The 215475-nt window shown below is 67.8% G+C and carries 242 protein-coding genes and 2 pseudogenes (2 of these 244 cut by a window edge); 111 read left to right on the top strand and 133 right to left on the bottom strand.

Going from position 1 to position 215475, the window contains the following annotated elements; all coding sequences use genetic code 11:
• Positions 1-623, bottom strand: the 5' end (the start) of a protein-coding gene (locus QRT08_RS08350; protein ID WP_286045482.1) for a 2-oxoacid:acceptor oxidoreductase subunit alpha. Its footprint begins 1126 nt before the window's first position; only the first 623 of its 1749 coding nucleotides appear in the window; its start codon is at positions 621-623; its stop codon lies beyond the left edge, outside the window.
• 109 nt (positions 624-732) lie between these two features.
• Between QRT08_RS08350 and QRT08_RS08345 the strand changes: the two genes are divergently transcribed.
• On the top strand, positions 733-1353 hold the full coding sequence (locus tag QRT08_RS08345; RefSeq protein WP_286045481.1) for an FAD-dependent oxidoreductase: 621 nt from the start codon (positions 733-735) through the stop codon (positions 1351-1353).
• Between the two features lie 303 nt (positions 1354-1656).
• Here QRT08_RS08345 and QRT08_RS08340 read toward each other — a convergent pair whose 3' ends face one another.
• The 3 genes from QRT08_RS08340 to kdgK1 form a co-directional block, all read right to left on the bottom strand.
• The gene (locus QRT08_RS08340) at positions 1657-2649 is read right to left on the bottom strand and encodes a DUF8159 domain-containing protein (RefSeq protein ID WP_286045480.1); all 993 of its coding nucleotides are present in this window, start codon (positions 2647-2649) and stop codon (positions 1657-1659) included.
• 71 nt (positions 2650-2720) lie between these two features.
• Positions 2721-4115 carry a dihydrolipoyl dehydrogenase family protein gene (locus QRT08_RS08335; RefSeq protein WP_286045479.1) on the bottom strand — a complete coding sequence of 465 codons (1395 nt, stop codon included), beginning with the start codon at positions 4113-4115 and terminating at the stop codon, positions 2721-2723.
• Between the two features lie 55 nt (positions 4116-4170).
• Positions 4171-5124 carry a bifunctional 2-dehydro-3-deoxygluconokinase/2-dehydro-3-deoxygalactonokinase gene (gene kdgK1, locus QRT08_RS08330; RefSeq protein WP_286045478.1) on the bottom strand — a complete coding sequence of 318 codons (954 nt, stop codon included), beginning with the start codon at positions 5122-5124 and terminating at the stop codon, positions 4171-4173.
• 110 nt (positions 5125-5234) lie between these two features.
• On the opposite strand from kdgK1, the gene QRT08_RS08325 reads away from it, so the two are divergent.
• Complete coding sequence (locus tag QRT08_RS08325; RefSeq protein WP_286045477.1) at positions 5235-5498, top strand: hypothetical protein; 264 nt, start codon at positions 5235-5237, stop codon at positions 5496-5498.
• On the opposite strand, the gene mutL is transcribed toward QRT08_RS08325, so the two are convergent.
• From mutL to QRT08_RS08305, 4 genes are read right to left on the bottom strand one after another with little or no spacing between them, the layout of a single operon-like run.
• Positions 5495-7435, bottom strand: coding sequence for a DNA mismatch repair endonuclease MutL (mutL, locus tag QRT08_RS08320; RefSeq protein ID WP_286045476.1), 1941 nt, complete (start codon positions 7433-7435; stop codon positions 5495-5497). The two genes, QRT08_RS08325 and mutL, sit on opposite strands and share 4 nt — an antisense overlap.
• Positions 7432-10074 carry a DNA mismatch repair protein MutS gene (gene mutS, locus QRT08_RS08315; protein WP_286045475.1) on the bottom strand — a complete coding sequence of 881 codons (2643 nt, stop codon included), beginning with the start codon at positions 10072-10074 and terminating at the stop codon, positions 7432-7434. Before mutS ends, mutL begins: the two co-directional genes overlap by 4 nt.
• Positions 10075-10122: 48 nt before the next feature.
• The gene (locus QRT08_RS08310; protein WP_286045474.1) at positions 10123-10326 is read right to left on the bottom strand and encodes a PF20097 family protein; all 204 of its coding nucleotides are present in this window, start codon (positions 10324-10326) and stop codon (positions 10123-10125) included.
• Positions 10327-10328: 2 nt separating this feature from the next.
• On the bottom strand, positions 10329-10703 hold the full coding sequence (locus tag QRT08_RS08305; RefSeq protein WP_286045473.1) for a cupin domain-containing protein: 375 nt from the start codon (positions 10701-10703) through the stop codon (positions 10329-10331).
• 85 nt (positions 10704-10788) lie between these two features.
• Here QRT08_RS08305 and QRT08_RS08300 point away from each other — a divergent pair.
• Positions 10789-11486, top strand: a pseudogene (locus QRT08_RS08300) (5-formyltetrahydrofolate cyclo-ligase).
• On the opposite strand, the gene thiD reads toward QRT08_RS08300, so the two are convergent.
• On the bottom strand, positions 11483-12841 hold the full coding sequence (thiD, locus tag QRT08_RS08295) for a bifunctional hydroxymethylpyrimidine kinase/phosphomethylpyrimidine kinase (RefSeq protein ID WP_286045472.1): 1359 nt from the start codon (positions 12839-12841) through the stop codon (positions 11483-11485). The pseudogene QRT08_RS08300 and the gene thiD overlap by 4 nt on opposite strands.
• Entirely contained in the window at positions 12838-13881 is a 1044-nt protein-coding gene (locus QRT08_RS08290) for an AIR synthase family protein (protein WP_286045471.1), read from the bottom strand. The genes thiD and QRT08_RS08290 overlap by 4 nt, the downstream gene beginning before the upstream one ends.
• An 89-nt stretch (positions 13882-13970) precedes the next feature.
• Between QRT08_RS08290 and QRT08_RS08285 the strand changes: the two genes are divergently transcribed.
• The 3 genes from QRT08_RS08285 to QRT08_RS08275 all read left to right on the top strand — a co-directional run bounded on the left by QRT08_RS08285 (position 13971) and on the right by QRT08_RS08275 (position 14877).
• Complete coding sequence (locus tag QRT08_RS08285) at positions 13971-14111, top strand: hypothetical protein (RefSeq protein WP_286045470.1); 141 nt, start codon at positions 13971-13973, stop codon at positions 14109-14111.
• A gap of 168 nt (positions 14112-14279) precedes the next feature.
• Positions 14280-14423 carry a hypothetical protein gene (locus QRT08_RS08280; protein WP_286045469.1) on the top strand — a complete coding sequence of 48 codons (144 nt, stop codon included), beginning with the start codon at positions 14280-14282 and terminating at the stop codon, positions 14421-14423.
• Between the two features lie 46 nt (positions 14424-14469).
• The gene (locus QRT08_RS08275) at positions 14470-14877 is read left to right on the top strand and encodes a DUF7575 domain-containing protein (protein ID WP_286045468.1); all 408 of its coding nucleotides are present in this window, start codon (positions 14470-14472) and stop codon (positions 14875-14877) included.
• Here the strand turns inward: QRT08_RS08275 and QRT08_RS08270 are convergent.
• Positions 14864-16036 carry a 3-dehydroquinate synthase II gene (locus tag QRT08_RS08270; protein ID WP_286045467.1) on the bottom strand — a complete coding sequence of 391 codons (1173 nt, stop codon included), beginning with the start codon at positions 16034-16036 and terminating at the stop codon, positions 14864-14866. The genes QRT08_RS08275 and QRT08_RS08270 overlap by 14 nt on opposite strands.
• Positions 16037-16123: 87 nt before the next feature.
• Between QRT08_RS08270 and QRT08_RS08265 the strand changes: the two genes are divergently transcribed.
• Complete coding sequence (locus QRT08_RS08265; RefSeq protein ID WP_286045466.1) at positions 16124-17059, top strand: ArsA family ATPase; 936 nt, start codon at positions 16124-16126, stop codon at positions 17057-17059.
• Between the two features lie 153 nt (positions 17060-17212).
• Here QRT08_RS08265 and QRT08_RS08260 read toward each other — a convergent pair whose 3' ends face one another.
• The 7 genes from QRT08_RS08260 to QRT08_RS08230 form a co-directional block, all read right to left on the bottom strand.
• On the bottom strand, positions 17213-18001 hold the full coding sequence (locus QRT08_RS08260) for an SDR family NAD(P)-dependent oxidoreductase (RefSeq protein WP_286045465.1): 789 nt from the start codon (positions 17999-18001) through the stop codon (positions 17213-17215).
• Positions 18002-18060: 59 nt separating this feature from the next.
• Positions 18061-19308: a sulfite oxidase gene (locus QRT08_RS08255; protein ID WP_286045464.1), complete on the bottom strand. Its 1248-nt coding sequence runs from the start codon at positions 19306-19308 to the stop codon at positions 18061-18063.
• A 233-nt stretch (positions 19309-19541) separates the two neighbouring features.
• Positions 19542-20924, bottom strand: a complete 1383-nt coding sequence (locus QRT08_RS08250; RefSeq protein WP_286045463.1) for a multicopper oxidase family protein — start codon at positions 20922-20924, stop codon at positions 19542-19544.
• 56 nt (positions 20925-20980) lie between these two features.
• Complete coding sequence (locus tag QRT08_RS08245) at positions 20981-21367, bottom strand: DUF302 domain-containing protein (protein WP_286045462.1); 387 nt, start codon at positions 21365-21367, stop codon at positions 20981-20983.
• Positions 21368-21449: 82 nt separating this feature from the next.
• Positions 21450-22478 (bottom strand): potassium channel family protein, encoded by a 1029-nt coding sequence (locus QRT08_RS08240; protein ID WP_286045461.1) that lies wholly within the window; start codon positions 22476-22478, stop codon positions 21450-21452.
• 81 nt (positions 22479-22559) lie between these two features.
• Positions 22560-23273 carry a DUF4396 domain-containing protein gene (locus QRT08_RS08235; RefSeq protein ID WP_286045460.1) on the bottom strand — a complete coding sequence of 238 codons (714 nt, stop codon included), beginning with the start codon at positions 23271-23273 and terminating at the stop codon, positions 22560-22562.
• A gap of 66 nt (positions 23274-23339) precedes the next feature.
• Entirely contained in the window at positions 23340-23693 is a 354-nt protein-coding gene (locus QRT08_RS08230; RefSeq protein WP_286045459.1) for a four-helix bundle copper-binding protein, read from the bottom strand.
• Positions 23694-23866: 173 nt separating this feature from the next.
• Between QRT08_RS08230 and QRT08_RS08225 the strand changes: the two genes are divergently transcribed.
• Complete coding sequence (locus QRT08_RS08225) at positions 23867-24628, top strand: hypothetical protein (protein WP_286045458.1); 762 nt, start codon at positions 23867-23869, stop codon at positions 24626-24628.
• A gap of 6 nt (positions 24629-24634) precedes the next feature.
• On the opposite strand, the gene QRT08_RS08220 is transcribed toward QRT08_RS08225, so the two are convergent.
• From QRT08_RS08220 to trpC, 4 genes are read right to left on the bottom strand one after another with little or no spacing between them, the layout of a single operon-like run.
• The gene (locus QRT08_RS08220; RefSeq protein WP_286045457.1) at positions 24635-25429 is read right to left on the bottom strand and encodes a 2-amino-3,7-dideoxy-D-threo-hept-6-ulosonate synthase; all 795 of its coding nucleotides are present in this window, start codon (positions 25427-25429) and stop codon (positions 24635-24637) included.
• A gap of 27 nt (positions 25430-25456) precedes the next feature.
• On the bottom strand, positions 25457-26338 hold the full coding sequence (gene trpA / locus QRT08_RS08215; RefSeq protein WP_286045456.1) for a tryptophan synthase subunit alpha: 882 nt from the start codon (positions 26336-26338) through the stop codon (positions 25457-25459).
• Entirely contained in the window at positions 26335-27567 is a 1233-nt protein-coding gene (gene trpB / locus QRT08_RS08210) for a tryptophan synthase subunit beta (RefSeq protein WP_286045455.1), read from the bottom strand. Before trpB ends, trpA begins: the two co-directional genes overlap by 4 nt.
• Complete coding sequence (gene trpC, locus QRT08_RS08205) at positions 27564-28316, bottom strand: indole-3-glycerol phosphate synthase (protein ID WP_286045454.1); 753 nt, start codon at positions 28314-28316, stop codon at positions 27564-27566. The genes trpB and trpC overlap by 4 nt, the downstream gene beginning before the upstream one ends.
• A gap of 77 nt (positions 28317-28393) precedes the next feature.
• Between trpC and QRT08_RS08200 the strand changes: the two genes are divergently transcribed.
• Together QRT08_RS08200 and QRT08_RS08195 are read left to right on the top strand one after the other, a co-directional pair.
• Complete coding sequence (locus QRT08_RS08200; RefSeq protein WP_286045453.1) at positions 28394-28852, top strand: MGMT family protein; 459 nt, start codon at positions 28394-28396, stop codon at positions 28850-28852.
• 44 nt (positions 28853-28896) lie between these two features.
• Positions 28897-29151: a hypothetical protein gene (locus QRT08_RS08195; RefSeq protein WP_286045452.1), complete on the top strand. Its 255-nt coding sequence runs from the start codon at positions 28897-28899 to the stop codon at positions 29149-29151.
• Between the two features lie 2 nt (positions 29152-29153).
• Here the strand turns inward: QRT08_RS08195 and QRT08_RS08190 are convergent, their stop codons facing one another.
• Together QRT08_RS08190 and lonB are read right to left on the bottom strand one after the other, a co-directional pair.
• Positions 29154-29855 (bottom strand): CPBP family intramembrane glutamic endopeptidase, encoded by a 702-nt coding sequence (locus QRT08_RS08190; protein ID WP_286045451.1) that lies wholly within the window; start codon positions 29853-29855, stop codon positions 29154-29156.
• Between the two features lies 1 nt (position 29856).
• On the bottom strand, positions 29857-31893 hold the full coding sequence (lonB, locus tag QRT08_RS08185; RefSeq protein ID WP_286045450.1) for an ATP-dependent protease LonB: 2037 nt from the start codon (positions 31891-31893) through the stop codon (positions 29857-29859).
• Between the two features lie 111 nt (positions 31894-32004).
• Here lonB and QRT08_RS08180 point away from each other — a divergent pair, with 111 nt between their 5' ends.
• The 5 genes from QRT08_RS08180 to QRT08_RS08160 all read left to right on the top strand — a co-directional run bounded on the left by QRT08_RS08180 (position 32005) and on the right by QRT08_RS08160 (position 35902).
• On the top strand, positions 32005-32523 hold the full coding sequence (locus QRT08_RS08180; protein ID WP_286045449.1) for a nicotinamide-nucleotide adenylyltransferase: 519 nt from the start codon (positions 32005-32007) through the stop codon (positions 32521-32523).
• Positions 32520-33290, top strand: coding sequence for an SAM hydrolase/SAM-dependent halogenase family protein (locus QRT08_RS08175; RefSeq protein ID WP_286045448.1), 771 nt, complete (start codon positions 32520-32522; stop codon positions 33288-33290). Before QRT08_RS08180 ends, QRT08_RS08175 begins: the two co-directional genes overlap by 4 nt.
• A gap of 46 nt (positions 33291-33336) precedes the next feature.
• Positions 33337-34545: an MFS transporter gene (locus QRT08_RS08170; RefSeq protein ID WP_286045447.1), complete on the top strand. Its 1209-nt coding sequence runs from the start codon at positions 33337-33339 to the stop codon at positions 34543-34545.
• Between the two features lie 57 nt (positions 34546-34602).
• On the top strand, positions 34603-35217 hold the full coding sequence (locus QRT08_RS08165; RefSeq protein WP_286045446.1) for a trimeric intracellular cation channel family protein: 615 nt from the start codon (positions 34603-34605) through the stop codon (positions 35215-35217).
• Between the two features lie 73 nt (positions 35218-35290).
• Positions 35291-35902, top strand: a complete 612-nt coding sequence (locus QRT08_RS08160) for a DUF8130 domain-containing protein (protein ID WP_286045445.1) — start codon at positions 35291-35293, stop codon at positions 35900-35902.
• Between the two features lie 47 nt (positions 35903-35949).
• Here QRT08_RS08160 and thsA read toward each other — a convergent pair whose 3' ends face one another.
• The 4 genes from thsA to QRT08_RS08140 all read right to left on the bottom strand — a co-directional run bounded on the left by thsA (position 35950) and on the right by QRT08_RS08140 (position 39833).
• Complete coding sequence (gene thsA, locus QRT08_RS08155) at positions 35950-37509, bottom strand: thermosome subunit alpha (protein WP_286045444.1); 1560 nt, start codon at positions 37507-37509, stop codon at positions 35950-35952.
• Positions 37510-37671: 162 nt separating this feature from the next.
• Positions 37672-38625, bottom strand: coding sequence for a glycosyltransferase family 2 protein (locus tag QRT08_RS08150; protein ID WP_286045443.1), 954 nt, complete (start codon positions 38623-38625; stop codon positions 37672-37674).
• A 61-nt stretch (positions 38626-38686) separates the two neighbouring features.
• Entirely contained in the window at positions 38687-39394 is a 708-nt protein-coding gene (locus tag QRT08_RS08145) for a class I SAM-dependent methyltransferase (RefSeq protein WP_286045442.1), read from the bottom strand.
• A 40-nt stretch (positions 39395-39434) separates the two neighbouring features.
• Positions 39435-39833 carry a PPOX class F420-dependent oxidoreductase gene (locus tag QRT08_RS08140; RefSeq protein WP_286045441.1) on the bottom strand — a complete coding sequence of 133 codons (399 nt, stop codon included), beginning with the start codon at positions 39831-39833 and terminating at the stop codon, positions 39435-39437.
• Between the two features lie 125 nt (positions 39834-39958).
• On the opposite strand from QRT08_RS08140, the gene QRT08_RS08135 reads away from it, so the two are divergent.
• The 6 genes from QRT08_RS08135 to QRT08_RS08110 all read left to right on the top strand — a co-directional run bounded on the left by QRT08_RS08135 (position 39959) and on the right by QRT08_RS08110 (position 44611).
• Complete coding sequence (locus QRT08_RS08135; RefSeq protein ID WP_286045440.1) at positions 39959-40234, top strand: MarR family transcriptional regulator; 276 nt, start codon at positions 39959-39961, stop codon at positions 40232-40234.
• Positions 40235-40264: 30 nt separating this feature from the next.
• The gene (locus QRT08_RS08130) at positions 40265-41005 is read left to right on the top strand and encodes an MBL fold metallo-hydrolase (protein ID WP_286045439.1); all 741 of its coding nucleotides are present in this window, start codon (positions 40265-40267) and stop codon (positions 41003-41005) included.
• Between the two features lie 36 nt (positions 41006-41041).
• Entirely contained in the window at positions 41042-41713 is a 672-nt protein-coding gene (locus tag QRT08_RS08125; RefSeq protein WP_286045438.1) for a YkgJ family cysteine cluster protein, read from the top strand.
• Positions 41714-41726: 13 nt separating this feature from the next.
• On the top strand, positions 41727-42131 hold the full coding sequence (locus tag QRT08_RS08120) for a TRAM domain-containing protein (protein ID WP_286045437.1): 405 nt from the start codon (positions 41727-41729) through the stop codon (positions 42129-42131).
• Positions 42132-42315: 184 nt separating this feature from the next.
• Complete coding sequence (locus QRT08_RS08115; protein WP_286045436.1) at positions 42316-43488, top strand: MFS transporter; 1173 nt, start codon at positions 42316-42318, stop codon at positions 43486-43488.
• Between the two features lie 37 nt (positions 43489-43525).
• Entirely contained in the window at positions 43526-44611 is a 1086-nt protein-coding gene (locus tag QRT08_RS08110; protein WP_286045435.1) for a glycosyltransferase family protein, read from the top strand.
• A gap of 113 nt (positions 44612-44724) precedes the next feature.
• Here the strand turns inward: QRT08_RS08110 and QRT08_RS08105 are convergent, their stop codons facing one another.
• Complete coding sequence (locus tag QRT08_RS08105) at positions 44725-44955, bottom strand: hypothetical protein (RefSeq protein ID WP_286045434.1); 231 nt, start codon at positions 44953-44955, stop codon at positions 44725-44727.
• A 74-nt stretch (positions 44956-45029) separates the two neighbouring features.
• Between QRT08_RS08105 and QRT08_RS08100 the strand changes: the two genes are divergently transcribed.
• From QRT08_RS08100 to QRT08_RS08085, 4 genes are all read left to right on the top strand, one after another.
• On the top strand, positions 45030-45437 hold the full coding sequence (locus QRT08_RS08100; RefSeq protein ID WP_286045433.1) for a DUF7109 family protein: 408 nt from the start codon (positions 45030-45032) through the stop codon (positions 45435-45437).
• Positions 45438-45460: 23 nt separating this feature from the next.
• Positions 45461-46042 (top strand): NUDIX hydrolase, encoded by a 582-nt coding sequence (locus QRT08_RS08095; RefSeq protein ID WP_286045432.1) that lies wholly within the window; start codon positions 45461-45463, stop codon positions 46040-46042.
• Positions 46043-46174: 132 nt separating this feature from the next.
• Positions 46175-46954 (top strand): DUF7388 family protein, encoded by a 780-nt coding sequence (locus tag QRT08_RS08090; RefSeq protein ID WP_286045431.1) that lies wholly within the window; start codon positions 46175-46177, stop codon positions 46952-46954.
• Positions 46955-46995: 41 nt separating this feature from the next.
• Positions 46996-48099 carry an NAD(P)/FAD-dependent oxidoreductase gene (locus QRT08_RS08085; protein WP_286045430.1) on the top strand — a complete coding sequence of 368 codons (1104 nt, stop codon included), beginning with the start codon at positions 46996-46998 and terminating at the stop codon, positions 48097-48099.
• On the opposite strand, the gene QRT08_RS08080 is transcribed toward QRT08_RS08085, so the two are convergent.
• Together QRT08_RS08080 and QRT08_RS08075 are read right to left on the bottom strand one after the other, a co-directional pair.
• A complete protein-coding gene (locus tag QRT08_RS08080; protein WP_286045429.1) occupies positions 48096-48551 on the bottom strand; it encodes an Hsp20/alpha crystallin family protein in 456 nt (151 codons plus the stop codon). The two genes, QRT08_RS08085 and QRT08_RS08080, sit on opposite strands and share 4 nt — an antisense overlap.
• A 2-nt stretch (positions 48552-48553) precedes the next feature.
• Positions 48554-48712 (bottom strand): DUF7559 family protein, encoded by a 159-nt coding sequence (locus QRT08_RS08075; protein ID WP_286045428.1) that lies wholly within the window; start codon positions 48710-48712, stop codon positions 48554-48556.
• A gap of 73 nt (positions 48713-48785) precedes the next feature.
• On the opposite strand from QRT08_RS08075, the gene QRT08_RS08070 reads away from it, so the two are divergent.
• Positions 48786-49277 carry a metallophosphoesterase gene (locus tag QRT08_RS08070; protein ID WP_286045427.1) on the top strand — a complete coding sequence of 164 codons (492 nt, stop codon included), beginning with the start codon at positions 48786-48788 and terminating at the stop codon, positions 49275-49277.
• A 32-nt stretch (positions 49278-49309) separates the two neighbouring features.
• Entirely contained in the window at positions 49310-51010 is a 1701-nt protein-coding gene (locus QRT08_RS08065; RefSeq protein ID WP_286045426.1) for a radical SAM protein, read from the top strand.
• A 10-nt stretch (positions 51011-51020) separates the two neighbouring features.
• Here the strand turns inward: QRT08_RS08065 and QRT08_RS08060 are convergent, their stop codons facing one another.
• The 5 genes from QRT08_RS08060 to QRT08_RS08040 form a co-directional block, all read right to left on the bottom strand.
• Positions 51021-52109: an aldo/keto reductase gene (locus tag QRT08_RS08060; protein WP_286045425.1), complete on the bottom strand. Its 1089-nt coding sequence runs from the start codon at positions 52107-52109 to the stop codon at positions 51021-51023.
• Positions 52110-52148: 39 nt separating this feature from the next.
• Positions 52149-53027, bottom strand: a complete 879-nt coding sequence (locus tag QRT08_RS08055) for an SDR family oxidoreductase (protein WP_286045424.1) — start codon at positions 53025-53027, stop codon at positions 52149-52151.
• Positions 53027-53455: a DUF5791 family protein gene (locus tag QRT08_RS08050; RefSeq protein WP_286045423.1), complete on the bottom strand. Its 429-nt coding sequence runs from the start codon at positions 53453-53455 to the stop codon at positions 53027-53029. Before QRT08_RS08050 ends, QRT08_RS08055 begins: the two co-directional genes overlap by 1 nt.
• A gap of 52 nt (positions 53456-53507) precedes the next feature.
• Positions 53508-54851: an alkaline phosphatase family protein gene (locus QRT08_RS08045; RefSeq protein ID WP_286045422.1), complete on the bottom strand. Its 1344-nt coding sequence runs from the start codon at positions 54849-54851 to the stop codon at positions 53508-53510.
• Positions 54852-55098: 247 nt separating this feature from the next.
• On the bottom strand, positions 55099-55632 hold the full coding sequence (locus QRT08_RS08040) for an inorganic diphosphatase (protein WP_286045421.1): 534 nt from the start codon (positions 55630-55632) through the stop codon (positions 55099-55101).
• 196 nt (positions 55633-55828) lie between these two features.
• Here QRT08_RS08040 and QRT08_RS08035 point away from each other — a divergent pair, with 196 nt between their 5' ends.
• The gene (locus tag QRT08_RS08035; protein WP_286045420.1) at positions 55829-56182 is read left to right on the top strand and encodes a PadR family transcriptional regulator; all 354 of its coding nucleotides are present in this window, start codon (positions 55829-55831) and stop codon (positions 56180-56182) included.
• A gap of 7 nt (positions 56183-56189) precedes the next feature.
• Here the strand turns inward: QRT08_RS08035 and QRT08_RS08030 are convergent, their stop codons facing one another.
• Complete coding sequence (locus QRT08_RS08030; protein WP_286045419.1) at positions 56190-56738, bottom strand: DUF7108 family protein; 549 nt, start codon at positions 56736-56738, stop codon at positions 56190-56192.
• Positions 56731-57324 carry a ribonuclease HI gene (rnhA, locus tag QRT08_RS08025; RefSeq protein WP_286045418.1) on the bottom strand — a complete coding sequence of 198 codons (594 nt, stop codon included), beginning with the start codon at positions 57322-57324 and terminating at the stop codon, positions 56731-56733. The genes QRT08_RS08030 and rnhA overlap by 8 nt, the downstream gene beginning before the upstream one ends.
• A gap of 179 nt (positions 57325-57503) precedes the next feature.
• On the opposite strand from rnhA, the gene QRT08_RS08020 reads away from it, so the two are divergent.
• Positions 57504-58475, top strand: a complete 972-nt coding sequence (locus QRT08_RS08020) for a transcription initiation factor IIB (RefSeq protein WP_286045417.1) — start codon at positions 57504-57506, stop codon at positions 58473-58475.
• Positions 58476-58496: 21 nt separating this feature from the next.
• Here the strand turns inward: QRT08_RS08020 and QRT08_RS08015 are convergent, their stop codons facing one another.
• The 5 genes and pseudogenes from QRT08_RS08015 to QRT08_RS07995 all read right to left on the bottom strand — a co-directional run bounded on the left by QRT08_RS08015 (position 58497) and on the right by QRT08_RS07995 (position 62383).
• Positions 58497-58685, bottom strand: a complete 189-nt coding sequence (locus QRT08_RS08015) for a DUF7333 family protein (RefSeq protein ID WP_286045416.1) — start codon at positions 58683-58685, stop codon at positions 58497-58499.
• Between the two features lie 128 nt (positions 58686-58813).
• A complete protein-coding gene (locus QRT08_RS08010) occupies positions 58814-58963 on the bottom strand; it encodes a zinc-ribbon domain-containing protein (protein WP_286045415.1) in 150 nt (49 codons plus the stop codon).
• A gap of 51 nt (positions 58964-59014) precedes the next feature.
• Positions 59015-59755, bottom strand: coding sequence for a hypothetical protein (locus QRT08_RS08005; RefSeq protein WP_286045414.1), 741 nt, complete (start codon positions 59753-59755; stop codon positions 59015-59017).
• 51 nt (positions 59756-59806) lie between these two features.
• A pseudogene (locus QRT08_RS08000) lies at positions 59807-60590 on the bottom strand (aldo/keto reductase).
• A gap of 110 nt (positions 60591-60700) precedes the next feature.
• A complete protein-coding gene (locus QRT08_RS07995; RefSeq protein WP_286045413.1) occupies positions 60701-62383 on the bottom strand; it encodes an acyl-CoA mutase large subunit family protein in 1683 nt (560 codons plus the stop codon).
• Positions 62384-62455: 72 nt separating this feature from the next.
• Between QRT08_RS07995 and QRT08_RS07990 the strand changes: the two genes are divergently transcribed.
• The gene (locus QRT08_RS07990; RefSeq protein WP_286045412.1) at positions 62456-62707 is read left to right on the top strand and encodes a DUF8142 family protein; all 252 of its coding nucleotides are present in this window, start codon (positions 62456-62458) and stop codon (positions 62705-62707) included.
• Here the strand turns inward: QRT08_RS07990 and QRT08_RS07985 are convergent.
• Entirely contained in the window at positions 62701-63276 is a 576-nt protein-coding gene (locus QRT08_RS07985) for a GNAT family N-acetyltransferase (RefSeq protein ID WP_286045411.1), read from the bottom strand. The genes QRT08_RS07990 and QRT08_RS07985 overlap by 7 nt on opposite strands.
• 80 nt (positions 63277-63356) lie before the next feature.
• Here QRT08_RS07985 and QRT08_RS07980 point away from each other — a divergent pair, with 80 nt between their 5' ends.
• The 3 genes from QRT08_RS07980 to QRT08_RS07970 are packed head-to-tail and all read left to right on the top strand — an operon-like array spanning position 63357 to position 64894.
• Positions 63357-63656 (top strand): DUF5789 family protein, encoded by a 300-nt coding sequence (locus QRT08_RS07980; RefSeq protein WP_286045410.1) that lies wholly within the window; start codon positions 63357-63359, stop codon positions 63654-63656.
• The gene (locus QRT08_RS07975) at positions 63657-64316 is read left to right on the top strand and encodes a CPBP family intramembrane glutamic endopeptidase (protein WP_286045409.1); all 660 of its coding nucleotides are present in this window, start codon (positions 63657-63659) and stop codon (positions 64314-64316) included. It begins immediately after the preceding gene.
• Positions 64317-64357: 41 nt separating this feature from the next.
• Positions 64358-64894, top strand: a complete 537-nt coding sequence (locus QRT08_RS07970; RefSeq protein ID WP_483299935.1) for a DUF302 domain-containing protein — start codon at positions 64358-64360, stop codon at positions 64892-64894.
• A gap of 1 nt (position 64895) precedes the next feature.
• Here the strand turns inward: QRT08_RS07970 and QRT08_RS07965 are convergent, their stop codons facing one another.
• The 10 genes from QRT08_RS07965 to QRT08_RS07920 all read right to left on the bottom strand — a co-directional run bounded on the left by QRT08_RS07965 (position 64896) and on the right by QRT08_RS07920 (position 72262).
• Positions 64896-65117 carry a hypothetical protein gene (locus tag QRT08_RS07965; RefSeq protein WP_286045408.1) on the bottom strand — a complete coding sequence of 74 codons (222 nt, stop codon included), beginning with the start codon at positions 65115-65117 and terminating at the stop codon, positions 64896-64898.
• Between the two features lie 147 nt (positions 65118-65264).
• Entirely contained in the window at positions 65265-65453 is a 189-nt protein-coding gene (locus QRT08_RS07960; protein ID WP_286045407.1) for a hypothetical protein, read from the bottom strand.
• A 61-nt stretch (positions 65454-65514) separates the two neighbouring features.
• Positions 65515-66822: a DNA repair protein NreA gene (gene nreA, locus QRT08_RS07955; protein ID WP_286045406.1), complete on the bottom strand. Its 1308-nt coding sequence runs from the start codon at positions 66820-66822 to the stop codon at positions 65515-65517.
• Positions 66823-66881: 59 nt separating this feature from the next.
• Positions 66882-67835: a phosphoadenosine phosphosulfate reductase family protein gene (locus QRT08_RS07950; RefSeq protein WP_286045405.1), complete on the bottom strand. Its 954-nt coding sequence runs from the start codon at positions 67833-67835 to the stop codon at positions 66882-66884.
• Between the two features lie 136 nt (positions 67836-67971).
• Complete coding sequence (locus QRT08_RS07945; protein WP_286045404.1) at positions 67972-68202, bottom strand: hypothetical protein; 231 nt, start codon at positions 68200-68202, stop codon at positions 67972-67974.
• Between the two features lie 237 nt (positions 68203-68439).
• The gene (locus tag QRT08_RS07940) at positions 68440-69411 is read right to left on the bottom strand and encodes a phosphoadenosine phosphosulfate reductase family protein (RefSeq protein WP_286045403.1); all 972 of its coding nucleotides are present in this window, start codon (positions 69409-69411) and stop codon (positions 68440-68442) included.
• A gap of 78 nt (positions 69412-69489) precedes the next feature.
• Positions 69490-70059: a DUF7110 family protein gene (locus tag QRT08_RS07935; protein ID WP_286045402.1), complete on the bottom strand. Its 570-nt coding sequence runs from the start codon at positions 70057-70059 to the stop codon at positions 69490-69492.
• Between the two features lie 121 nt (positions 70060-70180).
• Positions 70181-70525, bottom strand: coding sequence for a glutaredoxin family protein (locus tag QRT08_RS07930; protein WP_286045401.1), 345 nt, complete (start codon positions 70523-70525; stop codon positions 70181-70183).
• Between the two features lie 38 nt (positions 70526-70563).
• Positions 70564-71199 carry a transcriptional regulator GfcR gene (gfcR, locus tag QRT08_RS07925; RefSeq protein ID WP_286045399.1) on the bottom strand — a complete coding sequence of 212 codons (636 nt, stop codon included), beginning with the start codon at positions 71197-71199 and terminating at the stop codon, positions 70564-70566.
• Positions 71186-72262 carry a glucose 1-dehydrogenase gene (locus QRT08_RS07920; RefSeq protein ID WP_286045398.1) on the bottom strand — a complete coding sequence of 359 codons (1077 nt, stop codon included), beginning with the start codon at positions 72260-72262 and terminating at the stop codon, positions 71186-71188. Before QRT08_RS07920 ends, gfcR begins: the two co-directional genes overlap by 14 nt.
• Positions 72263-72401: 139 nt before the next feature.
• On the opposite strand from QRT08_RS07920, the gene QRT08_RS07915 reads away from it, so the two are divergent.
• Complete coding sequence (locus QRT08_RS07915; protein WP_286045397.1) at positions 72402-73640, top strand: HAD family hydrolase; 1239 nt, start codon at positions 72402-72404, stop codon at positions 73638-73640.
• Here QRT08_RS07915 and QRT08_RS07910 read toward each other — a convergent pair.
• Positions 73637-74779 (bottom strand): MBL fold metallo-hydrolase, encoded by a 1143-nt coding sequence (locus QRT08_RS07910; RefSeq protein ID WP_286045396.1) that lies wholly within the window; start codon positions 74777-74779, stop codon positions 73637-73639. The genes QRT08_RS07915 and QRT08_RS07910 overlap by 4 nt on opposite strands.
• A 283-nt stretch (positions 74780-75062) precedes the next feature.
• On the opposite strand from QRT08_RS07910, the gene QRT08_RS07905 reads away from it, so the two are divergent.
• Both QRT08_RS07905 and QRT08_RS07900 read left to right on the top strand, forming a co-directional pair.
• Positions 75063-76793 carry an asparagine synthetase B family protein gene (locus tag QRT08_RS07905; RefSeq protein WP_286045395.1) on the top strand — a complete coding sequence of 577 codons (1731 nt, stop codon included), beginning with the start codon at positions 75063-75065 and terminating at the stop codon, positions 76791-76793.
• A 24-nt stretch (positions 76794-76817) separates the two neighbouring features.
• Entirely contained in the window at positions 76818-77714 is an 897-nt protein-coding gene (locus QRT08_RS07900; RefSeq protein ID WP_286045394.1) for a dihydrodipicolinate synthase family protein, read from the top strand.
• Here QRT08_RS07900 and QRT08_RS07895 read toward each other — a convergent pair.
• Positions 77709-78161 carry a pyridoxamine 5'-phosphate oxidase family protein gene (locus QRT08_RS07895; protein ID WP_286045393.1) on the bottom strand — a complete coding sequence of 151 codons (453 nt, stop codon included), beginning with the start codon at positions 78159-78161 and terminating at the stop codon, positions 77709-77711. The genes QRT08_RS07900 and QRT08_RS07895 overlap by 6 nt on opposite strands.
• Before the next feature lie 40 nt (positions 78162-78201).
• Complete coding sequence (locus tag QRT08_RS07890; RefSeq protein ID WP_286045392.1) at positions 78202-79353, bottom strand: mandelate racemase/muconate lactonizing enzyme family protein; 1152 nt, start codon at positions 79351-79353, stop codon at positions 78202-78204.
• 77 nt (positions 79354-79430) lie between these two features.
• Between QRT08_RS07890 and QRT08_RS07885 the strand changes: the two genes are divergently transcribed.
• Positions 79431-80669: a mandelate racemase/muconate lactonizing enzyme family protein gene (locus QRT08_RS07885; protein WP_286045391.1), complete on the top strand. Its 1239-nt coding sequence runs from the start codon at positions 79431-79433 to the stop codon at positions 80667-80669.
• Between the two features lie 375 nt (positions 80670-81044).
• The gene (locus QRT08_RS07880) at positions 81045-82004 is read left to right on the top strand and encodes an acetamidase/formamidase family protein (protein ID WP_286045390.1); all 960 of its coding nucleotides are present in this window, start codon (positions 81045-81047) and stop codon (positions 82002-82004) included.
• Here QRT08_RS07880 and QRT08_RS07875 read toward each other — a convergent pair.
• On the bottom strand, positions 82001-82507 hold the full coding sequence (locus QRT08_RS07875; RefSeq protein ID WP_286045389.1) for an MOSC domain-containing protein: 507 nt from the start codon (positions 82505-82507) through the stop codon (positions 82001-82003). The genes QRT08_RS07880 and QRT08_RS07875 overlap by 4 nt on opposite strands.
• 96 nt (positions 82508-82603) lie before the next feature.
• On the opposite strand from QRT08_RS07875, the gene QRT08_RS07870 reads away from it, so the two are divergent.
• The gene (locus QRT08_RS07870; protein WP_286045388.1) at positions 82604-83074 is read left to right on the top strand and encodes a hypothetical protein; all 471 of its coding nucleotides are present in this window, start codon (positions 82604-82606) and stop codon (positions 83072-83074) included.
• Here QRT08_RS07870 and QRT08_RS07865 read toward each other — a convergent pair.
• Complete coding sequence (locus QRT08_RS07865) at positions 83071-83421, bottom strand: 2Fe-2S iron-sulfur cluster-binding protein (RefSeq protein ID WP_286045387.1); 351 nt, start codon at positions 83419-83421, stop codon at positions 83071-83073. The genes QRT08_RS07870 and QRT08_RS07865 overlap by 4 nt on opposite strands.
• A gap of 111 nt (positions 83422-83532) precedes the next feature.
• Here QRT08_RS07865 and QRT08_RS07860 point away from each other — a divergent pair, with 111 nt between their 5' ends.
• Positions 83533-84951 (top strand): geranylgeranyl reductase family protein, encoded by a 1419-nt coding sequence (locus QRT08_RS07860; protein ID WP_286045386.1) that lies wholly within the window; start codon positions 83533-83535, stop codon positions 84949-84951.
• Positions 84952-85092: 141 nt separating this feature from the next.
• Here QRT08_RS07860 and arcD read toward each other — a convergent pair whose 3' ends face one another.
• Positions 85093-86565 (bottom strand): arginine/ornithine antiporter ArcD, encoded by a 1473-nt coding sequence (gene arcD, locus QRT08_RS07855; RefSeq protein WP_286045385.1) that lies wholly within the window; start codon positions 86563-86565, stop codon positions 85093-85095.
• A 157-nt stretch (positions 86566-86722) separates the two neighbouring features.
• Here arcD and QRT08_RS07850 point away from each other — a divergent pair, with 157 nt between their 5' ends.
• Positions 86723-87247: a type 1 glutamine amidotransferase domain-containing protein gene (locus tag QRT08_RS07850; RefSeq protein ID WP_286045384.1), complete on the top strand. Its 525-nt coding sequence runs from the start codon at positions 86723-86725 to the stop codon at positions 87245-87247.
• 47 nt (positions 87248-87294) lie between these two features.
• Here the strand turns inward: QRT08_RS07850 and QRT08_RS07845 are convergent, their stop codons facing one another.
• From QRT08_RS07845 to QRT08_RS07835, 3 genes are read right to left on the bottom strand one after another with little or no spacing between them, the layout of a single operon-like run.
• Positions 87295-88566, bottom strand: a complete 1272-nt coding sequence (locus QRT08_RS07845; protein WP_286045383.1) for an amidohydrolase — start codon at positions 88564-88566, stop codon at positions 87295-87297.
• A gap of 30 nt (positions 88567-88596) precedes the next feature.
• Positions 88597-88923 carry an uS10/mL48 family ribosomal protein gene (locus QRT08_RS07840; protein ID WP_286045382.1) on the bottom strand — a complete coding sequence of 109 codons (327 nt, stop codon included), beginning with the start codon at positions 88921-88923 and terminating at the stop codon, positions 88597-88599.
• A 51-nt stretch (positions 88924-88974) separates the two neighbouring features.
• Entirely contained in the window at positions 88975-90051 is a 1077-nt protein-coding gene (locus QRT08_RS07835) for a sugar-transfer associated ATP-grasp domain-containing protein (RefSeq protein ID WP_286045381.1), read from the bottom strand.
• Positions 90052-90151: 100 nt separating this feature from the next.
• On the opposite strand from QRT08_RS07835, the gene QRT08_RS07830 reads away from it, so the two are divergent.
• The 3 genes from QRT08_RS07830 (at position 90152) to QRT08_RS07820 (ending at position 92320) form a co-directional block, all read left to right on the top strand.
• Positions 90152-90577 (top strand): bis(5'-nucleosyl)-tetraphosphatase, encoded by a 426-nt coding sequence (locus QRT08_RS07830; protein ID WP_286045380.1) that lies wholly within the window; start codon positions 90152-90154, stop codon positions 90575-90577.
• A gap of 110 nt (positions 90578-90687) precedes the next feature.
• A complete protein-coding gene (locus QRT08_RS07825) occupies positions 90688-91218 on the top strand; it encodes a hypothetical protein (RefSeq protein WP_286045379.1) in 531 nt (176 codons plus the stop codon).
• A 46-nt stretch (positions 91219-91264) separates the two neighbouring features.
• Positions 91265-92320 (top strand): DUF5787 family protein, encoded by a 1056-nt coding sequence (locus QRT08_RS07820; protein ID WP_286045378.1) that lies wholly within the window; start codon positions 91265-91267, stop codon positions 92318-92320.
• On the opposite strand, the gene QRT08_RS07815 is transcribed toward QRT08_RS07820, so the two are convergent.
• On the bottom strand, positions 92298-92789 hold the full coding sequence (locus QRT08_RS07815; RefSeq protein WP_286045377.1) for a DUF5797 family protein: 492 nt from the start codon (positions 92787-92789) through the stop codon (positions 92298-92300). The genes QRT08_RS07820 and QRT08_RS07815 overlap by 23 nt on opposite strands.
• A gap of 86 nt (positions 92790-92875) precedes the next feature.
• Here QRT08_RS07815 and QRT08_RS07810 point away from each other — a divergent pair, with 86 nt between their 5' ends.
• The gene (locus QRT08_RS07810; RefSeq protein ID WP_286045376.1) at positions 92876-93640 is read left to right on the top strand and encodes an enoyl-CoA hydratase/isomerase family protein; all 765 of its coding nucleotides are present in this window, start codon (positions 92876-92878) and stop codon (positions 93638-93640) included.
• Here QRT08_RS07810 and QRT08_RS07805 read toward each other — a convergent pair whose 3' ends face one another.
• A complete protein-coding gene (locus QRT08_RS07805; protein ID WP_369684826.1) occupies positions 93641-94861 on the bottom strand; it encodes an MFS transporter in 1221 nt (406 codons plus the stop codon).
• A 299-nt stretch (positions 94862-95160) separates the two neighbouring features.
• On the opposite strand from QRT08_RS07805, the gene QRT08_RS07800 reads away from it, so the two are divergent.
• From QRT08_RS07800 to QRT08_RS07765, 8 genes are all read left to right on the top strand, one after another.
• The gene (locus QRT08_RS07800; protein ID WP_286045374.1) at positions 95161-95418 is read left to right on the top strand and encodes a DUF5789 family protein; all 258 of its coding nucleotides are present in this window, start codon (positions 95161-95163) and stop codon (positions 95416-95418) included.
• A gap of 43 nt (positions 95419-95461) precedes the next feature.
• Positions 95462-95773, top strand: coding sequence for a transcription factor S (locus tag QRT08_RS07795; RefSeq protein WP_286045373.1), 312 nt, complete (start codon positions 95462-95464; stop codon positions 95771-95773).
• A 40-nt stretch (positions 95774-95813) separates the two neighbouring features.
• Positions 95814-97019: a potassium channel family protein gene (locus QRT08_RS07790; protein WP_286045372.1), complete on the top strand. Its 1206-nt coding sequence runs from the start codon at positions 95814-95816 to the stop codon at positions 97017-97019.
• Positions 97020-97191: 172 nt separating this feature from the next.
• Positions 97192-97764, top strand: a complete 573-nt coding sequence (locus QRT08_RS07785) for a magnesium transporter (RefSeq protein WP_286045371.1) — start codon at positions 97192-97194, stop codon at positions 97762-97764.
• Positions 97765-97814: 50 nt separating this feature from the next.
• The gene (locus tag QRT08_RS07780) at positions 97815-98336 is read left to right on the top strand and encodes a magnesium transporter (protein WP_303650267.1); all 522 of its coding nucleotides are present in this window, start codon (positions 97815-97817) and stop codon (positions 98334-98336) included.
• 194 nt (positions 98337-98530) lie between these two features.
• Complete coding sequence (locus QRT08_RS07775) at positions 98531-98809, top strand: HalOD1 output domain-containing protein (protein WP_286045369.1); 279 nt, start codon at positions 98531-98533, stop codon at positions 98807-98809.
• A gap of 94 nt (positions 98810-98903) precedes the next feature.
• On the top strand, positions 98904-99173 hold the full coding sequence (locus QRT08_RS07770; protein WP_286045368.1) for a DUF3311 domain-containing protein: 270 nt from the start codon (positions 98904-98906) through the stop codon (positions 99171-99173).
• Positions 99166-100689 (top strand): sodium:solute symporter family protein, encoded by a 1524-nt coding sequence (locus QRT08_RS07765; RefSeq protein ID WP_286045367.1) that lies wholly within the window; start codon positions 99166-99168, stop codon positions 100687-100689. The genes QRT08_RS07770 and QRT08_RS07765 overlap by 8 nt, the downstream gene beginning before the upstream one ends.
• Here the strand turns inward: QRT08_RS07765 and QRT08_RS07760 are convergent.
• From QRT08_RS07760 to QRT08_RS07750, 3 genes are read right to left on the bottom strand one after another with little or no spacing between them, the layout of a single operon-like run.
• Positions 100686-101399 (bottom strand): methyltransferase domain-containing protein, encoded by a 714-nt coding sequence (locus tag QRT08_RS07760; protein ID WP_286045366.1) that lies wholly within the window; start codon positions 101397-101399, stop codon positions 100686-100688. The two genes, QRT08_RS07765 and QRT08_RS07760, sit on opposite strands and share 4 nt — an antisense overlap.
• Positions 101396-101788 carry a nascent polypeptide-associated complex protein gene (locus tag QRT08_RS07755; protein ID WP_286045365.1) on the bottom strand — a complete coding sequence of 131 codons (393 nt, stop codon included), beginning with the start codon at positions 101786-101788 and terminating at the stop codon, positions 101396-101398. The genes QRT08_RS07760 and QRT08_RS07755 overlap by 4 nt, the downstream gene beginning before the upstream one ends.
• A 37-nt stretch (positions 101789-101825) precedes the next feature.
• Positions 101826-102341, bottom strand: a complete 516-nt coding sequence (locus QRT08_RS07750; RefSeq protein WP_286045364.1) for a PUA domain-containing protein — start codon at positions 102339-102341, stop codon at positions 101826-101828.
• 126 nt (positions 102342-102467) lie between these two features.
• On the opposite strand from QRT08_RS07750, the gene QRT08_RS07745 reads away from it, so the two are divergent.
• Positions 102468-102650 carry a hypothetical protein gene (locus QRT08_RS07745; protein WP_286045363.1) on the top strand — a complete coding sequence of 61 codons (183 nt, stop codon included), beginning with the start codon at positions 102468-102470 and terminating at the stop codon, positions 102648-102650.
• A 5-nt stretch (positions 102651-102655) separates the two neighbouring features.
• Here QRT08_RS07745 and QRT08_RS07740 read toward each other — a convergent pair whose 3' ends face one another.
• Complete coding sequence (locus QRT08_RS07740; protein WP_286045362.1) at positions 102656-103153, bottom strand: LabA-like NYN domain-containing protein; 498 nt, start codon at positions 103151-103153, stop codon at positions 102656-102658.
• Between the two features lie 285 nt (positions 103154-103438).
• Here QRT08_RS07740 and dapA point away from each other — a divergent pair, with 285 nt between their 5' ends.
• The 6 genes from dapA to QRT08_RS07710 are packed head-to-tail and all read left to right on the top strand — an operon-like array spanning position 103439 to position 109073.
• Complete coding sequence (gene dapA / locus QRT08_RS07735; RefSeq protein ID WP_286045361.1) at positions 103439-104350, top strand: 4-hydroxy-tetrahydrodipicolinate synthase; 912 nt, start codon at positions 103439-103441, stop codon at positions 104348-104350.
• Positions 104347-105108, top strand: a complete 762-nt coding sequence (gene dapB / locus QRT08_RS07730; protein ID WP_286045360.1) for a 4-hydroxy-tetrahydrodipicolinate reductase — start codon at positions 104347-104349, stop codon at positions 105106-105108. Before dapA ends, dapB begins: the two co-directional genes overlap by 4 nt.
• Positions 105105-105935 carry a 2,3,4,5-tetrahydropyridine-2,6-dicarboxylate N-succinyltransferase gene (locus QRT08_RS07725; protein ID WP_286045359.1) on the top strand — a complete coding sequence of 277 codons (831 nt, stop codon included), beginning with the start codon at positions 105105-105107 and terminating at the stop codon, positions 105933-105935. Before dapB ends, QRT08_RS07725 begins: the two co-directional genes overlap by 4 nt.
• The gene (gene lysA / locus QRT08_RS07720; RefSeq protein ID WP_286045358.1) at positions 105932-107161 is read left to right on the top strand and encodes a diaminopimelate decarboxylase; all 1230 of its coding nucleotides are present in this window, start codon (positions 105932-105934) and stop codon (positions 107159-107161) included. The genes QRT08_RS07725 and lysA overlap by 4 nt, the downstream gene beginning before the upstream one ends.
• Entirely contained in the window at positions 107152-108024 is an 873-nt protein-coding gene (gene dapF / locus QRT08_RS07715; protein WP_286045357.1) for a diaminopimelate epimerase, read from the top strand. Before lysA ends, dapF begins: the two co-directional genes overlap by 10 nt.
• Positions 108021-109073 (top strand): M20 family metallopeptidase, encoded by a 1053-nt coding sequence (locus QRT08_RS07710; protein ID WP_286045356.1) that lies wholly within the window; start codon positions 108021-108023, stop codon positions 109071-109073. The genes dapF and QRT08_RS07710 overlap by 4 nt, the downstream gene beginning before the upstream one ends.
• Positions 109074-109121: 48 nt before the next feature.
• Here the strand turns inward: QRT08_RS07710 and QRT08_RS07705 are convergent, their stop codons facing one another.
• Together QRT08_RS07705 and purB are read right to left on the bottom strand one after the other, a co-directional pair.
• Entirely contained in the window at positions 109122-110012 is an 891-nt protein-coding gene (locus QRT08_RS07705; protein WP_286045355.1) for an ABC transporter substrate-binding protein, read from the bottom strand.
• A 24-nt stretch (positions 110013-110036) separates the two neighbouring features.
• The gene (gene purB / locus QRT08_RS07700; protein WP_286045354.1) at positions 110037-111431 is read right to left on the bottom strand and encodes an adenylosuccinate lyase; all 1395 of its coding nucleotides are present in this window, start codon (positions 111429-111431) and stop codon (positions 110037-110039) included.
• 166 nt (positions 111432-111597) lie between these two features.
• On the opposite strand from purB, the gene purH reads away from it, so the two are divergent.
• The gene (gene purH, locus QRT08_RS07695) at positions 111598-113175 is read left to right on the top strand and encodes a bifunctional phosphoribosylaminoimidazolecarboxamide formyltransferase/IMP cyclohydrolase (RefSeq protein WP_286045353.1); all 1578 of its coding nucleotides are present in this window, start codon (positions 111598-111600) and stop codon (positions 113173-113175) included.
• Between the two features lie 99 nt (positions 113176-113274).
• On the opposite strand, the gene QRT08_RS07690 is transcribed toward purH, so the two are convergent.
• Complete coding sequence (locus QRT08_RS07690) at positions 113275-113760, bottom strand: pyridoxamine 5'-phosphate oxidase family protein (RefSeq protein WP_286045352.1); 486 nt, start codon at positions 113758-113760, stop codon at positions 113275-113277.
• A gap of 96 nt (positions 113761-113856) precedes the next feature.
• Here QRT08_RS07690 and QRT08_RS07685 point away from each other — a divergent pair, with 96 nt between their 5' ends.
• The 4 genes from QRT08_RS07685 to QRT08_RS07670 all read left to right on the top strand — a co-directional run bounded on the left by QRT08_RS07685 (position 113857) and on the right by QRT08_RS07670 (position 119105).
• Positions 113857-114381 carry a gamma carbonic anhydrase family protein gene (locus QRT08_RS07685; protein WP_286045351.1) on the top strand — a complete coding sequence of 175 codons (525 nt, stop codon included), beginning with the start codon at positions 113857-113859 and terminating at the stop codon, positions 114379-114381.
• 79 nt (positions 114382-114460) lie between these two features.
• Positions 114461-115663, top strand: coding sequence for a hypothetical protein (locus QRT08_RS07680; protein ID WP_286045350.1), 1203 nt, complete (start codon positions 114461-114463; stop codon positions 115661-115663).
• Positions 115664-115706: 43 nt separating this feature from the next.
• Complete coding sequence (folP, locus tag QRT08_RS07675; protein WP_286045349.1) at positions 115707-118130, top strand: dihydropteroate synthase; 2424 nt, start codon at positions 115707-115709, stop codon at positions 118128-118130.
• An 87-nt stretch (positions 118131-118217) separates the two neighbouring features.
• Positions 118218-119105 carry a sulfurtransferase gene (locus QRT08_RS07670; RefSeq protein WP_286045348.1) on the top strand — a complete coding sequence of 296 codons (888 nt, stop codon included), beginning with the start codon at positions 118218-118220 and terminating at the stop codon, positions 119103-119105.
• Between the two features lie 13 nt (positions 119106-119118).
• Here the strand turns inward: QRT08_RS07670 and QRT08_RS07665 are convergent, their stop codons facing one another.
• From QRT08_RS07665 to QRT08_RS07655, 3 genes are all read right to left on the bottom strand, one after another.
• A complete protein-coding gene (locus tag QRT08_RS07665) occupies positions 119119-120354 on the bottom strand; it encodes a YncE family protein (RefSeq protein ID WP_286045347.1) in 1236 nt (411 codons plus the stop codon).
• 58 nt (positions 120355-120412) lie between these two features.
• Positions 120413-122224 (bottom strand): copper resistance CopC/CopD family protein, encoded by a 1812-nt coding sequence (locus QRT08_RS07660; protein WP_286045346.1) that lies wholly within the window; start codon positions 122222-122224, stop codon positions 120413-120415.
• Between the two features lie 87 nt (positions 122225-122311).
• A complete protein-coding gene (locus QRT08_RS07655; RefSeq protein WP_286045345.1) occupies positions 122312-122833 on the bottom strand; it encodes a winged helix-turn-helix transcriptional regulator in 522 nt (173 codons plus the stop codon).
• Between the two features lie 110 nt (positions 122834-122943).
• On the opposite strand from QRT08_RS07655, the gene QRT08_RS07650 reads away from it, so the two are divergent.
• Entirely contained in the window at positions 122944-123285 is a 342-nt protein-coding gene (locus QRT08_RS07650) for a DUF7471 family protein (RefSeq protein WP_286045344.1), read from the top strand.
• Here the strand turns inward: QRT08_RS07650 and QRT08_RS07645 are convergent, their stop codons facing one another.
• Positions 123286-124293 carry a glycosyltransferase gene (locus tag QRT08_RS07645; protein WP_286045343.1) on the bottom strand — a complete coding sequence of 336 codons (1008 nt, stop codon included), beginning with the start codon at positions 124291-124293 and terminating at the stop codon, positions 123286-123288.
• Positions 124294-124464: 171 nt separating this feature from the next.
• On the opposite strand from QRT08_RS07645, the gene QRT08_RS07640 reads away from it, so the two are divergent.
• The gene (locus QRT08_RS07640; protein ID WP_286045342.1) at positions 124465-126255 is read left to right on the top strand and encodes a S9 family peptidase; all 1791 of its coding nucleotides are present in this window, start codon (positions 124465-124467) and stop codon (positions 126253-126255) included.
• Here the strand turns inward: QRT08_RS07640 and QRT08_RS07635 are convergent.
• Entirely contained in the window at positions 126252-126812 is a 561-nt protein-coding gene (locus QRT08_RS07635) for a MaoC family dehydratase (RefSeq protein WP_286045341.1), read from the bottom strand. The two genes, QRT08_RS07640 and QRT08_RS07635, sit on opposite strands and share 4 nt — an antisense overlap.
• A gap of 84 nt (positions 126813-126896) precedes the next feature.
• Here QRT08_RS07635 and QRT08_RS07630 point away from each other — a divergent pair, with 84 nt between their 5' ends.
• Positions 126897-127730, top strand: coding sequence for a YihY/virulence factor BrkB family protein (locus tag QRT08_RS07630; protein ID WP_286045340.1), 834 nt, complete (start codon positions 126897-126899; stop codon positions 127728-127730).
• A gap of 112 nt (positions 127731-127842) precedes the next feature.
• Here QRT08_RS07630 and QRT08_RS07625 read toward each other — a convergent pair whose 3' ends face one another.
• Entirely contained in the window at positions 127843-128901 is a 1059-nt protein-coding gene (locus QRT08_RS07625) for an NAD(P)-dependent glycerol-1-phosphate dehydrogenase (RefSeq protein WP_286045339.1), read from the bottom strand.
• Positions 128902-128996: 95 nt separating this feature from the next.
• Here QRT08_RS07625 and QRT08_RS07620 point away from each other — a divergent pair, with 95 nt between their 5' ends.
• The gene (locus QRT08_RS07620; RefSeq protein WP_286045338.1) at positions 128997-129386 is read left to right on the top strand and encodes a DUF2267 domain-containing protein; all 390 of its coding nucleotides are present in this window, start codon (positions 128997-128999) and stop codon (positions 129384-129386) included.
• Here the strand turns inward: QRT08_RS07620 and QRT08_RS07615 are convergent.
• The 11 genes from QRT08_RS07615 to QRT08_RS07565 all read right to left on the bottom strand — a co-directional run bounded on the left by QRT08_RS07615 (position 129383) and on the right by QRT08_RS07565 (position 143449).
• On the bottom strand, positions 129383-130369 hold the full coding sequence (locus QRT08_RS07615; protein WP_286045337.1) for an NAD-dependent epimerase/dehydratase family protein: 987 nt from the start codon (positions 130367-130369) through the stop codon (positions 129383-129385). The two genes, QRT08_RS07620 and QRT08_RS07615, sit on opposite strands and share 4 nt — an antisense overlap.
• Before the next feature lie 142 nt (positions 130370-130511).
• Positions 130512-130988 (bottom strand): peroxiredoxin family protein, encoded by a 477-nt coding sequence (locus QRT08_RS07610; RefSeq protein ID WP_286045336.1) that lies wholly within the window; start codon positions 130986-130988, stop codon positions 130512-130514.
• A gap of 81 nt (positions 130989-131069) precedes the next feature.
• Positions 131070-132071 (bottom strand): DMT family transporter, encoded by a 1002-nt coding sequence (locus QRT08_RS07605; protein WP_286045335.1) that lies wholly within the window; start codon positions 132069-132071, stop codon positions 131070-131072.
• Between the two features lie 141 nt (positions 132072-132212).
• Positions 132213-132707, bottom strand: a complete 495-nt coding sequence (locus QRT08_RS07600; protein WP_286045334.1) for a hypothetical protein — start codon at positions 132705-132707, stop codon at positions 132213-132215.
• Positions 132691-134397, bottom strand: a complete 1707-nt coding sequence (locus QRT08_RS07595; protein WP_286045333.1) for a sodium/proline symporter — start codon at positions 134395-134397, stop codon at positions 132691-132693. Before QRT08_RS07595 ends, QRT08_RS07600 begins: the two co-directional genes overlap by 17 nt.
• A complete protein-coding gene (locus QRT08_RS07590; protein WP_286045332.1) occupies positions 134387-134530 on the bottom strand; it encodes a hypothetical protein in 144 nt (47 codons plus the stop codon). The genes QRT08_RS07595 and QRT08_RS07590 overlap by 11 nt, the downstream gene beginning before the upstream one ends.
• 72 nt (positions 134531-134602) lie before the next feature.
• Complete coding sequence (gltB, locus tag QRT08_RS07585) at positions 134603-139159, bottom strand: glutamate synthase large subunit (protein WP_286045331.1); 4557 nt, start codon at positions 139157-139159, stop codon at positions 134603-134605.
• Between the two features lie 492 nt (positions 139160-139651).
• The gene (proS, locus tag QRT08_RS07580) at positions 139652-141109 is read right to left on the bottom strand and encodes a proline--tRNA ligase (RefSeq protein WP_286045330.1); all 1458 of its coding nucleotides are present in this window, start codon (positions 141107-141109) and stop codon (positions 139652-139654) included.
• 159 nt (positions 141110-141268) lie between these two features.
• Positions 141269-141478, bottom strand: coding sequence for a hypothetical protein (locus QRT08_RS07575; RefSeq protein WP_286045329.1), 210 nt, complete (start codon positions 141476-141478; stop codon positions 141269-141271).
• A 177-nt stretch (positions 141479-141655) separates the two neighbouring features.
• Positions 141656-142660 (bottom strand): DUF7282 domain-containing protein, encoded by a 1005-nt coding sequence (locus tag QRT08_RS07570; RefSeq protein WP_286045328.1) that lies wholly within the window; start codon positions 142658-142660, stop codon positions 141656-141658.
• Positions 142661-142957: 297 nt separating this feature from the next.
• The gene (locus QRT08_RS07565; protein ID WP_286045327.1) at positions 142958-143449 is read right to left on the bottom strand and encodes a DUF7984 family protein; all 492 of its coding nucleotides are present in this window, start codon (positions 143447-143449) and stop codon (positions 142958-142960) included.
• A 233-nt stretch (positions 143450-143682) separates the two neighbouring features.
• Here QRT08_RS07565 and QRT08_RS07560 point away from each other — a divergent pair, with 233 nt between their 5' ends.
• Positions 143683-145599 carry a beta-CASP ribonuclease aCPSF1 gene (locus QRT08_RS07560; protein ID WP_286045326.1) on the top strand — a complete coding sequence of 639 codons (1917 nt, stop codon included), beginning with the start codon at positions 143683-143685 and terminating at the stop codon, positions 145597-145599.
• Between the two features lie 234 nt (positions 145600-145833).
• Positions 145834-146226: a disulfide bond formation protein B gene (locus tag QRT08_RS07555; RefSeq protein WP_286045325.1), complete on the top strand. Its 393-nt coding sequence runs from the start codon at positions 145834-145836 to the stop codon at positions 146224-146226.
• Positions 146227-146231: 5 nt separating this feature from the next.
• Here QRT08_RS07555 and QRT08_RS07550 read toward each other — a convergent pair whose 3' ends face one another.
• From QRT08_RS07550 to QRT08_RS07540, 3 genes are read right to left on the bottom strand one after another with little or no spacing between them, the layout of a single operon-like run.
• Positions 146232-147041, bottom strand: a complete 810-nt coding sequence (locus tag QRT08_RS07550) for an endonuclease III domain-containing protein (RefSeq protein ID WP_286045324.1) — start codon at positions 147039-147041, stop codon at positions 146232-146234.
• Between the two features lie 37 nt (positions 147042-147078).
• Positions 147079-147501, bottom strand: a complete 423-nt coding sequence (locus QRT08_RS07545) for a DUF371 domain-containing protein (protein ID WP_286045323.1) — start codon at positions 147499-147501, stop codon at positions 147079-147081.
• Positions 147502-147526: 25 nt separating this feature from the next.
• Positions 147527-148336, bottom strand: a complete 810-nt coding sequence (locus QRT08_RS07540; protein ID WP_286045322.1) for a lipoate--protein ligase family protein — start codon at positions 148334-148336, stop codon at positions 147527-147529.
• 114 nt (positions 148337-148450) lie between these two features.
• Between QRT08_RS07540 and QRT08_RS07535 the strand changes: the two genes are divergently transcribed.
• Positions 148451-149230 carry a DUF4350 domain-containing protein gene (locus QRT08_RS07535; RefSeq protein ID WP_286045321.1) on the top strand — a complete coding sequence of 260 codons (780 nt, stop codon included), beginning with the start codon at positions 148451-148453 and terminating at the stop codon, positions 149228-149230.
• 107 nt (positions 149231-149337) lie between these two features.
• Here the strand turns inward: QRT08_RS07535 and ubaA are convergent, their stop codons facing one another.
• The 5 genes from ubaA to QRT08_RS07510 form a co-directional block, all read right to left on the bottom strand.
• On the bottom strand, positions 149338-150159 hold the full coding sequence (ubaA, locus tag QRT08_RS07530) for an SAMP-activating enzyme E1 (RefSeq protein WP_286045320.1): 822 nt from the start codon (positions 150157-150159) through the stop codon (positions 149338-149340).
• Positions 150160-150213: 54 nt separating this feature from the next.
• Positions 150214-150786 (bottom strand): 50S ribosomal protein L15e, encoded by a 573-nt coding sequence (locus QRT08_RS07525; protein ID WP_286045319.1) that lies wholly within the window; start codon positions 150784-150786, stop codon positions 150214-150216.
• 154 nt (positions 150787-150940) lie between these two features.
• The gene (locus QRT08_RS07520) at positions 150941-151699 is read right to left on the bottom strand and encodes a TrmB family transcriptional regulator (RefSeq protein ID WP_286045318.1); all 759 of its coding nucleotides are present in this window, start codon (positions 151697-151699) and stop codon (positions 150941-150943) included.
• A 49-nt stretch (positions 151700-151748) separates the two neighbouring features.
• Positions 151749-152363, bottom strand: a complete 615-nt coding sequence (locus QRT08_RS07515) for a class I SAM-dependent methyltransferase (RefSeq protein WP_286045317.1) — start codon at positions 152361-152363, stop codon at positions 151749-151751.
• A gap of 39 nt (positions 152364-152402) precedes the next feature.
• Entirely contained in the window at positions 152403-153212 is an 810-nt protein-coding gene (locus QRT08_RS07510) for an aldo/keto reductase (protein WP_286045316.1), read from the bottom strand.
• A 257-nt stretch (positions 153213-153469) separates the two neighbouring features.
• Here QRT08_RS07510 and QRT08_RS07505 point away from each other — a divergent pair, with 257 nt between their 5' ends.
• The 3 genes from QRT08_RS07505 to QRT08_RS07495 all read left to right on the top strand — a co-directional run bounded on the left by QRT08_RS07505 (position 153470) and on the right by QRT08_RS07495 (position 157059).
• On the top strand, positions 153470-153961 hold the full coding sequence (locus QRT08_RS07505) for a hypothetical protein (protein ID WP_286045315.1): 492 nt from the start codon (positions 153470-153472) through the stop codon (positions 153959-153961).
• A 292-nt stretch (positions 153962-154253) separates the two neighbouring features.
• Complete coding sequence (locus tag QRT08_RS07500; protein WP_286045314.1) at positions 154254-155897, top strand: transposase; 1644 nt, start codon at positions 154254-154256, stop codon at positions 155895-155897.
• A 256-nt stretch (positions 155898-156153) separates the two neighbouring features.
• Complete coding sequence (locus tag QRT08_RS07495; protein ID WP_286045313.1) at positions 156154-157059, top strand: serine/threonine-protein kinase RIO2; 906 nt, start codon at positions 156154-156156, stop codon at positions 157057-157059.
• Between the two features lie 54 nt (positions 157060-157113).
• Here the strand turns inward: QRT08_RS07495 and QRT08_RS07490 are convergent, their stop codons facing one another.
• Positions 157114-158232: an MFS transporter gene (locus tag QRT08_RS07490; protein ID WP_286045666.1), complete on the bottom strand. Its 1119-nt coding sequence runs from the start codon at positions 158230-158232 to the stop codon at positions 157114-157116.
• Entirely contained in the window at positions 158117-158728 is a 612-nt protein-coding gene (locus tag QRT08_RS07485) for a MarR family winged helix-turn-helix transcriptional regulator (protein ID WP_286045312.1), read from the bottom strand. Before QRT08_RS07485 ends, QRT08_RS07490 begins: the two co-directional genes overlap by 116 nt.
• 142 nt (positions 158729-158870) lie before the next feature.
• On the opposite strand from QRT08_RS07485, the gene uvrA reads away from it, so the two are divergent.
• The 4 genes from uvrA to QRT08_RS07465 all read left to right on the top strand — a co-directional run bounded on the left by uvrA (position 158871) and on the right by QRT08_RS07465 (position 165502).
• On the top strand, positions 158871-161813 hold the full coding sequence (gene uvrA / locus QRT08_RS07480) for an excinuclease ABC subunit UvrA (protein ID WP_286045311.1): 2943 nt from the start codon (positions 158871-158873) through the stop codon (positions 161811-161813).
• A 77-nt stretch (positions 161814-161890) separates the two neighbouring features.
• On the top strand, positions 161891-163087 hold the full coding sequence (locus QRT08_RS07475; RefSeq protein ID WP_286045310.1) for an MFS transporter: 1197 nt from the start codon (positions 161891-161893) through the stop codon (positions 163085-163087).
• Between the two features lie 42 nt (positions 163088-163129).
• A complete protein-coding gene (locus tag QRT08_RS07470; protein ID WP_286045309.1) occupies positions 163130-164116 on the top strand; it encodes a WD40/YVTN/BNR-like repeat-containing protein in 987 nt (328 codons plus the stop codon).
• 291 nt (positions 164117-164407) lie between these two features.
• The gene (locus QRT08_RS07465; protein ID WP_286045308.1) at positions 164408-165502 is read left to right on the top strand and encodes a geranylgeranyl reductase family protein; all 1095 of its coding nucleotides are present in this window, start codon (positions 164408-164410) and stop codon (positions 165500-165502) included.
• 2 nt (positions 165503-165504) lie between these two features.
• On the opposite strand, the gene QRT08_RS07460 is transcribed toward QRT08_RS07465, so the two are convergent.
• From QRT08_RS07460 to QRT08_RS07450, 3 genes are all read right to left on the bottom strand, one after another.
• On the bottom strand, positions 165505-165888 hold the full coding sequence (locus tag QRT08_RS07460) for a hypothetical protein (protein ID WP_286045307.1): 384 nt from the start codon (positions 165886-165888) through the stop codon (positions 165505-165507).
• A 75-nt stretch (positions 165889-165963) separates the two neighbouring features.
• Positions 165964-167043 (bottom strand): CAF17-like 4Fe-4S cluster assembly/insertion protein YgfZ, encoded by a 1080-nt coding sequence (gene ygfZ / locus QRT08_RS07455; protein WP_286045306.1) that lies wholly within the window; start codon positions 167041-167043, stop codon positions 165964-165966.
• Positions 167044-167104: 61 nt separating this feature from the next.
• Complete coding sequence (locus QRT08_RS07450) at positions 167105-167395, bottom strand: DUF6432 family protein (protein WP_286045305.1); 291 nt, start codon at positions 167393-167395, stop codon at positions 167105-167107.
• A 106-nt stretch (positions 167396-167501) separates the two neighbouring features.
• Here QRT08_RS07450 and QRT08_RS07445 point away from each other — a divergent pair, with 106 nt between their 5' ends.
• Positions 167502-168302, top strand: coding sequence for a DUF7093 family protein (locus QRT08_RS07445; RefSeq protein WP_286045304.1), 801 nt, complete (start codon positions 167502-167504; stop codon positions 168300-168302).
• Between the two features lie 39 nt (positions 168303-168341).
• Entirely contained in the window at positions 168342-168734 is a 393-nt protein-coding gene (locus QRT08_RS07440; protein WP_286045303.1) for a DUF5611 family protein, read from the top strand.
• Here QRT08_RS07440 and QRT08_RS07435 read toward each other — a convergent pair.
• Together QRT08_RS07435 and QRT08_RS07430 are read right to left on the bottom strand one after the other, a co-directional pair.
• Positions 168731-170080 (bottom strand): DUF402 domain-containing protein, encoded by a 1350-nt coding sequence (locus tag QRT08_RS07435; protein ID WP_286045302.1) that lies wholly within the window; start codon positions 170078-170080, stop codon positions 168731-168733. The two genes, QRT08_RS07440 and QRT08_RS07435, sit on opposite strands and share 4 nt — an antisense overlap.
• Entirely contained in the window at positions 170077-170451 is a 375-nt protein-coding gene (locus QRT08_RS07430) for a DUF7532 family protein (protein ID WP_286045301.1), read from the bottom strand. Before QRT08_RS07430 ends, QRT08_RS07435 begins: the two co-directional genes overlap by 4 nt.
• A 306-nt stretch (positions 170452-170757) precedes the next feature.
• Between QRT08_RS07430 and QRT08_RS07425 the strand changes: the two genes are divergently transcribed.
• Positions 170758-171777: a PrsW family intramembrane metalloprotease gene (locus QRT08_RS07425; RefSeq protein ID WP_286045300.1), complete on the top strand. Its 1020-nt coding sequence runs from the start codon at positions 170758-170760 to the stop codon at positions 171775-171777.
• Here QRT08_RS07425 and QRT08_RS07420 read toward each other — a convergent pair.
• A complete protein-coding gene (locus QRT08_RS07420; RefSeq protein ID WP_286045299.1) occupies positions 171746-172345 on the bottom strand; it encodes a riboflavin synthase in 600 nt (199 codons plus the stop codon). The genes QRT08_RS07425 and QRT08_RS07420 overlap by 32 nt on opposite strands.
• A 104-nt stretch (positions 172346-172449) precedes the next feature.
• Between QRT08_RS07420 and QRT08_RS07415 the strand changes: the two genes are divergently transcribed.
• From QRT08_RS07415 to QRT08_RS07405, 3 genes are read left to right on the top strand one after another with little or no spacing between them, the layout of a single operon-like run.
• Entirely contained in the window at positions 172450-172713 is a 264-nt protein-coding gene (locus QRT08_RS07415; RefSeq protein ID WP_286045298.1) for a DUF7533 family protein, read from the top strand.
• 57 nt (positions 172714-172770) lie between these two features.
• Positions 172771-173001, top strand: a complete 231-nt coding sequence (locus QRT08_RS07410) for a DUF7533 family protein (RefSeq protein ID WP_286045297.1) — start codon at positions 172771-172773, stop codon at positions 172999-173001.
• Positions 173002-173050: 49 nt separating this feature from the next.
• Positions 173051-173494, top strand: coding sequence for a pyridoxamine 5'-phosphate oxidase family protein (locus tag QRT08_RS07405; RefSeq protein ID WP_286045296.1), 444 nt, complete (start codon positions 173051-173053; stop codon positions 173492-173494).
• Here the strand turns inward: QRT08_RS07405 and QRT08_RS07400 are convergent.
• The 4 genes from QRT08_RS07400 to QRT08_RS07385 are packed head-to-tail and all read right to left on the bottom strand — an operon-like array spanning position 173475 to position 176870.
• Positions 173475-174599, bottom strand: coding sequence for a M24 family metallopeptidase (locus tag QRT08_RS07400; protein WP_286045295.1), 1125 nt, complete (start codon positions 174597-174599; stop codon positions 173475-173477). The two genes, QRT08_RS07405 and QRT08_RS07400, sit on opposite strands and share 20 nt — an antisense overlap.
• Positions 174600-176438, bottom strand: a complete 1839-nt coding sequence (locus QRT08_RS07395; protein WP_286045294.1) for a UvrD-helicase domain-containing protein — start codon at positions 176436-176438, stop codon at positions 174600-174602.
• Positions 176439-176485: 47 nt separating this feature from the next.
• The gene (locus QRT08_RS07390) at positions 176486-176644 is read right to left on the bottom strand and encodes a DUF7563 family protein (RefSeq protein WP_286045293.1); all 159 of its coding nucleotides are present in this window, start codon (positions 176642-176644) and stop codon (positions 176486-176488) included.
• Positions 176645-176693: 49 nt separating this feature from the next.
• On the bottom strand, positions 176694-176870 hold the full coding sequence (locus tag QRT08_RS07385) for an HVO_0416 family zinc finger protein (protein ID WP_286045292.1): 177 nt from the start codon (positions 176868-176870) through the stop codon (positions 176694-176696).
• A 78-nt stretch (positions 176871-176948) separates the two neighbouring features.
• Here QRT08_RS07385 and QRT08_RS07380 point away from each other — a divergent pair, with 78 nt between their 5' ends.
• Positions 176949-177596: an alpha/beta hydrolase gene (locus QRT08_RS07380; RefSeq protein WP_286045291.1), complete on the top strand. Its 648-nt coding sequence runs from the start codon at positions 176949-176951 to the stop codon at positions 177594-177596.
• A gap of 28 nt (positions 177597-177624) precedes the next feature.
• Here the strand turns inward: QRT08_RS07380 and QRT08_RS07375 are convergent, their stop codons facing one another.
• From QRT08_RS07375 to QRT08_RS07355, 5 genes are all read right to left on the bottom strand, one after another.
• On the bottom strand, positions 177625-179130 hold the full coding sequence (locus QRT08_RS07375) for a carboxypeptidase M32 (RefSeq protein ID WP_286045290.1): 1506 nt from the start codon (positions 179128-179130) through the stop codon (positions 177625-177627).
• Between the two features lie 51 nt (positions 179131-179181).
• Positions 179182-180396 carry a putative sodium/potassium/calcium exchanger gene (locus tag QRT08_RS07370; protein ID WP_286045289.1) on the bottom strand — a complete coding sequence of 405 codons (1215 nt, stop codon included), beginning with the start codon at positions 180394-180396 and terminating at the stop codon, positions 179182-179184.
• Positions 180397-180467: 71 nt separating this feature from the next.
• The gene (locus QRT08_RS07365; protein ID WP_286045288.1) at positions 180468-181547 is read right to left on the bottom strand and encodes a M20 family metallopeptidase; all 1080 of its coding nucleotides are present in this window, start codon (positions 181545-181547) and stop codon (positions 180468-180470) included.
• An 82-nt stretch (positions 181548-181629) separates the two neighbouring features.
• Positions 181630-181908: a DUF7553 family protein gene (locus QRT08_RS07360; protein ID WP_286045287.1), complete on the bottom strand. Its 279-nt coding sequence runs from the start codon at positions 181906-181908 to the stop codon at positions 181630-181632.
• Entirely contained in the window at positions 181905-182159 is a 255-nt protein-coding gene (locus QRT08_RS07355; RefSeq protein WP_286045286.1) for a glutathione S-transferase N-terminal domain-containing protein, read from the bottom strand. The genes QRT08_RS07360 and QRT08_RS07355 overlap by 4 nt, the downstream gene beginning before the upstream one ends.
• 96 nt (positions 182160-182255) lie before the next feature.
• Here QRT08_RS07355 and QRT08_RS07350 point away from each other — a divergent pair, with 96 nt between their 5' ends.
• Both QRT08_RS07350 and QRT08_RS07345 read left to right on the top strand, forming a co-directional pair.
• On the top strand, positions 182256-182582 hold the full coding sequence (locus tag QRT08_RS07350) for a hypothetical protein (protein ID WP_286045285.1): 327 nt from the start codon (positions 182256-182258) through the stop codon (positions 182580-182582).
• Positions 182583-182617: 35 nt separating this feature from the next.
• Positions 182618-184459, top strand: coding sequence for a PINc/VapC family ATPase (locus QRT08_RS07345; RefSeq protein WP_286045284.1), 1842 nt, complete (start codon positions 182618-182620; stop codon positions 184457-184459).
• A gap of 50 nt (positions 184460-184509) precedes the next feature.
• On the opposite strand, the gene QRT08_RS07340 is transcribed toward QRT08_RS07345, so the two are convergent.
• On the bottom strand, positions 184510-184788 hold the full coding sequence (locus QRT08_RS07340) for a MarR family transcriptional regulator (RefSeq protein WP_286045283.1): 279 nt from the start codon (positions 184786-184788) through the stop codon (positions 184510-184512).
• A 107-nt stretch (positions 184789-184895) separates the two neighbouring features.
• Here QRT08_RS07340 and QRT08_RS07335 point away from each other — a divergent pair, with 107 nt between their 5' ends.
• The 3 genes from QRT08_RS07335 to QRT08_RS07325 all read left to right on the top strand — a co-directional run bounded on the left by QRT08_RS07335 (position 184896) and on the right by QRT08_RS07325 (position 187929).
• The gene (locus tag QRT08_RS07335) at positions 184896-185195 is read left to right on the top strand and encodes an EMC6-like membrane protein (RefSeq protein ID WP_286045282.1); all 300 of its coding nucleotides are present in this window, start codon (positions 184896-184898) and stop codon (positions 185193-185195) included.
• Positions 185196-185197: 2 nt separating this feature from the next.
• Positions 185198-187012 carry a ribosome biogenesis/translation initiation ATPase RLI gene (locus QRT08_RS07330; RefSeq protein ID WP_286045281.1) on the top strand — a complete coding sequence of 605 codons (1815 nt, stop codon included), beginning with the start codon at positions 185198-185200 and terminating at the stop codon, positions 187010-187012.
• Between the two features lie 155 nt (positions 187013-187167).
• Positions 187168-187929, top strand: a complete 762-nt coding sequence (locus tag QRT08_RS07325) for an SDR family NAD(P)-dependent oxidoreductase (RefSeq protein ID WP_286045280.1) — start codon at positions 187168-187170, stop codon at positions 187927-187929.
• A gap of 5 nt (positions 187930-187934) precedes the next feature.
• Here QRT08_RS07325 and QRT08_RS07320 read toward each other — a convergent pair whose 3' ends face one another.
• The gene (locus QRT08_RS07320) at positions 187935-188825 is read right to left on the bottom strand and encodes a DUF4382 domain-containing protein (protein WP_286045279.1); all 891 of its coding nucleotides are present in this window, start codon (positions 188823-188825) and stop codon (positions 187935-187937) included.
• Positions 188826-188943: 118 nt separating this feature from the next.
• The gene (locus QRT08_RS07315; RefSeq protein WP_286045278.1) at positions 188944-189465 is read right to left on the bottom strand and encodes an archaemetzincin family Zn-dependent metalloprotease; all 522 of its coding nucleotides are present in this window, start codon (positions 189463-189465) and stop codon (positions 188944-188946) included.
• A gap of 40 nt (positions 189466-189505) precedes the next feature.
• Here QRT08_RS07315 and QRT08_RS07310 point away from each other — a divergent pair, with 40 nt between their 5' ends.
• From QRT08_RS07310 to npdG, 3 genes are all read left to right on the top strand, one after another.
• The gene (locus QRT08_RS07310; RefSeq protein WP_286045277.1) at positions 189506-189895 is read left to right on the top strand and encodes a UPF0146 family protein; all 390 of its coding nucleotides are present in this window, start codon (positions 189506-189508) and stop codon (positions 189893-189895) included.
• 31 nt (positions 189896-189926) lie between these two features.
• A complete protein-coding gene (locus QRT08_RS07305) occupies positions 189927-190802 on the top strand; it encodes a TIGR01548 family HAD-type hydrolase (RefSeq protein ID WP_286045276.1) in 876 nt (291 codons plus the stop codon).
• Positions 190803-190869: 67 nt separating this feature from the next.
• Complete coding sequence (npdG, locus tag QRT08_RS07300) at positions 190870-191535, top strand: NADPH-dependent F420 reductase (RefSeq protein ID WP_286045275.1); 666 nt, start codon at positions 190870-190872, stop codon at positions 191533-191535.
• Between the two features lie 8 nt (positions 191536-191543).
• Here npdG and QRT08_RS07295 read toward each other — a convergent pair whose 3' ends face one another.
• Complete coding sequence (locus QRT08_RS07295) at positions 191544-191813, bottom strand: thioredoxin family protein (RefSeq protein ID WP_286045274.1); 270 nt, start codon at positions 191811-191813, stop codon at positions 191544-191546.
• 119 nt (positions 191814-191932) lie between these two features.
• Between QRT08_RS07295 and QRT08_RS07290 the strand changes: the two genes are divergently transcribed.
• Genes QRT08_RS07290 through hisE form a run of 4 tightly spaced genes read left to right on the top strand, consistent with a single transcriptional unit; the run spans position 191933 to position 193512 of the window.
• Positions 191933-192094, top strand: a complete 162-nt coding sequence (locus QRT08_RS07290) for a preprotein translocase subunit Sec61beta (protein WP_286045273.1) — start codon at positions 191933-191935, stop codon at positions 192092-192094.
• 36 nt (positions 192095-192130) lie between these two features.
• Positions 192131-192724 carry a pyridoxal 5'-phosphate synthase glutaminase subunit PdxT gene (gene pdxT / locus QRT08_RS07285; protein ID WP_286045272.1) on the top strand — a complete coding sequence of 198 codons (594 nt, stop codon included), beginning with the start codon at positions 192131-192133 and terminating at the stop codon, positions 192722-192724.
• Positions 192725-192754: 30 nt separating this feature from the next.
• Positions 192755-193219, top strand: a complete 465-nt coding sequence (locus QRT08_RS07280; protein WP_286045271.1) for a bifunctional nuclease family protein — start codon at positions 192755-192757, stop codon at positions 193217-193219.
• Positions 193216-193512: a phosphoribosyl-ATP diphosphatase gene (gene hisE / locus QRT08_RS07275; RefSeq protein ID WP_286045270.1), complete on the top strand. Its 297-nt coding sequence runs from the start codon at positions 193216-193218 to the stop codon at positions 193510-193512. The genes QRT08_RS07280 and hisE overlap by 4 nt, the downstream gene beginning before the upstream one ends.
• Here hisE and QRT08_RS07270 read toward each other — a convergent pair.
• On the bottom strand, positions 193509-193910 hold the full coding sequence (locus QRT08_RS07270; protein WP_286045269.1) for a DUF5518 domain-containing protein: 402 nt from the start codon (positions 193908-193910) through the stop codon (positions 193509-193511). The two genes, hisE and QRT08_RS07270, sit on opposite strands and share 4 nt — an antisense overlap.
• Before the next feature lie 80 nt (positions 193911-193990).
• Between QRT08_RS07270 and QRT08_RS07265 the strand changes: the two genes are divergently transcribed.
• Positions 193991-194947 carry an NOG1 family protein gene (locus QRT08_RS07265; RefSeq protein ID WP_286045268.1) on the top strand — a complete coding sequence of 319 codons (957 nt, stop codon included), beginning with the start codon at positions 193991-193993 and terminating at the stop codon, positions 194945-194947.
• A gap of 2 nt (positions 194948-194949) precedes the next feature.
• On the opposite strand, the gene QRT08_RS07260 is transcribed toward QRT08_RS07265, so the two are convergent.
• Both QRT08_RS07260 and QRT08_RS07255 read right to left on the bottom strand, forming a co-directional pair.
• Positions 194950-196212, bottom strand: a complete 1263-nt coding sequence (locus QRT08_RS07260) for a DUF389 domain-containing protein (RefSeq protein WP_286045267.1) — start codon at positions 196210-196212, stop codon at positions 194950-194952.
• Between the two features lie 233 nt (positions 196213-196445).
• Complete coding sequence (locus QRT08_RS07255) at positions 196446-197765, bottom strand: TIGR00341 family protein (protein WP_286045266.1); 1320 nt, start codon at positions 197763-197765, stop codon at positions 196446-196448.
• A 161-nt stretch (positions 197766-197926) separates the two neighbouring features.
• Between QRT08_RS07255 and engB the strand changes: the two genes are divergently transcribed.
• Together engB and QRT08_RS07245 are read left to right on the top strand one after the other, a co-directional pair.
• Complete coding sequence (gene engB, locus QRT08_RS07250) at positions 197927-198547, top strand: GTP-binding protein EngB (RefSeq protein ID WP_286045265.1); 621 nt, start codon at positions 197927-197929, stop codon at positions 198545-198547.
• A gap of 52 nt (positions 198548-198599) precedes the next feature.
• Positions 198600-198905 (top strand): hypothetical protein, encoded by a 306-nt coding sequence (locus QRT08_RS07245; RefSeq protein ID WP_286045264.1) that lies wholly within the window; start codon positions 198600-198602, stop codon positions 198903-198905.
• A 5-nt stretch (positions 198906-198910) separates the two neighbouring features.
• On the opposite strand, the gene ddh is transcribed toward QRT08_RS07245, so the two are convergent.
• A complete protein-coding gene (ddh, locus tag QRT08_RS07240) occupies positions 198911-199837 on the bottom strand; it encodes a D-2-hydroxyacid dehydrogenase (protein WP_286045263.1) in 927 nt (308 codons plus the stop codon).
• Between the two features lie 133 nt (positions 199838-199970).
• Positions 199971-201140, bottom strand: a complete 1170-nt coding sequence (locus QRT08_RS07235) for an eIF2B alpha/beta/delta subunit family protein (RefSeq protein ID WP_286045262.1) — start codon at positions 201138-201140, stop codon at positions 199971-199973.
• Between the two features lie 109 nt (positions 201141-201249).
• Here QRT08_RS07235 and QRT08_RS07230 point away from each other — a divergent pair, with 109 nt between their 5' ends.
• The 3 genes from QRT08_RS07230 to QRT08_RS07220 all read left to right on the top strand — a co-directional run bounded on the left by QRT08_RS07230 (position 201250) and on the right by QRT08_RS07220 (position 204405).
• Positions 201250-202518: a polysaccharide deacetylase family protein gene (locus tag QRT08_RS07230; RefSeq protein WP_286045261.1), complete on the top strand. Its 1269-nt coding sequence runs from the start codon at positions 201250-201252 to the stop codon at positions 202516-202518.
• An 81-nt stretch (positions 202519-202599) separates the two neighbouring features.
• Complete coding sequence (locus QRT08_RS07225; protein WP_286045260.1) at positions 202600-203346, top strand: coenzyme F420-0:L-glutamate ligase; 747 nt, start codon at positions 202600-202602, stop codon at positions 203344-203346.
• Between the two features lie 51 nt (positions 203347-203397).
• Positions 203398-204405: a 5,10-methylenetetrahydromethanopterin reductase gene (locus QRT08_RS07220; RefSeq protein WP_286045259.1), complete on the top strand. Its 1008-nt coding sequence runs from the start codon at positions 203398-203400 to the stop codon at positions 204403-204405.
• On the opposite strand, the gene QRT08_RS07215 is transcribed toward QRT08_RS07220, so the two are convergent.
• Entirely contained in the window at positions 204356-204565 is a 210-nt protein-coding gene (locus QRT08_RS07215; RefSeq protein ID WP_286045258.1) for a DUF8024 family protein, read from the bottom strand. The two genes, QRT08_RS07220 and QRT08_RS07215, sit on opposite strands and share 50 nt — an antisense overlap.
• 51 nt (positions 204566-204616) lie before the next feature.
• Here QRT08_RS07215 and QRT08_RS07210 point away from each other — a divergent pair, with 51 nt between their 5' ends.
• Both QRT08_RS07210 and yciH read left to right on the top strand, forming a co-directional pair.
• Entirely contained in the window at positions 204617-204826 is a 210-nt protein-coding gene (locus QRT08_RS07210) for a DUF7573 domain-containing protein (protein ID WP_286045257.1), read from the top strand.
• A 67-nt stretch (positions 204827-204893) separates the two neighbouring features.
• Entirely contained in the window at positions 204894-205187 is a 294-nt protein-coding gene (gene yciH / locus QRT08_RS07205) for a stress response translation initiation inhibitor YciH (protein ID WP_286045256.1), read from the top strand.
• 45 nt (positions 205188-205232) lie between these two features.
• Here yciH and QRT08_RS07200 read toward each other — a convergent pair whose 3' ends face one another.
• The 6 genes from QRT08_RS07200 to QRT08_RS07175 form a co-directional block, all read right to left on the bottom strand.
• On the bottom strand, positions 205233-205598 hold the full coding sequence (locus QRT08_RS07200; RefSeq protein WP_286045255.1) for a rhodanese-like domain-containing protein: 366 nt from the start codon (positions 205596-205598) through the stop codon (positions 205233-205235).
• A gap of 32 nt (positions 205599-205630) precedes the next feature.
• Positions 205631-206224: an NUDIX hydrolase gene (locus QRT08_RS07195; RefSeq protein ID WP_286045254.1), complete on the bottom strand. Its 594-nt coding sequence runs from the start codon at positions 206222-206224 to the stop codon at positions 205631-205633.
• Positions 206225-206314: 90 nt separating this feature from the next.
• Positions 206315-206725, bottom strand: a complete 411-nt coding sequence (locus tag QRT08_RS07190; RefSeq protein WP_286045665.1) for a DUF5809 family protein — start codon at positions 206723-206725, stop codon at positions 206315-206317.
• A gap of 25 nt (positions 206726-206750) precedes the next feature.
• Positions 206751-207110 (bottom strand): DUF5810 domain-containing protein, encoded by a 360-nt coding sequence (locus tag QRT08_RS07185; RefSeq protein ID WP_286045253.1) that lies wholly within the window; start codon positions 207108-207110, stop codon positions 206751-206753.
• A 31-nt stretch (positions 207111-207141) separates the two neighbouring features.
• Positions 207142-207639 carry a GNAT family N-acetyltransferase gene (locus QRT08_RS07180; RefSeq protein WP_286045252.1) on the bottom strand — a complete coding sequence of 166 codons (498 nt, stop codon included), beginning with the start codon at positions 207637-207639 and terminating at the stop codon, positions 207142-207144.
• A 92-nt stretch (positions 207640-207731) separates the two neighbouring features.
• Positions 207732-209705, bottom strand: a complete 1974-nt coding sequence (locus tag QRT08_RS07175; protein WP_286045251.1) for an aconitate hydratase — start codon at positions 209703-209705, stop codon at positions 207732-207734.
• Positions 209706-209851: 146 nt separating this feature from the next.
• Here QRT08_RS07175 and QRT08_RS07170 point away from each other — a divergent pair, with 146 nt between their 5' ends.
• On the top strand, positions 209852-210346 hold the full coding sequence (locus QRT08_RS07170; RefSeq protein WP_286045250.1) for a deoxyuridine 5'-triphosphate nucleotidohydrolase: 495 nt from the start codon (positions 209852-209854) through the stop codon (positions 210344-210346).
• Here QRT08_RS07170 and QRT08_RS07165 read toward each other — a convergent pair.
• Positions 210343-211074 (bottom strand): glycosyltransferase family 2 protein, encoded by a 732-nt coding sequence (locus QRT08_RS07165; protein ID WP_286045249.1) that lies wholly within the window; start codon positions 211072-211074, stop codon positions 210343-210345. The two genes, QRT08_RS07170 and QRT08_RS07165, sit on opposite strands and share 4 nt — an antisense overlap.
• A gap of 89 nt (positions 211075-211163) precedes the next feature.
• Here QRT08_RS07165 and QRT08_RS07160 point away from each other — a divergent pair, with 89 nt between their 5' ends.
• The 3 genes from QRT08_RS07160 to corA are packed head-to-tail and all read left to right on the top strand — an operon-like array spanning position 211164 to position 212860.
• Positions 211164-211721: a VTT domain-containing protein gene (locus QRT08_RS07160; RefSeq protein ID WP_286045248.1), complete on the top strand. Its 558-nt coding sequence runs from the start codon at positions 211164-211166 to the stop codon at positions 211719-211721.
• A 33-nt stretch (positions 211722-211754) separates the two neighbouring features.
• Positions 211755-211910 (top strand): hypothetical protein, encoded by a 156-nt coding sequence (locus QRT08_RS07155; RefSeq protein WP_286045247.1) that lies wholly within the window; start codon positions 211755-211757, stop codon positions 211908-211910.
• A complete protein-coding gene (corA, locus tag QRT08_RS07150) occupies positions 211907-212860 on the top strand; it encodes a magnesium/cobalt transporter CorA (RefSeq protein ID WP_286045246.1) in 954 nt (317 codons plus the stop codon). Before QRT08_RS07155 ends, corA begins: the two co-directional genes overlap by 4 nt.
• Positions 212861-212938: 78 nt before the next feature.
• Here corA and QRT08_RS07145 read toward each other — a convergent pair whose 3' ends face one another.
• Entirely contained in the window at positions 212939-214462 is a 1524-nt protein-coding gene (locus QRT08_RS07145; protein ID WP_286045245.1) for a S8 family serine peptidase, read from the bottom strand.
• Between the two features lie 222 nt (positions 214463-214684).
• Between QRT08_RS07145 and QRT08_RS07140 the strand changes: the two genes are divergently transcribed.
• The gene (locus QRT08_RS07140) at positions 214685-215431 is read left to right on the top strand and encodes a CehA/McbA family metallohydrolase (RefSeq protein ID WP_286045244.1); all 747 of its coding nucleotides are present in this window, start codon (positions 214685-214687) and stop codon (positions 215429-215431) included.
• 10 nt (positions 215432-215441) lie between these two features.
• Here QRT08_RS07140 and QRT08_RS07135 read toward each other — a convergent pair whose 3' ends face one another.
• Positions 215442-215475, bottom strand: the 3' end of a protein-coding gene (locus tag QRT08_RS07135) for a carbonic anhydrase (RefSeq protein WP_286045243.1). It continues 662 nt past the right edge of the window; only the last 34 of its 696 coding nucleotides appear in the window; the start codon falls outside the window, past its right edge; its stop codon occupies positions 215442-215444.

Raw genomic sequence — 215475 nt, 5'->3', positions numbered from 1 at the left:
CCCATGCCGATGGCCTCGTCGCCGTTGAGCAGGACGTAGTCCTCGTCGGTGGTGTCGAGGTCGTAGCCGAAGTCGTGGTCGTAGTTCTCGCGGACGTAATCGCGGCCCTTGCGGGCGGCCTCCTGGTTGTTGTCGACGAGTTTCTGGCCCTTGTCGCCGAAGCGCTTCTCGAGGGCGCTGTCGAGGTGCTCGATCGGGAAGCCCGCCACCTCGCAGGCGGCCCCGAGCGCGACGACGTTCTGCATGATCGCGCCGCCGGCGTCCTCCGCGAGCGATTTGAGGGGAACGTCGAGTTCGATCTGCTCGTCGGGGACCTCGGCGTCCCACGAGCGCTCGCCGTCGTAGATGACGACGCTGTCCTCGTGGAGTTCGTCGAGGTTCTCGTCGATGGTGCGCTGGGTCAGCGCGACGAGGATGTCGAGCCGGTCGACGACGCTGTTGAGTTCGTCCACCGACGTGCGGATCTTGTAGGCGGTGTAGCCCCCGCGGATCCGCGAGGCGAAGTCCTTGGATGTGAAGACGTGTCGTCCAGCCCGTGAGAGTGCCTGGGCGAAGATCTTCCCCGTCGAATCGATCCCATCGCCGGCTTCCCCGCCGATGGCCCAGTTTAGGTCCTCAGGCATGTGGTGTCGAGATAGTCCCGCCGCGGACAAAAAGCCTTGCGTAACCGCCCACTGCGGGGAATCCGTCGCCAAGAGCAAGGATTTTTCCTCGCCATCGAGTACCCTCGCTATGGAACCGACCGAAACCACGATCGCCGCCGTCCGCGACGTGGGTACCGACACCGTCGCGGTCGACCTTGAGACGCCCGCCGGGTTCGACGCACAGCCCGGCCAGTTCGTGAAGCTCTCGACCGAGGTCGAGGGCGAGCACGTCTCGCGATTCTACACCCTCTCGTCGCCCGACGTGGACGAGACGATCGAGATCACCATCGGGATCGACCCCGAGGGGACGCTCGGCCCGTGGATCGCCGACGCGGAGGGCGAGACCGTCACCGTCGAGGGACCGTACGGCAGCGCCTACTACGAGGGCGAGGCCGACTCGCTGATACTGGCGGGCGGGCCGGGCGTCGGCCCCGCCGTCGGGATCGGCGAGCGCGCGCTCGCCGAGGGCAACGACGCCACGGTCGTCTACTGCGACGACGACCCCGCCCACACCGAACGCCTCGACGACCTGCGCGAGGCGGGCGCGACCGTCGTCGTCACCGACGAACTCGCCGACCACGTCGAGAGCTACTACGACGGCCAGCAGACCTTCGTCTACGGCTTCCAGGGGTTCGTCAGCGAGGCGCTCGACGCCCTCGAGAAAGCGGGAGGGAATCCCGACGACGCGAAGGTCGAGAACTTCGGCTGAAAAGCCCTCGCTCGGTGCTGGCGCACCTCGCTCGCCCTTTTTATGTCCGCCAGGACCGCTTGCGAGCGATTTCGATCGAAATCGCTCGCTCGGTAGGCCAGCCCTTCCCCGCCCCACTCGCACGGGCGACGAACGTGCCGCCCGCGCTCGTGGCGGCCACCGCACCGCCACGGGGTGTTATAGGGATTCTCGTAGCCACCCGGATATCTCGATCCCCGAGAGCCGACGCCGCGGATCGATCCCCGCGCAGGAAATCTATGGACCTCTACGACAACCCCTATTAGGATCGAAAGAACCGTCCGCTCAGACCTCGACGTCGACCGTCGTCCAGACCGTCTCGGCGTACTCCTCGCTCGGATCGGCCGGCGAGGTCGCCGTGCCGTTCTCGATCGCCTCGACCCGTTCGAGATAGTCGGTCAGCCACGCGCGCTCGATCCGGTAGGTGTAGAGCGTCCGGCCCTCGTCGTCGGTCACGGTCGCCTCGACCGCGCTCGCGTCGTGGCCGGAGTCGACCAGTCCCCAGAACGCCGCCGAGACCGCGCCCATCTCGTCGATCGCGGGCTCCCAGCCGTCCTCGGCGCTCGTCGCGTACTCGACCCTGACGGTTCCGTCGTCCTCGACGGAGCGCACGTCCACGCCCTGCGCCGCGAGTTCGGCCTCGACGTCCTCGGCGTCGGAGACGTCGGGGCTCCCCGCCGAGGGACCCGCGTGACCGGGGAACTCGTGGAGCACCTCCGGCGACGGGTCGCTCCCGAGGAACGCCGGCGGTTCGCTCGTCTCCTCGGCCCCGTCCGAACCGTTCTCGGTGGGCGTTTCGCCGTCGGCGTCGGATTCACCGCCCGATTCGCCCCCCTCGGCGGGCTCCTCGGCGTCGGAGCCGTCGGACCCCTCGTCGCTCGCGTCCTCCGTACCGGAATCGCCGGCGTTCGATCCGTCGTCCGCGGCGGTCGTCTCCCCGCCGTCGGCGTCGCTACCGCCCGACTCGTCCGACGTCTCGTCGGGGTCGTCCGCACTCCCTCCGTCGCTCGCGTCGTTCGCGTCGTTCGCGTCGTCCGAACCCGACCCGTCGGGCCCGGAGTCGTCACCGTCAGCCGTCTCGTCCGCGTCGCTCTCGGTCTCCCTGGTCGTTCCGCCGCCATCGCCGGCCTCCTCGTCGGCGTCGACGCCCGCTTCCGCCGTATCGGGTTCGTCGATCGGCGCCTCGCCGTCCGAACCGGCGTCGGTGCATCCCGCCGTGAGCACCAACAGCGCACAGACGAGTGCTAACAGGTGTCTCCTGCCGAAATAGTCGAACATAGTCGTGCTGTACCGATACGCTACACTACCGGGGTATTGAATATACCTATAAATATACTAAATCATATATTTCATTCATCGATTCGGGCGCTGGCCTCGCGAAAGAGGCCGTCGAGGATCTCCGGGAGCGTCGGGTGGTACGCCCGGTCGGGGAGGTCGCGGACGTCCAGGCCGAGTTCGATCACGATCTGCATCGTCTTGGCCATCGAGTCGGCGTGGTGGTGCAGCGCCTGATAGCCGATCACGGTGCCGTCCCGCGCGACCACGAGCGTCGCCAGCCCCTCGGGCACGTCCTTCACCTCGAACACGCCGTCGTCCGCGGCCTTTCGAGTGACTTCGATGGGGTCGTAGCCGGCCTCGCGGGCGCTCGCCGCGGTGTGGCCCACGCGGACGAACGGGTACACGCCCAGCCCGCTGAAGATCACGTGGTGGTGGACGTTCTCGTAGGGCTCGAGGTCGCGCTCCTCGCTGTGGGCGACGACGTTCTCCGCCGCCCGGAACCCCTGCTCCTTGGCGACGTGCAGGATCGGCTCGCGGCCGTTCGCGTCCCCGACGACGAAGGTTCGAGGATCGTCCCGTGCCTGCATCGTCGCCTCGACCCAGCCCTCCTCGGGCGAGAGGTCCGTGTTCTCGATTCCCAGCCCGTCGAGGTTCGGCTTCCGGCCCGTGAAGGTGAAGAGCTGATCGGCCTCGATCGTCTCGACCTCGCCTGCGCGTTCGACCTCCATGCGGACGCCCCCCTCGGCCGTCGGCTCGACCGAGCGTTCCCTCGCGTTCGTGAGGATCTCGATCCCGAACTCCTCGCGGTAGAGCTCCAGCAGGGCGTCACCGTACTCGGGAGGCGCCTCGTCGATCGGTCGTTCGTCGTGTTCGATGACCGTCAGCTCCATCCCCGCCGCCTCGGAGAGGTAGGGCACGAGTTCGAGCCCGATGTAGCCGAAACCCATGACGATCCCCGACTCCCCGTACTCGGTCGAATCGAGCACCTCCGCGCTCGTCACTGGGTCGACCTCGTCCATCCCGGGGAGGTCGGGGACGTTCACCGTCGAACCGGTCGCGATCACGACGTAGTCGGCCTCGATCTCGCGGTCGCCGACCGCGAGCGTCTGCGAATCGACGAACCGCGCGGTGTCGTGGACGAACTCGACGTTCTCGCGTTCGGCGAGGTCGTGGACCGCCTCGCGGCGGTGTTCGGCGAAGCCAAGCACCTGTTCGTCCTTCCGCTCGACGACGGCCGAGAGGTCGACCTCGGGGATCCCCGAGAGCCGGTCGTCGTGACGCGTTTGGAACCGGTGTGCGCCCGCGGAGAGCACCGCCTTCGAGGGCATACACCCCCTGAGGATGCAGAGGCCGCCGCCAGGGTCGCCGTCGTCGATCAGCGTCAACTCGACGTCCCTATCGGCGAGCGACCGTGCGACGGCGACGCCGGCGCTCCCGTAGGCACCGACGATCGCGACGTGGGTCATACCCCTCCTTCGAGCGCGTTCGTTTTATCCGTTCCCCGTTCGTGTCACTCCCGTCCTACCGCGAGATCCCGCTTCCCGCCGCGTCGATCACCCGCTCGACCTCCGCGGGCGTGACGACGGCGATGTCGCCCGGGATGGTCCGTTTGAGCGCCGCGGTCGCCGCCCCGTACTCGAGCGCCTCCCCGACGTCGCCACCGGCGATCCGCCGCGCGAGGAACGCGCCGACGAAGGCGTCGCCGGTACCGATGGGATCGTGGGTCTCCGTCTCGACGGCGGGCTGTTCGATCACCTCGCCACCGTGGTACGCGAGCGCGCCCTCCGCCCCGAGCGTGAGCACGACCGTCTCGAAGCCCCATTCGTCGGCCAACCCGCGGGCGATCCCCTCGCGGTCGCCCTCGGCCCCGAGGACGTTCCTCGCGTCGCGCTCGGCGGTCACGAGGACGTCGATGCGATCGAACAGTCCCGTCAGCGTCTCGCGGGCCGCCGCGGGCGACCAGAGCTTGCTCCGGTAGTTCAGGTCGAACGCCGTCCGCGTTCCCGCGTCCTGTGCGCTCCACAGGAGCGTCTCGGTGGTTTCTTCGAGGGTGTCGGAAAGCGCGGGCGTGATCCCGCTCGTGTAGAACCACCCCGCATCGCGGATCCGCTCGGTCGGGAGTTCCTCGGCGTGCGCGGTCGTCACTGCGGCGTCCGCCCGGTCGTAGATCACGTCGGTTCCCCGCGGCTCGCCGGCGAACTCGACGTAGTAGGTGCCCTGTCTGCCCCCGTCGCTCCAGACGGGGTCGGTCTCGAGACCGTAGCTCTCGAGTTCGCTCGTGACGCGCCGGCCGAGCGGCGAGTCCGGCAGTTTCGAGGTCCAGACGGCGTCGGCACCTAGCCGGGCGGCGGCGACCGCGACGTTGCTCTCGGCGCCCGCCGCTCGCACGTCGAGTTCGGTCGTCGTCTCGAGGCGTTCGTTGCCCGGCGGCGAGAGGCGCAACATCGTCTCGCCGAAGGTCACGAGGTCGGTCATGGTCGCCCTTCGCGCGCGAGGCCAAAAGTCCCCGCTACTTCCCCGTCGCGCGGTTTTACTTCCGGTCCGCTTGGGGGACCCTCTTAACGCTGGAGCGACTACCCGCACGTATGCAACCGACTCGAGACCCCGACCGCGCTGGGGCCGTCGCCGCGGCCCGTCGGCGGCTGTACGCCGGCGCGGGGCTCTGTGCCGGGAGCGTCCTCGGGACGGCCGGCGCGGCGCTTCTCGACGTTCCAGTCGCGGTGGCGCTGTTCGGCGGGGCCGTCCCCCTGTTGGGCGTGCAGGCCTACCGCGAGTACCGCCTGCTCGACCGTCTCCGGCGTCGCTCGGCCCGCTTCGACGACGCCTACGGCCACGAGGCGCTCTCCTAGTCCTCCCGGCGCTCGGCGTGGCCCGGGTAGTCCCGCTCGAAGCGATCCGAAAGCTCCTCGCGGCCGATCCGGACCACCGTCGGCCGGCCGTGCGGGCAGGCGTAGGGGTTCTCACAGCCGTCGAGCGCCGCCAGTAGGTCGGCGACCGAGCCCTCGGTCAACGAGGTGTTGCCCGTGACCGCGGGGTAGCAGGCGAGATCACCGAGGAGGTCGTCGACGGTCGCCTCGACGGTGTCGCCGGGGTCGCCGCCGATACACGCCGACAGCGCGTCCCGAAGGAGGTCCGGCGGGAGCGTCGCGTCGAAGGCCGCGGGGACGGTTCCGACGCGAACCGTCCGCCCCTCGCGGGTCGCGGAAAAGCCCACGTGGGCGAGCGCCTCCTCGTAGGCGTCGAACAGTTCTGCCTCGCGGGCCGTGAGTTCGAGTTCGACCGGCGAGACGAGTGCCTGCGTGCTCGTCTCGCCCCCGAGTTCCTCGCGCAGGCGCTCGTAGTGGACCCGCTCGTCGGCGGCGTGCTGGTCGACGACGAGGAGCCCTTCGTCGGCCTCACAGACCACGTAGGTGTCCTGTACCTGCCCGAGCACCCGGAGGTCGGGCAGGCGCTCGTAGTCCGGTTCGTCGGGCTCGCCGAACGTCGTCTGTCGCGTCGGGCGCGAAAACCGCCGGTCGCGGTCGGCGTCCCGCCCGCGCGCGTTCGCTCCGTTCCGGCCCGTCGAGCGATCCCCCGCGCCCGATCCGTCGACCCGGTTCGGGGCGGGAACACGGTCGTCCGTCCCCGCCGCTCGATCGCTCGCGCTCGACGATCGGCCGGCCTCCGGTTCGGATCGCCCCCCGGTCGTGCGCTCGGCGTCAGGTTCCGTCGACTCAGGCGCGACCGCCGCCTCCTCCGGGGCCGAACGGCCCCGTGGGGCAGACGACCGGATCAACCCGTGATCGAGCAGCGTCTCCTTCACCGTCTCCTCGATCTGGGATTCGATCGCCGACTGCTCGCCGAAGCGGACCTCCATCTTTCGGGGGTGGACGTTCACGTCGACCGTCTCCGGCGGGAGTTCGAGGTCGAGGATGGCGAACGGGTAGCGACTCGGCGCGAGCTGGGTCCCGTAGGCCTCGACGACCGCCGTCCTGACCGGCTTCGCGCGGACGTACCGTCCGTTGACGAACGTCGAGACGTAGGTCGGACTCGCGCGCGTCGTCTCGGGATCGCTCACGTAGCCCGAGAGCCCCTCCAGGGGTCCCTCCGCGAGCCCCTCGACCGGGACCATCGCGCGGGCGACCTCCCGGCCGTAGACCGAGAGGATCGCCGTGCGCAGGTCGCCCTGGCCCGTGGTCGAGAACACTTCTCTACCGTTGTGTTCGAGGACGAACCGCACGTCGGGGTTGGCGAGCGCGTACCGCGTGACGACGGTGTTGACGTGGTCGAACTCCGTCGACTCGCGCTTGAGGTACTTCTTCCGGGCGGGCGTGTTGTAGAAGAGGTCCGTCACCTCGACGGCGGTCCCCTCGGGACAGCCCGCGGGTTCGCAGGCCTCGACCTCGCCGCCCGCGAGGACGAGTTTCGTCCCCGTCTCCGAACCGCGGGGTTTGGTCGTGATCGCCAGTCGGGAGACCGCGCCGATGGTGTACAGCGCCTCCCCGCGGAATCCCAGGGTGTCGACGCCCCGCTCCAGATCCGAGACGTCCCGGAGCTTGCTCGTGGTGTGCTGTTTGACGGCCTTTCTGACGTCCTCCTCGCTCATCCCGACCCCGTCGTCCGCGACGCGGATCCGGTCGATCCCGCCCGAATCGACCTCGACGGTGATCCCCGTGGCGCCGGCGTCGAGGCCGTTCTCGACCAGTTCCTTCACGACCGAGGCGGGCCGCTCGACCACCTCGCCTGCGGCGATCCTGTCGACCGTCGCGGGGTCGAGCGCGCGGATCTCGGGTCCCTTGGGACTCATTCGCGCAGCCTCCCCTGCCACTCCTGAACCCGCGTCATCAGCTCGATCGGCGAGACGTCCGCGAGCTCCACCCCGGAGAGCTCCGAGAGGACGGCCTCGGTCTCGGGGTCGATCGACCCCCCGGCTTCCTCGTCCGATCCGCCCGCTCCGCCGTCGGCGGAGGCCGTTTTCATCCGGCCCGAACCCACGTCGAAGACGACCTGCTGGGTCGTCTCGCTACCGCCCCTCGCCTCGATTGCCTTCTCCGCGCGGAGGCGATCGAGCACGTCCCGCGACCGCGAGACGACCGGTTCCGGAACGCCCGCCAGATCCGCGACGTGGACCCCGTAGGACCGGTCCGTCGGCCCCCCGCGGATCGTCCGCAGGAAGGTGACGTCCTCTCCCGTGTCATCCACTGCTACGTGGACGTTCTCGACCCGCTCCAAGTGATCGGCGAGCGCCGTCAGTTCGTGGTAGTGGGTCGCGAAGAGCGTCTTCGCGCGGATCTCGTTGTGCAAATATTCGGTCGTCGCCCACGCGATCGAGATGCCGTCGTAGGTCGCCGTCCCGCGGCCGACCTCGTCGAGGATCACGAGCGAGTCCTCCGTGGCCGAGTGCAGGATGTTCGAGAGCTCCTGCATCTCGACCATGAAGGTAGAGCGCCCCTGTGCGAGTTCGTCGAGCGCGCCCACGCGGGTGTAGATCCCGTCGACGAGGCCGATTTTCGCCCGCTCGGCGGGCACGAAGCTCCCGACCTGTGCGAGGAGGACGATCAGCGCGACCTGGCGCATGTAGGTCGATTTCCCGCTCATGTTCGGGCCGGTGACGATCAGGAACTCGCGGTCGCCAGTTAGGGAGAGGTCGTTCGGGACGAACTCCGTCGTCCGCTCGACGACCGGGTGGCGACCCGCCTCGACGTCGAGTTCCTTCGATTCCTCGAGTTCGGGACGAACCCAGCGGTTCTCGACCGCGTGGGTCGAGAGGCTCGCGAGCGAATCGAGTTCGGCGATCGCCCGACCGGCGTCCTGGAGCACGTTCGCACGGTCGGCGACGCGCTCGCGGAGTTCGCAGAACAGTTCGTACTCCAGTTCGCCGCGGGCCTCCTCGAGTCTGAGGATCTCGCGCTCGCGTTCTTCGAGCGCGTCGGTGGTGAACCGAACCGAGTTCTTCAGCGTCTTGACCTGGCGGTACTCCTCCGGAACGTCCTCGGCCTCGCTCTTTCCGACCTGGATGTAATATCCATCGGTTTTGTTGCGGTCGACCTGCAGGTGGGTGATCCCGTGTTCCTCTTTCTCCCGCCTCCCGAGGTTCTCGATCCACTCCAAGGCGGCCTCGTGGCGATCGACCAACTCGTCGAGGTCGGCGTCGTAACCCCGCTCGATCAGCCCGCCCTCGCGCAGCGTCTTGGGCGGATCGTCCGCGAGCGCCGCCGCCAGCGCGTCGTGGAGTTCCCTCGTGGCCTCGCGGTCGGGCCGGTCGACGATCCCCGACAGCGGCGACTCCGCGAGCCGGTCGTCGCCCCCGATCAGGTCGGCGACCTTCGGGAGGACCGCGAGGCTGTCGCGCGCTCTCAGGAGGGCGTGGGCGTCGGCGCTGCCGTGTGTCGCACGGCTCGCCAGTCGTTCGAGGTCGTAGGCCTCTCCGAGGAGGTCACGGAGGTCCTCGCGGGCGAGCGCACGCTCGCAGAGCGCCCCAACGCCGTCTTGCCGCCGGTGAAGCTCGCCGAGCGACCGCCGGGGTCGCCCGAGCCACTCCTTCAGCAGCCGACCGCCCGCGCTCGTAACGGTGTGGTCGACCGTCTCGAACAGCGACTGGCCCGCGCCCGTCATCGTCTCCGTGAGTTCGAGGTTGCGCTGGGTGGTGACGTCACACGAGACGAAGTCGTCGGCGCCGTAGGGCTGGAGTCGCGTCATCGAGGGGAGCACCCCCAGCCCGGTCTCCTCGACGTACGAGAGCACCGCGCCGGCCGCCCTGACCTCCGGGCCCTCCGACTCCAGTCCGAGGCTCGACAGCGTCTCGCGGCCGAACTGCTCCCTCGTCGTGTGGGTCGCCGCCCCGGGCGCGAAGGCGTTTTTCTCGTGGAGCGTCACCTCCGCGTCGGTTCGCTCCGAGAGCGCGTCGAGAAAGTCCTCGTCCTCCCCGAGGTCGGGCCCTGGCAGGATCTCGACGGGATCGTACCGATAGCACTCGGTGATCGCGCGCGCCGTCGCGTCCTCGCCCTCGATCCGCGTGACCAGAAAGCGCCCGGTCGTGACCTCCGCGAACGCCAGTCCGTAACACTCGTCGGCGACGCGGACGATCCCCGCGAGGTAGCGGGCGTCGTCGTCGCTCGTCTCGATGAGGGTGCCCGGCGTCGCCACGCGCGTGATCTCGCGGGCGTGCCCGTCCTCGGTCTCGTACTGATCGGCGACCGCCACCCGGTAGCCCCGCTCGACCAGCGCCTTCAGGTAGGGCGTCAGCTCCGAGAGGGGAACGCCCGCCATCGGGTACGACGAGCCGTGCGAGGACTTCGTCGACACTCGCAGATCGAGTTCTTCCGCCACCAGTTCGGCGTCGTCGGCGAAGAACTCGTAGAAATCCCCACACTGCATCGCCAGCAGATCGGCGTCGGTCCCCTCCTTGAGCGAGAGGAACTCCCCGACGATTCCGCCCTCTGTCATATCCGTGGATCGTCCGTGATCGTCAAAACCGTGTCGGGTTCATCCCGACTACTCCGACTCGGCGTACAGCCGGACCAGCCCGCACTCCGGGCAGGCCCACGCGTCGACCGGGAGCGTTTCCTTCATCCCGAGCTTTCCGAGCACGCCGCCGGCCGACTCGTCGGTCCGGAGCTTCACCGCCTCGCGGTCGACCGAGCTGACGAGCGTTCCGGTGTCCATCGTCACGCCGCAGTCGGGACATCGCCTGTCCATCCTCAGTCCTCCCCGATGACCTCGCCGTCGTTCTCGGCCGGCGGCGCGCCCACGATCAGCCAGCGGTGGTCCTCCTCGGTGTCGTTGAACACCTGCCGCGGCGTTTCGGGCGGGATTCTGATCGCGGTTCCCTCGCTGACGTCGAGACGGTCGTCGCCGATTCGGATCCTGGCGGGTCCGGAGAGCACGTAGTAGAGCTCCTCCTGTTCGCGCTGTCGGTGGTAACTCATCGCGTCGCCCGGTGCGAGGTCCCACACCTTCGGGCGCATCTCCGTACAGCCCAGTTCGGCGGCGAGGTCGACGTGGTCGGTCCCCGACGACGCCGAGGGGGTTCGATCGGCTTCGGTGACGTCGAGGGCGCTGTAGTCCTCGGACATGGGTCCCCGTTTGCGGCCCGACGACAAAACACCCCTCGGTCGCCCGACCAGCGGCGTTTTCCCCTGCCGTCCGCTACCCGCCGCCATGGACAAACAGGAGCTTCGAGAGCGGGTCTGGGACGCGCTCGAACGCGAGGGGATCGCCCGGTTTCCCTACCCGCCCCACGGCCGGATCCCCAACTTCGCCGGGGCAAGCGAGGCCGCAAAGCGACTGGCCGAAACGCCCGAGTGGGAGGCGGCGGAGACGATCAAGGCGAACCCCGACGCGCCACAGCTCCCGGTCCGCAGGCGCGCCCTTCGCGAGGGAAAGACCCTCTACATGGCCCAACCCCGCCTGAAGAGCGAGAAACCGTTTCTCGAACTCGATCCCGACGAGGTGAGCGACATCGACGAGGCGACGACCGTCTCGGGGGTTTCGAACCACGGCGTTCCGGTGGGTCCCGAGGAGATGCCCGAGATCGACCTCGTGGTGTCGGGAAGCGTCGCGGTCACCGAGGCCAGTACCCGTATTGGCAAGGGCGAGGGCTACTCGGATCTGGAGTTCGCCGTTCTACGCGAACTCGATCTGGTGGGCAACGATACCCCGACGGCGACGACCGTCCACGAGGCTCAGGTCGTAGATGACGCTCCCGACCCCGCCGCCCACGACGTACCGATGGACCTGTTGGTCACGCCCGAGCGCGTGGTCCGGACCGAGAGCGGCGAGAAGCCGTCGGGGATCGACCGGTCGCCCTTTCGGAAGAGCGGATCGCGGAGATCCCGGTGCTCGATCGGGTTCGCTAGTCCAGCGCGTCGTGAACGGCGAGCGCGCGCTCGATCAGCGTCTCGGGGTCGGGCGCAACCAACTTGACGATCGCCTCCTTGCCGACCTCGCCCCGGTCGATCACGGCCGCGGGCGTCTCCTCGATGTCGAACGCCTGGCGGGCGCCCCACCCCATCGTGCTGCCCTCCTCTTGCTTTAGCTCCTCCGGTTCCTCGTCCCGGTCGAACTCCGTGATCGGGGCCTCGAGCGCGTCGAGCGCCGCCTCGACGTCGTCGTCGAACCGGCAGTTCACCGCGTACCGGAGGTCGGGCGCGAACTCGCGGGCCGACAGCAGAAACCGGGCGACGTGGCTCGACGCGCCGAAGCGCACGCCCCGATTGGGCGCGATCCCCGACAGCGTTCTCGTAATCCGCCCCTCGACGGCGGCGGTTTCATCCACTCTCTCGGCGTAGGGCGTCGCCCCGACGACGTTCATTCCCACCTCGGGGACGAGCCCTCGAAGGTCCTCCGCGACGAAGCGCTCGACGATTCCGTCCACCCTCTCTGCGGTCGGCTCGCGCTCGGCGCGGTTCCGGAGGCCGACCAGGTGGTGGACCGCACCCGGACCCTGACCCACGTCGAGCGGGTATCTGACGGCGCGCTCCATGAAGTCGAGCGCGTCCTCGACGGCTGCCTCCACCTCCTCGCCGCGCGCGAGTCGGGCGGCGATCGCCGACCCGAGGGTACAGCCCGAGCCGTGGGTCGCGTCGGTGTCGACCCGCGCGTGCTCGAACACCTCGTATCCCTTCTCGGTCACGAGCACGTCCTTCACGTCGTCGGTCGACAGGTGCCCGCCCTTGACGAGCGCGGCCTCGGCGCCCATCCCCACCAACTGCTCGCCGGCCTCGCGGGCGTCGTCTGCGTCCTCGGGGTCGATTCCCGTGAGAACGGCTGCCTCGTCGGCGTTCGGCGTTACCAGAGTGGCCTCCCCGATCAGGTCCTCGTAGGCCGCCTCTGCGTCGGGTTCGAGCAGGCGATCCCCGCTCGTCGCGACCATCACCGGGTCGATCACCGTCGGGCCGTCGTAGTCGGCGAGTTTTTCGACCACTAGCTCGACCACCTCGCTCGTCGCGAGCATGCCGGTCTTGACCGCGCCCACGTCGAAGTCCTCGCGTACGGTCTCGATCTGCGCGCCGATCTCCTCGACGGGCAGGACGTGCGAGCGCTCCACTCCCTGCGTGTTCTGAGCGGTGATCGCCGTCACGGCGCTCGTCGCGAACACTCCATGAGATTCCATCGTCTTGAGATCGGCCTGGATCCCGGCGCCGCCACCCGAGTCGCTGCCGGCGATCGTGAGCGCCACCGACGGGGTGTGGGGGGACGCTCGGCGGGTCATTCCGCACCCTCCAGTCGCGCCATGCCCTCCTCGAACGCCGCCCAGAACGGGTCGCGCTCGGGCCGCTCTACGGGTTCGCCGTCGAAGTACACCCCCTCGCCCTCGCTCGCCTCGCCGACGACCGCCGCCGGGATCCCCTCCGAGTCGAGCGCGTCCAGGACGCCCTCTGCGCCGCCGCTCTCGACGGTCAGGAGCAGGGTCCCCTCGCTGATCGAGATCCACGGGTCGATGTCGAAGGCCGCGCAGGTCTCGCGGACGCCATCCATGACCGGGACGGCCTCGCGCTCGACGTCGATCCGAACGCCGCCCGCGCGGGCGATCTCGTGGAGGCCGCCGTAGATTCCCCCTTCGGTGGCGTCGTGCATCGCCGTGACCGGCCCGGCGGCGGTCGCGACTAGCGCGTCGCGCACGGGGCTCATGTCGTAGAAGCGCTCTTTGGCCGCCGCCATCGCGTCCCCGCCGAGATCGAGGATCTCCTCGAACTGGATCGAGAGCAGGCCCGTCGCCTCGATCGCGGGCCCCTTCGTCACGATGACCGCGTCGCCCGCGCGCGCGCCGTCGGGGCGGACGAGGTCGGCGGAGTCGCCGACCGCGAGCGCGGTGGCGCCCCCGACCATCGGGTAGTTACAGCCCGCATAGCGCCCGGTGTGGCCCGTCACGACCGAGACGCCCAGTTCCTCGGCTTCGGCGTGCATCGTCTCCCAGACCGTTGCGAACTCCTCGTCGGTGATATCGGGAGGGAGGTTCAGGTCGATCGAGAGGTGCGTCGGCCTCAACCCGGAGACCGCGACGTCGCTCATCAGGATGTGGAAGGCGAACCACGCCGCCCGGTCGAACCCCAGCGACGGCATGACGAACACGGGGTCGGTCGCGAGCGCGACGACCCGTTCGTTCCCGCCGTCCGTCCCCGGACCGAGGCCGATCACCCCGAAGTCGACGCCGTGCTGCGGCGCGAGACGGACGTCCTCGCGCTCCGCGCCGAGGTTGGGGTAGATGTACTTCTCGAAGAACTCGCGGTCCACCTTGCCGAGGTCGCTCATGGGTCGTGAGATGACGCTGTAATACTTAGCGGTGGTGATCCCGCAGTCGCCGGGCCAACGCCTTTCGGCCGCCGTCGCGTGTTCCGGGTATGGTCAACGTCTCCACGGTGCTCGTCGCGGTCGGGATCGTCGGCCTGCTGTTCGGGATCGTGCCGCTTCCGGGGACCGGCTTCCTCTTCGGCCTCCTGGTGGTCCTCGCGGGTCTGGCCGCGTGGAAGGCCGGTTACTGATACTGCCCGTCACGGAACCGTCACCGGTACTAGTCGGTGTGAACCGCAATGGCGCAGTATCCGCCCGTCTGTGCCACCGACGATGTGCGTATTCACGACCGACGGCATGAACCCGCCGGGCGCAGTCGCCGGGTCAAGCCCTTTGGGCGTCCCGCGGAACCATCGGGCATGGTCAGGATCTCGACGGTCGTGATGGCCCTCGGCGTCGTCCTCGGAATCGGCCTGCTTCCGGTCCCCATCCCCGGCATCGGGATCGGCCTCGGACTGCTCGTCGTCGGCCTCGGCGTCCTCCTGCGGGTGCTGGGGATCTGAGGCCGGGTCGAACGGGTTAAGTACCAGTGGAACGGACTTTTGCCCCATGAACGAGGGCTCGCACAAACGACCGTGGCTCGCGGCCTTCTTCGCCGTCCTCGTGCCCGGCCTCGGCCACGTCTACCTCCGTGCCTGGCTTCGAGCCCTGCTGTGGTTCTGGATGGTCGTCCTCTCGTTCGTCCTGTTCGTCCCCGAGGAACTCGTCGACGGCGTCACGTCGCTGGACGAGGCGATGGCGCTCTCGGCGGAACTCCCGGTGGAGGCCCAGATCGCCCTGTTCGTCGTGATCAGCTTCAGCGCCGCCGACGCCTACTGGCAGGCCACCCAGACCAGACAGCGCGAGGTCGGGCAGCGCTGTCCGAACTGCGGGCGCGAACTCGACGACCTCGAACTCGACTTCTGTCACTGGTGTACCGAACCCCTCCCCGAGAGCGGCGACGCTACTTCTCGATGATCCGCTCCTCGACGGCCTCGCCGAAGTGGCGAGCCACCGCCTCGTAGTACAACAGCACCTCGTCGCCGACCTCGAGGTCCGTCACCGCTTTTCGTCCCTCGCGGCTCTGGACCTTGATCGTCTCGGCGTTCTGTAACAGGGTGGCGATCCGGTCCCCGCTCTCGGTCTCGGCCTCGATCCTGAACATCGGTCGTCGCTCGATCTTCACGCGGCCGACGATCGCCTCGCGGGTGTCGCCCCCCGTGTCCACGAGTTGGACCTCGTCGCCGCTTTCGAGTTCGGAGAGGTACTTCGTGCCGCCGTCGGGCGTCCGGACGTAGGCGTGGACCGCCCCCGCGTTCACCCGGAAGGGTCGGGAGGCCACGTAGGGCGACTCGGCGGTCTCGGCGTGGACGAAGAAGAGTCCACGTGACATCGAACCCACGAGCATCCCCTCGTCGTGGTCCATCAGGCTGCCCGTGTCGACACAGACCCGGTCGGCGCTCCCCGTCTGGGCGATCTCGGTGATCTCGGCCCACCCCAGATCGAGGTGTTCGCGCTCGGCGCTGTCCCGGACCGCGACCGTCTCGCGGATGGTGTCGGGGTCGTCCGAGTCCAGTAGGACGGCGTCCGCGCCGATCTCGAGCGTCTCGAAGGCGGTTCGGGCCTCCTCGGCGCTCCGGACGCCCGCGATCAGGTCGGTCTCCTCGCCGATCCGGGCGATCAGGTTCTCGAGGGGGATGATCGTCCAGTCCTCGCCGACCACGACCGTGTAGTCGGCCTCCGCCGCCGCTTCCTCGGCGAACGCCTCGTAATACTCGTCCAGAATGCGGACGTACGCCCCCGTCGGCGTCTTCTCCTCGCGGCGCAGCGCCGAGAGGTCCGCCGACCCCGAGAAGTCCTCGGGCAGGTCGACGGTGCCGTCGCCCTCGCCCTTCTTGCCGATCACCACGGCGTCGGGCTCCGCGGTCTCGGTCTCCTCGGCGTCCATCACGTGGACGTCGCCGCCCGAGCGGAACGCGGCGACGTTCACGCTGCCGAGTTCGCGCACGCGCTCGACGTCCGACTCGTCGACGAGTACCCAGTCGACGCCGGCCTCCAGACCGGCGGTGATTCGTCGTTTGCGCGCCTCCCAGTCGCCGACCGCGTCGTCGGCTTTCAGCCACACGGATCGCGTCATGTCTCGTCGCTCGCACGGGGCCGACATGAAACCAACCTTTTCCGCATCCAGGTCGGGAGCTTTACCGCTGGGGATCGTAGCGTGCGTGTGACAGAACACGTCCTCTACGGCGGGAAGGGTGGCGTCGGCAAGACGACGATGGCCGCCGCGACCGGAGTGGCGCTCGCGGGGCGCGGCGAGCGCACGCTCGTCGTCTCGACCGACCCGGCCCACTCGCTGTCGGATTCCTTCGAGACCGACCTGGGCGGAGAGCCGATAGAGGTACAGGAGGACCTCTTCGCGGTCGAAATCGACCCCGAGAGCCGCGCGGATCGGTATCAGTCGATCGTCTCGGCGATCGCGAGCGACCTCCGGGCGGTGGGGATCAGCCTCTCGGAGGACGAGGTCGAACGCCTGTTCGGCTCGGGGATCCCCGCAGGAGGCGACGAGGCCGCCGCGCTCGACGTGCTCGCCGAGTACGTCGATTCGGGCGAGTACGACCGGATCGTCTTCGACACCGCGCCGACGGGCCACACCCTCCGGCTGCTCGAACTGCCCGAGGTGCTCGATGCCGCGCTCGAAACCACCGACTCGGTTCGGGGCCAACTCCACCGGATGGCGACCTCCACACGGAGCATGCTGATGGGGCCCGCCGCCTACTTCGGACGCGAGGGCGGCGAGGACGAACTCGCCGAACTGAAAACCCGGATGGAACGCGCCCGCGAGGTGCTTCGCGATCCAGAGCGCACGGAGTTTCGCGCCGTCCTTATCCCCGAGCGGATGGCGATCTCCGAGACCGAACGGCTGGTCGAACGGCTGAAGGAGGTCGAGATGCCCGTCGAGACGCTCGTCGTGAACAAGGTGCTAGAGGAGATCGACGAAGACTGTTCGCGCTGTCGCACTCGGCGCGACCAGCACCGACAGTGCCTCGCGGAGATCCGCGAGACGTTTCCGGAGTTCGAGATCCTGACCGTCCCCGACGAGACCGGCGAGGTCCACGGCGTCGACTCGTTGGAGCAGATCGCGGAGCAACTGGAGTCGTAACGGCTGCAGGCCATAAGAGTAGAAGTACTGCGAGCGGCCACGGTGACGGACGCGGGCGAGTGAAGCGAGTCCGCGCTTTTTGGAGGAGATTTTTGCTCCGAGAGGGTCGCGCAGCGACTCCGAGGAGTAAAAAGGTCCGTATCAAGCGGTCCCTCAGCAGATCTGCCAGCCGCCGTCGACCGACAGCAGTTCGCCCGTCGTGTAGCCGGCGGCGTCGCTCGCGAGATAGAGGGTGGCGTCGGCGACGTCCTCGGGGTAGCCCGCCCGCCCCATCGGAATCGGTTTCAGGAACTCGCCGTCGCCGGCCCGTTCCTGGGTGCGCTCGGTGCCGTTCTCGGTGAACTCGGTGGCGATCTGGCCCGGCGCGGTGGCGTTCACTCGAATGCCCTCCGAGGCGAGTTCGAGCGCAGCCCCGCGGGTGAGCATCCGCAGGGCGCCCTTCGTCGTGTCGTAGGCCACCTGCCCGTGCTGTGCGAGGTTCGAACTGATCGAGGCGGTGTTGACGATCGCGCCCCCGGCGTCGCGCCCTATCATGTCGCTCGCGGCGGCCTGCGTACCGACGAACATTCCTCTGACGTTGACCTCGTAGCCCGTATCGAGGTCCTCGCTGTCGTACTCGGTGAACGAACCCCCGATGTAGACGCCGGCGTTGTTGACCATGACGTCGACGCCGCCGTACTCGCGGGCGGCCTCGACCACCGAGCGCACCTGCTCGGGGTCGGCGACGTCCGTCTCGACGAACTCGGCACGTCCTCCGGATTCATCGATCGCCTCGTGGGTCGGCACCTCGGCGTCGGGGTCCTTTGGCTCCTCGCGCATATCGGCGACGATAACGGTCGCCCCCGCGTTCCCGAACCCGAGCGCGATCGCCCGGCCGATGCCCGACGAACCGCCGGTCACGATCGTCGTCTCGCCCGCGAAGTCGTAGTGTACCTGTCCCATACTACCGGGACCACGTCCCTGGGGGAAACGGGTTGTGCCTGCGATCGAACGCCATCCGGCTACGGCCGGTCGAATCCGACTATCACCGAGACCCCCAGCGGCCGGTGGGCGTTGTTGCCGTAGCCCTGCGTGTTCCACGGGTAGGCGTCCTCGGCGATGCCCGTCCGTTCGGGATCGGGCTCGGCGATCCGTGCCGGCTGGACCCGCCCTTTCGCGTCGGTCGCCCGCGCGAGCAGGCGGTGCTCGCCCGGTTCGGGCGCCCACTCGGCCCGAAACCGCCGCCAGGCGTACCGGCCCAGCGCCAGCTCGCCGAGGTCGGCGTCGGACCACGTCTCGCCGCCGTTCGTCGAGATCTCGACGCGCTCGATCGGGTTCTCGCCGGCCCACGCGAGCCCGCGGACCTCGACGACCTCGTCGGCCGACAGGCTCGCGCCGTCGCTGGGAGCCGTGATCAGCGATTTGGGGAGCTGGTCGAAGAAGTAGGCGTGGCGCGGCTCGTCGGCCGCCATCTGTTCGTAGGTATCCGTGGTCTCGACGGCGTCGAGTTCCTCGGGGTCCTCCCCGTCGTCGAAGCGCAGGCGGTACTCCAGTTGCTGGTACTTCGTGTAGCCCTCCCACTCCTCGCCGGTGGGCATCGAATCGGCGACGTGGACCCGGTCGACCCACTTGACGCTGTTGTTGCCGAACCAGCCGGGTACCAGCAGTCTGACGGGATGGCCGTGGTCGGCCGGCAGCGGCTGGCCGTTCATCTCGTAGGCGAGCACGCAGTCCCTCCGCACTTTCTCCATCGGCAGGGACCGACAGAAGACCTCCTCGCCCTCGGGGGCGTCCCCGCCCATGACCGCGACCCACCCCTCCTCGGGCGCGTCGTACTCCTCGAGGAGCGCCCGGACGGGCGTACCGGTCCAGACGGCGGTACTCACCGCGCCGTCGGTCCACTGGTGGCCCTCGGCGTCCGGCTCGAAAAAGGCCCGGCCGTTGCCCGAACACTCCATCGTGTGAACGACCGACTCGGTGGGGTACTCCTCGCGCAACTCGTCCATCCCCACGGCGGGGCCGTCGGCGTCAGGCCCCCGTTCCCCGCTCCCATCGAGACGCCCGGTCAGCGAGACCGTCCATCCCTCTGCGTCGGTTTCGGGCGTCGGGTAGTGGTTCCGGATGTAGTGGGTCCCCGCGGGGGTGAGGAGCCCGTCGAGGTCCGACCGGGAGGCGATCTCGGCGTTCTCGGGCGATTTCGAGAGCACCTTCAGGGACGGGAACTCCTCGTCGAGCGGCGGCTCCCCGCCGGGACGGTGCTCGCGTGGCATGGGCGGCGCTTCGCCGCCGGCTTCGTTAGTCGTTGTGCCTGCAGGCGAAGCACCGCGCGTCGACGGATCGCCGGCGCTGAGACGCTTCGTGATGCGACGTACGCTACCATCTGGGTATCGAGATAGCCGTGTTCATTCCACGTGCCGATCTCGATCTCCCGAGCCTTCCCGGTATATCCTCGATAGGAGAACCGCAACCGGCGGACTGACGACCTCTCCGTTCTCGGTATCCGCTACTCGACGTACTCCATTACGCGAGCCATCCCCGCTTCGAGATGATAGAGGTTGTGACAGTGAAACAGCCAGCTCCCGGGATTGTCCGCGACGAAGTCGAACGTTACTTCACCCATATGGCCGGGAACGAGGACGGTGTCCTTGACCGCGTCCCCGGCTTGGAAGAAATGCCCGTGGAGATGCATCGGGTGCAGGACGGGACTGTGATTTTCCAGCCGAATTCGGACGTGATCGCCTTCCCGGATTGTAAATGGATCGGCGTTAGGGTACGCTTGTCCATCGATCAACCACTCGGTGGATTCGCGGCTCGCCGACAGCGTCAGATCGAACGTTCGATCCGGCTCTCCGTCAATCCCTTCGAGCGGAGAAAGGGCGCGAAGATCGCTATACGACAGCTGTTGCCCGGGGGATGACGGAGCGGTCGGTGATTGTTCGGTCTCTCCTTCATACGCGAGAACGGCGATTGCTGGCGGTTCGTTACCGTCGAGAGCAGCGGCGCGCAGTTCCCACGTTCCGGGATTTTCGGCGTCGACGATCGCGTCGTAGCGCTCTCCGGATCCAAAGACAAACGAGTCGGCGGTAACCGGCTCGACCGGGCGTCCATCAGCGTGCGTGACCGTGAGGGGATGACCCGCGACTCGCACTTCGAACGCCGTCGCGCTGCTCGCATTGACGAACCGAAACCGAACACGCTCGCCCTCTTGGACGGCGAACGACGGGGGGTTTTCGGGCAAGCGGCCGTTGACGAGGAGACCGGCGTAGTCCGGTCGTCTGTCGTCCATCATACCGCCCATTCCACCTGGGCCACCACCCATACCGCCGCCCATTCCACCGTTCGAGTCCGTGTCGGAGAGCGGTTGGGGTTCCCCGTCGAGGTAGTCGTCGAGGACGACGGTGTACTCGCGATCGTACTCGATATGCGGTTCGGCCTCCTCGATCACGAGCGGCCCGAGAAGCCCGCGGTCGAGCTGGAGGCCGACGTGGCTGTGATAGAAGAACGTGCCCGCCGGTTCGGCCCGGAACTTGTAGGCGAACGACCCGCCGGATTCGATCGGGTCCTGCGTGACGTTCGGAACGCCGTCCATCCCGTTCGACAGCGGAACACCGTGCCAGTGGATCGTCGTCTCATCCCGAAGATCGTTGGTCAGTTCGACTTCGACCACCTCCCCTTCGGTCAACCGGAGTTCGGGACCGGGGAACTCGTCGTTGTAGAGCCACGTTTCGATGGCCGCGTCCTCGCTCGGTTGAACGGTGCCAGCTGTCGCTCGCAGTCTGGCGGTCGTATCGGCTGGCTCCGACGGTGGCGAGCGCGGCGACGCCAGTTCGGGCTCGCTCTCGGGCGTCACCCCGTCGAGTGTCGAACAGCCTGCGAGCGCGCTCACGCCCGCTCCAGCTAGTGCTTGGAGGAATCGGCGACGAGGAGTCAACCACGGGTCGCTCACAGCGAGTCGAGGACCCGCTCGAATCGGTCGGAGACGTCCTCGGCGATCGGATCGAGGTCGGGGTTGTCGGCCATCCCAACGAGTCGGTTCGGATCGACCGCGCTCACGGCGACCGTTCCCTCATCCGTTTCGTAGACGATGACGTTACACGGAAGGAGCGCCCCGAGCTCGATTTCGTCCTCGAGGCCCTCGTAGGCGAGTTCCGGGTTACAGGCGCCGAGAATGCGATACCGACGAAACTCCCGGTCGAGTTTCTTCGCGAACGTCGCCTGGACGTCGATATCGCAGAGGACGCCAAAGCCCTCGCCTTCGAGAGCATCTATCGTCTTTTCCACGACCTCGGCGAACGCGCCGTCGACCTGCTCTTGTATGGTATATCCCATACTATACACGACAGCCTCGGCGGTAATCACTATTACGCCGGGAGTCGATTCGGAACCGGTCGGTTCGGAGCCACCAGTTTCGTCATAACCACTCGTTTTCGGTCTCCTCGGCGGGAATCTCGCCGGCGGGCCATCGCCGGGCATCCGAATTGATAAGGCCGAGCAACGTGCGCCGACGATCGGTCAGCGTCTCCAGTGCCGTGGTGAATTCCTCGTCGGACACGGTAGGGAGTCCGCTCTCGGAGAGTGGATCGAGATTCGGCGGGGGCGGGACCTCGTCTGCGGGGTGGATGAACGCGCTGTGGAGCGTCTCGAGGTAGCTCTGGACGCTCGAACGGGCATTCGTGATGATCACGTTGTTCGGTCGGTGCTCCTCGGAAATACCGAAACGAAATATCGTCAATGCCTCGTCGAGGATCGTGATCGCGACCACTGGTGCCCGTTCGGCCCGCGGACTGTAGAAGTAATGAAGAACCGGGTAGGCCTTGTGGTTCGAGGTCAAGGTGTTCAGTTGGGAGACGTACGCGTTGAGCGGGAGGTCGAGCCCGGAGAACCCCTCGCCGTCCCACGCCGTGCGAACGAGAGCGTTGCCGTGCGTCCCGAGGCCGGTCACACCGCTGGCGAACGAGCGTTTCTGCGTTATCGCATCGAGAACCGACAACGTATACGAGACGGTCAGCGTGACCAGGAGCATCCCGCTTCCCGTCGCGAGGACGGTGACGAACTGCCAGATCCCCTCTCGCGGAACGAAATCACCGTTCCCCAGCGTGAACATCGTGTAGCCGGCGAAATAGAGGTGATCGGACCACGAGATCGACCCCCTGTTCAGTGTATCCGTGAGGGCGCTCTCGGCGCTGACGAAGACGAGCGTCCAGCCGCTCCAGAGCAGGGCGATCCACGTGATGAGGGTGAACACGAAGATCAGCGGGCCCGCGAGGCCGAGCGCTCGTGCGTTCCGCCCGCCGAGCCGTCGAAGGGCTCGCCACGCCCCTGCCATCAGTCGGGAGGTGAGCGGTCCGGCCCCGCCTTCGACCCAGAGCGTCGTCCACAGGAGGTCGACGGTGCTACTGACGAGCAGGACGAGGCCGAGCGCGAGATGGAAGCCGTTCATCCTACGCGCGCCTCGGATCGCGAGCGATGACGGCACGCCGGATCGGGCTTTCGATGCATGATCGAATCATCGTCTCTCCGATCATCGCATCTCCTGTGGATTCATCATCCCCTCCTTCACGCCCAACGAGATCAGACCGACGTTGACCGGGTACGCCGCGACGAACCCCACCGACAGCGAGAACGCCATCGCCATCCAGAACAGGATGCTTCCCATCCCCGCGGTACCTGCCAGCAGCAGGTCGGTGGCGATGGCGGCGATCTCCATGACCGTGATGCTCGGCGTCTCGCTGAGGAACGCGTCCTTGGTGGCCGCGCGAAAGCTCTCGCCCTCCTGCATCAGCGGCCCGATGTTGAGCCCGTAGCCGAACAGGTACGCGAAGCCGAACGTGATCAGGACGACCCAGACGGTACTCAGCGCGAGGAGCCCCTGTGCGAGGGTGATACCGACGATCTCGCCGGCACCACAGCCCGAATAGCAGTGGCTGGTCGAGCGCGACCCCCGCCGCCAGAACGAATCGCGGCTGATCTGGGTCCGGCCCGTGTACCAGTAGACCGCGAGTCCGATCGGCCCCGAATAGAGGACGGTGAGCGTCCAGACGAACTTCATCATCGACGGCAGCGGCTGGTTGTGCTCCCCGAGATCCCACCAGAGGACGCCCAGCGACGTGATCACGAGGAGCGCCCATACCGCCGCGACAAGCGGGCTCGAGAGGATCGGTTCGAGGACTACTCTGACTGGTTCGAACGCCCGTTCGAGGCGCAGTCCGACCTCGAGGAGCCACTGTGGAAGCACCGACTTCTGGAGGAGGACTATAGCTAGTAGGTGGAAAAACATGGGTGATACAGCGCGCGGGAGAAGTCAGTCCATCGCCTCGATCATCTCGCGGCAGGCGTCGGCGCACTCGGGCAGGACCTCCGCACACAGCTGGCAGTGGTCGTGATCGTGCTGTTCGCACTCCTCGGCACACGCCTCACAGGCCTCGGCACACAGCTCGGCAGTCTGCGTGTGGAACGTCGAGTCGCGCGCACACAGCCGAGCACACTGGGTCGCGAGGTCGGCGACGTCTCGACACAGCCGGAGACACTCGGCCATCTCCTCGCCGTGGCCGGCGCACTCGTCGGCGCACCACTCACACGCTTGGGTGGCCTCGAAGCAGCTGTCGATACACCGTTCCATCTCGTCGTCGAGGTGGTCGATTTCTGAGAGCGCCATTGCAGTCGATCCGTCGTCACGACCCGACTTCGTTATGTGCTTGCAAACCGCCCGAAAACGAACGATGAGGTCGACTTCTGCGGTGCGGAATCGTCGTGGACGATCCGTGAGGTCGAGCTACCCCGGCCTTAACGCCTCCTCGAATTAAGTGGAGACCGGTCCATGTGTGACTTATGGTCACCATCGTACCGTTGAGCGTCCACCTGCTGGGTGTCCCGTTCACCCTCATGGTTGGAACCGCCGCGAGCGTGCTGTCGGTGCTCTCGTGGGCCCAGTTCCGCGAGTCGCCCTTAGGACGTGTGGCGGCGGCCGTGGCAGTGGTCATGTCCCTCTCCGTCGGCTACCACGTGCTGTTGCTCGCGGCCGAGAACCTACCGGCGCTCGAACTCCTGAACGGAGTGCTGTACGTCGTCTTGCTCGGCGGGATCTGGTCGATGGTTCGTACCTACCGCCGTCTTGGGATGCCGATCGGCGCGTATCGCTATCCTCCGATCGTCACCTGCGTGGGCGTGGTCGCGCTCGTCGCGATCGGCCTCGCGAACGACCTGGTAACCCTTCCGTTCGTCCACTGGGGCCACGGGTTCGCCGCGTTGCTCGTCCTCGGCGGATTGTACCGCTCGGTCGGTCCCGACTTCCGACCGACCGAGTGGCCCGAACGGCTCTTTCGCGATCCCTGTCGAATACGGGAGCCGGCCGACTGGATGACGCCACTGGACGATTCCATCCTCGAACTCTGCTACTCGTCCGGACTGGTCCTCACGCCCGCGATCATCGGTTTCAACACCGAGTACAGTCGAGCGGAGGTGAACCGCCGTCTGAGCCGCCTGGAACGTCACGACCTCGTCGAGCGGGTCGACCGTGGAAAGTATCGGATTACCCCGCTCGGAGAGCGGTATCTCCAGGGACGGTGTGGGACGCTGGCCGGTAGCTCGTGATGCGACTTACGCCTCGACCGCGAGCCCCGCCGTCTCGATGGCCTCCTCGGCGCTGGCGTCCTCGTGGATGATCGCCGAGACGGCTCTTGTGATCGCCTCGGGGTCGTCGTGCTGGAAGATCGACCGGCCCATCGAGATGCCCGCGCCGCCGGCGTCGATCGTGCCCCGAACCTTTTCGAGGGTTTCTTTATCGGTTCCGCGCGCGCCGCCCGCGATAACCACGGGCAGCCGGGTCGACTCGACGACGTGCTGGAAGCTCTCGGCGTCGCCCGAGTAGCCCGTCTTGACGATATCGGCACCGAGTTCCTCGGCGAGGCGCACCGCGTGGCCGAGCGCCTCGGGGTCGGCCCCGTCGATGCCGGGCCCGCGCGCGTAGGCCATGGCCAGCACGGGCATACCAAACCGATCCGCCCGATCGGTCAACCGGGCGAGCCCCTCGATCTGCTCGGGTTCGTAGTCCGAGCCGACGTTGATGTGGAACGAAACGGCGTCCGCGCCCGCACGGATCGCCTCCTCGACGGTGCCCGTGACCCGCTTGTCGCTCTCGTCGGGGCCGATGGTGGTCGAGCCGTTGAGGTGGACGACGTAGCCCGCGCCGTTGGTGTTGGGATGCACGCGGGGTGCGATCCCCTTCTGGGTGAGCACGCAGTCCGCGCCGCCGCGCGTCACCGCGTCGATCGTCCCCTCGATGTCCTTCAGGCCCTTCACCGCGCCCATGGTGATCCCGTGATCCATCGGGACGACGAGGTACTTGCCGTCGGTGCTGATCCGCTCGAGTCGTGCGTCGAATCCCGCGGTCATAGTATGAGACACTCCGGCATGGAGCGGTTATGGACGTTCCGGTTGCGGCCGGCTTTCGGCCCCGGCCAGCGCACCCTCCTTCAGCTCACGAGCCTTCCGTTCGAGGCGCTCGGCGACGGTTCCCTCGTCCGTCTCGCCCTCGGCTACGATATCGACGAGCGCGCTTCCGACGATGATCCCGTCGGCACCGCCCGCGACGATGCGTTCCGCGTGTTCGCGCTCGCTGATCCCGAAGCCGACCGCTTTGGGAACGTCCCACTCTTCCAGACGTCCGAGGCTCGTATCGGTCTGATCGCTCACGTCCGCGCGCGCACCCGTCGTTCCGAGGCGCGCCTGCACGTAGACGTAGCCCGAGACCTGACTCATGATCCGTCTCAGCCGCTCGCCGCGCGTGGTCGGCGCGACGATGAAGATCAGGTCCAGTCTGTAGGTATCGCAGGCCTCCCGGAGCGGGTCGGCCTCTTCGGCGGGCAAGTCCGGCACGACGAAGCCGTCGATTCCGACCTCAGCGGCCCTACGGACGAACGGCTCCGGACCCTCTTCGTCGCCGTATCGATAGATCAGGTTGTAGTAGGTCATGCAGACGATCGGTACCCCCACGTCCAGATCTTCGACGAGATCGAAATACACGTCGGGGGTCATCCCGCCCGAAAGCGAGCGGACGATCGCGTTCTGGATGGTCGAGCCCTCCGCGATCGGCTCCGAGAAGGGCAGTCCGAGTTCGACGATGTCGGCCCCGCCACGGACCAGCGCGCGGACGTACTCCTTGGTCGACTCGACGCCGGAAGACGGAACGTCTTCCGAGCCTCCGGTCGCTTCGCTCCCGGAGACACCTGAATCGCCCGCCGCGAGGTACGGGATGAACGCCGGGCCCTCGGCGAGCGCCTCGTCGATGCGACTCGGACTCATCGTCCACCTCGGAAGACATCCATGTCGGGCGTGCCCTCGATGTCGCGTTCGGCCGTCTCCTCGATCACCGATTCGAGGTCCTTATCGCCCCGTCCCGAGACGTTGACGATCACGACCTCTCCCAAGTCCTCGTACTCCTCTTCGAGGAAGGCGAACGCGTGGGCCGTCTCCAGCGCGGGGATGATCCCCTCCAACTGGGAGAGGCGATGGAACGCCTCCAGCGCCCCGTCGTCGTCGACGTTCACGGGCGTGACCCGGCCCTCGTCGACGAGGTGGGCGAGCTCCGGACCCACCCCGGCGTAATCCAGCCCCGACGAAACGGAGTGCGATTCCATGATCTGGCCGTCGGCGTCCTGCAGGAGCTTCGTTCGCGCGCCGTGGAGGACGCCCTCGCTTCCGGTCGAGAGCGACGCCGAGTTGGGCGCGACGCCGGCCGCCTCGTCGACTTCTAAACTACTTCCGCCGGCCTCGACGGCGTACAATCCCACGCCGTCCGCGACGAACTCGTCAAAGGCGCCCATCGTGTTCGACCCGCCACCCGCACACGCGAGCACGCTGTCGGGTAGCCGTCCCGCCTTCTCCCGGATCTGCTCGCGGGCCTCCTCGCCGATCACCGCTTGGAAGTCCCGGACCATCCGCGGGAAGGGGTGCGGGCCCACGACGCTCCCGATCACGTAGTGGGTGTCCTCGACCGACGTGGCCCAGTCGCGCATCGTCTCCGAGATGGCCTCCTTCAGCGTGCCCCGCCCCGTCGTCACCGGGTTGACCTCCGCCCCGTTCAGGCGCATCCGGAAGACGTTGGGGCGCTGGCGGTTGATGTCGCGCTCGCCCATGTAGATCTCGCAGTCCAGCCCCAGATGGGCACAGGCCATCGCCGTCGCGGTGCCGTGCTGTCCGGCCCCGGTCTCGGCGATGATCCGACCCTTGCCCATGTACTTCGCGAGCAGGGCCTGGCCCAGCGCGTTGTTCAGTTTGTGGGCGCCTCCATGGAGGAGGTCCTCGCGTTTGAGATAGACCTCCCGGTCGTAGCGCGCCGAGAGGGCTTCCGCGTGCTGGAGCGGCGTGGGTCGCCCGCCGAAATCGCGCAGTCGGGCGCGAAACTCGTCCACGAACCCCTCGTCGTTTTCGAGAACGAACCGCTGGTACGCGTCCTCCAGTTCCTCGATCGCGGGCATCAGCGCCTCGGGGACGTACTGGCCGCCGTAGCGTCCGAACTTGCTCGTGCTCATGCTGTGGTGAATCGCCTCGTGTTCTCGCGTACGTCGCCGTCCATGATGGCGGTACCGATCAACAGCGCGTCCGCGCCCGTCCCGCGCATCCGCCGGACGTCTTCCTTCGAGCCGATCCCGCTTTCCGCGATCAACAGTACATCGTCGGGGGCCTCGCTCGCGACCTCCTCGAACGTGTTCAGATCCACTTCCAACCGGGCGAGGTCGCGGTTGTTGATTCCGATGATCTCGGCGCCGGCCCCGACCGCCGTCGCCAGTTCCTCGCGGGTGTGGACCTCGACGAGCGGCTGGAATCCCCGCTCTCTCGCCGCCGTCACGAGCCCTTCGAGATCGTCGACGAACCGGGCGATCAACAGGATCAGGTCGGCCTCGACGACGTCCATCTGCGACTCCCGCAGGACGAAGTCCTTGCGGAGCACCGGAACGTCGACGGCCCCGCGCACGGCCTCGAGCGTCCCGGGCGAGCCCCCGAAGTGCTCGGGTTCGGTCAGCACCGACAGCGCCGTCGCCCCGCCCGCGACCATCTCCCTCGCCAACCCGACGGGATCGTCCGTCCGAACCCCGTCGGTCGTCGGACTGGTCGGCTTGACCTCCGCGATCACCGGCACGCGGCCCTCACGCTCGACGGCGGCGACCGCCTCGGGGAACGACCGCGCCTCGACCGAGAGGCGTTCTCCGCCCCCCTCGCGTTCGCGTGCCGCCCGCAGGATCGACTCGACGGCCGGTGCGACCGGATCGCTAGCGTTCATTATTGTACACTAACGGACGGATTTGCACATAAGGCTTGCGTCACGGGGTTGAAGTCGGCCTCGCCCCTCCGTTCGGTATGGACGAGAGCGACACGGGGATTTACGCACGCGAGATCGCGGGGATCGACCGCGTCGTCCAGATCGGGATCGCGTCGGGACGCGTGATCAGCCTCTCGCTTCCCGACACGCCCTCCGAGGAGGCCACGCGCGGCCACGCGTTGCTCGACCGGATCGAGCGCTATCTCGGGGGCGAACACGACGACTTCGAGGATGTCCCGATCGCGCTCACGGTGCCCACGGACCACCGGGCGGTGCTCGAGAAGGCGCGGGCGATCCCCTTCGGTGAGACGACCGACGTGGCGACGCTCGCCCGCACGACGCCCGGCCTCGACGAGGAGGACGAGGCCGTCGTGCGCGCCGCGCTCGAATCGAACCCGGTTCCGATCCTGATCCCGGATCACCGGGTCGCCGACGGCCCGAACGCCCTCTCCCCGGAAATCACACGCCTGCTGCGCTCGCTCGAATCGAACCGATAACCATCGGCCAAAATATATTTATTATAATACGTTTACGATATGGTATGTCGACATCGCTCGCCGATCTCGCATCGACACCGACACGGGACTACGCGCGGGGCTGCATCGTCTGTGGGCTCGTCGTCTCGTTCGGGTGGCTCGCCCTCCTCATGGGGACGTACCTCTTCGTCACCGGCTTCCTCCCCGGGATGGAACGCGAACTCCTCGCCCTCTCGGGGGGCTGGACGTTTCTCGGCGTGACGCTGCTGTTGGTCGGCGGCGTTCGCGCCTACAACGTCTTCCTGCGCGGTCCGTACTGATTCTACGCCGCCCACTCGACTCCTAGCCCCTCGTGGACGACGAACTCCAGCGCGTTCACGAGGTAGTGTGCGATCACGACGACGAGCAGGCTTTCCGTCACGATGAACCCCGCCGCGAGCGCGAAGCCGAGGAGGCCGGTCACGGCGACCCCCGTCCGGCCCTGTGCGCCGTGGCCGACCGCGAAGAGGACCGAGGAAACGAGAGCGAGGAGCCACGGCGAGACGCCGTAGCCCGCCCAGACGACGCCGATCAGCGCCGCCCGGAAGAGGAACTCCTCGAAGAGGGCGATCACCGGGAGGACGAACCCCAGGAGGACGGCCCACCCGCCGATGGACCCGGGCGCGAGGAGTTCGCGCAGTCCCTCGTCGTACTCGAACCCGAGTCGATCGGCGGTCGCACCGCCGAGTTCGGAGCCGAGATAGAGAACGAACCCGAGACCCACGCCGATCGCGAGCGCCCTCGTTCCCGTCGTACCCGCGCCGAGGCCGACGGCGGCGAGCGGTATTTCGGTGTACCACGCCGCGGCGAGCAGCACGCCCAGCAGCACGCCCTGCGAGAGCGCGACGTTGACGAGCAGGAGCCCGCTCGTGAGTTCGACGTCGGGATCGGGTTCGTCGATCGCCGACCGGGAGGCGTGAGCGAGCGCGAGAAGGAGGACCGTGACGACGCCCGTCAGGCCGACGAACGTCGCCCACTCGGCCACGCTACTGCGGGGCGGGACTGCCGCCCGGGACCTGTCTGTCCCGTTCGAGCGCGGTCGTGATCTGCTTCAGGCGGTCGACCAGCCCGTCCTTTTCGGGTTCGCCGACCAGCGCGATGTCGAGCACCTCGCTGATGTGGCTGACGGGGATCACCTCGATCTGCTCTTTGTACTCGTCCTCGATCATGACGTCCTGTTCGTTGGACTTGGGGATGATCACCGTGTCGATGCCGGCCTTCGCCGCGGCCTCGATCTTGTGGGTGACGCCGCCGACGGGCAGCACGTCGCCACGCACCGACAGCGAGCCGGTCATCGCGACGTCCTGGGCGATCGGGATCTCCTCGAGGGCGCTGATCACCGCCGTCGCGATCGAGATCGACGCCGAGTCGCCCTCGACGCCCTCGTAGGACTGCAGGAACTGGATGTGGACGTCCAGTTCGTTGATATCCTGGTTGGTGAACTTCTTGATGATCGCCGAGACGTTCTGGACCGACTCCTGGGCGATCTCCTGGAGCTTGCCCGTCGCGATCACCTCGCCGTGGCCCTGCGTGACCTCGGCCATGATCGGCTTGACGATACCCGAATCGTCGCCCATCACGGCGAGTCCGTTGACCCGGCCGACGACGCCGCCCTCGTTCATCGTCATGTCGTAGTCGCTGTAGCGCTCGATGAACGTATCGGCGAGCTGCTGTTCGATCGACCGCGAGCGCTTTTTCGCCTGGAGGACGTGATCGCGCGTCGTGAACTCGGCGTCCTCCGAGCGGGCGATGTCGCCCGCCACACGGACCAACCCGCCGAGGCTTCGGAAGAGAAGCGTCAGGTGGCCTTTGCGACCCGAGCGGCGCTTGGCCTCGAGGATGACCTCCTCGACGGCCTCGCGCGTGAAGTGCGGGAGCCGGCCGTCGTTTTCGACCTCCTGGGCGACGAATCTCGCGTATTTGCGACGCATCTCGGGGGTGTCCTCGATGGTGTCGTCCATGAACACCTCGTAGCCGTAGCCCTTGATCCGCGAGCGCAGTGCGGGATGCATGTTCTCGAGGGCGTCGCGGTTGCCCGCCGCGACCATGATGAAGTCACACGGGACCGGTTCGGTCTGGACCATCGCCCCCGAGGAACGCTCGCTCTGCCCGGTGATGGAGAACTCGCCCTCCTGGATGGCGGTCATCAGATGCTGCTGGCTGCGCACGTCGAGCGTGTTGATCTCGTCGATGAACAGCACGCCGCGGTGGGACTTGTGGATCCCGCCGGCTTCCACCCGATCGTGGGAGGGCGTCTCCATGCCGCCGGACTGAAACGGGTCGTGGCGGACGTCGCCCAACAGCGCGCCGGCGTGGGCTCCGGTCACGTCCTCGAAGGGCGCGGTGGTGCGGTCGGCGTTGTTGATCAGGAGGTTCGGGATCATCGCGTCGGAGCCGCGGTTCGCGTACTTGAACGCGAGGTAGATGATCGCGGCGGCGATGATTCCCAAGAGAATGTTCCCGATAAAGAGGGAGTACCCCAGGATGACGATGATGATCAGCCACATCAGGATGGTCCGCATCGTGTTGCGCTTGCGGGCCTCCTCCTTGTGGGCGTCGACGATCTGTTCGCCCTTTCCTGCGGGCACAGTGCGAACCTTCGGCTCGTTGCCGTCGTCGGGGTTGTGGTAGATCAGGACGTCCTGGAGGTCCTCGTTCGGCAGGAGTTGGGTCATCGCCTTGGCCAGCATCGACTTGCCGGTCCCCGGCGACCCGATCATCAGGATGTGTCGGCGCTGTTTGGCGGCCTTGCGGACGATCTCCTGGGCGTGGTCCTGGCCGATCACCTGATCGACCAGCTTCTCGGGCACCTTGATGTCCTCGGTGGACTCGACTCGCAACCCCCCGAGGAGGTCGTCCTCGTCCTCCTCGATCTCGGCGTCGAACCCGACATCGACGTCGCTCCCGAACCCGTCGTTCGAGCCCTCCTGCGGGGGCTCGTCGCGGGTGTCGTCGGGCTCCGAGCCCGACGACTCGCTCACCCCGTCTACGGGGCGATCTCCGGTGTCTCTCTCGTTGCTCATAGAATCTGGTCGCTGGTGAAAACGAAGGTTGCGGAACTGATATACTTTCTCCCTGCCGCCGGCGGACTCGCTACGCTTTTACTCCCCCGCGCTGTCGATAGGGACGGAACGATGACACGGGGGTTCTACATCGGTCGGTTCCAGCCCTACCACAACGGGCACCACCGGATGGTCGACCGGATCGCGAGCGAGGTCGACGAGCTCGTCCTCGGGATCGGCAGCGCGGGCGATTCACACTCGAGACACGATCCCTTCACGGCCGGCGAGCGCATCATGATGATCACCAAATCGCTGGTCGACTACGACCTGGTGACCTACGCCGTCCCGATCGAGGACCTCGATCGCAACTCCGTCTGGGTCAGCCACGTCCAGAGCATGAGCCCCGACTTCGATGTCGCGTACTCGAACAACCCCCTCGTGATCCGGCTGTTCGAGGAGGCGGGCGTCGAGGTGCGCCAGTCGCCGATGTTCAACCGCGAGGAGCTAGAGGGAACCGAGGTTCGAGAGCGCATGATCGAGGACCGCGACTGGGAGTCGCTCGTGCCCGAGGCGGTCGTCGACGTGATCTACGAGACGGAGGGCATCGAGCGCATCCAGCAGGTCAGTGAGACCGACGCCAACGGAACGTGATTACGCTCGCCTCGGACTTCGGCACGCCCTATCCGGCGGCGATGAAGGCCGTGATCTGCTCGCGGACCGACGCCCGACTCGTCGACGTCGCCCACGACCTCCCCCGACAGGACCCCCGGACGGCGGCGTTCTGGCTGCGCGAAGTCCTGCCGTGGTTCCCGCCGGCGGTCCACCTCGCCGTGATCGACCCCGGCGTCGGCACCGAGAGGAAGGCGCTGGTCGTCCGCGCCGGCGAGCACGCCCTCGTGGGACCGGACAACGGCGTCCTCCTCCCCGCGGCCCGCCGCCTCGGCGAGCCGGAGGCCTTCGCCATCGACCCCGACCACGAGGCGTTTCCCGGCACCGACGGCGAGGGGCGCACGTTCGACGGCCGGGACGTTTTTGCACCTGTCGCCGCGGCGGTCCACGAGGCCGGCGTCGACGAACTCGAAGGGATCGAGTGGCTCTCGGCGACCGACCACGCGGACCTCCGGTTTCCCGACCCGGAGGTGCGCGAGCGCGAGGCCGTCGGCGAGGTGCTCGTGGTCGACGGCTTCGGCAACGCGATCACCAACGTCCCGGGCGACGTTCTGGACGGGCGGTTCGGCGGGGACGTCGCCGTGAACGGAACGGCCGTCCCCGCCGAGCGGAGCTACGCACACGTCGACCCCGGGGAGCGACTCGTCACCGTCGGGAGCCACGGCAACGTCGAACTCGCGGTCAACGCCGGCCGCGGCGACGAGGCGTTCGGTGTCGAGGCCGAATCCCCGGTCCGGGTCTCGTACTGACCCGCCGGACCGGCGCGCTTACGGCGCTCCGTCGAGGAGGGCCCGTGTGACCCGGTCCGCGAACCGGTGGAATCACGTCGCGCTCGTCCTCGGGGCCGCGAGCTACGCCTGCTTGCTGTTCGTCTGGTTCCTCCTGCCCGCCTTCCTCTCGCCCGTGATCGCCGACCTCTCGCTCTCGAACTGGCAGGCGGGCGTCCTCGTCGGGGCGGTCCCCCTCACGTACATCCCCCTCTCGCTGCTCAGCGGGCTCGCCATCGACCGCGTCGGCCCCCGCCTCGGAGTCGGCCTCGGGCTCTCGATATTCGGCCTCGCGGGCGCGGGCCGGAGCGTCGCGGCGGACTTTCCCTCCTTGCTCGCCTGTACCCTGCTCGTCGGTGTGGGAGCGACCGGGATCACCTTCGGCCTGCCCAAACTCGTCGCGGACCTGTTTCCCCCTGAAAGAACCGGCTCGGCCTCCACCGTCTACGTTCTGGGTTCCTACGCTGGGTCGGCGGGCGCCTTTGCGGTCGGGCGGCCCCTCCTAGGACCGGCACTCGGCGGCTGGCGGCCCACGTTCCTCTACACCGGCCTCGCGGCGGTCGCCTTCGCGCTCGTCTGGGGGCTCGCCACTGCGCGGATCGAGCCTCGAAGCGGCGACGAAAGCCGAACATTCTCGCTCGGATCGCTTCGCGAGGACGCCGATCGTGTGCTCTCGAACCCCGCCATGCTCCTGCTCGTGGTCGTCGGGACGGCGTACCTCTCGGCGAGCCACGGGCTGCAGGGCTGGCTCGTGACGCTCTTCGAAGCTCGAGGGGTTCGCCCCGCCCTCGCCGGCCTCACGACCACGGTACTGGTGGCCGGCCAGGTCGTCGGCGCGCTCTCGCTCCCGCCGCTCTCGGACCGCCTCTCGGCGCGCCGTCCGGCGGTCGTTCTCTCGGGGATGCTCGTGACGGGCGGCACGCTCGTCCTGCTGGTCGCGGAGTCGGCCCTCGTGATCGCCGCACTCGGAATCGTCGCGGTCGGGATCGGTCTCGGCGGGGTCGGCCCGCTGTTGCGCGCGATCCCGGTCGAGTTGGAGGGGATCGGACCCGGTCTGACCGCCACCGCCGTCGGCTTCGTCTTCGCGGTCGGCGAACTAGGTGGGTTCCTCGGCCCGTTTCTCGTCGGCTCGCTCCGGGACCTGACCGGGTCGTTCGCCCCCGGGCTGACGGTCATCGCGCTGGCCGGCATCGCCATCGCCGCCGCCGGCTGGCGGATGACCGGCGTGGACTCCTGATCGGGCGGTCGCCGTACCGAACGGGTGATTACGCGGGACCGATTCGATCCTGACAGCATGAGCGACGCCTTCGCGCTGATGAACGTGGTCGGCCTGCTCGCCTTCGCCATCGTCGGCTCGCTCAAGGGCGCGGAGGCCGATCTCGACCTGTTCGGGGTCGCAGTCCTCGGAATCCTGACCGCGCTCGGCGGCGGGATCGTCCGCGATACGCTCGTCGGGCAGGTCCCGCTCGCGCTCCGCACGACGACCGACGTGCTGGTGGTGCTCCTCGGCGTCGCGCTCGCGGTCGTGATCATCCGACGGTTCGGTGACCTCCGTGATCATCCGCTCGTGGTGCTTCCCGACGCGGTCGGGCTCGCCGCGTTCGCCGCGACCGGCGCGTCGGTCGGCCACGAGGCCGGCCTCACCCCCTTCGGGATCGTCGTCCTCGCGGCGCTGACCGCCGTCGGCGGCGGCAGCCTCTGTGACCTCCTGCTCGCGCGCGTCCCGGTCGTCCTCCGCGAGGACTTCTACGCGACGCCCGCCGTGATCGGCGGCGTGGCCTTCTGGCTCGGCGTTTCGGTCGGTATCCCCGTCGGGATCGCAACGATCGGCTGTGCCGTGCTGGTCCTCGCGCTTCGCCTGCTCGCGCTGCGTCGCGGCTGGCGGCTACCGCGGCTGCCGACGGTGTGATCGCGGGCTTATCGGTCGAATCGCGCTTTACGACGGCGAGAAGACCTTTCGTGCATTGGCCCGACGATCCGGTATGCGACGGCGCACCGCCCTCGAACTGGCGACGACCGGCCTGCTCGGCATCGCCGGCGCCGGCTGTCTGGGTGTCGGCGGAAATCCGACGAACGGCGACGGAACCGAGGAGACGCTCTACACCGTTTCCGTAGCGGTCACGGAGGAATCCCCCGCCGAGAAACTGCCGCTCGAACTCGACTTCGCGGTCGGACGCGAGACGATCACCGAGGACGACCCCTTCGAGATCGAGTTCGAACTGCGAAACGAGGGCGACGAGCCGATCGAGGTCTCCTCGGGCGCGCCGTGGCCGTTCGGCGTCCTGTGGATGGAGCGGAAGGACGCGCCCGACGAACCCGGCGTCACGCTCTGGACGGACGCCTACGAGGGATCGAGCCACGTCGGAACCGAGGGCCGGCGCGTAACCTGGGTCCAGGACATCGGCCTCGTCGAGGACGTGGCTGGCGGCGAATCGGTCGCGGACACCTACGAACTCCACGGCGACACGCCCGGACTGGCGCCCGAAACGTATCGGTTCAGCATCGGCGTGGGCGTGAGGGCCCGAGACGCCTCGGAGAGCGTTTCGGCCGACTTCGAACTCGCAGTCACCGACGGCTCGGAACCGACCGATTGACGGAACCCGGTTCGCACGAAAAAGTCGACTTCAGAAAGCGACGCGGCTCAGTCGGCGGCGATGATGTCGTCGATGCGGACGATCATCGTCGCGGCCTCGGTGGCGCTCTCGACGGCCTCGCGCTTGACGGCGGCGGGGTCGAAAATGCCCTCCTCGATCGGGTCGCCGACCTCGCCGGTCTGGCCCTTCGAGATGATCCCTGCACTTCCGGTGGAATCGTACTCGGCGCGCAGGTCGACCAGCGCGTCGATCGGGTCCATGCCGGTGTTGCGCGCGAGGGTGCGGGGGAGGACCTCGACCGCGTCGGCAAAGGCCTCGACGGCGAGCTGTTTGCGCCCCGAAACCCCGGCGGCCTCGCTGCGCACGCGTTCGGCGATGGCGATCTCGGTCGCGCCCGCGCCGGGGACGATCCCGCCCGAATCGAGCGCGGCGGTCACGACGTCGATCGCGTCGGTGACGGCGCGTTCGAGTTCGTCGACGACGTGTTCGGTCCCGCCGCGGACGAACAGGGTGACGGCCTCGGCCTCGGCGCCGCCCTCGACGAACGCGAACTCGTCGTCGCCGTACTTCTCGACGGAGATCGACTCGGCGTAGCCGAAGTCGTCGGTGTCGAGGTCCTCGAGGGTGCCGATGCGTTTGGCGCCGACCGCGCGGGCGATGGCGCGGGCGTCCTTGTTGCCGACGTTCTCGAACGCGAGGATGCCGGCGTCGGCGAGCGCGCTCGCGACGCGGTCCTCGACGTCGTCGGTGACGAAAGCGACGTCGACGCCCGCCTCCGAGAGCGCCTCGGTGTAGCCCCGGAGTTCTCCCTCCTCGGCCTCGATCGCGGCGTTGAGCTGTTCGATGTCGGTGATGTTGTACTCGGCGTCGATGCTCGCCTCGCGTACGCCCAGTTCCATGTCGAGCACCGCCACGGTGGCGTCCTCGACCGAGCGGGGCATGTCGTCGTTCGCGGGCTCCTCGTCGACGATGACGCCCTCGACGAGCTTCGTCCCGCTCGAAGAGCCGCCGACCTGTGTCTGGACGCGGATCTCGTCGCGCGCGATCCCCTCGTCGGTCCGGACCCCCTCGATCGTCTCGACGACGAGTTCGGCGAGTCGCTCGGCGCTGACGTCGCCGGTGCCCTTGCCGGTCATGCTCGACTCGGCGACCGCCTTCAGGTGTTCCGCGTCGAGTTCCTCGTCGAGCGTCGCCTCGACGATCGCCTGCTGGGCGATCCCGGCGGCCTCGTGGTACCCCTCGACGATCGTCGTCGGGTGAACGTCGTCCTCCAGCAGGTCCTCCGCCTGCGCGAGCAGTTGTCCCGCCAACACGGCGGCCGTCGTCGTCCCGTCGCCGACCTCGTCCTCCTGGGTCTGGGCGACCTCGACGATCATCTGCGCGGCGGGGTGCTCGATGTCCATCTCGTTCAGGATGGTCGCCCCGTCGTTGGTGATGACGACCTCGCCCGAGTTGTCGACGAGCATCTTGTCCATCCCGCGGGGGCCGAGCGTCGTCCGGACGGCCTCCGCGACCGCCTTGCCCGCGGCGATGTTCGAGGACTGTGCGTCCCGTCCCTGCGTGCGGGAGCTGTCGTCGCTGAGGATGAAGATCGGCTGTCCGCCCATGCGTCGCTGTGATGCTTGTGACATAAGTGCTCAGATATGGGTCGTTAGCGGTTCTATATAAACTTTCCCGTTCCTTCCTCCTCTGCGATGCTGTAACAGTCCCGGCGAGTTACGGCTGCCCCGACGAGCGCGGGTCCGCCGACGTTCGAGCGTCGCAGGCTCTCACCGCCAGTCGTACCGTTCGACGGCCCGGTCCCGCCGGCCCGAGATCCCGTAGGGGTTCCGCCGTGGCGTCCGGTCGCTCACGCGCGCGATGAGGCCGTCCTTCAGCCCGATCAGCGTGTTCGTCGAGACGGCGCTCCCGCCGCCGATCCACGCCGTCGGCCTCACGCTTCCCCGAAGGACGCCGCGGGCCGAGGCCACCCCGTCGACGGCCGTGTGGCCGGCGAGCCGCCGGAGGACGGTGGGTCGAGGGCCGTAGTTCTTCGCCAGTCGGTAGGCGAGCGCCCGGTACTTGAGCCCCCAGCGCTGGTGGGTCTCGCTGCTCACGAAACTGGTCGCCCGGTGGACGATCCGCGGGTCGCTGTCGTCGCCACCGTCGGTCTCGATCCCCTCGCGGACGCCCATCCCCGCCTGCCAGCTCACTCCCCTGCCCTGCCCTGCGAGCCGGTGGGCCAGATCGCGCGCTCCACCCGTTTCGAGGTACTCGTCGAACCCGTTGAGGTCGTCGATCGCCTCGCGGGTCAGCGCGACGTTCCCGCCGTTGAAGTACGTGACCTCCCGACCGGCGATGGTCCGTCGTTCGCGCGCCTCGGTCGTGATCCCGCCGCGAACCGGGCGGTGGGTCGGCCCGGTGACGGCGTCCGCCTCGCCGACCCCCGACTCGATCGCCGCCGCCCAGCCGTCCTCGATCCGGTGGGCCTGATCGAGCAGCGCCACCACCTCGCCGCTGGCGACCTCGAGGCCGGCGTTCCGCGCGACGTTGATGTTCCTGTCGGCGATCTCCACGAGCACGTCCACGTCGGGGCGTTCGTGGAGCATCCCGCTGGTTCCGTCCGTCGAAGGCCCGTTGACGACGACCGTCTCCGCGGTCGGCAGGCGCTCGCGGAGCGCGTCGAGACAGCCCACGAGCTGTCGCCGACCGTTCAGTGTCGGGACCACGACGGAGAACTCCATATCACCGGATACCGCACCCGAACACTAAAAATACAGTGGACCGATACCCGCCACTCGATCGCTAGTTGACACGAGCGTTCCAGTACGAGACCGACGCGAAGTCGTCGCCGACCTCCGTGTGTCGGAGGCCGGACTCGATCCGGTAGAGGCCGTCCGCGAGCGCGCGCGGGATCGCCCGGTACAACCCATAGGGAAGCAGGAAGTCGTGGCTCGAATCGGCCAGGTCGTACCCGGTTCGGTCGAGCATCGCGCGGACGTCGTCGTCGGCGTAGAGTCGCGATCCCATCGGCAACAGCCAGTTGTAGATCGAGCGCGTGCTCGGCGTGTTGAACGTATCGAACACCAATCGCCCGTTCGTCACCCGGCGGATCTCCCGCAGGTAGCGATCCGGGTTGGGGATGAGGTGGAAAAAGCGCATCGCCAGCACCGCGTCGAAGTGATCGTCCGGAAACGGCAGGCGGGCGGCGTCGCCGCGGACGAACTCGACGCGCTCGGAGAGGCCCGCCCCGCGGGCCTTCTCGCGGCCCTGTGACAGCATCGCGTCCGAGATGTCGAGGCCGACGACGTTGGCGCCGCGCGCGGCGAGCATCACGGAAAACCGGCCGGTTCCGCAGGCGATCTCGAGGACGTTCTTCCCCTTCAGATCCCCGAGCGCGGCGCTGACCGCCTCCTTCTCCCGGCGGTCGATCAGCCGGCCGCCGCGGGAGAACCGTTTGTCCTCGTACTCCTCGGCGACCTCGGTCGTCTGGTACCACTCCTTGCCCTTCACACCCCCACATACTCCGGTCGGGGAATAAAGTCCTACTGGATCACTGGCCCGTGACCACCCGGTCGGGCCGGATCTCGATCACGACGCGCTCGCCCCCCTCCTCGCCGTGGTAGGGGTACTCCTCGACGTCCATGTACCGCCGGGCCAGCGAGTCGATGTGATCGACCGCCCCCTCCTCCGTGATCGCCTCGACCTCCCCCCGGATCGAGACGAACCGATAGGGGTCGTCGGGGTCGGCGATCGACACGCCGACCTTCGGATCGCGACTCACGTTTCGCTCCTTCTGACGACCCCGCGCCGTGTTGATCAGGACGTGCTCGCCGTCGTAGTCGACCCACACCGGCGTCACCTGCGGCGTGCCGTCCTCCATCAGCGTCGCGAAGTGGGCGAACGTGCGCCGCTCGAACAGGTCCTCGTACTCCTCGGGTATCTTCTCCATGTCGCCCGTTCGTCGGGCGGCCGGAAAGCCGTTCCTCAGTGTGACAATTATACACCTTACTGTGTATATATTGTTTTCACACACATATAGCCAACGTTTACCACAACCGACTCGGGAGGGGTAGTATGAGCACACGTGTCGACAGTCCGGGTGGGTCCGAGGGCGTCCTCTCGGAGGACGAGTACAGGGAACGGCTGATCGAACTGCCTCCGAGCGCGAAACTCGTCGCGAAGGTCCTCGAGACCGACGCCCCGCTCTCGCAGGGGCGACTCGCCGAGGAGTCGCTGCTGCCCGACCGGACCGTCCGCTACGCGCTGAACCGCCTCGAAGAGGTCGGACTCGTCGGCTCGCGGTACAGTTTCCGCGACGCCAGAAAGCAGGTCTACTTCCTCCGCCGGTAGCTTCTCGATTCGGGGCGGCCAACCCTCCCCATGGACATCGACCGGTTCTCGGTCCCGACGCCCACGCGCGCGCCGACCGGGACGACCAACGCCTATCGCGTGGGCGACCTCCTGATCGACCCCGCGACGCGCACCGACGCCCTCGACGCCGCCGCCCAGTCGGCGAGTCACGTCGCCGTCACGCACACCCATCCCGACCACGTCGGCGCGCTCGCCCACTACGCCGACTCCCGGACGGTGTGGGCGCTGTCGGGCCACGCCGAGCGATTCGAGGAGGTCACCGGCGTTTCGCCCGACGAGACCCTCTCGGAGGGCGACCGTCTCGCCGGGCTGACGGTCCTCGAGACGCCGGGTCACGCGCCCGATCACGTCGCCTTCTCGACCGGACGGGGCGTCCTCTGTGGCGATCTGGCGATGGCCGAGGGCAGCGTCTTCGTCGGCGGCGCGGGCGCGGACGTGGCGACGTACCTCGACTCGCTACGCAGGGTCCGAGACCTCGATCCCGTGGTCCTCTATCCGGGCCACGGCGAGGTGATCGACGCGCCGACGAAACGCCTCGACTGGCTGATCGACCACCGGCTGGAACGCGAACGCCGGGTCCTGCGGGCGGTCGAAGCGGGCAACGAAACGATAGCGGCGATCCGCGACGCGGCCTACGAGAGGGACCTCGCGGGGGTCGAGGACCTCGCGGCGCTGACCGTCGAGGCTCATTTGAAAAAGCTCGCGAACGAGGACGAGATCGAGTGGGACGGCGAGCGCGCCCGGGCCTGACGACGGTCTTTTGGCCCGCGGGGCCCTCGTCGAACCATGGAGTCGCTCGAAGCCGAACTCGAACGCGCCCGCGCCCTCGACACCGACGACGTGGCCGACGCCGTCGAGTCGATCGGCTTCGAGTGCACCCGGTGTGGGGCCTGCTGTACGAGCGAGGCCGACGAGTCCCACACCGCGACCGTCTTCCCCGACGAGGTCCGGGAGCTACAGGGGGCGACCGGGGACGATCGGACGTGGAACGACGTCGCCCGACCGATGCCCTACGGTCTGGACGAGGGCGAGGGCCAGACCTTCGAGTGGGCGCTCCAGACCGACGGCTGTGGGGACTGTACCTTCTATGCCGAGGACGAGGCGGGCGTGGGTGCCTGTACCGTCCACGAGGACCGCCCGCTGATCTGTCGGACCTACCCCTTCAGCGTGGCGCTCGGCGGGACGAGCCAGCCGATGGGCGAGGCGGTCGATTCGGAGGGGATGGTTCGCGCCCACGAGTGCGAGGGGCTCGGGCGGGAGATCTCGCGTGAGGACGCCGAGGCGTTGGCGGGGGCGCTCAAGGAGCGCGCGATCCGGGAACTCGAGGAGGCCATCGGGGTGCGCGAGAACTATCGGCCCGCCGAGGGGTCGACGGTGGTCCACGACTCGGAGGGGCCCAAACGCCCCGACGGTCGCGAAATCGGCGACACTACTAATAGGGGCGACACCCACGAGTAGCGTGGAGGTCTCCATGCAAATCTCTGATAAACTCCTGTGTCTGTTCAACGCGGAACTCACCGAGAGCGACGGCGAGTACGTCGTTCGGATCCCCGAGAGCGAGGTCGAGACCGGGTCGATCGAACCCGGCGACACCTACCGCGTCGCGCTCATCTCCCGCGAGGCGGGCGCGTCCGAGGAGGACGACGCCTCCACGAAACGCCGCCCCTCGACCGAGCCCCAACCGCCGGTCGAGCAGGGCGAGATCCGCTACGTCGAGATCGAGGACATCGGCAAGCAGGGCGACGGGATCGCCCGCGTCGAGCGGGGGTACGTCATCATCGTCCCCGGTGCCGAGATCGGCGAGCAGGTGAAAGTCGAGATCAGCGAGGTCAAGTCCAACTTCGCGGTCGGCGAGATCATCGAGGAGTCGATCTAACCCCCGCTCCCGTCGCCGCGAACCGCCTTCGAGGACCCGCACCGCCCCCGCGATCACACGATCCCATACACGGCCCCCCGACCGTCGTCCCCGCGGTCGCGGGTACCCGCGCGACCGGCCGTTTCTCCGGCAACCCCGCCGCGTTCCGAAAGGGTTGCCCCCCGCCCGCGCCTCCGTCGAGACGGTGTCACGGAGCCGGCTGTTCGCGTCGTTGTGTTCGATGGCGTTCCTCGTCAACCTCGTGCGCGTGGTCTACGCGCCGCTCGTCGAGCCGCTGCAGGCGGCCTTTTCCGTGGGTCCGGGAACCATCGGGCTGGTCGTCACCCTCGTCTGGACCGGTAGCGCCCTCCCCAGGATCCCGATCGGCTACCTCCTCACGGTCGTCCCCCGCCACCGGGTCGTGCTCCTGGCGGGCGCGACCCTGACCGGGTCGTCCCTGCTCGCGACGTTCGCGAACTCGGTGGTGACGCTCGCGCTGGGCGCGTTCCTGATCGGGACGGCCACGAGCGGGTACTTCGTCGCCGCCAACCCGCTGATCAGCGAACTCTACTCGGGACAGGTCGGCCGGATGCTCGGGATCCACGGCACCGCGACCCAGCTCGCGGCTGTCGTCGCCGCGCCCCTCGTGACGCTCGCCCTGTTCGTCTCGTGGCGGCTGGTGTTCGCCCTCGTCGGCGTCGCGGCGCTCGTCTCGACGCTCGTGCTGTACCGGACCGCCAAGCGAACGACGTTCCCGGCCGCCAGCGGCGTCGACCGCGACTTCCTCGGCGCGATCAGGGGCGAGTGGCGCCTCATCGCCCTCGGGGTCGCGGTCTTCGGGACGGCGAGTTTCCTCTGGCAGGGGCTGTTCAACTTCTACCCCTCCTACATGGAGGCCGCCCGCGGGTTCGACCCCGGAGCGGCGCGGAACCTGCTGACGGTCGCCTTCGCCGCCGGCGTGCCCGCCTTCTGGATCAGCGGGCGGCTGGTCGACCGCCTGCCGACCGTCCCCTACCTGCTCGCGGTCATCGCGGCGTTCGCCGCGGGCGTCCTCCTGTTGACCGTCACCACCGGCCTGCTCGGGATCGTCGTCCTGAGCGCGGTCGTCGGCTACGCCGTCCACAGCATGTTCCCCGCGGCCGACACGTTCCTGCTGTCGTCGTTTCCCGACGAGCACCGCGGCGGGGCCTACGCCACCTTCAGCGGCGGGATGATGTTCGGACAGGCGCTGGGGAGCTGGTTCGTCGGCGAACTCGTCGAGGCCGGCGTCGCCTACGACACGGTGTTTCAGGCGCTCGCGCTCGTGGTCGTGGCCGTCGTGGGCGCGTTCGCCCTCCTGCGGACCGCGGGCCGGTTGCCGGCGGCCGCGAGCGCGTAACGGCCCGCTTTTACCCGCTCGCCCGAAGGGAGGGACGATGGAGTACGTCCAGGAGCAGGTTGCGACGCTCCACGACCTGACGGGCCAGGTCCCCGACGCGCCCACGGATCGCGCCGCCGTGGTCGTCCCGATGACCGACCGCGAGTACGCCGGCCTGGCCCCCGAGCGAACCCTCGAGACGCTCGAACGCGTCGACCCCGCCCGCGTGATCGTCCCGCTTCGCGCGCCTGCCGACCGCGTCGGGGCGTTCGCCGAGTGGCTCTCGGGGTTCGACCTCCCGCTCACCCCGCTCTGGTGTAACGCGCCGGCGGTCGAGGACCTCCTCGCCGACCGCGGCATCGAGGGACCCGCGGGCAAGGGACGGGACGTCTGGTTGGGCCTCGGGCTGGCCGCCCGCGAGGAGTTCGTCGCGCTCCACGACGCCGACGTGAAGAGCTACGACGCGGCCCACGTCCCGCGGCTGGTGGCCCCCCTCGCGGAGTTCGACTTCTCGAAGGGCTACTACGCCCGCGTCGAGAACGACCGCCTCTACGGGCGGCTGTTCAGGCTGTTTTACGAGCCGCTGGTCGCGGCGCTCGGAGAGCGCCACCCGGAGCCGATCCTCGAGTATCTCGGCGCGTTTCGCTACGCGCTGGCCGGCGAGATGGGCTTCACCTCGCGGGTCGCCCGCGAGGTCCGCCCCGAACCCGCCTGGGGGCTCGAGACCGGCCTGCTGGGCGAGGCGTTCGGGGCCGCCGGCTTTTCGGGTACCGTCCAGGTCGACCTGGGCGTCCACGAACACGACCACCGGGCGGTGAGCGGCGAGACCGGCCTCGTCGGCATGAGCGGGCACGTCGCGAGCGCGCTGTTTCGCGCGCTCGCCGACAGGGGGATCGTCCCCGAGTTCGACACGCTCCCCGAGCGCTACCGCGAGGTCGCCGAGCGGTTCCTCGCGGGCTACGCCGCCGACGCCGCGTTCAACGGGCTGGCGTACGATCGGGAGGAAGAACGCTCGCAGGTCGACGCCTACGCCGAGGCGATCGCTCCCGCCGAGGGCGACGACCGCCTCCCCGCGTGGGCCGGGGTGGACCTCGCACCCGGGGCTGTGGCGGACGCGAGCGAACGGGCGCTCGACGCGCTCTGATACCGTCGGCCGTACCTCTGTACGTAGGACTCCGACGATCCGACCGGTCCCGGCGGTGTCTCGGCCACTCGTTCCCGGCGGTGGGTACGTCCGTACGGCCGACGGTACGATCCTTACCGGCGCTCGCGCCCGAGGCGGTCGGCCATCCGCTCGACGCTCGAATCGAGGCGCGGGTCACGCGCGAGTCGCCACTCGCCCGCCTCGTGGGCGACCCGTCCCGCCCCCTTCAGCTCCTCGAGACGCGCCTCGACGGCGGCGGGGTCGGCGTCGAGGGCGTGGGCGATCCGTTCGCCCGTCGCCGGGTCGGCCTCGCGGACCGCTTCGAGGAGCGCGGTGTCGTCCATACCGGGGGAAGGGTGGCCGTCGGGAAAGCCGTTGTGTCGAGGGGTTCTTCCCCCCGCCCGCCCGATGGGGGACCATGCTCACGGACGACGAACTCGCGGGGATCTGCGACCTGTTCGGCGCGCTCACGCGCGAGGAACTGGCGTGGGCGCGATCCGAACTCGCCTTCCGTCAGGACGAGGAGACAGGCCCCAACGAGCGGATCGATGAGGCCATCGACGCCTACGCGCTGGTCGAACACGAGGGTCTGATCCTGGCGGGCCCCGCCGCGTTCCCGACGCTCCCCGAGGGCGCGGGCGACCTGCCGCACATCCTCGACGTGCCAGAACGCGAGGTGGACCGGGAGGCGGCGGGCGAGGCGGTCCTCGACTCGTTGCGAGCGGAGGACGACCCCGCACTGGCGCGCGAGGTGAGCTACGACGTGGAGGCGTGGGCCCCGGTCGACGCGAGCGGGGTGCGCGACGGCGAGCAAGAACGGCTATAGTGCCGGAGCCGATAGATCCACCAATGGACCTCAGTTGGGTCGCCGGTCGGGAGCCCCGCCGGGTCACGGACGAGCGGCGCGAGGCGGCGGTGATCGTTCCCGTCGTCCACCGGGCGGGCGAGCCCCACCTGCTCTTTACGAAGCGGGCCGACGACCTCTCGGACCACCCCGGCCAGATGAGCTTTCCCGGCGGCGGGCGCGAGACCCACGACGAGAGCATCTACGCGACCGCGCTGCGGGAGGCCCGCGAGGAGATCGGCCTCCGGGAGGAGGAGGTCGATCTCGTGGGCCAACTCGACGACATCCGCACGGTCACCGAGTTCTCGGTCACGCCGTTCGTCGTGGAGATCCCCGACCGGGTCTACGAGCCGAACGACCGCGAGGTCGCCGAGATTGCCGTCCTCCCGGTCGCGGGACTCACCGACGAGACGAACCACGAACTCGAACACCGCGAGCACCCCTACTACGGCGAGATCGTCATCCACTACTTCCACGTCGACGGCTACACCGTCTGGGGCGCGACGGGGCGGATCGTGGTCCAACTGCTCGAACTCACCACGGAGTGGCGCGCGCCCGCACGCCTTGATCCCGAGTCCTACGGGTAGGCCGAACGACACGCTTTTGCGCCCGACCCTCCCTACGAGGGGTATGACCGCACAGACGCTATGGGGACTCGCGGACCGGTCTGCGGGGGATCGCGTTCCGGGCCGACGGTGACCGGCGCTTCGGAGGAAACGATGCTGGCCGGTGAGCGGGCGCGCTCGACGGGGCTGGACGCCGCCGCGCTCAAACCCGCCGAGTGTGACGTCTCCCGCGGTGTGGACCTCCCGTTCGAGACGGTCGTGATCGACTACGAGGGGCGGCGGCACCTCCCCGAGCGCGGGGCGCTCGAAGCGCTCGCCGCCGAGAAGGAGGTCTACCTCACGACGCCCGTCCGGGCCGACGGCTTCGACCCGCTGGGCGACGACTCGCTGCTCGCGGCGCTCCCCGGGGGGGTTCGGCGAGTGCTCGTCGCGGGTCACAGCGCCTACCTCGGCGAGAAGGAACGGGAAAAGGCGCTCGCGCCGCGCCTGGGTGCGGCCGCGGAGGGCGCGCCGGGGGCGTGGGTCGGCACCGAGGGGGTCGAACGCCTCGCGCTGGCGACCGGCGCGCCCCAGTTCGAACTGCTGGGTCGCTCGACGCCGCGGGACCTGCGCGCGCTCCGGGCGGCGGGCTTCTCGGGCGAGATCGCCGTCTACGCGCCGACGGTGTTGACCGAGGACCCCGATGCGGTGCTCGACGCGCTCGGGGCGTACGTCGCCCGCAGGCGGCCCGTCGCGAGCGCGCTGCCCGAGGGCGCACCGACCGACTCGTCGGCGACCGACCGCGCCCGCGAGGTGCTGCTGGCCGCGAGCGGCGACTTCGCGCTCGTGGGCGCTCCCGAGGGGGTCCGCCGACAGGTCGCGGCGCTCCGGGAGGCCGGCGCGGACACGGTCGTCGGCTACCCCGCCCGCGGCATCGAGTCGTTTCTAAGGTGAGGACCGCCACGGCTATGGCGTCCGGGCCGGTTCGCCCGTCCATGACGCGGGAGATCGGGATCGTCGGCGGCGGGGCGGTCGGCCTCACGGCCGCCTCCGACCTCGCTGCGGCCGGCGAGGACGTGACCCTCTTCGAGCGCGACGCGCTCGCCGCGGGGAGCACGGGCCGGGCGGCGGGCGTGCTCTACGACGCCTACGCCGGGGAGATCGACGCGCGGATCGGCCGGCGCTCGATCGAGCGCTTTCGGGAACTCTCGGGCGACGGCGAGTTCGAGTTCCACGAGACCCCCTACGTCTGGTTCGCCCACGAGGACGACGACCGCCGGGGCGACGCGATCCGCGAGCAGGTCGCGGGGATGAAGCGCCACGGAATCGACGCCGAACTCCTCGCTCCGGAGGACCTCGCCGACCTCGCGCCCGCGCTCGACACCGACGACGCGGGCGTGGCCGCCCTCGCGCGGAACGCGGGCTGGACCGACCCCGCGACCTACGCGGAGGTGATGGCCGAGAGGGCGCGCGCGGCGGGCGTCGACATCAGGACGCACACGCCCGTCTCGCTCGCGGAGGGGGGCGTCCTCGCCGACGGCGAGCGCGAGGCGTTCGACGTAATGATCGTCGCGGCGGGCGCACACACGAAGCGAATCCTCGAGGAAGCGGGCCGCTCGATCGCCATGAAACCCTACCGGGTGCAGGCGCTCGTCCTCGACGCCGCTCTCGAGACGCCGATGGGATACGACGCGAGCGCCGGCTTCTACTTCCGGCCCCACCCGGACGGGCTGCTCGTGGGAGACGGTACCGAGGAGGTCGAGAGCGACCCCGAGGGATGGAACCGGGAGGCCGACGGGGCGTTCGTCGCGTCCGCGCTCGAACGGACGAGCGAGCGGTTCGGCCTCCCGGAACCGACAGTCGAGCGGGCGTGGGCGGGGCTCTGTACCGCGACGCCCGACGGCGATCCGCTTCTGGGCTGGCTCGCGGATGGGCTGTACGTCGCGACCGGCTGGCAGGGCCACGGGTTCATGCGCGCGCCGGCGCTCGGCGAGCGGATCGCACGAGAGGTGCGCGGCGAACCGGGAATAGGGGCGTTCGACCCGACGCGATTCACGGGCGAGGAGGAGTTCCCGATCGTCGAGGGACTGGCGCTCTAATCGGAGGTGTCGCCCGTCGTGTCGTCCGCATCCGTCGGGTCGGCGTCCTCGATCGTGACGGTCGTCGCGCCCTCCTCGTCGCTCTTGGGGACGTGGACCTGCAGCGTGCCGTCGTCCTTGAGCGTGGCCGTCGCGGCCTCGGCGTCGACCACCGCGCGTTCGGGCAGTCGGACGTGGCCGTCGAGCGAGAGGCCGCGTCCGGGCAGGCGCATCTCGAAGCCCTCGTGGAACTCGCGGAACCGTTCGAGGCGGACGCGGACCTCGCCGTCGACGAACCGGACCTGCACGTCGCCGCCCGAGACGCCCGGCGCGTCGAAGACCGCGAGGTAGGCGTCGTCGCTCTCGAGTAAGTCGACCGCGAGCGGGCGTGACTCCTGGACGCGGCTCGCGACCCGGCCGACGCTTTCTGCGACCCGGTTGCCGACCGACTTCCCGATCTCCCAGACCTTCATGGTCACAGTTCGACGGCCTCGAGGCAGTCGACGCCCCCACAGTAGGGACACTGAAAGTCCTCGACGCCGACGTCGTCGGGCATGTCGTAGGTGTAGTGGAGTTCGAACATGTCGAGTTCGCAGTCGTCGTCCGTACAGACGACTTCGAGGGTCGCGGGCATGCGATGGTGTAAGCCCGCCGCGGTTATCAATGCCGTGGGTGAGTTCTAAGTGCGCGCCCGCCGACCAGCCCCTATGAGAGTCGGCGTCATCTCCGATACTCACGACAACGTCGCGGCGATCGAGCGCGCGACCGACCTGTTCCGAGAGGAGGGGATCGGGACCCTGATCCACTGTGGCGACTTCATCGCCCCGCCGGTGCTCCCCTTCTTCGAGGGCTTTTCGGTCCACGGCGTGCTCGGCAACAACGACGGCGAGGTCGAGGGTCTCGAGGCGGGCTTCGAGGAGATCGACGGCGAACTCCACGGTCGCTTCGCCGACCTCGAACTCGGCGGGGCGCGCTTCGCCGTGCTCCACGGGGAGTCGAAGGAGGAGGTCGCGGGCTACGCAGAGGCGGGCGAGTACGACTACGTCTGTTACGGCCACCACCACGAACGCGAGGAACGGGCTGTCGACGGGACTCTGGTAGTGAACCCCGGCGCACACTTCCCGACGGTCCCCGAGGAACACCGGACGGTGGCGGTCGTCGACACCGAGAACGACGAGATCGAGTTCCACCGGGTATAACGGCTTTTGTCGTTCCGGTGGTTAGAGCGGGTATGACCGACCCCTCCGAGCTCTCGGTGACGCTGGTCGACGGCTACGTCGACGAGCCGGCACACTTCGGGGTTCCCCCCTACGTCTCGACGTACCCCCGCTACACCGCGGGCGCGCTGGTGGATGCGGGCGTCGCTCGAGAGGAAATCACCTACCACACGATCGACGAGTTGCGCGAAGACAGGGGAAAATGGCGCGACGTCGAGGACGCCGATCTGATGGTCTACATCGGCGGGATGACCGTCCCCGGGAAGTACGTCGGCGGGACGCCCGCCGAGCCCGACGAGGTGAAGAAACTGGCGTGGGTTTCCCGTGGAACCAGCCTGATGGGCGGGCCCGTGAGGTTCGGCGTCGGCGAGGAGAACGCCGGGGCCCAAGACATGGAGCGAAAGGACCTCGATTACGACTTCGTCGCGAAGGGCGACGTCGAGGCCGCCGCCGCCGACCTCGTGGAATCGGGACTCGAAGGGTTCGGCGACCGGATGCGCGACAACGGGGAGATCGACCGCTGGAGCCGGAAGGGCGCGTTCGTGATCGAACAGCACCCCAATCACCCCGACTACCTGATCTGCGAGATGGAGACCTCGCGGGGCTGTGCGTACCGGTGTTCGTTCTGTACCGAGCCGCTCTACGGCGATCCAGCCTTCCGCAGCGCCGACTCGGTGGTCAGCGAGGTGTCGCACCTCGCCGAGCACGGCGCCCGCCACTTCCGGCTGGGTCGGCAGGCCGACATCCTCGCGTTCGGCGGCGACGGCGAGGCACCCAACCCCGACGCCTTGCGGGAGCTCTACGGCGGGATCCGCGAGGCCGTCCCCGACCTCGGGACGCTGCATCTGGACAACATGAACCCGGTGACGATCGTCGAGTATCCCGAGAAGTCGCGCGAGGGGATCCGGATCATCGCCGAGCACAACACGCCCGGCGACACCGCGGCGTTCGGATTGGAGAGTGCGGATCCCGTGGTTCAAGAGGAGAACAACCTGCTCGTGAGCGCCGAGGAGTGTCTGGAGGCGGTGCGGGTGGTCAACGAGGAGGGCGGGTGGCGACCCGGAGAGAAACCGGGAACGGGTCCCTCACACGGCGAGGGATCCGGGGATCGACTGCCGAAACTCCTGCCGGGGATCAACCTCGTTCACGGGCTGATGGGCGAGCGCGAGGAGACCTACGAGCACAACAAGCAATTCCTGCAGCGGGTCTACGACGAGGGGCTGATGGTCCGGCGGATCAACATCCGGCAGGTGATGGCGTTCGCGGGGACGGAGATGGCCGAGACCGGCGCCGACATCGCCCGCGAGCACAAACGCCAGTTCCAGCCGTACAAACGCGAGGTCCGCGAGGAGATCGACAACCCGATGCTGAAGCGGGTCGCGCCCGCGGGAACGGTGTTGGAGGACGTCCACATGGAGTACCACGAGAACGGCAGGACCTTCGGGCGACAACTGGGGACCTACTCGCTTCTGATCGGCGTGCCCGGCGAGCACGACCTCGGGACCACGATGGACGTCGCGGTCGTGGACCACGGCTACCGGTCGGTGACGGCGGTTCCGTACCCGCTCGACGTCAACGGCGCGACGATGGACGAACTCACGGCGATCCCGGGTCTCGGGCGGTCGACCGCGGGCGACATCGTCGTCGGCCGGCCCTACGACTCCGCACGGGAGGCGGGCGAGGTGGCCGGCGTGGACCTCTCGCGGTTCGCGTGAGTGTCGGAGCTCACTCGAAGACCCGGTCGAACGCCTCCGCGCCCATCGGATCGAACCGACAGGCGTCGAGGTTCTCGCGGACGTGCTCTGGCGAACTCGCCCCGACGAGCGCGCTCGTCACGCCCGGCGCGCTGCGCGCGAAGTTGATCGCCTTCTGTACCGAGGACTCGCCCTCCAGGCGTTCGGCGACCGCCTCGGGGAGTCCTTGGGCCAATCGTCCCTGTCCGATGCTCGCGCTCGTGAAGACGTTCAGCCCGGCCCTCCGGGCGAATCGGAGCGTGCTCTCGGTTCCCTCGCTCCCCTCGTGGGCCGCGACGGTGAAGGCGTCGGCCATGTGGACGTTGAAGGGGAGTTGGATCGCTCGGAGGTGGGTCGCGGTGTTTCCGGCCGCCTTCGCCGCCGCCCGCGCCCGCGAGGCGACCTCGGGAAGCGAGAGGTAGCTCGCGTGGTCGGGCGGAACCCGGAACGCGTCCCACGTCGCCACCCCGTAGTACCGGAGGTCGCCCGCGGCGACGCGCTCCTCTAGCCGGGCGAACGCCGCCTCTAGCCGGTCGTAGACGACCTCGCGCGAGCGCTCCTGGAGCTGTGTCTCGGGGTTGTGGACGTAGTACAGGTCGACCGTTTCTAGACCGAGGTTCGACAGCGAACGATCGAGTTGGTCCTCGAGGAAGTCGGGCGCGATGCAGTGGCTCCCGCGCACCAACTCCTCGCGGTCGACGACCCCCGGATCGACGTACTCCTCCCGAACGTACTCGCCCGGATCGGCGGGTCGTTCGCCGGCGAAGGGGAGGAAGCCGCCCTTGGTCGCGACCAGCACCGCTTCGCGGTCGACGTCCGCCCCCGCGAGCGCCCGTCCCACCACGCGCTCGCTTCGCTGGTGGCGGTAGTTGATCGCCGTATCGAGGACGTTACAGCCGTTTTCGAGCGCCGCCGTGATCGCTTCTTCGTACCTCTCGTCCACCGCGTCGCTCGGGTCGCCGAGGTAGGTCCCGAGGCCGAGACTGGAGACGACGCCGTCGCCGAAGCGCCGGAAGTACGTCCGGCCGAACTCCTCCCCGAACCGATCCCGGTAGGACCAGGTGCCGTCTGCGGTCGCCATGGGGGGACTACCGGCGCGAGCGGAATATACTGTCGGCTCCTACCGGCGCGGGTAGGCCGCGACCGCCTCGCGGTACCCCTCCCGAAAGGTGGGATAGGAGAACTCGTAGCCGAGTTCGCGGAGTTTCGCGTTCGAACAGCGCTTGCTCGTCTCGAGTCGCCGTCGGGCGGGCTCGGAGAGGTTCGGATCGGAAAGGCGCTCCTCTTTGGTCTCCTTCGGGGGTTCGGGAACCCCGCACTGCTCGGCGAGCCAGTCGGCGAACGCCCACTTGTCGACGGGTTCGTCGTCGACCGCCAACACGACCTCGCCGCGTGCGAGGTTCTCCTCGAGGAGGTATCGTACCGCGCCCGCGGCGTCCTCGCGGTGGACCATGTTCAGGTACCCCTCGGTGACGGGCCCCTCCAGATAGCGTTCGAGGCGGTATCGGTCGGGGCCGTACAGCCCCGCGAAGCGAACGACGGTGCCGGGGATGGGGGAATCGAGCGCCGTCTCCTCGGCCTCCCACAGCACGCGGGTCTTCTCGGTTGCCGGCTCCGTGGGCGTCTCCTCGTCGACCCACTCGCCGCCGTGGTCGCCGTAGACGCCGGTACTGGAGGTGTAGAGCAGCCGCTCGGGCGGGTCCGCCCGCCCCGCGAAGTGCCCGATGGCGGTTTCGAGCCCGCGGACGTAGACCTCGCGGGCGGCCTCGGCACCGCGCCCGCCCGAACTCGCCGCGAAGACGAGCGCGTCCGCGTCGGGAACGCCGGCGAGCGCGTCGCGGTCGGTGACGTCCGCCCGCACACTCTGGAAACCGGCCTCCTCGATCGCCTCGCATCCCTCGGGGGAGCGCCGAACCCCCACGACGTCGTGGCCGCGAGCCGTGAGCTGTCTGCCGAGTTCCAACCCGATATAGCCACAGCCCAGTATCGCGACGCGCATCAGCGCTTTCGCTCCCCGATGAAGTAGTGGATCCTCGCGTACTCGGCGAGCGTCATCGGGGCGCGGCCCTCGACGCGCTGGTGGACCTCCTTGCCCGAGAGATCTCCCTGAATATTGGCGGCGATGGTGTCGACGTCCAACACGGCGGTGGTCATCCCAAGCAGGAGGCGGTCCTCGATCTCGGCGCGGACGATCTCGGCGTCGGGTTCCTCCTCCGAGAGCGCGAGGATCTTCGCGGCGTCCTCGACGGTGAGTTCCGGCGACTCGTCCGCGACGAGCGCCTCCAGTCGGTCCGTCCCGATCCCCGTCTCCTCGGCGGCGCGTTCGACGCCGACCGACTCGACGACCTCCGCGAGTTCCGACTCGTACTGGCGACGCAGGTCCTCTGGGCTCTCGGCTTCGCTCCCGTCGAGATCGCGATAGAGCATGTCCGGGCCTACGGGCCGGTCCCTGAAGAATACCCTCGATCGGGGTCGAAAATCAGACGAGGCTCGCGCCGTCGAACTCGCCGCGGTCGTACTCGACCTCCATCAGGTCGAGGATCGTCGGCGCGATGTCGTAGAGGTTGGCGTCGCTGATCGTCGCCTCGCCGTCGATGTGCAGGGTCGCGTTGTCGAAGCTGTGCATCCCGTTTCGCGGCCCCTTCCCGAAGACCTCGCCGTGGCCCTTGAACCCCGATTTGAGGTCGAAGCCGTGGTTCGGGATCGCCACGAGGTCGGGCGCGATGTCGTCGTGGTCGCCCCGGAAGGCGTCCTCCTTCTCGACGACCCGTTCGCAGACCGTCTCGCCGTTCGGTCCTTCGAGCGCCTCGAGGTCGGCTTTGAGCTCCGCGCGGACCGACTCGTACTCGTCTTCGGGGACGCTCCCCCGCGGTTCGCGCCCCTCGAGGTTGATGTAGAACCGACCCGGGATGAGCGAGTACGCGCGGGCGTCGGTCGCGATGTCGCCGAGTTCCGTATGGTCCTCGTTCTCGAAGGAGAGCCACCCCTCCTCGGCGAGCCACTGGTTGCAGTGGACCTCGTAGTCGAGCGTGGTAAAGCCGTGGTCGCTCGCGATGACGAGGGTGACGTCGTCGGCGAGGCGCTCGCGCAGGTTGCCGACGTACCCGTCGAGCTTTCGATAAAAGTCCATGAACTCCTCTCTGTACTCGCCGTCGCGCTCGTAGTCCTCGAACAGGAAGTGGTTGACCCGGTCGGTGGTCATGAACACGCCGAAAAAGAGGTCCCAGTCGTCCTCCGTGATGTAGTGTGAAAAGGCCTCGTAGCGCGCGTCGATCGTCTCGTGGGCGTCCTCGATGAACTTGCGTTTGTCCTCGTCGTGGCCGAGTTTCGCGTTCACGTCGATCCGGTAGTCAAGGCCCGAGAGCGTCTCGCGGAGTTCGTCGGGATACGCGGCCTTGTCGAGGCCGGGCGAGAGAAAGCCCGAGACCATCCGCTGGACCGTTCGCTGGGGCGGGAACGTCACGGGGACGTTCATCACCGTCGCGTTCCGGTTGGCCTCGGTGACGCGATCCCACAGCCGGGTCGCCTGGACGTCGCGGCCCATCGGGACGTAGGTGTCGTACGAGCCGTTCTCGCGGTCCTGAAAGCCGTAGACGCCGGTCTCGCCGGGGTTCTGTCCCGTCGTCAGCGAGGGCCAGCAGGCGCTCGATTCGGGCGGGACGATGCTCTCGATCGCGTCGGCCGTCCCCTCATCGGCGATCGCGGCGAAGTTCGGGAACTCCTCCGGGTGTTCCGAGAGGAGCGTGTGCGGAACGCCGTCGATACCGATAAACGCGACACGAGGCAGGTCTTCGCCGCCGCGTATCCGATCGAAGAGACCCATGTGACCCTCTACTGGCGTCCCCTACAAGAACCTTCGTTTCACGCCGCGGGCTACCGATCGGTCGCGTTCTCGTCGGGCTCCGGGCGCTCGTCGGATCCGACGTCGGCGTTCGTCGGGACGACCGTCGGGTGTGAGATGCCCACTGCGGGCGTGCGTGCTGCCATACGATCCCGTACGCTCCCCGCCCTCAAAAGATTACTCATAATTATAACACATCCCGAACCGAGAGGGTGATTACTGCCGTGTATCAGCCGAACCGCTCCTCGTAGAGGTCCTGTGCGTGTTCGATCGCGTCGTAGGCCGCCTCGCGGTCCTCCCAGCCCTGGGTTTCGACTTCCTTGCCCTCCTCCAAGTTCTTGTACGTCGAGAAGAACTCGTCGATCTCGTCTCTGGTCTGCTGGGTGACGTCCTCTAAGTCCTCGACGTGGTCGTAGCGCGGGTCCTCCGAGGGGACGGCGATCACCTTGTCGTCCTGCTCGCCGTCGTCGTCCATCTTCATCAGGGCGACGGGCCGGACCTCGATCACACATCCGGGGAAGGTCGCGTCCTCGACGAGCACGAGCACGTCGAAGGGGTCCTCGTCGTCGTAGTAACTGCGCGGGATGAACCCGTAGTCGGAGGGGTAGTGGACGTTCGAGTGGAGCACCCGGTCCAACACCACGCCGGGGATGTCCTTGTCGTACTCGTACTTGTTGCGTTCGCCCTTGAGACACTCGACGACCGCGTAGATCTCTTCGGGCGGGTTCGGTCCCGTTTCGAGGTCCTCCCAGAGGTTCGTCATTGCCGGTTCGTCCTGCTTCGCCCGAGGAAAAAGTCCTTTCGACACCCGTCCGCCCTCCCTTCACTTGACATTACAAAATATAAACACTAGTCTGGGGTTTCATTTACTAGATATGTCGATACTATCCGGTAATATCTCCGGAAACGAACGGAATGGTTGGCAACTCTTAAATAGGCGGATGACATGTTCTACGGTGATGTCAGAGGCACAAGCGGTTCCGGGCACCCAGCAGACAGCACACGATTTGACCGCGTTCCAGCACAACATCCTGGTCATCCTCGCGGAGGAGCCGATGTACGGGCTGGCGATCAAACGTGAACTAGAGAGTTACTACGGGACCGAGGTCAACCACGGGCGGTTGTACCCGAACCTCGACGACCTCGTCGAGCGCGGTCTCGTCGCGAAGAGCGAACTCGACAAGCGGACCAACCAGTACGAGCTGACCGACGACGGCTACGCGACGGTCCTGGGCCAGTTGAACTGGGTCTTCTCGAAGCTCGTCACCGGTGAGGATCGCGCCGAGGACGTTCGGGCCCTCATCGACGCGTAGCTCGTCGCTACGACCGGTCCGTTTTCGCCGTTTTTTCGACGTGTTCGAGCGACCGCTCTATCGCCTCCTTCTGGTCCTCGCTCGGCCACGCGTTTCGGACGAAGTACTCCGCGAGGAACTCCGCGCGCTCCTCGGGGGTGGCGTCCTCGACGGGCTTCGCGTAGTGGTTGCCCATGAAATCGGCGAAGGCGTCGGCGTTGTCGCCGTGGACGTCGCCGTGCGCCTCGCGGACGCGGGCCGCGACCGCCCGGTTGTGCTCCTCGACGGCGTCCCAGTCCCCGGGGCTCTCCGGTCCGGCGACCTGGACCTCGATCGCCCGGTCGGTGTCGTCGATCCGCCCGGGACGGATCGTCCCGTCCTCGACCCACTCGGCGGGGTGGAGGACGAGGGTCGCCGCGGCGTCCTCCTCGCGGACGCGCGCGGTGAAGTCGTGGTCGTCGAGCAGTTCCGCCCGGTGGCGGCGGTAGGCCGCGGCCTCCTTGTCGTCGACCGCCGCGCGTGCGAGTTTCGTCAGCCGCGTCGTCTCCTCGACGACGTCGTCGGGTAGTTCAGCCATCCTCGAACGCCTCGTTCACGAGGTCGTCGGCGCGCTCGTTTACCTCCCGCGGTACGTGGGTGATCGACCACTCCTCGAACTCCGCGAGAAGTTCGTGGACGCGCACGCGCCGCTCGCGCATCCCGGGGTCGTTCGCGTCCCACTCCCCCCGGACCTGTTTGACCACCAACTGGGAGTCCCCGCGGATCTCCACCTCGTCGAAGCCGTACTCGCGTGCGACCTCCAGCCCTCGGATCAGCGCCTCGTACTCCGCGCGGTTGTTCGTCGTCTCCCCGATCCGCTCGCTTCCCTCCGCGACGATCCCGTCGCCCGAGACGAGCACCCAGCCGATCGCCGCGGGGCCGGGGTTGCCGCGGCTGCCGCCGTCGAAGTAGCAGTGGACCCGTCCGCCGCTTTCCCGGAGGACCGACTCGATGTCCGCGGGGCGCGCGCCCTGGACGACGACCGTCCCGTCGTACGCGACCGCGTTCGCCCCGCCGAGTTCCGCGCGCCACCGCTCGTGGTCCGTGTTCCCGCTCGTCACGCTCGCTCCCGCGGCTTCCAGCTTCTCGCGTGCCTCGTCGGGATCGTAGGGGAGTGAGGGCATTGTCTGACGCTCGCCCGTTCTCCGATATAGCCGTTCTGGTCCTCCGTCGTCGGGCAGAACGGCCGGTAGACCCCACCGAAAGCGACTCTCGTCCGATCTCCGCATCTTCTGTCGTTACGGACAGGTCACGAACCGGACCAAGGGTTTAAGTGTTCTGGTTGCACTACTATTTAAGTGCGATGACACGGTCCACCCGTCAGCGGGAGCGCGAGCACGAGACGGAGCACCCCGAAGGAACTTCGGAGGAGGAAGGGACACGCACCTGCCCGGAGTGTGCGTCCGACAACCTCGTCAAGAGTTCCGATCGGGGCGAACTCATCTGCGATGACTGTGGTCTGGTCGTCGAGGAGGGCAACATCGACCCCGGCCCCGAGTGGCGGGCGTTCAATCATCAGGAGCGCCAGAGCAAGTCCCGGGTGGGCGCGCCGACGACCCAGACGATGCACGACAAGGGGCTCACCACGACGATTGACTGGAAGGACAAGGACGCCTACGGCCGGTCCATCTCCTCGAAGAAGCGCAGCCAGATGCACCGCCTGCGCAAGTGGCAGGAACGCATCCGGACGAAGGACGCCGGCGAGCGCAACCTCCAGTTCGCGCTCAGCGAGATCGACCGAATGGCCAGCGCGCTGGGCGTGCCCCGCTCGGTCCGAGAGGTCGCCTCGGTGATCTACCGGCGTGCGCTCAAGGAGGACCTCATCCGGGGGCGCTCGATCGAGGGCGTCGCCACCGCGGCGCTGTACGCCGCCTGTCGGAAGGAGGGCATCCCCCGAAGCCTCGAGGAGATCAGCGAGGTCTCGCGGGTCGAGCGAAAGGAGATCGGCCGGACTTATCGGTATATCTCCCAGGAACTCGGCCTCGAGATGCGACCCGTCGATCCGAAGAAGTACGTTCCCCGATTCTGCTCCGAACTCGAACTCTCGGAAGAAGTACAGTCGAAAGCTAACGAGATCATCGAAACCACCGCCGAGGAGGGCCTGCTCTCGGGCAAGTCACCCACGGGGTATGCGGCGGCGGCCATTTACGCCGCGTCGCTGCTGTGTAACGAGAAGAAGACCCAGCGCGAGGTCGCGGACGTCGCGCAGGTGACGGAAGTCACCATCCGGAACCGGTATCAAGAACAGATCGAGGCGATGGGTATCCACAGCTAGCCGTTTCTCCGATCCACCCGGCTATCGGCGGGTCGCGCGGTACTCGCCGTGTTTGACGCCCAGCGCGAGGACCACGAGGCCGAAGACGACCATCGAGGGCAACACCATCATCAGGACGGTTCCGGTCCCCATCATCGGGGTCGTCCCGACGACGCCGAGAGCGATCAGCGCGGCGAAGACCGCCGCCGTCTTTGGGAGGTCGAACTCCATACGTGGTCCTTCGGCGCGGCGGGAATAAGGGTTCCGCGGCGCACACGGGTTCGCCGTCCGCACGACTCACGGGGGTCGATGCACAGAGACGAGCGGAGGATTTCGACTGGCCGACGCGGCCTTCGGCGCTACGCGACGTGGTATCGCGCGATCGCCTCGTGACCACACTCGGGACATCGCTTCGTGCCGGCATCGACCGTCGTCCCGCAGTGTCGACACTCCGAGACGGTCTGTTCCGCCTCGGTGAGGTACGCTCGAACAGTGTCGATGATCAGCATGGGTGATGTAGCCGTCCTCACCGCGGACTAATAACCGTTTAGATATCGTCCTCACCGGGAGGGCCGAACCAGGTTGGCGAGCGTAACGACACAGCCCAGCAGCCATCCGACGGGGACCGCGATCGCGAACCACATCGCCACGTAGGCCGCCCCTTCGAGGGTATAGTTGTCGCGCAGGAACTCGCTCGCCCCGGCGGCCGCGAGCGGTCCGTCGAGCAGTCGGATCGCGAGTTCCGTACTCCCCGGGAAGACCACCGACCCGAGCGTCACCGAGAACAACGCGGCGACCACGGGCGGCAAGAAGAGCGCGGTCATCGCCGACGGGTACGCGAGGACGATCGTCGTCCCCCGCCCGCCAGCGCGCGAGAACGCGACGGCGGCGGCCGCCGCCGCCGTCGCGACGACCGCCGCGGCCGCGACCGCGACGAACCCCCGCCGGGAGAACTGCAGGTGGGCGACGATCGTCAGCCCCCCCCAGACGAGCGTGGAGAGGCCCACGACGCCGGCTACTCCCAGGCTCGCGGCCGCCCGGTCGATCCGGCGGGTGTAGTACCGAAGCGCGAAGCCGACCACCACGAGCGGGTACAACAGCGCCACGACGAACGCACCGAGCCCCGCCCACCCCCCATAGGCGACCCGGCCGCTCGTCGTGCTCGGCGTCCACTTCCCGAGCACCGAATGCGCACCGCCGCGCTGGCGCGGGAAGAACAGTTCCATCCAACTCTCGTGCAACCGCTTCAGGTCGAGTCGGATCGCTCCGACGGTTCCCGAGCGGTGTGACCGCACTGCCATACCGATAGGATACTATCAAATTACTTTACTGTTTCGATAAAATAAAAGAGATCACCAGGGGGCGAAGCTCGGATCGACCCTCCGTTCCCGCTCGTCGATCCCGTCGATGACCTCGACGTCCTCGGCGTCGAGGTCGAGCGCGAGCGACTCCCAGTTGTCACGGACGTGCTCCTCGCTCGTCGCCTTCGGGATCGCCGTGATCCCCTTTCTCGCGGAGCCACGCGAGGCTGACCTGTGCGGCGCTGACGCCGTGCTTCTCGGCGATCTCCTCCAGTTGGGGGACGTCGAAGACCTCGCCGCGCGCGAGCGGCGAGTACGCCACCAGCGGGAGGCCGTGTTCGTCGGCGTACGCTCGCAGGCTCTCCTGGGGGAGGAGGGGGTGGCACTCGACCTGGTTCGCGAAGATCGGCACGGCGCTCGCCTCGCGCGCCTCGTCGAGTTGCTCGGGTTCGAAGTTCGAGACGCCGACGTTCTCGACGAGGCCGTCGGCCACCAGCGTCGAGAGCGCGTCGAACGTCCCCTCGGGGTCGTACTCGCCGGCCGGCCAGTGGATGTAGAGGAGGTCCACGTAGTCGGTCCCGAGCCTCTCGAGGCTCTCCTCGGTGCTCTCGATCACGTCCTCGGGCGCGAGGTTCTCGATCCAGAGCTTGGTCGCGAGGAACACCTCCTCGCGGGGGACGCCGGCGCGCTCGATCCCCTCGCCGACGCTCTCCTCGTTGCCGTAGGCCTGTGCGGTGTCGACGTGGCGATAGCCCGTCTCCAGCGCCGTCCGGACGCTCTCTGCGCACTGCTCTTCGTCCTCGTTCTCCCACGTCCCGAGCCCGAGCATGGGCATCCCGTTCACGCTGGCTACGTCGTCACTGGTCGGTGAGTCCATACCCGATGGTGCGGCGTGAGAGGAATAGGCGTTCGGGATGCGTCAGCAAGTTCGTCCTTCGGAAGCGCTCAGAGCGCGCTGCCCGGCTGGTACTCGCCGAAGACGTCCCGAAGAACGTCACAGATCTCGCCGGTCGTCGCCTCCGCCTTCACCGCCTCGAGGATCGGCGGCATGACGTTCTCCTCGCCCTCGGCGGCCCCTTCGAGCGCGGCGAGCGCCTCGGCGACGGCCTCGTCGTCGCGCTCGGCCCGAACCTCCTCTAAGCGGGCGATCTGTCGTTGCTGGTCCTCCCCGGTGACCTCCTCGATGTCCATCTCGGGTTCCTCGTCGATCTCGAACTCGTTGACGCCGACGATCACTCTACTACCGTCCTCGATCTCGCGCTGGCGCTCGAAGGCGACGTCCTGGATCTGGCGCTGGACCCACTGGTCCTCGACGGCCTCGAGCATCCCGCCCCGGTCGTCGACCTCGCGGATGATCTCGAACGCCTCCTCCTCGATCTCGTCGGTCAGCGCCTCGACGTAGTAACTGCCCGCGAGCGGATCGATGGTGTCCGCGGCACCCGACTCGTGGGCGAGGATCTGCTGCGTTCTGAGCGCCGTCCGAACGCTCTTCTCGGTGGGTAGCGCGAGGGCCTCGTCCTTCCCGTTGGTGTGTAAACTCTGGGTCCCTCCCAGCACTGCGGCGAGCGCCTGATAGGCCACCCGAACCACGTTGTTCTCGATCTGCTGGGCGGTCAGCATCGAGCCCGCGGTCTGCGTGTGGAACTTCAACTGCTTGGCCGCCTCGGTCTCGGCGTCGAAGCGCTCCTCCATGATCGTCGCCCACATCCGGCGCGCGGCGCGGAACTTGGCGACCTCCTCGAAGACGTCGTTGTGCGCGTTGAAGAAAAAGGAGAGTTGCGGGGCGAACTCGTCGACGTCCTGGCCGGCGTCGAGGGCGGCCTCGACGTACTCGATGCCGTTTCCGAGGGTGAACGCGAGTTCCTGGGCCGCAGAGGCCCCGGCCTCGCGGATGTGATAGCCCGAGATCGAGATCGTGTTGAAGTTGGGCACCTCCTCGGCGCAGAACTCGAAGACGTCGGTGATAACCCTCATGGAGGGCTCGGGCGGGTAGATGTAGGTGTTGCGGGCGATGTACTCCTTCAGGAGGTCGTTCTGGATCGTCCCCCGCAGTTCCTCGCGGGGGACGCCCTGCTCGTCGCCGACGGCGATGTACATCGCGAGCAACACGGCGGCGGGCGCGTTGATCGTCATGCTGGTCGAGACCTCCTCCAAGGGAATGCCCTCGAAGACGGTCTTCATGTCCCGCACGGAGTCGATGGCGACGCCCGACTTGCCGACCTCGCCGGCGGCCATCTCGGCGTCGGAGTCGTAGCCCATCTGGGTAGGTAAGTCAAAGGCCATCGAGAGGCCGGTCTGGCCCTGGTCCATGAGGTACCGGTAGCGCTCGTTGGTCTCCCCGGCCGTGCCCATCCCCGCGTACTGGCGCATCGTCCACAGACGCCCGCGGTACATCGTCGAGTAGACACCCCTCGTATAGGGGTTCTCGCCGGGGAACCCCATGTCCTCCTCGTAGTCGAGGTCCGCGACGTCGTCGGGCGTGTACAGCGGCTGGATCTCGTGGCCGGCGGTGTCGGTCGTAAACGCCTCCTTTCGCTCGCCGAAGCGCTCGACGGTGGGGCCGCGCGTCTCCTCGTTCCACCGTTCTTTCCCCTCGCGGATCGATTCGAGATCCTCCTGATCGAACATGCGAGAGTCTACCGCGCGCAGGCTCTTAATTCGCTCCGTGTCGTTTTTCTCCGACGGGGCCCACACGGGCGTATGGACACGCCGGTCGCGCCCGACGAGGGCGACGGGTCGCCGATCCCGACCGAGGACCGTAGCGACCGCGTTCGCGCGGCGAAGTACACCCTGCCGTTCGTCCTCCTCGGGATCACGAACGTCGCGCTCGTGCTCGGCTGGGGGCTCAACCCGATTTGGGGGTTCGCCATCCTCCCCCCCATCCTGTTCATGAGCGTGCTGACGTGGGTCGCGTTCAAGAGCGGCTTCGTCAGCGACCGCGAGGACTACTGACGGCCGGTGTCGTACTTGTAGGTCGCGGTCTCGGGGTCGATCCCGAACTCCTCGGGCGGCAGCGTCTCCTCGTCGTCGTCGGCCGTGGGCGCCGGCGACGCCTCCTTGAAGCGTTCGCGCAACCGGTCGGGCATCGAGAACGTCCCGACGGCGAGGCTCGTCGCGATCACCTCCTCGTGGGTCTCGCGTTTGGCGTCGAGACGCTCCCCGAGCGGCGGGGGAAGCGCCGAGCGCTCGATCGGCTCGAACCCGAACTGCAGCAGGTAGTCGGGTTCGGGCGCGAGCGCGTAGACCGTCTCGAACCCCTCGTCACTCGCGTGATCGACGAGGCGCTCGACGACGTGCGCGCCGACGCCCTGCCCGCGCCACGCCTCGACGACGCCGAGGCTCGTGATCTCACAGACCTCGTCGTAGAGCCGGAGCCGGCCGAACCCCGCCTTCTCGCCCGTTTCCTCGTCGAGCGCGATGACGTACTCGCGGGATCGAAACGCCGCCTCGTCGAGGCCCAGTCGCTCGATCTCGTCGAGGAGCCAGACCTCCTCTCGTTTCTTGGCACCTCGGACGTACATACTCGGGGTTACGACGCCCGGAGTAAAAGCCTTTCACGGCGACCGAAAGGTTGAATCGCGCCCCTCGCAAATACCGGCGCATGAGCGACGAAGACCAAGAGGAAGCCGAAGAGGAGGAGGCTCCGCTCGTCGACCTCGGCGAGGGCGTCCCCGTCGAGGGCGCACCGATCGCGCGCGTGGCCTCCCGGCTCCACTGGCCCGTCCAGCGAAGCGAGATCCGCCGGAAGGAAGGCGAGACGGTCGTCCGGACCACTCGCGGACCGAAATCGGTCGGGGAACTCCTCGACGGGACCGACGTCACCTACTTCGAGAGCCGCCAGGAGTTCCTCGACGCCTGCCGCGCGGTGACCGAGACCGGTCCGGTGCCGACCGCCGAGTAGATGTCGATCCCGGGACGGCTCTCGTGGGTCCAGCGGTCGTTGCTGGTCGCGACGGTCGTCCTCCTCGTCTGGGTGAACTGGTCGACGGCCACCCTGACCGGGCGGGTCCTCCGCGACACCGTCCTGTACCTCCTCGTCCCCCTCGGCCTCGGGCTCGCCCACGGCAAGCACGTCGGCTGGCGGGTCGACCGCCGGGCGGTCCGCGACACCCTGTTGCTCGCCGCGTTCGTCCTCCCCTTCTACCTCGTCGGCTCGACGCTCCCCAGCGTCCGGGAGTTCTACCCGCTGTGGGAGACCGCACCCGACCTGGGGACGTTCGTCCCCCACGCCGTCCAGCTGTTCGTCCTCGCGCTCGCCACCGAGACCTACTTCAGAGGACTGCTCTGCGTGGGCGTGCGCGACCTCGGCGCGAAGTGCATCTTCATCAGCCCGGTCGTCTACGCGCTGCTCCACGTGAGCAAGCCGCCGATAGAACTCGTCCTCTCGGGGCCGACGGACGTGCTGTTCGGCGCGGTCGACTACCACGCCGACTCGATCCTGCCCTCGACGGTCGCCCACGGCTGCGGGCTCGTGTTGCTCGACTGGCTCGTGCTCCACGACCCGCTCGTGTCGCCCGAGTTGGTGCTCCAGTGGCTCTCGTGGGTGCCGCTGCCGCTGTAGCCGGCCCGGCTTTTTTGGGGCCGTCGGTCCATGGCTCGGACATGAGCCTACCGATCGACCCGTCGCAGCTGACCGCCGAGGACATCGGCGAGCGAAGCGTGACGCTGAACATGGGCCACGACGAGGCGGTCGAGCACGTCCGTCAGGCCTTCGAGGGCGCTGGATTCGGCGTCCCCGTCGAGTTCTCCCCCTCGGAGCTCCTGCGCGAGAAGATCGACGTGGATCGGGACCCCTACTACGTGTTGGGCGCGTGCAACCCCGAGATGGCGAACGAGGCGCTGGACGTGACCAACGACATCGGCGCGCTCTTCCCGTGTAACGTCGTCGTCCGCGAGGTCGAACTCGGCGTCCAGGAGGTCTATCACGTCTCGATCATGAAGGTCGCCCGGCTGTCGGGGATCGCCCCCGACGACGAGGCGTGGGAGGAGGTCGTCGCCGAGACCAGCCGGCTCACCGAGGAGGCCTTCGACAACCTCGATTCCAGCGGATCCGGCGGCGAGAAGCCGCGCGGGCGGCAGGGCGGCAAACGCGAGGGGCAGGGCAAGCGCTCGGGTGCGCGGCGCGACGCCGACGAGTAGGCTATCGTCGGCGGTCCTCGCGGAGTCGCTCGGTCCACGCCTCGCCGTGATCGAACCGGCGTTCGAACTCGGCGACGCCGACCGGATCCGCCGCCTCCCCCTTGTAGACGAACCGTTCGAGCGCCAGCGCGAGTACGACCGGCAACACGAGCGTCAAGCCGATCAGCGCGAGGAGAGCGAGTTCGGCGGGCGAGAGGGCTCCCAGGGTCGCGATCGAACCCATGGACGTGCATACGGGGGCGAGGAGATAAGGGTTCGGCTCATACTGTCGGTCATACCTCCGGCCATCGCCGGTGGCAACGACGGGCAGCAGATGCGCTGTTGGTGATGAATCGTGACACAGACGGTCATAGTCTCGTGACCGACAGTATCACTCCTCGACGCGCTCGCGAAGCTCCTCGACCTCCGCTTCGAGTTCGCCGAGACGGCTCGAACGCCGGTTGTACAGGCGGAGACCGGCGATGACGGCGAGAACGACCGGACCGAACAGCACCACCAGCGTGACGAGCAGGATCACCGCGAGTTCGATACCACCAGGAATCGGGCCGAACAGGAGCATACCCCGGATCGGCCGACGGACGCCGTAGCTCTTGTGGCCGCCGTCGAGTGCGGTCGCCGAATCACGTCGAGAAGTCCGCGAGCGAGGCCTGGACGCCCGCGACCATCTCGGAGGATCGCCGGAGATCGCCCGTCGAGATCGGGAGGAGGGGTTCGACCCCACGGACCGCGTCGTGGAGGGTTTCTGCGACCCCGCTCTCGCCCTCGAAGGCGTCCCGGACGCTCTCGCGGATCTGCCACACTCCCACAGGAGCCCAGTACTCGTCGGAGACGTGTCTCAGGACCAGCACCTTCGCCTGCCGACCGATCTCCTCCAAGTATTCGAGCGCGGCCAGTCGGGTCGCATAATAGGCACCCGCGGTGCCGCCGTCGACGTATTTGGTTCTCCCCTCGTAGCCCTCGTGGTCGCTCGCGATCCAGACCTCCGAACCGACGGGGTTCCAGACGCTGCCGGGCGCCTTCATCTCGACGAGTTCGAACTCCCAGTTACCCGGCGAAAGGATCGCCCAGTAGCGATTGCCCATGTACTCGCTCGAGAACACGCGCGTCTCGTCGACGCTCGGGTTCGAGCGGATCGAACCCCGGAGGTACTTCCCGACGGTGTCGTCGACCGCCGTGATCGACCAGCGGGTGGGGACCAGCCGACGGCTCTCGGCCTCGCCGAGCGCGCCCGCCGAGAGGATGCGGTTGATCTCGTAGACGTCGAACCCCCGTCGATACAGGTAGGTCATCGCGCCCTCGGCGCGCCAGTCGTCGTCCTCTAAGGTCTTCTCCACGGGACGGGGAACGTGGGGGTTCTCCGTGAGCGTCGCGGACTCGGCGCCCGCCCGGGGACCGCGGGGCGCGGCGGTGTCCCCGTCGGGGAGGTCGAACTCCAGGCGCGAGTCGGAAAGGCCGATCTCGACGCCGACGGGCCGGTCCGCGATGGCGACCTCGCGCTGGGTGCCGACGAACCCGTCCCAGACGTCGTGGACCGAGGGGGCGTCCGTCCCCCCGGTCGTCGGACCGAGGCCGGCCGCGCGCACGTCCGTAAAGCGGTTGGCGTTCAACAGCCCGGTGCGCCGCTGGACGACGTCCTCGATCGAGAGGCCCTGGCGGTACCAGGTGCCGTCGGTGGCGTATTCGGCGGCGTGTTCCTCGTCGCCGACCGGCGAGAGCAGCCCCGTCGAGACCTTGGGATAGTTCGAGTGGCCGACGAAGATCGAGGGGGCGGTCGAGCCGACGAGCGACCCGCCCGAGAGCGCGTCGTTGAACCGGTCCTCGACCTCGTCGAGGTAGTCGGTGATCGCGTAGGACTTCTCGCGGGCGAGGCGCCTGCGCTCGGCGGCCTCGTCGCGCTCGAACCCCTCGATGTACTCGTCGAGTCGCATTCGGCCGTCTTAGGCGGCCGAGGGGCTTGAACGTTCGGCTGGCGGTCGCTCGGCCGGCGCTACATGTAGCCCAGGTCGCGCAGCCGTCCCATCAGGTCCTCCTTGTCCTGGGCGCGGCCCGCGCGTTCGGTCGTCCCGTCGAGGTCCTGGAGCCACGCCGGGCGGTCGTCGCTTTTCGCTGACCCTCGCTCGCTGCCGAGCGAGCGAAAGCCCTCGAAGTACTTCGGGCTCACGGGCAGGTTCTCCTGGGTAATGCCGGCGGGCAGGTCGTCGTAGTCCTGCGGGACGTGGCCGGCGGGGTAGCCCTCGATCGCGTCGGGGACGACGTGGTTCCACATCGCGTCCCAGACGGCACGCTCGTCGAACTGGAGGATCGAGTGGACCCGGTCGTGTGGCGGGTACTTCTCGGGGTCGTGGCGGGGGCTGAAGAACGTCTCATCGGCGCGTGCCTCCTGTTCGTCCCAGCGCACGCCAGAGAACACGCCGTCGAACCCCTCCTCGCGGATGGCGTCGTTGAGCGCCACCGTTTTGAGGAGGTGGTTGCCCTCGTAGCTGTCGGCGCTGAACCGGAAGGTCTCGCCCTCGTACCCGAGGCGCTCGCGTAGTTCGTGTCTGGTCTCCTCGCTCAGCACGTCTATCGGGATCTCGTCGCCCGGCTCGGCACCCAGACGCGCGAACTCCTCGTTTCGCGCGTAGCGCAGGTCGAGGTCCCACTCCTCCGCCCACCGCTCGACGAACGAGAGCACGTCCGGGAAGTGCTCGAAGTGATCGATGAACACCGCCGGGGGGACCTCCAGATCGAACTCCCGGGCGACCTCGCGGACGAAGTAGAGCACGAGCGTCGAGTCCTTCCCGCCGGTCCACATCACCGCAGGATCGCGGTACTCGTCGAGGGCGACGTGCGTGATCTCGATCGCCTTCTCGACCTTCGCGTCGAGGGTCGGGTAGTCGTTCGGGCGCTCGCCCTCGCCGTCGGTGTAGTCCACGTCGAGATACGTCGGGAACTCGGCCATTACCGGCAGTGACGTTCCCGGTCGTAATTTATGTTGCCTCCGTCGCGGGGTCGTCGCACGAAAAAACGGTCCCACAGTCCGATCCAACGGCCGTCGCAGGCCGTTTGTAGAGCTTCGTCGGTGGTTTTCGATGGCGCTACGCGCCGCCGGCGGTCTCCGAGACCAGCAGGACCGCCAGATAGAGGAGACCGATGACGCCGAAGACCGCGGCGAACGTCGCGGGGTCCCCCTCGTCGAGCAGGAGCGTCGGCGCGATCGTCTCGATCGCGTAGATGGCCGCCCCGATGGCGAGCAGGCCCGCCGCGATCGTCACTTCGGGGTCTCTGAAACGGTTCTTCACGGTCCGTGAACGGGTCGATTCGTTCATATTCGCAGTAGGTTCCGCGGCTGTAAGTATATTACCTGAAAGACACTCTCACGGGGTGTAGAGCCACTCTAAGGCGTGTTTTACCGTCACACACCGGACGGTCCGACGCGGGTCGGTCGACTCGGGTCTCGGTGGTATCCAGAGCGGGCCGTCCGTGATACCGATAAGGGGGTTCGGCCGAACGCCAGCGCCACATCGCTCGATCGGACTCGTTTCGATCGGGGGTGTGAACCCGGGCTACATGTAGCCGAGGTCGCGCAGGCGCTCCATCAGGTCCTCCTTGTCCTGGGCGCGGCCCGCGCGTTCGGTCGTCCCGTCGAGGTCCTGGAGCCACGCGGGCTCCTCCTCGGCCTTCTGGGTGCTGATCTCGCTGCCGAGCGAGCGAAAGCCCTCGAAGTACTTCGGCGAGATCGGGATGTCCTCTTGAGAAATGCCCTCCGGGAGGTCGTCGTAGCCCTCGGGGACGTAGCCCTCCTCGGGGTAGCCCTCGACCGTCTCGGGGACGACGACGTACCAGAAGGCGTCCCAGACGGCGGGTTCGTCGAACTGGAGGATGGGCTGGATGCGGTCGTGAGGCGGGTAGATGTCGGGGTCGTGGCGGGGGCTGAAGAACGTCTCGTCGGCGCGTGCCTCCTGTTCGTCCCAGCGCACCCCCGAGATGACGCCGTCGATGTCGTACTCCTCGAGCGTGTTGTTCAGCGCCACCGTCTTGAGGAGGTGGTTGCCGACGTAGGTGTCGAGCAGGAACGGGAAGGTGTCGTCCTCGTACTCGAGCAGGTCCCGGACGTGGTGACGGTTCTGCTCGTTGAGTTCGCTGATCTCGATGTCGTCGCCGGGCTCCAAACCACGGGAATCGACGTACTCGCCGACGTCGTCGTTGCGCGCGTAGATGACCTCTAGATCCCACTCGTCGGCCCACTTCTCGACGAACTCGTGGATCTCGTCGAAGTGCTGGTAGTGGTCGATGAACACCGCCGGCGGCACCTCCAGATCGAACTCCTCCGCGACTTCCTTGATGAAATAGAGGGTGAGCGTCGAGTCCTTCCCGCCGGTCCACATCACCGCGGGGTTCTCGTACTGTTCGAGGCCGCGGCGGGTGACGTCGATCGCCTTCTCGATCTTCGCGTCGAGCGTCGGGTAGTCCTCCGGGTGTTCACCGTCTCCGTCCTCGTAATCCACGTCGAGGTAGTCGGGAAAGCCTTCGGGCATGGTGTACGCTAATGAGATTTAATTAGGACGCACAAAGGGTTTACGCCCTGTCACGTGGTGTGGTGACAGCGCACGCGGTTACGAGATGAACTTGTTGTCGCGCCAGTTGATCCCGTTGGCGGGGGCGGTCTCCTTCCCCGGTCCTTCGACGACCTCGACGGTCGCGGGGCGTTTCTCGCCGTCGACGATCTTCGTCGCCTCGAGTTCGCCGTCGCGCTCCGCGATCGCGGTCAGTGTGCCCTTCTCAGCCTCCTGGGCGATGGCACAGAGCACCTCGAACATGGGGAACTGAAGCGCCGTGTTCTGGAGGACGGTCTCGCGGTCGCCCTTGAACGCGGCGAACTCGACGAGTTCTGAAGGAATTTCCTCCTGTTCTTCGCCCCACGCGGGCGGCGCGCCCGGGCCGGTCTCGGGTTCCTCCTCGTAGACGCGGGTCTCGGCGACGCTCGCCTTCAACTGGGCGGTCGGCGTGTACTTGCTTACCGTCCCCTCGCGGGCGACGGACTTGATGATCAGCGTGTTGTTTCGCCTCGTGATGTCGATGTCGTCGATCTGCTCCGGGAGTTCCGGATCCGATTCGAAGTAGTCGGTGACTCTCTCGAGGGGTAGTTCCAGCGTCGAATGAAGTTGATATACGCGCCCTGACATTGTTTGTGGATGGCTCTGGGGTGGGTGTTTCCGATCCGCGATCGTGCCCGTGCAGTCGCTAATAGGTGCTCCAGACATATATGACCTTTCCCTACAAAAAAGTACTGCCTGCACCGACGGCCTATTCGGCGTTCAGCGCCGCCGCGAGTTCGCCCCGCTCGTCCATCTCCGCCAATATGTCGCTGCCGCCGATGAACTCGCCGTTTACGTAGGTTTGGGGCGTCGTCTCCCAGCCGCTGTGCTCCGAGAGCGCCGCGCGGTACTCGTCGAGCGATTCGAGCGTGTCGACGCACTCGACGTCCTCGCGGTACTGGGTGATCAGGTCGAGCGCGCGCTGGGAGAAACCACACTGGGGCATCAGCCGGTTGCCCTTCATGAACAGCACCACCTCGTTGTCCTCGATCGTACTGTCGACGCGCTCGGTGACCTCCTCCTGGGAGAGTCCCTGGTCGGGTTGGAACGTCATACGCCCCCGTAGGGAGCGAACGGGGAAAGCGGTTTTCCCTACTCGTCGCTCCCGACGGGGATGACCTGCACCAGCGAGTAGACGGGCACGCCCTCGATCTCCTCGAGGCCCTGTTTGTCCACGAGGACGACGCAGGCGACGGGTTCGCCGCCCTGCTCGCGGATCGCCTGGATCGTCTCCTTCATCGTCGTCCCGCTCGTGATCGTGTCGTCGATCACGTAGCACTCGCGGTCGCGGATCTGCGCGAAGTTCCGCGAGAAGCTCCCGCCGAGGTTCTCCATGTCGCCCTCCTCCCACTGGTGTTTGCGAGGGGCGTAGCTACAGAGGTCCGTATCGAGCTCCCGGCCGACCATCGTCGCCAGCGGCGCGCCCGCCTTCTCGATTCCCACCGTCAGGTCGATCTCCTCGCCCTGCTTGCGGAGGAGGTCGGCCATCGCCCGCGAGACGTACGACAGGCGGGCGCTGTCGCGGCCGATCGCGCTCCAATCGACGTGGATGTCGGCGGGCTTGCCCCGCTGTTCGGGTTCGGCGGGCGGTTCGGCCCGTCCGCTTCGTTCGACCAGCCAGCTCGCCGTCTCCCGCGAGACGTTGAGTTCGTCCGCGATCTCGCCCTTCGAGAGGCCCCGTTCGGCTAGCTCGGCGGCACTCTCGATCAGGTCGTCAACGTTCTTCATACGTGGCGAATTCGACCGCCGTTTTTATAGTCGTATCGTCATCCGCGAACGCCCGCTCCCACTCGGAGGTCCCGTAGACGCCGGTCACGAGCGCGTCGAGGAACGACTCGGGGAGGCTCGCGAGGGTGTCGCTCGCGGCCTCGAAGTGCCCCACGTGGGAGTTGACGCTGCCGACGAGCGCCTTGTTATGGAGGACGAATTCCTCGTGGAGCTTTCCTCCATCTATCTCGAACTCCCACGGGCCGGGCACTCCCAAGAGGGCGCCGACGCCGTTGGGCGCGAGCGCGTCGATCGTCTGGAAGGCGTGTTTCGCGTAGCCCGTCGCCTCGTAGACCAGATCCATCCCCTCGTACGCCTCGGGGAGTTCGTCGACGGGCGTCTCCCGCGAGTCGACGTAGGTCGCACCGAGTTCCTCGATGACGTCGATGGTCGGATCGGGCCGGTCGCGTCGGCCCACACAGTAGGTCCGCTCGAAGGGGTGGGTGGTGACGAGCATCGCCAGCGTCAGCAGTCCGAGACTCCCGTTGCCGAGGACGACGGCGCTCTCGGGGTTCCACTCGAAGGCCGACCGCGAGGCGTAGGCGTGTTCGAGCGCCTTCTCGGTGATGCTGATCGGCTCGATCAGAAAGCCAAGCGGCGCCTGCCCGTCGGGAATCCGCACGAGGTACTCGGCGGGGCTCGTGAAGTACTCGGCCATGAACCCGTGTGCGCCGACGATCCCCCGCTCGTGGTACTGGCCCTCGGGGGCCATGTCGGGCTCGCCCCGTTCGAAGTACTCGTTGGGGCCGTTCGGCGGCCGCCGGACCGTCGGCACCACGATATCGCCCTCCTCGTAGTCGGTCCCGTTTGTGTCCTCGACGACGCCGACCGCCTCGTGGCCGAGTATCAGGTAGTCCTCGCCCTCGGGGAACTCCCCGTGGCCGCCCTCGAGGACCTCCCTGTCCGTCCCGTCGACGCCCACCCGGAGGGTGCGAACCAGCACCTCGCCCGCCCCCGGTTTGGGCCTCGGAACGTCGATCACGCTCGGTTCGTGTTCGCCCTCTCGAACCGCGATTGCGTCCATGACCGGCGGTAGGGGTCGCAGGAACAAAACATTTATTCTTCTTCGAGTAAATATTTCTGCCGCTGGGCGCCCAGTCCTGCCCGGGACGTGCCGACCCAGCGATACCCACGCTTTTGTCGTTCGGGGGAGCATCCGGGATATGAAACGATACGATCAGTTGTACCGCCTCTACGAGGCGTTCCCCGTCGACACCCTGCGCGCGTATCAGGATTTCGTCGAGCTGTTTCCACCCGTCGCCTCGCGGGTCGCGCTCGAACACTGGGAGGAGGCGAGCGACGAACTCGACCGGCGGAAGTCGGCGATCGAGCGCGCCTTCGTCGACGGCGAAGCGTTCGCGGAGATCGCGGCCCACGCGACCCGCCAGCAGGCGTTTACGGCGCTCGATCTCCACTCGAAGTACGATCGGGCGGTGAACGTCCTCGTCCTCGACGTCGACGAGACGCTTCGGTCGGCGGGGGAGACCGACAACGAGATCCCCCGCGAGACGCTCTCGCTGCTGACGGAGTTCCACGAGGCCGGCATCCCGATCGTGATCTGTACGGGCCAAACCCTGGAGAACGTCAAGGGCTTCATGATTCAGGGGCTCGGCAGCGAACTCGTCCACTCGGGGGACCTCTCGATCGTCTACGAGGCCGGCACCGGCGTGTTCACGCCGGGCCACGGCGCCGACACCAAACACTTGCTCTACGAGGACCTGGAGGAGGAGATCGTCTCGATCTTCGATCACCTCCGGTCACGGGTGCTTCGCGAGGCACCCGAGGACCTGCGGCGGGGCTGCCACCTGCAGGGCAACGAGTTCAACGTCACGATGAAGCCCAACTTCGAGATCGGGTCGGAGAAGGCGGTGGGGATCATCGACGACGCGCTCGTCTACGAACTCGATCTCCTGGGGGAGGCGGTCGCCGGGACGACCGACCGGGAACCCGCCGACGTCCGCGAGTTCTCGCGCGCCTTCTACGCCGAGAGCGATCCCGAGATCCGGGCAGTCCTCGACGACGCCGGCTCGATCCCCGATCCCGGGGCGATCCCCGACGACGTCGAGGCGTTCTTCGAGCGGATCGACGTCGCCTACTACGAGGGCGACGCCGCCGAGATCGGTTCTCTAGAGCTCAACAAGGTAGTCGGTGTCGAGGCCGCCTTCTCCGTGCTGGGGATCGACGACCCCTTCGCGCTCGTGATGGGCGACTCGAAGAGCGACCTCCGGGTGATGGAGTGGGTCGCCGGGGAGAGGTCCGGAATCGGGGCCGCGCCCGAACACGCCTCGGCGGACGTCCTCGAGTTCGTGCGGGGGGCCGACGACCTCGTCTTCGACCGGGGGCGCAGCGCCGACATGCTGCGGACCGCCTACGCGCTCAACCGGCTCGCGGCGCTCGACTAGGCGCTACAGTTGTTCGGCCCGAGTTCGAGTTCGGTCGCCTCCTCGTCCTCGACGGTCTCCTTCCCCCGGTTGACGTCGATCACCCGCTCGTAGTTCGGTGGCTTCTCCGGGAGGGTTTCGAGACTGCGCTCGACGAACGCCTCCTCGTCGAGGTCAAGTACTTCCAATCCGGTCCTGAGTCCCCCGACCGTCGCGCGGATCGCCTCGCCCGGCCGCCCGCCCTCGAACTCGCCCTCGCTGGTGACGGTGACGTGACCCGGAAGAACGGTGATGGAGTCGGGTTCGGCCAGCAGGGTCCGGTGGATCGACCCGTGTTGCATGCGCGCACCCGCCTCGCCGGCGTCCTCGCTGAACTCGAGTTCCGTCCGTCCGGTGCCGTCGACGAACAGCGTGTCGGCGCTCAGAAGCGCCGTATCCCCCACGAGGTAGTTCACCATCTCGCTCGTGTGGCCCGGCGTCGAGAGCGCCTTGAGGTCGACGTCGCCTATCGGAAGGACCTCGTTGCGTTCGAGGGGGGTGTATTCGTACTCCAGTCCGCGCTCGCGGGCGCGCTCGCCGAGGTAGTAGGGTACGTCGAGTTCCGAGGCGAGGTCGCGCCCGCCCGAGACGTGGTCGGCGTGGACGTGCGTATCGAGGACGGCGGTGATCTCGTACTCGCGCTCGCGCGCGGCCCCGCGGAACTCCTCGGTGTGGCGCGTGGCGTCGACGACCGCCGCCTCCCGCGTCCCGGGATCGCAGACCAGGTAGCCCAGACAGCCCTTCGCGCGGCGCTGGATCTGGACGACCTCGACCGAATCGAAGGCGATCGGCACCACGTCGTAGACGGCGCTCCAGGCCTCCATCCCGCCGTCGATCACGGCCACGTCCTCGTAGCCCGCCGTGGCGAGTTCGTCGGCGAAGTTGTGGGAGGAGATCCCCTTCGCACAGACAGTGACGATGGGCCGATCGCCGTCCACCTCGCGGTCGAACTCCGCCGCTCGTTCCCCGTCGAGCGACTCCTCCTTGCCGAAGGTGAAGTTCACCGCCCCCGGCATGTGCCACGCCTCGAAGCTCTCCTCGGGGCGGGTGTCGACGAGCGTGAACGCCTCGCCCGCACGCCACATCCGCTCGACGCGCTCGGCGCCGATCTCGCGTGTCATAGGGGAAGTACGTCGATGGAACGGATACCGTTGGCGGTCGAAACCCCGCCCGCTCGGCCGCAAACTACAGATACTCCGATAGTGTATGATGGTCTATACGTGTAGTCACATGAACGTTCCTCGATACCGAGGAGGCGGTGACCGACGTCGATACCGCCGGACGGGAGCTATGCCCGCTAGTACCACCCGAACCGATGTCCTGCAGGTCGAATCGTGTTTCTAGAATACTTATCTGCCTTCGGGAGACACGCCTCCACGGAGGCCGGCAGCGGGAGGGGCGATCGTGGGATCTGACATGATGAACAAGGAACTGTTCGGGGTGTTCGGCGGCGCCGACGCGTTCGCCGACGTGTGCGAGGCGGAGTCGTTCGACCGGGTGTGTTCTACCGAGTCGCTCACCGTCGGAATCCGGGACCCCGACCTGGGCGCTCCCCACCGGAGCGGGGCCTACGAGGACGACGCGGGCTGCTGTGTCGTCTGGGGGGAGGTCTACACGTCCGACGGCGTCGACCGGCCCGCCCGGTGGCTGCTCGAGCGCTACCGCGAGTCGGGGGCGAACGCGCTGTCGGCGCTCAACGGCTCGTACCTCGTCGCGGTCACCGACGGGGTCGAGGCGGCGGTCTACACGGACCCGATCCGGTCGTGGGAGTGTTTCTACACCGACGTCGCCGGTCCGCGCGCCTTCGGCACCGACGCGGCGCGCGTCTGTCGCGTGGGATCGGAACTGTCGCTCGACCCCGACTCGCTGCTCGAACTCGCCCACCTCAGCGTCGTCCTCGACGAGCGGACGCTCTTCGAGGAAGTCTCGCGGACGCCGTTCGACGGCGTCCTCCGTGCGGACGCCACCGAAGAACTCGACCGGTTCGTCTACCACCCTCGGGAGTTCGACTACGCGGGCGAACTCGCGGCGCGGATGAGGCGAGCGCTCTCGCGGCGGGCGGACCTCCGGGGAACCAAGGGGCTCCTCCTCGGCGCGGGCTACGACTCGCGGACGCTGCTCGCGGCGATCCCCGACATCGAGTGCTGTTACACGGTCGGAACCGAGGACTCCTCGGAGATCCGGGTCGCGAGGAAACTCGCGAGGCAGTACGGCGCGACCCATCGGACGCTGGGCGTCGACGGCTCCTATTTCGCCACCGACATCGACACGGTTCGCTACACCAACGGGATCGGCGAGTCGATCCACATCCACCAGCGCGGCGTCGAGCGAATCGCCGACGCCGACGTGATGTACCACGGCTGGGCGATCGACTCGCTGTTGAAGGAGTTCTTCGTCCAGAAGAAGCGCGTCGGCGCGTTCGGCAAGTCGGTGAAGCTCTCGCCGCTCGCCGAGGAGCCCGACGCGATCGACTTTCTCACCGACCGGAAACTCGGGATCATGCCCGAGAGCCCCGCGTTGCTCGCCGAGTACGTCGACGAGCCCCAGCGCCACCTCGAAGAGCGCCTCGAACGCGAACTCGATCGCTGTCGCGCGCGCTGTACGCGCGAGCACGACCTCCCCAGCGTGTTCGGGATCAAGAACCTCCCCTCGAAGTCCTTCCGGACACACCTCGCCGATCAGTTCACCGAGTCGTTCGTCTGTGCCGACAGCGAACTGATCGACTGGCACCTCTCGACCCCGCCCGAGTACCGGAGCACCGAGACGTTCCTCGCGGCGATCCAGCGCCTCGACCCGCACGTGCTTCGCTACCGGCCGCCGGACCGCCCGCGGACGAGTTCGATCCTCAACCAGATCGAGGGGTTCTGCCGGCGCAACCTCCCGCTCCCGTTCCCGGCGTTCGATAGCCCGTGGCCGGATCGCCGGTCGCTGTACCGCGAGTACGACCTCGATCGGACGCTGCTGCCCGATGCGCCCGAACTCCACTCCTGTTCCGTCCGCCTCAAACTCCGGATCCACGACGTCGAGACGTGGCTCACGGCGCTCGCGGGCGAGGGGGCGATCACGCCCGAGGAGGTCGTCCGCCCGCCCGCGTCGCGTCGCTTCGTCCTCCGCGGGGAGACCGCCAGTCATTAAGAGGCTGCCCGGCGACCCTTCGGTATGCACACCGGCTCGGACGATCTACTGGCGCTGTCGGGCGTGATCCCGCCGACGATCACCGTCTTCGACGACGAGGAGGAGGTCGACTACGAACGGACCGCTGACCACGCGCGCTACGTCGTCGACGGCGGCGCACACGGCGTCTTCCCGCTCGGCACCAACGGCGAGTTTCCCCTGCTGACCGGCGCGGAACGAAAGGGCGTGATCGAGGCCGTCACGGAGGAGATCGACGAGGTCCCCGTGATCGCGGGCGTGGGTGCGCCGAGCACCCACGAGTCCGTCGAGGCCGCAGAACACGCCGAATCCGTCGGCGCGGACGGCCTCGTCGTCGTCACGCCCTACTACTACCCGCTGGATGGCGAGGCCGCCATCAATCACTACCGGCGCGTGGCGGAGGCGGTGGACCTTCCCATCTATATCTACCACATCCCCAGCAAGACGGGCAACGCCCTCTCGCTCGAGACGCTGGATGCGCTCGCGGAGATCGGGAACGTCGCGGGGGTCAAGGACTCGAGCAAGGACGTCCCGTGGCTCGCCCAGGCGATCGACGCCCACCCCGAACTGACCTTTCTTGCAGGATCCGACTCGCTGCTGTTCCCCGGCCTCGAGATCGGTTGCTCCGGCATGGTCAGCGCCGTCGCGAACGTCTTTCCCGAACTCGTCGTCGACCTCTACGAGGCCTACGACGCCGGCGAGGAAGAGCGCGCTCGCGAACTCCAGAGCGACGTCTACGACGTGCGCGATGCGATCAAGTACGGCGCGTACATGGCCGGCGTCAAGAGCGCGCTTCCCCACGTCGGCTTCGAGGCCGGCCCGCTCCGCAGCCCCCTCCGGACGATGGACGCCGAGAGCGAGGAGGCGATGGTCGCCGACCTCGAGGACCTCGACCTGCTATAACCCGCCCGGCGCGTACGTCTGATCGCGCGCGACGACGGTCTCGGGTTCGAACCGGACGAGCCGATAGCGATCGCTCCGCTCGAAGACGGCGTGAAACCGTCCGTCCCACCCCTCCTCGGGGCCGAGATACCGCCGGAACAGCCGTTTCGCTCTCCCGGAGTCGAACGCCTCGACGCTCGCCTCCCCGCGCATCCCGACGTGTTGGACCAATCCTCGAGAAGCGTCGAAGTCGACGACCGCGAGCGCGGTCCGAGGATCCGATTCGATCCGCCCCGGATAGCTCTTCAGGTCGGGGTTGACGGCGATCCAGACCGCGTCGTCCTCCCAGAGGTACCACAGCGGCGACACTCTGGGACCGTCGGGAGAACTGGTCGCGAGGAAACAAAAGAGCGGTCGGGCGAGGAAGGTGTCGAGATCGACCGCCAGCGTGTCTTCGACGAGTTCCATACACTGGGTCGGCGCGCCGCCCCCTTGAAACTACGACTCCCTACGGCCGCTTGAGCGCGCCCTCGGCGTCGAAGAGGCTGTGGCTGTCCTTCTGTTCGCCGGGGTGCTCGCGGGCGGCCTCGGCGTCGAACTCGACGCCCAGCCCCGGTTCGTCGGGCACCTCGAGGGTGCCGTCGCTCACTTCGAAGTCGTGTTTGACGATCTCGTCGCCCCACGGGACGTCCCGGCTCATGTGTTCGAGCACTTCCAGATTTTCGATGCCGGCACACAGGTGGAGCGCCGCGGCCGTCGAGACGCCCGCGTTGGGGTTGTGCGGCGCGAAGGTCATGTAGCGGGATTTCGCCATCTCGGCGGCGTGCTGGAGCGCCTGGATGCTGCCGTAGTTGGTGACGTCGGGCTGGACGATATCACACGCCTGCGTGCGGATCAGGTCGGCCATCGTCTCGTTGTTGTAGATGCGCTCGCCGGTCGCGACGGGCATGTTCACCTGCTTGGTGATCTCGGCCATCACCTGCCTGTCTTCGAGTTCGACGGGCTCCTCGAGGAACATGATGTCGTACTCCTCCAGTCCGTTCGCGACCTCGATCGCCCCGCGCCGCGAGAACCGGCCGTGACAGTCGAGCGCGATGCCGACGTCCCAGCCGACGGCCTCGCGGACCGCCTCGAGCAGGTCGGCGACCTCCCCGATCTGGTCGTCGGTGAGGGAGTACTCGTAGTGGGCGAAGGGGTCGCACTTCAGCGCGGGGTACTCCTGTTCCTCGACGGCTTTCTCGGCGTGGTGGGCGTAGTTCTCGGGGGAACGCTCGCCGATGTGCCAGCCGTTGGCGTAGACGGGGATCTCGTCGTGAATCTTCCCGCCGAGCAGCTTCCAGACGGGCTCGCCGTAGTGCTTGCCCGCGATGTCCAGCAGCGCGATGTCGAAGGCGTTGGCGACGGCGTTGATGAGTTTGCCCGCGCGCCACGCGAACGGATCGCGCGTGAGCCGGCGGTTGATCGCCTTTCGGTTCAGCGGGTCCTCGCCGATGAGGTAGTGCTTGTGCGCATCAGCGGTGGCTTCGAGCGCGGCGGTCAGCCCCTCGCCGGAGAGGGCTTCCCCGACGCCGCTGATCCCCTCGTCGGTGTGGACCTGGACGAAGAACCAGTTGCGCCAGTCGGCGTCGACGACGAACGTCTCGACCTCTGTAATCTTCATGACTGGAGCCTTTCTTCGAATCGTAATACCGATTTCGAATCCCACATCGTTTTCACGCTGAGGGGGCCACTCCGAGTATGGTTCGTGACTACCGACAACTGCACGACCCCAACGCCGAGTACACGATGCGGGAGCTTTCGTCTGATACGATGGGACTGGCCGCGAAACGGGGCGGCGGGCGCGACGTCTCGATCACCGACGTCCAGACCACGATGGTCGACGGGAACTTCCCGTGGACCCTCGTCAGGATCTACACCGACGCCGGCATCGTCGGCACGGGCGAGGCCTACTGGGGGGCGGGTGTTCCCGAACTGATCGACCGGATGACGCCGTTTCTCGTCGGGGAGAACCCGCTCGATATCGACCGGCTCTACGAGCACCTCATCCAGAAGATGTCTGGCGAGGGCTCGATCGCGGGCGTGACCGTCACCGCCGTTTCGGGCATCGAGATCGCGCTGCACGATCTGGCGGGGAAGATCCTCGACGTGCCCGCCTACCAGCTCCTCGGGGGCAAGTACCGCGACGAGGTGCGGGTCTACTGTGACTGTCACGCGGGCGACGAGAGCGAACCCGACTCCAACGCCGCCGAGGCCGAACGCGTCGTCGAGGAACTCGGCTACGACGCCCTGAAGTTCGACCTCGACGTGCCCAGCGGCCACGAGAAGGACCGCGCGAACCGCCACCTCAGTGATCGAGAAATCGACCACAAGGTGAACATCGTCGAGGCCGTCACCGACCGCGTCGGCGACCGGGCGGACGTCGCCTTCGACTGTCACTGGTCGTTCACCGGCGGGAGCGCCAAACGACTGGCCGCCCGATTGGAGGAGTACCCGATCTGGTGGCTCGAGGACCCCGTCCCCCCGGAGAACCACGACGTCCAGCGTGAGGTCACCCAGAGCACGTCGACGCCGATCGCCGCCGGCGAGAACGTCTATCGCAAGCACGGCCAGCGCCGCCTGGTCGACCAGCAGGCCGTCGACATTCTCGCGCCCGACCTGCCCAAAGTGGGCGGGATGCGCGAGACCCGCAAGATCGCGGACCTCGCCGACACCTACTACATGCCGATCGCGATGCACAACGTTTCCTCGCCCGTGGCGACGATGGCGAGCGCCCACGTCGCGAGTGCGATCCCCAACTCGTTGGCGGTCGAGTTCCACTCCTACCAGTTGGGCTGGTGGGAAGACCTCGTCGAGGAGAGCGTCATCGAGGACGGGTATATCGAGATTCCCGAGGAGCCGGGACTCGGCCTCACGCTCGACCTCGATACCGTCTCCGAGTACATGGTTTCGGGTGAGGAGTTGTTCGACGAAGCGTAGCTTCGTCGAGCTTACTGAGCTTGCTCAGTAGTGTTTGACTGAGCGAAGCGAAATCAAGCCAACGGATCGCTGATCCGTGCTGTTTGACTGAGCGAAGCGAAGTCAAGCTCGTGGAGCTTCGCTCCACGGTGTTCGACGAGGCCTGAGGCCTCGTCAAGCCAGCAAACCGCTTTTGCACCGTTCGACGCGGCGTAGCGCTCCAGTGTCCCAGAGCGGTGCGGTGGCCGGCGCGAACGGAATCGCCACTCTCGGCGATTTCGTTCGCGGGGCGGGGAAGGGCAGGTCCTCACCCGAGACGGTGTCCACTACGACCCCTCCGGTCTACTCGCCGCCACACGTGACTTTATCGCCCGTCCGCGCGTGGAACCCGTTGTCATGACACCTGACGACTACGAGATCGACCACGAACTGAGCGACGCGGACGAGAACATCCACAACGCCTGGGACAACGACCTCGACCCCGTTCTGACGGTCGAACCCGGCGAGGTCGTCCGCTTCGAGTGTCGGGACGCCCTCGACGGACAGGTCGGACCCGATTCGGGGGTTGAGGACCTCGCGAACGCCAGTTTCGACCCGGTCCACCCGCTGACGGGGCCCGTCGAAATCGAGGGCGCGGAACCGGGCGACGCGCTGGTCGTCGAACTCCTCGATTTCGAGCACAAGGGCTGGGGGTTTACGGGATTCATGCCCGGCGAGATGGGTCTCGGCCTGCTCCCCGAGGAGTTCGACGAGGCGGGACTGTACGTCTGGGATCTGGAGGGCGAGACGGCGGAGTTCGTCGACGGCATCGAGATCCCCGTCGACATGTTCCCGGGGACGATCGGCAACGCGCCCGCCTCGGCGGGCGAACACGACACCCTTCCCCCCAGAGACGTCGGCGGGAACATGGACGTCAAACAGATGACCGCGGGTTCGACGGTCTACCTCCCCGTTGAGGTCGAAGGGGCGCTGTTCTCGACGGGCGACTGCCACGTCGCGCAGGGCGACGGCGAGGTCTGTGTGACTGGAATAGAGGCGCCGATGTTCGTCACCGCCCGGTTCGACCTGAAGAAGGACGCCGGCTTCGCCCAGCCCCGGCTGGAGACGACGGGCCCCTTTACCGCCACCGGCGAGGACGAGCCGATGTACGGCACGACGGGGATCAGCGACGACCTGATGGACGCGACGAAGAAGGCGGTCTTACACATGATCGACCACCTCGTGAGCGAGCGCGACCTCACCCGCGAGGAGGCGTACATCCTCTGTTCCGCGGCGGTCGACCTCAAGATCAGCGAGGTGGTCGACGCCCCGAACTGGACGGTCACCGCGTTCGTCCCCGAGAGCATCTTCCCCTAGAGGCCCAGTCTGTCGGCGATCTTCCGGCCCACCGTCCGGGCGTCCTCTTCGAGCACTTCGATCTCGTCGCCCACCCCGATCGAACCGGGTTCGACGACGTTCGCACAGACCCCGCCGCGTCCGTTCTTCAGCGCGCGGGCGACCCCGTCCTCGCCGGCGACCCGCTCGACGTGGGCACACGGCGGGCGCGGGCGCGTGCCCCGGAGGACCGCCTCGCCGACGGAAAAGGTCGCCCCCAGCAGGTCGTGGACCTCGACCCCGCGGGTGACGATATTGCGGCGGTGTCTCCCGTCGGAGAGGTCGATGTCGAACTCCTCTACTATTTCGTCGATCGCCTCGCCCTCGATCAGCGTCACCTCACAGACGTCGAACGGCGAGTAGTAGCCCTTGCCCGTCCGGTAGCGATCCCCCTCCAGTCCGCCCTCGACTGCCTCGATCCCTTCGAGGGGCTCCATCGGGGCGGAGTCCTCCCGCGCGATGAACAGTTGCTCGACCCGTGGCATGGTCGACCTACGACCCGTGGCGGGATAGCCCTTCACCCCCCGAGGACCGGCAGGTGCAGGATCGAGCCTTTAGTGTCGGCCCGCGAAGGGCCCAGCATGGTCGACGACATCAGCGCAGAGCAGGTCGAGAAGTGGCTCGACGACCGCGTCGTCCGGGACGTCGAGCGGACCACCGAGAACGCCGCGGAGTTCAGCGTCCAGTGTCGCCTCTCGCACATCCCGCTCAACGTCATCAAGGAGGACACGTGGGGCCCCCTCAGAATCGTCGGACGGGCGGCGTTCGACACCGAGCGCACCGCGGCGGTGATCGCCGACCCCGAGCAGCGATACGAACTGCTCGCCCGCATCGGCCCCGTCTTCGCCGCGACGCCCGGCTTCTACACCTTCCTCGACGAGGAGGAAACCTCGACGGAGTTCCCGAACGTCGACTCGATCCAGTTCGAACACCGGGTCTACTCGGACGGCGCGAGCCAACAGGAACTGATGGGCGGGTTGATGGCGATCGCGACGGCGATCAAGTACGTCCAGAACACGGTCGCGGCGATCAGACGGCGCGAGAACGACTAATCGTCGGCAGCGGCGGGGCCCGATCCCGACCCGTTGACGGTGTGGTTCGCGCATTCGTCGACGGCGATGCTCGGGGGGTACTTCCCGCGGTCGAGTTTCAGGTCCGACTGCGGGCGGGCCATACACGTCAGCGCGAACCCCTCGGCTTCCTCCTCGGTGAGGCCGCGCGCGGCGGGCTGGGTCACCTCGCCCTCGACGATCTCGGCGGTACACGCCAGACACATCCCCACCCGACAGGAGTACTCCTGGGCGATCCCCTCCTCGATGCACCGCGAGAGGACCGTCTGTTTGTCCGTGACCTCGATCGTCTCGTCGGTGCCGACGAACTCGACGGTGTAGGTGGCCATAGCCACCCCTACAGTCAACTCGTCCAAAACGCTTTATCTCCCGTCGTGTCGGCGACGGAACGACCGAATCCGACCTAAAGCGTTTTCCCGGTTGCGGGGACAAAGGGGCACATGACTGCACGCGAGGTCGACGGCGACGGGGAATCCTCGGCGGGTAAACGGACCGCTTCGAGGTCCGTTGACGTCGCCGTCGTCGGGGCCGGCACGGCGGGCTGTTACGCGGCGGCGACGATCGCGAGCGAGGGCTACGACGTCCTCGTCCTCGAACGAAAGACGAGAGAGGAGGCGGGCCACATCGCCTGCGGGGACGCCCTCAAGGGCGCGGGCGAGTTCCCCGACGCGATCCCCCGCTCGAAACTCGACCGGGCGATGACCAACACCGAGGTCGATCACGGCCGGTTCGAACTCCCGGAACACGACACCGTCCTCGAGATTCCCGTTCCCGGAGAGCTCGCGGTGATCGACCGCTGGGAGTACGGGAGGGCGATCATCGAGGGGGCCGACGAGGCCGGTGCGGAGTTCTGCTACGACACCGTCGTCCAGGACGTGATCCAGGACGGGAACCGGGTCACGGGGCTGAAGGCCCGCCGGAAGGGCGAGCCCCTGACCGTCGAGGCCGGGATCACGATCGACGGGGCCGGGGCGCTCTCGATCCTGCAGGACAAGGCCGACCTCGCCGATACCACGTTCGACACGAACGTCACCTACTCGCAGTTCTGTTCCGCATACAGAGAAATCGTCCACGTCGAACAGGAGGTCGAGTGGAAGGACGCGCTCGTCTTCAAGCCGACCAAACGCGCCGCCGGATACCTCTGGTATTTCCCGCGGACGGGCACCGAGATCAACGCCGGACTCGGCTTCCAGATGAACGAGGAGCCGATGGAGTTGGTCGAGGACCTCAAACGCGACCTGCGCGAGCGCCCGGAGTTCGAGGGCGCGAGGGTGACGGACAAACTCGGGGCCGCGCTCCCCACGAGACGGCCCTACGATTCGGCGGTCGCGCCGGGGTTCATGGCGGTCGGCGACGCCGCGGGCCACGTCAACCCGACCACGGGAGGAGGGATCGCGGGGGCGGCCTACGCCGGCGAGTACGCGGGCGAGCAGGCCATTCGGGCGATCGAGTCGGGCGACACCGGCGAGGCGGCGCTCTGGGACTACAACGAGCGCGTGATGGACCACTACGGCGGGCGTTACGCCGCCCTCGACGTCTACAACGTCATGGCGACCGCGGTCGACGTCTCCGATCTCACGAGCCTGCTCGTCTCCCTTCCCGGCGAGAACCTCGCCGAAGCGTTGTACTCGGGGAGTACGGACTTCGGGCTGAAGCTCAAGCTCAAGGCCGCGATCGGCAGCTTCGGCCACTGGGGGACGATCCTCGACTTCTACCGGACGAAGCGCCTCGCGGACGAACTGCTCGACCACTACGAGCGCTACCCGGACCGACCCTCGGCGCTCGCGGGCTGGCAACGCGAGCGCGACGCGATCATGGACCGGATCTACGAGACGACCGGCGCGGAAGCGAAGTACTAACCCCCACCTTTTTACTCGTCGGGTATCCTTGCGCGCCTTCGGCGCGCTGCGGGTACCACTTCTCGAAAAACCTGCACTAAAAACCGCTCCGCGAGCGCCGGAGACGCTCGCGGTCAGCCGCCAATCGATTCGTTCGACGGCTCAGTCCCCGTCGGCGGGTGCCTGTTTCGGCGGCGGGCCGCTCCCGTCGGGGTTTTCATCGTCCTTGTAGGTGATCTTCCACCCCGTGAGCCCCATGACCACGAGGATCGCCGGCGAGAGAAACCCCAGAAAGTAGTAGGGACCGTAGGCGAGCGGCGAGACGCCGAGGGTCGCGGTCATGAATGCGCCGCCGGCGTTCCACGGGATCAGCACGCTCGTGGTGGTGCCGGCGGCCTCGACCGCCCGCGAGAGGTTCTTGCTCTCCAGTCCGAACTCCTCGTAAACTCCTCGAAAGGTCATCGCCGGGATGACGATGCTCATGTACTGCTGGCCCGCGAGCCCGTTCATCGCGAACGCCGAGACGCCCGTACTGACCGTCAGCCCCGCGACGCCGTGGATGAACCCCTCGATTCCCTTGGCCAGCGCGGCCAACGTTCCGGTCCGTTCGAGCAGCCCGCCGAGCGAGAGCGCGACGACGACGATCGAGACCGTCCACGCCGAGCCGTTCAGCCCGTCGCTCGCGAGCAGGTCGTCGACCAGCGCCGTCCCCGTTTCCGGGGCGGTCCCCGACTGGGCGATCTGCCACGCCTCGGCGAACCCAACCCCTTGAACGAGCAGCATGGTCCCGACGCCCGCGAAGACCCCCGCGACCAGCGCCGGGAGCGCCGGATAGCCCACGAGCGCCAGCCCGAACGTGATCACGAGCGGGAGGAACACGAGGGGATTGACCTCGTAGCCCGCGAGGATCCCCGACTGGATGGTCTCGACCTGCTCTACTGGGATGGCCCCGGAGATCCGCAGGCCGAGGATCGAGTAGGCGACCAGCGCGATCCCCAGCGCGAGGCCGGTGCCCACGCGCATGGTGTTTACGTGTTCCATCAGGTCGGTGCTCGTGACCGCCGCGGCGAGGTTCGTCGTATCGGAAAGCGGCGTGATCTTGTCGCCGGTGTACGCGCCCGTCAGCACCGCGCCGGCGGTCATCGGCGCGGGGACACCTAACCCCTGTCCGATCCCCATGAGCGCGACCCCGAGCGTCGCGGCGGTGGTCCACGACGAGCCGATCGAAAAGGCCGAGACGGTCGTGATCAGCGCGGTCGCCGGCAGGAAGACCGCGGGTGTGAGCAGTTCAAGCCCGTAGTAGATCAGCCCCGGAATGGTCCCCGAACCGATCCACGTCGGGATCAGCATGTAGATCACGAACAGGATGAGGATCGCCTGGATGCCCATCAGCAGGCTGTCTGCGATCCCCGAGAAGAGCTCGTCCCACGTATATCCCAGCCAGTACCGACCCACCAGACCAGTAAGAACGCAGCCCCACAGAAGCGGCATGTGCGGGTCGAGCCCGAAGCCGACCGACCCGATCAGGAGGAAGGCGATCATCCCGATCACCGGGACGAGCGCCTGCCCCATCGACGGACGGCGCTCGGCGGGAATGTCCTCGTACGAACGCGGCATGAAGCCCATCTCTGCCATCGAGTGCGCTATGCCTTCGAGGAATAAATACCCATTCAAAGATAAACGACGGTGATATTGAGGCGTGCGAACGGGCGACTCGGTGGCACGGGTATATAAAGACGGTGCGATGGCTGTGGCGCTCGTTTCGTGGCTGGCGGCCGTAGGTGAACGCGCTATGAAGGCGCTCATCGTCACCACCGACGGGTTCGAGGACAGCGAACTGACCTACCCGTACTACCGGCTTCAGGAGGCCGGCCTCGACGTCGCACTCGCCACGCCCGACAGTGAGAGCGTCACGGGCAAGATCGGCGAGGAGATGGACGCCGACCTCGCGATTTCGGACGCGAGCGAAGACGAGTACGACCTACTGGTCGTGCCGGGCGGGCACGCCCCCGAGGACCTCCGATTGGAGGCCGAGGAGGCGGTCGATCTCGTCCGGGAGTTCGACGACGCCGGAAAGCCCATCGCGTCGGTCTGTCACGGTGCCCAGTTGCTGATCAGCGCCGACGTCCTCGAGGGCCGGGAGGTCACCGGCTACTGGTCGATCCGGGTCGACATCGAGAACGCCGGCGCGACCTTCAGGGACGAGGAGTGCGTCGTCGACGAGAACCTCATCACCGCGCGCTACCCCGACGACCTGCCGGCGTGGCTCTCGGCGGTTCTCGAGCGGGTCGAGGTCCAGCCCGCGGCGGCCGACTGACCTCGCGGTGATCCCGGTGTCCGAGAGCCGTCCGTGACCGTCGGAAGCTATGGACGGGTCGCCGCGATCTCGGTGATCGAGCGGCTGATCACGTCGATCCCGATACCGATGCTCTCCTCGTCGACGTCGAACGTCGCGGTGTGGTGGCCGCCGGGGTGGTCCGTACCGATCCCGACGTAGTTCGCATACCCGCCGTTTTTCTGGACCTCCTGCATGAGGTAGGTCGCGTCCTCGCTGCCGCCCAGCGCGTCCCGATCGAGGACCGTCTCGACGCCCGGCGTGGTGCGTGCGACCGCGCCGACGACCTCGACCAGCGTGTCGTCGCTCCTCGCGCTCGGGGCCTCGCCGCGCGTCTCCACCGAGACCTCACAGCCGTGCATCTCCGCGGCGTTTTCGAGCACGCGCTCGGCGCGCTCGCGCATGTACTCCATGAGTTCGGTCGTCTGGCCGCGCACCTCGCCCTCGATGTAGGCGTGCTCGGGGATGATGTTCGAGGCGGTGCCGCCGCCGACCTGGCCCGCATTCACTCGGGTCGCGCCGTCGTGGTGCCGGGGGATCGCGTAGAGGTTGCTCACCGCCGTCGCCATCGCCTGGACCGCGTTCTCGCCGGCGTCGGGTTCCGCGCCGGCGTGGGCGGGTTCGCCGGAGAACTCCGCGTGGAGGTGCGAGACTGCCAGGAAGTCGTCGATTCCGGCGACGACCTCGCCGGTGGGGTGGTCGAGGCCGATGTGGAGCGCGAGGAGATACTCGACGTCGGCGAGGTGGCTGCTCTTTGCCATCGCCTTGCCCCCGGCGATCATCTCCTCGCCGGGCTGGAAGAACACCTTGAGGGTGCCCTCGAAGTCGCTTTCCTTGATCGCCTCGATCACGCCCAGCCCGATGGTCGCGTGGGCGTCGTGCCCGCAGGCGTGCATCGCGCCCTCGTGTTCGGAGCGAAAGCCCTCCACGACGGGGACGTGCTCGTCGGCCCGGCTCTCTTCCCGGAGCAGGCCGTCGATGTCCACCCGGAGGCCGACCGTGGGGCCCTCCCCCTGCTCGACCACGGCGACACAGCCCGTGTAGCCGCCGTCGAGGCGTTCGAGGATGTCCTCCTTCGCGCCCGCCTCTCGGGCCTGTTGGAACCACTCGACGAGTTCCGCGGAGTCGGGGACGGCCAGCCGTTCGTCCGTGGCGATCGCCTCGCGTCCGACGTAGAGGTCGGAGACGCCGATCCGCTCCAGCTCCTCGACGATGCGGCAGGTGGTGTAGAACTCGCGCCACGCGGGTTCGGGGTGGCGATGCAGGTCGCGCCTGATCTCGATCAGGTGGTCCGTGCTCATGTCCGCGGGAAAGGGCGGCGGCTACTTAATTCAGGTCGATCCGAGCGGGCGGATCTGCTCGACCTCGACGCCGAGGTGGACGCCCGCCGGCAGGTCGCGGTCCGTCACCCGCCGGGCGACCTCGTCGTGGCCGACGATCTCGATGGTGCGCGTATAGACGGTGTAGGACCACGAGCCGAACGTCTCTCCTCCCGTAGTTCGTTTGTGCTGCGGGACGCGAAGCGTCTCGGGGGGGCTCGGATGGGGCCCCTTCATCTCCGCGCCCTTTCGCTCGACGAAGTCTGCGATCTCCCCGACGACCCGGTCGAGGACCGCCCGGTCCCCGCTCTGGAGCGTGAGTTTCGTGACGAAGGTCATGGCTGGGTTCTACCGACTCCTGACGCACGCAGGCATCAAAAGTCGACCGAATCACCGCACGCCGTGTTCGCGATAGAACCGTTCGACGCGCTCGTCGGCACACAGCGGCCCGTGGACCTGAAGCGACTTCACGCCGGGGTAGTTGTTCGCCTCGATGATCTCGAACTCGCCCTCGTCCGTCACCACCAGGTCCCACCCGACGTACGGGAGGTACGGCACCGAATCCGCGACGTCGAGCAGCCCCTCCCGGATCGCCTCCCAGTCGGGGATCTCGACGCCCGCGACTCGCGCCCCCGTGTCGGGGTGACTCGTGCGCCACGTGCGCTCGCCGTTCTCGGGGTAGGTCACGGCCTCGCCGAGTTTGCCCGTCTCGGGGTCGATCAGCGCGCCGAGCGCGCCCTGCGACCAGTTGTCCATCGGCTTTGTACTACTCGTCCCGATCCGGTGGATCGCCCGCGCGAGGAACGGTTCGTCGCGTTCGACGTCCCACATCGTCACCGCCCGGACGGTGTTGGTCGACTCGGAGTAGAACGCGTCGGCGTAGTCGGCCTGCTCGGAAAAGCCCGTGACGATGTAGTCGTCCATCCCCTCGAAGCGCTCGCGGAGGTCGCCCCGCGAGACGCGCTCGCCGTTGATCCGGTAGCCATCGTCGGTGCGCGTGAGCAACAGGACGCTGTGGCCGCCCCCGCCGATCACCCACTTCACGACGACCGTCTCGCCCGCGTCGAGGTCCTCGGCCCACCGGATCGCGGAGCGGGTCGGGCCGCGCTCGCCCGCCATCGAGATCGAGCGGAACGTGCCGTCGCTGATGATCCCGTGGAGGTCGGGCAGGCGATCGGAGAAGCCGCTCAGGAGGCCGTACAGCATGAGCTTGTTGTCGAGCGCGTAGCCGAAGCGGCCGTTGATTCCTCGGGTCCGGACGTAGCGCTGGTAGTCGGTGAGGTAGTCCTCGTGGCCGTAGGTCTCGAAGTCGTAGAGGACGGCCGATCGGCTCAGAAAGCCCCGCCGCCAGTACCACGCCCGTTCCGAGGGCGACAGCGACGTGAACTCGAAGCTCTCGCGTTCGACCTCTGCGAGCGACCGGAGCTGTCGGAGCGTGTGGTAGACGTCCTTCGGGGAGACGAGCATACGCCCACGTCCGCGTCACGGGGTTTAGTTCTTCGTCTGGTCGTCCCTCGTGGGTCCGGACTCCGATATTCTCTTAACTATCGGCGGGGTAGGAACGGTAATGACGGTAGATGCGACGAGCGCCGGCGCGATCCTCTTTCGGGATACGCGTGGACGGCGCGAGTACCTCCTCCTCAAGAGCCGCCCGGGGGACTGGGAGTTCCCCAAGGGCGGGGTCGAGGGCGAGGAGGAGCTCCAACAGACCGCGATACGCGAAGTGAAAGAGGAGGCCGGGATCGACGACTTCAGGCTCATCGACGGCTTTCGCGACGAGTACGACTACGTCTTCCAGGCCAACGGCCAGACGATCCACAAGACGGTCCACCTGTTCATCGCCAAGTCGTTCGAGGCGTCGGCGGAGCTCTCGACGGAACACCGCGACCTCCAGTGGCGCGACTACGAGCAGGCGGTCAACACCATCACGCAGGACGGCCCCCGGGACATCCTCGAGGACGCGCATCGCTTCCTCGACGAGAACGGCTACTGACCCCCGGCGAGCGGAGCCGCCGACTCCGCACAGCCGCCGGCTTGCAAGACGAGCGCTGAAACGTGCGGATGGCGTAGCGTTCCCATGACACCTCCTCGGCGGGCGATCCGATGACCGCCCGAACCGATTCAGGGACACCGATCGCGGAACGAACCCGTGGCTTCTGGGCGTACTATCGGCGCTATACGACCACGGCGATCCACGCGGCGGCGACGGCGGCGCTGACCGCCTTCGGCCTGTTGATCTTCATCGACCCCGCGTTCGCGTGGTTGGCCATCGCCTCCTACGTGTTCCCGCCCGTGGTCCTCTACGCGACCGGGCGCGACCTCGGCGGGGAGCCTGTGGACCCCGATGACCGCGACGACGCCGAGCGATCCGAGGACGCGGGCCGATCCCGGGAGCGCCCGCGTCCGGTCGCTGGCACCGATCACGACGCGGACGCCGACGGTTCGGATTCCGACGCCGACGCCGATGGCGCCGACGGGGACGGCCCCGACCGGAGTAGTGACGGGATCGATCGGGACACGGACGGTCCGGACCGTGATCACGATGGTATCGACCGGGACAGCGACGGGGACGACTCCGACACCGACGGCTCCGACGGGGACACCGACGGTGCGGACATCGACCGCGACGGGTAGGCCGGGTTCGAACGACTTAGGCCGGTCGGGGCCGATCCCTCGGCGTATGACGCGCGAGCGGATCGGCCACGAGTTCGGCTTCGAACTCCGGGTCTGTCGGTGGGCCGAGCGGAACTGGCCCCCCGATAGCGACCCCTCTCCAGTTATCGTCGCGCGCCAACTCGGGACCCGGAGCCGGCGCTGGGACACGGTCGTCCTCGAGGTCGACCCCGAGGGGCTGGCCCGACGCGAGCGGTTCGGCCGGGAGCGACTCGACTCGAACCTCCTCCACGTCGTCCGGAACGCGCCCGCCGAGTGGGAGTACTACCGCGAGGCGCTGCCCCACCCGGGCTACCCGTGGCGCTACGTCCGGGAGGCGATCCACGTCGCGAGCGATCGCGGGATCCTCGACACCCGAAAACGCGGGAATCGAATCGAGATCCGCCGGCGATACGAGTACCCCGAGTGGCTATCGGGAATTATCGCCATCGAGAACAAACCGGATCTGGACGCCAGCGCCGCCCGCGCGCTCTCGAACCAACTGGAGCGGGACGTCGCGCTCGGACTCGCCGACGAGGTCTGGGTCGCCACCCGCGCGACGGGCGACCGAGTCGAACCCGCCCTGCTGGAGGACATCCCCGTCGAGGTCGGCATCCTCGTCTTCTCGAGAGGCGAGGCGAGCGTCCGCTGGCACCCCCGTCGGCTCGCACCCGACGAACCGGGAACGCGGATCACGGAGCGCCCCACCGGGGGCGACCACGACCGTTCTGCCGCCCGATTCGAGTACGTCCCGCCCGAGGAGAAGGGTGCAAAACGCCTCGCGATCGCAGAACGGGCCTACGAGCGGGGGTGGCGCTCCTACGTCGACACGATGCGCCCTGACTGCCGCCATTTCGAGGGGCGGATCGACTCGGACGCGCTCGTGCCCCACTGTGTGGCGAAGGGGCGCGAACAAACCGCCGCCGAGTGTTCGGGGTCGTGTCCCGACTTCTCGCCCGAACCGCCCGCGTGGCGGACGAAGGGCTGGCCCATCGAGGGCGGGCCGGGCAAGGGTATCGAGAGGGTGCTCGAACGCCGCCGGGAACGCGCGCGCTCGGGGGCTACTCCAGTGTCTCGACGGTGACGTCCTCGCGGGGTGCGGCCTTCCGGAAGGTCGGGACGGTCCGGTACTCGACCTCGACGATCCCCTTTCGCTTCAGGCTCTGGAGCGCCGAGCGGACCTCGCCGGCCTCGGGATCGATCCCGAACTCCGCCCGCAGGTCCTGCAGCACCGAAACCACGCTTTGAGAGCGCTCCTCTGGACCCGCAAGTACCTCGAAGACCTGGCCCTGGAGTTCGGGCACGCGGATGACGGTACCCTCCTCGCCGCCCTCGATCCCGGGGTCGACATCGACGAGGTCCGCCGCGTCGGGCGTCGCTCGAATGAGGCTGTCCTCGTCGCGGTAGTAGTACTCAGAGAGCTCGGTTTCGAGGTACTGGTGGACATCGCTGCCGCTTTCCATCCCCCATCGCTCCTGAAGTTCGGCGTTCTTCGTCGGCTGGAGCGACACCACGTCCGCGAGGCGTTCCCGTGCCTCCTCCGAGAGTGTCATTGCCCGACGCTACGGGGAGGTGATACGTTACTCATTCGTTCTCCGATTGGCGAACGCTTAGGACACCGGGGCCCCTCGTCGGGCCCATGCCAGAGACCGTCACGATCACGCGGGAGGACGGCGTCGCCACCATCACCGTCGACCGGCCCGACAGCCTCAACGCGCTCAACGTCGCCACGCTGGAGGCGCTCGACCGGACCCTCGACGAGACCGAGGACGTCCGCGCGCTCGTCCTGACCGGCGCGGGCGAGAACGCCTTCGTCGCCGGCGCGGACATCAGTTACATGAAGGAGCTCTCGGTCGAGGAGGCGATGGCGTACGCCGAACTCGGCCACCGGGTCTGCGACCGGATCGCGACCCACGACGCGCCCGCGATCGCCGCGGTCAACGGGTACGCCTTCGGCGGCGGCTGTGAACTCGCGCTCGCCTGCGACCTCCGGGTCGCGAGCGAGAACGCCGTCCTCGGTCAGACCGAGATCGACCTGGGGATCGTCCCCGGGTGGGGCGGCACCCAGCGCCTCTCCCGACTCGTCGGGGACGCAGCAGCCAGGAGAATGGTCTTCCTCGGCGAGCGCCTCGACGCCGAATCCGCGGCGGAGATCGGCCTCGTCGGCGAGGTCGTTCCCCAGGAGGAACTCGATTCCGTGGTAGACGAGATGGCCCACCAGTTGGCCGCAAAGCCCCGCTTTGCGCTCGCCGCGGCCAAGGAGGCGCTCAACCAGGTCCACGAGAGCCACCAGTCGGCGGGGCTGGCCTACGAGCGCCGGCTCTGGAGTGGCCTGTTCGGGACCGCCGACCAGCGCGAGGGCATGGAGGCGTTCGTCGAGAAGCGCGACCCCGACTTCGAGTAGCTAGTCCTGCGGGGCGGGGTCGGCTCCCGCCCCGGAAGCCCCGGTTTCGACCGTCTCCTCGACCTGCGTGTAGACCAGTCCGAACCCGATCACCGCGAGCGCCGCGCCGACGGCGAAGGGCACGACGAAGCCGAGGCTCACGAGAAAGCCCGCCGAGAGCGGCCCGAGCGCGACGCCGAGGCCGAACGCCATCGTCAGCACCGACAGTTTGGTGCCCGAATCCCCGCCGGTCGCGAGATCGCCCGCGAGCGCGAGCGCCGGGGCGAACACCATCGCGCCGGCGACCCCCTGGGTGAGCCGGACGACCAGCATGAGCCACGAGTCCAGTACGATCCCCTGCAGCAGCGTCGAGGGCGCGAGCAACAGGAGTCCGACGAGGATGAACGGCTTGCGGCCCCAGCGGTCGCTGGCTCTCCCGATGGGAACCTGCAGGAAGACCTGCGAGATGATGAACGCCGCGAACTGCACCCCGAACCAGGTCGAGCCCTGTTCGAGGCGGGCGTTGATCTCGGGCTGGAGGGTCGCAAAGAGCGCGATCCCGATTGCCATGAACAGCGAGGCAATCCCGAGGGTGAAGACCGGATCGAGCCCGCCCTCTCCATCGAAAACGTCGATCGAGAGGTCCTTTCTGGCGCGTTCGAGCTCCGCGGGGTCCTGAACGAGTACGGAGACGAGCGCGAAACTCAGCGCGGCCGCCCCGGCGGCGACGTAGAAGGTGGCCTCGAACCCCGAGAGCTCGACCCCCGCGAGCGAGTACGGCCCGGCGTTGACGAGCACGCCGGCGGCGATCGGGCCGGCGCCGAAGCCGACGAGCCGAAAGGTGTTGTAGACGCCCATGTTGCCCCCGCGGGTGCCCGCGCCCGCGAGTTCGTTGACGAGCGCGACCGACGCGGGGATGATGAAGGCGATCGACATCCCCTGCAGGGCCCGCAGGGCGATCAGCGAGAGGTACGACCCCGCGAGCAGGTAGAGGAGATTGGCGGTCGTCAGCCCGCCCAGGCCGATCAGGATGTAGAGCTTCCGCCGGCCCGTCCTGTCGGAGACCCGCCCGGTGAACGGCTGGGAGAGGCTGCTGACGAACCCCACCAGCGAGAGAACGATCCCGATGATCATCGACTCCGTCAGCCCGAACGTCCGCCCCTCGACGAGTCCGCTCGCGATGTACAGGGGGAGGACGATGATGAGAAACGAGTTGCCGACGCCGTCGGCCATCCGGGCCATGGCGAGCGCGAGGATGCGTCGGTCGGTCTCGAAGAGCGCCACGACGGGCCTACGGAGTCGGGGGCTATAGGGATTATCGTAGAGACGCGGCGGTTTGTTCGGTAACCGACCGCCGTGGACGCTGTGGCCCGAAAACACCATCCGACTGGCTACGATACTCCCTCTATCAGCCTCCTGTTCGGCGAAGGGCTACTCCTGTCGGCTGTACGTCGTTGCAGATCCTCCCCGCTACGGGGCGGGGAGAATCGTCACACGGTTACAGCCGACAGTATAAGACGATCGCCGACATATGTGATGACATGGCACGTGAAGTCAAACTCAGCCGGGTCGACGACGAGTTGGACGAACTCTCCTATCCGATCCCCCGGGACGACGCCGCGGTCGAACTCGAGGGGGTGACGGTCCTGCTCGCCGACGGCGAGGCGAACCTCGGCGAACTCGTCTCCGAGACGGGCAGCGACTCGTATCGCTCCGCGGAGGACCTCAAGACCGAGATCCACAACTCGCTTCCCCGGGAGGCCGTCGGCGAACCCTACCAGTCCGAGGGCGAGGGGTGAGGCGATTCGGGGCGCTTAATTGGCTCGATACGGTAGGCAGGACATGGAATTCTGCGACGAATGCGGTTCGATGATGATGGGTCAGGGCGACGTCTGGGTGTGTAAGGGCTGCGGGCACGAACAGCCCAAGGGCGACAGCGCCTCGTACACCACGACCGCCGCCCAGGAGCAAAGCGAGGTCATCGAGAGCGGTGCGGAAAACAGCGGGCTGCCGACCACGAGCGCGCAGTGTCCCGAGTGTGGCAACGACCGCGCCTACTGGTACATGCAGCAGATCCGGGCGGCCGACGAGTCGGAGACGCGCTTTTTCGTCTGCACCGAGTGCGAACACAAGTGGCGCGAGGACGACCACTAGCTGCGCAAGGACTTTTTAGACACCCGCGCAACCCCTCGCCATGGGATCCGACGGCGATCCGCCGCCGACCACGGTCGAGTACGAGCCGGTGAGCGTCAAGGACCTGCTCGTCGAGATGAAAGACACCTCCGAACTCCTGATCGACCTCTCGTACTCGGCGGTGCTCCTGAACAGCGAGCGAATCGCCGAGGAGGTGCTTCGCCTCGAGGAGCGCATGGACGTCCTCCAGTTGCGCGCCCGGATGAGCCTGCTGATGGCCGCTCGCAACCCCGCCGACGCCGAGGCGCTCGCGCCCGTCCTGGGGATCGTAAGCGGCGCCGAGAAGATCAGCGACGCGACCGGCGACATCGCGAAGGTGGTCATGGAGGAGGTCGGCCTCCCCGACGCGATGCGGACCGCCCTTCCGGAGGCCGTCGAGACGCTCGTGCGCGCGAGCGTCGCCGAGGGGTCGGCCTACGCCGGCCGAACGCTCGGCGAGATCGACCTCGAATCCGAGACGGGGGTCCGCGTGATCGCGCTGCGTCGCGGCTCCGAGTGGATCCTGAATCCGGGTCCCCACACCGCCCTCGAAGCCGCCGACGTGGCGCTGCTTCGGGGGCCCGACGCCGGGATCACCGAGGTCTACGGGACGCTCACCGGCGAGGAGTACGCCCCGCCCGAACCCGTCGACTCCGAGATCGCGGACCTCGATCGGGCCGTGGACTCGATCATCCTGATGAAGAACCTGAGCGAACTCGCCGTCGACCTCGCGTACGGGTCGATCCTCTTCGACAACGTCGAACTCGCCGAGGAGGTGCGAAACCTCGAAGTCGAGGTCGACGCGCTGCGCTCGCGTTTCGAGGCGTGGACGCTCCGGGCGGCGGGCGACGCGCCCGACCCCGTCTCTCTCAGGGGCCTGCTCCACCTGGGCTTCAGCACCGAGGAGATCTCGGATGCGGCCCTCGAGATCTCGGAAGGGATCCTCCGGGAGATCGACGTCCACCCCGTCGTCGAACTCGCGGTCCAGGAGAGCGACGAGATCATCGCCCGCGTGACCGTCGATCCCGGGAGCCGCCTCGAGAACACCTCGCTCGTCGAGGGCGTCCCCGAGTCCGACGTGAGCATGAACGTGCTGGCCGTGCGCCGGCCCGAGGAGGGCTGGGTGCTGGTCCCCGACGCCGACACCGAACTCCAGGCGGGCGACGTGCTGATCGCGAAGGGGACCCGGACGTCCGCCGGGACGTTCCGGGATCTCGCGGCCGCGTGAGGCCCGGCCGGTTCGTCGTACCGTCGGCTGTACCCACCGCCGGGAACGAGTGGCCGAGACACCGCCGGAAACGGTCGGATCACCGGAGTCCCGATCGACGAGGTACAGCCGACAGTATCGGTTACCCGAACGTTCTCGGTAGGTTTAACATCGAATCGAACGACCCCCGACCATGGGCCCTCGGGAGGAGTTCCGGTCGATCTACCGCGAGGCGCTTCCGGTCCTGTTGATCGCGCTCGGCGGCGGCCTGTTCGCGGGCCTCGTTCTCGAACGGATCCTCGAGAGCGTCGAGCGGTTCCCCGGACTGCTCGTGATGGTCCCGGTCTTCCTCGCCACCCGCGGGAACGTCTACGGCGCGCTCGGCAGCCGGATATCGAGCGGGCTTCACCAGGGGCTGCTCGAACCCCGGTTCGAACGGAACGACCGACTCGTGAACGCGGTCGTCGCCTCCTTCGTCAACGGGATCGGCATCTCGGTCGTGATCGGCGTCATCACGTGGCTCGCGCTCCTGCTCCTCGGGTGGGAGTCGGCGGCGCTCTACGAGCTGGTCGGGATCATGCTGATCGCGGGCGTGCTGACCTCCGTCGTCATGATCGTCGGGCTCCTCGCCCTGATCTTCGCGGGCTACGAGTACGGCTACGATCCCGACAACCTCGTCGGCCCCTCGGTCACCACGCTCGGCGACGTCTTCGGGATGCTCTTCCTGTTGCTCTCGGTCGGCCTCGTCGAGGTGCTCGTCCCGTGACCCCCTCGGGATCGCTCGGGACGTGGGAGGCGAGGAACATCGTCACCACCATGTTCCCGCTGCTCGTGGTGCTCTCGATCGTCGTCCTCTGGGCCGGCATCACGCTCGAAGGCGCCGAGGAACTGCTCGAACGGTACGCCATTCTCGCCGTCATGGTCCCGACGATGGTCGGTCTGGGGGGCAACCTCGGGGCGATCCTCTCCTCGCGGCTCTCCTCACGGCTCCACCTCGGGACGACGGAGTTCGATCCCCGTGACCGGGTGCTGTGGGCCAACGTCGGCGCGATCCTCGCGCTCGCGGCGACCGTCTTCACGTCCCTCGCGGTCGGCGCCTATCTGCTGGGCGCGTTCCTCGGGATCGGTCTGCCGCTGTCGACGCTGCTTCTCATCTCGCTGGTCAGCGGCATGAGCGTCGCCGTGATCGCGATCGTCTTCAGCATCGGCGCGACCTACGCCTCCTACCGGATGGGGATCGATCCCGACGACACGACGATCCCGATCGTCACGAACGTCGTCGACGTCTTCGGGATGGTGATCTTCCTCGGCGTCTCGGGGGTAGTGCTTGGGTTCTAGGGCCGAACCGGTCGGGTGCGGTGGGCGAAACGGCCCTCCACCCGCGACCACCCCGCAGGAAAGAACGTCGACTCCGGAGGTAGCCGGGCGAGCCGTCCCGGTACCACCCACGAATTTCCTTAATAACAATAGTTATTTACCCACAATTAAAACTGGGTTCGTATCCCGCACCGGGCGCTCCGAGGTGGCCTATCGTGAACGCCGAACGCACAACCCAACCGGTTCATCGGATCGAGTACGACGAGCGTGAGGACCTCGCGTTCGTCGTGGTCGACGCGGTCGCGATCGCCTCGGAGTCCTCCCACGCCGAGATCGGCCCGCTCAACGACGTCCTCGACCCCGAGGCGCTCTGTGAACTGTTCGGTCCGCGGGCCGACGGTCGAAGCCGCGCCGGCGGCACCGTCTCGTTTCACCTCGACGGCTATCGGGTCACGGTCGACGCCGCCGAGCGCGAGGTCCTCGTCTACGGGTAGCCGAGCGGACGTCTCCGGATTTCTGGACAACCGTCCATCACCTGTCCGACCGAACCGGTAGGCTAATGCGTGTGTGTGTCGCTCACACGCTGTCATGGGCACTCGATTCGGCCTCAACCTGTTCAGCGATCGGACGCCGCCGTCGGCACGACGGCGCTATGCGCTTCACGTGGTCGTTTACGCCGCGATCATGTTCGCGTTGCTCTGGCCCGCGATCCTGCCGTTCAACCGGTTCGAACCGCAGGTGCTCGGGTTGCCGTTCGTGATGTTCTGGATCACGCTCTCGTTGCTGTTCGCCCTCGCGAACACGGCGGCGCTCTATCGCTACGAGTACCGGGTCGTGCGGGGTGGGTACGATGGTTGAGCGGACGCTGATCGTCACCGCCGTTCCGCTGGCGTACCTCGTCGTCGCGCTCGGGATCGGCCTCTGGAGCCGCGGGAAGGCCGATCAGAACACGACGGAGGGGTACATCGCCGGGGACCGGAACGTGAGCCTCGTCGTGCTGTATTTCATCATGGGCGCGAGCATCCTGAGTGCCTTCGCGTTCCTCGGCGGACCCGGCGCCGCCTACAGCGACGGCGGCGAGGCCTACTACGTGCTGGCCTACACCGGCACCGGCATGCTGCTGTGGTACCTGCTGGGCCCGAAGGCGATCCGCCTCGGGAGGAAGTACGGCTACGTCACGCAGGCCGAGATGGTCTCCGACAGGTACGACAGCAAGTGGCTCTCCGTGCTGATGGCGCTCGCGAGCATCGGCGCGTTCATCCCCTACACCGTCCTGCAGATCACCGGCGTCGGCCTCATCCTCGAGACCGCGAGCGACGGCCTCATTCCATACTGGCTCGCCGCCCTGCTTCCCTTCCTCGTGATCACGGTCTACGTCCTCTCGAGCGGGATGATGGGCGTCGGCTGGTCGAACGTGCTCCAGGGCGCGATGATGCTCGTCTTCGCGTGGTCGATCGGCCTCTACCTGCCGTTCGAACTCTACGGCGGGGTCGGCCCGATGTTCGAGGGGATCAACGCCGAACTGGCGAACCACCTCGTGATCGGCGGCACCGCCGACGGGATGAGCGTGCTCCAGTACTCGAGTTACGTGCTCGTCTCGACGCTCGGGTTCGTGATGTGGCCCCACCTGTTCATGCGGGCGTACACCTCCCGCGACGTGAAGACCCTGAAGAAGACGGTGATGCTCTACCCGCTGTTCGGCCTCGTGCTGGTGCCGATCCTCTTCATCGGCTTCTCGGGCATCCGGTACGCCGAGGTCGCGAACCCCGACAACATCCTGCCCTACATGCTCACCACGCTGGAGATGAACCCGTGGATCATCGGCTTCTTCTTCGCGGGCGGGTTGGCCGCGGCGATGAGTTCGGCCGACTCGATCGTTCACGCCGCCGCCAGCGTCTTCACCCGCGACTTCTACACCAAGGTGATCGAACCCGACGCCCCCGACCGACGGGCGACCCGGATCACCCAACTGGCAGTGGTCGCCGTCGTCGCGGTCTCCTACTACTTCGCCGTCGTCAGCAGCGTCGGCATCGTCGACCTGCTCGCGGGTGCCTACGGCGCGGTGATCCAGTTCCTCCCGCTGGTACTGGGAGCGATCTACTGGGAGCAGGCCACCAGGGAGGGCGCGATCACCGCGTTGCTCGCCGGCAGCGCCGTCACCGTCTACTACACCTTCTTCGCGGCCTCCCCTCTGCTGGTTCACGCGGGCTTCTGGGGGCTCTGCGTCACGACGGTCGTGTTCGTCGCCGTGAGCCTGTTCACCGAGGTCGACGACCCGAAACGGGTCAGGGAGTTCATCGAGGCGACGCGTCCGCAGGGCGAGGCCGTCGAAAAGGAGCGCTCCGCGGGCGAGGCGGTCCCCGCCGACGACTAGTTGCGCGCGAACACCAGGTAGCCCGAGTGGCCGACCGGCCCCGTGCTCGGGCGCGTCCCCCTGTCGTCGACGTCGAGTTCGCGCTGGATCGTCTCGACCGGCCGGACGTCCGAGAGGCTCCCGCGGGCCGCTTCGACGACCTCCCTCGTCGCTTCGACGAACGGCGAGTAGACCGCGAGGAAGCCCCCCGAAACGAGGACCTCGTCGGCCCGCGCGGCCACCGCGGGCGCGTCCTCGGTATCGAGCGTGAGGACGTCGAACCCCGAGCGGTCGTCGAGGTCGTCGGTCAGATCCCCCGTGCGAACGTCGACGCGGTCGTCGACGCCGGCCAGCCGCATGTTCTCGCGGGCGACCTCGGCGAACTCCGGGTTTCGCTCGTAGGTGACGACCTCGGCGCCGACCCGACCGGCGTAGGCGGCGAGCACGCCCGTTCCGGTGCCCGCGTCGAGCACCCGGTCCCCGCTTGCGATTCCGGTCTCCCCGATCACGAGGCCGATATCGCGAGGGAGCATCGGCGCGCCGGTGCGCTCGAAGTGGTTGAACAGGTCCGGTCCCCGGAGCCTGCGGACGCGGAACTCCTCGCCGAGGTGGGTCTCGAGAACGTCGCCCGGCCTCGCGTCCTCGGGGATCTCGACGACGCCGAGGTCGGTCTGGAGCTCCTCGCCGCGCTCGCGGAGGTACTCGCGGTCGCCGTGGGTCAGCAGGATCACTGGGGCTCGGATTCGAGCCGCTCGACCGCGCTCGCCAGGTCGCCGTCGGCCGCTTCGAGGGCGTCGCGTGCCTCGTCCTCGCTCGCGCCGGTCCGCATCGTCACGATCTCGATGTCGTCCGCCGGGATGTCCGCCCCTTCGATCGCCGCCTCGTCGCCGGCCTCGCCCGCGTCTGCCCCCGACTCGCGGGTCTCGGGTTCGCCGACGATCTGGTAGGTCTGCTGGCCCTGGGCGTCGATCCGGGTGACGTCGGCGTCCGAAAAGACGAGCTCCTCGTCGGGGGTCCGGATGACGATCTCCGTGGCGTCGATCTCCTCGGTGTCGATCCCCATCTGTTTCATCATCTGTTCCATCTTGCGCGGGTCGAGTCCGCCGCCTCCTCCGAACATACGCGCCGAGAGGTGGTGTGGGGGGAAAAGTATGGCGCTACTCGCGCTCGCCCTCGCCCTCGCGGACCTTCACGGCCATGCCGCTCTCGAACTCGCGCATGGCGCTCGCGGGCAACTCGGCGCGCCCGACCGCCAGCAGGTCGCCCGTCTCGTGGACGACACAGACCTCGTCGCCCGGTCTGATCTCGGGACCCACGTCCGAGACGAACTTCGCGAAGACGTTCTTCCCCTCCCGGACGAACGGCTCGCTGTCGTCGCCGACGACGACCCGTCCCCTCGGCGCGTCGAGCGCCTCCTGCAGTCGCCGTCCGCCCTCGAGTCCCAGCGTGAAGCGCCCGTCCGCCCCCAGCGAGACGAGCCGACCCGCGGGGGCGTGGACCTGTCGGGGACGGCCCGATTTCGAGCGCTCGACGCGGAGCTCCCCCGAGAAGAGCGCCTCGCCGGCCCCGTCACCGGACCGTTCGACGGTCCGGTTGGTCCGCGAATCGTCCGATTCGCGGACGCGGCCGAACTGGTAGTCGGCGATGCGCACCAGCCGCCTGCTCTCGTCCATTCTCTCGATGGTCGGGGCCGTCGTACAAGAGCCCACCGCTTCGCAGGTGTGTCACTCGATTACATGGTATCTGTTATCCGGCGTGTTTGGTGAGAATTATATAGCCCTCGTCCCTAGGGACGCCCAATGGCTTCGGATCAGACCAAGACCGTCGCGGGCGCGCTGTTGATCGTGGTCAGCGGGGCGCTCCTGTTCGCCACCGGCATGATCAACCTCTCGGTTCCGATCGCGCTCGCGGCCCTCGCGACGACCGGGCTGGCGATCGGCTCGCTCCTGATCGGCACGACCGGCGAGGGGCGACCGGTTTAGGGCGGTTACAACAGGAACGTCTCCTCGCGCTCGGTCAGATCGACGAACGAATCGGCCGCCTCGACCAGTTCGTCGGCGGTCGAGGGCCCGAGCGCCATCACCTCGACGCGCACCCCCTGGTGGCGCAGGTGCGAGCAGAGCCGGGAGAAGTCGCCGTCGCCGGTACACAGCACGACGGTATCGACGTGGGGTGCGAGGGTCACGGCGTCGAGGCTCATCCCGACGTCCCAGTCGGCCTTCTTCGAGCCGTCGCCGAAGGTCTTGATGTCCTTGATCTTCGTCTCGAAGCCGATGTCGATCAGCGCCTCGAAGAAACTCTCCTCCTCGGGGGCGTCGGCGCGGATCACGTAGGCGATGGCGCGCGTGAGTTCCCGGTCCTGGACCGCCTTCTCCAGCAGCGCGGAGTAGTCGATGTTCCGCGAGTAGAGGCTCTGGGCGGAGTGATAGAGGTTCTGCGCGTCGGCCAGCACGGCCACGCGCTGGTTCGGGTGGACGACCGTCATACCGGACCCTCTCGGGGCAGCGGATAAAACGCTTCGTTTGGATCACGTACCGGGGATACGAACGAAACACTCGGGGCGGCAACGATCGCTCGGGTCGCAAGGGCTAAGTTGCCTGCCCACGGGTATGAGTGTATGACGCGACCGACACGCACGGGAGTCGCCTCCGACAGCGTGTCGCCCAGCGCTCTTTTCAAAAAACGCGTGTGAGTGGGCTTCCGGCGGGGGTGGCGACCCCGTCCGTGGCCCGGTTCGGGCACCGCACGCAAGACCACCTCGACGAAACCAATGACAGCACACGACACGTTCAGCGGCGTCTTCCCGGCGATGGTGACGCCCTTCCACGACGACGGTAGCATCGACTTCGACTCGCTCGCGGCCGACGCCCAGCGCCTCGAACGCGCGGGCGTCGACGGCCTCGTCCCCGTCGGCTCCACCGGCGAGAGCGCGACGCTGACCCACGACGAACACGTCCAGGTCGTCGAAACCGTAAGCGGCGCGGTCGAGGACGTCCCCGTGATCGCCGGCAGCGGGTCGAACAACACCGCGGAAGCGCTCGAACTCTCCGAGCGCTCCGCCGAGGCGGGCGCCGACGGCCTGCTCCTCATCTCGCCGTACTACAACCGCCCCGAACCCGAGGGGATGGAACACCACTACAGGACGATTGCCGACGCGGTCGACCTGCCACAGATCGTCTACAACGTACCCGGGCGCACTGGGCGGAACATCGCGGTCGAGACCGCCGTCTCGCTCGCCGAGCACGAGAACGTCGTCGGGTACAAGGCCGCGAGCGGCGACCTCGGGCGGATCAGCGAGGTCGTCGAGCGCACCCGCGAGGCGAACTTCACGGTGCTCTCGGGCGACGACGCGATGACCCTGCCCACCCTTTCCGTGGGTGGCACCGGCGCCATCAGCGTCGTCGCGAACGTCGAACCCGAGCGCACCTGCGCGATGGCCGGTGCGGCGCTGGCAGGCGATTACGAGCGTGCCCGCTCGCTGCACCACGAACTCGGGGGGCTGATGCGGACGCTGTTCGCCGAGTCCAACCCCATCCCGGTCAAGGAGGCGATGGCGATCCGCGGACACTGCGGGCCGCACCTGCGCTCGCCGCTCTCGCGGGCCTCCGAGGGGGTTCGCGAGGAACTCGGGGACCTGCTCGACGAACTCGAATCGTCGCCCGCGGTCGAACTCGAGGCATGAGGGTCGCCGTGACCGGCGCGACGGGCCGGATGGGCCGCGAGGTGATCGACGCCGCGCGTGAGGCGGGCCACGAGCCCCTCCCGGTGAGCCACAGTGCGACCGGCGAGACCGGGGGGACCGAGGTCCACCCCGCCGACGGGTTCGCGACGCTGCTCTCCGAGCGAGAGCCCGACGCGACCATCGACTTCACGCTGCCCGACCCGAGCGTTTCGTACGTGGCCGACTGTGCGGAGGCCGGCGTCCCGGCGGTGGTCGGCACCACGGGATTCTCCGAGGCGCAACTCGCCGCCCTGCGCGAGGCCGCAGAGCGGATTCCGGTCCTGCAGGCGGCGAACTTCGCCCGCGGCGTTCAGGGGCTGCTCGCCGTCGTGCGCGAGGCCGTCGCCGCCCTCCCGGAGTACGACGTCGAGGTCACCGAAACGCACCACAACGGCAAGCGCGACGCCCCCAGCGGCACCGCCAACCGGGTGCTCGACGCGATCGACCAAACCAGAGGTGACTCGTCGCGCGTCCACGGTCGCGAGGGCGAGGCACCCAGGGAGGACGGCGAGATCGGCGTCCACGCCCGGCGGGCGGGCGATATAACGGGTGAACACGAGGTGTTGCTCGCGGGCAACCACGAGGAGCTTCGACTCACCCACCGAGCGGGTAGCCGGGGCGTGTTCGCGGCGGGCGCGGTCGAGGCCGCCGAGTGGCTCGCGGGACGCCCGCCGGGATGGTACGACTTTTCAGACACCCTGCCCGATACCGAGTCATGAGCCTCGAAACCGAGATCTCGGAGCTGTGGACGCAGTACGCCGACGACGAGGTCGACGCGGCGAGTGCGACGACCGACCACCTCGATACGCTCGACGCGTTTCTCGACGCCCTCGAATCGGGCGAGGTCCGCGCCGCCGAAAAGCGGGACGAATGGGAGGCGAACGAGTGGGTCAAGCGCGCCATTCTGCTCAACTTCGGCCTGCGCGAGACCCATCCCCGGACCTACGGCGACGTGACCTACCACGACGTCCTGCCGCTGCGCGAGACATCGGATCTGGGCGAGCGTGGCACCCGGAACACACCTGATGGAACCGTGATCCGTCGGGGCGCTTTCATCGGAGAGGACGCGATCCTGATGAGCCCCGCGTTCGTCAACGTCGGCGCTTTCGTAGGAAACGGCACCCTGATCGACTCCTGCGACACGGTCGGCTCGTGTGCCCAGATCGGCGATAACGTCAAACTCGGCGCGAACACCCTCATCGGGGGCGTTCTCGAACCCGTCGAGAGCGCTCCGGTGGTGATCGAGGACGGCGTCTCGCTGGGTGCCGGCTGTCGAGTCACCTCGGGGTTCGTCGTCGGCGAGGACTCGATCGTCGGCGAGAACACCCTTCTTACGCCCCGGATCCCGGTCTACGATCTGGTCGAGGAGGAGGTCATCTACGGCGAACTCCCGCCCGAGCGCCGCGCGTTCACCCGGTACGTCGACTCGGCGCTCGGCGATCACGACCTCTTCGAGGGCGGGGCGTACAAGCCCGCCGTCGTGGCGCTCGACGTCGAAAGCGATACGCTCGACGCGACCCGCCGGGAGGAGGCGCTTCGGGAATGAGTTCGCCGGTACGGCGGCTCGTCGAGTGGGACGCCACTCGGTTGTCGGGGCTGGCGAACGCCCACGGGACGCCGCTGTACGTCCAGGACCTCGGACGGGTCCGCGAGAACTACGACCGGATGGCGGCGGCCTTCCCCGACGCGACGGTCATGTACGCGGCGAAGGCTAATACTGCGAAGACGGTGTTGAAGACGCTCGTCGAGGCCGGCGCGGGCATCGAGTGTACCTCCGCGGGCGAGGTCGAGCGCGCGCTGTCGGCGGGGTGTCCCCCCGAGCGGGTCCAGTACACCGCGGTCAACCCGCCCGAGGAGGACCTCGACTACGCCGTCTCGACCGCCCGCGACGACCCCGGACTGACGATCACCGCCGGGGCCGAGGACACGATGGCCCGCCTCGCAGAGCGTGGGTATCGTGGACGGCTCTGTCTGCGGGTCAACCCCGGCGTCGGTGCTGGCCACCACGAGAAGGTCTCGACGGGCGCGAACGCGAAGTTCGGCGTCCCCATCGATCGGGCGCCCGGCCTCCTCGCCGAGGTCGCCGACCGGTTCGACGTCGTGGGCATCCACGCCCACGCGGGCAGCGGGATCAGCGGCGAGGACCTCGCGGCCCACCGCGAGCTCGTCTCGCGGATGGGCGAGTTGGCCCGCGAGACGGATCTCGACCTCGAGTTCGTCGACGTCGGCGGCGGATTCGGCGTGCCCTACCGCCCCGAGGAGAAACCGCTGGACCTCGAACGGGTGGCACAAGCGACCCGCGAGGCGCTCGGCGAGGTCGACGCCACCCTCGCCGTCGAACCGGGCCGGTACCTCGTCGCGGACGCGGGCGTTCTCCTCACTCGGGTGAACACCGTCAAGCCCGCCGGCGAGGAGCTGGTCGTCGGTGTCGACGCGGGGATGACGACGCTGGCTCGCCCGGCCATGTACGGCGCCCGCCACGGGATCCGCTCGCTCGCGGCCGAGGAACGCGAGACAGTCGAGGCGACCGTCACGGGGCCGATCTGCGAGAGCGGCGACGTCTTCGGTACCTATGAACTGCCCGCCCCCGATCGCGGCGACCTGCTCGCGATCGGCAACGCGGGGGCCTACGGCTACGAGATGGCGAGCCAGTACAACAGCCGTCCGCGGCCCGCGACCGTCGCCGTAGACGGCGAGGAGAGCGCGGTGGATCGCCGCCGCGAGACCGTGGCGGACGTGACGCGCCTCGAACGGGGGGTCCCATGGCTGTAGCCTACGAGAAGTACCACGGGACCGGAAACGACTTCCTCGTCTGCGAGGCGGGCGAAGAGGTGGAGAACTGGGGCGCGTTCGCCGCCGGGCACTGCGACCGCGAGACGGGCCTCGCGGTCGGCGACCGGCGCGGTGCCGACGGCGTGCTCGTCCTCTCGCTGGAGGGCGATCGGGTCCGAATGCGCCTGTACCAGCCCGACGGCGGCACGGCGGCGATGTGCGGCAACGGGGCGCGGTGTGCCGCGCGGTGGGCAGCGAGACGGCTTCGCCGTCTCGATACGCGCGAGCGGCCGGAGGCCGCGAGCGGAGCGAGGCGGCTCGAAACCGATAGCCTGACCATCGACACGCCCGCGGGCGAGCGCCGGGCCCGCGTGGGCGCGGAAACCATCGAGATCGAGATGGGCATCCCCTCGTTCGCCCCTCCGGACGTCCCGCTCGCGCACGAGGAGCCGCTGATCCGCGAGGAGATAGAGGGATGGGAGGTTACGGCGGTGAACACCGGCGTCCCCCACGCGGTGGTGTTCGTCGACGACGTTTCGACCACCGACCTCGACGCGATGGCCCCGCCGATTCGTCATTCCGATCGCTTCCCGGAGGGCGCGAACGTGAACCTCGCGAGCGAGCGTGACGGGGGGTTCGCCCAGCGTACCTTCGAGCGGGGCGTCGAGGGCGAGACCCGCTCGTGCGGGACCGGTGCGGTCGCCATCGCGGCGGTCGCCCGCCGACTGGGGCTCGTCGAGGACGAACGGGTTCGGGTCTCGCCGCCCGGCGGCGAACTGCTCGTGGAGGTACCCGACCAGGGGCCGACGACGCTCTCGGGCCCCGTCGAGTTCGAGGGGGCGGGCGAGGTGCCCGCTCCATGAGTTTCGATCCCGTCGCGTTTCTCGAACGAGCGGTCGGAATCCCCTCGAACGAGGAGGTCGCCGAGATGCGCGAGTTTCTGTGCGAAACCCTCGCCGAGCACGGCGTCGAGCCCCGCGTCGACGCCGCCGGCAACGTGATCGCCTCGCGGGGCGAGGGACCTCCTCACACCCTGTTGAACACCCACATCGACACCGTCTCGCCGCACGTCCCCGTCGAACGCGACGGCGGGACCATCCGCGGGCGCGGCGCGTGTGACGCGAAGGGACCGCTCGCGGCCATGCTCGCGGCGTTTCTCGGGAGCGATCCCGACGGCCGGCTCACGCTCGCGGTCACGCCCGACGAGGAGACGCTCTCGACCGGCGCGTACGCCCTCTCGCTCGAGTTCGACCGGTGTCTCGTCGGCGAGCCCACGGGACTCGACGTCTGCACCGCCGCGAAGGGGCGCTTCGAGGGAACCCTCTCCGTCCGCGGAGAGAACGCCCACGCCGCCGAACCTCGGAGTGGCGAGAACGCCATCTCGGACGCGGCCCGCGTCCTCGAAGCCCTCGCGTCGTTCGACGCCGACGCGACGCCCCACCCCGATCTGGGCGATCCGACGCTCACCCCGACCGTCATCGAGGGCGGGACCGCGACCAATCAGGTGCCCGGCGAGTGTCGGATCATCCTCGACCGCCGGAGCGTCCCGCCCGAGACGGCCGAGGGCTTCGCGAGCGCGCTCGCTGCCCACCTCGAATCGCGGGTCCCCGGCGTCGACGTCGACTTTCGCTTCACCGAGCGCGAGACGCCGTTTCTGGAGGCGTTCGAGACGCCCCCCGACGCCGCGGTCGTCGACGCGCTCCGGGCGGCGGGCGCGGGCGAGATTCGGCCCTTCGGGGCCGCAACCGAGGCCTCCTACTTCGCGCGCGAGGCCCCGACGGTGGTGTTCGGCCCCGGCGTCCTCGCCGACGACGCGGGTGCGGTGGCCCACGGCCCCCGTGAGTACGTCCGAATCGAGGCGGTCCGGCGGGCGGCCCGGATCCTGACCGGGGCACTCGACCGATCGGGCTAGGCCCGGTGACGCCGATCGGCGCGTCGAACCACTCCCCCTCCCGACGCCTCACGAGAGCGCCGCGACGTCCGCCGGCGGCTCGCCGAACACGTCGGGATGACAGCAGGCCGCGAGTCGCTCGGTCGCGTCGACGAGTCGGGGGCTCCACCGGTTGAGGTAGCTCGCGCCGTCCATCGCGTAGGCCCGATTCGACGCCACCGCCGACAGTTCGTCCCAGCCCTCGCGTCCGGTCAGTTCATCCCGTCGGGCGAGCGTCCCCTCCGTGTCGAACCCGCAGGGCGCGGCGACGAGCACCTCGGGGTCGTACCCGATCACGTCGTCCCAGCCGACCTCGACGGTTCGATCGCCGGGTTCGGCCAGCCCGTACTCGCCGCCTGCGATCCCGACCAGTTCGGGCACCCAGTTGCCCGCGGCGATGAGCGGGTCGAGCCACTCGAAGACCGCGACCCGCGGGCGCTCCCTCCCTTCGGTCCGTGCCTCGATCCCCGCCAGTCGTTCCCGGAGTTCCGCGTTCAGTTCCCCCGCCCGCTCCTCGCGTCCGACCGCCCTGCCCACGCGTTCGATACACGAGAAGAGATCTTCCAGGCGACCCGCGTGTAGGCCGACCACGTCGGGGTCCGAATCGAGACCCACGAGAACCTCGTCGACGAGCGTCGTGTCGACCGCACAGACGCCACAGACCTCCTGGCTCAGGATCAGGTCGGGCTCGACGTTCCGAAGGGTTTCGACGTCGAGTCGGTAGACGGTCCCCTCGGCGCTCACGGTCCGCACGCGGTCGTGGCGCTCGGCGCTCGACTCGCCACGCACTCTGGAAAAGTCGATCGAGGGGAGGTCCCTCACCCGCGGCGGGTAGTCACAGGCGTGCGAGACGGCGACCGGGTCGACCCCGAGCGCACACAGGATCTCCGTCCCCGAGGGCGAGGTCGAGACGACGTTCATACCCCGAGTGAGGTTCGGGAGCTACTAACCGTTGAGGTCGTCGACCAGTTCGTCCGCCAGCCCGGTGTAGCCGGCGGGCGTCAGGGCCATCAGCTCCTCGCGGGTGCGCTCGTCCACGTCGAGGTCCGCGAACAGGCCCCGGAAGTCGTCGAGGGTGGTGCGTCGACCACGGGTGAGTTCCTTCACCCGCTCGTAGGCGTCGGTGTGGCCCTCCCTCCTGAGAACGGTCTGGACCGCCTCGCCGATCACCTCCGGGTTCGCCTCGAGGTCCTCGCGCATGGCCGCCTCGTTGGGCGTGACCTTCCCCAACCCTGTTTCGCACTTCCCGTAGCCGATCAGGCAGTGGGCGAGCGCCGCGCCGACGTTTCGCTTGACAGTCGAATCCGAGAGGTCGCGCTGGAGCCGGGAGGTGGTGACGTAGTCGGCGAGGAAGCCCAAGTCGGAGTTGGCCTTCGAGAGGTTTCCCTCGCTGTTCTCGAAGTCGATCGGGTTGACCTTGTGGGGCATCGTCGACGAGCCCGTCTCGCCCTCGACCGCTCGCTGGCCGAGGTACCCCTGGGAGACGTAGAGCCAGACGTCCCGGTCGAGGTCGAGCAGGACGTCGTTCGCGCCCCGGAGGGCGTCGAAGAGCCGAGCGAGATCGTCACACGGGTTGACCTGGGTCGCGAGCGGAAGGTGTTCAAGGCCCAGCCCCTCGACGAACTCCCGGGCGAACGCCCGCCAGTCGACCTCGGGGTAGGCCGCGACGTGCGCGGCGTAGGTGCCCGAAGCGCCGGCGAGTTTGCCCGCGAGCCCCTCGTTCGCCCGCTCGATTCGCCCCAGCGCGCGCCCGAGACGGGCGGCGTAGACCGCCATCTCCTTGCCGAAGGTGGTGGGCGTCGCGGGCTGGCCGTGGGTCCGCGCGAGCATCGGGATCGCGCGGTTCTCGCGGGCGAGGTCGGCGAGCGCGTCCCGGACCTCCCTGAGCGCGGGCACCAGCACCTCCGAGACGGCGGGCTTCAAGAGGAGGCGGTGGGCGAGGTTGTTCACGTCCTCGCTGGTCAGCCCGAAGTGGATCCACTGCTCGGCGTCGAGTCCCTCCGGGAGACGCTCGCGAACGAAGTACTCGACCGCCTTCACGTCGTGGTTCGTCGCGTCGTACCCGCCGTAGCCCTCGGTCTCGATCCGCTTGATCAGCCGGGCGTCCTCGGGGCCGAACCCCTCGTAGCTCCCCCTGAGGACCTCCCGCTCCTCGTCGTCGATGACCAACGGAGTGGCGTCGAGATCGGCGAGCGCGACGAGGTACTCGACCTCGACGCGCACCCGGGCACGCATGAGCGCGGCCTCGCTCGCGTAGGGCGCGAGCGGCGCGGTACGCGAGGCGTACCGCCCGTCGAGCGGCGACACGGCGTAGAGGGGATCGGAGCGCTGGTCGTCCATACGCGGCGCTACCGACGCCCGCGGCAAAACCGTGTCGGTGTCGGACCACCTCCGTGCATAGAATACGCCGTACGATCCCGATATCACCCGTCTATATTGCGCGAACGTGCATACTACCTCCGTCCGGACCGCAACGACTTTTGGACTCGCGGTCGCCCCTCGACGTATGACACAGGTTGCGGGGCTGGCGAGCAATCGCGGCAGGAACCTCATGCGCATCGCCGACGGCGCGCCCGGCGGGGCCGAACTCGCGGTGGTGCTGTCGAACCACGCCGACGCGCCGGTACTGAAAAAGGCCGAGGACCGCGGGATTCCCACTGAGATCGTCGAACGCGGGGAGGACGAAGCCCGCGAGTCCCACGAGCGCCGGATCCTCGACGTACTTTCGGAGTACGACCTCGATCTGGTCTGTTTGGACGGCTACATGCGCGTGTTGACGAGCGAGTTCCTCGAGGGCGCGCCGCTAACGCTGAACGTCCACCCCGCGCTCCTGCCCTCGTTCCCGGGCATGAACGCCCACGAGGCGGTTCTGGAGGCGGGCGTCCGGGTCACGGGCTGCACGGTGCATATCGTCACCGAGGACGTGGACGCGGGACCCATCGTCACCCAGGAGGCGGTGCCGGTCTACGAGGGCGACGACGAGGCGAGTCTGAAGGAGCGCGTGCTCCACGACGCCGAGTTCCGCGCCTATCCGCGGGCGGTGCGCTGGGTCGCCGAGGGGAAGGTCGAGGTCGACGGCGAGGAGGTCCGGATCGAGGGCGATTCCAATGAGCGGTTTCCCGCCCGGCGAGTCACGAGCGAGGACCGCGGAAACGAACTCCGATACGGCGAGAATCCTCACCAAGCGGCCGCGCTCTATCGCGATGAAACCGAGGAGCGGGCGACCGTGGTTCATGCAGAACAGCTGAACGAGGGCGCGAAGGCGCTCTCCTATAACAACTACAACGACGCCGACGCGGCGATCGGACTCGTCAAGGAGTTCGAGGAGCCGGCCGCCGCAGTCATAAAGCACACGAACCCTGCCGGTTGTGCGACCGCCGAGTCCGTGAGCGAGGCCTACGACCGCGCGCTCTCGACGGACCCGATGAGCGCTTTTGGAGGCATTGTCGCGCTGAACCGCGCGTGTGACGAGTCCACGGCCGAGCGGATCGTCGACTCGTTCAAGGAGGTCGTCGTCGCGCCCGACTACAGTGAAAAAGCGCTCTCGGTCCTCCGCGAGAAGGAGAATCTCCGGGTGCTCGATACGGGCCCCGTTGGTGATCTGAAACCCGCGCTCCGGGAGAAGAAGCTCGAAGGCGGGCGGCTGGTCCAGGAGGCCGACGACCAGCACCTCGCGCGCGAGGACCTGGAGGTCGTCACCGAACGCGAGCCAAGTATGGAAGAATTCGAGTCGCTGTTGTTCGCGTGGCACACCATCAAACACGTCAAGTCGAACGCGATCCTCTTCGCGAAGGGGACCGAAACCGTGGGCGTCGGGATGGGGCAGGTCAGTCGAGTCGACGCCGTCCGGTTGGCGGCGATGAAGGCGGAGGAGCACGCCGAGGGCAAGGACAGCGAGGGCGCGGCCATGGCCTCGGACGCGTTCTTCCCGTTCCCCGACGGGATCGAGGAGGCGGCGGAGGCGGGCATCGAAGCGGTGATCCAGCCCGGCGGCTCCGTCAACGACGAGGACGTGATCGCCGCGGCCGACGAGCACGACATGGCGATGGTCTTCACCGGATCGCGGGCGTTCCGGCACGACTGAGCGAAGCGAAAGAGGGCCGGAGTCAGCGAACGAGCGAAGCGGGTTCGTGCTATTCCGGCGCGCCGATCCACGCCGATCCGAACGCGCGACTTTCGCGGGTCACTCGAACTCCCAGCGGGTCGCGTCGGTCGGGTAGTCGCTCCAGGCGAGGACCTTCCATGGACGGATCGCCCAGAAGGGCGTCCCGTGGCGGATCCCGTACTTCGCCTCGTAGGCCGCGTCGAGGCGCTCGATCAGCTCCGGGTCGGCGTTCTCCTGGTCGAGTCTCTCGGCCATCCCCTCGATTATCACGACGTCGTCGCCGCTCTCACGGTGGACGGCGATCCCCGACCCCGCCGCGAGGTTTCGCGCCCAGCGCGTGCGTCCGCCGCCCCCACAGTGGAACGTGCCGTCGACCCAGACGCCCCAGACGGGCCGCACGTGCGGACGGCCGTCGGGCCGCGTCGTCGACACCCAGTAGTTACGGTCGCCCTCCATCGCCCCGGCGACGAACTCCCAGGGAAGCATCCCCTCGTCGCTACCGGGGATCCCGTAGCTCTCCTCCGTTTCCGGCCTGGTTCGTTGCGCCTCGTGGTCGTCGCTCATGACCACCGTACGCGGCGGGACGCGATAACGTCGTGCCGCGTCGGGAGTGACCGGGACGAGTGAAGGTTTATCCGCTCCGCCTTCGACCCCGTGAGCGTGATTCGATCCTTCGACAGTACGGACCCGGAGATCGCCGACTCGGCGTACGTCGACGAGAGCGCGGTCGTCATCGGCGACGTGGTGCTCGAACCCGAAACGAGCGTCTGGCCCGGCGCGGTCCTGCGGGGCGACCACGGCACCATCACCCTGCGCGAGGGCGCGAACGTCCAGGACAACGCCACCCTCCACGAGCGAACCGAACTCGGCTCTTATACGACCGTCGGCCACAACGCGATCGTCCACGCCGCAGAGACGGGCGAGCGAAGCCTCGTCGGGATGGGTGCGATCGTCCTCGACGGGGCGACCGTCGGGGAGGAGGCCATCGTCGCGGCCAACAGCACCGTCACCGAGGGGACCGTGGTGCCGGCCCGAACGCTGGTCGCCGGTGCGCCCGCCGAGGTCGTCAAAGAACTCGACGGCGACGGCCGGACGGCCGCCGCCGCGGCCCACTACGTCGAGAACGCCCGCGACCACGCCGAGCGCTCGGAGGTCGTAGATCGGGGAACGGTCCGGCCCGAGTGATCGCCGCTCGATTCCGGAGATCATTTCGGTCAATCAGAAACAATTCTTATCCCCTCGAAACGCGTTTCTATCGCGGACCATGGAGGGACACGAGCGGTTCTCGGTGGGACGCAGAGCAGTGCTTCGGGCAGTCGGGGGCGGCATCACGACCCTCGGGATCGCACCCGGCATCGGGGTCGCGCGACCCGAGGGATCGTCGCCGGAGATCGTCTGGGATCGCACGTACGGCTCGACGGGGCCGGCGTTCAGCGTCGATACGGTTCAGGACGCTGTCGAGACGCCGGCGGGGTACGCCTTTACGGGGCGGTCCGCGGCAGCGGGCGGCGGCTGGCTGGTGCTCGTCGATCCGGCCGACGGGGACGTGCTCTCGACGTGGGTGTATCCCGACCTGTACCCCGACGCGCTCGTGGCGGCCGACGACGGGGGCTATCTCGTAGCGGGCCGGGCGTCGAACGAGTTCGGCGCGCCAGCGGTCGCGGTCGGGATCGACGCGGACGGCGAGGAACTGTGGCGCGAGTTCTACGGAACCACCGAGCTCGGGGTGAGCGAACTGATTCGAACCACGGACGGCGGGTTCGCGATGATCGGCGTCGGGGTCGACGCGGAGGAGAGACTCGATTTCGCGCTGGTCAAGGCCGCCGTCGACGGCACCGAGGAGTGGAGTCGAACCTACGGCGGCGAGGGCTCTCAGGTCGGGCGCTCGCTCGTCGAGACGACCGACGGCGGGTTCGTCCTCGCGGGGTTCACGACGTCCGACGGGTTCGACCGTCAGGACGCGTGGTTGGTGCGAGTCGACGCCGAGGGGGAGGCTGTCTGGAGCGAGACCTACGGCGAGCGGTGTACCGACGAGGCGTCGTCGATCGTCCGTACCGACGGCGGTTTCGTGTTCCTCGGGACCACCCGGTCCTCGCAGACGGACCGCGGGGACGCCGACCTCTGGCTGGTAGGCGTCGACGCCGCGGGCGCCGAGCGATGGACGGGGACCTACGGTGACCTCGACGGGACGACCTTCGACAACGTCGGCGGGCACAGCGGGACGCTCGTCGCGTGCGAGGACGGCTATGCGTTCATCGGGTCGATCGACGGTCGGTTCGGCCTCGGGCGGGTGGACGGGGCGGGGCACACGCGGTGGCTCCGGACGATTTCGAAGGGGAGCGCGGAACGGTTCCAGTCGGACCACCCGACCGAACTGCTCGCGACGTCCGACGGGGGCTACCTCCTCGCGGGACTCACCGGCATCCCCAGCGGGGCGTTCAACGCACGGCTCGTGAAGCTCCAGTAGCTCGCTCCGACACGCCTAAGCGCCCGCCGTCTCTGCCATCCGTATGGAGTTTCACGACGCCGCGAACTTCCTCTTCGACCTGCGGCGCTTCCGGCCGAAACCCGGCACGGAGTCGACGGCCGATCTCCTGCGCCACCTCGACGACCCACACGAGGGCGTCGAGTACGTCCAGATCGCCGGCTCCAACGGGAAGGGCAGCACGGCGAAGATGACCGAGTCGATCCTCCGCGAGTCCGGGCTCTCGGTCGGGCTGTACACCTCGCCGCACTTCGACGACGTCCGCGAGCGCGTGCAGGTCGACGGGCGCCCCATGACCAAGGGCGCCCTCGCGGAGTTCGTCGAGCGGGTCGAACCCCACGTCGTCGAGCGCGCGGCCGGAGGCGAGGCCCCCACCTTCTTCGAGGTGATGACCGCGATGGCGCTCTGGGAGTTCGGCCGTCGCGACGTGGACGTCGCGGTCCTGGAGGTGGGGATCGGCGGGCGCTATGACGCGACCAGCGTGGTCGACCCCGTCGCGAGCGCCGTCACGAGCGTGACCCTCGAACACACCGGCATCCTCGGGGAGACCATCGCGGAGATCGCCCGCGACAAGGCCCACGTCGCGCCCGCCGAGGGGCCGCTCGTGACGGCCGCCGAGGGAGAAGCGCTCGACGCCGTCACCGAACAGGCCGGCGAGGTCCTCACCGTTGGAAGCGACGGGGACGTCCGGACCGAGTACGGCGGGCGGACGAACCACGTCGAGAGCGCGATCACGCTCGCGGGCTCCGACTGGGCGGTCGAGGCCCGAATCCCGCTGCTGGGAAGCTATCAGGCTCGGAACGCGGGGGTGGCGGCGGCGCTCGCCCGGCAGGCGGGGGCGGTCTCCGAGGCCGACATCCGGACGGGCCTGCGAAACGCACACTGGCCGGGTCGCTTCGAGGTGATGGGCGAGGGGCCCCTCACGGTACTCGACGGGGCGCACAACCCCGGGGCCTGCGAGGCGCTTTCCGAAACCCTCGCGGAGTTCGAGTACGACGACCTCTTTCTCGTGGTCGGCGCGATGCACGAGAAGGACCACCGGGGAATGGCGGAGGCGCTCCCCCAACCGGACCACGTCGTCTGTACCCAACCCGACCTCAGTAGGTCGGAAGACCGCGAGGTGCTCGCGCGCGTCTTCGCCGAGCGCGGCGTCGCGGACGTCAAGACCCGTGGCGCGGTCTCGGGGGCGCTCACCCGCGCGCTTTCGGAGGCGGGGCCCGACGACTGCGTGCTCGTCACCGGCTCGCTCTTCACCGTCGCGGAGGCCCGCGAGCGCTGGACGCGCGCCGAGATCCCGAAGCGGGTGCGGGATCTGGGCGAGGCTCGCAAGGCCCTCGAAGGCTCGCACGTCACGTCTGCGGGCGTCTGGCGGATGCGCGGGAAGGCGGTCCACCGCGTGCTCAAGACCCGCGTCCAGCGCCGACAGGCCCAGTACCTGAAGGAGGAGATGCTCTCGCTGGGCGGGGAGTGCGCCCAGTCGGGGCTCAACGACCAGGACGAGGAGACCCTCGACGTCGTCCTGATGGGGACGCTCGCGCAGTTCAAGCGGCTCTGTGAGAAACTCGAGGGCCAGCCCTACGGCCTGCCGGTCGTCGCCCGGAACGTCCGCGAGGCGCTCGGGATCGGCGTTCGTTCCACTGGAAAGGGCTACCCGTGGGAGGACCGGACGGCGGTGATGGGCATCCTCAACGTCACGCCCGACAGCTTCCACGACGGCGGGCGCTACGAGGCGACCGAGGACGCGGTCGCGCAGGCGAAGCGGATGGTCGAGAACGGCGTCAACGTCATCGACGTCGGCGGCGAGAGCACCCGACCGGGCGCGGATCCCGTCCCCACCGAGGAGGAGATCGAGCGCGTGGTCCCCGTCGTCGAACGGATCTCCGACCTCGACGTGCTGGTCTCGGTCGACACCCGCAAGGCCGCGGTCGCACGCGCGGCCATGGAGGCCGGTGCCGATATCCTCAACGACGTCAGCGGTCTCGAAGATCCCGAGATGCGCTTCGTCGCCGCCGAGTACGACGCGCCGCTGGTGGTGATGCACAGCCTCGATACGCCGGTCGATCCCGACCGCGATGTCGAGTACGACGACGTGGTCGAGGACGTGATACACGACCTCGCAGAACGGGTGTTGCTCGCCGAGAAGGCCGGACTCGATCGCGAGAAGATCATCGTCGATCCCGGCATCGGCTTCGCGAAGAACTCCGCTGAAAGCTTCGATATCCTCGGCCGGGCCGACGAGTTCCACGCGCTGGGCTGTCCGGTGTTGATCGGCCACTCGCAGAAGTCGATGTTCGATCGGATCGACCGCGAGGCGGAAAACCGAACGGCGGCAACCGTTGCCGGAACGACCCTCGCGACCGAGCGCGGCGCGGACATCGTCCGGGTCCACGACGTGGCCGAGAACGTCGCCGCGGTCCGGGCCGTCGAGGCCGCAAACGGCGATCGGTAGGGACAAATATTGCGTCTTTCAGGGTGAACCGACGTATCCGGCCGCCGCCATAAGACCTGATAGGGTGGGGGTCGTAGGGCGACCCGTATGAGCGATTATGATACCGACGTGCTCGTGAGTGCGGATTGGGTGGAGGATCATCTGGACGAGTTCCAGAGCGACGACCCCGAGTACCGACTGCTCGAGGTGAACAACCCGACTGTAACTGCTGACTCGGAGTACACATCGTACGAGGAGGGCCACGCGCCGGGCGCGATTTTCTTCGACTGGGAGGAGGACTTCACCAACCAGCAGACCCGCGACATCCTCTCGAAAGAGGCCTTCGAGGAGACGATGGGCGAGGCGGGGATCACCGAGGACAGTACGATAGTGTTCTACGGCGGCGGGCGCGTCCCCAACTGGTTCGCGATCTTCGCCTACTGGCAGGCGAAGTACTACGGCCACGAGGACGCCCGCGTCCTGAACGGCGGCAAGGAGTACTGGGTCGCAAACGACTACCCGTTGACCGAGGAGGAACCCGACTTCTCCCCGCAGGAGTACAACGCCCGGGGCCCCTTCGAGTCGATCCGCGCGTACAGGGACGACGTCGACACCGCGATCGAGCAGGGCCTGCCGCTCGTGGACGTCCGATCGCCCGAGGAGTTCACCGGCGAGATCCTCGCGCCCGAAGGGCTGCAGGAGACCGCCCAGCGCGGCGGGCACGTCCCCGGCGCCTCGAACGTTCCCGTCCCGACGATCCTGAACGACGACGGCACGTTCAAGAGCGCCGAGGAACTGCGCGAGCTCTACGCCGAGAAGGGGATCGACGGCGAGGAGTCGACCATCGCCTACTGCCGCGTCGGCGAACGCTCCTCGATCGAGTGGTTCGCGCTGCGCGAACTGCTGGGCTTCGAGGACGTCCGCAACTACGACGGCTCGTGGACCGAGTGGGGCAGCATGATCCGCACCCCGATCGAGACCGGCGACGGGCAGTAACCGAGCGCTCTTTTCATTGACCGGTGTGGCCGCTTCCGGAATCGCCGACGAACTGAACGGTGTCGACGCCGGGCGCGACCTCGACCTGCGCGATGAGCTCCATGCTTTCCATGTCGACGATAGCGACGGTCCCGTCTGCGTCGGCCGGCGTGATGAAGTAGTTCGCGCCAGCGACGCCCGAGCGGTGGAGGAACTCGGCCCCCTCCGGGCGCTCGATGTCGCCGACCTCGATCCGATCGACCTCCTCGAAGGCGTCGAGGTCGATCACCGAGGCGTCGGGGGTCAGCGTGTTCGCCGTAAAGCCATAGAGGGTCCCGTCGACCTCGTGGTATCGGAGCGCGTCGGGGCCGCCCTCGACGGGCACCGACGCGACGATCTCGCTTTCCTCGCTCGTCACGTCGAGAAAACTGACCTCGTCCTCGCCGAGGACGCCCAGCCACGTCCCGTCGGGCGTGATGTACATTCCCCCGCTGACTTCGAGAGCGTCGACGACCTCGTTCGTCACGGTGTCGATCACCGCCGTCCCGCCCGGTCCGCCCGCGCGCTGGAAGTAGGCGTAGCCGGTTTCGGGCGCGTAGGCCTTGTAGTGTGTGCCGCCCTCGCCCTCGAGGGGGATCTCGTCGACGCGCGCGCGCCCTTCGAGGTCCATCACGAGCACGGCGGGGTCGATCACGTTCGTCGCGTAGGCGGTCGTCCCGAGGTCCTCGTGCGCGAGGAGTTTGCCGTGACCCTCGCCTTCGAGGCCGGCTTCGACAGGCGTCACGTCGAGCGATTCCACGTCGATCACGTAGAAGGTCCCCTCGGCGTCCGAGTGGGTCCAGATCTCGCCCTCGACGGGGTTGTAGATGTGGGTCGGGTCCGGGCCGACGTCCACGCGGTCGGCGATCTCGCGGGTCTCCGTGTCGATCACTACCACCTGTGCCGTCGCCCCCTCGTTGGCGAAGATCCGCGAGTGATCGCTCGTGATTCGTGTATCGCCCCACTCCGCGCCGTCGATCTCCTCCGAAATTTCCGTTACGACGTCTCCCGCCTCGGGATCGATGACCGCGATCGTATCGGGCGCGAACGCGTAGATCAACCCCTCGCTGCCGACGGCCTCCCCGCTCCCCTCCCCCTCGTGGCTGTGATCGTGATCGTCGTGGTCGTGGCCGTCGTCCCCGTCCCCTCCGTCGTCACCGATGCACCCGGCGAGACCGACCGCCGCTCCGCTTCCCGCCACCTGCACGAACCGCCGCCGTGTCGTGTCCATACCGATGGCTGTCGCCGTGTATTATTGTTGGTTATGGTACAGTTATCGAAACCACCCGCTACCGTGCTCGTCGGTCGAACAGCACCGTCTCGACGGCGACCGCCGTCGTTCCGAGGACGCCGACACAGAGCGCGCCGAGCCGGAGCCACGTGACGAACGACTCGTCGACGGGTGCGGTGTGGTCGTGATCGTGCCCCGGGTGATCGGGGACGCTGAAGAGCTCGAACCACTCGGCCGTGTACGTACCCCCGACCAGCGCCGAGACGCGGACCTCCCAGCTCCCCGGCGCGGGAAGCGTCTGTACCGTCGCGTAGGGCCCCTCCTCGGTCGCTTCCAACTCCGTCGTGAGCGTCACGTCCTCCTGTGAGTTGTACATGAGCAGACTCACGTCCTCGGCCTCGTCGTCGAAGGCCGTCTCGATGACGACCGGCTCGCCCTCGTCGACCAACACGACCCCGTTGCCCTCCTCGGCGGGCAGAACCGAGAGCGAGACGTCCCCGCCGTCGACGCTCGTCTCGCCGGGACCGCCACCGGCGACGGCGGCGGTCGGTACCGAGGTGATCACGGCCGACAGGAGGACGACGGCGACGAGAACGCCCGCCTCGATCCGCACGCCGCGGGTGAACGCGCTCGCGTCGCTCGCCCCCCTGAGCCGGCGCAACAGGACGAACCGGACGAACCCGCCGAGCCCGAGCGCGAGGAGGACGAGCAGCGTCTTCGCCGAGAGGGCGGTCCCGTAGACCGTCGAGAGCAGCGCCTCCGCGCTCGGGACGTGCCACGCGGCCAGAACCAGCCCGGTCGTCGCCGCGAGCGTGACGCCGACGAGCGCGACGACCGAGAAGCGCCGGATCGTCTCGGCGGCGATCGCCGCCCGGTCGGCCGCCGCGGCCCGGTTCAGGAGGGCGGGGACAACGACCGCGAGCGTGAGCAAGCCCCCGACCCAGAACGCCGCGCCGGCGATGTGTGCGAAATCGACGAGCACCCCTTCCAGCCCGTCGAGCAGGCCCGCCGAGTGGCTCGTCGCGCTGACCGTGAGCTGGACGCCCACCGCGCCCACGAGCGCCCCGCCCAGCCAGTAGCGCCGCCTCAGCGATCGGTATCGGGCGGCGAGCGGGGCTCCGAGGGCCACCGCGGCGAGCCCCAACTGCACGACCCAGAGTGCCCCGAGGTCGGTGCCGAGAAAGCGCCCGACCCCGTCGACGGAAAGCAACGGCGCGAGCGAGGCGCTCTGGGCGAGGCCGAGGCCGACGACCCCCACGAGCAACAGTCCCCCCGCGAACGCGAGGAGCCCGAGCGCACGCCGTTCCGCACGGTCGACCGGAACGGCGAACCGACCCGCGAGCGGGTAGACGGCGATCCATAGCGTCAGCGGGACGCCGACCAGCCCGACCAGCGCGAGCAGGACGAGACCGCGTGCGCCCGCCTCAAGCGGCGCGAGTTCCTCCTCCTCCTCGTCGTAGATCCCGATCACCTGCTCGCGGTCGAGGGGCTCGTCGCCGACCGAGAAGAAATACGAGCCGGCGGTGATGTGGCCGTCGGCGGCGAGCACCTCCCACTCGACGACGTAGGTCCCCTCGCCGTCGCCCTCGACCGGCACCGAGACGAGGCGGCTGTCGTCGGGATCGACGCGTGCCTCGCCGCTTACGTCCTCGCCGCCGGGGCCGACCACCGAGACCTCCGCGAGCTGGACGCCGTCGCCGCTGAACGAGAGGATCACGTCTCCGGGTGGTTCTTCGACCTGTTCGCCGTTTTCGGGCGTCGTCTCGCTCAGGTAGGCGTGGGCACCGGCGAGCGGCACGCCCGCGAGAAGCGCGTACAGCACCGCTAACACCAGCGCGATCCGGACCCACCGGGGCCGCGCTCGACTCACGCCGACCTCCGGGGCCGCCGTCCTCGATTCATCACCCCGTCGATTGCACCCCGGTCCCCCTCTCGATTGTGGTTCGAGCGTCGAAACTCACTCCTCGAAGAGGTCGTCGACCAGCCGCATGAACCGGTCGGCGAACCGATCCGGAAGCGAGTCGGTGGTCTCCGCGAGCAGTCTGGCGGTCCGATCGGGATGGGAGACGAAAAGCGTCACCCGATTGCGCTCGTCGCGGTCCTTCCCGACGATCCCCTGTTCCTCGAGTCGACCGAGGTGCCATTCGAGGGTGCTGCGGGCGATCCCGAGGGAGTCTGCGACCGCCGCGGGTTTCGCCCCCTCGTGTTCGAGGAGGTGGGTCAGCACCTCGCGGGCGGTTTCGCGACGAACGAGCGCGAGCGTCCGGCGTTCCCAGGCGTCGTGCTCGGGCGGGAAGTAGTGGGTTCGCCCGTAGAGCCGTTCCTCGGCCACTTCCCCCGCGCGCAGGAGCCGGCGGAGGTGGTACTGGATCTGGTCCGGCGCGAACGCGGAGTCACGAACGAGCGCGTTGAAGTGAATCCCCGGCTGGGAATGGACGTGTTCACGGACGCGTCGTCGGGTCTCGTTCGTCGAACTCATTGCGGGAGGGTGGTTGCCGCAAGGAGGGCCACGAGGAAGTATATGCCCATCTTACCGTCCGTAAGCACAACGGACTTGTACGCCGGTGTCGAACAGTCGCGTCGATTCAGATGAACGCGCTCGGCGTCGCCCTTCAGTCGGGGTGGCCGGCGGCGGAACACACCCCGTTGTTGCTCGCAGTCATCCTGCTCGCGGCGCTGGGAACGCTGGTGCTGTTCCTGATCGGCCTGGCCGTCTTCGCTCGCCGTCGTTCCCCACGGTATCTGCTGGTGTTGATCGCCCTCGGCGCGCTCGTCGTCCGGACCGCCGTCGGGCTGGGAACCGTCTTCGGATACGTCCCGATGACCGTCCACCACCTCCTCGGCCACGGACTCGACTTCCTGATCGCCGTGACGATCCTCGCCGCCGCGTATCTGAGCGGCCCCCCCGTCGGCTCCCCGACCGCCGACTGATCACTCGCCCATCCCGAGTTCGCGATAGACCTCGCGATACCGCTCGACCACCGCCCCGTTCGAGAACCGCTCGAAGCGGCCGTCGTAGCTCTCGTGTGGGAACCCGGCGGCGGCCTCGATCGCGTCGACGAGTCCCTCCTCGTCGGTCACACCGATCCCCCGCTCGTGGCCCGCGACGAGTTCGTGGGCCGCCGAATCGCGCCGGTACTCGACGATCCCGACGCAGCCACACCACAGCGCGAGCAGGAGGTCGCCCGCGAACGGACAGCGATCGGCCGTGTGGACGACCGCGTGTGCGCCCTTGAAACGGGCGATGCGTTCTTCGACGGCCAGCCGACCGACGAAGTCCACCCGGTGTTCGACCCGCAGGTCGGCCGTCAACCGCTCGTAGCGCTCCCGTTCGGGACCCTCGCCGATCACGAGCGTTCGCCACTCCCGGTCCCCGAACTCCGCGAGCGCGAGCAACAACCCCTCGAGGCCCGCGTGCTCGTCGAGTCGACCCGCCCAGACGAGCGCCGCCGACCCCGAGGGCTCGGCCGCCCGAACAGCCTCGATGGGGAGTCCCTCGGGGACGACCGTCGCGTCCGCGCCCCGCTCGCGGACCTTCGTCCGGACGTGCTCGGAGGGGACGCAGACCCGATCGGCGGCCGAGAACGCCCGGTCGAGCAGCCGTGGGGCCTCCTCGCCACACCACTCGACGACCAGCCGGGCGCCCGCCAGTCGGGCGGCGAGGACGGCGCCCGGCTCCGAACCGGCGGCGTGGACGACGTCCGGGCGAACGTCGCCGAGCGCGCCGGGGAGGCGGGGGGCGAACCAGCGCTCGGAGTCGCTCACGGCGCGGTAGCTCACGCCCCCGCGCTCGAACTCCTCGTACTTTCCGTCCCACCACCGCCGACAGAACACCCGCACGTCGTGGCCCCGCCCCGCGAACAGTTCCGCGAGATACCGCGTTCGTCCGGCCAGCGCCGTCTCGGCGTCGGGCACGGCGTGGACGAACGCGACATTCATACGCTCGGACAGGAATCGGTGTGATAAAAACCTGTTCGCTCGGCGCCGCCCGACGAACGTGGCGGGTCGGGGACGGCTCGTCCCGTACACCACATGTCGGTTGATGAACTGTACCGGCCTCGTCGACGCTGCGATCCGAACCCCTATACCGCCGGGGAGACACGCCGCCACATGGCATACGAGTTCGAACGCTATCTCAACGTCCGCAGCGCCTACGGGGCGTCGTTCGGTCCCGAGGGCGAGCGGCTCTCCTTCCTGATGGACACCACGGGCGTCCCGCAGGTGTGGTCGCTCGACGCCCCCCGGGCGTGGCCCGAGCAACACACCTTCTACGACGAGCGGGTCACCTTCGCGGCCTTCTCGCCCGAACGCCCCGAACTGGTCTTCGGGATGGACGAGGGCGGGAACGAGCGCCAACAGCTCTTTCTCCTGTCCGACGACGGCTCGATCGCGCCGCTGACCGGCGAACCGAGCGCCAAGCACAGATTCGGCGGCTGGTCCCACGACGGCGACCGGTTCGCGTTCGCCTCGAACCGCCGCGACGAGGCGGTCTTCGACGTCTACGTGCAGGGCCGCGACGAGCGCGGCGCGGAGGCGACTCGCGTCTTCGAGGGCGACGGCTGGCTCAAAGTCGGCGGCTTCGGTCCCGACGATTCCCGTTTGATCGTCACCGAGGCCTACTCCAGTTTCGATCAGGACGTGTACGTTCCGGAGGTCGATTCGGGTGAACTGACCCATCTAACGCCCCACGAGGGCCGGGTTCGGTTCCAGAGCCCGAACTGGGGGCCCGACGGCGGGATCTACCTCGTGACCGATCTCGACAGCGACACGCTGTATCTCGCGCGTCTCGATACCGAGACGGGCGACCTCTCGACGGTCGAGGACGGGGGGAGATGGAACGTCGACGGGGTCGCGGTGGACGAGGAGAGCGGGCGGGTGGTCTACTCGCGGAACGTCGACGGCTACACGGAGCTCACGGCGGGTGAACTCGTCGACGGGACGGCGATCGACGCGTTCCCGGCGCCCGATCTGCCCAAGGGGGTCGCCGGCGGCGTGAGCTTCGATCCTACCGGAGAGCGCTTCGCGGCGAGCGCCACCGGCGACACCGAGAACACGACCGTCTACGTCGTCGAGTGCGAAACGGGCGAGACCGAACGCTGGACGAACGCCGCCACGGGGGGGATCCCCCGTGACCGCTTCTCATCGTCCGAACTCGTGCGCTTCGAGAGCTTCGACGGGGTGGAGGTACCGGCGTTCTTCACGCTGCCCGAGGGGGCGAGCGGGGGCGTGCCGGTCATCGTCGACATCCACGGCGGGCCCGAGGCCCAGCGCCGACCGTCGTTCAACCCGGTCAAGCAGTACTTCCTCGACCGGGGATACGCCTACTTCGAGCCCAACGTCCGCGGGTCGTCGGGGTACGGCCGCGAGTACACCCATCTGGACGACGTCGAGAGGCGCATGGACAGCGTCGCCGACATCCGTGCGGGCGTCGAGTGGCTCCACGAACGGTCGGAGATCGATCCGAACAGGGTCGTCGCGCTCGGCGGCTCCTACGGGGGGTTCATGGTGCTCGCCGCGCTCACCCAGTACCCCGACCTGTGGGCCGCCGGGATCGACATCGTCGGCATCGCGAACTTTGTCACGTTCCTCGAGAACACGGGCGACTGGCGGCGCGAACTCCGGGAGGCCGAGTACGGCTCCTTGGAGCACGACCGCGAGTTCCTCGAATCCGTCTCGCCGATCAACACCATCGATTCGATCGAGGCCCCGCTGTTCGTCCTCCACGGCGAGAACGACCCCCGCGTTCCGGTGGGTGAGGCCGAACAGATCGCCGAGCGTGCGAGCGAACACGTCCCCGTTGAGACGCTGATCTTCGAGGACGAGGGCCACGGCTTCACCAAGCTAGAGAACCGCATCGAGGCCTACACGAAGATCGCGGCGTTCCTCGACGAGTACGTCTAATCGAGGTCCTCGGGTTGGGTGCCGACGCCCTCGGGCCACCCGGTCGGTCGTTCGGGCGAGGGTGCGGCGTACTCGCGTTTGAGCACCATCGGCGTCCGTTCGAGCGAGAGCACCTTCGTTCCCTCCTCGTTGTACGCCCGGAGTTCGGTCGTGACGATCCCGACGTGGTCCCGTGACTCGCTCTCGCGTTTCTCTAGGACCTCGCTCTCGGCGAGGATCGTGTCGCCGTGGAAGACCGGCGCGTGATGCCTGATCCTATCGTAGCCGAGGTTGGCGGTGGCGTTCATCGAGACGTCGATGACGCTCATGCCCACCGCGAGCGCAATAATAAAAGTGCCGTCGACGAGGCGCTCGCCGAACTCGGTGTCGGCGGCGTAGGCCTCGTTGAAGTGCATCGGGTTGAGGTTCATCGTCAGGTTGGTGAACCAGACGTTGTCGGTCTCGGTGACGGTGCGCCCGTAGGGGTGTTTGTAGACGTCGCCGACCTCGAAGTCCTCGAAGTACCGCCCCTCCCAGCCGGCGACGAGCCTGCGGTCGTGGTCGTGATCGTCCGCCATATTCGTCGCTCTCCGGCCAGCCGTATAGTCTTCCCTGCCCGCGATCCGAAGCGCCTACCCGCATCCGTGCCGAGGATCGGGGTGATGATCGAGTACCGCGAGTGGGGCCGGGCGCTGAAGACGGCGGTCGCCGTCGGTCGGGAGCGTCACGTCACCGTCACGGCCGCCGGACTGGGCTACTACGCGTTCAACTCCCTGATTCCCCTCCTGTTGCTCGCGACGATCGCGATCTCGATCGTCCAGAGCCCCGAGACGACGGCGCGAGTGCTTGAGTCGGCTACCGGCCTCCGGGGCCCCGAGGTCGAGACGGTGATCGGCCAGATCGCGGGCGGTGGAAGCGGTCGCCGCCGGGCGGGGCTGATCGCCGCGGGGATCTTCGCCTACAGCACGGCGACGATGTTTCAGGCGGTCAACATGGCCTTCAGCGAGGTCTACGGGACGCGGAAACGCCGATCGGGCCTGCGCAAGGCCACCGATACCCTGCTCGTCTTCGTGACGGTCGTGCTCGCGTTCTCCCTGCTCGTGGGCGTCGGTGTCGCCCTCTCGCTCGCGGTCGACAGCGCCGCGTGGACCGTCCTCAGCGTCCCGCTGCTGTTCGGGGCGTTCTTGCTGGCGTTCCTCCCGATGTACTACCGGTTCCCCGCCGAGGCGGTCCCGGTTCGGGAGGCGATCCCCGGCGCGACGTTCTCGGCGGTCGCGTGGACGCTGTCGGCGCTGGTCTTCCGCGTGTACGCGAGTACCGCCGACAGCGTCGAACTCTACGGGATCGCCGGTGCGGTCCTGTTGGTGCTCACGTGGCTGTATCTCGGCGGGCTGATCCTGCTGTTCGGCGCGATCCTCAACGCCGTCCTCGCCGGCAGGGTCGACGCCGACGACGGCTGGCTGCCGACCGAGGAGGCGAACACGGCCGGGGACTGACGGCTCATACCGTCGGTCATGGGACGCTCATGGGCGCGTGTCTGCTGTGACGGGCCAGCGCGCGAGTGGGTCCCGTCTTCCAGCGGTCGATTCACAGGAATGACCGACAGTCTCAGATCACGCCGGTCACGGTCGCGGCCTCGCGGGCCGCCCGCTCGTTCATGCCGTTGCCGAGGATGGTGTAGCGGTCGCGGATCTCGTGGGCGCTCGTCAGCGCCTCGATCACCTCCCGTTCCTCGATCCCGAGTTCGGCCGCCGTCGTCGGCGCGTCGATGCCCGAGAGCGCGTCCCGGATCGCGCTCCAGCGGCCGCTCTCGCCGCTGTGGAGGTACTCGACCATGATCGAGCCGACGCCGACCTGGTGGCCGTGGAGCGCCCTGCCGGGGGCGATCCGGTCGAGCTGGTGGGAAAAGAGGTGTTCCGCGCCCGAGGCCGGACGGGACGACCCCGCGATGGACATCGCCACGCCCGAGGAGACCAGCGCCTTCGTGACGATCCACGCCGACTCCTCGAGGCCCTTCTTGATCGAGTCGGCGTTGCCCACGAGCATCTCGGCGGTCATCTCCGAGAGCGCCGCCGCGTACTCGGAGTACTCGACGTTCTGCAGGCGATTGGCGAGCCGCCAGTCCTTGACGGCGGTGTAGTTCGAGATGATGTCCGCACAGCCGGCGGTCGTGAGTTCCCACGGCGCGTTCGCGAGCACGGTCGTATCGGCGACCACCGCGACGGGCGGGTCGGCGGCCACCGAGTGGCGGGTGTCGCCCTCGGGAACGGACCCCCTCCCGGAGACGATCCCGTCGTGGCTCGCCGCCGTCGGCACCGAGACGAAGCCGGTTTCGATCTCGTCGCTCGCCATCTTCGCGATGTCGATGGCCTTCCCGCCGCCGATCCCGATGAGGTAGCTCGCCTCCTCGCTTCGGGCGGCCTCGATCACCTCCTGCACGGCGGTGAAACTCGCCTCCTCGACGACGATGACCGCCGGCTCGACCCCCCGATCGCCGAATCCCTCGATCACGCGGTCGGCGGCGATCTCCCTGGGCGTCGGGCTGGTGACGATCAGCGGACGGCCCGAGAGGTGCAGGTCGTCGATGGCCTCGACGGCCCGGTCGAGGACGCCGTGGCCGATCAGGACGTTCCGCGGGAGGCGGATCCAGCTGGACTTCTCGAACATACCGGGAGGAGACGCCCGCCGCTCAAACCGTTTGCTCTTGAAGCCCCTGAATCCTCAGGCACGACGCCGACGGGCCGGGCGCTCCCCGTCCCTGTATGGACGAAGCCGAGTTCTACGACCGGGTCGAATCGAGCGCCGAGTTCGACGAGGGCGAGTCGCTCGCGATCACCCACGCGACCCTCGAAGTCCTCAGCGAGCGGATCGGCGAGGGCCAAGCCCGCGACATGGCCGAGCGACTGCCGCGACCGATCGCCGAGAGCCTGACCCACCACCACGGCGACCCCGCGACGCTCTCCCGCGAGGAGTTCGTCGCGCGGATCGCGGGCGGGGTCGACGCCGACCTCGACGAGCGCGACGAGCGGGTCAGGGCCGTCCTCGGAACGCTCGCCGAGGCCGTCGGCGAGGAGTTCGAGGATCTCATGGATCAGCTCCCCAATGAGTTCGAGGAGCTGTTCTCGACCGCCGACCGCGAGGTCGGGAGTTAGAGCGTATCGAGCACGCCGAGCACGCGTTCTTCCGCCTCGCGGCCGGGGTCGTGCTCGCTTCCGTCGCGGCCGCTCTTCTCGTGGTCCGCGACGGTTCGGCTCATCGCCTCCCCGACGGGCGTCGACTCCCAGTCCAGCGACGCGAGCCTCGCCGTCGAGAGGACGTGCGGGTACTCCCGGTAGAGGGGGAAGTCCGTCGGCGAGAGGCCGCCCGCGGCGAGTTCGCGCTCGCCCGCGGGGACGACCTCCACGTCGGTTCCCGCCGCGTCGGCGATCGTTTCGATGAGTTCCGCGAGCGTGAGCAGTCGCCGGTCGCCGACGTTGTAGGCCTCGCCCGCGACCCCGTCCTCGCCGACGACCCGCAGCGCGCTCGCGACGTCCGCGACGTACGCGAGGTGCTGGAGGTGCTGGCCGTCGCCCGGGACGACGACCCGGTCGTGATTTCTTACCCTACTGATCCAGTAGTCGAGGCGCTCGGTGTAGTCGTGGGGCCCGTAGACGATGCAGGGCCGGACCGCCATCGCCTCGATCCCCCGTCCGGCGGCTTCCACGACTACCCGGTCTCCCTCGGCCTTCCGCGGGCCGTAGCTCCCCATCGAGTCGTCGTCGGCCTGCTCCGGACTACAGGGTTCGAGCGGCGTCTCGCCCTCGCGCTGGGGCACCTCCCGGCGGGCGTAGGCCGCGCCGCTCGAGACGTAGACGTAGCGGGAGTCGGAAAAGACCTCGGTCGCGGTCCGCACCCCCTCGGGGTGGTAGGCCACGCAGTCGATCACGAGATCGGGATCGACTGAGACGGCCGTCGCCTCCAACGCCGTTTCGTCGCCCCTATCGCCCTCGACGTGAGTCACGCCCTCGACGGTCGCGAAGGGGTTCTCGTGAGTCCCGCGGTTGAAGATCGTCACCTCGTACCCGTGATCGAGCAGTTCCTCGACGGTGTGGCGACCGATGAAGCGGGTGCCGCCGATGACGAGCGCGGTGTCCATATCGAAGGAACGGCCACGCGAGTCATATAGGGATTATCGTAGAAGTTCATGGATTTCCTCACTCGGAATCAAGGGACTGAGTCGGTCGATGGGCCACAGGGGTTTCCGATTGGTTACGATGATCCCTATAGCCCCGGCGGTTCTAGAAGGGGTCCTCGAAGCCGTTACGGATGAAGTAGCGCACCCAGTTGCCGTAGACCCGGTCGGTGAGGTCGTCGGCGACCTGTTCGTAGCGAACCGTCCCCTCCCCGTCGATGACGTAGACGCCCGAGACGCCCGTCACGCCGTGGCTGGTCTCCTCGGTGCCGCTGTAGCGCTCCGCGACCTCGCCGTCGGGGTCGGCGAGCAGCTGGATGTCGAGGTCGTAGCGGTCGCGCATCTCGGTGGCCTCCCCGATCGAACTCGTCACCACGGGCAGGATGTTTACGTCGTCGTTGAACCAGAGGTCGTAGGAGATCTCGCTGAACGTTTGCAACTGCTCGCCACAGAAGCTACACCAGTGCCCGCGGTTGATGACCACGACCGTTGGGCCGTCCTCGAGGGTATCGGAGAGCGTGATCGGTTCGCCGGCGGTGCTTTCGAGCGTGAAGTCGGGTGCTCGTTCGCCTTCGAGCGACATTACACTCGCCGCGAGGGCCGTCGGCCCCTTAGTCGTGTGCCGGTGTGGTACGCCGGGCGAAAAACCGATGCCCGATCGTGATTACCGGCAACGGTAGTAGACGTTGCCGCCGACGACCACCAGATCGGGCGAGCGAAACGCCCGGCGGTGGCGCACGCGGTCGGCCAGTCCCGAGACCTTCCACGTGAACGCCGACCACTTACACAGCCAGAAGCCGAAGGCGATGGTCGCGAAGCCGAGTATCGTCGCGTCGGTCACCGGCTCGCCCAGAAGCGCCCAGCCGCTGGTCGTCGCCACCACGGGGGTCGCGTAGTTGACGAGGCTGGTCTCGATGGGGCCGACGCGCTCCTGCAGGTCGAAGTACGCGAGGTAGCCGACCGCGCTCGCGAACACCGCGAGGAAGGCGACGGCCGCGAGCGCCTCGGGCGTCCACGCCGCGTCGGCGAGCGTCTCGCCGGGGTGAACGGCGCTCGTCAGGTGCAAGAAGAGCGCCCCGACGGTCATCATCCACGCCTGCAGCGGGAGCATCGGCAGCGTCGTCCGCATCCGAACGGTGAGCACCGCCCCGAGCGCGAAGCTCATCGCGCTCGCGACGAGCAGAGCCACGCCGTAGAGCTGGCCGCCCGCGAGCGCCTCCGGGCCGGGCTGGGCGATGATCCCCACGCCGAGCAGCCCGAACGCCAGCCCGAGAACGCCCATGACGCCGAGGCGCTCGTCGGGCAGGAGCGCGATGGCGAACACGGGCGTCATCACCGGCGTCAGGCTCAGGACGATCGAGGCGACCCCGCCGGTGACGTACTGCTGGCCCGAGAACAACAGCGCGAAGTGCGCGCCCACGAGCAACACGCCTCCGACGAGGATCAGCGTCCAGTCGTCGTACGTCGTCGGGCGCCACGCCGTCCGGGTGACGGCGACGTATCCGAACAGCAACAGCGCCGCGATGTCGTATCGCACCGCCGCGAAGAGCACTGGCGGCAACGATTCGAGCCCGACGTTGATCGCGGGATACGACATCCCCCACACGACCGCGAGCAGCGCGAACAGGCCAATATTTTTGAATTTTGATATATTTACAGATTTCATTTCGCTTCTCTCGGGTACTCCTGTATACCCGGCGTAGAACGCTTGTAGTTATGAATCTTGCCGAAGAAGTGCTACCGTATGACGCGGTCCCACGGCGGTATCTAGTCAGGATTAGTATAGTAATTGTTCACGCGGATTCCGTCACTCGACGAGCGGCTCGGCGGAACCCCGGACGCTGTCGACGATGGCGTCACCCTCGGGGCGGGCGGCGAGCCAGAACAGCTTGTGGACGTCGACGACGCCGTTGATCGCTATCTCGGGCGGCGCGCCCATCGTGAACCGACGCAGACACCACCCGAACACCGCCTCGCGGACCTTCTCGTCGGCCTGCTCGGCCGAGAGCTCCGCGGGGACGACCAGCACGTCCCTGACGGTCCGCGTGTCGGTTTCGGGGACGGTGTCGGCCCGGACTGCGAGCCGACGGGCGAGATCGACGCTCACGACGTACTCTTCGAGGCGATCGCCGAGGAATCGCCGGGGGATCGCGACCGACACCTCGTAGATCCGATGGGGATAGGCGATCGCGCCGACGGCCCCGTTCGAGTCGACCTCCTCGCGGGCGACCGACGGCGGGATCACCGACAGGTCGGCGCGCTCGTGGCGCCGGCCGACGAGCCGGTCAGTCGTCTCGTTCATCGTCGTGCTCGTCCCAGTAGCCCGATGCCCGGACGTGTGCACGGACGACGTCGGCCTCCGTGACGGCCTTCTCCCGCGTGCCGCCGTCGGTCACGTAGTCCGGGGTGCCGCCGGCCCTCCCCCCGGCGGTGACCGCCGACAGCGGCTTGTCGAAGACCTCGAACTGTTCGTCGACGCCCTCGGGCGGTCTCGTGGACAGCGAGACGCCGATCAGCGTCAGCGTCGAGAGCACGAACGCCGGGAACAGTCCGTAGACGGTGACCAACCCGTAGAGGAACGCCGAGGACTCGGCCGGCATGGCGCCCAGCGCTTCGAGTATCGTCGAGAGCTGGGTCCAGAGGATCATCGTGACGGTGCCGACGACCATGCTCGCGACCGAGCCCTCGGCGGTGAGCCCCTTCCACCACAGCGCCGCGATCAGCGTCGGGCCGATCGCCGCGCCCAGCCCGCCCCAGGCGTAATCGAGCACCAGCGTGTAGACGGGCGTGTCCTGGGCGAGGAACGCGAAGGCGATGCTCGCCCCGCCGAGCGCGAGCGTCGTGATCCGGGAGTATCGCACCAACTGGGCCTCGGTCGCCTCGCGATCGAGGAAGCCGTGATAGACGTCCTCGACGACGGCGCTGGTCGCGACCAGGAGCTGTGAATCGGCGCTCGACATCATCGCCGCCAGCGCCGCCGCCAGCACGATCCCCGCGAGCACGCCGGGGAAGAGTTCGAGGGTGAGCTGGGGCATCACGTTGTCCCCGGTGACCCCGCCCCCGAAGACCGCGAGCGCGTACAGGCCGACGAACGCGGCGCCGATGTAGGCGACGAACATGAACAGCTGGGCGACCACGGCCGCCAGTCGGATGTTCTTCACGCGGTCGATCCCCATGAACCGCACCATCACGTGGGGGTTGCCGGGGACGCCCAGCCCGATCGCGGCGTAGCTGATGATCCCGAACAGCGCCGCCCACCCGGTCGCGCCGGCCGTGATGCTGACGAACGAGTCGCCGCCGGCGGCGGCCACCTCCTCGAACGGCAGCCCGTAGGTGCTGACGGCGACGACCGGCAGCGCGATGAACGCCGCGAGGATGATCGCGCCCTGGAAGTAGTCCGACCACGCGACCGCGAAGTAGCCCCCGAGCATCGTGTAGCCGACGACGATGACCCCGCCGACGACGATGCCGATCCACGGATCGACACCGGTGAGGACTTCGAGGAGGACGCCCGCGGCGACGATCTGCGCGCCGACGTACCCGCCCTCGAAGATCAACAGCACGACCGCCGAGGTGGCCTTGACGAGTCCTGAATCGTCCTGCAAGCGCGTCTCGAAGAACGTCGGCAGCGTCACCGCCCGGACGATCTCGGTGTACTTCCGGAGGCGCTTTGCGATCCCCGCCCACGCGAAGAGGTCCGCGGGGATCATCCCCAGTCCGTTGTAGAAGGCCATGATCCCGGTGTTGTAGGCGTCGCCGGGAACCCCCAGCGTGAGCCAGCCGCTCATCTCGGAGGCGCGTTCGGAAAAGCCCGTCACCACCGGCCCGACCTGCCGGCCGCCGATGACGTAGTCGCCGACCGAGTCGGTCAACCCCGAGGCGTACAGCCCGATCCCGATGAGGACGAAGAGATAGGCCCCGAAGGTGGCGAGCACCCAGACGCCGGCCCCGCCGGCGATCCCGCCCGTCTGGAGGAACAGCTCACTCGGCATTCTCGACCTCGTACTCCCGGCGTAACCGACGTTCGCGGCGACCCTCCCAGACGTAGTAGACGATCAGCATGACGAAGAACACGACGAACGGGACGACCAGCCCGATCCAGTCGAGTGCGCTCAGTGGTGGCATGTACCACCCATGTCAGGTCGTGAATTTATACCCTCCGGTCGTTCGTTGGCCGGAACCGACGGCCGTGGGCGATCAATCGGCGCTGACGCCGCCGGTCGCGACGGTGCCGACCGCCTCCGGGCGGGCGGGCGGGGCGTCTCGAACGTCCTCCGCGCCCTGCTTTAGGACCTCGTTGTAGGCGTCGGGCATGACCTTGACGAACCGCTCTCTGTACTCGTCCCACTCCTCGAGGATCTCCTGGGCGCGCTCGCTGTCGGTGTAGGCCGCGTGGTTCTCGATCAGCCGCCGGAGCATGCGTTCGTCGCGCTCGGAGAGCTCGCGTGAGAGCGTCACCATGCCGGTGTTCGCTCGCTCCGCGAAGTCACCGGGTTCGTCCAGCACGTAGGCGACCCCGCCGCTCATCCCGGCGGCGAAGTTCTTGCCCGTCTCCCCGAGGACGGCGACGACGCCGCCGGTCATGTACTCACAGCCGTGGTCGCCGACGCCCTCGACGACCGCTTTCACGCCCGAATTTCGGACGCCGAAGCGCTCGCCGGCCTGGCCGTTGACGTAGAGTTCGCCGCTCGTCGCGCCGTAGAGCGCGACGTTGCCGATCGCGATGTTCTCCTCCGCGGTGTATCCCGCGTTCTCCGGGGTCCGGACGACGATTTTCCCGCCCGAGAGCCCCTTGCCGACGTAGTCGTTCGCGGTGCCCGTCAGGTGCATCGAGACCCCCGGCGCGAGAAACGCCCCGAAGCTCTGGCCCGCGGTGCCCGAGAGCCCGACCGAGATCGTGTCGTCCGCGAGCCCCTCACCCCCGTATGCTCTCGAAACGCGGTTCGAGAGCATCGCGCCGACCGCGCGGTCGACGTTCGAGATCTCGGTCTCGATCGCGACGGGTTCCTCGTCGGCGAGCGCGGGTTCGGCCTCCTCGATCAGCGTATGATCGAGCTGCTCGTCGATCTCGTGAGTCTGTTCCCTCGTCTTGGTGTGCTCGTCGCCCGCGAGCGGGGCGAGAACGGTCGAAAGGTCGAGCTTCTTGGCCTTGGGCTGGGTGACGTCCTCGCGCTGTCTGAGACACTCGACCTGCCCGATCATCTCCTCGACCGTCTCGAAGCCCAGTTCGGCCATGATCTCGCGCAGCTCCTCGGCGATGAACGTCATGTAGTTGATGACGTGCTCGGGCTCGCCGGGGAACCGCTCGCGCAGCTTCATCGCTTGCGTGGCGACGCCCACGGGACAGGTGTTGTTGTGACACTGCCGGGCCATCACGCAGCCCGAGGTGACGAGCGAGGCGGTCCCGAAGACGTACTCCTCGGCACCGAGCAGGGCGGCGACCGCGACGTCCCGTCCGGTCTTCATCCCGCCGTCGGCCGTGACGCGGATCCGCGACCGCAGGCCGGTGGCGTGGAGCATCTGATTGGCCTCCGCGAGCCCGAGTTCCCACGGCAGGCCGGCGTGCTTGATCGAGGTTCTGGGGGACGCACCGGTCCCACCGGAGTGGCCCGAGATGTGGACGACGTCGGCGTTCGCCTTCGCGACGCCGGCCGCGATGGTGCCGATCCCGGCCTCGGAGACGAGTTTGACGTTGATGTCGGCCTCGGGGTTCGCCGCTTTGAGGTCGTGGATCAGCTGTTTGAGGTCCTCGATCGAGTAGATGTCGTGCAGCGGCGGCGGCGAGATGAGGCCGACGCCGGGGGTCGCGTACCGGACGTGCGCGATCATCTCGTTTACCTTCTCGCCGGGGAGGTGCCCGCCCTCGCCCGGTTTACTCCCTTGGGCCATCTTGATCTGAAGCTCGTCGGCGCTGGAGAGGTACTCGCTGGTGACGCCGAACCGGCCCGAGGCGACCTGTTTGACGTTGCACTCCCTCTCGGTGCCGAAGCGTTCCGGCGGTTCGCCGCCCTCGCCGGTGTTGGACTTCCCGCCGATGCGGTTCATCGCGATCGAGTTGTTCTCGTGGGCTTCGGGGGAAAGGCTCCCGAGGCTCATCGCCGCCGTCGAGAACCGTTTGACGATCTCCTCAACGGGTTCGACCTCCTCGATCGGGATCGACTCCCTCCCTTCGGAGTCGAACTCGAGTAGCCCGCGCAGCGTCTGGAGCTCCTCGCCCTGGTCGTTGATGAGTTCGGCGAACTCCCGGTACCGCTCGTAGTCGCCCGCCCGCACCGCCTGCTGGAGGATTCCCACCGTCTCGGGGTTCCACTGGTGGTGAATTCCTCCTGATCTGTTCTCGAACTCGCCCTGGCGCTCGATGTCGGGATCGTCGCCGAAGCCCACCGCGTGGCGTGCGAGCAGGTCCTCCTCGATCTCCTCGATGCCGATCCCCTCCGTGCGCGCCTCGGTTCCCTCGAAGTACTCGGCGACGAAATCGGAGTCCAACCCGACCGCCTCGAAGATCTGAGCGCCCTGGTAGCTCTCGACCGTTGAGATCCCCATCTTCGACATCACCTTCAGCAGGCCGTCCTCTAGGGCGCCGATGTAGCCCGCGATCGCGTCGGCCTCGTTCGCGCCGTCCGGCCCCGCGACGAGGTCGGAGATGGTCCGGTAGGCGAGGTAGGGGTTGACTGCGCCCGCGCCGTAGCCCACGAGCGTCGCGACCTGATGTACGGTACGGGGATCGGCCGATTCGACGACGAGGCCGGCGTGGTTGCGAAGCCCGTTTCGCACGAGGTGGTGATGGACCGCGCCGGTCGTCAAGAGGCTCGGGATCGCCACCCGGTCGGGACCCGTCGACCGATCCGAGAGCACGATTATCTCCGCACCGGCTTCGATCGCCTCGACGGCTTCTCCTCGTACCCTCTCGACCGCGCTCTCTAAGTCCGTCTCGGGGTCGTATGTGATGTCGACCACGCTCGAGGAGAGCCCGTCGCGGTCGAGGGCCTTGACCTCGGCGGTCTGGCGGTCCGAGAGGATCGGCGAGTCCGCCACGAGCTGGCGGGCGTGTTCGGGCGACTCGTCGAGGAGGTTGCGCTGGAAGCCCAGCCGGCTCTCCATCGAGGTGACCAGCTCCTCGCGGATGTAATCCAGCGGCGGGTTCGTCACCTGCGCGAACAGCTGCTTGAAGTACGAGAACAGCGGCCGATTGAAATCGGAGAGGACCGACAGGGGGGTGTCGTCGCCCATCGACCCGATGGGGTCCTTGCCCCGCTTCGCCATCGGTTCGAGCAGGTTGTCGAGTTCGTCGTGGGTGTAGCCGAAGGCGGCCTGCAGGCTCCGCAGGTCGTCGTCGAGTTCTGCGAGCGAGAGGTCGTCCGGACGGGGCCGTTCGTCGGTCGAGCCCTGGTTCGTCAGGTCGTCGGCGAGGTCGTTGACGTTCACCTGGTTCTCGGTGACCCACTCGCCGTACTTCTCGTCGATCAACCCGTCGAAGACCTCCGCGTCGGGGATGACCCGTCCCTCCTCTGGATCCGCGAGGAACAGCTGGCCGGGCTGGAGCCGACCGCGTTCCTCGATCTCGCTCGGATCCTTGTCGACCGCGCCGGCCTCGCTCGCCATGATCAGCGTGTTATCAGTAGTGATGTCGTAGCGACACGGCCGGAAGCCGTTGCGGTCGAGCACCGCGCCGACCCGGTCGCCGTCCGTCGCCGCGACCAGCGCGGGGCCGTCCCACGGCTCGATCAGATTGGCGTGAAAGTCGTACCACGCCTTTCGGTCCTCGGGGAGGTCGTTGGCCTCGTCGCGCCACGCCTCTGGAATGAGCATTCGCAGCGCGTGGGGCAGGTCCCGGCCGCCCTGCAACAGGAGTTCCAGCGCGTTGTCCACGCTCGCGGTGTCGGACTGTTCGAGGTCGTCGATGATCGGCTTGATCGTCTCGGTGTCCAACTCGGCGTGTGCGATATCCGTCTCGCGGGCGCGCATCCAGTTGATGTTGCCCTGGATCGTGTTGATCTCGCCGTTGTGGATGACGTTCCGGTAGGGGTGTGCGAGGTGCCACGCGCCCAGCGTGTTCGTCGAGAACCGTTCGTGGACCATCACGAAGGTGGATTTCACCCGCTCGTCCGTCAGGTCGGGGTAGTAGGCGGGGACCTGCTCGCCCTTCAACAGCCCCTTGTAGACGACCGTTTTGCGGTCCAGCGAGCAGACGTAGAACCGGCTCCACTCCTCGTTTGCCGCCTCTTTGACCCGGTTTTCCAGCGCCCGTCGCCCGACGTAGAGCGCGCGGTCGAACTCCCCGGTCGAGAGGCCTCGTGGTTCGACGAAACACTGCCGGACGTCGGGTTCGGAATCCAGCGCCGTCCGGCCGATCTCGCCGTTGTCCGTCGGGACGTCCCGCCACGCGAACACCTCCAGATCGTGTTCTGCGAGCGTCTCTACTACCAGATCCTGCAGCGCCTCGCGGGCGTCGGGTTCCTGCGGGAAGAACAGCGAGCCGACCGCGTAGGTCTCGGGCAGGTCGCAGTCGAGAACGCCCTCGAAGAATCCGTCGGGGCGCTGGAGCAACACGCCCGCCCCGTCGCCGGTGTTCTCCTCCGCACCCGTGGTCCCCCGGTGTTCGAGGTTGGTGAGCAGTTCGAGCCCCTCGCGTACGACCCCGTTGCTCGCCCCCCCGTCGAGGTCCATCACGACGCCGACCCCGCAGTTCGATCGCTCGTCGGTCGGGTCCGCAAGCCCTCGTTGGGTAGTCGTCCCGCTAGCGTGGTTGGTCATACAGCCACGGGCGTCTCTCTCCCTTATCAACGTACCCCTGAAGGACTAAGGGTGTGTTAATGTCATATTATGATCCTTATGTCACTCATGAACAACCGGGACGTATTAACATTCGTTCGCCATCGGCGGGAATTTCGATCGATTTCGTGGTGTTTCATCCCAACAATCGGGCGTTCATCGCTCTCACCGCTTCGGTCCCCGTCGCTCACCGCTTCGGTCCCCGTCGCTCACCGCTTCGGTCCCCGTCGCTCACCGCTTCGGTCCCCGTCGCTCGCCGCGCCGATCCCGGCGCGTCGGGCGCGATCGGCGGCGTCCTCGATCGTGTCGCTCTTTATGTGATAGTATGTCGTATAACCCGGGGTTCGATCCGACGGGACGCCGCGGCGTTCATACGGTCGGTCATGGAATATTCAACGGCGCGTGCCCCTGTGACGGGGCACAGTGCGAGTGATTCCGCCCTGCCAGCGGTCGATGTCGGTATGACCGACGGTATCAGTACGACTTCGCGAAGTAGGCCGTTTCGACGGCTTTCTCGCCACAGACCGCACATTCGTCGCCCGCGTCGTCCGACGCCTTCTCCAGCGGGACCATCACGATCTCGGCGGCGATCTCCTCTTTGATCGCCGTCTCGCAGGCCTCCTCGCCGCACCACGGCGCGCGGACGTACCCTCCAAAACGGCCGATCGTCCCGAGGATCTCCTCGCGACTCCCGGCGTCCCGGACGTTCTCCTCTAAGGTCTCCTCGGCGGCCGCGTACAGTTTCGCGTAGACGGTGTCGAGGTGTTCCTCCACCGTCTCGACGATCCCCTGGCGTCCCTCGACCGTCTTCTCGCCGTCCGGTCGGTGGACCGCCGTCACTTCCCCGTCCTCGACCTCGTTCGGGCCGATCTCCAGTCTGAGGGGCGTTCCCAGGAGCTCCCACTCGTTGAACTTGAAGCCGGGGTTGCGCTCGTCGCGGTCGTCGAACTCCACCCTGAGTCCCGCCTCCTCGAGGTCGGCGGCGATCCCCTCGCCGTACTCCAGGACCTCCTCGCGGTTCTCCTCCTGCCAGATCGGGACGACCACGACCTGTTCGGGCGCGACCGTCGGGGGAAGGACGAGCCCCTGGTCGTCCGAGTGGGTCATGATCAGCGCGCCGAGCGCGCGCCACGAGAGCCCCCACGAGGTGGTGTGGGCGACCCGTTCCTCCTCCTCTTCGTCGACGTAGGTGATGTCGAACGCCTCGGCGAACGACCGGCCGAGGTGGTGGGAGGTCGCACCCTGTACCGACTTGCCGTCGGGCATGAGCGCCTCGACAGTGGTAGTGGTATCGGCGCCGGGAAACTTGTCGTGTTCGGGTTTTCGTCCCCGCATCACCGGGATGGCGAGCACCTCCTCGTAGACCGTCTCGTACTGCTCCAGCCGAAGCATCGTCTCGTCCCAGGCGTCCTCGCGGTCCCGGTGGGCGGTGTGGCCCTCCTGCCAGAGGAACTCCTTGGTCCGGAAGAAGGGCTTGGTCTCGGTGGCCTCCCACCGAACCACGGAACACCACTGGTTCACTCTGAGGGGTAAGTCGCGGTGGCTGCGGACCCACTGGCTCAGGAACGGCGCGATGATCGACTCGCTGGTCGGGCGCACGGCGAGGCGCTCCTCGAGTTCCTCGTGGCCCCCCTGCGTGACCCACGCCACCTCGGGGTCGAACCCCTCGACGACGTCCTTCTCGCGTTCGAGGTAGCTCTCGGGGATAAAGAGGGGAAAGTACGCGTTCTGCACTCCCGTCTCCTTGAACCGGCCGTCGAGGTTGGACTGGATCGCCTCCCAGAGCGCGTACCCCCGCGGTCGGGTGACGATGAAGCCGCTCATCGGCGCGTAATCGGCGAGTTTCGCCTTGCGAACGACCTCGGCGTACCACTCGCCGGGGCTGTGTTCTTTCGATTCGGTGATGCCGAGTTCCTGCTCACCGTTGCTCATACTTCGTTGGTACCCGACGGTTCGCTTAAACCCGCGGTATTCGGATCCGAACCGTTCGTTCCCCGTCCGGCCTCCCGATCCATCTCCGCCCGTTTGCGGCCGGGCATCACGCGTATGCTCGGCGTGTCGGGTGTGGACGGGGTGTCGAACGTCCTCCGTCTATCTCCTCCGTCCCCCCGTGATCAGCGAAAAAAACCGGACGAAGAGGAGGATCACCGTCGCGACGAGGACCGCGACGGTCGCGAGCAACCAGAGGTTGTAGAGGGCGACCAGCGGGAACGGCACCCGCGGGTCGAGCGTGGGGATCGCCGCCGACAGGGCGAGGACGCCGACGACACCCGCGACCGCGAGCGCATGGAGCCTCCGCATCGTCCGGCGCTACACCCCCGACGGGTTTCAACCCCTCGCTACGGGCCGCGCCAGCGGGGCGATCGCTCCGTCACGCGTGGAGGGGCGCGTGCGGGCTCATACTGTCGGCTGTAACCGTGTGACGATCCTCCCCACTCCGTAGCGGTGAGGATCCGTAACGACGTACAGCCGACGGTATCAGTCGTCGTCGTCCCTCTCGTCTTTCCCGTCTTTTTCCCGGTCGTCCGTCCGATCCTCGTCGTTTTCGCCGCTGTCGTCCCCGTCCTCTTCGTCATCGTCCTTCTCGTCTTCGTCCTCTCGCTCGTTTTCGTCCTCGCTCTTCTCCTCGTCCTCCTTTTTGCCGTCCTCGCCGTCCTGTTCCTCCTCGTTTCCGTTCTCATCGCCCCCGTCCTCCTGCTCTTCGTCCTCGTTCTCCTCTTCTGCATCCTCCTCGTCCTCGCCATCGGGGCCGATCGGCTGTGGGACGAGGACGCCCTCCCTGATCAACTCCTTCTGTCGCTCGGCGACCTCCTTCTGGTCCTCGTCGTCGGTCTCGACGAGCACCGTCGCGAGGTCGTGGGAGACGCCGATGTCCTCGACGTCCTGGCTGCCGTTCTGGAACGCGCCGTCCACGTCCTCGGGCGACTCGAACAGGTCCGGCGTCGAGGGGTCGTCGGGACAGTTGAACGTGTCCTCGTCGGTCGTGTTGTGGTGCGGGATGGCAATCATGACCTGGCTCTCGTCGAGCGGTCCCACCTCGGCCGCCCCGAGTTCCACGGCGGGCGAGTCCGACCGGAACAGCGGCACTTCGAGGTCCTCGTAGGCGCCGGGTTCGAGGTACTCCGTGATGCCGATCAGCGACTCACAGATCGGGTTGTCCAGTTCGTCGGGGACCGGGACGTCGTAGTCGTCGGGGTCCTCCCCCTCGGCGAACTGGAAGCGGCTGTACTGGTGGATCGACTGATAGCCGCCCTCGTTCATCTCGAGGCGGTCGACCGTCACGGTCGGCCCGTCCTCGTTGTTGGCAACCGTCTGATCCGGGAAGCTGACGTCCGCGGTCGGTTCCTCCCCGTCGCCCGCTTCCTCGTCTTCTCCGTCGGCAGCGGCGGTGCCGACCCCCCCGAACGCGAGGAGGCCTGCCGTTCCGGCCCGGATGACGGTCCGTCGTGATACGTCGGTTACGTTGTGGTCAGTTCGGCGCACACCTGGAGAGCGCCGGTTCACAAAAAGTATCTATTGGTCTATAATTCTGCCCAAGAAAATAGTTCGTGTATGAGACGTTGTAGTTCGTCTCTGGGTCGTTCAGTCCGAACTGGAAGACGCGTTGGCAGGTACGTCACACCGGACGGTTCGACCGCATGTTCAGAGCGCGCAACCGGTTCGGTTTTCCGGCCGTCCCGTCGGGGGGTTTTCTCGATTCGGAATTCAGACTGGAATCGGAACGATTCGACCGAGTCGGACACTACGCCAACACGTTACCGCTCGTCTCGACGTCGGCGATTACTGACGTGACGACGGCTCGACATCGAACGGGCTGTCCGCCTCGGTCCACCCCCAACCTGGCAGTCGAGTCTGTACACCGGCGGCGAGTGCCGCGTCGAGGTCGTCCGCGCCGGCGCGCTCTCCGGTGTGGTGGTGGACGTCCGCGTAGTGGAAGGTCGCCTCCGCGAGGACCCGGAGGGGCTGGTTGCCGGCGATCATCGCGGCGAGTTCCCGGCCGAGGAGTTCGTCGACGACGAACCCCGGGTAGTCGCCCTCGACGTCGAGGTCGCGGAGGACCGCCACGAGCGCGGCGACGTTGACCGCGAGGTCGCCCTCCGTGCCCACCGCGTCGATCGCGTCGTGGTACCCCGCGGCCGAGATCGGATCGACGTCGACCCCGAAGGCGTCCCCGAGGCCCCCGCGAACCGAGTTCACCAGCGGGACGACGGTCGAGTGACGGCCGTGGATCCAGTCGAACTGCTCGGTGACGACGGTCGGTGAGAGCTTCATGGTGTGCCTTCGGCCGAAGGGATTTTATAATCCCGGCGTCATACCGTCGAACAAGCGGGTTTTCCTCGGCGCTGTCCGGGGTTCCAGACCGGTATCACCACTGGTATAGCAGTATCGCGTCCACTCACGATGTCTCCAATGCCACGTCGGAACCGACCGCTCGTTGCGAGCGACCGGGTCGCTGACCGGGGCACCTCCGGCGTGGCGACGCGCCCGCGACTCCAGTCTCACCTATGAGCACGGTAGATCAGAAACTCGACGACGCACTGGAAACGATCAGGAACGAAATCCCCGCCGATATCTCCGTCTCCGATGTGACCTACGAGGGGCCGGAACTCGTCGTCTACACGCGCGAACCCAAGAAGTTCGCCCAGCAGGGCGACCTCGTCCGTCGACTGGCGAGCAAACTCCGGAAACGCATCACCGTCCGCCCGGATCCCGACGTGCTCGCGCCGCCCGAGAAGGCCCGCGAGCAGATCCGATCGGTCATCCCGGAGGACGCGGGCGTCACCGACCTCGACTTCCACGCCGACACCGGCGAGGTCGTCATCGAGGCCCAGAAACCGGGGATGGTGATCGGGCGGCGCGGCTCGACGCTGCGCGAGATCACGAAGCAGGTCGGCTGGACGCCCGAGGTGGTCCGGACCCCGCCGATCGAGTCGCCGACGGTCTCGAACGTCCGGAACTTCCTCAAACAGGAGCGCGACGAGCGCCGGGACATCCTCGAACGGGTCGGCAGACAAATCCACCGCGAACAGCTCTCGGACGAGCAGTGGGTCCGCATCAGTACGCTGGGCTGTTGTCGGGAGGTCGGGCGGGCCGCCTTCGTCCTCTCGACGGCCGACACCCGGATCCTCATCGACTGTGGGGACAAACCCGGCTCCGAGGACGTCCCCTATCTGCAGGTGCCCGAGGCGCTCGGTTCGGGGGCGAACTCCATCGACGCGGTCGTCCTGACCCACGCCCACCTCGACCACTCGGCGCTCCTCCCCCTCCTCTTCAAGTACGGCTACGACGGGCCGATCTACACCACCGAACCCACCCGGGACCTGATGGGGCTGCTCCAACTCGATTACCTCGACGTCGCCGCGAAGGAGGGGCGGACCCCGCCCTACGCCTCGGAGATGGTCCGCGAGACGATCAAACACACCATCCCGATCGAGTACGGCGACGTCACCGACATCGCGCCCGACGTGAAGCTCACGATGCACAACGCGGGCCACATTCTGGGCAGCGCGGTCTGTCACTTCCACATCGGCAACGGGATGTACAACGTCGCGTTCTCGGGGGACATCCACTACGACGAGACGCGCCTGCTCAACGGCGCGGTCAACGACTTCCCCCGGGTCGAGACGCTCGTGCTCGAATCCACCTACGGCGGACGAAACGACTACCAGACCGATCAGGAGGACTCCGAGCGCAACCTCATCGAGACGATCAACGCGGCCCACGACCGGGGCGGGAAGATCGTGATCCCCGCGTTCGCCGTCGGGCGCTCCCAGGAGATCATGCTCGTCCTCGAGGAGGCGATGCGGACGGGCAAGATTCCCGAGATGCCGATCCATCTGGACGGGATGATCTGGGAGGCGACCGCGATCCACACCACCTACCCCGAGTACCTCAACGACGACGTCCGCGACCGGATCTTCCACGACGACCAAAACCCGTTCCTCGCCGACTACTTCAACCACATCGACCGCGGCGAGGACGAACGCCAGGAGGTCGCCGACGGCGACCCCTGTATCGTCCTCTCGACCTCGGGGATGGTCACCGGCGGCCCGATCATGTCCTGGCTCGAACACCTCGGCCCCAATCCGGACAACACCATGATCTTCGTCGGCTACCAGGCTCAGGGCACGCTCGGCCGTCGGATCCAGAACGGCTGGGACGAAATCTCGATGAACGACAACCGCGGGCGCTCGAACCGACTCAAGTTGAATCTCGACGTCGAAACCGTCGACGGCTTCTCGGGCCACGCGGATCGCCAGGGGTTGGAGAACTTCGTCAAGACGATGAACCCCCGCCCCGAGAAGGTGCTGTGTGTCCACGGCGACGAGCGCTCGGTACAGGACCTCTCCTCGGCGCTGTATCACAACTACAACATGCGCACCTTCGCCCCGAAGAACCTCGAGACGTTCCGCTTCAAATGAAAGCCCTCGACTGACCCTGGCGGGTCAGCCTCGCCCTTTGCATGTCCACCAGGCTCCGCCTAGTCGCGGTGCGCGATCGCGCACCGCTTTCGGGGACGCCTGCCCTTCCCCGCCTCGCTCGTGCGGCCGCCGGGAGTGGCGGCCGCACTCGCGCCGGCCACCGCGTCCGTACCGCAACCGAACCTCAACTGACGAACAGAAACCGTTCTCACGCTTGGGCTCGAAGCGGGGCCAATGCGCAGACTCGGCTCGCGCGAGTGGCTCGCCCTCGGAACCCTCGTTGCGGCGGTCGCCACGGCGGGAAGCCTCTACTTCAGCGAGGTCCTCGGGCTCGTTCCCTGCGAGCTGTGCTGGTACCAGCGGATCTTCATGTACCCGCTGGTCCCCGTAGTGGGGATCGCGGCGGTCGAGAACCGACCCGGGATCTACCCGACCGCGTTGGCGCTCGCGATCCCCGGCGCGACGATCGCCGCCTACCACTCGGCCATCCAGCGGGTCGGCGAGGGGACGTGTACCGTCGGCGGCGGCTGTACGACGATCCAGTACGAACTCCTCGGCCTCTCGATCCCCAACATGGCGCTTCTCGCCTTCCTCCTCGTGATCGCCGCAGTGATCGCCGGGCGCTGACGTGCTCACCCCGATTCGACCTCGGCCGGGTCGACGACCGTCTCGCTCACCTCGTCGACGCCCACCCGTTCACAGAGGTCGTAGAGCGGGCAGGCCTCCGGGCCGTCCAGACACGCGGGCCTGCGCGCCGAGCAGTACTCCCGGCCGAACTGGATGCTCGCCGTGTGGCCGAAGCCACACTTCTCGGCGGGTACCGCCCCTTCGAGGATCTCCCGGACCCCCTCGTGGTCGGCCTTCGGCGGCGCGATCCCCAGCCGGCGGTAGATCCGATGAACGTGCGTGTCGACGGGGAAGACGCCGCCACGTCCGCCCGAGAAGAGCAGCACGCAGTCCGCGGTTTTGGGTCCGACGCCGTCGATTTCGAGCAGGCGCGAGCGCACCGTCTCGGAATCCTCGTCGCGCACGAACGCGTCGAACTGGCTCTCCGAACCGAACTCCTCGCGGATCTCCTCGGCGGCGGCGATCATCACCTCCGACTTCCGGTTGTACAGCCCCGCCGACTGGATCGTCTCGGCGAGGTCGTTCCGCTGGGCCCCTGCGAGCGCCTCGACGAGGTCACCTCCACCGAAACGGTCCATCAGCGCGTCGTGGGCCGGCTGGCTCGCCGTATCGCTCGTGTTCTGGCTCAGGATCGTCCGCACGAGACACTCGAAGGCGTCCTGTCCCCCGTAGGTCTTCCGCCAGTAGAGCCCCCCGAGGACGTCGACGACGGCCTCCGCACGGGTCGTTGCCTCGCTCGGCTCGAACTCCGCCGCGATCCCGCCGCCCGAGGGTCCGCCGCTGATGTTCTCCGCGGGCTCCGAATCGTCGCTCATACCTGCTTCTGGTGCGCCAGCGTACAAAAACCGTCGTCTACCCGGCGGGCTCGACCTCTATCGTCACCACCACCTCCGCCCCGTCGGCCAGCGCGTCCACCAGTTCGCGGTCGAATCCCGCCGCCGCCTTCCCCGCGTTGACGACGAACGTTCGGTCGTCGACGTACTCGCTGGTCCGCCCCACCATGCTGCGCTCGCTCCCGAAGGAGAGGTCGGGATGTCCACGTCCTCGCACGGTTTCCGTGTGTCCGTTGGCCTCGAACCGGACGGTGATCTCCGAACCCGCGTTCCGACAGGCCTCGACGAACGCCGGGTCGAAATCGGCCGGCGAACGATCCGCCTCCACGGCGAGGATGCAGTCGCCCGCGGGCGTGAGCCAGTCGTCGGTCGTGACCTCGAAGGTGCTCGCGTGTTCGGCGCTGACGTTCTCGTGACCCCTCGCGCGGACGACCTCTTTCATGCCCCCTCTCCCCGCTCGCGCCCCTTCAGCCGAGCGGATTCTTTCCATCCCTATTCCACGCCTCGCTCGCGAACTTCCGGTCGGCGCGCTCGCGGGCGTCCGCGAGTTCCTCCTCCGTCCACGTTCCCTCCTCGGCGTCGGCCCACGTTCTCAAGGATTCCTCGAACGCCCCGACCGCCTCTCTGCGGTCCTCAACCCCGTGTTCGCGCAGGCTCGTCACCCGCGCGCTGAACTCCTCGGGACTCGTCCGGGGATCGGCGAACACGGAGAGGTGGCGCTCGGGGAGCGACTCGAAGGTGATCGAGCCGTGCTGGATCACCGCGTCCTTCCGCCGGTACTGGGCGTTCCCGCTCACCTTTCGCCCGCCCGCGACCACGTCGTGGGCCGGGTGGAGTTCCCGCAGGTAGCACGCGGGCCGGTGGATCTCCGGTTGGGACTCCGTGGCGAACCCCGCCTCGACTCCCAGTCGGTCGAAGGCGTCGAGGATCGGCTCACACAGCAGTTCGTAGCTCTCCATCAGGTTCCCCGGGAGTTCCGCGGCGGGCGCGACGATCGAGTAGGAGATGTCGCCCCACGAGTCGTGATAGATGCCGCCGCCGCCGGTCGGCCGCCGGGTGACCGAGATTTCCTCGCGTTCGCAGAACGCCCAGTCCACGGTAGCGGGGTCCTGCTGGTAGCCCAATGAGAGGGTGCTCGGTTCCCAGCGATACACCCGCAGGGTGCGCGGCCCGCCCGCCGCGGCGGTCGCGGCCGCCACCTCGTCCAGCGCCATGTTCGTCGGTCCCTCGTGTGACTCCTCGCGGACGAGCCGCCACTCCCGATCCGTACGCTCCATACCTCCCGTATCCCCGACCCGCCCAAAGCGGTTCCGCCTTCCCGTTCGTTACACATATAAATTTTATACTAGAAAAACCTGAAAGCATTTACCCGGCTCGGGGAATTGGGCGATATGGACCGCCGCACGTTCCTCGCGACCGCCGGGGTAGCCCTCGCCGGAACCGGGGCCGCCACCGCTGCCCCCGCCCGCCCTCCGCTCCGGCTCTACTCGCCGGCCAGCCAACTCGCCGCCGACGGCACGCCGCTGACCGACGACTCGATCGTGGCGGCGTGGGCCGGACCGACCGCCTACAACCGCGACGCCAGCCGGGGCGATCCCGTAGGGTATGAGGGACGGATCCCGCTTGTCTCGGTCGACGGCCGCGTGGCCGGGATCGGCTCGATGTTCGTCGCCGATCCCGCCCGACAGGGCGGCGACGCGACCTACGCCGACTCGAACGGCCGGGCGCTGCTCTCGCTGTGGGACGCGCTCGTCGATGGCGATCGGGTCAGGTGGGACGCCTCACACGAGCAGTACTGGACCATCGACGCGTTCGGGCACTTTAGAGGGCTCGCCGAGCGTCGGGGCTACGAGGTCGATTCGGTCGACGCCGTCGACGGGCCGAGCCTTGCCGATGCCGACGGTCTCGTGATCACGACGCCGCCGCGCGCGTTCGATCCCGACGAGCGAGGCGCGATCGCGGCGTTCGTCGAGGACGGCGGCGCGCTCTTCTTGCACGACCAGGCGAACTTCCGCGGCCTCGACGAGACCGACAACCTGAACGCGATCGCCGAACGGCTCGATCTGGCCTTTCGGTTCAACGACGACGAGGTCAACGACGACGCCGCGAACGCCGGCGCGCCGTTCGAACCGCTCACGACCGAGTACGACGCCGCCCTGTTCGGAGCCTGATACTGTCGGCCGTCACTCTCTGATTGGGACTCCGACGATCCGACCGTTCGCGGCGGTGTCTCTGCCACTCGTTCCCGGTGGTGGGTACGTACAGCCGACAGTGCGAGTCAGTCGGCGCTCACCCGACAGCCCTCGGCGGCGTACTCGACGTTCTCGATGGAGTCGATGGGGTCGTCGCCACAGACGGGACAGTCGGGGTTCCGCCTCACGGGGACCTCGTCGAACGTCATGTCGGCGGCGTCGTAGACGAGCAGTCGCCCGTCCAGTACCTCGCCGAACCCCAGCACCAGCTTCATCGCCTCGGTGGCCTGGATACACCCGACGGTGCCGGGAAGCACGCCCAGAACCCCGGTGGTCGCACAGTCCGCCACGGCGTCCTCGGGTGGGGCCTCGGGGAACAGACACCGGTAGCACGGCCCGCCCTCGGCGGGGAAGGTGATCGCCTGGCCCTCGAACTTGTAGATCGCGCCGTGGGAGAAGGGCGTCCCCGAGAGGGTGCAGGCGTCGTTGACCAGATAGCGCGTCCGGAAGTTATCGGAGCCGTCGACCACCACGTCGTACTCCGCGATGAGGTCCTCGACGTTCTCGGGTTCCACGCGCAGTTCGTGGGTTTCGACGGTGATATCGGGGTTGAGTCGCTCGACGTATCTTCGAGCCGACTCGACCTTCGGCTCGCCCACGTCCGCGTCGCCGTGGACGATCTGGCGCTGGAGGTTCGAGCGCTCGACCACGTCGGCGTCGGCGATTCCGAGGGTTCCGACGCCCGCAGCGGCCAGGTACTGGATGATCGGCGCGCCCAGTCCGCCCGCGCCGATGACGAGGACGCGGGAATCGAGGAGTTTCGCCTGTCCATCCGGCCCGATCTCGTCCATGATGATGTGTCTGGAGTAGCGGTCCAACTGCGTGGGGTCGAGCGAGAGGTCGGCCATACCGTCACTCGGGTGCGGCGGCTAATAAGCGCGTGGCAAGAAGTAGCGAACGCGCTATCCGTTCCGGCTCGGGCGGGTGTGTTCCGTCCCTTTGCCCTTCGTGCCGAGCCCGCGGTTCTGCTGGCCGGCGCTCGTCAGGCCGCGCAGCGCGCGGTTGCCCTGGCTGTCCTCACAGATCCACGAGAGGTCGTCGTCGTTCTCGATCGCGGGGTGCTCGGGGTCGACGAGGATCACCTCGAACCACTTCTGGGAGCCGTCCTGGCCGACGCCGTAGGAGTTGAGCACGCGCAGGTTGCGGAACTTCCGCGTGGCCCGTTCCTCCGCGACGCGCTGGAGGTTCTTGTTTCGCGTGACGCGGTTGACGCCCTGGCGTTTCGACCGGCGTCCGGCCTTGTGGCGCTGTTTGCGGGCGGTGCCCTTTCGCACGCTGACGCGCGCGAGGACGATCCCCTGTTTGGCCTTGTAGCCCAGTTCGCGCGCGCGATCGAGGCGCGTCGGGCGCTCGATGCGTTCGATGGCGCCCTCGGTGCGCCACTGCTGTTTTCGCTGCCACTGGAGCTCGCCCAGCGCCCCCTCCTTGGGGTTCTTCCATGCCTCTCGGATGTGTGAGTAGAAGCTCTTTGCCATGGTCATCACCACGGGCGTCGAGTGGTTCAGTCCGCGGCTCGCGCGGACCACATCCCGGCCTGTGTCCGCACGCGGCGTCTCACAGGTGCCCGCTGGTGCCCGTCGTCCAGCGAGTTACCTGCTCTACCGCCGAACGGCGTTTAAGCCCTTCGGATCACTCCACGACGGCGGTTTCGAGCCAGCCGGTGAGGAGTTCGACCAGCACGGTCGCGAAGCCGCTCGACTCGCTCCAGAACGCCGCCTCCTGGTCCTCGCCGTCGCCGCGGACGCTCAGCAACACCGCCCGATCGTCGACCACGAGCATCCGGGCGGTGCGGACGTTCCGGAGGACCTCGGGCGGGGCGTGGACCGCGACGGGGGCGTCCTCGAACAGCGCCCGGACCTCGGCGTCCTCGCTGACGATCACCACCTCGACCCCTCGCTCCGCGGCCTCGCGGAGCGCCTCCCGGAGCGACTCCCGCGCCAGCCTCGGCGCTCCCGCCCCGAAGACGACCCGCTCCTCGGCCGTCCGGATCAGGTGTTCGATCCGGTCGCTGACGTGGTCGACGCCGTTGACCGACCAGATGTCCTCGCGTTCCTCCGGGCCCGGATCGTGGCGCTCGCGGACCTCCGCGAGGTAGTCGAACGCCTGCGTGCGCTCGCGTTCGAACCGCTCTTCGAGCAGTTCCTCGGCCTCCGCGAGGCTCACCGGCCGGTACTGCATCGGCGTCGAGTGCTGGACCTCGATCAGTCCGCGTTCGGCGAGGCTCTCGGCGGCACCGTACACCTGCGAGCGGGGGATCTCCGAGACGCGATAGACGTCGCGTGCGGTCCCCGTTCCGAGCGTCTGGAGGGCGATGAACACCTTCGCCTCGTAGTTCGAGAGTCCGAGGCGCTCTAACGCGTCGAGTGCTGCCGTTTCGTCGGTCGTCATGGATACCCGCTTCGTGTACGCACATCACGGACGTAGAAGGGTATTCCGATTACTCGCGGACCGCCCGCCCCCGCAGGGTCGGCGCGACGGGTGGGAGACCGACAGGGACGCGCTGGAGCGTCTCGACCCGGAGGTCGGGGTTCGAGACGAACGCCGCGGGCGTCTCCCGGTCGAGACGACAACCCCCCGCCGCACGCCGCCAGCAGGGCGTCAGCGCCTCCTGCACCCTTGCCCGCCACCCCTCCGCGCGGACGTGTTCGAGGAATCGACACTCGCCGCCGGGCGCGAGCACGCGTGCGATCTCCGCGACGCTCTCCTCGACGTCCGATACCGAACAGAGCACCAGCGAGACGACGACCGCGTCGAACGAGGCGTCGGGGTACGGCAGCGACTCGGCGCGTCCCTCCCGGATCCCGATCGAGCAGTCGAGGTCCGCGGCGCGGCGTTTCGCCCGTTTTCGCATGTGTGGATCCGGTTCGAGCGCGTGGAGGTCGAGGTCCCGACCGCAGAGGTAGGGGAACATCGCGCCGGTCCCGCAACCGAGGTCGAGAACGCGCCCCGACAGCCCCTCCGTGAGCCACGCGCGTTCCGGCCGAAGCCGTCGTTCCGCGACCCGCGTCAGCGGGTCGTACAGCGCCGCGAAGAGCGGGTGTCCGTCGTCCATGGATGGGGAACGGTCCGGGATCGCTTCACGATACCGGGATCAGTTCCACGGCGCGTACTCGCGGTCGATGAGCCGGTGTTCGCGCTCGATGGCGTCGATCCGCTCGATCTCTTCGTCCGTGAGCTCGAGGTCGCGGGCCGCGAAGTTCTCGCGGATGTGCCCCGCGCTCGTCGAGCGCGGGACGACCGCGACGTTCTCCTTCGAGAGCAACCAGGCCAGCGAGACCTGTGCCTCGCTCGTCCCGTGGGCCTCGGCGATCGACCCGAGGACGGGGTCGTCGAAGACTTCCCCGCGCGCGAGCGGGCAGTAGGCGACCAGCCAGTGGTCGTGTTCGACGGCGTACGCCCGGAGTTCCTCCTGCGGGAGGAACGGGTGACACTCGACCTGGTTCGCGAAGATCGGCGCGTCGAGGATCCCGCGAGCCTCCTCTATGGTCTCGGGCTCGAAGTTCGAGACGCCGACGTTGCGGATCAGCCCCTCGTCGTGGAGTTCGTCGAACGCGCCGAGCGTCGTCTCGGGGTCGTAACAGCCGACGGGCCAGTGGACGTACAGCAGGTCGACGTACCCCGTCCGAAGCCTCTCGAGGCTCTCCTCGACGGAGTCGACGATCGCCGACCGCGAGGGGCCGGGAACGTCGACGTGGACCGTTTTGGTCGCGAGGAACACCTCCTCGCGGGGGACGCCCGAGCGGGCGATCCCCTCGCCGACGTACTCCTCGTTCCCGTAGACCTGCGCCGTGTCGACGTGTCGGTATCCCGTTTCGAGGGCCGCCTCGACACATCCGGCCCACTGCTCGCGGTTCGTATCCGAGTAGGTCCCGAGCCCCATCCGCGGGAGGTCTCCAGCCATACCCCATCCATCGCCAGCGGCACAATCAAGCTACCGACGGCGGCCGACCCTCCACGAGTTCCGAACGTCAAAACTCGTGCATGGATTTCTCTACGATACTATCACGGATATTATTTATCAGGTCAAGAAAATGTGTTGGATTCAGTGCCCGAATCGGTCACTGGCCAGTAGTCATCGAAGGGGAATTAGGTTGGTAGATAGAGAGAATGCCTCTTTCAGCCCGCATATTTATAATAAATTGAACAATAATATTCAATATGAATGAGTACACCAGACCGTCACTCCGAAATATTGCCCATAGCGCCGCTGCACTGGCTGGTTTGACTGGCGCAATCGGGTTCATGGCTTTGATGGGCGTGTTTGGGCCCGTTTCCTGTTGGACCAGTCAGTCGGGAAGTGGCGAGGCGACCAGCAGCGGCGAGGTGACTACTACTACCAGCGAAGTCACTCGTGGCTGTGGGGCCGGGATTGACTACTTGCTCGGTAGTGCCGGCGGGAACGCCCCGGTGCTGTTCTTCTGGGCGGTAGTTCTAATTGGACTCGTTGCTCTTGGAGGGAGCGCTGCTTGGGCCGGACACCGGCGCATAACGTGGGTTACGGCACTGGTCGGCGCAGTCATCTCGGTCATCGGACTCATGAGTATTGGGTGGTATTTCATACTCCCGACGCTGTTCCTGCTGGCCGCCGCACTATCACTCACTATAGATGCCCACAGAAGTGCCGACCGGGGACCGTCGGCAGAGATTTGAGGGGCATCAAATCAGTGACAGCCATCGCGAGGGCGAATAGTGTCAGTATCTGATGAGGATTCTATAATCAATACGCACGAACTATCGAGCGACTGTTTCACTCAAGAACCTATGAATTGAAGCAACTCTATCGCTGAATACCCTCTCTGTAGTAGGCCCGCACTTTTGACAGGACTTAATCATTATTCTCAGCCGATCGACTGGATCACTTTCACTCCGCTTGACGGGGCTTTTTGACGATAGGAGTACTGGGGTAAAACACGCTGGCGAGAGTCGCGTGTGTTGCACGAGAATGACTCGAATAGGAGTAGATACAGCGAGTACTCCATTCCAACGCGCCGCCCGTGACCTACTGGAATCCAATCCTGATGCAACGCCGCTTGATCTCGCAACGAGCCTTGATTTTCTCATCTCTAACGACGATGACGCTCATCCCAACTGGCATCCATCATCCAAACCATTCGAGGCGATGGTTCGAGCATACTTTCTCCGACACCTCACCGGGTGGTCTGACCGCAAGACGATTGATACCATCACGGAAGACATAGAGACGGCGACCGCATTCGGCTTCGAACCAGACGAACTTCCAAGCCGTTCAACCCTGACCAGAGCGAGGAATAATCGGCTTTCAGAAGACCTCAAAGACTCGCTCAAGCGGAAAGCAGAGTGGATTGAAGCGCACGTTCAAGCAACCGGCCATCCACTCAGTACGGGGGCGCTTGCTCCTGAAGATAAGGGTAATCATTCTCATCGTAGTGTGAATCGCTTCATCGGTGACAAACTCGATAGCGTTCCGCGTGAGATGGTCAATCTCATCGCTGACGAATGGAGTGACTGGATGCCTCTTCGAGCGTCAAACGCTCAATACCACCTCAATTCGTTTATTGAAACGGAGTGTACGATGGGATTGACGCGTACTGCTGCCAAGCAGGGTTCGGAAATCTACAACGATAACACCGACCGAAATGGTGGCGGCCCCGGTGGAGGCATCTTTGTAGAGTACATGAAGCGGTTAGAACGGTCTGACGTACTTCGGATGCTTCATAATTCGACTGGGTTGATGCTCAACACGGCGAAACGACATCTCGAATTCGAGCGCCCTGCGACTGTCGCTATCGATATTACGCTCCTCCCATTCTACGGTGATACTGACCACGCGAGACAGAGCGAGTGGATTGTGGATACGCGCGAACGGCCAGACACGGAGTACGATTGGAGTTACAGGTACGCGACGATCGCCATCGTGGGAGAGAATGTGAAGTTCATGCTCGGGTTGAAACCAGTTCACGAAAATGACAATATGGGAATTCTCGTTGAGGAACTGCTTGACAAAGCACTCCACCACGTCAGTATCGATACCGTGTACGCAGACAGTGCGTTCGCATCTGCCGATGTGTTGAACACACTCAACCAGCGCCCGGTTAGATACGTCATCCCAGTTCCACTGAACTCCCGTATCAAAAATGACATCCATCGGATGGGGCATGATGTTGAGGTGGCTCACGAGTACCCGATTCACGGGAACGTACGAGGCGGGGCCACGAATGAGAAAGTGAGAACGACCCGTGTGTTGCTCCCGTCTATCAAGAGTGAAGACGATGAAGCGGGCACTGTCGCGTTCTACACAAATTTGGACGTAGACGATGGACTGGAAGTTGAACGCGAACGGACTGAAAAAACCATCAATAGGTATCGTCGGCGGTGGGGCATTGAGAGTGCGTATCAGTCGCTGAAAACGTTCCTTCCGTGGACTTCCTCGAAGGAACCCGTAGTTCGATTGTTCCACTTTGCGTTCGGGATACTACTCTACAATATGTGGCGACTTATCGACTTCCTGATTCAGTTGAGTATTGACGAGGTTGAAGTGCGGACGAAACCGCGTTTGAAGGCTAAGCGATTCATCAACGCGGTGAAATCGCGCAAACTTCTCGCGTAATCCTGCACTCGCATACTTCTATTCCCCATTTAAAAGACACAACGAACACATAGTAACGGTTTTCAGTGATTCTCCTGCCGGGCGGAGCAACACGCTGCAGTTCCGCTCTTCCCTGACTGCTCGTGCAGAGAAAAAGCCCACATACTGCACGAAACTGGACACATTCGGAACACGTGACCCTCGATTCTATATCGTCGCATGTGATTCATCGCGGGTCCTCGCGGGGCTTTTAGGCGCGTCGCTCCTACCGGAGCCAATGGCACGAAACGTCGCGAGCGTCATGCAGGACCTCGCGCCCGAGGACTTTCACCTCCTCTCGGGTGTCGAACACGGGATGCGATTCAGCGAGTGGGTGAACCGCGAGAAGCTTCCGCGGTTCTCGCGTCTCACGCCCGAGGAGGTCGACTTCCGACTGAATCGCTGTCTGGATCGCAAACTCGTCGAACGGAAGACCATCCAGTACGAGGGGGTTCGCCTGCGGATGGACGGCTACGACGCCCTCGCACTGCGAACGTTCGCCCAGCGAGGCACCATCGAGGGATTCGGCGTTCCGCTGGGCGTCGGCAAGGAAAGCGACGTCTTCGAGGTCCAGTCGTACCGCCCGATGGCACTGAAGTTCCACCGCGAGGGCTATACGAACTTCAGGGAGGTTCGCCGCGAGCGCGATTACACCGCCGAGAAGGAGCACCTCTCGTGGTTCTACACCGCTCGAAAGGCCGCCGAGCGCGAGTACGAGGCCCTCGAAGCGCTCTATCCCGACGTTTCGGTCCCTCGTCCCGAGGACCAGAACCGCCACGCGCTGATCATGGAGAAAATAGAGGGCGTCGAACTCTCGCGGACGAAACTCGAACCCGAGCAGGTCCGCCCGATCCTCGATATGATCCTCCGGGAACTCACACGGGCGTACGAGATGGGCTACGTCCACGCCGACATGAGCCAGTACAACGTCTTCGTGAGCGAGGAGGGAATCACGATCTTCGACTGGCCACAGGCGGTCCCCGCCGACCACGAGAACGCGGAGGAGTTCCTCGGACGCGACGTCCGCAACCTGTTCGGGTATTTCGAGCGAAAGTACCCCGGAAAAGTCCCCGAAATCGACGAGAGCGAACTCGTCGCCGCCGTTCGCGAGGGATCCTTCGAGCGCCTCGCCGACCTCGAATAAACCCCATACGGCGATACATAATCTGTGGGAATCGTCGCTCCTCGACTACTCCGATCACCCCCACCTCTCCGGGGGACGTGAGCGACGATGGCTCGCTCCGACGACCACGAGCAGGCCAGTGCCCACGGCCACCGCGGCGCTCGCGAAGACCCCTCGTATCCCGAAGCCGGCGACGACGGGGCCAAAGAGAACCGGCGAGAGGAACTGGCCGATATAGCCCGCCATCGCCACGTAGGAACTGAACCGGCCCTGATGCTCCCGCGGAACGAGTTCCTCGACCCACAACAGGACGGTGGGGAAGACCAACCCCTGCCCGAGGCCGTACAGCACCATCGGGACGACCGCCAGCAGCGCGGAGGTAGCTGTGGTGGCGAGCACGAACGCGACCGTCCAGAGCCCGAAGGCGATCCCCGCGAGTTCGTGGTACTCGAAGCGGTTCCGGATCCGGTCGTACAGCGCGGCGCTCACCCCGCCCGAGAGCCCGAGCACCGACAGGTAGAGGCTGATCACGACCGGTGTCTCGATCCCGAACCCCTCCAGGAGTGGCGGGTAATAGACGACGTTCGCGTACAGCAGCAGGTTCGTGAGGAACATCAGCCCGTAGACCGCAACCAGCAGCGGCGTCGAGCGGAGGATCTCGAGGACGGAGCGCTCGCCGACCGGCCCCGCGTCGCTCGCCGGGGACACGTCGGGAACGGTGAGCGCCGCGAGGATTCCCAGGGGGAGCCCGAGCAGGTAGACCCCGAACGGGAGTTGCCACGCGAGCGTCCCGAGCGCGCCGCCCAAAAGCGGCCAGACCGCCGCGCCGACGCTGTTCGCGCTGCCCCGAAGCCCCATCACCCGGTCCTTTCGCGAGTCCGCATAGAGACCGTAGATCAACACCGTGATCGAGGTGTAGATCAGCGCGACCCCGACCCCCAGCACCGCACGCGAGATCAGGAGCGGGACGAACGACTCGATCACCAGCCCCGCCCCGCCCGCGAGCGCGTAGAGGAAGAGGCCGGCGATGTAGGGCACTCGGGGACCGATCCGGTCGATCAGCGCGCCGACGAACGGGCTACAGAGGACGATGAACAGGCCGTGGGTCGTGATGATGAGGCCCGCGAGCGACGGCGAGACCTCCAGTGCAATTCGGATCTCGTTGGTGATCGGGCCGAGGATCGCCCCCGCCATCACGGTCAGGGTCGCCGAGGCGACGATCACCCAGAGCGCTCGATCCGCGGAGCGGTCCATCACCGCTCGCCCTCCGGGGTACTCCCAGGTTCCGACAGGCCCGCTCGAGCGACTCGGCGAACGCCTCCCGCTCGGCCTCGGAGAACCCCGCCGTGAGCTCCCGGTCGATGCGCGCCTTCAGATCCTCGATCTCGGGGCGGAGCGCCTCGCCCGCGTCGGTGAGGTACAGCAGCTTTCGGCGCCCGTCGTCGGGGTCGGGACGGCGCTCGACGTAGCCCCGTTCTTCGAGGCGGGCCACGACTCGCGCCAGCGCGCCCTTATCGAGCCGATGGCGCTCACAGAGGTCCGTCTGGGAGACCCCCTCCCGCTCACAGAGCGCGAACAGCACCCGATACTCGCCCCGTCCGATTCCGTGCTCGTCGAGCCCCGCCACGATCCGCGCGCTCAGCGCGCGACCCGCGAGCGAGACAAGCCTCGCCAGATGCGCACCGGCCATGACGCCGATTCGTTGCCCCGGCAACTAATCGTGTCGATCGGTTCACGACGCCCGTGTACGGTCCCGTACCGTGTCATTCATTCCCAGTGCTTGCCGCTGAAACCGATGGGTATACCCCCCTCGCACCCATAGGAAACTCCCAATGAGTCGGGATTTTATTGAGGTCCGTGGAGCAGAGGAACATAACCTCAAGGACCTCGACGTGTCGATCCCCCGCGAGCAGTTCACCGTCGTCACCGGGCTGTCGGGGTCGGGCAAGTCCTCGCTCGCCTTCGAGACGATCTACGCCGAGGGCCAGCGCCGGTATATCGAGTCGCTGTCCGCCTACGCCCGGAACTTCCTCGGGCAGATGGACAAGCCACAGGTCGAGTCCGTCGAGGGGCTCTCGCCGGCGATCTCGATCGACCAGAAGAACGCCGCGAACAACCCCCGTTCGACCGTCGGCACCGTCACCGAACTCCACGACTACCTCCGCCTGCTCTACGCCCGGATCGGCACGCAGTACGACCCGATCACGGGCGAGGAGGTCGGCGAACAGAGCGCTCAGGACATGGTCCGAGGGATCCTTTCGTTACCCAAGGGCACGCGGGCGATGATCGCCGCACCGGTCGCCCGCGACCGGAAGGGCGCGTTCGAGGACCTCTTCGACGAACTCGTTTCCGAGGGGTATTCCAGAGTTGAGGTCGACGGCGAGGGCTACGACCTCACGCTCGATCGACCCGACCTGGACAAGAACTACGACCACACGATCGACGTGATCGTCGACCGGATCGAGATCTCGCCGGACGCACGGGCGCGGATCGCAGACAGCGTCGAGACCGCGCTCGACGAGGCCGACGGCGTCCTCAAACTCATCGTTCCGGACCCACCTGAAGGAATGGATCTGGGCTCGAACACCCGCTCGACGGGGTCGCTCGGCGGTGAGGGCGACGACCGGGTCACGATCGAGTTCTCCGAGGAACTGGGCAACCCCAACAGCGACTTCCGCTTCTCCGAGATCGAGACTCGCTCCTTTTCGTTCAACAGCCCCTACGGGGCCTGCCCGGAGTGCGAAGGACTGGGTAAGACGAAGGAGGTCGACGAGTCGCTCGTGGTTCGGGACCCCGGAAAACCCCTGAAGAACGTCTTCGAGCCGTGGAGCTACAAGCGCTCGTACTACAGAACGCGGATCGACTCCGTGGCGGAGCACTTCGGCGTGAGCCCCTCGACCCCGTTCGAGGAGCTCTCCGACGATATTCAGGAACAGTTCCTCTACGGGACGGATCGACGGGTGGTGTTCAAGCGCTCGACGCGAAACGGGACCCGGCGAAAGGAAAAGCGCTTCGAGGGCGTCATCCCCAACCTGCAGCGCCGCCACATCGAGACGGATTCGGACTCGACGCGCGAGCACATCGAGGACTACATGGCCGTCACCGAGTGTCCCGCCTGCGAGGGCACCCGCCTCAAGGAGCAGTCGCGTCACGTGCTGGTCGACGGCACCGCGATCACCGAGGTCAACCGGATGTCCATTGGCGACGCCCTCTCGCACTTCGAGGGGATGGAGGCCGCTCTTACGGAGCGCGAGTTGACCATCGCCGAGGAGATCTTGAAGGAGATCCGCGCGCGGCTCGGGTTCATGGAGGAAGTCGGCCTCGAATACCTCACCCTCGACCGGGAGGCCGCGACCCTCTCCGGTGGTGAGAGCCAGCGCATCCGCCTCGCCACCCAGGTCGGGAGCGGGCTCGTGGGCGTGCTCTACGTCCTCGACGAACCGTCCATCGGACTGCACCAGCGCGACAACGACCGCCTGCTCGACACCCTCGAAGGGTTGCGGGATCTGGGCAACACCCTGATCGTCGTCGAGCACGACGAGGCGACGATGCGCCGGGCGGACACCATCGTCGACATGGGGCCCGGCCCCGGAAAGCGCGGCGGCGAGGTCGTCGCACAGGGCGACTTCGAGGACATCTGTGCGGCCGAGGAGTCGATCACCGGCGACTACCTCTCCGGTCGGAAGTCGATCCCGGTGCCCGACGAGCGCCGAGGGTTCGAGGAGACGCTGACGGTCAGGGGCGCGCGCCAGCACAACCTGAAGGACGTGGACGTCGAAATCCCCGTCGGAGCGTTCACGGCGATCACGGGCGTCTCGGGGTCGGGCAAGTCCACCCTGATGTTCGAGATCCTCTACAAGGCGCTCGCCCGCCGGATGAACGACAATACATCGGTCGATCCCGGCGACCACGACGACGTGGAGGGGATCGAGAACATCGAGAAGGTCCGCCTGATCGACCAGTCGCCCATCGGGCGTACTCCCAGATCGAACCCCGCGACCTACACCGGCGTCTTCGACTACGTCCGTAAACTGTTCGCCGAGACCAGCCTCGCGAAACAGCGGGGCTACGAGAAGGGGCGGTTCTCGTTCAACGTCAAGGGCGGGCGCTGTGAGGAGTGTGGCGGGCAAGGTACTGTAAAGATCGAGATGAACTTCCTCTCGGACGTCTACGTGCCCTGCGAGGCCTGCGGGGGCTCGCGGTACAACGACGCGACGCTCGACGTCGAATACAAGGGGAAGACGATCGCCGACGTCCTCGACATGAGCGTCGAGGAGGCCCTCGACTTCTTCGAACACGACACGCGGCTCACGAGTCGCCTCCAACTCCTTTCCGATGTGGGCCTCGATTACATGCGACTGGGCCAGCCCTCGACGACGCTGTCGGGAGGTGAGGCACAGCGCATCAAACTCGCCGAGGAACTCGGCAAGCGCGACACCGGCGACACGCTCTACCTGCTCGACGAGCCGACCACCGGCCTCCACAGCGAGGACGAGCGAAAGCTCATCAGCGTTCTCCAACGACTGGTCGACGGCGGCAACTCCGTGGTCGTCGTCGAACACGAACTCGACCTCGTGAAGAACGCCGACCACATCGTGGATCTGGGTCCCGAGGGCGGCGAAAACGGGGGAGAAATCGTCGCCGAGGGCACCCCCGAGGAGGTCGCCGAGATCGAGGCCTCCCACACGGGCCGCTATCTCCGGGACCTGCTGCCCGCGGTCGACATCGAGGGCCCGCGCTCGGACGAACGAAAGCCCGCACTCGCCGACGACTGACCGCCGATCGGTGGCCGCCGGCGATTTCGCCCGCCATCCGAACGGTTATTCCCCTTTCCGTGGTCGGTTCGCCGGGAATGGTCCCCTTCGAGCGGCCCCGAACGCGGATGCTCGCGGTCGTGAGCGTCTCGCTCTTTCTCTCGGTCCTCGTCTGGTTCAACTACTCGGCGGTGTTGCCGCTGATCGTCGCCGATTGGGGGATCTCGGGCACGCGTGCGGGGATCGTCTTCGCCGCGTTCCAGGCGGGCTACCTCGCCGCGATCGTCCCCGTGGGGATGCTCGTCGACCGTCGCTCCCCGCGGTGGTCGATCGCGGTCGGCGCGACGGTCACCGGCGGGGCGAGCCTCGCGTTCGGCCTGTTCGCTACCGGATTCCTCTCGGGCACCCTCCTCCGGTTGGTCGCCGGGGTCGGCATGGCCGGCGTCTACGTCCCCGGGATGCGCTTCGTCGCCGAGTGGTACCCCGAGACAGCACGGGGAACGGCGATGGGCGTCTACGTCGGCACCTTCTCGGCGAGCAGCGGGCTCTCCTTCCTGCTCGCGGGGTCGGTCGCCGCCGCCCTCGACTGGCGGACGGCGGTCGTCGCGACCAGCGTCGGCGCGCTCTGTGTCGCGCCGCTCGTCCTCGTGGCGGGCCACGACGCGCCGGACGCCGAGCGAACGGGCGGCGGGGTCGACCTCGCGGTGCTCCGCAACCGCCCGTATCTCGCCGCCGTCGGGGTCTACTCGTGGCACAACTGGGAGCTGTTCGGGATGCGAAACTGGCTGCCCGCCTTCCTGATCGCGGCGCCCGCCCTCGCGGCGACGCGCTCGCCCGAACTGCTCGCCGGGACGCTCGTGGGCGTCGCGGTGGCGCTCGGCGGTCCCGGGAACCTGCTCGGCGGTGCGCTCAGCGACCGGGTCGGACGCCTCCGCGTCGTCGCGGTCGCGCTGGCGACGAGCGGGCTGATCAGCGCGACGCTCGGGCTGTTGGACTGGCTCTCGCTTCCCGCGCTCGTCGCGCTCGTGTTCGTCTACGGCGTCGCCGTCACGATGGACAGCGCGCCGACCTCCACGGCGATCACCGAGATCGTCGCGCCCGAGCGGATCGGCACCGCGCTGTCGATCCAGTCGTTCGTCGGGTTCAGCACGACCGTCGTCTCACCGGTCGTCTTCGGGTGGGCGCTCGACGCCGGCGGCTACGCGCTCGCCTTTCCGACGCTCGCGGTCGGCGCGCTCGCCGGCCTCGTCTGCGTCGGCGCGCTTCGATACACGTCCCGCGGGGCACGCACCTGATCGCCCTCACCGCTTTTGTCCGTCGACCCCCTACCCATCGTCATGTCGACCGTCTACGCGGCCATGCGGGACACGCTGCTCGTCGCCAGCGAGGAAGCGGGCTGGGAGGCGGAGCGTCGTCTCGGAACGCACGACCTCCAGTGCGTCGCCGTCTCGCCCGAGGTTCCCGAAAGGGTCTTCGTCGGCACCTTCGAGGGCGGCCTCCTGCGGAGCGCCGACGGCGGGCGCTCCTTCGAGCGGGTCGGCCGGTCGATCGACTCGGATCGCGTGATGAGCGCGACGGTCAGCCCACACGACCCCGAGGAGGTCTGGGTCGGCACCGAACCCAGCGCGGTCTACCGGTCGCGGGACGCGGGCGAGAGCTGGGAGCACGTCGAGGGAATCGCCGACCTCCCCTCCGAACCGGAGTGGTTCTTCCCGCCCAGGCCCGACACGCACCACGTCCGGTGGATCGAACTCGACCCCCACGACTCCGGTAGGATATACGTCGGGATCGAACTCGGGGCGCTGATCGTCAGCGACGACGTCGGGGGGACGTGGCGCGAGCGCCCCCCTGGGTCGCGCCGTGACAACCACTCGCTCGCGACCCATCCCGACGCCCCGGGCCGGGTGTACTCGGCGGCGGGCGACGGCTACGCCGAGAGCCGGGATGGCGGCGAGACGTGGACCCACCCCCAGAACGGGTTGGCGCATCGCTACTGCTGGAGCGTGTGTCCCGACCCGGCCGACCCCGACACGGTCCTCGTCTCGAGCGCGAGCGGGGCGCGTTCGGCGCACTCGGTCGACGCGGCCGACGCGTACGTCTACCGCCGCCGCGACGGCCGGTGGGAACGCCTCGACGACCGCGGGCTTCCGACCGGCGAGGGCGTCGTGCGGGCGGTACTCGCGGCCCACGAGGGTGGGTTCTACGCCGTGAACAACCGCGGGCTGTTTCGCTCGACGGACGATGGCGATTCCTGGGAGCGCCTCCCGGTCGACTGGTCCCCGGCGTTCGAGAACGGGGCCCCTCGCGGGCTGGCGGTCGTCTGATACTGGCGGTCGTACCCCGTGAACCGAGTGGAGCCACGACGGGCGCGACTCGTGCCGTTGCCCGTCGACTCCGGGCCGCAGGTCACGCTCCCACGATCGACGGTATGAAAAGCGGGTCGGGCCGGATCAGAGGCACCTGAATCCGAGCGAACCCGGCCGACCATCGGCGTTCGAGCCGTATCAGTGTGTCTGATCGCCCCATTATTGGTGACGTTCGATCGGGTTTTCGTCGTTTCCGCCGGCCCCGGGACCGCGAAGGTATTTAGCCGTCGATCCGGTACTCACGGTCGAATGTACGACTTCGTCGTGGTCGGGGCCGGCCCCGCCGGTTCACGCTTCGCCCGTCGCGCCGCCGAGGAGGGCTACGACGTGCTCGCCCTGGAGCAGGGCTCGGTCGGCAAGCCGTTGGCCTGTTCGGGCCACGTCAGCACCGACGTCTGGGAGTACGCGCCCGACGGCGCGCGCGAGGACCTCCTCCAGAACGAGATCACGGGCGCGCGATTCTACCTCACGGGTCCCGACGACCCCGAGGGCGAGGCCTACCCGTTCTACACCGACGAGCCGATCTCGAACGTGATCGACCGGGTTGGACTCGACGAGCACCTCGCGGCGGCCGCCCGCGAGGCCGGCGCGGACCTCCGCGAGCACCACACCGTCACGGGCGTCACGGAGGAGGACGACCACGTCGTCGTCTCGGCGAGCACGCCCGACGGGAGCGCGCAGTTCCGCGCGCGCATGGTCGCCGGCTGTGACGGCCCCGTCTCGCGCACCCGCCGCGACCTCGGGATCGACGAACCCGGCGAACTCCTCCACGGGGTGCTGGGCTTCGACGCGACGGCGGACCACGCCGACTTCGTCGACGTCCACCTCACGACCCCGCGCTTTTTCGCGTGGCGGATTCCCCGAGGAGAAGCCGGCGTCGAGTACGGCCTGGCCGCGCCGCCGGGACGCGAGGTCCGCGACCTCTTCGAGGCGTTCACGGACGACTACGGCGTCGAGACCGCGGACTTCTGTTCGGGGGCGATCCCGATCGGGCCGCCGAAGCGGGTCACGAGCGAGCGGGGCTTCCTGATCGGGGACGCCGCCGCCCAGACGAAACCCTTCACCGGCGGGGGCATCCTCTACGGGATGACCGCGGCGGACCACGCCGCCGACACCGTCGACCCCGAGCGCCCGAAGACGCTGAAGAGGTACGAGAAGGCGTGGCGCTCGGACCTCTCGCGCGAGATCCGCCTCGGGAGCGTGCTCCGGCGGGCCTACTCGCTGCCCGAACCCGTCCAGTCGGCGGGGTTGCGCGCGTTCTCGGGGGAGATCGGCGTCCACATGGACCGGCCGAGTTCGCTCTTCTCGCGCGGCCAGTTGCGGGCGCTGCTCTCGCGGTCGTAGCCTCAGGTCCGGTCGCCGACGGTGCCACAGACGACCGCGCCCGGATCCGCGACCTCCCCGCCGTCGATCGCGTCGGGATCCATGAGGAGGACGGTGTCGTCGGGCATCGACTCCTCGACCCGAAGGTCGCGGCCGAGGCACTCCGACAGGTCGTCGACGTCGTCCGCGTCCGTTCCCGCGAGAACCCTGTCGGCGTTCGCCGGCGAGAGGTAGAAGACGCGGGTGCCGGGGTCGGCGTCGAGCGCGTCGAGCAGTTCGCGAAGCGACTCGTGGCTCACCTCGTCGAGGTCGCGCATCGTCACCCGACCGGTGTTCGATCCCGACGCCTCGATCGAGTGCGTTCGGATCCGTTCGGCGAGCCGTTCGAAGTCGGTATCTCGTCCCATACGGTGGCATCGACGCCGACCCCCTTCAGCGTGGCTCCGGCGGACGCCACGTCGGTACGGGCCTCGACGGGGACGTCACTCGGCGTACTCGGGTATCCGGGCCGAACGCCCGCTCCCCTCGACGAACGGCAGTTCCGCGACCGTCGCGGACGCCCCCTCGGCCCCGATCGTCAGTTCCCCGCCCTCTAGCCCGTACTCCACGAGCGCGAACGCGATCGGCTCGCCGAGCGAGGGGCTCTCGATCGCCCGCGTCACCTCGCCGACCGCCTCGCCGTCGAAGACCGCCGTACCGCCCTCTGGAAGCGCCTCACACCGTAGCCCGACGAGCCGTCGGCTCGGTTCCCCCCGGTTCTCGACGCGGCTGATCACCTCCTGGCCGACGAAACAGCCCTTCTCGAAGTCGACGGCGTTTCGGAGCCCGAGGACGTTCGGGAGCCTCCCCTCGAGTTCGCTCTCGAAAAGCGGCGTCCCGGCTTCGAGCGTGAGCGTCTCCCACGTTCGCGTTCCGAAGGGCACGGCCCCGGTCCCGTAGTTGATCAGCGCGTCCATCACCGCCTCGCTCTCCGCGGCGCTACAGACGATCTCGTAGCCGTCCTCGCCCGTGGGGTCGTCGGCGGCGATGACGGTCACGCCCACGTCGTTGATCGACCCCCGATCGAACACGAGCGATCCCTCGGGGACGCCGATCTTGTTGAGGACGCTCGCGACCTTCTCGGTGGCCTTCGGCCCGTGAACGCCCAGAACCGAGAGGTCGTCGCTCGCCACGTCGATCCCGACGTCCTGGATGAACACCTTCTCGCGCCACTCCTCGGCCAGTCCTCGGGCACGCCCGGGCGGGGTAAAGAGCAGGAGGCGCTCGCCGGCGTTATAAATATAGAGGTCGAGTTCGATCCGGCCCTGCGGGTCACACAACAGCGCGTACCGGCCCTCGCCGTCGCTTTCAGGAACCCGGTTCGAGACGACGTTGTCGACGTACTCCACCCGGTCGTCGCCGGTGATCGTCAGGACGCCGTAGGCCATCTCGACGATCCCGACGCCGTTCCTGACGGCCTGGTGGGTTCGCTCGGGCCGGCCGTAGTGTCTCGGAACCGTCCGTCCGCCGCGCTCCTCGAAGGTCGCGCCGTGGTTCGCGTGGAAGGATTCGAGGACGGTCATCGTCGGCTCCTCTCCGTATCCATACCGCTGACTCGGGTGTCGCGCCGGTAAAACGTGGCGCTTAGAACGGCAGTCGATCGCGGAGCCGCTCGACGATCGACGGCTCCTCGCTGTCGGGATCGGGAACGACCGACTCGTCGGGCAGGATGACGGTTCGATCGCCGTTCTTCTCGACCGTGATCAGGTCCGCGCGCTTTAGCTCCCCGAGCGCGGTCTCGAGTTCGTCGATCGTCACGTCGGCGCGGGTCCGCAGTTCGAGGACCGTCATACCGCCCTCCGGTCGCTCGATCAGCGCGTCGAGGACGGCGACCTCGCTGTCCGTCCGGTTCCGGTACGCCCGCTTTGCCCCCATACCCTCCACTCCGACGGCGAGGGATTTATACTGTGGGCTGACCCGGCGTCTGGAGCGAGACCCGAAAGAGCAGTACTCTTTTGGTCCTGTCGCGGTAGGTACAGCCATGAGTCTCCGCTGTTCACTGCTCGGTCACGAATACGGGGAAAGCGAGATCGAGCGCGACCGCGAGGAACGCGGCAACGAGGTGGTCATCAGCGTCGTCGAACTCGAGCGCTGCACGCGCTGTGGCAAGGCGAGGACGATCAGCGAGAACACGGAGGTCACACAGCGCTCCCAGCCACGGCCCAGAACCGCCCAACCGGGCCCGGCCAGACCCCGACCCGAGTCCGAGTCGAGAGAGGCCGACGCCGACCCCGCGGGCCCCGGGATCGAACCGCGCCCGGAGGCCGGCCCCGAACCTGGGTCGGACGCCGGCCCCCGAGGGGACGAGCGCGAACCGACCGTCGAGGCCGACCCCGCGACCGAGGACACGGAGATCATCGAGGACGGAATCGAGGGCGAGGAACGCGAACCGGGCGCGTGGCCCGAGGTCGATGACCACGACCGGGGGGCCGGCGGCTCGTCGGGCTGGCCGAGCGTCGAGGGCGAGGACGAGGGGTTCGACGCGACGGCCCCCGGCGGGAAGACGGACCTCGACTTCGGCGGCGGCCTCACCCCGCAGGCCGATCAGGGTGCGGAGATCATCGACTCGTCCGAGGGATCGGACGCCGGGGGCGGTTCGGAGCCGACGTTCGTCAGCGCGGGCCCGACGCCCGCACCCGACCGGTCGGCCGGGGCGGGGGGCGAGACGGTGCTGTACTGCCCCAACTGCGAGGCGTCGGGCCTCGACGAGCGCGACTCGCTGCGCGCGGGCGACATCTGTCCGGAGTGTCACCGGGGCTATCTGGCCGAGCGCGAGCCCTGAGACGAAACCCGTAAATCCGCCGCTGTCGAACGGGGCCCAATGCGCGAATACAAGATGCGACGCGGCGAGCACCTCGAGGAGCGCATCCCCGACATGGAGGGGACCATCGAGGAGTACTTCGGTTCGATCACCGACACCGAGGAGTACAACGGCAGCGACCTCTACGTGGTCGACGACCCCGACAACCCGGTCTTCGAGCGGATCGTCGCCGGCGCGGTCGCCTACAGCGGCAAGAAGGACAAACTCGCCGTCCACTTCGAGGAGCGTCCGGCCGAGGACGTCATCGCCGAGGGCAACGCCGACGCCGCCGCCGACGCCGTGAGCGCGAAAAACGACTTCCTGCTCGAAGCGACGGGGAGGGACGCCCAATCCCGCCGGGAGTCGATGAAACGCGACGTGGAAGACAAGGACGCCGACGTCCCCGACGCCTAGGCCAGCGCGCGCTCGATCGCCGCCGCGACGCCCCGGGCCTTCTCGGCCAACTCGTCGCTCACGAGGCCGGCGTCGACCGCCTCGTCCAACTCCTCGCCGTCGACGCGCTCGACGGTTCCGTCGGGGTGTTTGACCACGTCGACGTGGAGGTCGACGTATCTCGCGCTTTTCGGGAACAGTTCGACGGGCGTACAGACGTTGACGTAGGTCCCCTTGGTCGCGCCCCCGCCGTCCCGGTAGGTCGTCGGATACCACCACCGCCCCTCCTTCAGGGTGGTGATCGCCACGTCGCCCGACTCGCGGGGGGTCCCGAGGGCGTCGTAGCTCCCGCCGGCGGTCATCTCGCGGCGAAGGGTGATCGAGCCCTCGGGGTCGTACTCGATCACCTCGCCGCGCCCGAGCGTGATCACCCGCCCGTCGGGTTTGCCGTGCTCCATCGCGAGGTCGTCGCCCTCCCGGGGCCCGAACTGGCTCGCCACGGCGTCGAACGGGAACTCGTCGGGTTCACAGAGCGCCTCAGCGAAGTCGACGGCGTCGCTCGCCCGGTTCGACCCCGCCTTGATCCGGTGGTGGCCCGCCATCGTGGTCGTGACTTCCCGTCGTACCTCGTCGAGCGAAAACCGGCTCTCGCGGCCGAACCAGCACCACGCGGTCGCGTACGGGTTCAACTCGCCTTTCTCGAACGCCGCGGCGAGGTCCGCCGCCCGCGAGAGGCCCGCTTCGAGGTCCGAGAGGTTCGCCTCCCGCGCACGCCGCCCGAGCGAGACGCCCCAGTTCCCAGGAACGTCGACCGAGAGCAGGTCGACCAATCCGGCGGTTTCGGCGTCGGGCGCGTCGATCCCCGACTCGCCCTCGCGAAGCGCCGCCAGACCGCTGGGGGTCCGCGCACGGATCGTCGTCGACACCCGCGGGTCGTCGTCGCTCCACGGCGGGGTCGGCTCCGTGACCTGCACGCGGAGGGTGTCGCCCTCCTCGACGTACTCCTCGCTGTCGTCGAACGGGAGGTACCCCTCGCCCCCTTCGAGCGAGACGACCGCCCCGCCGCCGCGGGTCCCCTCTACCCGCCCCTCGAAAACCGCGCCAAGCGGCGTGGGATCGTCCCAGACGAACGTGTCGCGCTCGACGGCGAGCAGCCTCCGTCCTTCCTCGACGGCCTCCGGCCCCCCCGAGAGCGAGACGCCCTGTCGGTCGCGGCTCGTGGTACAGGAAAGCTCCGCGGGGCCGTCCCCGAACTCGCGCTCGAAACGCTCGCGAATCGGGCCGGTCGCCTGGACGACCTCGTGGCCCGCCGTCGAGAACAGCCGCGTGAGCGCGGTCGTGTAGATCCCCCGGATCGTGGCCCTCATAGCGCGTCGCGCGAGGGAGCGAACCGTACCCGAGTATCGACGGTCGGACCCAGCGTGAGTTCGACGCAGTCCTCGGCGAGGACCCGCCCGCCCTCGACGGGCACGCCCCAGGTGTCGAAACGGAGATAGCCGCGGACGTCGGAGCCGTGGGTGAAGATGTCGCAGTACTCGACGGTGTGCTCGGGGAATTCGTCTCTACTGTGAGCGAGGTCCATGTCCGAGTAGACGGTGTCGTGGGTCTCGAAGAAGGCCTCCAACTCGGCGGCGTCCTCGTCGACGAGTTCGGCGACCCGATCGGAGGCCGCGACGATCGCCTCCCGGTCGAGGCCGGCCTCGCGAAGCGCCTGCTGGGTGCGCTGATCGAAGTGCATACCCGTGGTTCGGGCCCCTGTCTGTTGAGTCTGACTAGTCGTCGGCGGGTGCGGGGGTCGGCGCGTCGGCCTCGGATCGACGGGACGCGTCGTCCTCTCCCGGCGGGGCGCTGTACAGGATCCCGCGGCTGGTGCTGAACACAGTGACACGTACTCACGACCCGTGGTACTTAACGACCTCCCTCATACTGACCAATGTATACTAGGGGATACTAGCGGGGCGCGATCCGCCGGGGCCGTCCCGCACCCGGCCCGAACCGCCGCCGGAGTCCAAAAAGTTAGGGGGAATCCTCCTGTACGGGTGGTATGCAGCGAGATCCGGTCGATCGCGAGACGCGCGGCTCCCGGGACCTCTACGACGTCTCGACGTGGGAACGGCGCTCGGCGGTCGACACGCTCGCGGCGTGGCTCTATCGGGTCGGCGTCGCGGGCACGAAGGCGTTCGTGGTCCTCCTCGCGCTGGCCTTTCTGATCGCCCAGTTCGTCCTCGGGGGGCTGGGTGCGCTCTCCGATCCCGTGGTCGGGGTGCTGGTGATCCTCTCGGTGGTGCCCGCCTTCGCCATCGCCGCCTACATCTGGCACATCGACGTGACGACGGGCGAACCCCTCTCGCTGCTGGTCGCCACCTTCCTGCTCGCCGTGCTCTTCGCGATGTTCGCCGCCGTCGTCAACTCACTTCTCCAGCCGGCGTTCGGCGCGCTGCCCGCGCTGATCGGCCTGCCACTGTTCTTCTTCCTCGTGGTCGGCCCCGTCGAGGAGACGGTCAAACTGCTGGCGGTGCGTCTGTTCGCCTACCGCGACGTCCGCTTCGACGCCGTCATCGACGGGGCGGTCTACGGCGCGGCCGCCGGCCTCGGTTTCGCGACCATCGAGAACGCGATATACATCACGCGGGGCCTGGAGGCCGGCCTCGCCGGGATCGAGGTGATCGGCGCCGCGGGCGACACCGCCGCGACCCGCGCGCTCGCGGGGCCGGGCCACGTCCTCTATTCGTCGATCGCGGGCTACTACCTCGGGTTGGCGAAGTTCAACCGCGAGAACGCCGGCCCGATCGTCATCAAGGGGGTGTTGATCGCCGCGTTCTTCCACGGGCTGTACAACACGCTCTCGGGAGTCGTCCCGAGCCTGCTCGTCGCGGCCGCGAGCTGGATCACGCCCGCCGTCGCCCTGATCGGCTTCATCGTCCTCTACGACGGGCTGGTGGGGTACTTCCTCTACCGGAAGCTCTCGGCCTACCGGCGGGCCTACGCCGACGCCGGGATCGTGCGAGGCGAGGACGAACCGACCCCCGAACTCACGGAGTTCGATCCCGATACGGAGCGCTGACCCGCTCGACGTACTTGGCGATCACGTCCGCCTCGAGGTGAACGGGGTCGCCCACCGACTTCCCCGAGAGCGTCGTCTCCTCGTACGTCGTCGGGATGATCGCAACCGAGAACCCCTCGGAGAGCGCCGCGACGGTGAGGCTGATCCCGTCGACGGTGATCGAGCCCTTCTCGACGACGTAGCTCTCGACCTCGGCGGGCAGCGAGAACGCGAATCGCCAGTCCTCGCCCACCTCCTCGATCCCGCGGACCTCGCCGACGCCGTCGACGTGTCCCTGCACGAGGTGGCCGTCGAACCGCCCGTCGGCGGGCATCGCGCGTTCGAGGTTGACCCGATCGCCCTCCCGTAGCTCCCCGAGGTAGGTCCGCGAGACGGTCTCGGCGGCGAGGAACACCTCGAAGCTTCCCCGGTCGCTCTCCTCGACGGTCAGACACGCGCCGTTGACGCTCACGCTCTGGCCGCTCTCGAGGTCGCCCGCGAACCGACAGGCGACCCGCAGGCGCAGGCCGTCGTCGGCTTCGGTCCGCGAGCGGATTTCTCCTACTTCCTCGATTATCCCGGTGAACATACCTCGGCTTGGGGGGATCGACACGAAAGGGTTCCGTCGGGGACTCGTCGGCATCGATTGAACGGTCGGATGGGTTATATTCGTCGGGCGTTTACGGCCGCTCGATGGCGCATCTGGGGATTCTGGATATGATCGGGCTGGCGGCCTCGCTCGTGTTCGCCCTTCCGGTCGGCGTGTTCGGGCTGAACCGGCTTCTCGACGGCCAGACGATACTGGGCGGCGGGCTGGTCGTCGTCGCGGCGGCGATGGTGCTGCTCCCCCAGATGCTCACGACGCCGATGGACCTCCCCGCCGAGGTCGTCGAGACCGCCGTCGGAACGATCGCCAAAACGCCCGAGGAGAACGACGAACACGACCGCTCGGAGTGATCACGGCGGCTCGGCCGGCCCGCCAGGGTTTTTGGCCGCCGGCGATCAACGCGGGGCATGAAACTCCCCGGCATCATCGACATGATCCAACTGGGTTCCGGGCTGATCTTCGCCATCCCGCTGGGGCTCGTCGGCTTCGAGTTCCTCGCCATGGGTCGGACGGTCTTCGGGGTCGCCTTTCTCGTGATCGCCGCCGCGATGCTCCTCCTTCCCGAGTACGTCGCCCGCCAGGTCGGCAGCCCGCGCGAGTGGCTGCTCGGCCGGCTCCCCTTCAGGCGCGGCGATTGACGCCCCCACGGGGCACAACACGTATCCACCGACCCGGCGTATCGATGGCATGAGCGAGCGCTCGGGGATGGGGGACGTCGAGTACACCTACACGCGGGGGATGGACGACGAGGCGGTCGCGAGGCGGTTGGCGGACGCCGAGACGGGCGTCCTCGCGCTCGCCGCGGGCGACGACGCCTACGCGATTCCGGTGGCCTTTCACCGCGATGACGACCGCGTCTACTTCCGCCTCGCCATCCACGCGGGCAGCGAGAAGGCCGCGTATCTCGAATCGACCGCGCGGGCGGCGCTCGTCGTCTACGACACCGAACCGCCGGACGACTCCTGGAGCATCGTCCTCCGGGGGCCGATCAGCCCCGCGGAACGGGACCTCGACGACGCGGCCATCAACGCGCTGTTCACGCCACTCAGGGTGTTCGACGAGGCGATCGAAGCGGTCGAGCCGACGATCTACGAACTCGCGGTCGAAACCGTTACCGGTCGGACGACCTGACCTCGGGAACGAGCGACCGGGGGTACTCCGTGAGGTTCTCGAACCCCTCCTCGCGCACGAGTACGAGGTCCTCGATCCGAACGCCGCCCTCTTGGGGGTCGTAGACGCCCGGTTCGACCGTCAGCACCATCCCCGCCTCCAACTCGGTATTCGAACGTAGCGAGGGCGCCTCGTGGAGGCTCATCCCCACGCCGTGGCCCGTGCCGTGGGTGAACCCCGGCGATCCGTCGGGCCGAAATCCATATGCACTGATCTCGGCGGCGGTCTCCTCGTGAACCGTACTCGCGAGCGTTCCCGCACCGTCCGAGAGCGCCTCGAAGGCGGCATCTTGGGCGCGCTCGACGGCGACGTACGCCCGGCGCTCCCAGCCCCCCTCCGGGTCGACGACGAACGTTCTGGAGAGGTCGCCGTAGTACCCCTCCGGGCCGCGCGGCGAGAGGTCGAGCAGGACGGTCTCGCCGCGTCGTATCGGGACGTCGCCGGCGAAATGCAGGTCCGCACAGCGCTCGCCCGCGCCGATCACGGTGTTGCCGGCGTCGCGGACCCCTTCGAGCGCCATCGCGGCGTTGACCTCCCGGCGGAGCCGTTCAGTGGTCAGCACCTCACCTTCCCACTCGAGTGAGCCCTCCTCGATACTCGCCGAGGCCAGCACCGTCTCGGCGCGGGCCATGCCGGTTTGGGCTGCCTCCTGTACCGTCCGGATTCGGTCGATCTCCCCCTCCGTTTTCCGCGCTCGCATCCGCTCGACGACGTCGGTCGATTCGAGGTCACAGCCCGCACGTTCGAGCCAGACGGCGGCGTCGTGTGGGATCGACCGGGGGACCAGCACGGTCCCCGAGACGAGTTCGGCGGCGCGCTGGCCCGCGGTCGTCGCCTCTTGCTCGGCGGCGCTCACGACGGTCCCCGAGAACTCCTCCCGGGCCTGGTTCTCGAAGAGTCGGGGGGCACACAGAAACGCATCGCCGTCGTAAACGAACGCGTACTCGCGATCCGGACCCGAAAACCGGGTGAGGTACCGCAGCGAGTCGTCGAACCGGTCGCCGACGTGGACGAACGCGTCGGCGCCCCGCGAGTCGAGTTCCCTGTCGAGCGCCCCGTCGTCCATCTAGTGGACTTCGGCCTCGGGGGCGTCGGCCTCCGCGATCAGTTCCTCGATGGGCTCCTCGCGGGGCTCGTTACAGAGCAACACGTCGAGCGGTAGCGTCGGCGCGCCGTTGACGAGGTTCTCCAGCAGGACGAGGCGCTCGCGGGCGCGGCTCATCCCGACGTAGAAGACGCGCCGTTCGTTGTCGGTCAGCATCGGCACCGGACTCGTCGTCCGGGTGAACTCCTCCTCGATGGGGACCTGCTCCTGTTCGATCGTCGCGGCCATCTGCTCGACGACTTTTTCGGTCAAATCGGTCGCGACGAAGACGTGATCGGCCTCGCGGCCCTTCGCGGAGTGGATCGTTCCTATTCGAACTCGCTCGGGGTCCGCGCCCTCGTAGGTGCCCGTCGCGAAGTAGGCTTTGACGCTCTTTCGCTGGAAGCTGGTGATCTTGCGGGACATGTCCGCCGCCGACACGGGGTCGGGGACGAACGGCGCGTACTCGCGGATCGTCGCGGGGTCGACGGTGATCTCGGCGACGTTGTCGACGCCAGCGGCCTCCTTTCGTTCGTCGATCTCGGTGAATAGATCGTCCCGGTCGTTCGTGCTGAACGCCGAATCGGCGAGCATGTCGGCGAGCCGCCGGGCTTCGAGCCCGTCGATCTCCTCGCCGGCGTCGATCTTCTCGACCGCGGAGATGAACTGCTGGAGGCGGTCGGTCCACATCCGCTGGTCGGTCAGCACCCGGAAGGGCATTCCCTCGGAGATGAACTCGTCGAGGAACTGGAACATCTGGTAGCGCGCCCGAAAGAGCACCATCACCGTCTCGTCGGGCGTCTCCGCCACCGTCGCGCGGACGTTGCGCACCAGATCGAGCATCGAGGGGCTCTCGACCGCCTCGACCTTCCCGCCCTCCTTGCGGGGGTTGAGGTCCTTCTCCTGGCGCTTCTCGATGTGGCGCACCTCCCGGTTGACCACGTCGAGGATCCGCGAGGGGAGCCGGTAGGAGTTCGGGAGGACGACGTCCTCGTCGACCTCGGCGTCCAGGAGGAGGTTCGGGTCCGCGCCCTGCCAGGCGTAGACGACCTGGTCGTCGTCGCCGGCGATCAGCACGCCCCTCATGTGGGGCTTCCACTCCTCGTAGACGGCGTACTGCAGGGTAGTGATGTCCTGGAACTCGTCGATCACGAGGTAGTCGACGTTCGGGACCAGCGAGCGCTGTTTCACCCGTTCGAGCATGTCGGCGAAGCCGACGAGCCCCTCCTCGCCCTTGTAGGCGCGCCACGCGCGGATCGCCTCGGGGATGTCGACCCGGTCGTCGTCGCTCGGCCACGTCGGGGTGTACTTGTTGCCCGACAGCGAGCGCTCGTCGATCTCGGGGGGCAGGCGCACCTCCTCGTCGTTCCACTGGAAGGGGACGTCGTACCAGTCGCCGACCTCTCTATTGGTGCGCTGGAGCCACTGGCTCGTGGCGATGATCTTGTTGCCCAGCGTGGTCGAGCGGGCGGTCCGTCGTCCGGCCCCGCTGTACTCGTCCTCGAACTCCAGCCCGTAGGACTCACAGAACTCCTTTTTCTGCTTCTCGCCGACGACGTCGCCACGCGAGAGGTCCAGCAGTTCGTAGGCCTTCGCGTGCATCGTACAGACGTTGCCCTGCAGGCTTCGCGGCGAGATCTCGAGTCGCTCTGCGAGACGCTCGCGGATCTCGGCGGCCGCCGCGCGCGTATACGAGACTACCAGCACGTCGTTGACGGCGACCTCGCCGCCGTCGAGGATCTCCTCGACCCGGTCGAGCAGCGCCGTCGTCTTCCCGCTGCCCGGCCCACCGAACAGTCGGGTGACCTGTGTATCAGCCATTGCACGACATCACGTGCCTGTCGGTGATAAGCCCCGTGGATTCGCCCTCAGCCGCCGCGCGAGGAGCGCGCCTTTCGTATCTCCGCGCCGTCACGGATCAGGTCCTCGCAGTCCGGGCAGACGCGCGGTGCGTCCACGTCCGTCGGGGTGAACACCCGGACGTACGCCTCGGTCACGAACGAACCACAGTTCTGACACTCGGGCATTTGATCGGTTCTCACGCGCGGCGGCCAATAAATAGTTCCGTTCGTCGAGCTATCGCGGCTCCCACCCACAGACCGTACAGTCCGACGCGGCCTGATCGTGAAGGCCCCCGCACTCGGGACACTGCTTCTTGTTGTAGTCGGTGTCCCACCCTGCCGGTTCCGTCTCGTGCCCGCGCTGGGACAGGAACTGGTCGAACATGTCGTCGCCGTCGGGTGCGGTAGCCATACGTGGTAGGGTATACCACGACAGTACATAACGTTTCGGGCGGACAGATGATTTATATCCGGCGGTCATATCGAACGCATGGACGATTCCCCGCTCGAACACGTCAGCAAGGAACCGGAAACGCGGGACGGACCGGCCTCGGCGGTCGTGCTGATCCACGGCCGCGGCACGAACGAACGCGACCTCCTCCCGATCGCCGCGGAGCTTCCGGACGAGCTACACGTCCTGAGCGTCCGCGCGCCCGATCCGCTGCAGGGCGGCTACACGTGGTACGAACTCGACCTCTCGGCGGGCGGGCTCCACGCGAGCCAGCCCCACCCCGAGGAGTTCCGCCGGAGCCTCGACCTGCTCTTCGAGTTCGTCGAGTGGGCGGTCGAGGCCTACGGGATCGATCCTGAGCGGGTCGGCCTGCTGGGGTTCAGCCAGGGGGCGATCACGAGCCTCGCGGCGCTGTGTGAACGGCCCGAGGCGTACGACTGGATCGTCGCGCTGAACGGCTATCTCGCCGACTCCCACGAGGATCGGGTCGACGGGGCGAGCGGCAAGCCGGTGTTCATCGGCGCGGGCGAGGCCGATCGGATCATCCCCGTCGAGCGCGCCGAGCGGGCCGCCGAACTCCTCGCCGGGGCCGGCGCGGACGTGCGTTTCGAAACCTATCCCGTGGGCCACGGCACACACCCCGAGGAGATCCGCGCGGTCGCCGAGTGGGTTCGCGAGCGGCTCTGATCGCCCGGGACGTCCGTTCCGTGGTCGATCAGAGGTCGTAGAGGTCGCCGTACTTCTCCTTCACGTACTCGAGGAAGTAGTCCGCGGTGAACGCCTCGCCCGTGGCCTCCTCGATCAGGTCGGGCGTCGTGTAGCGCGCGCCGTGGCGGTGGACGTTCTCGGTGAGCCACTCGCGCAGCGGGTCGAACTCGCCCTCGCGGATCCTCCCGTCCAGATCGTCGATCTCGTCCTCGGCGTTCGCGTAGAGTTGGGCGGCCAGCACGCTCCCGAGCGAGTACGTCGGGAAGTAGCCGAACGAACCGTGCGACCAGTGGATGTCCTGCAGGCATCCTTCGGAATCGGTGTCGGGTCGGATCCCGAGGTATTCCTCCATCTTCTCGTTCCACGTTTCGGGGATCTCCTCGACGGCGAGGTCGCCCTCGATGAGTTCGCGCTCGATCTCGAACCGGAGGACGATGTGCATGTGATAGGTGAGTTCGTCGGCCTCCACGCGAATGAGGTTGTCGTCGTGGACCTGGTTGGCGGCCTCGTAGGCCTCCTCGACGCTTGCGTCGACCTGCGGGAAGCGTTTCTCGACCCGGGGGAGGAAGTGCTCCCAGAACGCCCGCGAGCGTCCCACGTGGTTCTCCCAGAGGCGCGACTGGGACTCGTGGACCGTGAGATCGCGCGCGTCGCCGAGCGGCGTGCCGTAGTGCTCGTCGGGCAGTCCCAAGGTATAGGTCGCGTGGCCGAACTCGTGGATCGTGCTGGTCAGCCCGCCCAGCAGGTCCGACTCGTCGAAGCGGGTGGTGACGCGGGCGTCGAACTGGTTGCCGATCGAGAAGGGGTGTGGCGCGGTGTCGAGGCGGCCGCGATCCCAGTTATACCCGAGGGCGTCGAGCGCGTCGCGGGCCAGTTCCTCCTGGGTCGCGGGATCGAACTCCCCCGAGAACGCATCGGTCGCCACCTCGGCCTCGGAGTCGGCGACCGCGTCGATCAGCGGGACGAGTTCCTCGCGCAGGCGCGCGAGCATCTCCTCGGCCGTCTCGAGGTCGAGGTAGGGTTCGTACTCGGCGAAGAGCACCGCGTAGGGATCGGCGTCGGGGTCGACGTGGGCGGCGTACTCCTTCTGGAGGTCGATCAACTCCTCCAGTACGGGCGCGAAGATCGAGAAGTCGTCCTCGGCTTTCGCCTCCTTCCACTTCGGGAGCGCCTCGGAGGTGGCCCGGGAGATCTCCTCGACGAGTTCGGTCGGGACGCGCGTCTTTCGCTCGTACTGGCGGCGGATCTCCCGGACCATCGCCGCCCGCTCGTCGTCGAGGTCGGCGGCGTCGAGTTCATCCAGATACTCGCCCATCTCCTCGTCGGTGAACTCCTCGTGGATCACCGCAGAGAGGGTCGAGAGCTGCTGTGAGCGCGCTCGGATCCCGTCGTCGGGCATCTTGACCTCCTGGTCCCAGCGCAGCATGCTCCCGCCGGCGGAGAGGTTCTCGATGCGCCGTACCTTCTCCGCGAACCGCTCGTAGGTGTCCGTCTCGGTCGTGGACTGAGCCATACCTACGATTCGAAACGCCCCGACATGAACCCGGTGGTCGCGGCGAGCGGATCAGCCGATCAACCCGAGGCCGCCGTCCGAACCGCTCTCGTTAGTGGTGTTTCCGAGTGAGTCCCCGGACGAGCTATCGGTCCCGTTGGCCGCGGTCCGGTTCCCGTCGTCCGTCGGTTCTGTATCGGTCCCGTTAGGCTCCGGATCGCTGTCGTCGCTCGCTACCGTGTCGCCGTCGTCGTCCGTTCCGTTAGTGGCACCGTCGTCTGATTCCCCGTTTTGGCCGTCGCTATCGCCGCCGTCCTCATTTCCCGAATCGGCCCCGGTCGATTCGTCACCGGCAGCGCTTCCGTCGCCGGATTCAGCGTCCCCGTCGGTGGTGTTACCTCCGTCGGTTGCCGATCCGTCACCGGCGTTGTCGCCCTCGCCAGCGCCCGTACCGTCGCCGGTCCCCTCGTCGGTTTCGTTGCCCGTGCCGTCGCCTACGCTCGGTTCGTCGACCGGAACGTCGCCCTCGTCGCTGTCGTCTCCGCTCTCGTTGTCGCCGCTCTGATCGTCACCCTCGCCGCTCCCGTCTTGTCCGTCCTGCTCGGACTGGTTGCCGTCGTCGCTCTGGTCGTCACTCCCATCGCCCTCGTTTGCTGTGTCGTCCTGCCCGTTCTCGCTGTCGCCGCTCTGACCCTCATCGCCGTCCGTCTGCTCGTCGCTCTGGTTATCGCCACCCTCCTCGTCGCCACTCTGGCCCTCGTCGTCGGCCTGATCGTCGCCGTTCTGGTCGTCACCGCCGATGACCGGAGTGCCGCTGTCGTCACCCTCGCCACCGTCCTGTTCGGATTCGCTGTCGTCGCTACTGCCGTCGTCTCCCTCGTCGCTACTATTGTCGTCGCCGCCGTCACCCTCGCCCGAGTCGTCCCCGCTGTCGCTCCCGCCATCGCCGCTGCTCTCGCCGTCGTCGCTTCCGCCGTCGTCACCGCCACCGTCGCTCGTTCCGTTCCCGTCGTCACCGCCGCCGGAGTCGCCGGCCCCCTCGTCGGAGTCGTTGTCGTCCGCGACGCCGGGCGGCGAGCCGTCGCCGGGGCTGTCGGTCCCGAACGATCCGAGGTCGAGCGCCGGCAGCCCGAGCGTCGCGATCAACCCGATGACGAACAGGGCGATCCCGGCCACCAGCAGTATCTGCTGGGGGCGCTTCCAGTCGGCGTTCTCGGTGGTCTCGGTACTCTCGGCGTCCGTGCGTGGTTTCGGTCTCGGCGGTCCGGGGGACTGAGAGCGGCTCACGTCACCCCCCGCTTGCGCGCCGAGGCGCAAAGACCTGTGCTTAGGTCGTCTTCCGTATGTTTCCGATCGAGTTACACGAATCGCGCCGCGGCCTCGCGGTACAGCCGGTAACACCGATCCAGGACCGCGAGCGAGACGCTCTCGTCCCGCGTGTGGGCCTCGCCCGGCTCGGAGGCCCCACACACCACGCAGGCGGTGCCCGCCCCCGCGAGCCAGCCCGCGTCCGTCGCGTGGGGCTTCGAGACGAGTTCCGGTCGTCCCTGCTGGACCTCGCGGGCCGCATCGAGCACCGTCCGGGCGAACCCCTCGTCCGAACAGCGCATCGGCGGGAGGTCCCCATCGACCGTCCACTCCACCCCCGGTAGCTCGCTCACCCGTTCGAGGGGTGCGCGCTCGCCGGGGACGGTGCGCTCGTCGACCGTCGCCGTACAGCGCTCGGGGATCACGTTCATCGCCGACCCGCCCTCGATCTCGGTGACGGCGACCGATCCCGACAGGGGGTTGCCCAGCACGGTGGTCTCGGGGGCGTCGATCCCGCGCACGAACTCGACCGCCTCGCAGGCCCGGTAGATCGCGTTCTCACCTGCCTCGGGTTCGCTCGCGTGGCTCGCCGTCCCGCGGGCGGTGATCGTACTTCCTCGGCGGCCCTTGTGCGCGACCACCACGTCCGTCACGCCCTCCTTCGAGTAGTTCGTCGAGCCCTCGCAGACGATGGCGTACTCGGGGGCGAAGCCCTCCTCGATGGCGAACCGTGCGCCCGTGCCTCCTGACTCCTCGCCGACGAAACTGACGAAGACGAGTTCGCCCGCCGGGGTCGTATCTCTGAACGCACACATCGCCGCCGCCACCGCCCCCTTCATGTCGGCGGTCCCGCGGCCGTAGAGCCGACCGTCGCGCTCTTCAAGCAGGTACTCGCCGCCGTCGACCTGCTCGTCCGCGGGCGGCACCACGTCGTGATGCCCGACGAGCGCGAGCGTTGGGCCCTCCCCCGTCCCCTTCCGGGCGAACACGCTCCCCGCCTCGTCGCGGGTCACCTCGGCGTCCGTGCGCTCGCGGAGCCACTGTTCGATGGAATCGCCCGCCGCGGTTTCGTCCGTGTGGCTGGGGATCGAGACGAGCTCCCGGGTGAGCGTCCGCACGTCGTGGGTCATGCGCGGGCCGACGGGGTCCGCCCCCTTATAGGGACGTGGACGCCCGTCGACGATCGCGTACAACTAGCGATGACCGTCCGGGTCACTCCTCGGTCAGTTCGTCCGCGTTCTCGCGGTACGCCCGGACCTGATCGCGCGCCCGTCGGAGGTGCTCGCGGATCTCGCCTCCCGTGTCTTCCTGGAGCCGTACGAGTTCGTCGTGGATCGAGTCCAACCTCTCGGGTTTGGGCTCGTTTCCCTCCTCGTCGAGTCGCTCCAGCGCCTGCGTGAGGTTGTTCAGCGGCTCGTTCAACTCGCCGGTGTCCTCCTCGCGGGCGTGCTGAAGCTCCGTCCGCACCCGATCGAGGTCGGGATCGCTCATGCGTAGTGGTCCTCGAGGTGCTCGACGATCGCGTCGCTCTCGTAGACCGTCTCCCCTCGGTCGGTGTCGACGAGGAAGGGAATCTGGTCCTCGCCGCCGATCGCCTCCATCGCCCCCTTCGTGGTCTCGTTTTTCACCTCGCCCTCCGCCAGTCGCGGGTTGTGCGCGACGTAGGAGAGGCCGAGATCGGTCAGTTTCTCGCGGACGTCCTGCGAGTTCGGGCAGTCCTCCGCCTGGTAGAGTTCGAGCATCGTCGTTCGAGAGGTCCGCGACGCCCGTGAGCGTGGTGCCGTCTCCTGCGTGTCCCCGTTACCAAACGCTATCGATGTGGACGACCTACGGGCGGTATGGACGAGCACAGCCGTACCGTCGAGATCGACGACTGGGACGCGGTCGTCTCCGAACTCGATCGCTTCTGCGTCGACGGGATGACCCACGTCGAGAGCGACGTGGCGAGCTGTACGATCGACGAGGCCACGATCGAGATCCATTCGAACGGCCGCCTCGAGGGCAGCATGCCGTTCCACGAGTTCGACGGCCGGGTCGAAATCCTCGCGTTCGACCACCTGGAGGGGACGATCACCGCCGAGAGCGCGGAGGTCTCGTACACCCTTCGCCGGCCCGACGGCCGGCAGCCCGGTTCGCGCCCTCGCCATCGATCGCCCTCTCGATGAAATACCCTTATCAACGATCCGGCCGTAGTCGGCGTATGAAGGTTCTTCCGGACACGAGCGTCGTCATCGACGGCCGCATCTCTACGCGGGTCCGTGACGGCGAGTTCGCCGGCGCGACGGTTCTCGTTCCAGAAGCCGTCGTCGGCGAACTCGAACACCAGGCCAACGAGGGCATCGACAGCGGGTGGAACGGGCTCGAGGAGCTCAAAACCCTCGCGGAACTCGCCGACGCCGGCGAGATCGAACTGGAGTACGTCGGGCGGCGGCCCGACGCGATCGAGAAGGGCCAAGCGGCCGAGGGCGAGATCGACGCCCTCATTCGGGATCTCGCGGCCGACCACGAGGCCACGTTCGTCACGAGCGACATCGTCCAGAGCGAGGTCGCCGAGGCCAAGGGGCTCGACGTCGAGTACATCTCCCCCGAGGTCGAGGAGGTCGGCACCCTCGACGTCGAGGAGTACTTCGACGACCAGACCATGAGCGTCCACCTCAAGGCCGGCGTCCCGCCGATGGCCAAACGCGGCGACGTCGGCGAGATGCGCTTCGAACGGGTTCGCGAGGAGGTCCAGACCGAGGAGGAGATCGAGGAGATCGCCCGCGAGATCGTAAACGGCGCGAAACAGTCCTCGGATGGCTTCATCGAGCTCTCGGAGCCGGGCATGAGGATCGTCCAGTTTCGCGACTACCGGATCGCCATCGCCCGCCCGCCCTTTTCGGACGGGATCGAGATCACCGCCGTCAGACCGTTGGTCAAGACAGACCTCGACGACTACGAGTCGGCCGACGAACTCCGCGAGCGGATGCTCGAACGCCAGCGCGGCATCCTGATCTCGGGCTCTCCGGGGGCGGGCAAATCCACGTTCGCACAGGCGGTCGCCGAGTTCCTCAACGACTCGGGCTACTCGGTCAAGACGATGGAGAAACCCCGCGACCTGCAGGTCGGCCCCGAGATCACCCAGTACACCGAACTGGGGGGCTCGATGGAGAAGACCGCCGATTCCCTGTTGATGGTTCGACCCGACTACACCATCTACGACGAGGTCCGCAAGACGAACGACTTCGAGGTGTTCGCCGATATGCGTCTCGCGGGCGTCGGCATGATCGGCGTCGTCCACGCGACCCGCGCGATCGACGCCCTCCAGCGATTAGTGGGCAGGGTCGAGTTGGGCATGATCCCACAGGTCGTCGATACCGTCGTGTATATCGAGGCCGGGCAGGTCCACACCGTCTACGACGTGACCACGGAGGTGAAAGTCCCCGCGGGCCTCACCGAGGAGGACCTCGCGCGGCCCGTCATCGTCATCCGGGACTTCGAGACGGGCGAGCCGGCCTACGAGATCTACACCTTCAACCGGCAGGTCGTCACCGTCCCGCTCGACGAGGCAGAAGAGAAGGAGGGCGGCGTCGACCGGATCGCCCGCCAGGAGATCGAACGCGAGATCCGCTCGATCGCCCGTGGCTACGTCGACGTCGAACTCCAGGGGTCGAACCGTGCGGTCGTCTACGTCGAGGAGGGCGACATCTCGAGCGTGATCGGCAAGGGCGGCGGCCGGATCACCGACGTCGAGAACCGGCTGGGGATCGACATCGACGTGCGCACCCACGACGAGAACCCGAACCCCGGTGGGTCGGCGGGAGCGACGGGAACCGAGCGCGGCCAGGTCGTCACCCCCGAGATCACCTCCCGGCACGTCCGGATCACCGTCGACGGCGCGGGGACGGGCCAGACCGTCGAGGTGCGGGCGGGCGGCGAGTACCTCTTCACGGCGACCGTCGGCCGGGGCGGCGACATCCAGGTCTCGCGGGGGAGTGCGATCGCCGAAGAGTTGGAACGGGCGATCGACCGGAACCGGCAGATCACCGTGGTCGGAGCCTGATCGGTCAGTACGAGAAACGAAACGGAATCGAGATCGGGGCGATCGTGCGGTTATTCCGCACAGCAGGCTTCGTCGGGGCCGCCGTCGGCGACGACCGCCTCGCTGTCGAGCGTGTAGAGGTTCTGTCGGGCGTCGGCGAAGTAGATGTCCTCGTCGACGAGGTCGATGTTTTCGAGGCGTTCGAGGGCGTAGCGAACCGTCCGCGCCGAGAGCATCGACTCGTTGACGATCTGCTTCTGGGTGAGCGAGCCGTTGTACTCGAGGACCTTGAAGACGAGTTTCGCGCTCGGAGGCAGGTCCTCGACGGTTTCCGTCTCTGAGTCAGTCATCACTACGAATCGAAACGCGCCACGGGTATAAAGGTTGAGTATGCGTCTCACGCCGTCTCGCGGGGATAAGCGAACGGCTTTTGGGCCCCGGCGGCCGACTCCCGCGTATGGCAACCGAAGCGGTCGAGCGGCGCTCGGCCCACATCCGGGCGGTGACGGTCACCGCGGTCTGCTCGCTCGCGGGCATCGGCGCGGGGGTCGCCTCCGCCGCGCTCGCGAGCGACGCCGCCGACCCCATCGCGCTCGTGGTGCTCGGGGCGCTCGTTCTGGTTCAGTTCCCCCTTCTCAAGGGGACGGGGATCGTCGAGGAGTTCTCGGCGAAGGACAAACTCTTCATCGGCTTCATGAGCTTCTGTCTCTGGTTCGTCACCTGGGGCATCCTGCTCACCACCGAGGTCACGTTCTAACGATGGCCGACGACAGCATCGCCGTGGTCGACCTCGATCGGTGCCAGCCCGACCGCTGTAGTTACGAGTGTGCGAACTACTGCCCGCCGAATCGAACGGGCAAGGAGTGCATCACCCAGCGCGGCGAGGACACCGAGGAGGGCAGCCCCGACCAGATCCGCATCTCCGAGGAGATCTGCCTGGGCGAGACCTGCGGGATCTGCGTCGAGAAGTGCCCGTTCGACGCCATCGAGATCATCAACCTCCCCCAGGAGCTACAGGACGACCCCGTCCACCGGTACGGCGAGAACGCCTTCTCGCTCTACGGCCTGCCGATCCCGATCGAGGGGCAGGTCACCGGTATTCTGGGACCGAACGGGATCGGGAAGTCCACGGCAGTGAACATCCTTTCGGGCGAACTCGTCCCGAACCTCGGCCGACACGAGGAGCCGCCGGGCTGGGACGCCGTCCTCGACGCCTACCGCGGGACCGAACTCCAGGACTACATCCGCGAGGTGCGCGACGACGAGGTCAGCGTCGCCCGCAAACCCCAGTACGTCGACCAGATCCCCAAGCGCTTCGACGGCAACACCCGCGAACTGCTCGAACACACCGACGAGCGCGGCGCGCTCGGCGACCTGGTCGAGCGCCTCTCGATTTCCCCCGTCATGGATCAGGGGATCGACGAACTCTCCGGCGGGGAGCTTCAACGGGTGGCGATCGCCGCGTGTCTGGCCCGCGACGCCGACTTCTACTTCCTCGACGAGATCACCCCCTACCTCGACATCGGCCAGCGGGTCACCGTCGCCCGCATCATTCGGGAACTCGCCGAGGAGGGCGACCGCTCGATGCTCGTGGTCGAACACGACCTCGCGATTCTGGACCTGCTGTGTGACAACCTCCACGTCGCCTACGGTGAGCCCGGCGCCTACGGTGTCATCACCTCGCCGAAGTCCGTTCGCAATGGAATCAACGAGTATCTCGCGGGCTACCTCGACAACGAGAACATGCGGATCCGTCCGGAGGCCATCGGGTTCGAACAGCACGCCCCGCGGACCGTGAGCCACGCCGATCCCCTGATCGAGTACCCCGCGATGAGCAAGTCCTACGGCGACGATGCGTTCTCGCTGGCGGTCGAAAGCGGCACGATCCGCGAGGAGGAAGTTCTGGGGATCGTCGGCCCCAACGGGATCGGGAAGTCGACCTTCGCGAAACTCGTCGCCGGCCAACTCGAACCCGACGAGGGCGAGTTCGCCACCGACCTCCGGGTCGCCTACAAGCCCCAGTACATCGAGATCGACCAGCCCATGCGCGTCGACGTCTTCCTCTCTTCCATTACTGATGAGTTCGGCTCCTCGCACTGGAACACCGAGATCGCGAAACCCCTCCAGCTGAGCCGGATCATGGAGCAGAACCTCGACGACCTCTCGGGGGGCGAGCGCCAGCGTGTCGCCATCGCGGCGTGTCTCTCGAAGGAGGCCGACCTGTTCCTGCTCGACGAACCCTCCGCCCACCTCGACGTCGAACAGCGGGTGCTCGCGACGCGCGCGATCCGCCGCTACGCCGAGACGCAGGACGCGACCGTCATGGTGATCGACCACGACATCTACATGATGGATCTCCTCGCGGATCGCCTGCTGGTCTTCGAGGGCGAACCCGCCCACCACGGCCACGCGAGCCAGCCACAGGGGATGCGCGAGGGGATGAACGAGTTCCTCGCGAACCTCGACGTGACCTTCCGCCGGGACGAGCGCACGAGTCGCCCCCGGATCAACAAGCCCGACAGCCAGCTCGACCGCCAGCAGAAGAAACAGGGCGAGTACTACTACGCGCCCTGAGAGGGTCGTTCGTACTTCCCCCCCCCCCGGCAGAGATGCTCCGTCGTCCGTTTCGCCCCGCGAAATCCGTCGCTGCTGAGGCTGGCTGAACACCGTGACGAACGACCCTATGAGCGCACCCGAGCGCTTAAGCCCACGCCCGCTGCACGCCCGGTATGGCAGTTCTCGACGCGTTCGATTGCTCGGGACGAACCGCCGTCGTCACCGGGGCGAGCCGGGGAATCGGTCGCGCGATCGCGCTTTCGCTGGCCGAGGCGGGCGCGGACGTGGTTCCCGCGGCTCGGTCGGAGGAGTCGCTCGAAACCGTCGTCGGCGAGATCGAAGACCGCGGCGGCGACTCGCTTTTCCAACCCACCGACGTCACCGACGAAGCCGACGTGGAGACGCTGTTCGAGCGGGTCGGCGAGGAGATGGGTTCGCCCGATGTCCTCGTGAACAACGCGGGGATCAACCCCGGGGACGCGCTCGGGACCCCCGAAGCCGTCGCAATGGAGGGCTACGACCGGACGCTCGACGTGAACCTCAGGGGTGCGTTCCTGTGTGCGAGAATCGCCGGTGAGGGCTCGGTAGAATCGGTCGTCAACGTCGCCAGCGTCGGCGGCCTCGTGGGATTGCCGCGCCAGCACCCCTACGTCGCCTCGAAACACGGGCTGGTGGGGATCACGAAGAGCATGGCGATCGACTGGGCGCCGGAGGTACGAGTAAACGCCGTCGCACCGGGCTACGTTGCGACCGAACTGACGAAGGAGGCGATGGAGAACGAGGGGCTCAAGGAGTCGTTGCTCTCGCGCACTCCTCTAGAGCGCTTCGCCGACCCCGAGGAGATCGCCGCGCCCGTCGTCTTTCTGGCGAGCGACGCCGCGAGCTACGTCACCGGCGCGTGTCTGGGCGTCGACGGCGGGTGGACGGCGCGCTGAGACCGTCAGTTCCCGGATCCGGCGTCGTCGGGGGCTCTTTCGTCGCCGTCCGTGCCCCCGTCCCCGTCGTCGGCTTCGGATGCGTCGTCGGATCCGCCCGGTTCGCTGTCGTCTCCCGCTTCCGGATCGTACTCCTCGTCGCCGTAGAGCACCCGCGTTCCGGTGGCGACCGGCTTGATCAGGTAGCGGTTGGCGCGCCCGCGCCGGACGGGGGCGAAGTCCGCGACGAACCGGGTCACCTCGTCCGCGCGGATCTCGAAACGTCGTTTGAACTGCAAGGGGGCGTTACCGGGCGTCTCGACCTCCGCCTCGCCGCCGTCGGCGAGCGTGCCCTCGACCCCGCTCACGTCGAGCTGGAGGAACCGGTACTCGCCGGCGGCCAGCTCCGTCTCGTCGATCAGCTGGGTGTTCGCCCCCTGGAGCCGGACCAGATCCGCCTCCTGCGGTTCGTCGAACTCGATGTACCGTCGCCCCTCGCTCTCGTCGGCTCCGTCCTCGTCTCCTTCGTCCTCGCCCTCGCCTTCCTCGTCGCCCTCCTCCGACTCGCTCGATTCGTTCGCCTGGGCGTCGCCCTCCGGGTCTTCGGGCTCGTCCTCGTCGGTCTCGTTGCCGGGCGTCTCGACCTCGTCGCCTTCGTCGTCCGCGTCCGACGGCTTCACCCAGATCCCGTCGATGGTGACGACACAGGACTCGAAGTCGTCGATATCGGCCGGCTGATCAGTGACGCTCGTCGCGAGCGTCCCGGTCTCCGCTTCGTTGGGGTCCGTTCCCCCGGCTTCGCCGGCGTTCGTGTCGTTCTCGCCGCTCGGTTCACCGGGGCTACTGGCGGCACAGCCGGCCAGCACGCTGCCGAGTACCGCGGCACCCGCCGCTTCGATGTATCGTCTCCGATCCATACTATACAAATAGAAAATATAAGAATAAATATGTTACGTGGGCGGCGTGACGGTGTCGATCCGTCTTCAGGCGTCGAGCGAGGTGACAGAAACGCGGGATCCGATACGGGTCCCCGCCTCAGAGGACCGATCGCTGGCAGGTCCCACAGAGGTTCTGCTCCTTGATGTCGACTTCCCTCACTGTCGGCGAGAAGTTCATCACACAGCGGTTGTTGTCGCAGTGTTCGAGTCCGAGGGTGTGGCCGATCTCGTGGACGACCTCCTTGCGCACTCTATCGCCGAAGATCTCGCTCGCGCTCTTCTCGGAGAATCCGCCGTCGCTTGAGGTCTGCAGGCGGTAGGTCGAGATCACGCTGCCGTTGCCGTCGAGATACGCGAGCCCGAAGACGTAGTTACGTCGGCGGTAGAAGAGGTCCTTCGCGGTGATGGCGATGTTCTTCTCGCCCTCGCCGACCCGGGAGGCGAGTTCGATGAACTCCTCGGCGCGGTGCTGGTTGCGCTTCGCGTCGTACGCGCCGGAGGGGATCGACTGCTCGTCGTGAACGGTCACGTCACAGTCGTACACCGCTCGCAGCCCCGACGAGGCCTCCCGTTTGACCGCCGCAGAAAGCCCCCCGATCGGCACGATGTCGACATGCATGGCAAGGGATATGGCGTACCGAATGATAAGTATCACGGCCATGGAACCGGGTCCTCGGGAGGCACTCGCCGCGGAACTGGCCGAATACGACTCCCTCGTCGAGGTCGGGATCGGCCGGCGAACCGGCGTCGCCGGCGCGCTCGCCGCCCGTGGGCGTCGGATCACCGCGACCGACGTCCATCCCCGGGAGGTGCCCGACGGCGTCGCCTTCGTCCTCGACGACGTGACCGATCCCGACCCCTCGGTCTACGCCAACGCGGGGGCGATCTACGCGCTCAACTGCCCGCCGGAACTCCATCGTCCCATCCGTGATCTGGCCCGCCGCGTCGACGCCGACTTCCTGTTCACCACGCTCGGCGGCGACGGCCCCGCGATCCCCGTCTCGCGGCGCACCCTCCCGGCGGAGACGCTGTTCGTCGCGGAGCGATAGGCCCATACCCGTCCCCGCCACAGACGCGGGTATGCGCGCAGACTGCGTCGTCCTCGACGTCGACGGGGTGCTCGTCGACGTCGCCGACTCCTACCGCCGGGCGATCGTCGAGTCGATCGAGCGGGTCTACGACGACACCATCCCCAAGGAGCGGATTCAGGCGTTCAAGGACGCGGGCGGGTTCAACAACGACTGGGAGCTCACGTATGCGGCGGCGCTCTACGTCCTCGCCCGTCAGGAGGGCTATCCCGAGTCGGTCGAGGGGTTCACCGGCCGGATCGCGGATCGCGGCGGCGGCCTCGCCGCGGCGGAGGCGGTCGTCGAGGCGGCGCTGTCGGCGGAGGCGGCCCGCCGGGTCCGCGAACGCTGGAACCGCGAGCGCCTGCGCGAGGTGTTCCAGTGGCTCTACCTCGGACGCGACCTCTACCGCGACCTCGAAGGCGAGGCCCCCTCGGGGGTTCCGGACGACCACGCCGGGTTCATCCACGACGAACCCGTCCTGCTCGACCCCGAGGTCCGCGAACGGCTCGTGGAGCACTACGCGGTGGGGGTCCTGACCGGCCGGCCCGCCGCCGAGGCCGAGATCGCCCTCTCCCGGGTCGGCCTCGACATACCCGAGGAGCATCGCTTCACGATGGACGACTGGGAGGAGGGAAAGCCCCACCCGCGGGCGCTCGTGACGCTCGCCGAGCGCTTCGAGAGCGACTCGACCGCGTTCGTCGGAGACACGCTCGACGACGTGCGCACGGCGCGAAACGCCGCCGCGGCCGACCCCGACCGCGAGTACCACGCGGTCGGCGTCCTCACGGGTGGACTGGCCGGCGAGGAGGGGAGACGGAAGTACGAGGAGGAGGGCGCGACGGCGGTCCTCGACTCCGTGAACGACCTGCCGGACCTACTGGAGTAGGCCGTGCTTCACGAATCCCTCGATCACCTCTCGGAATCTTTAGGACGCGTCCCTCGTCACACCCTGTATGCGAATCGCGCTCTGTGGCGGCACCGGCGACATCGGCGAGGGACTGGCGCTGCGCTTCGCCTACGACACCGACCACGAACTCCTGATCGGCTCGCGCGACCCCGAGAAGGCGCGGGTGAAAGCCGAGGAGTACGTGACCGAACTCGGTAGTCGAGGGGTCGAGACGACGATCAAGGGCTTCGAGAACGCGATGGCGGCCGACCGCGCCGACGTGGTCGTCCTCGCGGTCCCGCCCTACTACGTCCGGGATACGGTCGAGTCGATTTCCGATAGACTCGACGCCGAGACGATCCTCGTCAGCCCCGCCGTCGGAATGCAGCGCGACGACGCGGGCCTCCACTACAACCGTCCCTCGGCGGGCAGCGTGACGGCGATGGTCGCGGGGACTGCCCCCGACGACGTCAGCGTCGTCGGCGCGTTTCACAGCCTCTCGGCGGACAAACTCGCCGCCCTCGACGTCGAGTTGGCGGAGGACACGCTGCTGGTGGGGGACGACGAGGACGCCGTCGACATCGTCCGCCTGCTCGCCGAGGGGATCGAGGGGCTTCGACCGCTCTACGCCGGTCCCCTCGGGAACGCCGCGGAGGTCGAGTCGCTGACGCCGCTGCTGATCAACCTCGCGAAACACAACGACCTCCACGACGTCGGCGTCCGGTTCGAATAAGGGGGTTCCTACGCGCCGGCCTCTTCGAGAGCGGTCTCGATGTCGTCGCGCTGGGTGACGCCGACGAACCGCTCGACGACGCCGTCGTCGTTCTCGATGATCAGGGTGGGAAGCGAGCGGACCTGGTACTCGTTCGCGGTCTCCTGGTCCTCGTCGACGTTGACCTTCTCGACGTGGAAGCGTCCGTCCCAGTCGTCCTCTAGCTCCTCGAGGATCGGGTCCTGTGTCTTGCAGGGGCCACACCAGTCGGCATAGAAGTCTTTCAGGGTTACAGCCATCGTTCACCACAGGCTACCCACGCGAGGTGGATAAGCGTTTCCCAGCCGTGCGGCCCGTGCGCCCGACGTCCGACGGCGCGTTCGAAACAGTTATGTTCCGAAGCGACCCGAACGCAACTATGAGCAGCGGACAGAACAGCGGCGGGCTGATGTCGAGCGCCGGGCTCGTCCGGTACTTCGAGGCCGAGGACCGCAACGCGGTCACGCTCGATCCCAAGACGGTGATGGCCGTCTGCGTGCTCTTCGGGGTCTTCATCCAGATCCTGAACGCCGTGATGTGACGCCGGGTTTTTGACCGCCTCGCTCCTCTTCCCGCTATGAGCCTCGTCGCCGGCGTCGTCGCCGTCCAGGGCAACGTCTCCGAACACGCGAGCGCCGTCTCCCGTGCCGGCGAGACCTACGACGAGCGCGTCGAGGTCCGCGAGGTCCGCTCCGGCGGCGTCGTCCCCGACTGCGACCTCCTCCTCGTCCCCGGCGGGGAGTCGACGACCATCTCACGCCTCGTTCACGCCGAGGGGATCGCCCCCGAGATCCGCTCGCACGTCGAGCGCGGCAAGCCCGTCCTCGCGACGTGCGCGGGGCTGATCGTCCTCGGACGGACGGCCGACGAGCGCGTCGACTGTCTCGGCCTGCTCGACGTCGAGGTCGAGCGAAACGCCTTCGGCCGCCAGCGCGACAGCTTCGAGGCCCGTCTCGACGTCGCGGGCCTCGACGAACCGTTTCCGGCGGCCTTCATCCGCGCGCCCGCGATAACGGACGCCGGAGCGTGCGAGGTGCTCGCGCGCGTCGATGGACGGCCCGTCGCCGTCCGGCAGGGGCCGATCGTGGGCACGGCCTTTCACCCCGAACTCACCGACGACGCACGACTGCACCGGCTCGCCCTCTTCGACGTGCCACCCGTTACACAGTAGGCCTTTAGGCGTCGGCCCCGTCGAAGGGGTATGGACGCCAGTATCGATGCGGTGCGTGTCGCTGGCACGCCCGACGGGCCGGTCCCCGTCGTCGTCCTCGCCCCCGACGGCGAGGCGGACGTCGTCCCGATATTCATCGGCTTCGAGGAGGCGAACAGCATCGCCCACGGCATGGACGCCTACGACATCGGCCGCCCGCTGACCCACGACCTCCTGCTCGACGTGATGGAGGAACTCGGCGGGCGTATCGAACGCGTCGAGATCAGCGAGATCAGCGACGAGGGGACCTACATCGCCGATCTGCACATCGCCGGCCCCCGGACGTCGGTGGTCGTCGACGCCCGCCCGAGCGACTCGCTCGCGCTCGCCGCCCGGACGAACGCCCCGGTCGAGATCGCCGAGGAGGTCTTCGAGCAGGGCCGCCAGGACCACGAACAGTTCGACGACCTGACCGACATCCGGGAGATGGGCGAACTCGTGGGGGAGGGGCTGTGAGCCGCGCCGAGGCCGACGTCATCGACGAACTGTTCGCCGTCATCGAGGACCGAAAGGAGACCTTACCGGAGGACTCGTACACCGCCTCGCTGTTCACCCACGAGAAGGGCGAGAACCGCGTGCTGGAGAAGCTCGGCGAGGAGACCACCGAGGTGATCCTCGCCGCGAAGGACGACGCGAACGACGAACTCGCCGCCGAGTCGGCCGACCTGGTCTATCACCTGCTGGTCCTGCTCTCGATGAAGGGGATGGACCTCGGGGACCTCCGCGAGGAACTGGCCGACCGTCGCTAGTAGTTCGCCCGCTCCGCCGACCGCGGTTCGTCGTTCAACAGCGCGCCGACCGCGCCGGCGACGGCGCTCTCTGCGGCCATCACCAGCGCGATCACGAGGGCGATCGCGAAGACGCCGAGACCGGCGAGCGCGCCCGCGGCGGCGCCGACCGGCCCGCCCGCGAGGCCGACGAGCGCGATCGCACCCCACAGCAGCAACCCGACGGCGATTCCGCCGATGCTCCCCGCGAGCAGGCCGTGCCAGAACCCACGGGCGAGACCGCCCCCGGCGACGTAGCCCGCGACGAACCCGCCGACGAGTCCCGCGGTGAGCTGTCCCAGCCCCGGGATCGCGAGGCCGATCGCCCCCACCAGTAGCGTTACCACGAACCCGTAGCCCACCGCGCGCCAGTCCGTCATGTCCTTCTGTTGGATCGGGAACGATAAAAACGCGACGCCCGGAAGCACGGCCTTTTATATCGCGCCGCCGTAGCGGGGGCATGATTTTCGAGGACCTTCCGACGACCCCGCGGTCGGAGGAACTCATCGACAAGGCGTTCTCGCGGGCGGCGCGTGCGGGGCGGGCGAAGAGCGGCGCGGAGGCCCAGCAGTCGATGCTCCAGACGGCCTCGAACGTGCTCTCCGATAACCTGGAGAACGTCGTCACCTCCTGGCCCGACTTCGACGCGGTCGACCCCTTCTACTACGAACTGGCCGACGCGCTGGTGGACGTGAACGAACTCAGACAGAGCCTCTCGGAGGTGGGGTGGGCGAGCCGCAAGACCGAGGAGATCGGCCGGGAGTACCAGGGAAAGCTCAGGACCGACGCGGACCTCGCGCGCAAACACCGCAAGCAGGCGTTCGCCCGACTGGCGAGCGTCGTCGAGGAGGTCGAGGAGGACCTCTTGAGGGTCGGCGAGGCTCGCGACCGGCTCAAGACCCTCCCCGACATCGACCCCGAGGAGCCGGCGATCGTCGTCGCGGGCTACCCCAACGTGGGCAAGTCGACGTTCGTCAATAGCGTCACCAACGCGCGCCACGAGACCGCCACCTACCCCTTCACCACCAGGGGGATCGGCGTCGGCCACCTCACGCGCGACCACATTCGGTATCAGCTCGTCGACACCCCCGGCCTGCTCGACCGGCCCCCGGAGGAGCGAAACGAGATCGAGTCGCAGGCCGTCTCGGCGCTGACCCACCTGGCCGACTGCGTGCTCGTCTTCGTCGACGCCAGCGCGGCGTGTGGCTACCCCGTCGAGGACCAGTTGGCGCTCCGGGACGCCATCGAGGGCCAGTTCGACGCCCCCGTCTTCACCGTCTGTAGCAAGGCCGACCGCTCGCGCGAGATCGACGCGGACTACTACGTGAGCGTCACGGAGGGAGAGGGCGTCGAGGAACTCCTCGACGGGGCGATCGAGGCGATCGGCTACGAGCCCGAACTCCCCTTCGAGTCCTAGGGTCAACTCGTCTGGTAGTCCTGGAAGCGCACCCGTACTGCCACCTCGCGGTCGGTCCGATCCTCGATCCGCTCGTCGATGTCCGTGGCGAGGCCGCTCGGCGGGTCGCCATCGCCGGTGTAGCTCGCGACCACCGTCACCGTCTCGGGGCCCGTCATCGGCGAGAGGTCGCCGTACTCGACCCGGACGGCGACGGCCGTCACGTTCTCGTGTTCGGCGAGTTCGTCGTGTACCGCCCCGTTCACCGCTCGCTCGTGGCCGATCTGGTCTGCGGCCGCCACGCCGACGGCACCGACGGCGACGACCAGCAACGCGACCGCGACGAGCGTCGTCGCCGACGTCCAGGAGCCCCGCAGCGAGCGGTCGGGCCGGTAGCCGAGCGCGAGCAGGACGGCCGCGCCCGCGAGGTTGATCGCCACGAGGGTCACGACGAGCAACAGGAGCGTGCCGGCCGCGATCAGCGGGTCGCGCCACGCGACGGCGATCCCGGTCGCCGCGGCGGTCGGAATCAGCGCGGCGGCGATCATCACGCCGATCAGCGACATCGGTCCCTTCGTCGTCAGGCCGAACGCGGCCGCCGCGCCCGCGGCGGTGCCGACGATCAGCGCCAGCAGGGTCGGGGCCACCCGCACCCCGATGAGCTCGATCGACCCCAGATCGAGGTCCGGCTGGGCGAACAGCCCCCAGCGCACGACCGCCGCTAGTGCGGCCGCGCCGACGACCGCGGCCACGAGTCCGAGCACCTGCAGCCGGATGCTGTCGACGAGCATCTCGCGGTCGCCGGTGACGGCGCCGACGCCCGCGGTGAGCGCGGGACCCACGATCGGCGCGATCACCATCGAGCCGACGACGATCGCCGGCGAGTCGCTCAACAGGCCGGCGGTGGCGATCCAGGCCGCCAGCAGCATCAACGCGAGAAACGAGCGGGTGTCGTTGCTCATGTCGCGGGCCTTCGAGCGCAGCTCTCTGGGGGTGAGCGGGTCGAAGTCGTCGGCGTAGCGGTCCATCAGCGTCTCGCTGTTGGGCGTATGGGCGCTCTCGACCTGGCTAATCAGTGTGTAGGTTTCTTCGTACCCCGCCTCGTCGAGGTCCCCGAGGACGTCGCCGACGGCGTCGTTCGGCAGGGGGAACTCGAGCAGGACGGCGTCGCCGCTCGTACTCTCGCCGCTGACGACGTAGTCGACGTCCTTCTCGTCGAGCACGCCGACGATCGTTTCTCGATCCCGCTCGTCGACGAGAATCCGAACCAGTCGCACGACGGTCACTACTCGGGACGGGCGAAAAAGGCTATCCCCGGCAGCCGCCGCGAACGCGGCCCCGTTCGCCGGTCCCGGTACTCGAATACGGCGTGGATACCCTCCGGATCGAACGTCCAGACGGGTTCTCGGAGCGCCGTCTACGCGACTCAACAGCAGGTCGGCCCCGTCGAGGCGGGGTCGGTAGAGGACGTGAAACCCGAACGGGCGGACGGCCGGCAGCCCCTCGCCCGTCGACCCGCCTAGCCGTTCCGCCGTTCGACCTCGATGAACCGGACCTCGACGGTCACCTCCTGGTCGACGTCCTCGTTGATCCGTTCGTAGAGGGTGTCGGCGAGCGCCCCTCGGTCGGGGTCGTCCTCGTAGCCCACGGTGACCGTCACGTGCGTGATCCGCTGGTTGATACCGACGATGTTCCCCTGTTCGTACACGACGTCCTCGCCGGTCGCGGACTCGACTTCGAGCAGCGTGAACCGTTCGTACTGACCGATCGTCTCCTCGATGTCGTGGTTGATCTCCTGTTGGAACGTCGCCGTCTGGTACGTCGAGAGGGTGACGCTCCCGAGGAAGACCGAGAGCAGGACGACGATCACGAGGAAGGTGGCGACGTTGCGAACCATCTTGCGGTGGGCGTCGTCGGTCTCGAACCAGTTGCGGGGCCGATACCCGGTGTACCACAGCGTCAGGACGCCCGCGAGGTTGACCGAGACGGCGTTGACGAGGACGAGCACCGTCGCGCCGACGGCGGGGAGGGGGAGTCCCCACGCGATGGCGATGCCCGCGGCGGCGGCGGGCGGGATGAGTGCGGCGGCGATCATCACGCCGACGAGCGCGACCGAGATGCCCGTCGAGAGCGCGAGCACGCCCGCGACGCCGGCCCCGAGCGCGACCGCCAACAGGAGCAGGTCGGGGGTGAACCGCTCGCTGATCTCGCCGATCGAGGAGAGGTCGATCCCCGGCGGGACGACGTTGGCCGTCTTGAGCAGCCACGCGAAGGCCGCAGCCCCAACGATCGCGAGACCGAGCCCGAACGCCTGGTACTTGATCCCGTTCCAGAACATCTCGTCGTCGTCGGTGACGGTACCGACGCTCGCGGCGAGCGCGGGGCCGATCAGCGGCGCGATCACCATCGAGCCGACCACCACGGCCGGCGAGTCGAGCAACAGGCCGGCGGTCGCGACGATCGCGCTGATGAGCGTCATCGTCACGTAGACCGGGAACGTCGGCGTCATCTCGTCGGCCTCGGTGTGAAGCTCCTGTCGGGAGATGCGCTCCTCGTCGGTGTCGTCGGTCGAGTACCGCTCCTTCAGATCGTCGAACTGCCGCGAGACGACCGTCTGGGCGTCGACGACGACCGTGTAGGACTGCTCCTCGAGGCCGAGTTCCTGGAGTTCGTCGAGGATCGGCTCGACGGCGTTGTCCGGCAGCGGGAAGTAGACCACGCCGGTGTACTCGCGCCCGCTCGTCTCGTCGGTGACGACGTAGTCGATCCCCTCCTCGTCGAGCGTCCCCAACACCGTCTCCCGCTTGCCGGCCGGGATCGTGACCTGTACCAGACGCACACCGGCGGTTCACCCGGTGTGTGCAAATAACCCTCGGAAGGGGAGCCGACAATATCTACTGTCGGACGTAGCGGTCGTGGGCAGTTCGCTGCACCGCTCGGACGAACCGCTTTCGCGGCTCACGTCCGACAGTATATACCTCCCGATCGGCTACACGAACCATGTTCGAGGGGCGACCCGACCGCGACAGCGAGATCGCCTTCGTCGGCCGGTCGAACGTCGGCAAGTCGACGCTGATGCGCGAGTTCACCGGCCACACCGTTACTACGGGGAAGAAACCCGGCGTGACGCGCTCGCCCAACCACTACGACTGGGCGAGCGAGGACTTCACCTTCACCGACCTGCCGGGGTTCGGGTTCATGGAGGGCGTCGACGAGGACGCTCGGGAGGCGATCAAGGACGACATCGTCCGGTACATCGAGGAACACGGCGAGGAGATCGTCGTCGGCGTGCTCGTCGTCGACGGAAAGGCCGTCGTCGACATCATCGACCGCCACACGGAACGCGGCGAGGTCCCCCACGACGTCGAGATGTTCCACTTTCTGCAGGAGGTCGGGATCCCCACGGTGGTCGCGGTCAACAAGATGGACAAAGTAGAAGACCGCGACGACCGGCTCGACGCCCTCTGTGATCGCCTCGGCCTCCCGGGGCCGTGGCAGCAGTGGCGCGACACGATCGCTCCGATCTCGGCGAAACGCGGGCAGATAGAGCCCCTGCGGGAGGCGCTCGCGGATCGTCTCAGGGACCAGCACCGCGACGACCTCCTGCAGTTCGTCCGATAGGGCTTGCGGCTGCAAGCTCAACCCCCTTCCGGGCGCCGCCACCACGGCCCCCATGGTCATGCAGACCTACATCCTCCACGTCGAAGAGAGCGAGACCGGCGACGGACTCGACGTCGACGTCTACGACGAGGACGGGGCGATCGAGGCCTCGACGTGGGTCGGCTACGAGGACTACGGCGTGACCGCCGGCGACGGGGACCCGGGGCCGACCGAGACGACGTTCGACGCCGACGTGCTGACCCTCGACCTGCAGGTCGAACGCGACGACGGCGGCTTTACCGTCCGGGTGCTCGGCGACGGGGAGACGCTCGCGAGCGCGCGGATCGCCGACGACGAGTGGGGGCTCGACGCCCGCTGATCCGGTCAGACGACCCGGTTCTCGAAGGGTTCGCCCGCGGCGATCCGTTCGACGTTCGCGCGGACGAGCGAGGCGACGCCCTCGTAGTACTCGCGCGTGAACGCCGCGACGTGTGGCGTGACGATCACCTCGTCGAACTCCCACAGCGGCGACTCCTCGGGGAGGGGTTCCTCGGCGAAGACGTCGAGCGCCGCGCCCCGGATCTCCCCCTCCTCGAGGGCGGCGACGAGCGCGTCCTGATCGACGACGCCCCCACGGGAAACGTTGATCAGATGACTCTCCTCGTCCATCGTCGCCAGTTCGGCCTCGCCGATCAGCCCCCGCGTCTGCTCGTTCAGCGGGACCGCGAGCGCGACGAAGCGCGCCCCCGCGATCGCCTCGTGGAGGTCGTCGCTCGCGTAGACCCGCTCGACGCCCTCGACGGGCTCGCCGCTCCGCCGTACCCCCGTAACCGTCATCCCGAGCGCGTTCGCCCGGCGGGCGATCCCCCGCCCGAGCGTCCCGAGGCCGACCACGCAGAGCGACTCGCCCGCGAGGGTGAACGGCACGTCCCACGCGGGCTTTCGCCACTCGCGGCGTTCCTGCTGGCGGGCGTACTGGTGGAGGCGCCGCGAGACGCCGAGCATATACCCCACGACCGTCTCGCCGACGCTCTCGCCGTGGATCCCCGTGCTGTTGGTGAGGACGATCCCCCGGTCCCCCAGCTCGTCGAGGGGGAAGCGGTCGTAGCCCGCCTGGATCGAGTGGATCCACTCCAGTTCGAGGAACGCCTCCTCGTGGGCGAACGTGACGACGGCATCACAGGCGGCGATCGCCGCCGAGTCGCTCACGACGACGACCTCCGGTTCCAGATCCGAGAGGGCCTCGCGTATACGCTCGGGCGGGAAGACGGCGCTCACGGAGTCGTGGATTCCGAGTCGCTCTAAGTGCATGGTACGGCTTCACCCACCGGTGGATTGAATCTTACGAGAACGCCGTCGGCGCCGCGGCGAATGACGGCTCGGGAGAACACCTCGTCACACGGGGCTCGGTGGGGGTAACCCTCGTCACTGCCGTCGACGGTACTTACCCCTCGGAAGGGTTTGGCTCTTTCCACCGCGCCCGGCGCTCGTGCTCCCGTGCTCGCTCGCGGATCCCCGCCGCGTCGAGGACGCCGTCCTCGGTGATCACGCCCGACACCAGTTCCGGTGGCGTGCGGTCGAACAGCGGGCACTCGACGGTGACGGCCTCGCTTTCCGTGATCGCTCCGCGCTCGACGCTCTCCAGCGTCGGCTCCGTCGAGGGGCTGATCTTGTCGGCGGCCGCGACGGCGTAGGCCGGTACGCCCTCCCGGGCGGCGACGACCGCCGCCGTCCGGGTGCCGACCTTGTTGACGACGCCCCCGTCCGCGAGCACGAGCAGCACGTCGACCTCCTCCATGAGGTGCGCGACCGCGGCGTCGAGGGTCAGCGTCACGTCGAGTGACTCGGCGAGGCGCTCGGCGACGCCGACACCCTCCCGGTCCGGTCGGGATTCGAGGACGACCACCCGTTCCGGCTCGCCGGCCGAGAGCGCCTCGGCGACCGTGCCCGACCGCGAGAGAGTCAATACCGTCCCCTCGAGACGTTCCGCGGCGTTCTCGGCGGCCTCCCCGTCGGCGGCGAGCGCCCGGTCGATTTCCTCCCACGCCGCCCGTTCGAGCGCCGCGGGGCTCTCGTCCTCGCTCGCCGCCCACATCGCCCGGTCGATCCGGTTTCCGAGGGCGGCCATGCTCGGACGCGCTTCGAGGAGGGCGGTCGCACGCTCGGCGAGCGCCGTCCAGTCGGCCCCCTCGCCCGCGCGGTCGCGCAACACCTCCAGCGCGCGGACGGAGACGTACGCGGAGCCGTGCGTGCGGTCGTCGCGGACGCTCCCGACGGTGGGAGAGACCGATCTGTAGGCTCGCCACGACCCCTCGACCGTCTCCCGACGGCGGATCTCGGTGGCGTGGACCCACGCCGTCTCGATCCCCGCTTCCATCTCTCCCGGTTCGCACTCGAAGAGGTACGGCAGGAGCCGCGATCCGTCGACCTCGACGGGGTCGCCGGCCCGAACGTGCGTCGTCTCCGCCGCCCACTCCCGGCAGAGTCGGCGGGCCACCCCGTCGGCCTCCCCGCCCGCCTCCGCGGACGGGACCCGCCACCTCCTCTCGTTTTCCCGGCGATACAGCAGGATCCGCCCGTCCGCCCGGAGGAAACAGACCACGACGTCAACCATGGTTCGACTCGGGTTCGAACGGCCTTCAGTCCCCGCCGTTCATATCCTAAATCGGTTGTTTAAGACCTAATTATTTATATGTATATGATTCGTAAGATCGGCCGGGAACATGACCAAGCAACACCGCCGAACGTTTCTCACCGCCGTCGGAGTAGGCACTGCCGCCCTCGCGGGCTGTATCGGTTCGCTCGACGGGACCGGAGACGACGACAACGACGACACCGGGAACACGACCGATCCGAACGGGGACGACGGGACCGACACGACGCCACAGGACGTCACCGCCCCCGCGATCGCCGACGGCGAGGTGATCGACGACTTCGAGGAGATCGAGTGGCAGCCGATGTTCGACCACACGACCGTCGGGGCGAGCGACGATGCGCTCGTCGGCGAGGGGGCGCTGCTGGTCGAGTCCGACGCGGACCAGGCCGGCGCGTACCGCTCCTTCTCGGGCGGTCTCGACGTCGCGGGCAAGCAGCTCTCGTTCGCGATCAAGGTCGAGTCGCCGCTGCCCGCGCGCGTGGTCGTCGAGGCGCGCGCACCCGGCCAGAGCGACCGGCTCACGAGCGCCCGCCGGATCCCCAGCGAGTACGACGGCTGGCTCCGGATGGAGGTCGGCTGGACGGGACGGCGCGGCGAGCCGAACCTCGGGAACGTCTACGACCTGCTGATCTACGTCGAACCCGACGGCAACAGCGATGAGACGATCCGCTTCGCCCTCGACGACCTGCGCGCGACCGAGAGCGCGGATCAGGGCTACGTCGTGCTCACGTTCGACGACGGCGTCGCAAGCCAGCACACCACCGCGCTCCCGATGCTCGAGGAGCGCGGCTGGCCGGGCGTCGCGGCGATCATCCCCGACTCGATCAACCGCCCGGATCGCCTGTCGCTCGAACAGTGCCGTGAACTGCGCGACGCCGGCTGGGACGTCTCGGCGCACCCCCACACCGCGCTGCCAGAGATGGAGTCCCACCAGGAGCGCGTCGACTACCTCCAGCGCGCGTACGACACGATCGCCAACCGGATCCACGAGGAGGGCGCGCGCCACTACTTCGCACCGTACAACCGCATGGACCCCGAGTCCATGGAGGCGGTCCGCGAGGTCTTCGAGACCTCCTTCATCTTCGGCGGCCACCCCAACGTCGCCCCGCCGACGGACGGCCACCTCCTCTCGCGGGTCAACGGCCACGACGCCTCGGATCTGACCGGGATGCTCGACCTCGCCGCCGACTACAACCAGGTCGTCGTCACGATGGTCCACGGCGTCGGCGACGGCGACCTCGACGACGTCAGCGAGGAAGACTTCGAGCGCCTGCTCGACGAGATCGAGGCGCGCGACCTCGAGGTCGTCACCGTCTCGGACCTGATCGACGGCTGAACGCCCCTCGCACCCGCTTCGGCCCTCCCCCATCCTCGCCGGTGTCGGCGGCCTTTTCACCGACCCGCGCCGACTCCGGATATGCGACTCCAACCCGTCTCGGGACTCCCCGAGATCCGCCCCGGCGACGACCTCGCCTCGCTCGTCGCCGAGCGGATCGACCTCGATTCCGGCGTCCTCTGTCTCGCGAGCACCGTCGTCTCGAAGGCGGAGGGACGGACCGCCGACCTCGGGGAGTTCCCGGCCGGCCCGCGCGCCCGCGAGATCGCCGCCGGACTGGAGGAACTCACCGGCGAGGAGAAGGACCCCCGCTTCGCACAGGCCGTACTGGAGGAGAGCACCGAACTCCTCATCGAGGCGCCCTTCCTGCTCACCGAGACCCGCTTCGGCCACGTCTGTGTCAACGCCGGAATCGACCGCTCGAACACCGGCGGCGACGATCTCCTCTTGCTGCCGAAACACCCCTCCGAGAGCGCTGCCCGCCTCTCCGAGGCGCTCTCCGTGCCGGTGATCGTCACCGACACCTGCGGGCGGCCGTTTCGCCACGGCCAGCGCGGGGTCGCCATCGGCTGGGCGGGCATGCCCGCCAGCCGGGACTGGCGCGGTGAGCGCGACCGCGACGGCCGAGAGCTCGGCGTGACGGTGGAAAACGTGATCGACGAACTGGCGGCCGCGGCGAACCTCGTCGCCGGGGAGGGCGACGGCGGGGTTCCGGCCGTGGTCGTAGAGGGGTTCGAGTTCGGTCGGATGGGCGGCAGCAACGAGCACTTCCGCGCCGTGGAGGACGACTACGTCCGCCAGGCGCTCCGGGGGTGGTCTCGTGAGTGAGTGCAACGAACGAACGAGACTAAACCAGAGCACCACCCCAGAGGTAATCGCATGAGCGAGCGGCGAGCGGAGGGAACGATGGGGATCGAGATCACGCCCGAACACCCCGTCGCGCGCGTCGGCGAGTTCGGCGCGCTCGCCGAGGAGGCCGGCTTCGAGACCGTCTTCGCGAGCTGTCACTACAACAACCGCGACCCCTTCGCGGCCCTCGGCGAGATCGCCCGCCGGACCGAGACGATCGAACTGGGGCCGGGCGTCGCGAACCCCTACGAGACCCACCCCGCGACGCTCGCCTCGCGGGTGGCGACGCTCGACGAGGCCAGCGACGGCCGGGCGGTCTTCGGGATCGGCGCGGGCGACGCCTCGACGCTCTCGAACCTGGGCTACGAGCGCGACCGGCCGCTCCGGCGCGTGCTCGAGTCGTTCAGGCTCGCCCGGCGGATGTGGGCCGGCGAGCGTGCGACGCACGAGGGGACGTTCACGGCGATCGACGCGGGCCTGAACTACCCGGCGGGCGAGATCCCCGTCTACGTCGGCGCACAGGGCCCCCACATGATCCGCATGAGCGCGAAACACGCCGACGGCGTGTTGCTCAACGCCGCCCACCCCGCCGATTTCGAGTGGGCGGCCGACCGGGTCGATGAGGGGTTGGCCGAACGGTCCGACTCGCGGGGAACGTTCGACTTCGCGGCGTTCGCGAGCCTCAGCGTCGCCGAGGACGGCGCCGAGGCGCGCGAGGCCGCCCGGCCGCCCGTCGCCTTCATCGCCGCCGGGGCGGCTCCGCCGGTTCTGGACCGTCACGGACTCGACGGCGAACTGGCGAGCGAGATCGGCCAGCACATCGAGAGGGGGGAGTTCTCGGAGGCGTTCTCGCTCGTTTCCGCGGACATGATCGACGCCCTCTGTATCGCGGGCACGCCGGAGACGGTCGAGCGGCGGGTGCGAGAGATCACCGCCTACGCCGACGGGTTCGTCGCCGGCTCGCCGCTGGGCCCGGATATCGAGGAGGCTATCGCTCTCGCGGCGGGGGCGATCGACCGAGGTCGTCGGGAACGATAGCGTCGAGGATCCCCCCCGCGGCGAGCCCGAAGAAGACGATCATCGAGAAGGCGAGGATGAGGTTGCTGATCAGCATGAGCACCGCGGCGATCGGGTCGTTGAGCGCGACGTCCGTCGTGAGGCCGATCAGTTCGACCACTTCGGCGATCGGGTTGACCATGCGAGGCGTTCGGCCGAGGGGTACTTGTGTGTGCTGTTCGACCGCACGCCCATGGCCGATTCCCGTGGGGACGACCCCGGCTCGCTCCGGACGGTCTACGGCTGGTCGCCCGACCCGATCGACTGCGAACGCTGTGGCGACCCGACGACCCGCTGGTGGCGCGAGGACCGACTCCTCTGTCCGTCGTGTAAGGAGTGGTCCGGACCGTCCACGGGGGCCTCCTCGCACTGCTCGAGTGCGCGTCGAGACCCGGTCGAGTGAGTCGGTTCGGCGCCATCCCTGCCGCCCCGACAGTGTTTAATAGGTCGATTTCGTACGTCCGACTGTAATGTCGGAAGTCTGCTCGACGTGCGGACTGCCCCAGGAACTCTGCGTCTGCGAGGACGTCGCCAAGGAGTCCCAGCAGGTCAACATCCGCATCGACGAGCGCCGCTACGGAAAGGAGGTAACGATCATCGAAGGGCTCGATCCGCGCGACGTCGACCTCGACAGCCTGTCGTCGGACCTCAAATCGAAGTTCGCCTGCGGGGGGACCGTCGAGGACGGTTCGATCGAGCTTCAGGGCAACCACAGCGGTCGCGTCGAGGATTTCCTCCGCGACAAGGGATACTCGGTCGCCTGATCCCGACCGCCTCGCTCGTGTAGTTTCCGCCGGCCGGATAGCCGCTCAGAACGGCGCGTCCGGCACGTCCGTCTCCGATCCTTCGGCCGACTCCAGCGCGTAGTCACGCCTCCACGCCTCGATACCGCCTTCGAGGCTCTGGACCCGTCCGGTGGTCCCCTCGTAGGAGTCGATGATCCGAACCGCCTGCAGGCTGGCCTTGCCGTGTGGACAGACCGTGACGATCCGGTCCGCACCCGCCAGCCCCTCGATCTCCCGAGGGAGGTTCCCGAACGGGACGTTCTCGCTGCCGGGGATCGAACCGCGGTCGAACTCGGCGCGCGAGCGGATGTCGACGATCCGCACGTCCTCGCCGGCCTCGAGCAGTTCGTTGAGTTCCCCGGGCGTGATCTCCTCGTCTCCGTCGCTCATACCCCCGCTAGCGACCCGCCGTGGATAAACCCCTAGATCAGCCCCTCCTCGCGCGCGAGCAAAAGCCCCTCGAGGGTCGCGTCGTTCGTCGGTTCCTCGCGGGCGCGCGCGAAAGCCTCCTCGACCGGGACCGATTTCACCGACAGGAACTCGTCGTCGTCCAACGCCTGTTCGACGGGGGTGAGCCCCTCGGCGAAGACGATCGCGCGCTCGTGGCGCATCGCGCCCGTCGCGACCCAGAACCGCTGGAGCAGGGAGACTCCGTCGGCCGCGAAGCCCGTCTCCTCCGTGAGTTCGCGCGCGCCCGCCTCGCTGAACGACTCGCCGTCCTCGACGATCCCCGCGGGGAGTTCGAGGTGGGTCTGGCCGATCGCGGGGCGGTACTGCTCGACGAACAGCACCTCCTCGCCCGTCGAGGTGTGACGGCTATCGCCGTCAACCCACGACGTGCCGGCGGGCACGCAGGCGACCACCACGGCCGCGGGCGCGAGTTCGGCCCAGTAATACTTCTTGGTCGTGCCGTCGGGCTGTTCGACCAGGTCGTAGCCGCCGGTGTACCAGCCCGTCTCGTACTCGGCCACCGATTCGAGGACCTCCCATGCGGTATCCCTGTCGGACTCGCTCATGGTTCCTCTGTGATCGCCACCCGATAAAGCGTCCCGTTTCGATCGACGTGGATGACGCCCAAGAGATGGTTCGGCTGCTCCGCGTCCCGTTCACTCGAAGACGGGCCGGTACAGCCGTCCGAACGCCTGTCGCCGGAGGGTACCGTGGGCGGCCTCGGGTTCGTGCTGGTAGGTGGCGGCGATCGCTTCCCCGTCGAACGCGTGCCAGACGACCCGGTCGACGTTCTCGCTGCCGAGCACCTCACACTCCCCCTCGAACCCCGTGCGCCACTCCTCGAACTCCTCGCGCGATCCGTCACGAACCTCCAACAGCGAGGCGAACAGCGCGTCGCGGGCGGTCTCGACCACCTCGCCCGTCACCCGCTCGCGGTACTCCTCGCGGTCGAACCCCATCGCCTTCGCGACCTCGCGGGTCACGACCTGTGCGATCGGTCCCACCGACTCGTACAGCTCGCGGGCCTCCGCGGGCGAGTCGGGGGCGAACCGGCCGTCCGTCTCGATCATACTCGTCGTTTCCCGGCGGGCCTTATTCCTCCTCGGATTCGTACATCTCGCGGGTCATCGCCTCCGCCTCGGCGAGGATCTCGCTCGCCTCGCCGCCCATCGTCTGGCGGCCCCGTTGTGGGGGAACCGCGTCCTCGAGGCGTCCGGGACCACCGTGGTCGTGGGCGGTGTCCTCGAAGACCGTCTCGAACTCCTCCTCGGAGGCGAACGGCACGGCCCGCTCACCGAGCGTCTCGGGGTCCATCTCCCCCCAGCCGGGGACGTGTTCGTCGAGCCATCCCTCGTGGTCCTCGTTCCCGAGCATGGCGGCAAAGGCGAGGTGGTTCGCCAGGTGCGTCTCGTCCTGCTGGGGGATCTCGCAGACCGGACAGGCGTAGCCCATACCTCCTCTAGGGGTGCGCCTCCTAACGGCCTTACGCCTCGGTCGCCCGCACCATCACGAGCGCGGTCTCGCCGTCGGCGTAGTAGCCGGGGATCCGCCGCCGGGGTTCGAACCCGAACGCCCGGTAGAGCGCGATCGCGGGGTCGTTGTCCTCGCGGACCTCGAGTTTGACCCAGCCGACCCCCTCGCGCCCGAGGATCGAGAGCGCACGCGAGAGCAGGCGTGTCGCGACCCTTTCGCCCCGCCGGTCGGGCGAAACGGCGAGGTCCTTGACGTGGCCGATCGCCCGTCCGTGGTTCGGGACGCTGTCGGCGACGACGTAGCCGACGACTCCGTCCGCGCTCGCGTCCCGGTAACGGGTCTTGGGGCCGGTCGAACCGTCGACGGCGACCAGGAACCCGGGTTCGCCGAGGAAGTCCTCGAACGCCGAGAACGGCCACGGCTGGGGGAACGACGCCTTCTCGATCCGGTAGACCGAGAGGAGGTCCGCCTGCGTGGCCGGTCTGAGTTCGACGGCGTCCGTGTTCACAGGGTGTCTACGGCCTCCGTCGTCAAAACACTACACCCTCGAAAAATCGGACCCCGATTCGCGCGTCGAGCTGTGAGTCGCGTCTGCGGCGATCAGTCGTCGGCGGGGGCCGCGCCGCTGCCGCCCTCGGCCTGCTGTTTCGTGTAGGGAAGCTTGCCGCCGGCGGTGACGATCTCGCGCTCGCGCTCGCTGGCGTCGAGGCGCGCGGTCGCCTCCCAGTCGTCGTTCACGCGGATGGTGAACTCGTTCTGTCCCGACCGGATGCCCTCCTGGACGTCGTCGACGACCTCGATGTCGTCGCCCTGCTCGATGCGCTCGTAGGTCTCCTCGTCGATCGTGTAGGGGACGATCCCGAAGTTGAACAGGTTCGCCTTGTGGATGCGCGCGAAGCTCTCGGCGAACACCGCCTCGATGCCGAGGTACATCGGACAGAGCGCGGCGTGTTCTCTCGAAGAGCCCTGCCCGTAGTTCTCGCCGGCGACGAGGACGCCGCCGTCTGCGGCCTGGGCGCGCTCGGAGAACGTGTCGTCCACCCGCGAGAGGGTGAACTCCGAGATCTTCGGGATGTTCGAGCGGTACATCAGGATGTCGCTGGAGGCGGGCACGATGTGGTCGGTCGTGATGTTGTCCTCCATCTTCAGCAGCGCTTCACCCTGGATGTGCGCGTCGAGCGGCTCCTTGAGGGGGACGTCCGCGATGTTCGGCCCCTTGATGAGTTCGTCGTCGACGGCCTCCTCGGGACTGATGAGGTCGGCCTTCGAGCCCGTGTACTGCTCGGGCATCTCGAAGCCGGGGTCCTCCAGGTCGCCGAGTTCCTCGGCCAGGTCGCGCGGGTCGACGATCTCGCCCTTGATGGCCGCCGCGGTGGCGACCTCCGGCGAACAGAGGTAGACCGAGTCGTCCTCGATGCCCGAACGGCCCTCGAAGTTGCGGTTGAACGTCCGAAGCGAGACCGAGTCGCTGCCGGGGACGTGGCCGATGCCGATACACGGCCCACAGGTGGCCTCCGAGAAGTTGACGCCGGCGGCCATCAGCTCCGCGGTCCAGCCCTCGCGCGCGAGCATCTCGCTGGCCTGCTTCGACGCGGGCGCGACGATCATGTCGGTCTTCATGTCGACCGTGCGGCCCTCGAGCATCTTCGCGGTGGGCAGGATGTCCTCGTAGGCGCCGTTCGTGCACGAGCCGATGATGACCTGATCGACGTCGGTGCCCGCGACCTCGCGGACCGGAACGACGTTGTCGGGCATCGACGGCTGGGCGATCAGCGGTTCGAGGTCGCTCAGGTCGACGACGATCTCGTCGTCGTACTCGGCGTCCTCGTCGGGCCCGATCTCGACGTACTCGTCGCCGCGGCCGAGGCTCTCTAGGAACTCCTCGGTGCGCTCGTCGGTCGGGAAGATCGAGGTGGTCGCGCCGAGTTCGGTCCCCATGTTCGTGATGGTCGTGCGCTCGGGGGCCGAGAGCGTCTCGACGCCCGGACCCGTGTACTCGAGCACCTTGCCGACGCCGCCCTTCACCGAGAGCCGGCGCAGCATCTCGAGGATGACGTCCTTCGCGGTCGCCCACTCGGGGAGTTCGCCCTCGAGGCGGACGTTGACGACCTCGGGCATCTCGATGTAGTAGGGGCCGCCGCCCATCGCGACGGCGATGTCGAGCCCGCCCGCGCCGATCGCCAGCTGGCCGAGCCCGCCCGGCGTCGGTGTGTGCGAGTCGCTGCCCAGGAGCGTCTTGCCGGGCGCGGCGAAGTTCTCCTTGTGGACGTTGTGGCAGATCCCGTTGCCGGGCCGCGAGAAGTGCGCGCCGAACGTGCCCGCTGCGCTCCTGAGAAAGCGGTGGTCGTCGGTGTTCTTGAAGTCGAACTGGTAGGTCTGGTGGTCACAGTACTGGGCGGCGATCTCCGTCTGGACCTCGTCGAGGTCGAGCGCCTCGAACTGGAGCCAGACCATCGTCCCCGTCGTGTCCTGCGTGAGAACCTGGTCGATCTCGATCCCGATCTCCTCGCCGGGTTCGAGCTCCCCGTCGAGGAGGTGCTCGTCGAGGATCTTTTCCGTTAGCGTCTGTCCCATATCACGCGAATCTCGGCCGTCCACGGGTATAAATCCCTCGTGTTTATGTACCGATAATCGTTGTAAATCGACCGCCGGGCGGGCAATTATTGCACGAACACGCGCGGTTCGTCAGGGGTTTATCCCCCCTGTGCGAGAGGGTGGATATGTACCGAGACGGAGCCTTCGTCGACGAGCACGTCACGCCGACGACCGGGGCACAGATCCAACCGAACGGCGTCGACCTCACGCTCGATGCGATCTTCGAGCCGCTCGAACCCGGCCGGATCACGAGAAACGACACCGAGATCGGCGAGCGCCAGCGAGTCGCGAGCGAGGAGTTCGACCGCAAGGTCCCCGAGACGTACTACCTCGAACCGGGCGGGTATATCGTGCGCTACGACGAGGTGGTCCGGATTCCCGAGGGCCACGTCGGCTTCGTCTACCCGCGTTCTTCGCTCATGCGAAACGGCTGCATGCTCGATACCGCGGTGTGGGACGCCGGCTACGAGGGACGGGGCGAGGGCCTGCTGGAAGTTCACCACGACGTCGAACTCGAACGCGGCGCGCGCATCGCCCAGCTCGTGTTCGCGGAGGCCGACCACGAGGGGACCTACGAGGGGACCTATCAGGGCGAGAACTACGAGACGCCGCGAGACTAGTCCCGCCGGAGCTTCTCGCGATACCGGCAGAACGACTCGTAGGGGCTGATCACGTTCCACTCGACGCCGCCCTCCTTCTCCTCGAGGAAGAACAGCTGTTCGAGCGTGCGCGCGCTCTGCGAGGAGACGGCCTCGCGCGCGAAGACGACCCGTCCGCGGAGGCGGCGCGGAAAGAGGAGCTGTTCCTCGATCATCACGCGAAACAGGGCGTTGCCGTCGGCCGCGAGGCGATAGCCGCCCGCCTCGAAGTAGTCGTCGGTCCGGATCGCCCGGTTCGACCCGCTGACCCAATCGAGGCCGACCAGTGGGAGGCCGTACTGCAGGGCGAGCCGTATCGAGGCGTCGATGTTGGCCTGTTTCTCGCCCTCGACGGGGCCGTAGGTGAGCGAGACGCCCGGCTCGAAGGGGGCGAGCAGTTCGCGCAGGAACGAGGGCGGGTAGAGGCTGTCGGCGTCGACGGCGACGCAGACCTCGCCGTGTGCGAGTTCGAACCCGCGGTGGCGGGCCCGCAGGATCCCCCGCTCGACGAGGTCGACGCAGTCGACGATCGGGTGATCCCGTGCGATCTCGACGGTGTCGTCCTCGCTGTACGAATCGAGGACGAGCACCTCGAAGGCGTACTCGTCGGGTGCGGCCTCGATCGAGGCGGCGAGCGAGTCCAGACAGGCCCCGATCCGACGCTGTTCGTTCAGGCTCGGGAGCGCGACGGTGACGAGCGTGCTACTCATGGAGGGGTGGCTCGGGTGTGTGTTCGCAGGCTACCCGATTTATCACTTGTGGCGAGATGTTTAGATACCTTCGACCGAGTAGGACACACATGGACGGGGCTCCTGTTCTCGCCTTCGTTACGTCTCCCGACCGGGTAGTCGCGTTCGCGGAGGCGCTCATCGCGCTCGCGAGCGGCTGGTTCGGGCTGGGAATCGTCTTCGCCTACTCGTTCGTTCTCGGCTTCGCCGTCGTGCCGCTCCCGAGCGAACTCGTCCTGTTCGCGCCGCTCGATCTCGGGTTCTCCCCGACCGGCCGCCTCGCGATCATCGTGGTCGTCAGCGGCCTCGGCAAGGCCGTCGGCAGCGTGCTCGTCCTCTGGATCAGCGTCTCGGTCCGCGAGTCGGACCCGGTGCAGAAGGCGATCGAGAACTCCCGGTTCCGGATCCACGAGTGGTCCCGGAAGGCCTCGATCCGGATGGCCAGACGGTACGGCTATCTGGGGATGGCGATCGTCCTCTCGATCCCCTTCTTCCCCGATACCGCCTCGGTGTACGCCTTCTCGGTCCTCGAGGACGACTACCTGCGCTTTTCGGTCGCGGCGTTCGCCGGCAGCGTCGGCCGGTTGGTCGTCGTCGCCCTGTTCCTCGAGGGGACGATCGGGCTCTGAACGCTTTTGGACCCGGGCGGCGATGGGGAGCGCATGAACCGGACACTGGGTATCGGCCTCCTCCTGACGGCGGGCGGGCTCGCCGGCTATCTCGTCGGCCTCGCGGCCGCGTACCCCGGCCGGGCGCTCTCGGTAACCGCCGTCATGGTCGGGATCGCGATCGTCGCGGTCGGGTTCGGCGGGCCATGATCGAGTCGATCGCCACCGACGGCTCCCGGCCGGGGTCGGTCGTCGCGGCCCGCGAGGCCGAGGGATCGGTCTGGGTGCGCGTGACCGACGCCGCCGACGGGGAACTCGACCGGGTCGCGGAGGCGTTCGGGATCCACCCGCTGGCCGTCGAGGACCTCTCGGGCGTGGTCCGGCCCAAGACCGAGGAGTACCCCGACTACACGTTCGTCCTGTTGAAGGTCGCAGAACTCGCCGTCGGCGAGACGTCCTTCGAGGAGGAACTGCTCGTCGACCCGCTGGGGATCTGCATCGGCGACGACTGGCTGGTCACCTTCTCGTTCACGGCGACCGACGCCTGCGACCGGGCGTGGAGCGCGGTCGAGCGCGACGGCCGACTGCTCGCCCGGGGCCCCGACTTCGTCGCCTCCCGGATCGTCGACGGCGTCACCGACGAGTACCTGGAGAGCCTCGACTCGCTCGAAGCGAGGATCGAGGACGTAGAGGACCTCGTCACGACCTCGACCGACATCGACACGCTCGAACGAATCAACCGCCTCCGGCGCGAGCTACTCGGGTTTCGAAAGCTCGTGTGGCCGACCCGCGAGGCCGTCGGCGCGCTCGCGCGCGGCGACCCCGACCACGTCCGCCCCGAGACCGAGAAGTACTTCCGGGACGTCTACGACCGTCTCGTGCATCTGGTCGAACTCACCGAGACCTACCGCGACCTGGTCGGCGGGGCGCGCGACATCTACCTCAACACGATCTCCCAGTCGACCAACGAGGTGATGAAACGCCTCACCGTCGTCGCGACGATCGTCCTCCCGCTGACGTTCGTCGCCGGCGTCTACGGCATGAACTTCGATGCGATGCCCGAACTCGGCTGGGCGGGGGGCTACTTCGCCGTCCTGCTCGGGATGGCCGGGATCTCCCTCGTGCTCGTCGCGTACTTCCGCCGGCAGGACTACCTGTGATACGCTCGGTCGGAGTCCCCGTGCCCGTGTCCGTCCGAGCGGATTACCGACCACCGGCACCCGGGTACGACCCATGAGCTACCCTCCGCTCGGCGCGACCTCGACCTCGTCGAAGCCCGCGAGGTCGCCGCTCTCGGCCCGGGAGACGGCCTCCAGCGCGTCGACGAAGCCCGTGCCGACGTTCTCGGCGGAGTAGACCGCGGCCCCGTCGGGGTCCTCGACGTCCGCTATCGCGTCGAGGTCCGCCTCGGCCTCGAGCGTGTTCAGGACGTCGATGGGCTCGGGCGTCGACCCCTGCGTCTCGCGGTAGGCGTCGATCAGCAGCGTCGCACAGCCCGCAACGCAGGGACAGGCCATGCTCGTCCCCGAGAGCAGGCCGTAGAACGTCTCGGCGTCGTCGCCCGTCGCCTGCAGCGGGTGGGCCGGGTTGAGCGTGCTCAGCACGGCCGCGCCCTTCGCGCCGATCCCGTTGCGGTAGATTCCGAGCGCCCCCTCGGACCCTTCGCCGTCGTGGTGGGCGCGCAGGTTCTCGAAGGCCGTCGCGCGGTCGTAGTTCGTCTCGCCATCGAACCCCTCCGAGCGCCCGCGCGAGGAGAACTCGGCCACCGATGTATCGGTGTGGGTGGCGGCGACCCCGAGGACGTGCGGGCCGCGGGCGAGGTAGTTGAGCGTGTTCGTCTCCGGGCCGCTGTTCCCGGCCGCGAAGACGGGGAGGATCCCCTCCCGTGCGGCGTGCCACGTGGCGACGTTGCCCGGGTCGTCCGGATCGAAATCCCCCGTTTCGCTCGCGCCGTAGGAGTTCGAGACGACCTGCACGTCCGTCTCGCCCGCCCGTTTCCGGGCGATCATGTGGTCGTAGGCGGCGACGACCTTCACGATCAGGAGGGTCAGCCCGGCAGAGTAGACCGTCAGGTCGGCGTCGGGGGCCATCCCGCGGTACTCGCCGTCGCTCTCTGCCCCGTCGCCACAGAGGGTGCCCGAACAGTGGGTCCCGTGGCCGTTGTCGTCGGTGTTGGTCCCGCCGGCGTCGACCCAGAGGGTGGTGTCGCCGTCGTCAGTGAGCGGGTCGCCGACCCACCGCCAGTTCGCCACGAGGCCCCCCGCGAGGTCGGGATGGAGGCCGTCGATCCCCGAGTCGATCACGACGCTATGGACGCCCTCGCCGGTGTACTTCCCCACCCCGTCGCCGGCCTGCACCTCGCTCGCCCCGCTCGTCTCGCGCGCCTCATCGTTGAAGTACTCGAGTTCGCGGTTCGGCGCGATTTTGAGGACCTCCTCGAACCCCGCGACCGTCCCGATTTGGGGACCCGTCAGCCGGGTGAAGGCGATCGGGAGGACGTCGAACCCGTGGAAGCCGTCGGCGAGGTCGAGATCCTCGAGGAGCGCGACGTCGTCGTTCCCCTCGAACACCACGAGGACCTCCTGTAACGTGTCGGTCGCCGTATCGAGGGCGTCGTCGATGGCGGCGCTCGCCGCCCCGGGGAACGCGCCCGCGATACCCGCAGCGCCGATCACGCCGACCGAGCGGACGAACGCCCGGCGGGGAACGCCCGCGGCGTCACCCGTCCCCGACGCCCTGTTATTTTCACTCATGTCTGGCATTGCGTTCCACACTCACGACGTATCCATAAAAACCGTTCCGTCGGAACGTTTCGGTTGTGGGACGATTTCGGCCGTGTCGTGGCTTTCGCCCCGTTTTCGATCCGGCGCGCGAGCGCCGTGTTCACACGATTCACACCCGACGGAAGGGTTTAACTTTGTTTCCGACATATAGACGCTCGATACCGCCAGCGCGCGTCGTCCGCCCACCAGTAGTACCTTCATATGTCTACGACCATCACGATCTCAGTCGACCCGCACGTCCACTCGGACGGCTCGTACGACGGCCACGAGCCGGTCGAACTCATCCTCGAACACGCCGCCGACATCGGGCTCGACAGCGTCGTGATCACGGACCACGACGAGATCGAGCAGTCGCTCCGTGCGGCCGAACTCGCGCCCCAGTACGGCCTGATCGGCATTCCGGGCGTCGAGGTCTCGACCGCCCACGGCCACCTGCTCGCGATCGGCGTCGAGGACCTCCCCGACGCGGGCCGCCCCTTCGGCGAGACGGTCGAGGAGGTCCGCGAACTGGGCGGCGTCGCGGCGGTTCCCCACCCGTTCCAGCGTTCGCGCCACGGCGTCCGCAAACGGCGCATCGACGACTGCGACGCGATCGAGGTGTACAACTCGATGCTGTTTACCGGCTATCGCAACCGGCGGGCGAAGGCGTTCGCCGAACGCCACGAGTACCCGAAACTCGGCGCGAGCGACGCCCACTACCTGCCCAACGTCGGGCGGGCGTACACCGAGATCACCATCGAGACCGACCGGGGGCTGACGGCGGCGGACATCACGCGCGAGACCGTTATCGACGCCCTCGCGAACGGCGCGACCCGCATCCAGGGCAAACGCACCCCGGTCCACAAGAGCACGAAACAGTACGCGAAGGGCGCGGTCCGCAAGTCCTCGTACCTGATCACCTCCCGGATGCCCGTCGTCCCCACCGTTCCGGCGTCGATGGACCGCTGACTCCCGAGGGCTACTCCAGTAGGCTTCGGACGTGGTCCTGCGAG

Origin of the sequence: Halalkalicoccus sp. NIPERK01 (assembly GCF_030287405.1) — an archaeon.
Classification (GTDB): Archaea; Halobacteriota; Halobacteria; order Halobacteriales; family Halalkalicoccaceae; genus Halalkalicoccus.
Note: the sequence above shows the minus strand (reverse complement) of the source record. Positions and strands in the feature narration are given on the sequence as shown.

Excerpts from the sequence above, each read along its gene's own strand:
- QRT08_RS08345 (WP_286045481.1), top strand. The coding sequence starts at position 733 with ATGGAACCGACCGAAACCACGATCGCCGCCGTCCGCGACGTGGGTACC.
- QRT08_RS08340 (WP_286045480.1), bottom strand. The coding sequence starts at position 2,649 with ATGTTCGACTATTTCGGCAGGAGACACCTGTTAGCACTCGTCTGTGCG.
- QRT08_RS08335 (WP_286045479.1), bottom strand. The coding sequence starts at position 4,115 with ATGACCCACGTCGCGATCGTCGGTGCCTACGGGAGCGCCGGCGTCGCC.
- kdgK1 (WP_286045478.1), bottom strand. The coding sequence starts at position 5,124 with ATGACCGACCTCGTGACCTTCGGCGAGACGATGTTGCGCCTCTCGCCG.
- QRT08_RS08325 (WP_286045477.1), top strand. The coding sequence starts at position 5,235 with ATGCAACCGACTCGAGACCCCGACCGCGCTGGGGCCGTCGCCGCGGCC.
- mutL (WP_286045476.1), bottom strand. The coding sequence starts at position 7,435 with ATGAGTCCCAAGGGACCCGAGATCCGCGCGCTCGACCCCGCGACGGTC.
- mutS (WP_286045475.1), bottom strand. The coding sequence starts at position 10,074 with ATGACAGAGGGCGGAATCGTCGGGGAGTTCCTCTCGCTCAAGGAGGGG.
- QRT08_RS08310 (WP_286045474.1), bottom strand. The coding sequence starts at position 10,326 with ATGGACAGGCGATGTCCCGACTGCGGCGTGACGATGGACACCGGAACG.
- QRT08_RS08305 (WP_286045473.1), bottom strand. The coding sequence starts at position 10,703 with ATGTCCGAGGACTACAGCGCCCTCGACGTCACCGAAGCCGATCGAACC.
- thiD (WP_286045472.1), bottom strand. The coding sequence starts at position 12,841 with ATGACCCGCCGAGCGTCCCCCCACACCCCGTCGGTGGCGCTCACGATC.
- QRT08_RS08290 (WP_286045471.1), bottom strand. The coding sequence starts at position 13,881 with ATGAGCGACCTCGGCAAGGTGGACCGCGAGTTCTTCGAGAAGTACATC.
- QRT08_RS08285 (WP_286045470.1), top strand. The coding sequence starts at position 13,971 with ATGGTCAACGTCTCCACGGTGCTCGTCGCGGTCGGGATCGTCGGCCTG.
- QRT08_RS08280 (WP_286045469.1), top strand. The coding sequence starts at position 14,280 with ATGGTCAGGATCTCGACGGTCGTGATGGCCCTCGGCGTCGTCCTCGGA.
- QRT08_RS08275 (WP_286045468.1), top strand. The coding sequence starts at position 14,470 with ATGAACGAGGGCTCGCACAAACGACCGTGGCTCGCGGCCTTCTTCGCC.
- QRT08_RS08270 (WP_286045467.1), bottom strand. The coding sequence starts at position 16,036 with ATGACGCGATCCGTGTGGCTGAAAGCCGACGACGCGGTCGGCGACTGG.
- QRT08_RS08260 (WP_286045465.1), bottom strand. The coding sequence starts at position 18,001 with ATGGGACAGGTACACTACGACTTCGCGGGCGAGACGACGATCGTGACC.
- QRT08_RS08255 (WP_286045464.1), bottom strand. The coding sequence starts at position 19,308 with ATGCCACGCGAGCACCGTCCCGGCGGGGAGCCGCCGCTCGACGAGGAG.
- QRT08_RS08245 (WP_286045462.1), bottom strand. The coding sequence starts at position 21,367 with ATGGGATATACCATACAAGAGCAGGTCGACGGCGCGTTCGCCGAGGTC.
- QRT08_RS08240 (WP_286045461.1), bottom strand. The coding sequence starts at position 22,478 with ATGAACGGCTTCCATCTCGCGCTCGGCCTCGTCCTGCTCGTCAGTAGC.
- QRT08_RS08230 (WP_286045459.1), bottom strand. The coding sequence starts at position 23,693 with ATGGCGCTCTCAGAAATCGACCACCTCGACGACGAGATGGAACGGTGT.
- QRT08_RS08225 (WP_286045458.1), top strand. The coding sequence starts at position 23,867 with ATGGTCACCATCGTACCGTTGAGCGTCCACCTGCTGGGTGTCCCGTTC.
- QRT08_RS08220 (WP_286045457.1), bottom strand. The coding sequence starts at position 25,429 with ATGACCGCGGGATTCGACGCACGACTCGAGCGGATCAGCACCGACGGC.
- trpA (WP_286045456.1), bottom strand. The coding sequence starts at position 26,338 with ATGAGTCCGAGTCGCATCGACGAGGCGCTCGCCGAGGGCCCGGCGTTC.
- trpB (WP_286045455.1), bottom strand. The coding sequence starts at position 27,567 with ATGAGCACGAGCAAGTTCGGACGCTACGGCGGCCAGTACGTCCCCGAG.
- trpC (WP_286045454.1), bottom strand. The coding sequence starts at position 28,316 with ATGAACGCTAGCGATCCGGTCGCACCGGCCGTCGAGTCGATCCTGCGG.
- QRT08_RS08200 (WP_286045453.1), top strand. The coding sequence starts at position 28,394 with ATGGACGAGAGCGACACGGGGATTTACGCACGCGAGATCGCGGGGATC.
- QRT08_RS08195 (WP_286045452.1), top strand. The coding sequence starts at position 28,897 with ATGTCGACATCGCTCGCCGATCTCGCATCGACACCGACACGGGACTAC.
- lonB (WP_286045450.1), bottom strand. The coding sequence starts at position 31,893 with ATGAGCAACGAGAGAGACACCGGAGATCGCCCCGTAGACGGGGTGAGC.
- QRT08_RS08180 (WP_286045449.1), top strand. The coding sequence starts at position 32,005 with ATGACACGGGGGTTCTACATCGGTCGGTTCCAGCCCTACCACAACGGG.
- QRT08_RS08165 (WP_286045446.1), top strand. The coding sequence starts at position 34,603 with ATGAGCGACGCCTTCGCGCTGATGAACGTGGTCGGCCTGCTCGCCTTC.
- QRT08_RS08160 (WP_286045445.1), top strand. The coding sequence starts at position 35,291 with ATGCGACGGCGCACCGCCCTCGAACTGGCGACGACCGGCCTGCTCGGC.
- thsA (WP_286045444.1), bottom strand. The coding sequence starts at position 37,509 with ATGGGCGGACAGCCGATCTTCATCCTCAGCGACGACAGCTCCCGCACG.
- QRT08_RS08150 (WP_286045443.1), bottom strand. The coding sequence starts at position 38,625 with ATGGAGTTCTCCGTCGTGGTCCCGACACTGAACGGTCGGCGACAGCTC.
- QRT08_RS08140 (WP_286045441.1), bottom strand. The coding sequence starts at position 39,833 with ATGGAGAAGATACCCGAGGAGTACGAGGACCTGTTCGAGCGGCGCACG.
- QRT08_RS08135 (WP_286045440.1), top strand. The coding sequence starts at position 39,959 with ATGAGCACACGTGTCGACAGTCCGGGTGGGTCCGAGGGCGTCCTCTCG.
- QRT08_RS08130 (WP_286045439.1), top strand. The coding sequence starts at position 40,265 with ATGGACATCGACCGGTTCTCGGTCCCGACGCCCACGCGCGCGCCGACC.
- QRT08_RS08125 (WP_286045438.1), top strand. The coding sequence starts at position 41,042 with ATGGAGTCGCTCGAAGCCGAACTCGAACGCGCCCGCGCCCTCGACACC.
- QRT08_RS08120 (WP_286045437.1), top strand. The coding sequence starts at position 41,727 with ATGCAAATCTCTGATAAACTCCTGTGTCTGTTCAACGCGGAACTCACC.
- QRT08_RS08110 (WP_286045435.1), top strand. The coding sequence starts at position 43,526 with ATGGAGTACGTCCAGGAGCAGGTTGCGACGCTCCACGACCTGACGGGC.
- QRT08_RS08105 (WP_286045434.1), bottom strand. The coding sequence starts at position 44,955 with ATGGACGACACCGCGCTCCTCGAAGCGGTCCGCGAGGCCGACCCGGCG.
- QRT08_RS08100 (WP_286045433.1), top strand. The coding sequence starts at position 45,030 with ATGCTCACGGACGACGAACTCGCGGGGATCTGCGACCTGTTCGGCGCG.
- QRT08_RS08095 (WP_286045432.1), top strand. The coding sequence starts at position 45,461 with ATGGACCTCAGTTGGGTCGCCGGTCGGGAGCCCCGCCGGGTCACGGAC.
- QRT08_RS08090 (WP_286045431.1), top strand. The coding sequence starts at position 46,175 with ATGCTGGCCGGTGAGCGGGCGCGCTCGACGGGGCTGGACGCCGCCGCG.
- QRT08_RS08085 (WP_286045430.1), top strand. The coding sequence starts at position 46,996 with ATGACGCGGGAGATCGGGATCGTCGGCGGCGGGGCGGTCGGCCTCACG.
- QRT08_RS08080 (WP_286045429.1), bottom strand. The coding sequence starts at position 48,551 with ATGAAGGTCTGGGAGATCGGGAAGTCGGTCGGCAACCGGGTCGCAGAA.
- QRT08_RS08075 (WP_286045428.1), bottom strand. The coding sequence starts at position 48,712 with ATGCCCGCGACCCTCGAAGTCGTCTGTACGGACGACGACTGCGAACTC.
- QRT08_RS08070 (WP_286045427.1), top strand. The coding sequence starts at position 48,786 with ATGAGAGTCGGCGTCATCTCCGATACTCACGACAACGTCGCGGCGATC.
- QRT08_RS08065 (WP_286045426.1), top strand. The coding sequence starts at position 49,310 with ATGACCGACCCCTCCGAGCTCTCGGTGACGCTGGTCGACGGCTACGTC.
- QRT08_RS08060 (WP_286045425.1), bottom strand. The coding sequence starts at position 52,109 with ATGGCGACCGCAGACGGCACCTGGTCCTACCGGGATCGGTTCGGGGAG.
- QRT08_RS08055 (WP_286045424.1), bottom strand. The coding sequence starts at position 53,027 with ATGCGCGTCGCGATACTGGGCTGTGGCTATATCGGGTTGGAACTCGGC.
- QRT08_RS08050 (WP_286045423.1), bottom strand. The coding sequence starts at position 53,455 with ATGCTCTATCGCGATCTCGACGGGAGCGAAGCCGAGAGCCCAGAGGAC.
- QRT08_RS08045 (WP_286045422.1), bottom strand. The coding sequence starts at position 54,851 with ATGGGTCTCTTCGATCGGATACGCGGCGGCGAAGACCTGCCTCGTGTC.
- QRT08_RS08040 (WP_286045421.1), bottom strand. The coding sequence starts at position 55,632 with ATGACGAACCTCTGGGAGGACCTCGAAACGGGACCGAACCCGCCCGAA.
- QRT08_RS08035 (WP_286045420.1), top strand. The coding sequence starts at position 55,829 with ATGTCAGAGGCACAAGCGGTTCCGGGCACCCAGCAGACAGCACACGAT.
- QRT08_RS08030 (WP_286045419.1), bottom strand. The coding sequence starts at position 56,738 with ATGGCTGAACTACCCGACGACGTCGTCGAGGAGACGACGCGGCTGACG.
- rnhA (WP_286045418.1), bottom strand. The coding sequence starts at position 57,324 with ATGCCCTCACTCCCCTACGATCCCGACGAGGCACGCGAGAAGCTGGAA.
- QRT08_RS08020 (WP_286045417.1), top strand. The coding sequence starts at position 57,504 with ATGACACGGTCCACCCGTCAGCGGGAGCGCGAGCACGAGACGGAGCAC.
- QRT08_RS08015 (WP_286045416.1), bottom strand. The coding sequence starts at position 58,685 with ATGGAGTTCGACCTCCCAAAGACGGCGGCGGTCTTCGCCGCGCTGATC.
- QRT08_RS08010 (WP_286045415.1), bottom strand. The coding sequence starts at position 58,963 with ATGCTGATCATCGACACTGTTCGAGCGTACCTCACCGAGGCGGAACAG.
- QRT08_RS08005 (WP_286045414.1), bottom strand. The coding sequence starts at position 59,755 with ATGGCAGTGCGGTCACACCGCTCGGGAACCGTCGGAGCGATCCGACTC.
- QRT08_RS07995 (WP_286045413.1), bottom strand. The coding sequence starts at position 62,383 with ATGTTCGATCAGGAGGATCTCGAATCGATCCGCGAGGGGAAAGAACGG.
- QRT08_RS07990 (WP_286045412.1), top strand. The coding sequence starts at position 62,456 with ATGGACACGCCGGTCGCGCCCGACGAGGGCGACGGGTCGCCGATCCCG.
- QRT08_RS07985 (WP_286045411.1), bottom strand. The coding sequence starts at position 63,276 with ATGTACGTCCGAGGTGCCAAGAAACGAGAGGAGGTCTGGCTCCTCGAC.
- QRT08_RS07980 (WP_286045410.1), top strand. The coding sequence starts at position 63,357 with ATGAGCGACGAAGACCAAGAGGAAGCCGAAGAGGAGGAGGCTCCGCTC.
- QRT08_RS07975 (WP_286045409.1), top strand. The coding sequence starts at position 63,657 with ATGTCGATCCCGGGACGGCTCTCGTGGGTCCAGCGGTCGTTGCTGGTC.
- QRT08_RS07970 (WP_483299935.1), top strand. The coding sequence starts at position 64,358 with ATGAGCCTACCGATCGACCCGTCGCAGCTGACCGCCGAGGACATCGGC.
- QRT08_RS07965 (WP_286045408.1), bottom strand. The coding sequence starts at position 65,117 with ATGGGTTCGATCGCGACCCTGGGAGCCCTCTCGCCCGCCGAACTCGCT.
- QRT08_RS07960 (WP_286045407.1), bottom strand. The coding sequence starts at position 65,453 with ATGCTCCTGTTCGGCCCGATTCCTGGTGGTATCGAACTCGCGGTGATC.
- nreA (WP_286045406.1), bottom strand. The coding sequence starts at position 66,822 with ATGCGACTCGACGAGTACATCGAGGGGTTCGAGCGCGACGAGGCCGCC.
- QRT08_RS07950 (WP_286045405.1), bottom strand. The coding sequence starts at position 67,835 with ATGGCCGAGTTCCCGACGTATCTCGACGTGGACTACACCGACGGCGAG.
- QRT08_RS07945 (WP_286045404.1), bottom strand. The coding sequence starts at position 68,202 with ATGAACGAATCGACCCGTTCACGGACCGTGAAGAACCGTTTCAGAGAC.
- QRT08_RS07940 (WP_286045403.1), bottom strand. The coding sequence starts at position 69,411 with ATGCCCGAAGGCTTTCCCGACTACCTCGACGTGGATTACGAGGACGGA.
- QRT08_RS07935 (WP_286045402.1), bottom strand. The coding sequence starts at position 70,059 with ATGTCAGGGCGCGTATATCAACTTCATTCGACGCTGGAACTACCCCTC.
- QRT08_RS07930 (WP_286045401.1), bottom strand. The coding sequence starts at position 70,525 with ATGACGTTCCAACCCGACCAGGGACTCTCCCAGGAGGAGGTCACCGAG.
- gfcR (WP_286045399.1), bottom strand. The coding sequence starts at position 71,199 with ATGAAGAACGTTGACGACCTGATCGAGAGTGCCGCCGAGCTAGCCGAA.
- QRT08_RS07920 (WP_286045398.1), bottom strand. The coding sequence starts at position 72,262 with ATGGACGCAATCGCGGTTCGAGAGGGCGAACACGAACCGAGCGTGATC.
- QRT08_RS07915 (WP_286045397.1), top strand. The coding sequence starts at position 72,402 with ATGAAACGATACGATCAGTTGTACCGCCTCTACGAGGCGTTCCCCGTC.
- QRT08_RS07910 (WP_286045396.1), bottom strand. The coding sequence starts at position 74,779 with ATGACACGCGAGATCGGCGCCGAGCGCGTCGAGCGGATGTGGCGTGCG.
- QRT08_RS07900 (WP_286045394.1), top strand. The coding sequence starts at position 76,818 with ATGCACACCGGCTCGGACGATCTACTGGCGCTGTCGGGCGTGATCCCG.
- QRT08_RS07895 (WP_286045393.1), bottom strand. The coding sequence starts at position 78,161 with ATGGAACTCGTCGAAGACACGCTGGCGGTCGATCTCGACACCTTCCTC.
- QRT08_RS07890 (WP_286045392.1), bottom strand. The coding sequence starts at position 79,353 with ATGAAGATTACAGAGGTCGAGACGTTCGTCGTCGACGCCGACTGGCGC.
- QRT08_RS07885 (WP_286045391.1), top strand. The coding sequence starts at position 79,431 with ATGGTTCGTGACTACCGACAACTGCACGACCCCAACGCCGAGTACACG.
- QRT08_RS07880 (WP_286045390.1), top strand. The coding sequence starts at position 81,045 with ATGACACCTGACGACTACGAGATCGACCACGAACTGAGCGACGCGGAC.
- QRT08_RS07875 (WP_286045389.1), bottom strand. The coding sequence starts at position 82,507 with ATGCCACGGGTCGAGCAACTGTTCATCGCGCGGGAGGACTCCGCCCCG.
- QRT08_RS07870 (WP_286045388.1), top strand. The coding sequence starts at position 82,604 with ATGGTCGACGACATCAGCGCAGAGCAGGTCGAGAAGTGGCTCGACGAC.
- QRT08_RS07865 (WP_286045387.1), bottom strand. The coding sequence starts at position 83,421 with ATGGCCACCTACACCGTCGAGTTCGTCGGCACCGACGAGACGATCGAG.
- QRT08_RS07860 (WP_286045386.1), top strand. The coding sequence starts at position 83,533 with ATGACTGCACGCGAGGTCGACGGCGACGGGGAATCCTCGGCGGGTAAA.
- arcD (WP_286045385.1), bottom strand. The coding sequence starts at position 86,565 with ATGGCAGAGATGGGCTTCATGCCGCGTTCGTACGAGGACATTCCCGCC.
- QRT08_RS07850 (WP_286045384.1), top strand. The coding sequence starts at position 86,723 with ATGAAGGCGCTCATCGTCACCACCGACGGGTTCGAGGACAGCGAACTG.
- QRT08_RS07845 (WP_286045383.1), bottom strand. The coding sequence starts at position 88,566 with ATGAGCACGGACCACCTGATCGAGATCAGGCGCGACCTGCATCGCCAC.
- QRT08_RS07840 (WP_286045382.1), bottom strand. The coding sequence starts at position 88,923 with ATGACCTTCGTCACGAAACTCACGCTCCAGAGCGGGGACCGGGCGGTC.
- QRT08_RS07835 (WP_286045381.1), bottom strand. The coding sequence starts at position 90,051 with ATGCTCGTCTCCCCGAAGGACGTCTACCACACGCTCCGACAGCTCCGG.
- QRT08_RS07830 (WP_286045380.1), top strand. The coding sequence starts at position 90,152 with ATGACGGTAGATGCGACGAGCGCCGGCGCGATCCTCTTTCGGGATACG.
- QRT08_RS07825 (WP_286045379.1), top strand. The coding sequence starts at position 90,688 with ATGACCGCCCGAACCGATTCAGGGACACCGATCGCGGAACGAACCCGT.
- QRT08_RS07820 (WP_286045378.1), top strand. The coding sequence starts at position 91,265 with ATGACGCGCGAGCGGATCGGCCACGAGTTCGGCTTCGAACTCCGGGTC.
- QRT08_RS07815 (WP_286045377.1), bottom strand. The coding sequence starts at position 92,789 with ATGACACTCTCGGAGGAGGCACGGGAACGCCTCGCGGACGTGGTGTCG.
- QRT08_RS07810 (WP_286045376.1), top strand. The coding sequence starts at position 92,876 with ATGCCAGAGACCGTCACGATCACGCGGGAGGACGGCGTCGCCACCATC.
- QRT08_RS07805 (WP_369684826.1), bottom strand. The coding sequence starts at position 94,861 with ATGGCCCGGATGGCCGACGGCGTCGGCAACTCGTTTCTCATCATCGTC.
- QRT08_RS07800 (WP_286045374.1), top strand. The coding sequence starts at position 95,161 with ATGGCACGTGAAGTCAAACTCAGCCGGGTCGACGACGAGTTGGACGAA.
- QRT08_RS07795 (WP_286045373.1), top strand. The coding sequence starts at position 95,462 with ATGGAATTCTGCGACGAATGCGGTTCGATGATGATGGGTCAGGGCGAC.
- QRT08_RS07790 (WP_286045372.1), top strand. The coding sequence starts at position 95,814 with ATGGGATCCGACGGCGATCCGCCGCCGACCACGGTCGAGTACGAGCCG.
- QRT08_RS07785 (WP_286045371.1), top strand. The coding sequence starts at position 97,192 with ATGGGCCCTCGGGAGGAGTTCCGGTCGATCTACCGCGAGGCGCTTCCG.
- QRT08_RS07780 (WP_303650267.1), top strand. The coding sequence starts at position 97,815 with ATGTTCCCGCTGCTCGTGGTGCTCTCGATCGTCGTCCTCTGGGCCGGC.
- QRT08_RS07770 (WP_286045368.1), top strand. The coding sequence starts at position 98,904 with ATGGGCACTCGATTCGGCCTCAACCTGTTCAGCGATCGGACGCCGCCG.
- QRT08_RS07765 (WP_286045367.1), top strand. The coding sequence starts at position 99,166 with ATGGTTGAGCGGACGCTGATCGTCACCGCCGTTCCGCTGGCGTACCTC.
- QRT08_RS07755 (WP_286045365.1), bottom strand. The coding sequence starts at position 101,788 with ATGTTCGGAGGAGGCGGCGGACTCGACCCGCGCAAGATGGAACAGATG.
- QRT08_RS07750 (WP_286045364.1), bottom strand. The coding sequence starts at position 102,341 with ATGGACGAGAGCAGGCGGCTGGTGCGCATCGCCGACTACCAGTTCGGC.
- QRT08_RS07745 (WP_286045363.1), top strand. The coding sequence starts at position 102,468 with ATGGCTTCGGATCAGACCAAGACCGTCGCGGGCGCGCTGTTGATCGTG.
- QRT08_RS07740 (WP_286045362.1), bottom strand. The coding sequence starts at position 103,153 with ATGACGGTCGTCCACCCGAACCAGCGCGTGGCCGTGCTGGCCGACGCG.
- dapA (WP_286045361.1), top strand. The coding sequence starts at position 103,439 with ATGACAGCACACGACACGTTCAGCGGCGTCTTCCCGGCGATGGTGACG.
- dapB (WP_286045360.1), top strand. The coding sequence starts at position 104,347 with ATGAGGGTCGCCGTGACCGGCGCGACGGGCCGGATGGGCCGCGAGGTG.
- QRT08_RS07725 (WP_286045359.1), top strand. The coding sequence starts at position 105,105 with ATGAGCCTCGAAACCGAGATCTCGGAGCTGTGGACGCAGTACGCCGAC.
- lysA (WP_286045358.1), top strand. The coding sequence starts at position 105,932 with ATGAGTTCGCCGGTACGGCGGCTCGTCGAGTGGGACGCCACTCGGTTG.
- dapF (WP_286045357.1), top strand. The coding sequence starts at position 107,152 with ATGGCTGTAGCCTACGAGAAGTACCACGGGACCGGAAACGACTTCCTC.
- QRT08_RS07710 (WP_286045356.1), top strand. The coding sequence starts at position 108,021 with ATGAGTTTCGATCCCGTCGCGTTTCTCGAACGAGCGGTCGGAATCCCC.
- QRT08_RS07705 (WP_286045355.1), bottom strand. The coding sequence starts at position 110,012 with ATGAACGTCGTCTCGACCTCGCCCTCGGGGACGGAGATCCTGTGTGCG.
- purB (WP_286045354.1), bottom strand. The coding sequence starts at position 111,431 with ATGGACGACCAGCGCTCCGATCCCCTCTACGCCGTGTCGCCGCTCGAC.
- purH (WP_286045353.1), top strand. The coding sequence starts at position 111,598 with ATGACACAGGTTGCGGGGCTGGCGAGCAATCGCGGCAGGAACCTCATG.
- QRT08_RS07690 (WP_286045352.1), bottom strand. The coding sequence starts at position 113,760 with ATGAGCGACGACCACGAGGCGCAACGAACCAGGCCGGAAACGGAGGAG.
- QRT08_RS07680 (WP_286045350.1), top strand. The coding sequence starts at position 114,461 with ATGGAGGGACACGAGCGGTTCTCGGTGGGACGCAGAGCAGTGCTTCGG.
- folP (WP_286045349.1), top strand. The coding sequence starts at position 115,707 with ATGGAGTTTCACGACGCCGCGAACTTCCTCTTCGACCTGCGGCGCTTC.
- QRT08_RS07670 (WP_286045348.1), top strand. The coding sequence starts at position 118,218 with ATGAGCGATTATGATACCGACGTGCTCGTGAGTGCGGATTGGGTGGAG.
- QRT08_RS07665 (WP_286045347.1), bottom strand. The coding sequence starts at position 120,354 with ATGGACACGACACGGCGGCGGTTCGTGCAGGTGGCGGGAAGCGGAGCG.
- QRT08_RS07655 (WP_286045345.1), bottom strand. The coding sequence starts at position 122,833 with ATGAGTTCGACGAACGAGACCCGACGACGCGTCCGTGAACACGTCCAT.
- QRT08_RS07650 (WP_286045344.1), top strand. The coding sequence starts at position 122,944 with ATGAACGCGCTCGGCGTCGCCCTTCAGTCGGGGTGGCCGGCGGCGGAA.
- QRT08_RS07645 (WP_286045343.1), bottom strand. The coding sequence starts at position 124,293 with ATGAATGTCGCGTTCGTCCACGCCGTGCCCGACGCCGAGACGGCGCTG.
- QRT08_RS07640 (WP_286045342.1), top strand. The coding sequence starts at position 124,465 with ATGGCATACGAGTTCGAACGCTATCTCAACGTCCGCAGCGCCTACGGG.
- QRT08_RS07635 (WP_286045341.1), bottom strand. The coding sequence starts at position 126,812 with ATGGCGGACGATCACGACCACGACCGCAGGCTCGTCGCCGGCTGGGAG.
- QRT08_RS07630 (WP_286045340.1), top strand. The coding sequence starts at position 126,897 with ATGATCGAGTACCGCGAGTGGGGCCGGGCGCTGAAGACGGCGGTCGCC.
- QRT08_RS07625 (WP_286045339.1), bottom strand. The coding sequence starts at position 128,901 with ATGTTCGAGAAGTCCAGCTGGATCCGCCTCCCGCGGAACGTCCTGATC.
- QRT08_RS07620 (WP_286045338.1), top strand. The coding sequence starts at position 128,997 with ATGGACGAAGCCGAGTTCTACGACCGGGTCGAATCGAGCGCCGAGTTC.
- QRT08_RS07615 (WP_286045337.1), bottom strand. The coding sequence starts at position 130,369 with ATGGACACCGCGCTCGTCATCGGCGGCACCCGCTTCATCGGTCGCCAC.
- QRT08_RS07610 (WP_286045336.1), bottom strand. The coding sequence starts at position 130,988 with ATGTCGCTCGAAGGCGAACGAGCACCCGACTTCACGCTCGAAAGCACC.
- QRT08_RS07605 (WP_286045335.1), bottom strand. The coding sequence starts at position 132,071 with ATGAAATCTGTAAATATATCAAAATTCAAAAATATTGGCCTGTTCGCG.
- QRT08_RS07600 (WP_286045334.1), bottom strand. The coding sequence starts at position 132,707 with ATGAACGAGACGACTGACCGGCTCGTCGGCCGGCGCCACGAGCGCGCC.
- QRT08_RS07595 (WP_286045333.1), bottom strand. The coding sequence starts at position 134,397 with ATGCCGAGTGAGCTGTTCCTCCAGACGGGCGGGATCGCCGGCGGGGCC.
- QRT08_RS07590 (WP_286045332.1), bottom strand. The coding sequence starts at position 134,530 with ATGCCACCACTGAGCGCACTCGACTGGATCGGGCTGGTCGTCCCGTTC.
- gltB (WP_286045331.1), bottom strand. The coding sequence starts at position 139,159 with ATGACCAACCACGCTAGCGGGACGACTACCCAACGAGGGCTTGCGGAC.
- proS (WP_286045330.1), bottom strand. The coding sequence starts at position 141,109 with ATGAGCAACGGTGAGCAGGAACTCGGCATCACCGAATCGAAAGAACAC.
- QRT08_RS07575 (WP_286045329.1), bottom strand. The coding sequence starts at position 141,478 with ATGCGGAGGCTCCATGCGCTCGCGGTCGCGGGTGTCGTCGGCGTCCTC.
- QRT08_RS07565 (WP_286045327.1), bottom strand. The coding sequence starts at position 143,449 with ATGAAGCTCTCACCGACCGTCGTCACCGAGCAGTTCGACTGGATCCAC.
- QRT08_RS07560 (WP_286045326.1), top strand. The coding sequence starts at position 143,683 with ATGAGCACGGTAGATCAGAAACTCGACGACGCACTGGAAACGATCAGG.
- QRT08_RS07555 (WP_286045325.1), top strand. The coding sequence starts at position 145,834 with ATGCGCAGACTCGGCTCGCGCGAGTGGCTCGCCCTCGGAACCCTCGTT.
- QRT08_RS07550 (WP_286045324.1), bottom strand. The coding sequence starts at position 147,041 with ATGAGCGACGATTCGGAGCCCGCGGAGAACATCAGCGGCGGACCCTCG.
- QRT08_RS07545 (WP_286045323.1), bottom strand. The coding sequence starts at position 147,501 with ATGAAAGAGGTCGTCCGCGCGAGGGGTCACGAGAACGTCAGCGCCGAA.
- QRT08_RS07540 (WP_286045322.1), bottom strand. The coding sequence starts at position 148,336 with ATGGAGCGTACGGATCGGGAGTGGCGGCTCGTCCGCGAGGAGTCACAC.
- QRT08_RS07535 (WP_286045321.1), top strand. The coding sequence starts at position 148,451 with ATGGACCGCCGCACGTTCCTCGCGACCGCCGGGGTAGCCCTCGCCGGA.
- ubaA (WP_286045320.1), bottom strand. The coding sequence starts at position 150,159 with ATGGCCGACCTCTCGCTCGACCCCACGCAGTTGGACCGCTACTCCAGA.
- QRT08_RS07525 (WP_286045319.1), bottom strand. The coding sequence starts at position 150,786 with ATGGCAAAGAGCTTCTACTCACACATCCGAGAGGCATGGAAGAACCCC.
- QRT08_RS07520 (WP_286045318.1), bottom strand. The coding sequence starts at position 151,699 with ATGACGACCGACGAAACGGCAGCACTCGACGCGTTAGAGCGCCTCGGA.
- QRT08_RS07515 (WP_286045317.1), bottom strand. The coding sequence starts at position 152,363 with ATGGACGACGGACACCCGCTCTTCGCGGCGCTGTACGACCCGCTGACG.
- QRT08_RS07510 (WP_286045316.1), bottom strand. The coding sequence starts at position 153,212 with ATGGCTGGAGACCTCCCGCGGATGGGGCTCGGGACCTACTCGGATACG.
- QRT08_RS07505 (WP_286045315.1), top strand. The coding sequence starts at position 153,470 with ATGAATGAGTACACCAGACCGTCACTCCGAAATATTGCCCATAGCGCC.
- QRT08_RS07500 (WP_286045314.1), top strand. The coding sequence starts at position 154,254 with ATGACTCGAATAGGAGTAGATACAGCGAGTACTCCATTCCAACGCGCC.
- QRT08_RS07495 (WP_286045313.1), top strand. The coding sequence starts at position 156,154 with ATGGCACGAAACGTCGCGAGCGTCATGCAGGACCTCGCGCCCGAGGAC.
- QRT08_RS07490 (WP_286045666.1), bottom strand. The coding sequence starts at position 158,232 with ATGGCGGGGGCGATCCTCGGCCCGATCACCAACGAGATCCGAATTGCA.
- QRT08_RS07485 (WP_286045312.1), bottom strand. The coding sequence starts at position 158,728 with ATGGCCGGTGCGCATCTGGCGAGGCTTGTCTCGCTCGCGGGTCGCGCG.
- uvrA (WP_286045311.1), top strand. The coding sequence starts at position 158,871 with ATGAGTCGGGATTTTATTGAGGTCCGTGGAGCAGAGGAACATAACCTC.
- QRT08_RS07475 (WP_286045310.1), top strand. The coding sequence starts at position 161,891 with ATGGTCCCCTTCGAGCGGCCCCGAACGCGGATGCTCGCGGTCGTGAGC.
- QRT08_RS07470 (WP_286045309.1), top strand. The coding sequence starts at position 163,130 with ATGTCGACCGTCTACGCGGCCATGCGGGACACGCTGCTCGTCGCCAGC.
- QRT08_RS07465 (WP_286045308.1), top strand. The coding sequence starts at position 164,408 with ATGTACGACTTCGTCGTGGTCGGGGCCGGCCCCGCCGGTTCACGCTTC.
- QRT08_RS07460 (WP_286045307.1), bottom strand. The coding sequence starts at position 165,888 with ATGGGACGAGATACCGACTTCGAACGGCTCGCCGAACGGATCCGAACG.
- ygfZ (WP_286045306.1), bottom strand. The coding sequence starts at position 167,043 with ATGACCGTCCTCGAATCCTTCCACGCGAACCACGGCGCGACCTTCGAG.
- QRT08_RS07450 (WP_286045305.1), bottom strand. The coding sequence starts at position 167,395 with ATGGGGGCAAAGCGGGCGTACCGGAACCGGACGGACAGCGAGGTCGCC.
- QRT08_RS07445 (WP_286045304.1), top strand. The coding sequence starts at position 167,502 with ATGAGTCTCCGCTGTTCACTGCTCGGTCACGAATACGGGGAAAGCGAG.
- QRT08_RS07440 (WP_286045303.1), top strand. The coding sequence starts at position 168,342 with ATGCGCGAATACAAGATGCGACGCGGCGAGCACCTCGAGGAGCGCATC.
- QRT08_RS07435 (WP_286045302.1), bottom strand. The coding sequence starts at position 170,080 with ATGAGGGCCACGATCCGGGGGATCTACACGACCGCGCTCACGCGGCTG.
- QRT08_RS07430 (WP_286045301.1), bottom strand. The coding sequence starts at position 170,451 with ATGCACTTCGATCAGCGCACCCAGCAGGCGCTTCGCGAGGCCGGCCTC.
- QRT08_RS07425 (WP_286045300.1), top strand. The coding sequence starts at position 170,758 with ATGCAGCGAGATCCGGTCGATCGCGAGACGCGCGGCTCCCGGGACCTC.
- QRT08_RS07420 (WP_286045299.1), bottom strand. The coding sequence starts at position 172,345 with ATGTTCACCGGGATAATCGAGGAAGTAGGAGAAATCCGCTCGCGGACC.
- QRT08_RS07415 (WP_286045298.1), top strand. The coding sequence starts at position 172,450 with ATGGCGCATCTGGGGATTCTGGATATGATCGGGCTGGCGGCCTCGCTC.
- QRT08_RS07410 (WP_286045297.1), top strand. The coding sequence starts at position 172,771 with ATGAAACTCCCCGGCATCATCGACATGATCCAACTGGGTTCCGGGCTG.
- QRT08_RS07405 (WP_286045296.1), top strand. The coding sequence starts at position 173,051 with ATGAGCGAGCGCTCGGGGATGGGGGACGTCGAGTACACCTACACGCGG.
- QRT08_RS07400 (WP_286045295.1), bottom strand. The coding sequence starts at position 174,599 with ATGGACGACGGGGCGCTCGACAGGGAACTCGACTCGCGGGGCGCCGAC.
- QRT08_RS07395 (WP_286045294.1), bottom strand. The coding sequence starts at position 176,438 with ATGGCTGATACACAGGTCACCCGACTGTTCGGTGGGCCGGGCAGCGGG.
- QRT08_RS07390 (WP_286045293.1), bottom strand. The coding sequence starts at position 176,644 with ATGCCCGAGTGTCAGAACTGTGGTTCGTTCGTGACCGAGGCGTACGTC.
- QRT08_RS07385 (WP_286045292.1), bottom strand. The coding sequence starts at position 176,870 with ATGGCTACCGCACCCGACGGCGACGACATGTTCGACCAGTTCCTGTCC.
- QRT08_RS07380 (WP_286045291.1), top strand. The coding sequence starts at position 176,949 with ATGGACGATTCCCCGCTCGAACACGTCAGCAAGGAACCGGAAACGCGG.
- QRT08_RS07375 (WP_286045290.1), bottom strand. The coding sequence starts at position 179,130 with ATGGCTCAGTCCACGACCGAGACGGACACCTACGAGCGGTTCGCGGAG.
- QRT08_RS07365 (WP_286045288.1), bottom strand. The coding sequence starts at position 181,547 with ATGACCCACGACGTGCGGACGCTCACCCGGGAGCTCGTCTCGATCCCC.
- QRT08_RS07360 (WP_286045287.1), bottom strand. The coding sequence starts at position 181,908 with ATGAGCGATCCCGACCTCGATCGGGTGCGGACGGAGCTTCAGCACGCC.
- QRT08_RS07355 (WP_286045286.1), bottom strand. The coding sequence starts at position 182,159 with ATGCTCGAACTCTACCAGGCGGAGGACTGCCCGAACTCGCAGGACGTC.
- QRT08_RS07350 (WP_286045285.1), top strand. The coding sequence starts at position 182,256 with ATGGACGAGCACAGCCGTACCGTCGAGATCGACGACTGGGACGCGGTC.
- QRT08_RS07345 (WP_286045284.1), top strand. The coding sequence starts at position 182,618 with ATGAAGGTTCTTCCGGACACGAGCGTCGTCATCGACGGCCGCATCTCT.
- QRT08_RS07340 (WP_286045283.1), bottom strand. The coding sequence starts at position 184,788 with ATGACTGACTCAGAGACGGAAACCGTCGAGGACCTGCCTCCGAGCGCG.
- QRT08_RS07335 (WP_286045282.1), top strand. The coding sequence starts at position 184,896 with ATGGCAACCGAAGCGGTCGAGCGGCGCTCGGCCCACATCCGGGCGGTG.
- QRT08_RS07330 (WP_286045281.1), top strand. The coding sequence starts at position 185,198 with ATGGCCGACGACAGCATCGCCGTGGTCGACCTCGATCGGTGCCAGCCC.
- QRT08_RS07325 (WP_286045280.1), top strand. The coding sequence starts at position 187,168 with ATGGCAGTTCTCGACGCGTTCGATTGCTCGGGACGAACCGCCGTCGTC.
- QRT08_RS07320 (WP_286045279.1), bottom strand. The coding sequence starts at position 188,825 with ATGGATCGGAGACGATACATCGAAGCGGCGGGTGCCGCGGTACTCGGC.
- QRT08_RS07315 (WP_286045278.1), bottom strand. The coding sequence starts at position 189,465 with ATGCATGTCGACATCGTGCCGATCGGGGGGCTTTCTGCGGCGGTCAAA.
- QRT08_RS07310 (WP_286045277.1), top strand. The coding sequence starts at position 189,506 with ATGGAACCGGGTCCTCGGGAGGCACTCGCCGCGGAACTGGCCGAATAC.
- QRT08_RS07305 (WP_286045276.1), top strand. The coding sequence starts at position 189,927 with ATGCGCGCAGACTGCGTCGTCCTCGACGTCGACGGGGTGCTCGTCGAC.
- npdG (WP_286045275.1), top strand. The coding sequence starts at position 190,870 with ATGCGAATCGCGCTCTGTGGCGGCACCGGCGACATCGGCGAGGGACTG.
- QRT08_RS07295 (WP_286045274.1), bottom strand. The coding sequence starts at position 191,813 with ATGGCTGTAACCCTGAAAGACTTCTATGCCGACTGGTGTGGCCCCTGC.
- QRT08_RS07290 (WP_286045273.1), top strand. The coding sequence starts at position 191,933 with ATGAGCAGCGGACAGAACAGCGGCGGGCTGATGTCGAGCGCCGGGCTC.
- pdxT (WP_286045272.1), top strand. The coding sequence starts at position 192,131 with ATGAGCCTCGTCGCCGGCGTCGTCGCCGTCCAGGGCAACGTCTCCGAA.
- QRT08_RS07280 (WP_286045271.1), top strand. The coding sequence starts at position 192,755 with ATGGACGCCAGTATCGATGCGGTGCGTGTCGCTGGCACGCCCGACGGG.
- QRT08_RS07270 (WP_286045269.1), bottom strand. The coding sequence starts at position 193,910 with ATGACGGACTGGCGCGCGGTGGGCTACGGGTTCGTGGTAACGCTACTG.
- QRT08_RS07265 (WP_286045268.1), top strand. The coding sequence starts at position 193,991 with ATGATTTTCGAGGACCTTCCGACGACCCCGCGGTCGGAGGAACTCATC.
- engB (WP_286045265.1), top strand. The coding sequence starts at position 197,927 with ATGTTCGAGGGGCGACCCGACCGCGACAGCGAGATCGCCTTCGTCGGC.
- QRT08_RS07245 (WP_286045264.1), top strand. The coding sequence starts at position 198,600 with ATGGTCATGCAGACCTACATCCTCCACGTCGAAGAGAGCGAGACCGGC.
- ddh (WP_286045263.1), bottom strand. The coding sequence starts at position 199,837 with ATGCACTTAGAGCGACTCGGAATCCACGACTCCGTGAGCGCCGTCTTC.
- QRT08_RS07235 (WP_286045262.1), bottom strand. The coding sequence starts at position 201,140 with ATGGTTGACGTCGTGGTCTGTTTCCTCCGGGCGGACGGGCGGATCCTG.
- QRT08_RS07230 (WP_286045261.1), top strand. The coding sequence starts at position 201,250 with ATGACCAAGCAACACCGCCGAACGTTTCTCACCGCCGTCGGAGTAGGC.
- QRT08_RS07225 (WP_286045260.1), top strand. The coding sequence starts at position 202,600 with ATGCGACTCCAACCCGTCTCGGGACTCCCCGAGATCCGCCCCGGCGAC.
- QRT08_RS07220 (WP_286045259.1), top strand. The coding sequence starts at position 203,398 with ATGAGCGAGCGGCGAGCGGAGGGAACGATGGGGATCGAGATCACGCCC.
- QRT08_RS07215 (WP_286045258.1), bottom strand. The coding sequence starts at position 204,565 with ATGGTCAACCCGATCGCCGAAGTGGTCGAACTGATCGGCCTCACGACG.
- QRT08_RS07210 (WP_286045257.1), top strand. The coding sequence starts at position 204,617 with ATGGCCGATTCCCGTGGGGACGACCCCGGCTCGCTCCGGACGGTCTAC.
- yciH (WP_286045256.1), top strand. The coding sequence starts at position 204,894 with ATGTCGGAAGTCTGCTCGACGTGCGGACTGCCCCAGGAACTCTGCGTC.
- QRT08_RS07200 (WP_286045255.1), bottom strand. The coding sequence starts at position 205,598 with ATGAGCGACGGAGACGAGGAGATCACGCCCGGGGAACTCAACGAACTG.
- QRT08_RS07195 (WP_286045254.1), bottom strand. The coding sequence starts at position 206,224 with ATGAGCGAGTCCGACAGGGATACCGCATGGGAGGTCCTCGAATCGGTG.
- QRT08_RS07185 (WP_286045253.1), bottom strand. The coding sequence starts at position 207,110 with ATGGGCTACGCCTGTCCGGTCTGCGAGATCCCCCAGCAGGACGAGACG.
- QRT08_RS07175 (WP_286045251.1), bottom strand. The coding sequence starts at position 209,705 with ATGGGACAGACGCTAACGGAAAAGATCCTCGACGAGCACCTCCTCGAC.
- QRT08_RS07170 (WP_286045250.1), top strand. The coding sequence starts at position 209,852 with ATGTACCGAGACGGAGCCTTCGTCGACGAGCACGTCACGCCGACGACC.
- QRT08_RS07165 (WP_286045249.1), bottom strand. The coding sequence starts at position 211,074 with ATGAGTAGCACGCTCGTCACCGTCGCGCTCCCGAGCCTGAACGAACAG.
- QRT08_RS07160 (WP_286045248.1), top strand. The coding sequence starts at position 211,164 with ATGGACGGGGCTCCTGTTCTCGCCTTCGTTACGTCTCCCGACCGGGTA.
- QRT08_RS07155 (WP_286045247.1), top strand. The coding sequence starts at position 211,755 with ATGAACCGGACACTGGGTATCGGCCTCCTCCTGACGGCGGGCGGGCTC.
- corA (WP_286045246.1), top strand. The coding sequence starts at position 211,907 with ATGATCGAGTCGATCGCCACCGACGGCTCCCGGCCGGGGTCGGTCGTC.
- QRT08_RS07145 (WP_286045245.1), bottom strand. The coding sequence starts at position 214,462 with ATGCCAGACATGAGTGAAAATAACAGGGCGTCGGGGACGGGTGACGCC.
- QRT08_RS07140 (WP_286045244.1), top strand. The coding sequence starts at position 214,685 with ATGTCTACGACCATCACGATCTCAGTCGACCCGCACGTCCACTCGGAC.